Source organism: Gordonia malaquae (assembly GCF_037148075.1).
Classification (GTDB): Bacteria; Actinomycetota; Actinomycetes; order Mycobacteriales; family Mycobacteriaceae; genus Gordonia; species Gordonia malaquae.
Genome location: NZ_JBBCUB010000008.1, coordinates 1 through 177,626 on the forward strand (window position 1 = coordinate 1; position 177,626 = coordinate 177,626).

The following is a 177,626-nucleotide window of genomic DNA, read 5'->3' on the forward strand; positions in this document are numbered from 1 at the left end:
CCCGCGGGGCTAGGGCGCTGCGCGCCCTTTCCCGGACGGGCGCTCCGCGCCCGTCAGAAGCCCGCTGCGCGGGCAGTGCCCTGCCGGACTTCACGAGGGGTCGAACAGGTCGCTGCGCGACCCTCCGAACAGCGAAACCCGTTCCCCACCAGGCGATCCCGTCACCACTGCCGAGGTTCGACGCTCCGCGCCAAACCCCCTGCGCCCGCTCCGCGGACACCCAACCAACCACGGACCCCTCCACGTTTCCTACCACGGAACCAACCACGGTCCCAACCATGCAACCCCACCCGCACGGCGATGTGGTATACCTGAATAAGGTATGCGTCAACTGTGCACTGTTCTGCGAAACGGTCGGCTCTTCGCCGGAGGCGCTCGCCTCCCAGGCCCATGGGAACGGGGAGGGGCACTGCGCCATGTGGGCGGAGCAATTCAAGCGAAGCTCGGAAAGCCAAGTGGCGGGCGGAATGTCCTCTATCTGCCCCGTGGCCGAACTAATCCTCACGACCCTTGTTATGGGTCCGGAGGATTGTCTGGGTGAACTCTAGCCCTTGTGGGCCTCCTCTATGTCTGAAGTGAGATCATCCACCACGCTTTCGAGCAGCGGTGAGATCGCGTCGTACCCATCCTGGACGGACTGTGCTAGCGCCGCCGCATAGACCTCTCTCCGTTTACTCAGTCGCCTTATCTCAGCTTGCGAGGTCATTGTTTCTTCTTTTCTCCTTTTGAGGTGGGCACTTCTTCGGGGCGGGAGTCTACTTGGTTGAGTTTATGGCAAGTCCTACAGGTAGGTTGGGTCACAACCGCCAATTGGGTTGTTCCACGTGGCACTGCTCGACCCGTGACGAAGGAAGGGAGCCCGCCGTGCAGCTCGTCGACCTCCGCCGGTCAGTAGAAGACAACAAGTTCGGCTGGCTGCCCCCATTCGACGACACCGCGGTGTACGCCAACGAGCACTGGTGGGACGAGCCTCGGTACTACTACGACGCGCCCTGGTTCATTCAGGTTCTCGATTCTGATGGCACCGAGGTCGCGCGAGTTGAGCTTCTTGATCCCGGCGAAGTCAATCTCTCGTACACCGACGCCGAGCGGATTGGCGGCTCCCCACTGGAGATCTGTTTCTTCGAGGTAGCGCAGAATGCGCAGGGTCGTGGCCATGGAACAGCTGTCGTCAAGGCTCTCGAACAGAGGTTTCCTGACCGCGTCCTCTTGGCGTATGCCAACACGGACGTTCCGGAGTTCTGGGCGTCCCTGGGATGGGCGCGTTTCGATCATCGCGACGGCGACATCGAGTACCGTCCGATGTTCGTTCGAGACCCTAAGCTCTGATGCCAGACTGGGATTCCTCTCTCCTGTCAGATCACTCGTTGGTCACTATCGACCGAAGTGTTAACCTCTGGGCATATACCGCTAATGCGGACATGTGCCCGGGGGGGAGATTGTGACGAGAGCTGACCGGCTGCCGAGGAGTCCTCAGCAGCAAGCGAAGACGACGGGCTGCGTGGCAGTGGTAGCCCTGGGCGCACTGGTGCTGTACGCAACGGCTGGCGTCCCTTCCCACGGCTACGCGTTCATCGCCTGGGCATTCGGAGCCGGGGCGTTAGCCGCCATCGTTGGGACGGCTGCGATCTTGTGTCTGTTCTCCGCCGCAGACTGCGCCGGACCTCGACGCGCACGGCCGCGCGCGAATTCAACCGATCGATCCCTTATGTGACGATGGCTACCGGCCGACACTTAGTCCATGAGAACCCAACGAATTGCCAAGTTCGCCGTCGCCCTTGCCGCTCCCCTGGTGCTTACTCAGGCCTTCGCTCCTGGCCCAGCCAGCGCATCGCTGGGCCATCAGAACACTGATCCGTACTCCACCGGCTGCTCCGCTACCTCGTGGACGCTGTCGTCTCGGGGCGTTCCCGGCGGCACGGTCTCGGTGAAGGTGTCCAATGCGTGCGGTACCAACTGGGTGGAGTACTCCGGCTCTACGCAGTGGACCAAGAAGAACGTCGCTGGACCGTACGGCACACCAGGGCTTCCGGAGATCGACACCCGACCATGGGCCTACTCGATGCAGGTCTACGCGCCCGGCACGAGCCAGGTGACCGCCTACGTCTGGGGCAACGGCTGGTCGACCCGCGCGAGCTGCAGCACGACCTGCTCCTGGAGCTGACACCAAGCAGTCACGTCTGCGGCCCAGTCAGGACCGCGCAGGTGTGCCGGACACTGCTTGGAGCATCGGTTCGAGTACTCCGGCGCCGTCCAGGGCTACCGCTCCCACGATCGCTGCCGCCGCCAGGCGACGCTCGATGTCCCCGACGACGGTCTCCGGCACCGCTGGTTCGAGGAGGCTTACGAGATCGGCTTGGGGGATGCGGTCGGCGAGCAGGACGAGATTCTCGTCGCGGCGCCAACGGGATACGACGTCCGCACCCCACTGTGGCAGGCGGTCGTCGTCGACGTCGGCGATCAGGTTGGCAAGTGCACGAGCGGCGACCGCGTTGATCAGTCCGGGCTTGTTCTTGAAGTGGAAGTACACCCCGCCTTTGGTCACTCCCGCCGCGGCAGCGATCGCATCCACCGATGTCGAGGCTGCACCACGAGTCAGGAACGCCGACGTCGCGACGTCTAGGATCGCGTCCCTGGTTGACTGCGCTTTGGTCGCCATCACTGCCCGCCCAGGGGGACCCGAGCAGCACGCAGCATCGCCGAGACCGGCTGGTGGTCGCCGTCGACGTACGCCAGAGCCAGGGCGTCAGCGAACGCGGTCGGCATGCCCGGGGCCTCAGCGCCGCCAGGGACCATGAGCACCTCATCCGAGCCCGACGCCAGCAGGTACGCGTTCGCCACGAGCAGGGCTGTCCGTTTGTTGCCGTCTTCGAATGGCTGCGCTGACGCCAGGGCGATGAACGTGGCGATCGCGACAGCGAGGTCGTCGCCCTCGGCGGCGGCCCGGGCGAGGATCTGTTCCAGCCCTTTGTCGGTCACCGGGCTCGGTTCGTGACGTCCACGAGCGGTGGTGACACCGATCTGCTGGTCGCGTGTGCGCAGACGTCCCGGGTGCAGCGCTGCACTGCGACTCAGGCGAGCGTTGATCGCTCGTACCGTGGCCGCGGTGATGGGTTCATCCCGATGGTCGAGGATGTATTGCCCGGCCTCGCGTAGGTCGGTCAGGATGTCGCGATCGGCCCCTGACATCATCACTCGCGGGTCTCCCCGCAGGAACCGCTCGGTGTCGGCGCGACTGACTTGGAGCCCTTCGAACTCTCGACCAGCCGAGTGCACGACGTCGAGCAGATCAGCCACCGAGCATGTCACCGCACCATCCTCTGGCGCTCTCAGATCGCCGACGGCGACTTGTCCAGGGACAGGTAGTGTCCGGCGGCCGCGATCGCGGGGATCGCCGTGATGTCGGCGATGTTCGCGGTCACGGTGCTGATCTTCTCCAGGCACGCCTCGATCTCGCGCTTGACCATCGGCAGCTCGGGATCGTTGGCCGAGGACAAGGTGAGGCGTTCAACGAGATTGGCGAGCCGCTGCAGGGCTGCGCGTTCGGTCGGCGACCGGTCATCGAGGCCGACTGCCGCGGCGTGATCGTTGGCCTCATACCAGCGCTTCCATGCTGCGTCCGCACACTCCTCGGCCGCGGCCAACTCACGCTCGGACATGTCGGGATGCAGGCTCGCGCATACCTCGTCGAGCGCTTCCATGGCCCGGTTGTAAGCCACTGTCGGCGCAACGGTGCCGGTGATGTCGCGCAGCACCGGCTTGTTCAGGTACCAGTCCTGCGGGTTGAGGGCGTAGCGGCCCCACTCCGCCCGGAGGTCGTCGTGGGCTTGATGCACCGCCGCGATGCGCTCCTGCACTCGCGGAACTACGGCCGGGTCACTAGTTCGATCCACGGCGGTCAACGATCGGGCAGGGACCTCACTCATCGACTCCATGAACAGCTTGAGAACTGTCGCAACCAGAACTATCACCGCAAGACCCACTCCGGCGAATGACGTCACATCTACGATCCGATCGAGTACCTCAGCGTCCAGATCCCAGCCCTGAGAGTCAGACAACGCGGGCAGGAGACGGACGACCTGCGACGCCCCCAGCGACATCCCCATGGCGAGTGCGCCTTCGACAAGAATCGCCTTATATGGTTCCCTACGCGAGGTCATCTGCGGCCTCATCGTCCCAGTCGACTACTTCCCAGTTCGTCTCTGCGTCGACGTGGCCGGATGTCATTCCTTCGTTGATCTGTCGGATGATCTCGTGAAGATACTGCGTCGCGTTCTGCGCCGGTACGGACACTGTCAACGTTGCCATGCGATTCTCCAGGTTGTTGGGGCTCGGGCAGTCTTCTGTGCCCGATCGGGGATCGCCGCTCAATATCTTACGCGGCGGAGTGTTAGGCGAACTTCGGTCGGATGATGAGGGTGCTGTCGATGTCGCGGTAGGTGTCCAGGCCTTTCACTGTCGCTCGCACGATCGTGAGCTGGTCGCCGACTTCGAGGCTGAGTGCCTTATCGGACCCGGACATCCACTTCAGGATGTGCCCGCTGGGGGTGGTCATCTCCACTGCTGCAGCGAGCTGGTCATTGAAGTGATTGGTGTATCGGTGCGAGCTTCTCACGGTGACGGCGACGTCTTCGATCGTCGATTTGATGTCGGCGAATAGCCCGCCGACGATCTCTGACTTTTCTTTCACTGCAGCGGCCTTGCGGGCCGTGTTGTCGATGTTTCGGCGATGGACAGCCGCGATCGAGACCAGGAATCCGAGATTCTTGGGAGAGATGAACGGAGCTGCGACCAAGGCCTGCATCGTGCGGCCGTACGGGCTCTCTGCGTTCAGCGTGTCCACCGAGGACCGCAGGGCCTCCATCAGCTCGCCGTCGCCCTCGTACTCACCGGCACGGGCTGTGATCTCTTCGCGGGCGGCCTTCTCCCGCGGGGACTCTCGGCGGCCGAACACGGGGAACAGGACGGCTGAGACGGCATTCCGCGTCGGGTGCTCACCGCTCGACGGGACGTAGGCCCGGCCTTCGGCCGAGGCGGCCCAAGCGGTGGCGATGACGGCGTCGCGGGGTGCGCGCATCGAGCTTCGCAGTCCCTCGCCGCCGAGATCGTTGATCGCCTCGTCAAGCGGGGCGTCGAGCCACCACAGGGCGCTCACGCTGAGGCCGAGGAAGGGGGCGACGCATTGGGCGCCGACCAGCATCGTCTCGCGTGTGTCGAGGTGACGGATCACGTAGCACTTGCGGCGCGCTCGCGTGGCGCGGCAGTGATCGCAGGTGAGTTCGGTCGGGACGGCCAGCGATTCGACGTCCTCCGCCGAGGGGTTCACCCGCAGAAGGACGCCGTCGATGTCCTCGTCCCATTCGGCTTTGGCCACGAACTCCCACCCGCCTGCGGCGATCGTCGGTTGAGACAGCGTGCAGTGATTCACTTCCACGGTGTACTCAGCAGCGGTATCGGGGTCGTATCGCTGGGAGAGTTCGGTCCTGTTGACGACGAGTTCGAAGCGTTCGTCGACTCCGGCCCGAACGAGCCGGGCGTTGGCGCGGGTGATGATCGCAGTGGCCTTGCCCATCAGGTCGACCGGAATCGTCACCGTCACACCGAGGTCGGATTCTCCATCGAGCGACTCGTTGCGGCTACCTTCGTCCATGGACTGATAGTAACACACGGAATCATTGTTGGCTGATTATCCGACCTAGTCCGCACGACGGACTATCGATTGCCGTTTCAAGTGCCCGGCTGATGACAACTACAGTCGCCGCAGCCCGCCCGTTGTGTGCTTGCGCACGAGCCGGTAGAGCCCGTTGAGAGTCGTGGTCACGTCCCCAACTGGGATATCGCCTTCGTAGGTCGACGCGATGTTGCGGACCAGGGCGTTCCACTGGTTCTTCTCGATCAATGGCGCGCACGTGTCGCACACAGCCCAGTCCCCGGCTGAGACCTGGCCTTGCACGTGAAAGTCGCTCACCGGCAGTACCCACGTCGCAGTGCCGGTGCGGCAGAAGTCGCAGAACCCGCGCCAGTCCGGCCCGGCCTCGACCGGGACCACGTCGTGATCAGCGTCGCCGACCCGAGCAGGGTGCAGGTACTCCACGCCTTTGTCGCCGAGGATTGAGTCCAGTCTCGACTGGCAGATTTCGCAGATGATCGCTGGTGAATCCATGTCGGGATCATCCCACAGCGCATCGACCGCGAGTCAGCCGCCGGACGGGGGGCTGTCGGACATCAGCGCGTAGGAGCGCACCAGCGTGAGATGGGTGATCGGATGATCCTGGCGGTCGTAGCCGCCGTTACCTCCGCGCGGCGGATCGACCTTCACAAAGCGCGTCGTCCGCGCTCGTCCATCCCCCGCGACCTGCACAATCCTGATCCGGTCGAGCTTCGACGACCGGACCCTGACCCTCTTGGTGCGGTCCATGAGCGAGATCGGGCCAAGGTATTGCCATACCTGGCCGACCTCGACGTGCACCTCCGCCGCCTGCTCATTGAGCCAGTCCGACGTTGCCCGCTTCTGCGCCCTCTCTGCATCGCTGAGCGCCATCGTCACATCGCCGCTGCGGTCGTCGCACTCAGCGCTGACGGTGACGCCCACGGGCGTCCCAGCGTGTGGCCGAGCAGCTCCGAGAGCGCGTCGACGACTACCGAGGGTCGTTCGACCGGCAGATTGTGTCCGCCGCCGGGGATGACTGTGACCACAGCGCCACGTGAGCTGCGGGCGATCTCGTGTGCGTGCTGCACTGGCGTGATCCGGTCGTGCTCGCCGACCAGTACGCGGGTCGGCACTGCCGCCAGCACGTCCAGTCCCGCTCGGACGTCGTAGGTCATCAGCGATGCCGCGATCTCGGCGAGCACGCGTGCGGTCGGCCGGTTGTGGTGGCCGTGACGGCGCCCGAGCATCGGCGTGGCTGCTGACCGTGTCGCGGCCCAGATGGCCTCGAACAGGCTCGGCGCGACCTTCGCCGCCCGTGGGAGTGACCGCACGATGCCTGGCGGCAGCATGCGGCCCAGTCCGCACTCGGTAAGTCCACCGGCGGCTGAGGCGATGATCGCCACTCCACTGAGCCGGGCGAGGATCTCCCGGTTGCCACTGAGGTGTTCCAGCAGTGCCATCGCTCCGAGCGAGTGTCCCGCCAACAGCAGCGGCCCTGAGGGGGCGGCTGCCCCGATGACGGCATCCAAGTCGGCGGCCAGCTGCGCGACGCTATGCGCTTGGGTCCCACTGGTGGAGCGTCCGTGGCCTCGGTGGTCGTAGGTGACCACCCGAAGGTCGGGGAACTGGCGACATAGGCCCTGGCGCACCCTGGCCCAGCTGGCCCCCGACATGCAGAATCCGTGTGTCAGAACCACAGTCGCGTGGGCCTGGTGACCGACGGCCCCCTCGGTATGAACGTGCAGTACAGCGCCGTCGCCGGTTACAACTCTCACTTCCATTCCCCCTGTTGATCGTTGGTCGTGCGTGTCCACCCCTTGCGCTGCCGTCCCTCGCGGTCAGCGACTGAGCCAGGCCTTTGGTGTCAGTGGTCGGGTAGGCGCCCTCGGTGTGCACGTATCTGGGCTGCCGCCGTACTCAATAGCGTGGGCGAGTCGATGAATGCGCCCGTGGCGGTGTTGAGGAAGCCGGGCCGGTTGTAGTCACCGGCATCCTGGAATGCCCATGCGGCCAGGGGCGGGATCGTGTCGGTGAAGAATCCGCGGTCCGAGTTCGTCACGATGATGTCGTCGCGGTCGGTGCATCCGGCTGCGTGCATACGGTCGGCGAACCCGTCGAACGCGTCCGCGAGTTCCTGTGCTGCCGGGCTCGACACGGCTACGCCAGCAATCTGGCGGACGTTTCCATGTGCGGCGGTGACCAGCAGAATGGTGCACCGATGTCGGGGCACGAGGGCGATGGTGATCTCCGTGGCGTAAACGCTCCCGACCATGTAGCCGCCGCGGCGAGAGGCCGAGGTGAGCGTGTGTGGGGAGTTCTCCAGCCGGATCTGCTCGCCGCGGTCGTACGCCTGCACGCGCACCTCCGGCAGGCAGGGTGTGGTGACCAGCAGAACGGTGCGGGGATCGGGGTGCCAGATCTCAGTGACCACTTCGGGCCGCCAGGGGCCGTGAATCCAGTCGCCCACTTCGATCTCGTCCGCGCGGACGGTGTGCGTGTTCTGGTCGAGTCGGGCCGCCGCGTCGGCCACGGCGACCGCGCGGGCGGTGCGGGTTCGGTCCGCTTTGGAGGGCCCATCGGGGTCGAAGTCGGCGGCGCGGATCAGTGCGCCGTCGTGGTCGAGGGCCGCGGCCTCGGTGTCGACGGCAGCGAAGCAGATCTCGCAGCCGATGCTGTGCTCGGCTCGGGCTGTGAATCGGTTGCAGTCGGCACATCGCCGTTCGTCGGTGAGCTGGCCACAAGTGGTGCATTCGTAGACGGGTTCGACAGTGTCGACAATGTCGCCGCAATCACCACATACGGCGACAGTAAGATCACAGTCACTAGCAGCACTCATGTACTGATAGTAACACACCGAATATGTATTCTTCGGGGGTTTCTCTCACACCTGTGCGGGCTTACATCCCGCCCGTCCGACACCGCCGTGATCCGCTTCGAGGACTGCCGGATTCCCGCGACGTTCCTGCTCGGCTCGCCCGAGGTAGACGTCCCCGCACAGGGTCGATCAGCGATTGGAGCGCAGCGGTAATGGTGTCCGATCGGGCCGAGTCGGCCCACAGTCCGTCCGGGTACTCCGCGTCATCGATCGGCCGGTCATCGGGTACGGAGCCCTCACAGACGAAGTCGATGGCGAGTCGTGAGCCTTCCCAGTGCCCGCAGAAGGTCCATTCCTGCATGGTCGTCATCGTCCGGCCAGGTCGGAGTGCTTGATCATCTTGACCTCGGTCCGATGACCGGCCAAGTCCGTTCCACACGCCCCGCATGTGCTCCGGGAGAACTCGTCGCTCTCATCGCTGACCAGCACCTCGTAGGTTTTCAGGGTCTGCTCGACGCTGGCGCGATCCCAGTCCGACGAGGCTCCCGAGTCATCTCGGTTCTCGATCCAGAGCAGGCAGTCCGAACAAACGTCGGCCTCGACGTACTCGCCTGCGTCGATTAGGTCTCCCAGTCGGGACATTGTCATTCCTTCTTTCGTGATGGGTGAATGTCGGCCCGACTTCCCCGCTCGGGCGGGGCAGTCAGGCCGACAGCGTGGAGAATGCGGCTCGACACTCAGCGGCGCCGCGTGGGCTAGCCGGTGGGCCTATGCGCCGTCACTGGTGCGTCAGCGTCGACGGCCAGGTTCACCTGGTCGGTGTAGAGCACAGCGACTTCGCGGGCCCCGGGCTCTGAGGAGGGTTCGATCTGAACCTCCATGATCAGAGCTTTCTCTTCCGCGATGGAGATCTTCGTGCTCTCGTCGAGGTCGCGGCCATATGTGTCGGCAAGGGCAGCCAGGTCGACGATGTCGCCTTCTCGGAGTTCCCGCGCGGTGGTGTTCACGCTCTGGAGTGATTCGTTCGCCATGGGGCTAGTCCTGGGCCCACTTGGCGTACTGCTCTTCGCGCTCGGCGAACGCCTTGTCCAGTTCGGCCTCGCTGCCGAAGCTCTGCACTCCGACGAAGCCTTGCTCGTCTTCGGTGACGAGGAACCATCCTGTCGGGGCCGCGGTCAGGCCGGGGATGTCAGCGAGGATCTCGGTGTCGGCGGCGGTGCCTGCAGGCAGCACCACGGCGGCGAACCATCCCGTCGGCGACTCGTTGCTTCCGCCGTCACGGAAGGTTCCGTCGAGTGTGAGGCGGTAGAGGTATTCGTCGGTCAGCGATCCGAACTTCATGGCGTCATCCTTCTTTCGGGAGTTGGGTTGGTCATGCCCGGCTGGGCAGGTACGGGCCGTGACTGTCGGTCTCGATCTCGTCGTGGTGCCAGGTGGCGACACGTTCGCCGTCTTCCCACAGTTCCACGCCCGCGCGGACCTCGGCCTCGGTGGCGTAGGTGGCCGCTTCGCGGGCTGGTTCGGACGTCGATCCGTCGACGTCGAAGGAGTTCAGGGACTCGCCGCCGTAGGTGACGTGGTAGCCGTCGCTTCGTTGTGTCATTGCCGGTTCCTCGTTATGCCGTCGGGGCGGGGTAGGTGGTCGCTTCCACCAGGCTGCCGCGTTGGTTGCAGTAGCCGATGGGTTCGAGATGGTCGATGCAGATCGGGGTCAGGCTGGAGACTCGCAGTCCCACGAATTCCGACGCGGCCCTGTCGCAGCGGTAGCAGGTCGCGGTGTGCAGTCCTGGAGTGCGTTCGCGCTGCACGTACTGCACGCGCGCTTGCCGCTCGCCGTCCACATCAAGGTCTGGCCACGGCACTGCATTGCCGGGGGGCTGTTTCCAGACTTGGTTGATCTCGTCGTCGGTGAGGTCGTTGATACGCATGTCAGTCAGTCCTGTTCTGCTCGGGCGTGCGGGTCGTTCGTGATTCCCAGCTTCTGCAGGATCTCCGCCCACGCGGCGTCGATGACATCGTCGTCGGCCGGGTCTCCGCCGAATGCTCCCCGGGTCGTTGATCCCAGCACGCCGGGGCCGACCCAGGTGATGTCCTGTCCTCCGATCACGGGGTACCTGTGGACCGCATGGCTGTAGGGGTCCTGGTATGGGTCGTTCTGCAGTTTCGCTCCGGGCACCCGGACGCTGAGCAGCGTGTCGGCCAGGGCGGTGTCGGGGTCAGGCTTCTGGTCGAAGGTCACGACGGTGACATCGTGACCCGCCATCGCGTCGACGATCTCGTCCAGTTCAGGGAATGCAGACATGTGGTCTCCTCGTCTCGTGGGTGCCGCACCGCGGCGACGGTCCCATCGGGGCAGTTCAGTATGTGGCCAGCACCGAGTCAGTGGCGACGTCGTAGGCCCGCCAGCCGGTGATGTCCGGTCGGTCGTCGGCCTTGGCGCTGGCCACGATCGGGTCAGCGTCGGCGATGTCGGCGATGAACAGGCCGCGGTACGGCTTCCATTCGCCGTCGATCAGGCACTGAAGAATCCAGGACGTTTCTACGCCCGACACCCTGTTGGATCGGGCGTCGTCATTCGTTGCATCAGCGGCCATCACTGGCCCCCTTTCACTGTGTCGAGCACGATGATCTCGCTGTCGGAGAGCCCCCAGGCCAGAGGGTCGCCGTACGCGAGGTCGCGCAGGGTCCATCTGTCACCGCGGCGGCGGCCGTTGTAGGTCGTCGGCGCGGCCTGACCGGCCTCGTCGACGCGGGCGACGCGGTAGGCCGTCTCCGGGTCGGCGTCCGCGGGATCGATGATCGACTCCCCGTTCGGCTGCGCGGGCTGAGGCGAAGGGGCGCTCATCCCGCTGTCACCCAGGCCCACTCGGGCTCCTCGTCGCCGCCGAAGCTCACCACCACGCATCCCAGCGTGATCGGCCCGTCGTCGATATCGTCGAGGTGGCCCTCGATGAACCCTGGGGTCGGGTGCTCGGAGCTGTGCATCGATTTCAGGATGTATCCGTCGAAGACCAGCGGGTCGGTGAACTTCGTCGACGGTCCCCAGTAGTACAACCCGTCGGCGCCCTGATACCCGTCGGGCTCGGTCACCACGTAGGGCACCTGCCCTTGGTCGGGCTCGGCGAAGGTGTAACCACCGGGGGTCCGCGAGCACACCGCGAACACCGGCATGTCACTGCGCCGGAAGTGCTCATCGACCGCAGCGGCCAGTTCGCTGACCGTGCTGTACGTCGTACTCATCAGATTCCTCTCGTTCGAACATTCAGGGCTGGCAGCGTCTCGGGCCGCACAGGTGGTTGGCGTACGGCGACCAGGGCGCTGCTGTTACTGGAAAGGATCTCAGCGATGCGCCGCAAGGAGGCCGCTTGGTCTCGGGACACCGTCACAACCTCGCTCGGGGTCACCGGTTGAACTAACGGCGCGGCAGCATCTGCATCACACCTTAGGGTCAGCACTGCGCTCATGGCCGCTCCCGCCAGCAGTGCGGTTCGGATTGTCCGCTGCGGTTTCCGGTTCACGTCGCGTCGGCAGTCGTGGCACCTACGCGGTCGACGACGTCGATCTCGTGGTGCGGCCACAGCCAGAGGTTGCGCTGGTGGTTCTCGCTGTGGTCGTCGCGGTAGGAGACGGCGAGTACGACTTTGTCTTTCCCGGAGTCGGGCCACCCGTGCCGGGTGTCGTTCGGCCGCACCTCTACCGATTGGACGGTCAGCACCGTCGAGACTGGAAACCCGAACTGCTCATCCGGGCATCGGATCTGGTCACCTTCACGCAATTGATCTGCGCGCACGTACGGCACGGCTGGCCCCCACTTCACTCGCCGTAACTGGTAATCACCGGCGTCCCCCACATCAACGTACAACGTGCGCCGGTACCGGTTCATCGTACATCAACACCGGCGTATGAGTGCATCGAATAGAGGCCATTTTGGCACGCAATTATCTCGCTTATTCTCCACCGAGTATCGGCGGCTTCGACGGCGCGTTAGGTGAGTGCATTCGAGTCGTTCTGGGCTGGGGATCAGCGAGCTTTTCAGAGGGTCGCTGCGACGATGTCGTCGAGGAGATCGGCGAGCGGCTTCGGGTCGTCTGGGGCGTCGCCGGGGTACACCAGTACTCCGTGACCGGCTGGGATATCCGGCGAGAGGCAGCAGTCGACTCCTCCGTCGGTGCCGATCACCATCAGCGACTCGGGGCGCGGCTCGAACTCCCACCAGCTCCAGTCGGTCTCGCCAGCGGCGTCGGCGACGCTCTGCCAGTACTGCTGCGCCTGGAGACCGTTGGTCTCTCGGTTGATCGCGGTCCACCCGTCGTGGATCGTTGCGATGAACGAGGCGATCTGGCTGGGAACACATCTCGCGAAGGGGTGCGCGTCATCGAAAGGCCGCGGCTCTAATCCCACCCATGCCCGGATCTCCCGGTACGGCTTCCCGGCATGATGCTCGACGAGATAGACCAGACACCACTGGCCATCGGAGCGACCAAGCCGTACGTCGGCGCACTCGTGGGTGATCATCTGCTGCGTCTGCGCCATGTCATCGCCGAGCACTGCGCGCCATAGGGCCGCCGCGGCCTGCACCCTCGACTGCGGAGTCTGGGCGGCGACCACCGCCGACCATGACGCCGGGACCCCGTCACGATCTGGGCTCGCCTCGGTGAGCGAGACCGCCCATCGGGGACCCGCCTCGGTCAGCAGCACCGATACTTCGTCGTCGGATAATGCCATGGGTCAGTCCAGCATCGTCGACCCAGACAGCAGTGTCCGGTTCATCGCCAGCGACGTTCCGTCGTCACCGAGTATCTGCACGAGGGTTCCTTCGACCCGAGCGGTTCGCCGCACGTGGTGGTGCCCGCACAGATGCAGGGTCGGGACCAGGCGTGCCGACGCCTGCTCGATGAGGTCCGATGACTGCCTCGCGTACGCCAGCGCCGCAGCGGACCACCCTGACGGTCGGCCGCTATACAGTCCCAGCCCGTCGATGGCCGCCGATGGCGCATCGTGGGTCACGAACACATCAATCCGCCGCCCTGTCGCGGCATCGACCAGGTCGTCGACGTCGCGTTGGGTCGGCATCTCCTCGGGCCACCAGTTGTGTCCGGCGACGCGCTGCTGGAAGTCGATGGACGCTGCGCCTGATAGGCACGCGTAGGTTGTTCCGCGCCTTTCCCAGATTGCCCACCGGGGCGCGATGCGTAGTGCCGGGTAGAGCCGTGAGGTCATGAAGCCGTCGTCGTCGAAGCCGTCCAGTCCGAACTCGGCGGCCCCGACGCTCAGGTGCGACCATCCTTCGTGGTTGCCGGGCACCACGTGCAGGAGGATGCCCTGCCGCCGGGCCTCGCGGTCGATGCTGGCGAGGTAGTGGTGACCAGGGGCGTCGGGCCATAGCCCGAAGTCACCCACATGAATCCGCAGTGCCTCGGTCTGCACACGGGAGGTCATAGCCAACGCCGATCGGGCATAGACCTCGTTCCCGTGCCAGTCACCGAACACCACGGCTGTGGGATCGCCGGTGGAATCACTCATGCGCGCCCCCCATCGTGCGATACCGGCCTTCTCGCCGACAGCAATAAGGTACTCGATATTATCACCATCAGTCGACTGCCCGGTCGACGCGCCACACACCAGCGACCACGGCCCGACACGCCCCCTAACCGCCCCAGCCGACCAGGTACGCGACGGCCACTGTCGGGTACGTCGACGTGATCACCCACAGCAGGGCGAAGCGGATCGTGTCCGGCCATCCACGCCTGGCCAAGTCACTGAGGATGCGAAGTCGTTTGCGATTCATGATCTGCACTCTCCGCGTCGGCGCCACTTCCCGCACCCACCAACAGGGCCATAGGTAGCGGACCCTTGGTCCAGAGGCAGCTGATCATAACGTCAACCTTCTTAGGTACATGTTCATCATCCGCTACCTATGGCTCCGCCACCTCAGTACCTTTAATCCCATGACACCACCAGCGAACGAAACCACCTGGGCGAAGCTGGAACGCCGAGTCAGCTGGCGACTCGGCGCCGACGTGCACAACGCCGAACGCATCCGCCGTCGCCTCCAGGATCTGCAAGCCCGCCAGCACGGCATCGACCGCGCACTGACCAGCTACCGCACCCTCGATCACTTCAACGACGTCACCGAGCTGCGAATCCGCACCGACTTCATCGCACTGCCGAAGAACCGCGACGCCCGCACTCCGGTACCGCCCACCGATCACGACGCGCTGACCGCCGCCCGCCGGTCAGATCGAGCCAGCCGACCACCGCTGACCAGACTCTCCGCGATACCCGGCAGCCGCGCCCTTCCGACCTACCTGACCATGCTCGCTGTGGCCCACTACCGGCCCGACGCGGGCGGCACCAAGTACATCAACGACCGCCCCAACAGCGCCCTGAACCCCGCCTACCCGTCGTGGCTCGAACTGAGCGGCCTCTACCAGAGAATCGACCACGGCCTGACCCCGACGGTCCGCACACGTCGCCATCGCCGCGCCATCAACGCCGCCCTGGCCAACCTCGACGAGCACAACCTCATCGCACTCACTGGAGTCCCCGGAGCTGCCGGACGCTACGACCAGTTCCGCCTGCTCTCCGACAACGGGAGGGAAGGCGATTACACCGTGCCCGGCGAACGAACCCCCGGCCGATCGGCCATCCGACTACCCGCCCAGTTCTTCACCCGTGGCTGGCACCTAGTCCTGACGCCTTCAGAGATCGCCATGCTGCTCGCCCTCATCGACTGGACCGGATACCTCTCCAGGGCCCCGCGTGCCACCTCACACGAGAACTCGGTCGGGATGCCCGAGGTCGTCCGCTGGCGCCGGTACGGACTCAGCCGGGAGGCCTACGCCTCGGTCCGCATGCTCGAACTCTTCAACCTCGTCACCGTCACTGAACCGATGCCCTTCCGCGCCCTCACGCCCCAGACACCCCGCGAAGACATCGATCCCGCACCCGCAGAGGACGCCACCCCTGCGCGTGAAGAGAACCAGCGCGAGACCCTGCGCCTGACCTACGACGCCGAGAACGCCTTCAGCGCATCCTCACCGTTCGACCGCCCCGCGTTCGACGTCGTCACCGAGGTACTCGGCCCACTGTCCTACGCACTCGACGAGGCCACGCTGCGCTCACTGCCTTGAAGACGGCAGGACGTACACCCGCGAGGCCATGTCCCCGTGTGCGGCGTTCACCAAGGTCGGCGCGATCCGCACGCGTTTGATCAGACTCCGCTTACTCCCGTATCGCTGGCGCCGCCAGTGGCCACGGCGGATATGAGGCGCGACGGTTCCGCCCACACTCGCCGACGCAGACTCCGAAGCCGCCGATCGCGTCGCGCGGACGTTCAGGATGCGCACGGCGTTCTCCAGGTCCGACGATGGCACCGCATCGGCACCGCTGCGAGCAGAGCGTCCGGCGTCCTCTGCACGGACCTCCTGCGGCTCGTGCCAGTCAGCCCACGCCACGACTGCGGCAAGGTTGAGCACCTGATCGCGCCACTCGGTGTGACTGAGCCGTGCTGGGACCAGCAGCCGCGCCAGGACATTGCCGGAGGGGCTGGTCACGGCCATGCACCAGCCGAACAGGTCATCGACCCGACCCAGTGCGTCACCGAGCAGGACCACCCCTTCGATGCGGGCATCCCAGAACTGCAGGACAGTCGCAATGTCGAGAACTGGACGGGAGAACCCACAGGTGGCCAGCGACAGCAGATTCGTCAACTCCTCGATCGTCACACCATCGATCGCCATCGTCCGCGCCGCCTCGCCGAGCCAGGTCAGCCTTGTCGCCAGCTCCGAATCGGCTTCTCCCACTGCGCGTGGCGCTTCCAGCCGAATAGGGTCGGCAAACGCCAGCATCGTGCTCGGGTACGGCAGCCGAATGTCGTCGACGTCCGCCGCGGCGAGCGGTTCGGAATCGAGATAGGCGCGGGTATGCCCCGGCGGCAACCAGAACGGGACCGCAGCAGCCGCGGCTACGGTGACCCGACGATGCTCGATCCCAATCTGGTCAGGATCGCGAATCCACCGCCCCCACCCACCAAAGGAGTACCAGCCCTTCAACGCCACCGCGTCCGAGGGAATCGGGTACATCGGCAACCCGACCTGCGACTGAATCTGCGTCTTCGGCATCACCTCGTCCATCAACTGGTCCACCGACCGAGCCCATGCCTCCACCAGCTCGACAGCACCCACCGACCCCGCGAGCGAGTCACGAACGGCAGCGGTCAGAACGTGCGACGGATACGGCGGGATCTGCACCGGCATCCCGGGGGAGTCGATCGCCGTCCCTTCCGAACCCACCACTCCCAGACGTTGAGCTTGGCCACCATCTCCGACCGTCGCGAAGTCCACCAAGGGCAGCGGGAGCACACGAAGGCGCACCTGCGCCCGCGACCCGGCATCAGCCCCGGTCTGCGGCAACCTCAGCAGCGCGATCGTCTCCTCCCTGATCGACTTCTGCTCTGCCGTCGCCTCACGCGCCCCGCCCACACGATCGCCGCGCGCCCTCTGGATCGCAGCTGCCCCGTCATGGTCGAGCCCCCGACGCTGCACACCGTCGCCCATCATCGCCTCGGGGTCGCCGGTGATCAACGTCAGCAGCGCCTCTTTCGGATCAAGCTGCCCGGAGGTGAAGAACCCTTCGGTGTATCGCTCCCACGCCTTCTGAGCACTGCGATGCTGCGCTCGCAGCTCTCCCATCAGCGACCCCACAACCGCGACTGCCTCGCGGGCCCGATCCACCTCCCGAGCGCACGCCCGGTCACGCTCGGCGGTGGCCTCGGTGAGGTCCGCGCGAGCAGCGGCCGACTCCTGCGCACGATCGCGAGCACTATCGAGCAGCGACAGCTCGTAGGCGAGTTCAGCGCGCGCGTGGGTGATCGCTTCGATCAGTTTCGCCCGGTCCTGCCCCATCTTGGCCCGCTTGTGCTTTCCTCTGGCCATTACCGGTCCTGCCTGCCGTGATCCGGGACTCCCGGAACATCAATTCCCAGCGGCGCCAGCTGTGCACGCGCGCGTTCACGCAGCTGTCGGTCCTGGTCGAGGAACTCGTCTACGGACTGCCGTGCTTGTGCACGCAGCTTGAAGACCTTGTCCATCCCGGTGGTGTCCAGCCTCCAGATGATCCACCGTTTCCGATCATCGCCCGCCCATAGGTCCCGCATCTCCTCGACCAACGTGGCCAGTTTGTCTCGCTCGGCGATCAGCGCGGGATTGCTCTGCGCGTCGCGGTCTTGCCGGGCTTTGGCCGCCGCGCCAATCAGCGGTTCGCGGTGTGCCGTGGTTCCTGTGATGTCGAGCCGTTCGCGGCGCGTCGCCGCAATCGTCGCCCGCAGATCGTCGAGGTGCGCGGTCAGTTCGTCGGTGGTGAGATCGTCCAGTGGGCGGTCAGGAGTGATCACGTGGCTCTCCCTGGTGTTGGCGGGCGCTGGTGGTCTTCGGGATCGTCAGCGAGATGAACACCATTGCGATTCCGACCAGGGCGATGCCGGTCGGTTCAGTGCTCATGGTTACGATCACCCCGCTGAACATCAGCATGATTCCGGGGACGGCGATGGCGACGACTCGATCCCTCGGCGACCCGCCTTGGTCCTCCTCGGCGTCGCGCCACGCAGGCAGTGCGCGAATGACCGCGAACATCGGGATGAACGCGGTCAGCAGGCCCGCCAGAACCATCGCGTATCCCGCGGCCCATTGGAGAGTTTCCGCTGTGATGGCGCCGCCGATGAGCAGGACTGCTGCAGCCCAGCGAGCGGCGTACATCGGGGTTGACCAGCAGCGGTCGACCATGGCAGCACGTGATGTCAGCACTTGTTCGTCTTTCGGTATGTCGTGGCGATCGGACGGTCATGGGAGGGCATGTACAGCCACCTCACCTGAATGCTGGGCCGAGCGGGCCGTCCTCGGGATCGTCAACGAGATGATCACCAGTCCGATTCCGACTAACGCCAATCCAGTGGGTTCACTGCTCATGGTGACGATCACTCCCGCGAGCATCAGCATGATCCCAGGGACGCCGATGGCGGCCACACGAGCGTTCGGCGAGCGCCCTTGCGCCTGCTCTTCAGCGCGCCACTGAGGCAGTTCACGGAGAACTACGAACACCGGGTACGTGGCCAACCATCCGATCAGCACTACCGCGTATCCCAATGCCCACTGCGGGCCCACCGAACCATCGACCACGTCAGCCATGATCGCACCGCTGGCGAGCAGCACCATCGCCACCCAACGTGCCACGCGCATCGGGGTGGACCAGCATCGATAGATGCCTGCCGGAGGTGTTCTCATTACTCACTCATCTTTCCGTCAGAAACTGGCCATCGAGGCTCAACACGGGACCGATCGATTCGGATCGAGACCCGGCAGACTTATCCTCGACGGGCGACTGCCTGCATCGCCCGCCAGGAGTCATAGACGCCGTCGTTGCTGAGGAAGTCGGAGATGGTTGCCCGCGCTGCGGCGTGGTCGGACCCGTAGGCGTCGGTGAGTTCGTCCCATTCGGCGGGGGTGATGTTGTGTCGTTTGAGGAACGTGAATGTCTCTTCGGTGACCTGGCCGTAGGCGTCGGTGGTGATCATGTTGCTCATGTGAGTGTCTCCTTCTGGTGGTGATCGGCGCGCTGTGTTCGGCCGGTCGTGGTTGGGTTCAGGCGGTCAGCGACAAGTTCCGGCAGGTGAGGTTGGCTGTCACGGTCGCCGCTGTTGGTCCGCTGCCGAACTGGATCGATCGTCCATGGTCGCCTCGGGGGTCTCCCCAGCTCGCTGTTGTCGCGTCGTTCCCGAAGTGTTTGGCGATGCGTGTGCGGCAGGCTCGTTCGGCCAGCGGCATTGTCGGATAGATCTGGTCGTGAACCACCGTCGATTCGGTGGCGCGTTCCTCTGTGACAACCAGCCGAACTTCAGTGTTGTTCATGGTTGAATTTCCCCCAGTTTAGTCGTGCTCGCATCCCCCTGATGCGGTGGTCTTTATCGTACGATATGCCTCCGACATTTCCGGGTTGAACGGTGGCGAATTTGTGCCCTGCGGACCGCCTCATGAACAAGGGTGGTGTTCACCGGGCCAGTGTGGCGGAGGTGGCGGTGCGCTTGGCGCGAGCCATGCGAGGTCTTCACGCGGGGGGGTCGATAGCCGTCAATACGCATCGAGCCCCCGAACCGTTTGTGGTTCGGGGGCTCGGTGGTGCTGGTGTCAGTTCGAGGCCAGTTCCTTGCGCATTTCGGCCTTGATGGCCTCCACGCGGGCGGTGTCGATCGGGCGGGTCCGCTTGATCTCGGCCCAGCTGCGGCCGAGGCGACTCTTGGTACCCATCATGCCGTCTCCGTTCTTCGTGTTGTTGTTCCTGGCGATTCTAGCACCGGGGGCTTCGGCTGGGTATGGCCGCAGACTCCGGGGTTTGCGGCCCGGGCCTGGCAGGGCGGGGCTTGCCTGGTCACAGCTCGTCGAGCCAGCTGCCGTATTTGCGCTCAGCTTCTTTCATTGCGCCCTTGTACCAGTTGTTCCATTGCCCGTGCTTGTCTCCGGCTACGAGGAGGACAGCGGTCTGGGTCGGGTCGAAGATGAAGAGGATTCGGATGTTCGATCCGCGGGGGCGTAGTTCTTTGAGGTTCTTGTATTTTCCGCCTTTGACCAGGTCGACGAATGGTCGGCCTAGGCTGGGTCCCTTGTCGGCGAGCATCTCTATGGCCGCTGCGATTGTCGCGTAGGCGTCGTCGTCCTGTTCTAGGAGCCACTGCTCTACGTCGTCGAGAAGGATTATGTTCCACATGTCGATGACAGTACTGCTTGGGTGTGACATTTCTGTTCGCTGGAGGTATTTCCATCGCCGCTGCAGTGTTCGGAATCAGCTAGGTGTCGCCCGGAACATGGAAAACCGCGGGCGGCCCCTCCCCTGATCCCCCGGAACCGCCCGCGGTGTACAACTGATAGTACACCGTTGAATTTGGTTGCCACAAGCCTTCACACGATTCTTTCGCTGGTAGACACGAGGCCAGCCGGAACCGACGACAGTGCCGTGGCCCGTCGCTGATTCGAGTGGGCCACGGCACGCGTGGGTTGCTTCGCCGTTTCCTACAGGTAGGGGTTGGCAGTGATGGGCTGGTCGAGCAGGGTGTCGCTCATGCGGCGGGCGCACCGCAGGCCTGCGACACTACTTTTGATCTGCGGAATGTCCGCGATCGTGTCGAACTCCAGGGCGATCATCCCCTCGTCGTCACCGAATCGGTACTGCTGCTCGATGACGCGGACAGAATGCCCGTAAGTGCCAGTGATGCAGGCAACGACAGCATCGACGTCGTCGGGCGCCGCCAGGCATGAACGCACCTTCGTGTTGCCACTACGTGTTGCACTCTTCATAGCAGTGATACTACTACACGGATTTCGTTGTTTGGAAGGGTTGTATGCGATGTCGTGACCTGATTGTATGCTCAGAGTGTAGGCGCTTCCCGTTGGAGGAAGAGCCAGTGATCCTGGGGGACATGACCGGTGACGACTCGATCTACTCACCATCGCGGGGGACAGCTCTTTCGTCTCGCCGTCATTATCTGCGCTGTCGGCGGGCTGATCTGGCTGGTCGCCTCACGAGGAGTCGAGTCACCGCCGACGGTAAGCACTCCCGTCGTCGACAATGGGAGGATCAACGGCGAGTCACCGGAAATGGTTCCTGGCACCGTTCAGGAGGGCTCCCGCATCTACGTGACCAGCCGCTCTGGCGCGGTTCAGATGTGCACGATCGGCGCCATTGTCGACGACCGACATGCACTCACCGCAGCGCATTGCGGGCAGATCACCGATCAGGTCAGGATGTCCGGGGAACCTGGCGCGCCTGCGATCGGAGCGATCAGCGTTCGCCAGACTCGTCAGGACTTGGCCACGATCACTATCTACGAATCAGTTCCGATCGATCGGCCATCGCGCATCGCCTCTACCGATTCCCTGCCCGCCGGGCTGGCCGTAGCTGGGCACGGCTCCACCAGCGGCAGGCGCACCGGATACATCCCCACCGGCCGAGTGATCAACCGCGAGTCCGATGACCGAGCGAGCATCAGCGAGCTGGTCGAATCAACGATCTGCGCCAACGGAGGCGACTCCGGCGGGCCGGTCTACCAAGCGGGAACCGACCTCATCGTCGGCACCATCATCGCCCAACGACGTCCCGTCCGCGGCGAATGCCGCAGCCTGCTCTCGCCATCGTCACGCTGGGCCGACCCGTTCTAGCCCTCCAACCACAGATACATACATGCTATTATCGGGGTGCCTTTCCGGGGGGTTCGGCCACACACGCGCCACAACGTCCACCCGATCCACAGGGCACCGAAGACCGACACAAGACGGGATGGACACCCATGGCAATCACCGGCGTACGCGTCAAAGGCCTGATGACCGAGTTCTGGACCTCAGGACCTGACGACCTGCAGCCCCGAATCAGCCGATTCATCGACCTGATCCGCGACGGCATCACCGAGGGCGGCATCCGCATCTGCACCGACCAGCGGACCGGCAACCCCTGCATCTACCTCATCGACACCGTCGTCGAAGTCCACGAACTGCCCGACACCAACGGCAATCCGTACACCGGCCAGTACCTGACCTACGAGGTCCTGATCTACCTCGACGACGCCGACGACCCCGCGCGCCTGGAATCTGTCATGGACAACCTCGCCCTCGGCACCGAGTACCCGTACTCGTCCTGGCGACCGGCCGCACTGCTGACCTCCGCCGCGTGAGCACCCCGGCCGAACCCACCCCGACGCGCCCTTCTCGCCCCCGGGGACGAGAACTATGGGCGCCCGCCATGATGCCTCTGGCCATCGGGCTCATCGCCTGCGTCGTGGGTTCGGCCGGATCACGCTTCCTCAACCCCCTACCCGTCAGCCAGATCTCGCCACTGTCACTGACACTGCTGTATGTCGCCGCACTCGGCGCGGCCGCAGCCCTGATCCACCAACGCAACACCTGGCGCTCGCACGCGGCCACCGCCGCGCCCGGCCCACCGGTCGATCCAAGGGTGCCCGCACCAGGCCCAGAGCCTGTCGGTGAACCCGCCGCACCAGCAGAGGATCGCACCGCCGACACACTGCTCGATCGAGTCCGCACCGTCCTGAGCGAACGCCACCCAGAGATCGTCATCGTCGACGGATCAGTCCGCTTCGACAACGACACCGCGCAGGTCAACGCATTCAGCCTGCGAACGACCAAGCCTTCGGGGTTCTCCGACGGCGTCTTCCGCGAGAAGATCTTCCAGCGCGTCTCCGAGTCGATCCCGGGCCGATGGAACATGACCGCCGAACCTCAACGCGACATGATCCACCTGCGCACCAAGCTGCCCTTCCCGGCCGCCGTCGCCACACCGATGCCCGACCGCATCGCGCTGAACAAAGACGACGCCCTCGACATCTACATCAAGGGCCTGGCGCTTTCAATCGGCGTCAACGAACTCCTCGAATCCATCGACCTCGACATCCAGGCTTTCCCGCACTGGCTGTTCATCGGCGGCACCGGCAGCGGTAAGTCTGTCTTCATGCGCGGCGCCGTCATCGAGCCGTTCCGAGCCGCTGGAGCAATGATCTTCCTCGGCGACGGCAAGGGCACCGACTACACCCAGCTCATCGGCCTGCCGAACATCGTCACCGTCTCCCAGACCACCGCCGACCACATCCGCATGGTCCGCCTGTGCGCCGACGAACTCCGAGCACGGCGGGCAGATGCCCAGGCCATTCAGTTCTCCCGCAACGGCCAGACCCCGTTCCAACGCCCACCCATCGTCATGCTCCTCGACGAGTTCGCGACGATGATGGCCAACGTCAAGGGCGAGTACGGCAAGCAGGGCGTCGAATCGTTCCTCGCCGATCTGAAGTTCCTGGTGCGAGTGGGCCGCGAGTTCAAGGTGCACGTCGGCATCGCCTCCCAGGAGGCCTACCGCGACATCATCGACGGCCAGCTCATGGGCAACCTCCAGCTGCGCGTCTCGTTGGGACCACCCGAGGACAAGACCATCAGCGAGGTCTTCCCCGACAAACTGCAAGCCCAGGCCAAGCGCATCGGCAGCGGCATCAACAAAAAGCGCGACATCGGCCGAGGCCTCGCCTTCATGGCCTCCGACAGCGACGAGATCGTCGTCGAGTTCCAGAGCTACTACGGCCACACCCCCAACCCCTCCAAGCCTCCACCACCTATCCTCGCCGCAGCCCACGAGGCGTACCGCGAGCAGGTCAGTGACCGCATCCCGCGGCTGCACCCCCGCCTGTGGTGGCAGGTCGAGAGCCCCGATTACGCCGCCGACCTGGAGAGCATCTACGCCACCCCCGCGGTCCTTCTCGACAACGGCCGGGGCGAACCCGACCCGACCAAGTTCATCTACGACCCACTCCATCCGAGCTACCAGGGTCTCGACCGCGACGCCGCCACACCTCCGATCCCGACCCTGAGCGAGCTGTCCGACGGCGCCACCTACGCCCCACTGCCCCCGAAACGCACCACACGGCCATCCCTGGACGACGACCAGGACATCGACGACGACGACCAGCCAGCCTTCGACGTCCTCGACACCGCCGACTACGAGGGCGACCCCTTCGACAACCACGGGGCACCGCCACCGGACTGGGCGACCGGCGACGACCAGGTGCCCGACGAGCCCACCCGCGCCGACACCACGCCAGAGGTCGACGATGATGACGACCCGCCGCCGTTCGACGTCGATCCCGAACCCCGGCCCGAACCAACTCCGGCCCCACTGACCAAACCCACCCGCGGCCGAGTCCCACCGCCGCACCCATCCCGGCGCCCCAACACGGGCACCGTCAACATCTGATCCACCAACACGGAGAGCATCATGAACACCCCGTACGTCACCGAGTACCCCTCGCTGCACCTGAACTGCCTCACCGCAGAACAGCGCGAACACACCGTCGGCTACTGGTACACCATCACCTCAGGCGCCACCGCAGCCACCGCGTTCCGCACCCGCGAGGAACTCCTGGACTGGGCACGCGACATGGGACTGGAGTTCGCAGAATCAGTCCCGGCACCCAACGCTGGCCGCGGAACCCACCTCGCCATCCATGGCGCCTACCAGATCGCCATCCACGGCCTCTACCGCCGCGCACTACACCGCGACGTCGACGCCTGGCACGCACTGAGCGATGTGGTCGCCTACCGCCCCACCATCGACAACGGCGAGTACACCGTCGGTGCGATCACCGCCGACTCCGACGGCCACCGCACCCTGCACGTGATCAATCCCAACGACCGCGACGGCGTCTTCCCCTTCGACCGACGACGCAGCACCGAAGCCGACGTCGCGGACTACATCGCAGCGACCTACAACTGACCCGACCAAGGGGACCACCGATGGATGCCTTCGACCAGATCATGACCGCCGCCGCCGCGAGCGACCTCCAGCAGACCTACGACAGCGGCCCCGGCTACTCTGGGCGACTCATCGCCTTCGGCGACCCCACGCACGCGCAGGACTGGCTCAACGGATCAGGCCGCGCTGGGACCAGAATCCAGGTGAGCTTCACGGCCACCGGCGCGGTCGAGTCGGCGGAACGGGCCGTCAATGATCAGACCGAAAGCCGCACCACTCCAGGTGCGGCCCCCGACCTCTGCCTGGCACAGGCCCTCGCGCTTCTCACACCCTGACCTGCACCCGGCTTATGACGCGAGCGTGTCGACCTCGCGGCCACAGAAGTACCGCGAATGCGTCCGGGTCAGCCCCTCCAGAGATGATGCGCACAACGCCACCACCTCCACGCCGTCGGCGCATGTCGATTCCTTCTCGAACCGCAACCGCATGGCCTCAGCAGAGTCCCCGACCTCGCGGACCGTCCGGTCACCACTGGACCGGCAGTACTCGATCACAAACCACTTCATCTCATGCTCCTCGTCGTAGACCACATCGGGTAGACAGCGTCGCAGATGCCGCCTCGATCACTCGCGAAGCCGCGGCGACAACCGCCTCAGGCTCCTGCTGATTCCACCGGCCGTCCGCGATCATCCCAGCGAAGTCCGAGGCGCTCCCCCGGCTGACCGCCTCGACGGCCCCGGCCACGAGCCCGTCGCCGATGTCCTCGGCCACCCGCAGCCCCTCCGCAGCGAGCACCGCCAGCATCGCCTGGCGCGCAGCCGACCGAGCCAACAACGCGGCCGACGCACCATCGGTAGACACCAGAGCCTCCGCACTGCTCAGTCGCGCCGCCGCCAACGCCGTCAAGGCCGACACCGACACCCGCGACCGCACCAGCACCCCGTCCGCGAGCAACGAACCCAGCAGATCAGCGTCCCCATGTTCTGCGCGTGCGCCCGACCGACGACCGGCGAGCTGGTCGATCATCGCCTCAGACCGAAGCATGACCTCCATCACCGCCACAGGCACGCTCTGCATCGACGGACGAGCTGCCAACACCGCGAGGGACTCATCGATCGCCGCATTCTGCGCAGCGACGCGACGGCCCCCGATCTGCCGGTCGGCATCCGGCAGCAGACCGAGCAGGTCACGGTGCGCCCGGCACGCCATCGCGGCGGCCTCTGATGCGGTCAACGCGCCGTGCACAACCTCCGCATCACCGGAGAACGCGGCCGCCCCGCCGTGCAGGATCTCGTCGACGTGGAACTTTCTCCACCCCAACGCCCGCTCCAGCGAACGCCGCGCAGGTCGGCGCAGGGAGACCCGCGCGCCTGATTCGATGCTTCGCAGTGTTGACGGCGCGGGGCCACCGGCCTGGTAGAGAGCAGTCTGACTCAGCCTGAGCTGGCGGCGCCGCCCGCGGACCGCGACCTGCAGGGCAGTCCAGTCCAGCGAGGCCGAATCAGCATCGGAGCCACCATTCACACCGTGATATTACCGCACAGCAATCTCGTCGCGGTGGCGCGCCCGCGACTCCACCGGCGCGCCCCGTTCTCCCGCCGCCTAGTCGATCAGCCGCACGTCGTCCGGCCCCACCAGCAGCGTCAGATCACGCACACTCGTCGCCTCGTTGGCGCTGCTGATACTCACCGTCACCAGCGCGACCCACTGGCCCGAGGACACTCGCACCCAGGCCAACTGCCATCCAGGATTCTCTCCGAGCACGCGAAGACCTCCGGCTCGAACACCCATCGTTGGCTTCGGGTCGGCGAACAGGAGCACCGACGCGCCGCCGAGCGCCCGCCCGTCCACGAGCACGCGCCGCGGTCGTTCCATCGCACGGACGCACCCTTCCTCGGGATTCCACGACAGTGAGACCGGCGCACCGGTCCGTACTACCTGCTCGCTGTCGTCCACACCCACCACGATAATCGAACATCTGTTCGCCGACGGGTGAGGCCAGAGTCAGGTCAGTGCGTGGTCGATCGTGCATGCAGTGAGCGCGACGCCCGTTCGGACCACCACGGCTGCGATTGCAGGATCGCCAGACGTTCAGCCTTCAGCTTTCCTGCTCGGTGGGCGGAGACCTGGATGCGTACCCACCCGCCGTCCTCGCCCGCGGGGAGGGCGCCGTTCTCGGCGTAGAAGGCGTTCACGGCAGCGAGCCGCTCGGTCCAGTGCCGGTATCGGGTGCGCGCCGCTGGCGCACTCCACCAGGCCTGCTCCGCGAGCACGGCCACCTGGTGTTCGATCAACGTCCCCGCCGAGGCAAGGCGCCGCTGCTCGGCCAGCCATCGCCCCGCTGCCGATGACGTCGGCGGCAACCGATCGTGAGTAGCGACGTAGGCGTTCACCGCGGCGAACCCTTCGTACCACCGTTCGGCCGAGGCCCCGACTGGCTCGACCGGTGGATACCGTCGCAACCGGGCGGCCGCCCATGTCGAGGATCGCCCGAAGCTCTCACTGATCGAGACAGCACTGACCGAGTCGTCGCGGTCGAGCAGCGCGCGCACGCGGTCGCACCACTGCTGGACGGGGACGTCATCGCCGAGCTGGCTCATTTCAGCCTGGGTCAGGCGACGACCTCGCCGCGCCGCGAGATCCTCCGGGCTGCGGAACTCGTGCCATCGGGCGCTCATCTTCTCGCTCAGCGGCGCCACCAGGAGCAGCGTGCCCTCGGCCAGCCCATGCGCTCGGCGGTACTCCACCGCCGGGGTACCGTGCGCTCCGGCGGCATGCGCACCTAGGTGACGCCAGGTCCGACCACACACGTGGCACAGGTATCGGCCGTCGATCTCATCGAGCATCCCGTACCGGCCGAACCCGTCCGGGTCGCCGACGGTCATCGCCGGGTCGGACTGAGCGGCGTCGTCGACGCTCACGAGTCCAGCAGTTCCTTGAACACCGGGCAGTCGACGGCGTGCCACTCGCGGACCATGACCTCACCGGAATCGACGTCGTTGAGGACCACCTCGATATGCCACGGCAGGCACTCCAGGCAGGGGCTGATGGTGTACGCCTGGCCGGAGTCGTCGAAGGCGGGCATGTCGATGCTGCCCACCGGCGCGGTGTAGGTGACATTCCGCCTACTCACGGGCGAGGCCTGACGTCGGGTGTGCTGCCTGCGCCTGCCATCACGACTCCTGGTTGTAGATTCCGGCCCGATCCTCGCTCATCCTAATCGGAGCGAGCCGTGGCCAAGGCCGCGTCAGCCACGGCCACGAGCTGCTCGCGAGTCAGCGCCGTCGGCGACGCGAGAGCTGCATCGACCAGCGCCGCTACGACCTCGGCCGCGATGTCGACCGCCTGAGCGCTCCATCCGCAGTTGGCGAGGACGTCCGTTCCCGATAGCCCACCGTAGGGCCCATACGGCTCCATCTCGGCGGTCGCGCATCCTTCGACGTGCACCTGCTCATCTCCGGCTCGGTACCCGTAGGCACAGAACGTGCTCGCACCGGCGGTGACCGTGACTCCGTACTCGCGGACGTTGTTGAACGTGCCGAATTCGAGCGCGCGCGCAGAGTCGGCCAACGGCGTCATCACTTCGCTGGAGATGTACACGTTGCGGTTGTCTCCGGGGTTCGCCAGTTTCGGGCAGTGCGCCGCGATCAGCGTTTCCATCGCCGTTCCGAACGAGTCTTGATTTCGGCTTGTCACACTGTCTCCTGTGGTTTTCTGGTCTTATTGTTGTCGTGCCGATGGTTCGGCGCTGTGGGCCGATCGGGCCGTGACCCTTACCCGATATTATCAGCTATTCTCGGCGTGCCTCAACGCGTCGCGGCTACTACCTGATTTCATGACCCGCCGCCGACCCCTTCGAAGACCTTGACCTTCTCGACTTCACCGCGGGAGGTCTGAAAGAATCCCACTCCCGTCGATGGCGTCAGATTCTCGACTTCCCGTGGTGCTATGAACTCCATCTCGGACGCTCCGTAGCTACCGAACGTGACTCCATACCCAATCTCGTCCTTGATTGATCGGAGGTAGTCCTGATTTATGATGATCGAGGACAGAACGCAGTACACTCCCAAGTTGGCCGATCTACGGATCAACGAGTTCAACTTCGTCACCATCTCGGGCTGCCAGAGAGGGAGACTTTCCAGATCATCAATTATGATCACCAAGTCCGGCATTGGCCCTGAGCGTCGGCGATAGTCAGCCATATCGGAGTAGCCGTCACGAATGATCTTCTCACGGCGCTCCACTTCCCGATTCACGGCATCCCAGAACACATCCCCGTCCCAGTCCACTTGCCCAAAACCTCCCCGGTAGTCGAAGCCAATGAGACGACTAACGTGGAGAACATGGGGATGGCGAGACAAGTCCGCCAACGGGCAGACTCCGGGCCTCCAGGTGAAGCACGAGGCGAGGATGAAGTTCACTCGTTGCGGCGAGTACCTATACGCAAGGCCATTGACGAGGGTGCGTTGGAGAATGCTCTTTCCGGTGCCCGTGATTCCCGTCATCACCCCCAGGCGACCGTTTCCGCCGAGTTCTTCCGCGCCCAGCTGTAGTGAGACCACCCGGTTCATCGGGGCCTCGTCGGGGTCTTCCGGGTCGATGGCCAGGCCCAACGGAGTACTGAGTATGGGGTCGGCGTCGTTCTCCGCCCACCGGCCGTCCTGCCCGCGAGGGGTGTCTCCGTCCAGCGCCAACGTCCAGAGTCGAGCTTCATTCTCGCGGCGTGAATTCTCACGGGTTTCGTACGCCAGTCGCTTGCGTGCGCGTGCGCGCGCCGCCCGGAGGTTCAAGCTGGGGTCTGTAGTTCGAAGGGATCGAGCCAGGCGGTCAATCCGGTTGTTTGAGACCATGCGAAGTCACTCCTCTATCACTGCAGATGCCGCTCCAGCTCGGCATCAAGCGATAAGGGAAGGTTCGACATCCATTTACAAGAAACTGTTGCCGCAGTGAGACGCTGGCCCTACGTTCGGCAGCTGGAGGTTGCCGGTGCAGTGGCGAATGCGTCGCGGAGAGGTGCTGTCGAGACACCCCCGTTATGGCGACAACCATAGCATGGGATGGACGTTCCTTTCTCCTTATTGCCCCTCCTGCGAGGACTCCACCCATGAAGGGCGTCGGACTATTGCAGTCGGATCGAGGTCAGCCAGCGTGCCGTCGGCAAGGATCGTTTTTCCGCCGCCGACGTAGATCGTCACGTCATCGCCAGCGAGGACGAAGTCACCCGGCTTCGCCTCACCGATGGGCGCTCTTCTCATGCTGTCGAGGTCCAGCGGAACACCTGACCACTCATGCCTGGGCAGGACGCCCACCGTCGCATTTCGGTCGGCCGAGCCAGTCTCTGCGAGTTTGCCTTCTCGCTCCTGTACAACGTCGTCCATTGATCCCCCTACGTCTAGGTACACACTTCATCGCCTACCGATGAGTCGGCTACTTCGGTCCACGTCCCCCGACCGAATTCGGTGCACGTTGGTTGCTACTGCGTGTTCGGCCCAGATGGGCGCGATGTCTCGTTCCGTTGGCTACGCCTTGGCGATTTTGGCTCGATTGCGGTGATGGTGGTTTGCTCGTTCGATAGCACGCTCCAACGACCGGTGTCTCGACACATTCTCGTACCGCAGCTTCCACCCTTTCTTTATCCCGGTGTCGGCTTCCCGCTCCATGAACGTGAGGTAGTAGTCGGCGCCCAGCTTCGTAGGTTCCATCTCGATCCGGTAGCACGCGCCGCTGTCGATTTCGGCGAACCATCGACTACTCTCGCGGCGATGCTCGAACCTCAGCCGATCGGCCATTTCTACACCCTTCATCCGGTCATGGTTTCCGCAGTTCGTCGTGCGAACGCGTGCGGCATTGCGGCTTAGGAACGCCTACTGCGGCCTTTCGCGAGCACTGCCGCGGCTTCGCGGAGTGCGTCCACGGTGAACTCGTCGAGCTGCACGCTGACTCCACGCTCGATCAGGCTCCGAAACTCCTCGACCGCCGCCTTGTGCTCGCTCTCTTCGGCCAGCAGTTCCGGCGTGACGATCCGCTCAGGGAACGCTGCCCCCACCGATCGCCCGTTGAACCGGTCGAACTTGATGCCGTACACGCTATCTCGGCCGCGGTCGAGCACACGGACGTACTTGCGGCCCACCGAGTCGACGATCACCGGAAAGTTCCTCGGCCCCGCCGTCAGCGTCACCTCTTGTCCCGGGGTGAAGAAGTCAGCCATGTCCTACAACCTCCACTGCGTCGTGCTCAGCGATGCCGACTGGCTCGCGCTGTCCCATATCCATCCATCGTTTCAGCCGGTACGCCACGGTCACGAACATCTCATGCGGAATCGGCTCCACCGACCGGTTCTTCCGTGCCCTCGACGCGACTGTCACCGAACCGTCGTCGTGCACCCACCACAGTCCGCAGTGCACCGGCACTTCGTCGGCCTTGATCAGTCCTGCTGGGCACGCGTAGATGAACCTATCGGTGATCCGCTCCCAGGGGCGACGCTTATCGGCGGTCTCCCGCAGGAAGTCAGACCGCGAGATCTTGACCTCGATCGCCGTCCGGCACGTGCCGCCGTCGAGCATCAGCGCATCGATTCGCCTGTTCCACCCTGTCGGATACGGCCCAGTCGCCCCAGCCTCAGTCCACTGCTTGCAGCGCTCGTCGAACTCGGGGTCGTAGGCAACCAGCTCTCGCAGAAGCACCGCGCCTGGATACTTCCGGGCGATCGCGTCGAGCACCTCATCTGCCGTCACCGCGACGCCATCCTGTCGAGAATGATGTACCGCGCCAATGTCGCCTGGACCAGCAGCCAGATCGCCCCTCGCACCACTAGTGCGAGCAGCACCAGCGCGACCGGAACCAGTATCGGCATCACCACCAGGAGCATGTGCCCGGATAGGGCGTTGCCGAGCTGCTCGGCCACACCACGATCGGGGTCGCCGAGCCACCGGACGAGCGCATAGATCAACCCGAGAACATCGGCGGTGAGGACCAGCATGTAGACGATCCCGACCGGCAGGGAGTCGCGTTCCTCGACTGAGGGAAGTAGCCCGAGGGTCAGGATCACCACTGTCGCCATGATGATCGCGGCCATTCCCGCGCTCACTGCGGCCCCTGATCGCCGACGGCTCGGTACTCGACGGCCTTACCGAGCGCGGTCGCGTAGGCGATCTCGTTGGCGGTGGACGTCCCGATGTAGCCCTTCTCGTCGGTGACGACCACGACGTAGTCGGCAAGGTCGATCTTGCGCCGATGAAGCAGGTCGAGCATGCCCTTGGTCGTACCGTTCTGGTCCTGCTCGGCGACTACGCAGTGCGGCATGACAACGATCTGCCCGGCCAGCGTGAGATCGGCGGCGACCTGCAACATGCGCGAGTAGAACCGCATCGATCCACAGATCACCGCGATCGGCGGCGAAGCCGCCGCCTTCGCGATCGGCACCACGTCTGAGCGCCTCCCCCCGGCCCCAGGTACTTCTCGCGTCATTGATTCCGCCTCCCTTCGTGTGGCCGCCGCCGGGCAGTCCGGCGGGCCTCCAGGCGATCAATTCAGTGCGATACTATCACACAACTTTTCGGGTGCTTACAGCGGTGGATACAGCGCCGGAATCACCTGAGCGACGTCGCGGCGATACCGCTCATGCTCACTGCTCAGACTCGGCGGACCCGCAACACACGGAGTCGGCGCGCAATAGCACTGGATCTCGGTGAACCCTTCGTCGCGCGAATCGAGTCCGGGCGCCGTCATCAGCGCCCTGCCGGGCCGACCATGCTTCATCGATTCCGCGCGCCGCTCCAGAGCCTCGCGGTCCTTGGAGGGGAAGACATCGAGGATCGTCTTGCGCTCCGGCGTACCAACAGCCAGGCGCAGCGTAAAGAGTGGCAGTACGAGCCGAGCGCGCATGGACAGGTCACCGTCGGTCACGACCACGTGCACCTTCATAGCGCGCCCGTACCTCATCAGGTACGCCAGGTCGTCGAAGAATGCTGCGGCCGCGGCCGAACCCTGGCGCGCTTCCACGTCATGCTCGATCGCACCCGCCTCCGTCACGAACACCATCAGTGGCGGGCGATCTCCGCGCCCTTCCGCGCGCCTGGACCGCAACTCCGCAGCCGCCCACCCCACCACACGCTGATGCTCCTCAGGGTGCTGCGAGACGACGACGACGTTCGGAGCGCCGATGAGCCCAGTGAAGTCAGTGCACTTGCCATCGACGATCAGGGTCATCATTCCCGCAGCTCGAACCTGCTCGATCAGGCTGCACACGACCGACGTCCCGCCTGCGTCGACTCGCGAGACGACCAGCCAGTGGGCCGCACGACGGATGTCGATCGACACCTGGGCGCCGTCGGAGTCCACACCGAGGTTCAGCATCAGGCCGTCGTCGTACATCGAGACCGCTTCTGGCACCGACATCGCTACCCGGTCCGGCAGCGGCAGCGCAATCGCACGCGGAAACAGACCAGAAGCGCTGCTCCCGGTTGTCGACCGGGTGTGCCCAGATCGAACGGGCTCTGTAGTGGGAGCGGGCACATAGGCCAGCGGAATCTTTCCGAACACGCCTCCGGGTGCGTGAGCGACCTGTTCGGCGAAAGTCCGCGCGTTGCTGAGAGTGAAGTCCGGGCGGAGCTTCTTCAGTGCTCGCGCGAGACGATCGAGGTCGTTGTTGTTTCCCATGGCAATAGTCCTTCGTCGGCACCCGACCGACGGACAGACTCCCCGGCCAGCCACCGTCGATCGCAATGCCTACTGCAGGATGCGACATGGACAACGTGATGGGAAACGAGTTCCTCTGAACGTCTTCGGCGCCCGCAACCGCGTAACGACTGCTGTGTAGGCGATCTCCTGCCGGGGATAATCACCCACCTATGATGCAATGTGGCACTCGGACACTTCCCAAGGTGTCAGACGCAGAATATCACGCGTCATTCGCCGGTTTACCATCTTTACTGCAATCGACACTCCCCTGCAGAGTCGAATGCAGCCACACTCCACGGCAGAAGACACTCGCGGCCGGATAGCGATCGCATCCTTCTACGAGAGGCTGAATAGGCTACCGCGACTCCATCGCGCGTCGAAGGGCTCCCGGAGAGACATCAGTACGTCGCAAGATCTCAGCGGGCGCGATTCCGACCTCGTCCACGGCATACACGAGGAGATCTCGCCGCTGCGAGGCCACCTCCATGTACGCCGCCCTGCGACTGGCTGCATCCTCCGCGGCCTCAGCCAGCTGATCCAACAGTTCACCGCGGCCACCGTCGGCGGGTTCTGCTGCGCCGGTGGTGCTCACAGCGTGTCCAGCGCAGCCTGGTCGATGACCAACTCCACCGGATCATTGGCCCCCGCCGAAGCTGCCGGACCCGACGGCCCGTACAGGGCGGACAAGCGCTGGTGCAGCGCGCGGTAGTCGGCCTCGGTGGCGACGGGGCACTGGCGAATCCAGTCGAGTCCGGCTTCGCCGTGCTGATCGACGGAGCTGTAGATCATCAGGTTGCCGGAGTTGCTGTCCTCGGCCGAGTCGAGCAGGACTGCTGTGACGTCGGGGCCGTTGATGTACGCGACTCGGTACGTGCTTAGGGTGCTCACTGGTCGTCCTTGTCCTGGTGTCCGTGGGGTCAGTCGTGCGCGACTGCGCAGGTGACGGTTGATCCGCTGCGGCGGTCGATGGTGTCGATGACCTCGGTCGTGAGAGCGCTGCCGTGTGGGTGCCGTTCGATCTCGGAGGCGTACGTCTCGTCGAGGCCCTTTGCCGACATCACGGCCGGGCACGGCGCCGAGCCGTCTCGGCGTTCGAATTCCTCGATCAGCAGGTCCGCGTACGGGCTGCCGTTGGGGTGCAGGCCCATCTGGGTCTCGATCGCCTCGTCGAGTTCGGCCGCCGACATGAGAGTCGGGTTCGGAAACTTCCTCGTCTTCACGACCTTGATATTATCAGCCACAGTATGGGGCTGTCGGCCTATTCGTCGGTCCACGGCCCAACCATTCCGTTGTCTTGCGCACACAGATCGCAGAGGTGGAGTTCCTCGTACTCTGCGCCGTTGAGCCGACGGCCGCAGTCGCCACATTCGTCAGACATCGTCTCGCCGCCGCCCGAATCCACTCTTGACCGCCGCCCAGAGCTCGCTGCGCCGGAAGTCTTGGGCGAATCTCCATCCGCAACACATCAGCCCCACAGCAAGGCCTGCCAGCCCGGCCCGAAACAGGGCCAGATTGCTCACTGCCAGTTCGTACCGGCCGATCGCCATCGCCGCGGCGAGCAAAACGAATAGACCGAAGTACGCGGTGAAGATTCCTACCACTCCGTCGCCCTCACCTTCGGGGCCGTCCTTGGCGATCGATGCGACTTGGGTGATGATGCCGATCGTGATCGAGGCTATTCCGATAGCTATCCAGAACAGAACCATGACTGTTGCCATTTCACACTTTCCGATCTTCCAGGATCAGCCGAGCGCCGATCATTACAGGATCACCAGGTGATAGTATCACACGCAATTGTTGATCCCGCGACTTGCCGCACGCTGAACCGCCGCCCGATAACATGAGCACGTAGCTGTACCACCGCGGTGAGTACCAGAAGTGAACCCCAGGAGATCCTGCCGGACGACAGGGCCTGGGGTTTCGCGCTATCTGCGCACGGTCAGCGACAGCTACACGGCCCGCCCTGGCATCAACGCATCAGTCGCGTGATGCGTTGCCACAGGACCGCCTTGGGTACCGAATCGATCGCGAGCGCGTGCATGCACTCGTCGAGTCGATGTGGGTTCTCTCGGTGGTAGTCGATCGCCTTGGCCAGGTCCGCCAGGACTGCTGACCGGTAGGCAGTCTCCGCCTTGGCCACGGCCTGCTCTATCAGCCCGGTCGACGGTTCGATCATCGCCATGTCGATCAGGTCGCGGCTGAACACCGACCTGTCTGCCCATCGGTCCGAGTTCGCCAGGAGCTTGGTCGCGAGCATGTCGAGAACGGTCAGTGTCGGCACTCCGCAGATCTCGTCGCCGACGTCCGGAGTCTCCAGATCAAGCCGCCCCTCCGCGACGATCTCGATTCTGATCGGCACGTGGTCGACGTCGACGAGCGTGCGAATGCCGTACTGGTCTGTCACCGGCGGCCGCGTCTCGCTGATCCGGCGCCGGGTGAGCGCGTTGATGCCGCCACCGGAACGGACGCGTTCGCGCAGCGCTCCGTACCCGCCGCGATCTGCGACGAGCAGGTCGATGTCCGCCGATTCCCGGAACTCGCCGAACCGCAGCGAGATCGCCGTCCCGCCACCGAAGTAGCACCCGTACTCCGCCAGCAGTTCCCCATCGAAGGCGTCGAGGATCTGCGCCACCCGGGCGTGATGCGGCCGCCTATACAAGGAGCCGCCCTCCCCCGTGTTCGTCGACGAGCTGCTCGACGAATGCCTTCTCCTCCGCGCTCATCGCCTCGACGTCCACATGTCGCCAGGAACGCTCGTAGAGTGCCAGCGCTTCAGTCATGGTCAGCTCGGTGTCACCACGCAGTTGCCACGCCAGCGCTCGCAGCTGAAGGAATCGGTCGACGCGAACCCGGCCCTCGGTCGACGCGGTCCGCAGCTCATCACTGTCGGCAGCAGGAACGGCCTCTGCCAACGACACCTGCAGGCCGAGCGCGTCAGCGGCGGCGGCGTACGCCCCTATGGTCACCGACGGCTTTCCCGATTCGATGCGGCTGAGGGTGACTCTGGACATTCCCGCCGATTCTGCGGTGATCGCCGCGGCGAGCCCGAGGACTTTGCGGCGGGCCCGAATGGCCGCGCCGACTGCTCGCAGGGTGTTCTGCGCGTGGTCCGGGATGGCGGGGCTCACCGACGGCATGTATCTCATTCTATACATCTCTGCGTATTCTGCCCACGCAACGAGAAGCTCAACGCACACCAGATGCGCCCCGGTAGCCCTGGACGCCAGCCTTCGACGAGGGATACAGTCATGGAACTGGGCACGCGTGGTGACGCCCTCACCTGACCCTTCGGGGCAGCAAGGTGAAAACAGCTTGTGCCGTCCACGTAGAACCGGCCTGCGGACGCTTCAGTGTTTCGCAGGCCGGTTTCTTGTGTGCGGCACACGGCAGCCGTCACACCCGCCCAGATGCGTTTACTCGACTCGTTGATCGTCGGTGAAGTCGCCTGTGGCGAGCGTTCCTTCCTGCACAGTCCGGTACATCACGTGGCCGTCCGGGACGGTCATGATCATCGCCAGGATTTCGTCGAGGGTGGCCGCGGTCGTCAGCTCGAACATGACATCGAATCCCTCGGCGGCGATCGAGTACTTCTCGATTGGACGCTTGGTCGCGGCGAATTGTTCCAGCAGCTGGTCGACGTCGCATTTGGCTTCGGCACGGAGAACGTATGTAGGCATCGGCGCAGTCGTCCTACCTATCTCGCAGAAATGACATCGAAAATGAACAGGCCGCGGCATCCGTCGTACCCAAGGAGGCTCACTCCGTACCCATCGGCAATGAACGTGCTGCGTGCCGCCTCCGCAAGCGCCTCGGTGGCATACACGTGCTCACCGACGGTCGCCCCCTCGCCTTCAACGAGAATATCCCGATGACTGTCACAGATTTTCACACCGTCCGCCCGATATGACGCGCGAACCGATTCGGACACTCGATCACACAGTTCGCACTGGGCGATCGGTTCCGTGTTCGGAATTACGGCTACATCCATTTCCATTCCTCCCAAGTGGGCAACCTTGGTTGCCTATGTTCCACAGGACCTCAACACTTCGGGCACGCTGATCGTTAGTGATATTATCAGCGGTATTGCACGTGTGTGCGGAGACTGATGCCAAGACGGTCCAGGGTTCCGCGCCGTCGACGGCGGACCGCCGACCGAGCAGGCGACACCACCGATCACGCCGAAGGGATTCATGACCGTGTCCACCGATTCCCCCACCGTCCACGACCTCGACGACTCCGACGGTGCGATTCGACTGCTGCATCGTCAGATCGAAGCGCTCGCCAGTCGCGCCGCGACCGCCTACGTTGTCCAGGCGCCATTGCGGGTCGAGGATCGAGGCGGCTTCCCTTGCTGCATCTGGTACGAAAGCCCCGAGCTGAGCGTGATCTCGCTCGATGGCACCGTCGGCATCGAGATGGGCGAACGATTCTCCTACCACCCCGATGCGACCTACCTATGTGCCCGGGACCAGGCGCGAGCCGTCGCGCAAGCACTCTTGTCCGCGAGCGCGTACGTCGACACCCATCCGCACAACGATGGCACTGCTCCTGCCCTCGGCGGCGACACTGAGCACGCGGCCGACCGGCGTTCCTAGTCCGATGCGAGTTCCCCGTCGGGGCGGTTTGCAGCCTCTCCGGCGAGTTCAGTGATCCTGTGCATGACCTCGGGAACGTGATCGCCTGGGTTGTAGGAGCGGTCGTCGAAGTAGTCCGCTTTCTCGCGGTACCAGCGGGTCACGCTCTCCCGGTCCGGGCCGACCTCCCCGATCGCGGTGATCAGGATCAGCGCGTCGCCGCGCAGGCCTTCTTTGCCCAGGTCTGACCCGGGCGTCGACGTCCACTCTGCCCAGTCATAGCCGGACAGAACTGACGCCGTGCCGTCCAGAACGAACTCGGCGGCTTCGGCGCGGACCGAGAACGGTGGACCGAGTGCAGTCACGAAACGATGGAAGGCCGATGCCATTCGGCTGGCGTCGATATCCTTCGCGCCGTGATCGGTCAAGGTGTGGACCGTGTTCTCGAAGGCCGAGTTCAGATAGGAATCGAACAACGCCTTCTGTGACGCACGTTTCGCCATCAGTCCGGCACGATGTCTTCGTAGACGTCTCCGTCATTGACAAGTAGGCGCACAGTCACACCTGCTGGAGCGTTCACCAGAATCGTGACCGTACTATCCCCGAACTTCGACTGGTGTGCATACACCTCGCACTCTCCAACCAAGGCGTCGAGAACGCCTTCCTCGGATGGGGCAGGTGTCATCGGTGTGTCCGCGAATCTAGCCATTACAATTCCCCCTTGAAAGACCTATATGAATCCCCCCGGATTCGGTGAATGAGACACTAGCAGATCGATCCGACAATCTGCGGTGTTGCCAAGGCTCCGCGATACTCCATCACCCGGCGGCCTGATCTTCAACAACTGTTGCACTTCACCAACTTTAGTTGGCTATCGGACTAAGATCGCGCCCATGCAGTTGAACAAACCGTTCGCCACCGTCGCACCGACTCTCGACGGCGACGTCCTCACCGTCCTGGCCAACGCCGACGCCACGTTCACAATCGCCCAGGTCCAACGCATCCTCACCACCCCGTCAGACGAAGGCATCCGCAAAGCCCTCAACCGCCTCACCCGCCAGGGCGTAGTCCTGCACGGCAAGGTCGGCCGAACGCACACCTACCGACTCAACACCGAACACCTCGCGGCCGAGCCCATCACCGCATTGGCCCGCCTCAACTCCACATTCCTCGACCGCCTAGAACGCCACCTCGACGAGTGGGGCAAGGCCCTGCGGTACGCCGCAGTATTCGGGTCCGCAGCGACCGGACGCATGACCATCGACAGCGACATCGACCTACTCCTGGTCCGCACCACCGCCTCCACCGACGACACCTGGTGGGAGCAGAAGACCACCGACCTCGCCCAACAGATCACGGCATGGACCGGAAACGACGCCCGAATCATCGAGTACAACGACGACGAACTGCACACCGCCACCGCCGCAGGCGAACCCCTCCTCCAGGAGGTGGCCAGAGACGGCCTGACCGTCGCGGGAACGCGATCATGGCTCATCACCGAACTACGCTCACTGAACCAGCGATAGCCACGCCCTACTGCTGCCGTACCGAGCAGCGCGCGGATCACGAGAGGCTACGGCGCCGCAGCATTCAGCGAGAAGGACCACGCCAGAGTAGGGCCACATGCGAGACCCACGTTCTCACCCAGCGCACGCCCTCAGATGCTCATCCGCGGTCGAGGCGAGTGCGTTGAGCGAATCGCCGTCTTCGACGTCGCAGAGCGCAGTTCCGCACAGGTCGCACGTCAACTCCAGGTCCGTCTTCACCGGGTCATTGCTCGTCTGGATGGTTGTGTTCGCGGAGATGTGGTCGAGATCGAACATACGAGTCCTCCTAATGGAAGTGGCGGCCCGGTCAGGCCTGAGATACGTCCAGCCCGGACAAGGCATCCGCGTGGACACGGTAGTGGAGTTCACCGTCGGGGAACTCGTCATCGAGCACAGCGACATCGGGGTCGACATCGACACGAAGAACGACCTCACCGTAGCCGTCGATGGCGCCGGTGGGAGTTGTGCTGAAGTAGATGCTCTGGTCGTGCTCTTTGCTGACCCATGTGCCACTGGCGACGATCGCTTCAGCGGCCTCTCGGCTCGTGCGGTGGTACAAGATCATCGTCGATTGCCCCTCACCCGTTGTCGGCTTCCAGCGCGTCGAACTCCGCCTTCATCGTGTTCAGTCGGTTGCGGTCGACGGGTCCAGAGCGGACCGGACCTCGGAAGGGTGCGCCGCGAGAGCCCACTGGTCCTCACCGCCGGAGGGATCTGGCACTGGCCGGACGATTCCGGCCTTCCCCAGGGCCTGCAACGCCTGCGCCGCCTTGAACGGGCCCGCGGCGATCGCCTCCTCAACGGCGTGCATCGAGTGCGGACCGGGATCGGCGAGGAAGTGTCGCAGGATCTTCTCCACCACCGGGGTGAGAGACACTTCGCGCCACTGGCGGTAGGTCCGTCCGGGGAGCCGGTCGCCGAGCAGCAGGAGCAGTCCCGCGATGACCCCGGTGAAGGCCACTGGCAGTGACAGCGCGGTGTCCCCGAGTCCGGTCAGCGAGGCGGCTGCGATCGCCGCTCCCACGAGCGACGCGATCCACAGCAGTGGCCGCTGGCGCGTGATCAGGTAGGCCACGAGCAGGACGCACTGGAACACCCAGACAGCGACGGTCACAACGAATTCCACGATGCCTATCCTCCCGTGCAGCCGCACACTGCGGCACCACCGGACAAGCACGTCGGCCGATGTAGCGCACGCCAGTGGTTGCAGGTCCCGCAAATGCCTTCGTCGATGATTGCCTTGATGGCCGGGGACTTTCCGTACCCCGTTGGCCCTGCGAGCCAAGTCTCGTTGATCTCACCGTTTGCCACGATCGCCCCGCCCCTTCAAACAAAGCCTTGCCGATACTATCACCTATAATTGGGGCTTGACCCCGGACCGCGACATGATCGCATTCGCGCCGCGATCATGCGCCACCACCAGCATCCGGTGGCCGGTCGGCGATCGGGAAGTACCCATCAGGACAGTCCAACTGTCCGGCCGTCCAGAACCCTCCCTGCATGTGCCGCATATCGATGCCCCGACAGTGCTCTTCCGAGCAGTACCCGACCTTCTTGCCGTCCGCGCCGACGCCGCCATAGAACCTTCCCGGGCAGTGCAGCTGGTACTGCCCGTCGCCGTCGTGCAGCTCTCGGTCATACACCCATGCACCGCCGATGCATTTCTTCCGAGCATGGAACACGACGATCCCGAAGCCGTGCAGATTCCTATCAAACATGACCGTCTTCTGCCGCAGCGTGATCACCTCGCGGCACGCCGGACACACACTCGGATCAGCGAACCGCTCCAACTTCTCCACACCATCACTGGCGATCGCATCGACGACCGAGTGCATGCACGGCATCAGCTCCCGACACGTGCCGCAGACCGGATAGTGCTCGGGCAATCGAGGCCAGCCACCGGCGCACCAGAATCCCACCGATACACGATCAGCCGTGGCCAGGTCGTCGTCGAGTCCCACATGCTCGATGAGCCAGTACTCCCGTCCATCCTCGGACACCCGGTCGTAGACCGCGGCGATCCGGCGCGGATGGCCCGGCCTGGTGCGAGTTGCTCCGGCAACAGTGAGGTCACCCACCTGCGGCGGGAAGGGTGTCCAGTCCAGCCCGTAGGCCACCAGCAGTTCACCTCGCCACCGCGGAGTCTGCATGATCCGCTCGTGGTACCCAACGCGTCGACTCATTCGTGCGCACATCCTCCCAATTCACTGGGATAATATCAGTGAATACTGACGCCTGGTCGGAGCATCGACACCGCGGGAGCAACACAGGCGGTTCGACCTGCATAATTCTCCGCTGACCAGGTCATTCCCGATGGCCAATGGGTCGGGGAAACCTGCACTGTACCGTGATCGCACTCATCCACGAATCGACCTCGGGAGCGCTCCCATGAACACGAATCTCGTCCCCCTGATCGCCGCCGGGATCGCCGCCGGACTCGCGGCCTGCCTCTCCGCTCTGCCTGTCGCGTCCCTCGCGGTGTTCGCGATTGCGGCACCACATCCCCGACTCCTCGCGCTGTTGGCCGCATGCCTGCTGGCGATCGCTGCGATGCTGCTCGCCGTCACCGCCAACGCCCGCACCACCGCCGATCTCGACGTGCCCCTGGCTGCGACCGCGACCCTCGCTGCGGCGATCGCGGTCTTCGCTGGAGCCGTCACCACCGGTCTGCCCGCGTTCATCGTCGTGATGGCCAGCGCGGCCGCCGTCGATCGGCTCGGCCGACGGGTCGGAGGTTGGGTGGGTCACCGCGAGTGGTGGCGCCCGCTCGGGGACGTCGCCCGTCTCTTCGCGTGCGTCGGCGCTGTCGGCGGGCTGCTCGGGGGGCTGCTCGGGGCGCTGCTGCCTTGATGTTCCAGTCTCGACACTGACCCACCTAGAAGGGGCGTTGATACTATCAGTGATAGTTCTGCTTGTGAGTGTCACCAACTGCTGTAGGATAGGGCCCGACGGGGGACCTCGACAGTTCCTCACCGCGACGGAATTCGCGCCGGTATCTCCAGCTACCGACCTGCGATAACCGTCATCAGCGGCAACGACTTCACGAAAGCGGATGTCGACGACACCCTATCGCTTATAGCGCTGGGCTGGAGCAGCACTACCTAAGTGATAGTAAAGGACATAATCATGGGCCGAAACAACAAGGTCATCCGCCGCGCGAAAGAAATCCGCCGCGACAATCCCGAGATGAACCTCCGCGCCTCCCGCCTCGCAGCAGCGACCGAACTCGCCGCCAACTCCCCCGCCGCCAGCACGACACTCTCGGCCGCCGGGCACGCCGTTGCTCGCCTCTCCGCTCGACTCACCGGCTTCACGTTCCCCACGGACTCGACCACCCTGATCGTGCTCGACGGAATCAACGACGCCGTGCTACGGACCGAAACCGAGCACGCCCTGACCGCGCGACTCTGCGAAGAAATTGACCGCGAGGACATCAGCGTCTCCACCGTCTACCCCGCGGAGTTCTACTCCGGACAGTCCCCGCAGGGCGACACCACACCGGGCGCGCCGAGCATCCGCGTCATCACCACGCCACCCAACTACGGCGGCGGCCCATCACTCCTCCAGGAACTTGCCCGCGACCTTAATGATCACCTCACCGTCCTGCGACGCCTCGACGACGTCGACGATGATTCCGGACCTCGCATCGTCATCGTCTCGGCCCCGTCGCCCCTGATCGAAGCTGCCGTCTCGCGCGCACCGAATCTCCCCCATCAGGTGTGGACCCGGATCTCCTTGCGAGCACCGTCGATCGCCGAGTTCGCCGACCGCATCCTTGCCCGCACCTCCAGCACCCGAGCGATCTCCCCTGACGTCCGCGGGCACCTGCTGACTCTCATCCGGGACAACGACTTTCTCCACAACGCGGCGCTATGCGATCAGATCGCCGACGACCTCAGCGGGCTTGGCGACGCCGCCGAGCCGGTCACGATCGCCGAGGTACGCGCCGCCGCCGAGGAGCTGGCATACAACCGCTGGAGCACCCTGGTGCTCCCGTCTATCCATCCGCCTCTGACCCGCCCGATCGCGTTCAACGAGATCGACCACACGCCCGAGAGTGACCAGTTCGCGTTGACCATCGGTGTCCTGGACAACCCTGACGACGACACGCGCACTCCCTACCGACTCCACCCCAACGACTCCCACATCCGAGTCATTGGCGACCACGCGACCGGCGTCTCGTCCACCATCGAAACGATCATCGCCGCCGCGGCGCAGTCCTACGGTGCCGACCGAGCACAGTTCTACGTCATCGACCCGGCGGGCTCCCTGTCGGTCATGGACCAGTACCCGAATGTCGGCCGATACATTCGCGCGAATGCACCGGCCACCGACATCAGCCTCGAACGCGTGGTGGGCGAGTTCCTCCGCATCGCCGACCTCCGTGCAGAGGTGATGCAGGCCCGGGGCCTGTCCTCGTTCAGCGAGTACTGGGCCTCCAAGGAAGGTGAACCGGTCGCCCGCGACCCGTACGGTCATCTGTTTCTGGTCATCGACCACGCTGAACAGTTCTTCCGCGACGACGAGGACCTGCGCTGGACCCAGCAGATCGCGATGCTCGCCGACAAGGGCCTACCGGTGGGCATCCACCTGGTCCTGGGATCAACCGGGGAGGCGAAGATCTACCGGCTCGAACCCAAGTTCGGGCAGATCGTTCATCACCGCCTCAAAGACGTCGCACTCTCACCGGTGTCCTACCCCAGCTACGACACGAAGGGCCTCATCAAAGCGATCCCGGACCGCGAGCCTGGCCGCATCTTCGACCTCGCCACCGGCTTGCACGGCCGCATCCTGATGCCGCACACCGTCGCCTGCGACCCCGACCCGGCCCTGTCTACCGACCACACTCCCGCGTGGTCGTACAACCATGACTGGCGCGATGCGACCCGATCGCTGGGAGAGACGCTGGCGGCCGACGATCCCGCTCGGGCGCCGATGATCGAGACCGAGTACGGCAACGTCGACCCCGAGTATGTCCTGCACCTGCATCAGCAGCACCTCGACGACCACCTTGATCAGCGGTACGCCGTGCCGCTCGGGATTTCCATGGAGGACCACACGCTGGTCACCCTGCCCGACCCGAATCAGTCCACGCTCCCGCCGCACCTGATCATCTCGGGCGACCGCGCACTCGCGGGCAAGACCACGATGGTGCGCTGGCTCCTACGGTGGATCATGTCCACCTACCAGCCCGGTGAGGCTTTGGTGTACCTGTTCAACTCCGACATGTCACTGCTCGATGAGCGTGATCAGCTCGACCACGCCGACATGCTCGGCGGGTACGCCGCCTTCGGCCCTGAGATCGAGACTCTGGCGACCGAGGTCGCGGACCTGATCCGCACCCGGATGCCCGCCGACGCCACGGCGCTGAGCACACACGAACTCGCGACTCGTTCATGGTGGTCCGGGCCCGAGATCTTCATCGTCGCCGACCCGGCCGACCAGGCACTCTCCAGCATGTCAGGTGCCACCATGGCTGAACTGGCATGCTCCCGAATCGGTCTCGGCGTCCGCATGTGGGTCACCCTGACCTCCGCCGAACTCGCGGAACTCCCGCGTCCGTTCATCAGGGAGCTGGTCGAGGCTGGCAGCCCCACCGTCCTGCTGCCCGGAACCCACGCCGGAACAGTGCTCGGCACCGGAGGGGACCTCCAGCCCCTCAGGTTCCGCCGTCGCCGCCCGGGAATCGGACAGCTCTACCGGCGGACCGACCAGCACCATCCACTCCTCCTGATCCCGAACGCGACCGTGAACACCAACGCCAGCATCAGCTGACACCAGGCACGAACAGAGAACGGGGCAATCCCCCACCCGCGTCGCAAGTTGGGCGTTGTTCGGTGTCAGCGCCGAGAAACTGACCGCATCTATAGTTAGGGCCGCCGCGCCGCGCGAACCTCCAGCTCCGGGAAGGCCCGATGAACACCACCGACACCCCTCATCCGTCATTGACCGGTATGTCGGTACAGGATCTCCTGCGTCTCGATGCCGACATCATCGCTGAACTCCGCGCACGTGGGGTGGTCCGCACCTCGAACAAACCGATCGGCGACATCGCCGAAGCAATCGTCCACACCGCTCGCGGCGGCGCCATGGAGCCCAATAGCCGGAAGTCGCACGACATCACCTCACGCGACGGCACTCGCATCCAGGTCAAGGCGATGGGAACGCGCGCAGCCGGAAACTCCGGGAAGTTCAGTCCGTTCCGATCCCTCGATTTCGACACCTCGGTGTTCCTGCTCTTCGACGCGACCTTCACCCTCACCGAGGCGCGTGAGGTGTCCGCGAGCGACATCGAGACTCTCCCCGTCACCACGCACATCAATGGCCGCCAGCCACGCCTGACCTGGGTCCGCCAGCACGGCACCGACGTCACCGCCGAGATGACCACCGCATGGTCGATCATCAGCCGTGTCGCCGCCACCAACACCCCCGCAGTTCGGTGACACCCCGCATCCATCGACCGACAGGGTATCGATAGATCTATCGATAATCTATCGGATTGACCGGTAAGATCTCCACCATGACCGACGACTGGGCAGCACTGGCCACCGCCATCCGGGCACGCCGAGAAGAACTCGCGATGAGCCAGCAGGACGTGCAGGACAACGGCGGCCCATCAACGGCGAAGCTCCGCGAGATCGAAAACCAGCGGACCACAACCATCAGCACTGCAACGCGGTCCGCGCTCGAACACGCCCTACGGTGGCGCCACGGGTCGGTGAAGCTAATCCTCGCAACAGGGGGCAAGCCTGTTCCCGATGCACCCGAGACCGGACTCACCGACAACGCGACGTGGAATGACTACCTGCAGACCGTGCAGCGCGAGCTGCTCGCGATCCACCACCAGCTCCCACCCGGAAACCCGATACGCAAAGAACTCCTGGCGGTCGTTACCGCGGCGGAGGCACAGATCGCCCCCGAAACGACACCACCACGAACAAGCCCAGAGGTACTCGCCCAGCACGTCGACCGAGTGTGGGCCGTGGCCGATCTCATGGCCTCCTGCCGCCGCGTCTACCAAGCCCTCGCGGCCGACCTCCACGAGAGAGAAATCGCCGAAGCAGGACAAGCCGATTCGCCCGCCTAACGCACCGTCAGCGACTCCCAGTCGACGGTGATCTCGATCAGGCGTCGGTCGACGTCGATCGAGGTGACCTGGCCCTGCGTTTCGGCGCCGCTTTCGACTTCGCGCAGCGTCACGCACGAACCAACGACCAGGGCGGCAAGCTCGCCGTCGAGGATGTCTTCGAATCCGGCCAGTGACCGATTTCCTTCGATGCGCAGATTCGGGTCGAACGCGATCACGTGCCGGGCGACCGCAGTAGCGGCATCGCGACGGACTGCCTCCACTAGCCGCCAACACGCCTTGTGCTCGCTGGCCAATGCGCGATCCAGACCGATCCGATAGGGGCGAGGCTCGCCTACGTCGATACCGGTGGGCATCAACGGCGCCAGCGCCAACCACAGCTCAGTGCGCACCGCGACCGGCAGCGCCTCGATCTCCCGCCGCGTCAACGGGTCGGTGCCCGGCTTCAGCAGCAGCGGCGCCCCATACCCAACGGCCGCCAGCACTGCGCTGGCAATCAGGATTGGCACCACAGGCCAGAAGGCCATTCCGGCAGTGAAGACCAGCCCGCCCATGCCAGCGGCGTACAGCAACGCCGTAACGGCGAGGCCACACATGATCAGCACAGCACCGACTTTCATCCGGCCTCGTGACCGTGGATTCAGCAGCACGATCTCGTCGCGCCCGTGATACTCGTAGGCCCGCCGAATGCTCTGCTGATGCCGAACGGCGAGCTGCCTGCGCACCGACCCCGGCGCCAGCCTCATCGGCGTTGCGCGGCCATCGACGAGGCGATGATTTCACGGGCCTGGTCGGGCGTCAGTCCGAGTTTCGCGTTGTGTTCGTCGGCGTAGGCGCGAGCGGCCTCAGCCGTCGGCCAGCCACTGTTCCAGGGTGCGTACCCGGGAACGTTCCGGGTCGAGACGACGACCTTGTAGGTGCCGTCACTGTCGACCATCGAGGCATCGGTGTGCAGTGCTGTGTCGCCCATAGTTCCTCATTCCTCGCACGTATTGTCCCGTGATAATAGCACCAAGCATTCGTAGTGTGAGGCGATCGGGAACCCTGGCCTCTACGCCTCAGCTATGCTCCGACGACTGCGTCGCCCCGCCCGCCCCTGCGAGCGCTTCCACCACAAGGAACAGCGGCACATTCACCGCGGTGAGCCCCTCCCAGTGCTCGACCAGCGCCTGCACCCGAGCGACGGCCGCTTCGGCGCGGTCCGCACGAGCCCGATGCTCATCGAGCGCCGCGACGGCCAGCTCGTACGCGTGGGTGGTGGTCCGGAACTCGCCGATCCCGAAGGCCTCTGCCTGCTTGATGAGGTAGTCCCGCTCCTTGGCGTTCCACTCCGCCACCGCCCGTGCCTCGTCGCGCTCACGCCGCAGACGCGCGAGATCGTCGTGGCCGGTCACCGGCGGCCGCCCACGTCCGGGAACCCACGTCCGCCGGGATAGTTCCCGTTGACCAGGCGATTGACAGAGATACCTTGCTGCAGGTACCAGGCCAGACCACCGAGGGCGATCGTCGCGATGTCGTCGACGCTGTCGAGCTGCACCCGCCGGACGCAGAGCGCGTCGTCGAGATCCCCTCGCACCCAATCGCCGGAGTCGTCATCGCCGGTGAAGGCGAAACCGATCCTCGCGCACAGTCGTTCCTGCGCCTGAAAGTCCTGCTGCCCGTATGTCAGCGGGTCGAACCCGCAAGGCATCGCCGGGAACTCCAGCAACGCGCTCTCGACCCGGTCCAACAGCGTGCTGATGGTTGCCGCGTCGTCGGAGCTGATCTGCGCGAGCGTGGCGAATGTCGCGTCGCGGAACAGTCCGCGACTGTGAGCGTCGATGATTCTGCCGCGCACCTCTGCTGCTGTCTCGACCGTCATGGTCCCCCCGTTTGTGCCTTTGGCGTGTGGTCAGTCGTCTGTGTGGCGGTCGGCGCACTGCGGGCAGTAGTCCTGGCCGCCGTCGCTGAACCAGCCCTGGTCGGCTGGGTTGAGGTCTGCGGTCAGGTTCCCCTGGACCATCCCGCCGGTGATCTCTTCAGACGATCCGCAGTCGTCGCACGTGATCTCGATCATCAGGGTCATCGCTGCCCCTTCTCCGATCTCGCGCAGTCGAAGACTTCCTTGTCGAATCCCACTGGCGGGCCAGTCCCATCCCACACCAGTGCCGCGGCGTGCGCGCGCAGTAGCGCTCCCGGCATCGTCCGGTCTCGCCCGTCGTCGTCGACGCCGTGCCCGAAGTAACACCACGCGCCGTCGATCATGTCGTGCGACTCATGCTCGCCGCGCGGACTGCGCACGATCCGGTAGTTGAACATCATCGTCAGGACATCGACACAGTGGGTGTCGGAGAGCCGCTTGATGCAGTACCCGCCCACGATCGGCGTGCCTACCGGATCATCCTGAGCGACCTCAGCCGACGAGGTCGTCGCGTCGGTGGTCATCGGGCCGCGTCAGCGATTCGTTCGAACCACAGTTCCTGCGACCCGAACACTGATGTCTGTGATCCGAAGTACTTGCGGACGACCTGCTCGACCTGCGTTTCATCGGTGATCGACAGCATCCGGCACAGCGTGACCGCGTCCTGCAGGTCACCGTCGGAGTGCCGGGTCGACATCGCCTTCATCGCCAGCACGTACTCCGCTGAGGCGATCTCGATAGTCAGGGCGGGCCCGATCACGCGGGTCACCGGCTGCTCGTCCGGCCGATCGGGCATGTGGATCTGGGTGACGCCGTCGGACAGCCAGTGCTTGGGCAGGTCTCGCCGCGCGGCGACCGCGGCGGCCGCGTCCAGGAGGTCCTCGCGCGGCCGGAGGACACCGTCGATGTCGCCGGTCGATCGGGATGCGTTGTAGGCCAGCGCCATGGCCGCGCCGCCGACGATGAAGATCGTCCCGCCCAGCCCGCGACGGCGCAGCTCCTCTTCGAGCGCGCCCAGCAGCTCTTCGATGTCGGCGGCAGTGAATTCGATCATGGACGAAGGTGTCCTCTCCCTTAGAGGCCTTGGAGGTTCCCGATGGCCAGAATGACGTTGCGTTCCCGCAGCGCCGCTGGTGTCCGCAGACTCTCCAGCAGCAGGTACTTCTGGTCGACGCCGAGCGGGTCGAACAACTCCCGACTCCACCGGCCCGGCGCCCGGCACCAGTCCAGCGTTCCCGCCGACACCCTGCCCGCACCGGTGAACACCGCGACTCCCGCCAGCAGTGCATCCCACCCGAGAACGCCGGTCGGGGCGGGCTCACGGTGGAACCAATCCAACTCCGGCCCCGACGGCATGCTCTGGGCGTGCAGGACCGACTGCCGCAACGCACGGATCGCGAACGACGGGTCACCACTGATGTCTGGCCGGGTACGCCAGATGTCGGCGAACTCGGCGTAGGACGGCGGCTGCCCGGTGGCACTCACGGAAGATCCCGGCGCAGGGTCAGTCCGCGTAGGCGGCAGGAATAGGCTTGCCGGTGTGGTCGTCGACGAGGCTGGCGTCCTCGTAGTTGACGTCGTAGCCGACGATGTACCACTGGCCGTCGGATTCGTCGGTGAAGTCGACCTCGTTGATCTCGGCGATGACGGTATCGATGGCCAGCGCGCCGCCGTCTTTGGTCGTGAAGTACACGTTCGCCTCGTAGCCGCCACTGTTGGCCGCGTAGTCGATCCGCACGGTCTTGCCGTCGCGGCGCAGAAGATCTTTGAGGTGCGGGGAGGCCAGGTTCGTGTCAATCAGAGCCATTGGGATGTTCCTATCGCTATCGAAGGGCTGCAGCACCGACCGTGAGCGACGGCGGCGGTGAGCGGGTCAGTTGTGTGCGCCGCCGCACTGGCAGTGCTGGACGACGATCCGGTCGACGTCGTCACTGATGACGAGCAGGTCGATGTTGTAGATGAATCCGTTGACCTTGATGGTGTGGTCACCCTTCGACCAGTAGCCGCGGTCGACCATTCCTGCGACCGAGCCGGAGGCGTCGATGCTCGGGTGCACGGTGTTGAGGACTCCTGCGCTGCGGTCCTTGGCGAACGCCAGGCCGGTCTCGGGGTCGCGGTAGAGGTCGACGTGCGGCGCGATCGCTTCGACGAGCAGTTCTTCAGCCATGGTCAGTGGTGTCCTGTCAGTTGTGGTGGAAATACAGCAGCTATACCGCCTGATACTATCAGTGCCTTTCAGTTGCTGGCAGGCCGACGCAATCGACAGCCCGATCAACTACCGACTCCCGTACCTCACCCCTGAGCAGCTGCACCGGGAACACGGCGACATCATCACGCCCAACCAGCACCCGAACCTCCTCCATCAGCCCAGATGCTCGCATGAGAAGGTTTCCGTCCCGCGCGAACATCTCCACAAGAACACCCGCCTCGGCGCCGCAGCACCCAGCATCAGAAGTACCCACGTCGAAGAGCTTGGGACTGGTCGCACCGTACTTCTCCAGCAGCGCCCGGAACTCGCCACGATGCGCCTCGATCGCCTCACGCAGGGCGAGCGAACCCGGTACCGCAACAGCTTTCGGCATTCCTCCAGCGTACGGACAGCACCCGCCCAGCCGCGCCCTATCCCGCCGCTCGACCACGAGCGGACCGATGCCCGACCGACTCGCCGCGGAACTGCCTCGCGGGGGCCAGGCTGAACCTGGCCGTAGATACGCGAAACCCGGCTCACCAACCGTCCGGAAGGCTGCCGGGCCACTTCCCGAGAGCTAGTGCCCTGGGCAGCATCAACACTACCGGCCGGACCATGCGGCGCACGTGCCGTCTGGCGAGCCTGGCACCGGTGCACCGCACTCCCGCGGAGTACGATTCGTCTGGATCTGCACTATTCGCCTTCTCGTCCCTGGGAGCACCTGATGTCCGACAACGGCAAGAGGCGCCGACGCCCCCTCAGTGAGCTGGTCGCGATCGTGCGGCCCGAGGGGAAGCCCGACTCTGTCAGGTCTTTCGCCGATGACGAGCTGGATGATGCCCGCCGGTACGCCGACACGCACGGCGCAGCCGTTGAGATGCTCGCCGACTAACTCGCCGCACCACGCTCCTAGTTGATGGGCTATCGCTTCCGATTCGCCGCAGGACCGATCTCGATGTCGCCGACGACGGTGAACTCTCCGTTCTCGAACGCCCGGGACAGCTCGTCGTAGTACGCCTCGGATCGAGCAGCGTAGGTCGCCGCGATCTCGTCGAGCCGCACCCCGCCTTGGCGGGCTGACGCTGCCGCGACAGACTCCCCGCCGCTATCGCTGTTGATCCTGAATGAGGTGCCGGTGATCTCGTGGAGCTGCTGCGCGATGTCGGCGGCGTGCGCGTGGTCATGCTCCTCGAACCGGACGAGTAAATCGATGGTGCTGTCGGGTCGAGCACTGCCGTCGGCGAGCGGCCCAACAATCCACACGTCGGTGATGCCAGCGGCCGCGAGGACTGCACGGATCGACTCCTCGTGCGCGGCGAGTAGGTCGAGGAGCCGTGTCGAGTCAGTGGTCGGCTTTCGCAGCTCGGCGCTCATTCCAGGCCTCCTCGCTAGTTCCGCATTGTTCCTGGCGAATGTATCAAGGCGGCACCGCCCGGTGCCGTTGCCGTGAATGTTCAGAACCCTCTGTACGTTGCACATATATATGTGCATAATGGGTGGAGCAACAACCACACCCCAGGAGACAACCCGTGCACATCACCGCCGCCGAACTCGCATCGGCAACCGGCATCACCACCACGAACGCCGACCGCATCCTCGCCCACTTCGATGACGCCAACACCGCGGCTCTACGCCTGTCGGCGCTGATCACCGACCTCACCGCCACCGACGAGCAGATCACGGCCGCCGTGAACGTCCGCGCAGCCGACCTGGCCACCGCCCGAACCGTCGCCCGCGATCTCGGCCTGCCCGACGGCGACATCGAACGCCTCGCCCTCAACGCCCGGACCGGCGCCCTCTAAACCCACCCGCCCCACCGAAAGGACACCCCACCATGGCCGACACCTGCCAGTGGTTCGCACTCTGCGACCACCCCGCCACCGGAACCCTCGACGTCCCCGCACTCGGCGCCATCCCGATCTGCGACCGCTGCCGCGCCAAGTACGACCGCCTCACCGCGAAGTGACCGGCCGCAAACGCACGCCGAACCGCCCGACCGTCTACCTCAGCGCAGGACAGGCGGCCGAGCGGCTCGGCTGCCCCCTCAACACCGTGACCAGCTACATCCGCCGCAACCAGTTCCCACCACACGACGCCATCATCGGCCGCAACCGCGGCTGGCTCCCCGCCACCATCGACCAGTGGAACCCGCCACGAACCAGCCAGGGACAGCCCGAGGAGACCGACGACCAATGAGCACATCTGGACTCCCACCCGAGCAGTGGCGCCCCTACTTCGACGCGATCGGAGTGGAATTCGGGTACCGGCCGCTCGCAGCTCGTGCCGACATGAACCACAACCGCCTGCGCCGCGTACTTCGAGGTAGCGGCACCAGCGAAGATTCCCTCCGCCAGGTTGCCGATGCACTCGGGATCTCGGTCGCGAAGCTCCGCGAACTGCGAGGCGAACCGGCGGCGGAGTTCGAGCCGTTCATCCTCCCCGACGAAGCAGGCAAGCTGACCGACGCCGAACGCGACGTCGTGCGCAGAGTAGTTCGTGCGCTCCTGGCCGCCCGCCACCTGGAGCCCTGACCACCTGCGGTCATGACGATCACCGCGGCCCGTCGACGTCGACGGGTTCGACTTCCCCGCAGATCTTGTCTCAGCTGGACCGACGAGCGATCAACGCGCCCAGCTCTGCGGTACTTATCGACCGGTCGGCCAGCTCGACGACCAGCTGCTGTTGGGTCGCCGTCCCCAGGAGCACGCCGTCAGCGTCGACGAAGTCGGTCACTTCGCCGGTGGTCAGCAGTTCCAGTTGGACCAGCGCCTCGACCGGGTTCACGCCCACTGCTCTGCAGATGGCGATCACGTCGCCCGCGGCCAGGCCGTCATGCAGGCGCTTGCGTGCAGTCTTCTCGGTGACGTTGAGGATCTCGCCGATACGCACCGCCGTCAGCCGGTGCCCCAACAGAGCCCCAAGCCGTTCTTGCTGTACCGTCATCCGCCCACGATAGCCGGTAGATCCCTTACTGTGTGACCTCTACTGCGGAAGGCTTCGTCCCGCTCAGCGCCTCCAGTACGCCCCTCCGGGGCGCATAGCCTCCCCGGTACGGACCCTTCGTCAGGCGGCCACCCGTGCACGCAGACGTCGGCCCCCGCCACAGACGCGTGGCGGGGGCCGACAAGGGGGCGGGTTACGCGGGGCCGCTCAGGTAGCCGACCGGGCCGCCGCTGTCGACGGCGATCCGGCTGGTCATGATGGCTTCGACGGCCGCGCGGTACGGGCTGCTGGCGTCGACGGTGCTGCGGACCCAGAAGCTCGACGGGACCACCCCGTGGCCGTCGATCGTGTTCTCCGCCGTCGACGTCGGCTGACCGGGCCGACCGGCGGCCGGTTCGATCCGGGCCAGGAGTTCACCGTCGAAGCGGTACCGCAGCTTCCCGCTGTCGTCGACGAGCGGAGCGTCGATGTTCGGGCAGCCGGTGATCGCGAACAATGCGACGGGGATCGTCCGCATCGCCACCGCGTACAGGCGGTTGCCGATGACCCGTTCGGGGTTCGCGCGCCACATGCCGAGCGTGGCGTCGGCGAGCTGCTGGTCGTCGATGTCGGCGGCGAAGCCGATGAACTGGCGGCCGGGGTCGCTGGCCGGAGTCAGGGCGCCGATCCGCAGGACGGTGAGTTCGCCGCTGCGGCCGACGAGCCGGTCGCGGGCGGCCAGTGCGTCGACGTCGGCGCGCAGCAGGGGCTCGGTCAGGATGCCTGCGGTGATCAGCATCGACAGGGACTTGTGGGTGATGCCGAGCTGCACTGCTGCGGCGTGTCGGGTGATGGTCTCGGGCTGGGCCAGCGTGGTGCTGCTGCCGAAGGTCGGGATGGTCATGGTGTTCCTCTTCTCGTTGAAGGTGCGTCTCGGTGACGCTCGTTTTCATGCGGGACTGGTCCCGCATGAAGGACCGTACATCATGCTGGACCAGTCCCGCAAGATTCAGCCGCCACAGCCCTCCAGAAAGATCGGGCTCCCCGGGCCGCGCGACAGCCCACTTCAAGCCAGGCGGTAGCGTCGATCTATGACCGTCCTCGCGTGGGAGTCGAACTCCAGAGCACTCTGGGAGATCGGCCACGGCCTCGGGGCATTCATCACATCCCCTGGATTTGCTGCACTGGCCGCGCTGGTTGTCGGAATCCTCACGGCCGTCCAGGTCAGCAGAAACCGCACCGCCGACACACAGAAGCACCAGGAAATACTGGAGGCGGACCGTGTCTATCGGCGCCGCGAGCAACTGTGGAGCCGGTACATCTGGACAGCCGAGCACCCCAGTGCTGTCAGCGCCGACGTCCTGGCCGAGATCGTGAAGAACATCCGCACCGAGGCCGCCGAACTCGACGATGCCAGCCTCCTAGCCGTCGTCGCCGAGCAACGAAAATCCGAACTCAACGAGGCCTCCACCGTCTGGCGCAGCTACCGCTCGCGCCGAGATGCCGAATCCGCCACGTGATCAAACGCCTCGCGATGGTGCACACTGGACAGAGAAGGGAGGCGTGAGCGTGTCCACATTTCTGTTCGGCTCGCCCGTCGACGACCCTGAGGCCTACGTCGACGGTCTACTCGTGCTGGCCCGCGACGCCATTGACGACCCGGCCGCATCGCCACGCGAGATCGCCGACGCCCAGGAGCTACTCGCCGCCGATCGCGACGAACTCGTCGCCGCCATGCAGTCGGAGGCCACCTCGACCTCGCACGCGACGGCCAGCCCGCCCGAGCCGGGCACCACACCTACGAGGACTACGCCCACCACCAGAGTTGACGGCAAGTACGGCTTCGGGGAGACGACCGACATCGTCACGAACAACCTCACGCCCTACTCAGCCACGACGCATCATTCCATCGACGACATCCTCGGTGCGGTCAATCAGAAGCTGATCATTGTGACCGGTGGGTCCGTCGAGGCAGCTCTTCACGAGCACGAGACGCCGCCGGTCGACAAGTGGTTGACCTTCTACGATCCGACGTCCACTCACGCAGATCGCCGGTAAGGCCACACACGTGGGCGGTTCAGGCCGACACCCAGGCGGAACACCGCCCGCCCGCCTTGACCTACGGGCCGGTCAGTTACTCCACGGCCAGCGGTAACCGCCTTGGACCGCGCGCTTCTTACATGCTCGATCGTTGCTGCAGACGACATCGCCGAAGACACCCTCAGCCGACTCGGCTTCGCGGAATCCGCGTGTTCCCCAGCGCCCACAGATTGAGCAGCACCGCGAGCCCGGGCCGACCATGACCTCAGACATCGAGTACTCGATCGGTGTGCTCGCGGCGGCGCGGGATGCCAGTTTCAGCGGTCGACTCCCCGACATCGCTGAAGGTCAGTCGAAGCCCGCCGTCAGGCCGCGGGTGCTGGGCCAGGTGGACGACCACGACCTGCCGGTCGATGACCACGGCGATCTGCTTGTCGAGGTCCAGGTCGGACACCAGCTTCGCGGTCCACTGCTCGCCGCGGCATGCCCGCAGGACCGCGTGAGCGGCGCCGCTCAATGCCGCAGCATCGCAGACGAAGGCCTCCCCTTCGTCTGCGTCTGCTCTGGCGATGACGGCATGATCCAGGAGAGTCGAGCCCTCGCTGAGCACGAACCCACCGTCGGCGATCGCCGCGAGAACCGTGTCGTGCATGCGCCGCCGCGGACCGTCCGCTGCGGATGCTTGCCGCAGGTCGGGGTGGATGCACTCCCAGGCCCGGCGAACCGACGACCTGATTGCCAGGACCGGCCACAGGCTGCGCAGTGACTCACCGTCAACCCACGTGCTGAACTGTTCCGCGGTGGCCAGGCGCGCCAGCGCCGAACTGTAGAAGCGACGGCGATCCTCGTCGATCGCCAGGTCCAGCGTTCCTGGCTGCCAGAACAGGTGCACCGGCGGGTCCACCACGCCCTCGGTGAGGCCGGTCAGCAGCCCAAGGTCGACCGGCACGAACACGTCCGGCTCGTAGCGGCGGCTCCACGACGGCCTCAGCCGGTACACCGATCGCAATGTCGGCGCCCTCATTGCAGGTCGTCAGCCTCGAACATGTCGAGAGCCTGCCCGCCGGTGGCGCGACCGCCCAGCGTGCGGGCGATCATCGCCAGCACGACCGCGACGATGACTCCCGCCACGATCCAGGACAGGGCACTGTGCGTCGAGACGAATCGGCCGATCTGCGAAGCGCCCGTCTGGCCGCCATTCTTGGGCGAGGCGAGCAGGAGGATCGCGAGTATCGCGCCGTGGGCCGCCGCGAGCATGAGGTACACCGCCGCGAATCGCCTATTGGCCGCTGACGTTGCGGCCCACACGCACAGGATCAGCCCGAACACGGCGATCCCAATCATGGCGACGGTCATCGTCCTACCTCCGAATGGTCGCGGGTCCACAGCGGTTCGCCCTCGTCGACCGCGGCAACCGGGAGCACGGTGGTCTTGAACGTCCAGGTCCGCTCCTCGTCGTCGTCCAAGGACGCTTCCAGGATCTCGTCGAAGACTGCGATCTCGCGAACCGCGACCTTGTACACCTCGCGCGCGGCGCGGTAGGCGGCCGCCGCCTGAGCGATCTCCTCGGGCGAGAGCAGGTCCTGCACTGCGATCTCCAGGGTGCGCGAGCTGTGGAACGGGCCACGTTCACGGACCCCCGGTGGAAGGTCAGCGTCGTAGGCAGGCAGATTCTCGACGGTTCCGAAGTCGACGTTCGGCGGGGCGATCCGATCGTGCAGCAGGGACGCTGCTCTCGCGATCATCTTCTGGGCGAGGACTTCGTCGAAGCCGCGGGTTTCGATCCGCATGACGTAGCCGTTGGACACGACGATGAACGGCGGCCTCATCGCACCAGTGGCGGCCAGCTCATCATCGGACAGCTCGTCGAAGAGGGTGGGCCCGGTCAATGCCGAGTGCGAATCCACGCAGACCTTCCCGCTCGGCCCCGCGGTCGTTCCCTCGCGGTTCAGCTGGGCGAAGTACTGGTTCGGGAGGCGTGGCGCCCGCGCGGCGATGGTGACCGTCTGACCTTCCATCTCGAACCTGTACGTGCTGTCGTTGTCGACGAGCAGCTTCATCTCGGCCTCGGTGGCGTACGCCGCGACAGTCCGGGACCGCTCACTGTCCCGGTCGACGCAGTTCACCACGTGCACCTGCAGGCCGACCAGGAGATCATCGACAGTGTCGATGTGCCCAGTCGACCGCAGACCCGCGGCCAGGACCTGCCCGTAGGGCACGTCGAGTGCGTCGGCGACCCGGCGCATGACCTCCGGCGGCGGCATCCGGCTGTCCCACCGGTACAGGGTCGCGCGGCTCACTCCGACGCGCTGGGCGAAGTCGCCCATCGATGTCGCGGTGACGGTCGGGTGCGTGGAGATCAGCTCCAGGAGCGTGGTCATGGTGGTCAGTCCCGGCGGCGGATCGTCGAGGTCGGGTCGATGTCGACGACCGTCGGGCCGGGGCGGACCATCTTGCCCGGGCTCATCCAGATACCGACCTCGCCGTCAGCCGTGACGACGAAGTCGCCTAGTTCGGCCTGCTCAGCGGGGATCTTACGCATGCTCTCGAAGTCCATAGGCGGACGCGGCGCGGCGCCGGGCGTCTGCGCTTCCGAGGGGCCGAGGGATGATCCTGATTGGAGCCCTGGCCCTCCCCATATGTACGGGGTGTTGGCGAGCTTGGCTGCCAGTTCCTGCACGCGGTCGAGGTTGCTGCTCATCGGTCTACCTACTCCCCATAGTGTGTTGATCCACAAGACACTGTATCAGATTCAGAGACACCGTCTACCGTTTGTCAACAACTGGATGCAGCGACGCATGAGAGTTGACGCACCCAGCACGCGGCGGCCGACGAATGCGCTACGCTCTCCATGGAAAACGGCTACCAGGAGTAGTTGTTGTTTGGCGAGGCGCCTCAACCTGCGGGCTGGGGCGTCTCGTCGTTTCGATTCCAGCGAGAGCTGGCTACCTGATCCCGCGGATGATCTGATACACGCGTTGGCGGGACAGCCCGAGGGCTTCCGCGCGCGGCGTGCGAAGCCCAACCCAGCACCCCGCACGCCGCACACGCTCTATACCAGGACCCGTCAGGCCTGATCGCCCGAACCAAGATGGGCCGCGATCTTGCGCGCCGACGCCACCAGGTCGTCGACACCGATCCGCATCAGCTCCTCGTCACTCAACGCCGACAGGTCATCGGCATCACGCAAACGATTGGCAGTGCTCGCCCACGCATCATCGACGAGATTTCGAGCCGCCCAGTAGTTCCCCGAGCGGATCATCGACCCCCGGTACATCGCACCGGCCAACGCCTCCGCCACCCGGTTCAAATGTTCCGGCTGATCGATACTCAGACCCCGGCCTGCAGCAACACGCCCCACTGCCGCCGCGACATCGGACGCGGTCACCTTCGGGAAGTACACCACCGAGCCAACCCCAGTAGCTGCACCAGGAACCTCGGCGAAGAACCGCTCCAGGCCCGAACGCTGGCCCGTGAAGATCACCAACAGCTCACCGCCCTTCATCGCCGCCACCAGCCCGGCTGCCGCCTCCTTACCGAACGGATCCTGATCCGACGCTGTCCCGCGAGCAACCAGCTCCTCAGGCTCATCAACGATGAGAACCCCGCCCCGGGCAATGTTGACGATGTCGCGAACATTCGCAGCGGTATGCCCCTCGTACTTTCCGACAAGGTCAGCCCGCCGAACCTCAACCGCCGTAGCGCTCGTGACGAGCCCGACGTTGTAGAGCGCCTCGGTGACAGCCCGCGCCGCGGTGGTCTTGCCCGTGCCGGGCTCGCCCGCAAACCCCTGATGGCGCACCGCACTGAACAATGCCGCCGACGCACCGAGGAGACCCCGATCACGCAGATCCGCTGCCAACCGCCCCGAATCAACGATCGTGTGCAGTTCGAACTTGACCGCCTCGGGGAGACCGGTGGCCTCGATGACAGCCCGCGCACGTTCGACACCACCAACGACAGGCGCAGTCGACTCCTCCAGCTCCGACGAACCACCAGAGGACACCGGCCACCCGAACTCGTGGGCGGCGGCAGGCGGCGCAGCAACGAAGAACCCATCCAGGCCCTCACGGGAACCGGCGAGCACCACCACCGGTGGACGCCGCAGCGACACCTCATCCAGCTCGACCGCACGCTTATCGACCCCGGTGATCAGCAAAACACCGTCACGCGCATCAGCGCAGGCCTGCCCGACCCGCACGCTGGTCTCGACCACGGTGTTGCCCAGCAGACTGGTCTGACCGACCTCGACGACAGTGTCCGTCGAGATCCTGCCTTCAACGCGCGCGATCTCCGCCGCCAGACCGGCCGCGACAGCAGCCGAAGCCTGCCCGGCCACGATCGCGATCCGCACCGTAGCCTCACGGGCGATCTCGCCAAGACGCTCCTGGCTCGCAGCCAAGCGCACACCCATCACATACGCATCCAGCCGACTCTTCACCTGCTCGGGCAGGTCAGCCTCGTCGATCTTCTGCTGGATCTGGTCCAACGCTTCAATCTTGTCCGAACGCCCGACCTGGACATGCGAGGACGCGACCGGATCACCATCACGCGGGACGAATGTCAGCGGCGAGGCCTTGAACACGTCACCGGGAGCGGCGATCACAAGGTCGGCGAACGACCGCGCGTTCGTCAGCGTGAAGTCCGGGCGGGCACCACGAAGAGCACGCACCAGAGTGTCGCGGCGAGTAGAGGAAGTGGCCATTGTTCTGGTCCTTTCGGTATCCAGCTGCGACATAGAATGCACTCCCCGGCAAGCGCGATCGCAGCTGTCATCACGAAAATGGAACTTCAGAAACACATGACAGATCGATACTGCGAACGCCTCAGCCTCTCAGGAGTGCCTTCGCCGTCTCAGACGCCCGGGCCGTTCGCCCACCACAATGCCGGGGAAGGACGAAGCTCGAAGGTCGTATATTTCGACGGTCAGGCGGTACATTCACCCGCCTACAACCGATACTGTACCCCAGCTTCACCTCGCTGCACAGAGCAACTGGATAGACCCCTCTATCGGCGCAACTTACACCCAGTTTCACGCCATATATATCGGCTACGAATGCTGATTCCGGCGTGTTCCGGCCGCCTTCGCGATCTCCTCGCGCGCGCTCCCGGCGGACGGCAGGGTCCCTCATCGGCCTGCTTCCGCGCCGCTGCCGCCCGTGCCGTCGACCGCTCGACAGCAGCGAGCAACTCACCACGCTCTCCACTCGACGTCGTGACCCTCAGCTCAGAGAAGCACGCGATGACCTGCCACATACAAGGAGCCCGCCTCCACAATGTGGTGACGGGCTCCCGAAAAGTATGCGCACACGACCTACAGCCGATGCTCAGTAGCACTGAGACTACCATCTGCATCCATGCCCGACAACGCGCTGATTGAGACCTTCCTCGGCCCTGCCCGTTTCACGTTGTATCTCGACGCGATGAACGGACACACCGAGCACGCCGAGGATCTCTACCAGTGGAACACCGAGTTCGGTGGCGCCCTGCACTCTCAGCTGTGCCACGTCGAGATCATGGTCCGCAACGCCATCGACCGCGCACTGTCCGACTGGAACCAGAACCAAGGCTATCCGCGCGAATGGACACGCCCGCAGTCCGCAGCACCACTACTGTTCGCGATGTCCGGCGACAAGATCGACGAGGCGCGCAAGCAGGCCGCCAAGAGCGCAGGCACCCGCGAACACGGCCACGCCCGCAAAGGCGCCGCGGTGACCCACGACGACGTCGTCTCTCAGATGACATTCGGCAACTGGTGCGCCCTGCTCGGCACCACCGGCGGCCGAGCGCGACTGTCCAAAGCCCAAGACCTCTGGAGCCAGGGGCTCCATCAGGCGTTCCCTCACGCACACCCCACCGACAACGGACGGCACTACGTCGCCACTCGGATGGAACGTCTCCGCAAGCTCCGCAACCGCGTCTCCCACCACGAGAACCTCCTGGCCGTCAACGCCGAGAACCGGATCGCCGACATGCTCGGCGTCCTTCGCACCCTGGGCCCCGAGCACCCCAGCTGGGCGATGCGCCGCAGCCGCATCCGATCGATCGCCAAAAACGACCCACGGCGCTCCCCGTCCACCACGGTCAGGACCTAACAGTCCAGCGGTGGCCAGAGCCTGACGGCAGAAAGCCCGCGGCCGTTCTTCGAATCGCGGCCTCCATATCCTCAATGCGGATCTCCGTCAGCTCAGCATCACTCACACCAGACAAGTCGCGAGGAAGCCGCTCCTGGTGGAATTCCTCCGCCGCTTCTGCAATGTCCTGGGCCGCCCAGTAGTTCCTCAGCAGCAGAATCGCACCACCGTCAACGGTGTTCAGTAGCTCAGCCAGCCCATCCAGCAGCCCCGGACGATCAAGGGAACGCCCCCTCTCCAGCACAATCCGCCCGGCAGCTCGCGCAATCTCTCCAGCCGACGCCGACGGAAACACCACCCATCTCTCCACCCTGTCGACCACCCCCGGAGCCGCCGCCAAGAACGCATCCATACCGCGACTCCTACCCGCAAAGATCACGAGTACCTCACCACTGTCCATCGCCTCCACCAGCCCAGCAACCACTTCCTGCCCGAACGGGTCCAACGCACGGTGATCGCGAGAACCAATCAGCTCGTTAGGGTCATCCACAACCAGTACGCCACCCTTAGCAGCCGCAACTGCCTTGCGAACCAACGCAGCGGTCTGCCCTTCAGACGCCCCGACCAACTCCACACGTCGCACCGCTACGACCGTGTCGGTCGCGAGCAACCCCACGCCATGGAGAACCTTGGCGACAAGCCGTGCCGCGGTGGTCTTGCCCGTACCCAAGTCGCCCACAAATGCACAGTGCCGCAACGCACTGACCACGGCCGCCGAATCATCGAGCCCCCGATTACGCAGGCCCTCTGCCAGCCTCGCCGAGTCCATGAACGTGTGCAGCTCAAACTTGACCATCTCGGCGAGGCTGGCAGCGTCAATCATCGCTCGTGCACGGTCGATACCGTCTACAGCAGAAGGGCTCGACGTCTCCGCGGTTGACGCTCCGGCAGAGGACACCGGCCACCCGAACTCATGGGCGACGGCGGTTGACCCAGCGACGAAGAACTCGTCCAGCCCGTCGCGAGAACCGGCGATCATCACCAACGGAAAGCGGTCCCAGACACCGGCGGCCCGCAGGATCTCATCCAGCGCTACAGCGCGCTTGTCGATGCCTGTGATCAGCAGAACGCCGTCGATCGCGTTGGCGCAGGCCCGTTCGAGCCGCTCCGCAGTGCCCGCTGCCGTCCGACCACCCAGCAGTGCCTCCTGGTCGACCTCGACGACACGCTCAGTCGAGACCCGGCCTTCGACGCGTGCGATCTCAACTGCCAGTCGGGCCGCGACGGCGGCCGCAGCCCGGTCCGCCACAATCGCCATCCGCAGCGTGCCGCTCGGAACCGCTCTCGGGCCAGAACCGTCAGAGGTCGTATGGTTCGCAGCGAAGCCGATGCCCTGCATGTACGCCCGCAGCCGCCCCGCCGCCTGCGTGGAGATACGAGCACGAGCTGCTTCGAGCTTCTGCTGGATCTGGCCCAGCGCCTCGATCTGGTCCGAGCGCCCAGCCTGGACGTGCGAGGACGCCACCGGGGCACCAGCATGCGGAACGAACGTCAGCGGCGAGGCCTTGAACACGTCTCCGGGAGCGGCGATCACAAGGTCGGCGAACGACCGCGCGTTCGTCAGCGTGAAGTCCGGGCGGGCACCACGAAGAGCACGCACCAGAGTGTCGCGGCGAGTAGAGGAAGTGGCCATTGTTCTGGTCCTTTCGGTATCCAGCTGCGACATAGAGTGCACTCCCCGGCAAGCGCGATCGCAGCTGTCATCACGAAAATGGAACTTCAGAAACACATGACAGATCGATACTGCGAACGCCTCAGCCTCTCAGGAGTGCCTTCGCCGTCTCAGACCCCCGGGCCGTTCGCCCCACCACAATGCCGGGGAAGGACGAGATCCGAATGCCGTACATATGTCGACGGTCAGGCGGTACGTTCACCCGCCTACAACCGATACTGTACCCCAGCTACACGACGCTGCACAGAGCAACCGGATAGACCCCGCACATCGGCGCAACTTACACCCAGTTTCACGCCATTAATATCGGCTACGAAATGCTCGGCTACAGGCGAGCATCAACGCACCCCAACTAGCAGGCCGTCGCGACAGCACTAGTCCTTCACCGCGAGCGCGGCGAGGTAATCGCCACGAACCTGCGCCAAGGCACTGCTGCGCGCGGCCGCCATATCCGACACCGACTGCGATGCCCGCGCGAGCGATGACTGCCCGACCTCGGCACCACCGACGAGACCCAGGAGGTCGTCAGCGCGTTGCGACGAGGCTTGGGCCTGCTCGGCCCGCCGGACCGCCTTGGCCTGCCGATCGACAGCAGCCAGACGCTCGCGGTAGGTCCGCAACGCGGCGACCTGGCCACGGACCGCGTCCAGGACGATGTCGATCACCTCCAGCTGCTCGCCCACCACGGTGCGCGCGTGCGCACTTTCCGGAGTTCCGTCGTCGTCGGGCAGCTCACCCACGTCGATCGCAAGCTCCGAGGCTTCCAGCAATCTGGCGCCGATGTCGGCGAGGACATCACCGAGATCGATCCGCACGCCCTGCTCGTCGAGCACCGGGTCGCTCCAGCAGTCCAGGTTGAGAATCTTGTTCGCCGTGACACCCGCGACGAGCATGAGCGCCCACGCCTCCCGTGCCCGCCGCGCCTTAACCAGCCTGCCGCCGTTCTCGAAGTCGTAGCGGCCAACCAACGCCCTGTCCCATACCCAATTGACCCGATCGCGGAGCTGGTAACGACGCCACGTCATCCGAAGAGGCACCGAGTCCCGGACCTCCCGCCTCAGAAGCCTCACCAGGTCAGAACGTTGGGACCGCTTGGGCCACATGCCGAGCAGAGCGACATTCTCCGCGAACAACGGAGGTGAGTCGTCGTACCGCGCACGCCTGATCCGATCTCGGGCAGCAGCAACCACAGCGTCCATGTCCGATACGGGGTCAGACTTCTGCCCTCGACCGGCCTTTTTGAATGGAAATCCCACGACTACTCCTGCTCTCCCGAGGCGTCTCGCGCAGCACGTACGGCGTCGACAATCCCGTACGAGGTCACTTCTGGCGGAATTCTCCCACCGCCGAGCCGCACTTCAGTGGCGCGCCGCAGCACCGCCGCCATCTCTTGTATCGCCGCCGACAGGGCCGCCGTCCGCTCCGTCGACGGGCCTGCGCCGCCCTCGCCTCCATCGGCGGGGTTTCCCACCACGGGCGTGCCGAGCAGGCGTTCTGCGCGCGTCGCGGCGTCGAGGAGTTCCAGACGCAGAGGACTCCCGGGCGGCAGCAGCCGATGCTGCTCCAGGAGAGCCACCTGCATGTTCTCGACCGCGTGGGCCCAGGCATCGTTCATGACGGTCACCGGCGCGGTGCCCACGTGGAGATGCCCGGCCGTCCCGTCGGGCCGCACTGCCGATTCGACAGGGACGCCCGTGGCCAACGTTGGCTCTCCGCCGTCGAGGACTCGGCGCGCACTGCCGGACGACCATCCGAGTCCATGATCGAGCTTCCGGAGGGTTCCCGGTGCAGGCGTCGGCGGAGTCGCATTCTCGATCTTGGTCAGCGTCGTTGTCGATGGGCCGCCTCGCGCCTTCAACTCATCCTGGCGCAGGCCTAGTTCTTCTCTCCGACGTCGAGCATGCTCGGCCAGGACGGCGAGCCTATTCCGCTCATTCATATCCTCCATGGCAGCAATTCTGCCACAAACTTTCGGCCAAAGCATGGCAAGACTCCACAGATTGCCGAGCGTGAGCAGCCAAGGCCACCCGACATTGTGGCACCCCGAACACCCCTGAGCTGCTGCAGCGTTCTAGCTATATCCACCTAGAATCGCAGGATGGCGACGAAAACAGTCAACCTCCCGATCTCCCTCGCATCCCGCAAGGGCGTCCCGGCGCTGGCAAAACTGAGCGAAGCCAACCGAGTCGCACTCACCAGCCACGGCCGAGTCGTCGCCGTCGTCGACTCCCCCAGCCGCGCCGACGACCAGGCCCGCGACATCACCGAAGCAAAGCGCGCTGTGCTCGAAGCCGCCGCCGATCTTGTCGCCCAGCGACCGCCCCGACACACCCTCGACGAACTCTGCGAGAGGATCGGCCTGGACGCCGACCGGGTCCGCCGCCGGGCCACCGAGATCAGCACCAATGCCGGTAGCGACAGCCTCCCCACCGCGATCAACCGCCAAGGCTGAGTACATGTCTCCACCCGCCGCCCTCGCCACCCAGCTGCAGGACCTCACCGAACGCGAGTACGTTCGGTTCGTCGCCCAGTGGATCGACGCCGCAACCGAGGACGACATCCACCAGGCCCCAGAGCCGACCGGCGACACGGTGATCGATGCTCTCGTCGCAGGCGCCGCAGCGTTCGTCGGAATCCGCAGGCACGGCGGCGAACCATCCTGGACCTCGGAACCGGAACGGATATACCGCGGGCTGTGGCATCCCGGGCCACCTGGATTCTTCGCCTGGTCGCTAGTCCATTCGCCTGCATCGTTCCGAGTCCGAGGCATCCTGATCGAGGAAGACTCGCTCGTCTCAGTCTGACCACCCGCTCACGCGGCGGGCCACCGGTGCCGCAGCAGCGCACTAGCCTCCTGCTCGCTAATCAGCTCGCGCCTGGTCGCCTGAGCGACGAGTGTCCTCCAACGATCCGGGGACATCCGATCGCCGAGGTCGTGAAGCGCCCGGCGGACGGTCGTGGCTCGTACGCCGGAGTACTCGGTCAGGTCCGTTCCGGCGATGTCCGCGCGGTGCTCGATGTCGATCCAGTCCGGAAGGGTTCGCCGAACGCGACGGTGTGTGGCTACTCGGACGCGGTGCGGGTTGAGCTGGCCGAGGTCATGCAGGTCGAGGACTGTTTCTCGTTGGAGGAATGCGGCCTCTCCGGCCATGGCGGCGGCCACGGCGAGCTGGGTCGTGGCAGTGGGAGGAACGTTGAGGTGCGCGTAGACGCCTTGTCCGTATGCCCGGAGCGCGCCGCGGTGCGCGAGTTTGCGCACCTCCACGGCGGGGACTCCTGCGTCTTCTGCGTCCGTGATCGTCACGACGCCGTGGTTGGCCGCGGCGACCTCCCACAGGTCCTGCCGATAGGTCATTGGCCACCTCCACAACTGTGTCAAAAGCGTACCGTTCTCAGTACGCTTTTGACATGCTCGTCCGGAGCCAGAGCGAGCATTCGGCCCCTCAACCTCGACAAACAGTCGCAGTTTCGAATCTTTCGAATTAGACTGTGGTGCATGACCTCACTCATTGAGCAGACGGTCCTACCTGCCGACAACGACAGCGCAGACCACGCACGCCTGGACGAGCTGCTGCAGCTCCTCTCCGCACCTGGCGCCCTGACCGTCACCGACGGCGACCGCCGCGCCGAACTCCCCGAGCACCTGCGCCTGCTACTCAACGCCGCCGTCGCCCACCTCGCCGTCGGGACCGCCGTCACCGTCACCCCCCATCGAACCCAGCTCACGACCCAGGAAGCAGCGGACATCCTCGGGATCAGCAGGCCCACGCTCATCCGGCTTCTGACCGACGGCAAGATCGCCTCCACCCGTCCCGGCCGCCATCGCCGCATCCAACTCGCCGACGTCCTGGCCTACCAAGAACGAATCCGCGCTCAACGCCGTGACGCCCTCATTGAACTCGCCGCGGAGCCGGAACCACCGACGGCACCCGACGGGTTCATTCGGACCCGATAAGCGACAGTGCCCGCCTCATTCCGCGTCGTCCTCGACGCGTGCGTGATGATTCCGCAGAACCTCAACAACCCTCCTGCTCACACTCGCCGACCAAGGATTGTTCGCACCCGTGTGGACGCCAGAGATTCTCGACGAAGTACACCGCAACCTCTTGACATCCTCCCCTCCCTCACGGGAGGGGATTCCTGACCTCACGATCAGGGCTTTCTGCTTCGCAGACAGGTGCTCGCTCACGTACTAGACGTGGGCGAGGCTTCTCCCGTCTCCACAGACCGGCACCGCGAGCCCCGCGGCCAAGATGTTGTTCGCCGCGTTGATGTCGCGGTCGTGCGCAGTTCCACAGGAACTGCACGTCCAGACCCGGCTAGCAAGACCGGTGAACCCTCTCGGGCCGGTCTGCGCCGAGCAGCTCGAACACAGCCGCGTGGACGGGAACCACTGGTCGATCACCACGAGGTCTCGCCCGTACCACTGGCACTTGTACTCAAGCATCGAGCGGAACTCAGCCATGCAGGCCTGAGCTATCGCCCTGTTCAGGCCGGTCTTGCACCGGCCGTTCCCAGCAGCCATCATCGGCTTCACAGCCAAGTCCTCGATCACGATCGTTTGGTTCTCACGAACGAGTCGAGTGCTGAGCTCGTGCAACTGGTGCCGTCGCCGATCGGCCACCCGAGCATGGATACCGGCGACCTCACGCTTGGCCTTCTCGCGGTTGCGCGAGCCCTTGACCTTGCGGGACACCGCTTTCTGGGCCCGAGAGAGCAAGAACTCCTCGGTGCGCGTCATACGGGCCGGAGCGATCTTCTCGCCGGTGGACAGCACGGCCAGATCCTTGGCGCCCAGATCGATACCGACGGCTCGATCCACAGAATCGAACCGCTCGATCGACTCCTCGACGAGCAGACTAACGAACCACCGTCCGGCAGTGTCCAACGACACCGTAACCGTACTCGGTACCGCCCCTTCGGGAAGATCCCGAGACCAGTGAATGTCCAGCGGCTCGGTCATCTTGGCCAGCGTCAGAGCCCGCTGCCCGGCATTCCACCGGAAAGCATACTGCGTGAAACTCGCGCTCTGACGTGCGTGACGCCGCTTGAACCTCGGATACCCAGAGCGCTTACCCCAGAAGTTCGAGAAGCCGGTCTGCAGATGCCGGAGGGCTTGCTGCAGCGGAACCGAGGAAACCTCGTTCAACCACGAGTACTCCTCGGTCTTCTTCCACTGCGTCAGCATGGCCGAACTCTGCGAATAGTTCACCGACTTACCATGCTGATGCCACGCTGCAGTGCGCTCTTCGAGCGCCTTGTTGTAGACCACTCGAACACAGCCGAACGTGCGCCGCAGGAGCTGTTCCTGCGACCCAGTCGGATAGAAGCGGTACTTGTACGCCCGCTTCACTGCCCTGGCCGTCACGATTGATACATTACCTCACCACTTTAACAACGGAAACTACGCGTATCCCCGGCGCGTGCTGGCCGCCGCAGTCGCCTCCGGCGCCGCACTGATCGTCACCAACAACGTCCGCGACTTCCCAGCCAAGGCGTGCGCGCCCCACGACGTCGAGATCCTCAGCGCCGACGAGTACCTCCTGGACCAGCTCGACCTTGACCCAGACATCGTCTACGCAGCGATGGCCACCGTCACCGACCACCACAAGCTGCCACCACGCACAGTCCTGACTCTCGCTGACGCGCTTTACTCGACCACACCCGAGTTCGGCACCGCGATCACCATCCAACTGTCGGCTGTCCCACTCTTGGAGGTCGTCGACCCGGCGGACCTGCCGCTCGACTACGACCCGACCACCGCGCCGTTCGATCCGGCCAGCGCAGCCTTCCTGTGGTACCGCTATCTGATCCATCGCGCCACGTACCCGGACGCGATCGCGACCATGACCGAGGACGTCGCGAACTGGGACTTCGACCGCACCGCCGACACCCTGCGCGACCATGGACGACGTCGTCTACGTCAAGTTCCTCCGCAACAGCAGCGACCAGCCCGCCGTGCGGGCCTTCGGCGACTTCGCCGTCCATGACTTCCACGTCCTGGCTCTACGCCGCAACGACGACGGCCGGTGGCTCGCCAACGGCATCATCTCCGGCGGCTGGCCAACCAACGCACAACCCGACGCCCGCGCCAGTGGGTAGATACAAGGAAGCCCCGGTCGCGAACGGCCGGGGACTTCTTCAAGAACAGCCCGTTGAGCTGCATCTACCGATCAGCATAGCTCATGACGTTGGCGGCAGCCAGGCACCCTCTGCGGGATACCCTTACTCGACCAAACGTGCAGGCCGCAGCGAGGTGAACTACTGGATGATCCCGAACGAGCGACTCTACGACGATTCGATCTTCATCCCGAACGATCAGCCGCGCCCGGCGCCGAACAGTCTCGGGCAGCTGTTCGCCGAACTTCACCTGTCGACCGCAGACGAGACGTCCCGTCGCGACGGCCTCCACCAGTGGCTTCGCCGCAACCAGCCGTCCGCAAGCCTTCAGCGCAGTATCCGACGTCGCGGCTACGGCGACGTGTTGGACTGACCACTCTCATCACGGCCGCCCACTAGCTTGCGAGCCATTCGTCGTGGTTGTCTCGACTCCAACCGGAGCCTTGCTTCCATCCTCGTTTGACTGCGGCGGCTTCCAGGTCGTTGTGATCGAGAAGGGAGATTCCTTCCCGCACCTTGGTGATTGTCGGGTTCTTGATTGATCCGGAGCGAACCCAGGCTTCCTGTGCGTCTTGGGCAAAAACAAGGTAGCGAAGGTGTTCGTTTTCCCCTCCGCGCACCACGTAACTGTTTCCGATCATCAATCCTCCTCTTACGACCCCTGAGCCGCATCCTCTCGCTCCGTCAAAGACGAGCCGCTGAACACACCTCGCTCGTCTAGAGGTCGCCATGAAGTTCAGCAATGGCTCGCCGCAGCGAGTCACGAGCATTCATAATACTGCCTGCAGCGAACTGCTCCTCGCGACTGAGCATCACCCAATCGCGGTCGAGATCCTTGAACCTCGCATCGAGCATATCAGCGGTACTAGTCAGCTCGCCGGAAAGTTCGTCGATAATGACCTGACGGTCGCTTGCATTACTCATCCCGTTACCGGCCCTTCATCGTAAGCTGACGCAATCATCAGAGCATATCCCGACAATACACGTCCCACCCATTCCTCACAGGAAATGATAGTACACCACAGAATAGGCTCGATCGCTACGACTCCAGCCCACGCGCACTCGGCCGCGCCACCTCTTGTCTTGGATCAATACTGAGGCACCGCCGCGATCAAGCACGAAACGTCGCAACGACGGGCGATGCCGGTCACTCAATTGGCGGGAGAGCGGTTCCAAAGTCGATCAACCACCTAACGCCGTGCGATAATACCACCACGGAAACGCTCGATCGCCCCCTCCCCTGAAATACCCGCCGTACGACGTAATGCGCAGCGCTCATGCCGGATAGTGGAAAGTCACCCGGTCGGCGTCGATCGTTCTCTTGGCAACCTGGCCAAACGAATTCGCCCGCGTCCCTTGGACCGTGAGTGTCCCGTTCGGCCACACCTGCACAACAGTCCAGACCTCTCCGCCACGCTTAGCGAATTGGACCCTGTCGTTCGGCTTGATATCCACGCCAATCACATTACCTTCGCGTTGGCACGCCCGGTCTTCACACATGGAGTATTTTCCCGAAATGATTTCAGCTGAACACCGCAGTCTCGACTCACCCGGACCGCCCCGCAGCTGCAGTAGCGAACCTCTCGTCGGCCTCGCCATCCACGACGTCGCCGGACACCGACGTCACCCTCCCGGAATCAACTTCCGCAGCGTGTAGTCCGCAAACTCGTTCGCGCGCCAGTCAGTAACGCAGAAGAGGTCGGCATACGCCACGACGATCGGCGCGAACTCGCCTGAGAGTCCATCGTCGACCCACGGAGTCCAGCCATCCTGTGCGGTCAGCGAATACTCCTCGGGACCGACTCCGTGCCAGATGGTCTCCGGCAATGTTCCGATCGGATTCACGGTGAGCTTGAAGTGTTTGAGCACGGCTTCGCCCGACCCCGGGATGAGAGCCCCACTACCGATGACCTCTCGTGCAGCAGTCGGCGGCGACCATCGCACTCTGTTGGGGCGTGTCAGCTCGTTGGTCGCGAAGATCATCAGTGCTTTATGAGGTTCTCCCAAGGAGAGGCGATCACCCCACTCGATCACGGCTCCTGCACGCCGAAGTAGATCCAGTGCCTCACGGTCGGCCGGGCCCCCTCGAACGTCCTGTTCGGCGAAGAACCGATCGCGGAGACCTTCGAGATAGGGGAACACCACCTTGCTGTAGATCAGCGGGTATGCGTGGGTCGGCGCCGAGGACTTCGCCCGGTCGCCCTCCGGGCGCGGACCCTCCACGATCTCCACTCGATTTCCATCCGGATCTACGACCACCACACCGCGCCCGTAGTCGCGCCCAACCGCTTCAGCGCCACCGGCGGTGTACCCGCGCGCAGCGAGACCACGCATGGTCTCGTCCACGTCGTCGACCGTGAAGCCGAGCCGAACACGCGACACCGTCCGCCGACCGCGTGGATACAGTTCGAGAACCGCCCCACCGGCCAGGGTCGCCGCGTAGTGCTCCGGACCCGACTCATGCCGCTCTTCCTGAAACTCCAGACCGATCGCCTCGAAGAATCCGCGCGATCGCTCGATGTCCTCGGCGTAGACGACCACCAGATTCATCGCCACCGCTGACATCGCGCGCCCTCCCTATTCGCGCGTGCCCGACGGCACTACCGAAGCGACGTCCTCGCGACTCACACCGACCACCGAGCGGCGTCAGCATGAGCCTCATCCAGCACCACTGCGGGATCTCTCCCGTCGCGCAGGTAGTCCACGGCGGTGGCGCCGCCGAGAGCCTGATTTCGTGTCCGCAGCCAGAGTGCGGCGGTCCACGCATCGGCAGCCTCGCGCAGGATCGTCCAGACCTCGTCGAGATGGCCGATCGGCTGATTGCCGTCGGTGAACTGCCACACCGGGTACATCCAGGTGCGTCGAGCATCGGCGAGTTGGCAGCCGATGATCGTTCCTGCCGCGACTCGTTCGGCGACCGCGTGCTCGCTGATCCCGAGGATGCTGACTACGCCATCGGTGTCGTAGAACGGGCCCGCGACCTGGTCATACGCATCAGCGACGGCGCCGTTGGATCGCTCATACATTGATGAGATCACGCTCCTCGATGTAGATCCCGCGGACCAGAAAGGGCCCCGGAGTTCGGGCATATGCCCACCGCCGCGCCTGCTCGTACTCGGCAATATGCCAACCGTAGTTGAGGACCCTGCAGGGCTGGAAGCACCAATCTGGGGCGTCGATGTCGTTGTGGATTGCGACGTACTCGGCGGCGGCCGCGAGGAACGCATCGAAACGTTCGTCGCCAGTGAGCGCTGGTTCATCTGAGATCAGCGAAGGCAAGTCGGCGTCCTCGTCAGCCGCTCCACGGAAGAACTCGAAGCCCCACTTCAATCGATGTTTGTAGTCGGGGCTCCCGCGCATCCGCTCGCCGATGTCGTGCAGCGTCAGTTGAGGCTTGCCGGTGGCGAATGCAGCGAAGGCACCCGGAGCGCTCGGTTTGCTCATCGTCTCTCACCTCGCTCAACGCAATCGAATTATACGCCGCCATCGCGCCGCCACGGTGGGCGATTTCGGCGGAGTGGGCGCCGCTTCGTGGCGGTTCTAACCGCGGGCGCCGCACTCGTTGCACTGGAGATAGGGCCGCAAGGATTCGATGTCCCAGGGCTCGACTCGATCGAGTTCTATGCCGGTCAGCCCGCAGGCGGATCGGACTGTCGGACTATTCGGCGGCGATGGGCCAGTGGCCGGTGCGGTCCGAGTGGTCGCCGTTGTCTTCGACGTCGCGCTCGCCACAGATCTGACAGGTCGGAAACTGCTCTGCGGGGATCTGCTCTTCGGTCATTCTGATCGCCTCTCGGTTGTTGCCCGGATCATTCCGGGGCATCCGTTCTCGACATGGCCGTGATCGACCGGACGAGCGTCAGGACTGCGTCCCGCTGCTCGACCGTCAGCGACGCTGCCGACGGCGGCAACATCGCAGCCAGGTCACTCGTCGCCCCGCGCGTGACGTTGAGGCCGATCGAGCGTGCCGCAGCCAGCACCACCTCGGTGATGTGCACATCGAGCGCGGTCGCCATCGCTTCCAACGTCGCGGGCTCCGGGAATTCTTTGAGCCGGGTGCCGGTCCCGAGCTGCTGCCAGCGCGCCGCGGTGATCACATCGCCCGCGCGCTCTTGGAGCATGCGGTACGACAGTCCGCGCGCGGCCTTCTGCTGCTGGACCAGATCGGCGAGTGTCCGCTCCACTAGGCCGGATAGTCCTCGTTCATGAACTTGGTCCAGCCGTCCTCGTGGCCACGGGTGAACTCGTCGCGGTCGTGGTCGGTCTTCACGCCGGAGGAGAACTCCTTCGGCTCCGGCGCAGCACTGTATCGGACAGCGCCCTCGTAGGCTTCGGCGTAGTTCGCCGCGTCCCATCCTCGCGAGAAACCGGACTCGTATGCCTCACTGTTGGCCATGCCATGCGCCTCTCTATGGTCGTGTTAGTTCTCGGCGCCGTTCACTGTATGAACAGCGGTTGATTCGGGCTTCAGGCGAGCCGGGGACTACCCCTGCGTCACCAGCTCGTAGCACTCGGCGAGCGTGAGCGATCCTCCGGCCACCATCGCGGCCAGATCGCTCGTCGCCCCGCGCTTGACGTCGAGCCCGGCCGAGCGTCCTGCCGCCAAGACCACCTCGGTGATGCTCACGTCGAGGGTCGTTGCGATCGCGTCCAGCGTCGCAGGCTGAGGGAACTCGGTGAGCCCACCGGTCCCGAGCTGCTGCCACTGGGCTGCGGTGATCACATCACCGGTCCGCTCCGCGAGAGAGCTGTACGACAGTCCCCGAGCAGCCATCTGATGCTGAACCATCTCAGCCAAGGAGACCGGCTGCAGAGTGTTCTCGTAGGCCGCCTTCCACCCGTCCGAGTATCCGGCGTCGTATGCCTCACTGTTGGCCATAATATGTACCCCCTTCTGGTCGATAATATGTCGCCACCCACCACCGTCTGATCGGCGGTGAATATCCATGATTCTATCGGTCAGTCTGATCGAAGATGTCGAACCGGTCTTTCCACCACGAATCCTCATCCGCCGCCGATCCCCACTCCCCGGTCCGTTCGACGGGAACTCCGGCACCGGTCGCCCGCTGCCACTGCCGAGCACGACGCTCAGGCAGCGGCAGGTACACGCCGTCGAGAAGGTCGATCGTCGGCCACACCTCCGACGCCCACAGCATCTCGTCGATCGCCTCGATGCCGCCGACGTCGCACGCGTAGTCGTCAGCGCGCAGTTCCAGACGTGCCCGCCACCGGATGCTCTTGACCACGACGATCTTCAGCACCCAGTACGCGATCGCCGCCGCGACGATCACCAGGACCATCGCGGGGATCGCCCACCACGACGACGCCTCGCTGAGGGCCTCAACCAGGAACGCGACGATGAACAGCCCACCGAGCAGCCAACCTCCGGCGGCCAGGGCGGCGCGGTGAGGTGCGACCCACCACCGATCTCGCCGGTGGCCCAGCTCGTGCAGGAGTAGCCCGTCGATGTAGGTGACCATCGCCCGCCGGTCGTGGATCTCGCGGTCGGCGAACGGCAACAACGCAGCCGCAACATCGACCACCAGAGTGTTGCTCCAGCCGTGGTATCCGCCCGGACACCGCAGATCATCACTGCCCGCAACAACAGGCTCACCAGGAACGACGACGAGGGTCGTCGGCAACCGCAACTCTTCGGTCCAGTAGTCGAACCGCGTCCGGACCAGCGACGTGAACGCCGTCGCCCGCGCGCTCATGCCGACTCCGCGGGAGCTTGGCGCCACTCACCGGTGCGGTCGGCCGGGATACCGCCACCGGTGGCGCGCTCCCATTGCCGGGCGCGCCGCTCTGCCACCGGCTGGTACACGCCGTCCATGAGGTCGACCCGTGGGTAGGTCTCCATCGACCACAGCAGCTCGTCGATCACCTCAGCACCGCCGATGTCGCACGCGAAGTCATCGGCACGTACCTCGAACCGAGCACGCCGAGGAACCCGAACAGCGACCTTCTGCGCCAACACCGCACCCGCGATCACCATCACGATGAATATCCCGGCTACGGCTGGCAGCATCCACCAGGCCGACCCCATGAAGAACGACACCAGGAACACCGCGGCGATCAAGCCGCTGCCCAGGTAGGTCACCGCCAGGTGCGGCGCAATCCGCCACCGGTCCCGCCGGTGCCCCAGCTCGTGCAGCAGCAGCCCGTCGACGTAGGTTCGCATGGCCTCGCGGTCATCCAACCGACGAAGGGTGAACGGCAGGAGCGCCGCACCCAGATCGATGGTCAACTTGTTCGACCACGCCTCATACTCGCCCGCCACCCACGTCGACGACGGATCATCCAACCGAATCCGCGAGCGATCGACGATGGCCAACTTCGTCGGCAACCTCAACACCTTGGTCCAGTGATCGAACCGCTCGCGGATCAGCGCCGCGAACTCACGCTTACGCTCGGTCACGCAGCCCACGTGATGCCGAAGTCGTTGACCACACTCTCGATCGGGTTACCGACGCCGTCCTTCGAGACCGTCTGACCGGCCAAGTACAAGCCGTCGGGACCGCGTGCAAAGGTTCCCGCACCGGAGTCGCCGGGAGCTGTAGGAATGTCGACCGACAGCAGGCCGTCTTCTACGAAGCGGACTGCTCCGCAGGCGAAGCCGGTAGTCATGCCGTGGCTGCACAAGACCGGGCGCATGGCGTCTACCTCTTTGAGCGTGAGGAATCCGACGACAGGCTGGGCGGGTTCGCCGTTGAGCGAGACCTTGGTGGTGGTTCGCACGCCCTTCTCGAAACGGATCAGCGAGGCGTCGCCTTCCGTCTTTTTGAGGACCTTCAGTACGGTGCCGATCTGGCGGCTGAAGTCCGTCTGCTCGACGCTCGGTCCGCTCGACAGGTACACCTTGTGGCCGCTCCCCCACGAGTCGGCGCAGTGGCCGGAGGTGATGCCGCGCGGGTTGTTGGTGTTCGCCTTGTCCCATCCGATCGCCGTCAGCGTGCACAGGCGGACGTCGCCGAACTGGTCTTCGATCGCGATCCACGACGGCGCGGCGATCGGCTTGTCGGTCTCGGCGCCCGCGCGGCCGTTGCCGACGCCCAGGAGCGCAGCGAGCAGGGCGACCACGCCAGCGAGAGCCAGCGCGATTCGAGTGCGGTGCAAAGCGTTCATGCAAGTGATAGTACAGCACGGAATTTCGTTGCGCCAGGCCCATCAACCAGCGACAAAAGCGAGGACAGCCGACCGGCGGTCTGCGTGCTACACGGTGCGGAGTCGGCGTTCGGGCGATAGGAAGACGGTCTCGTCGACCGAACTGCCGAGGCCGCACATCGTGGCGACCTCGCGCCGCGACAGTCCGCCGCGATCAACGAGTGCGTCGCCGATACTGGCCGCCAGTCGGGGATGCTCAGGCGGCACGACGTCGTCGTCGGGCTCGTTGGCCTTCCATCCTTTGGCGTTCATCGAGCGGTAGAAGCTGGCTCGTTCCTGCGGGGTCGCCAGCCCCATTCGGAAGGCGCGTTCGAAGATGGCCTGCATGGAGACGCCCCACACGCGTTTCATCGCGCGCAGCTTGGCGGGTTTGAGTGCTGTGAGTTCCGGTCTGATCGCAGTCTCGGGCATCAGGAACTCTGCGGCGAACTCGTTGGCGTCGGCTTCGACGGTCTCTGTCGGGAACTCGCTGTGCAGCACCAGGTGCCCCAGTTCATGCGCGAGTGTCAACCGCTTGCGTGGTGTCGGTAGTCGTTCGTTGACGACGATCACCGGGTAGTCGGCGGCCCACTGCGACATGCCGTCGATCCGTTGGGTTCCGAAGTCGGACTCGACCACGAGAATCCCGGCTGATTCGAGCCAGGCCGTCACGTTGTACACCGGTCCGATCGGCATCTTCCACTGGGCGCGCACCAGGCGCGCCGCGGTGGCCGGATCGGTGTCGATCGGATCGAAGGTCGGGATGTGGTTCTCCGGGCGCATACCCACTCGCTTCAGCAGGTATGCCGACCGCATTCTGAGCAGATTGAGATGGGCTTCCACTCGCCGCCAGTCGCTGACCTTCGCCGACTTCTGCCGCCGCATGTGAGCATCGGCCGCGAGCGCGCCACGCATGCCGAATGAGTGGGTCATGAATTCGGCAGACAGGTCGAGCGCTTTGGCCAGGGCTGCCAACGTCGCCGGGTCTGGCTCCCGCTGCCCGTGTTCGTAGCGCGACAGCGCCGCCTGCGTTATGCCAGTTCGCCCGGCCAGCTCCTCCTGAGTGAGCCCTGCCGCTCGGCGCGCTGTGATGATGACGTCGCCGGTGGAGTTCATGACGTGCTCGCATCTCCTTCTGCATCGTCGTCGACGATCTCGGACAGATCGATCTGCGGAAGATCGGGCGTCAGAGGCTTCCAACCGATCGGCGTGGTACCCGAAGCAGTGGGGCCTGGAGCGTCGAGTTCCACCGACCATTCAGGCGTATCGAGCGCAGAGCGGTAGGACAGGATCGGGTTCTTGATCTCGGCTTCATCAACGTCCCAGATGTACCCCAGTGCGAGCGAGTGCGTCTCGGTGCCCGGGATCATCGCCTTGTTGGTCCAGAACGCCAGCGCACCCGCGGTGGGGTACGTGCTGATCTGCATTTTCGGTCGGTGACGCTTGAATCGGATCACGTACTGATCGACAATGATCTGCCGGATCGACCCTTTGTCGACGATCTGCACGCCGGGGTGGTCCGAGACTTGCCGGATCATCCGATCCCACATGCGCTCGTGGATGAAGTTGGCGATGAAGCGCTTGGAGAAGTTGACGAACCAGGCCGGGAAACGTTCCCGGAACGCTTCGAGATCGTCCTTCGCACCCACGACAGCGTCGACGAACGCGCCCAAGAACTTGTCGCCGAGGTCATCGATCACAGACTGCTGATTTGGCACTGAATACATACCAGCAAATATACCACTATCGCTTCTAGCTGGCGGTTCTATAGAAAGTAATGCCCTCAGCGGCCGGGCGTACGTGGCGGACAAGCAGCAATTCGACCGCCACTGCGATCACTCGTCGTCCATCCCAATGAACTCCTCGAAGTCGCGCAGGTCGGCGAACGCTGCACGTTTCGCCAGCCACCGGCGGTGGCGCAGTTCGTTGACGTCACTGGTCCTCAGCCGAGTGTGACTGCCAACCTTGTGGGCCGCGATCTCGCCTTGCGCGATCATCTTCATCAACGTCGGCCGGGAGACTCCTAGATGTTTCGCCGCCACTGTGGTCGTCAGCTCTGCGGGCGTCGTAGCGATCGTGATCGTGGCACCCTGGGCCATTGCCTCAATGACCGTGCGCATCACCTGCCCAAGTTCACTGGGCACCCGAACAGGCTCAGGAAGGGACGGAGTAAGAACGTCCAGCCCGCCTGCCCACGTATCGAGGCCGAGCGCTTCTGAAACGACGGCAGCCTGCGCGGCCTCGACCGGCGAGACGTGCACCGGGACAGCCATAGTGGCCACCTCGCTCTTCCTCACTTGGGCTCACTTTCACTCACAACCGTAATTGCCTGCAGTTACAAGTGCAACCTGCTTGCTGATGTGCGAGAGCGCGATGGATATCAACGCGGCCGGTTAATGCTGCTACTGCTAGTATCGGTTCATCCAACCCCCGACGTACGAGCGGGTTTTGAGAGCCGGGTGCCCTGCCACGCAGGAACCCGGCTTCTCGCTTTCGGGAGTTCGGTTGCTCCGACCCTTATTCCAGCTCAGCTCGCAACTCCGCGAGAGACGTCGTCCGGCCGCGCGCATACTCGCACTCTCCGGCTTCGACGATCGCGGCAATGCCGGGCTGCGACAGCCAGTACTCGGTCTCGGCCGGTCCGTCGGCACCGTCTACAGGAGTGGCACCCACGGGTCGCCTGTATGGGTGCGGGCCCAGAGCGCGTCCGGCGCCAGGTCGACTTCTCCTGGCCACGAGACTGCGCCTTCGGAGACCTGGACGGCATTGAAGAACGTCTCGTCCTGCAGCTGTGCGAATACTCCTGGATCTGGTCCGTAGACGTCGTCGGTGAGATCAACGGTGCGAACTGTGCCGTCGGCGAACTCGACCTCGATACAGGCCGGGAACCGCGCGATGACGCCGACGACTTCGAATCGGTATGTGGCGCTCATGGCCTGCGGCACTCTAGGAGGTCGGAGGTTCGAGTCCTGCGTCCCGGTAGAGCGCGAGTTCTTTCTTCGAAGGGGCGATGGAGCGGCCGACTCGACGCTCTGCCTGACGGCGCAGCTTGGTGAGTTCCTTGGGCGAGCGGCCGCTTTCCACGCGGCGGCCAACCAGGATTTCCTCGGTCAATGCACTCATCGCTCGGCCCTCCTTACGTCTCGTCCCAGACCATCCCGAGCAGGCGCCATGCCTGCTCGTCTGCATCGAATTCTACCTCGATGAACGTGACTCTGCGGGCGTCGATTACCAGCAGCTCGCGTTCTTCTGGATACTTCGCGAGCGCGCCCAACGCGAATGCTGGAGTGCCTTCCGGTACCAGCAGCTCCAGGATCAGGGGCGCGTCGGCCATGTGCGGCGGGACCGCGTTCATGCACGTCGAGAGGAATCCGGCGAACTCGATGTCCGTGCCTGCGAACGAGGTGGGGTCGGCGTCGTCGAAGCCTGGAACCGCCGCATGCCCGACCCGACGCGTCACGCGTACCGGCGATGTCAGCGGGTACTTCTGCAGTGCCGACCTGATCAGATCCGCACGCCGCTGGAGGAGTGCGGTCATCGCGATCTCACCGCGCAGTGCCTGATTGACACGTTCGAACCCACTACCCGCGTAAGCCGCCAGCTCCCGGATCTCCTCGGTGGTCAGCCGTGAACTCTCCGTCACCACCACGCGGAACTCTGCGCTGCCACCCACGGCGACCTACTAGGTGTCTCGGCGTCGCGGGGTGACGATCGGGTCGGTGTGCTTGATCTCGTCGCCGTAGATGTCCTTCGGGTCGGCGTTGGCGATCTTCGGGCGGTCGCTCTTGCCGCCGACGGCGGGTGCGCCGCCTGCGCCGGGTCCGCCCATCATCGGCATGCCGCCCATCATCGGCATCGCTCCGCGCGCGTTGGCGGGTGCGGTTCCGGCGGTGGTGCTGGTCCGGGGTCCGCCGGACTTGGTGGCGGTGGGTTCGCCGGATTGGCTGAGCTGGGACGGGTTCTGGCTCGTCGGCACGCCGCTGGTGAAGGTGCTCGGGGCGCCGGTCGTCGACGGTGTGGTGCCGGGGGCGTCGGTGGATGGGCTGGTGCCCTTGTTGCGGTTGCGGACCTGGTTGAGCAGGTTCTGGAACGCCGGGTCGGAGAGGGTTCCGGGGGCCTTGGCCTGGGTCGTCGAGGGTGATCCGGGCTGCTGGTTGGGGCCGAGTCCGGCCATCATCGGGTTCTGGCCGGGGTTCATCGTGCCGGGGTTCATGCCGGGCTGGGGAGCGTTGAGCGGGGTGGCCTTGGCGAGGATGTCGGCGGCGTTGTTCTTGGTCGTGCCCGGCGTCGCGGTGGCCGGGGTCGTCGGCGTCGAGCCCAGCGGCGTTGTCCCGGTCGGCCCGACGAACAGGGGCTGCTGGCCGCCCGGAGCCGTCTGCACCGGCATCCCACCAGCAGGCGCACCAGTGCCAGGCATCGGCTGACGACCACCCCAGATGTTAAATTCCCAATCGATGTCGCCGAGGTGCGCCTGGATCTTCTGCTGTTCGGTGTTGAAGGTTTTGACGGCTTCCTGGATCTTGGCGCGGACTTTGAGTCGTTCCTGGTGGATCGACTGGGGTGAGCGTTGGGGTTCGGCGCCGGGGACCAGGTTGTTCATGAGCAGGGTTCCGGGTGTGCCTGGAGGCAGGATCATGACCGTGTCGGGGCACGGTACTTCCGGCTGGTAGACGACCTTCAATCCGTTGTTGGTGGCGTCGAGGATCTTGCGGTTGATGTCGGTGAGATCGACGGTCAGCTGGGCGTCACGTTCGTCGAGCGGCTTGACCGTCGAGTGGTATCTATTGGCGCTGTCGCGGTGTGCGACCGCCTGGTCGTACACCGCCTTCAAGCCGTCCGCGGTCTTGTCGGAGGCCTTAGCGAGGCGGACCAGTGCAGCGCGAGCCTTCTCGACAGACTTTCCGCGGCCTTCGAGTTTGAGGGCTGCGAATTCGTTGGCGATGCTGGTTTGTTGGCGGAAGAGGACTTCGGTCATGTTGGCGATGTCGGCGGCGATGTTGCCGTAATGGCCGTCGGGGTCGCCGTTCTCGTGCTGTTTGAGGGCGCCGACGGAGCGGTTGAAGTCGCCGTCGGTGCCCAGGGGGCCGCCGCCGGTGTTGAGGCGTTTGGCTGTGCCCTGGTGTATTCCGGCCTGTTCGCGGACTCGTTCGAGGAGTTCGTCGTAGATCGACATCGCGTCCCCCTTCGGGTGCTAGGTGGTGGGGCCGCGGAGGGCGCGGCGGATGACGGTGGCGCGGTCGGCGGCGGCTTGGTCGAGGTACTCGACAGGGGTGGCGCGGTCGATGTCGGCTGGGTGGAGGCGTTCGTCGGTGACGTGCAGTGATCGCATGGCGTTCCTCGTGGGCTGGTCAGAGGCCGTTGACGCGGCAGAACTCGTCGAAGGACACTTCGGCTCTGAGTGGCTTGCGGTGGGTGGCGGCGAGGCGGTCAGTGTGGGAGACGGCGTCGTCGAGCTGCTCGTCGGAGCATCCGGCGGCGACGGCTTGCTCGCGCAGTGTCGCGGCCACGCGTTCGGCGTCGGACCGCGACGACGATGCCGAGCGTGTCGCGACGTGTTCCCAGTAGGCGGCGGCGCCGTACAGGTCGAGGGCGTTCTGCAGGCCAGCGAGCGTGCTCATGGGAGGCCCTCTTCCAGGTCGTCGAGGTCGTCGTCGGCGTCGTCGCAGACGATGTCGCCGCACTGGTCGCAGCGGTGTTCGCCGGTGGGTGAGTCCAGGCAGATCGGGTCGCCGTCGATGCTGAGCATGGTGGCGTGATCGGTGTCGGCGTGGCCGCAGACGGAGGCGAACCGGTAGAGCGCTCCTGCTTCCACGCCGCAGCACATCGGCGCGTCGGTGTCGTCGACCGGCGGGGCGGGCGTGGTGCTCATCGGCGTGCCTTCGTCGTGTCGGTGTGGCGGGGGAAGCGTTTGATGTGGCGGGTTGAGCCGGGGCGCCGTTGGAGCATGTGCGTCGGGTCGGTGCAGGTGTCGAGGTCGCACGGTGGTGCCTGGAGTGCGATGGTGTCGGCGTCGTCGTGCTCGCGTGCCCATGTCCAGGGTGTGCTGGTCGATGGGGTGTCGCTGTTGAGCTGGGTGAGGAGCTGCAGTGTGCGGACCACGTCCAGCGGGATGCGGGTGACCGTGTTCATGCCGGTCCCGGGGCGCCCGATGTACGGGTACTTCGCGCAGCCCAGCGGGTTTCGGTTTGGTGTCTGCGGCGGCTCGTAGTCCAGGTTGTCGATGATCTGGTCGAGGAGTGTTTGTGCGTCGTGGGTGACGGTGACGGGTGCGTATCCGCGGGTGCGGCCGTAGCCGACGCCGATCGGGCGGACGGTCAGGGTGTCAGGCATGTCGATCGGTCTCCTGCGGCTTCGTGGTGGCGAACCATTCGAGGTGGCGGGATGGTTCTGGGTGGAATGCGTGCACTGGGTGGTGGCATTCGGTGCGGTCGCATTGCTGGCCGCGGAAGGCGATCTGGTCGTCGTGGTCCTGCTCGGGGAAGCGTTCCCATGGGCCGTTGGCCCAGTCGGGTCCGTTGAGCATGTCGAGCAGCTGTTGCTCGTGCTCGGTGAGTGTGTCCGCCATCTACTGCCCCTATGTTCTTGCCGTCTGCTCGTCGCTGACGTCGTCGGCGTGGGCGAGGCTCTCGTCGCACCAGTGGCAGTAGTCCTGCTCCGGGCACCGCTCCCATGGGCCGTCGTCCCCGTTGGGCGTGTCGAGCAGCCGCTGTTCGTGCTCGGTGAGTGTGTCGGCCATGAGCTGGTTCCCCCGGTCTCGTGGTTGGCCTGGTTAGCTGACGCCCTGGGGGCGCTTGATGATGGCGTCGGGTCCGAGGTTGTCGATGCGGACGATGTCGCCGGATTGTGGTGCGTGGATGACTTTGCCGTCGCCGAGGTAGACCTGGACGTGGCCGGGTCCGCCGCCGTTGAAGCTGGATTTGGGGAAGACGAGGTCGCCTGGTTTGGGGTCGGTGACGTCGACGGAGGCGGCGTATTGGGCTTCGGATGTTCGGGGGATTTCGACGCCGGTGGTCTGGTGGACCATGTAGCGCGAGAGGCCTGAGCAGTCGAAGCCGGTTTTGTTCATGTCGCCGTGGGCGTCGGCGGCGCCGCCGCCGTCGCTGATGCCTTTGGTGGGGCCTTCGAGGCTGCCGCCGCCCCAGGCGTAGGGGATGTTCTGGGAGGCGAGCTGTTTGGCGAGGTCGCCGATTTTGCCGCTGTTGCCCGAGAGTGCGGCCATGGGTGTGGCGCGGTTGTCGCCGGGGGTGGTGGTGCCTGATTCTGAGGCTGCGGCGAGCAGGGCGGCCTGCTGATCGGGGGTCAGGGCGTATCCGGCGGGCTGCATGGTCGCTTGGGCGGCCATCATCGGTGCTTGGGTGGCGGCGCTCATCATGGGCATCGCCATGTTCTGGGCGAGTGCTCCGGCCATCTGGGGCATCGAGAAGTTCGCCGGTGAGGTCGTCAGGGCGCCGGTGGTGCCGGGGCTCGGGGCGATCGTCGGGGTGGTTCCGGTGATGCTGTTGATGCGGCTGGCGCCGGTGGCGTCGGCGGCTTCGAGTTTGCGGGCGCCGGTGTTGGTCTTGTCGAGGGTGCCGCGGGCGTCGGTGAGGTCGGAGCCGGTTTTGCTGTTGAGCTTGCCGAGTGCGCCTTTGACGGTTTTCGCGGTGCCCTTGTCTTCTTTGAAGCGGTCGGCGATGTCGCTGGCTTTGGTGCCTGCGGTCGCGGTGGCGTCGGCGACGGTTGTTGCGTCGAGTTCTACGCGGGGTGCCATGGCTGTGTCCTAGGTGTGCAGTGTGTGGGCGGTTAGATGTTGTTCCAGGTCCCGGTCTTGGGGTCGTAGCTGGACTTGGGGTGTCCTGGGGTGGAGCCGTCACTGCTGGATGAGCCTGGTTGTCCGGTGCCTTCGACGCCGGTGTGGGGTGTGGGGTTGACGCCGGTGCCCGGGACTTCGGGTCCGCGGCCGCCGCTGTTGGGTGGCGGTTCGGTTGCCGGTGCGGGCGGTTGGACGGCGGGGCCGCGGCCGCCGGTGGCGTCGGGGTCGTCGGTGGCCGGTGGGCCGGATTTCTTGTCGGTGCCGGGCTTGCCTTCGCGGGGGTCGCGGCCGCCGCCTTCCTCGGTCATCTCGCGGGCGCCTTGCTTGTCGCGGTCGATGATCTTGTTGACGAGGTCGTTGATGGCTTTGGTGGTGTCGTCGGCGAGGTCGGCCTGTTTGGCGACCATCTTGACTGCGGCGTCGACGGCTTCTTTGAACTTGGTGCGGCTGTCGGCGAGTGCGGGCGCGATGCGGGGGTCGACGTTGGGTAGGGCGTGGAGGGCGTCGACCACGGTTTTCATCTTGGTGGTCTGGCCGTGGATGCCGTCGACGAGTCGTCCGACCTTGGCTACGAGGTCTTTGATCTGATCTTCGTCGATGTCGGTGACGTCTGTGCTCACGTGTTGTTCCCCCCTTGGACGCGCGTGGCGTTGCGGTGCAGTTTATGCCTGCACTGATCGTAGCTGATAGGCGACGGCGATCAGAGTGTTGACGATGAGTAGAACGCCGATGATGGTGACGATGTTGGGTAGGGCTAGGCCCATGTCGTTGGCGAAGGTGAGGGTGATGGTGTGTTCGCCGCCGACGCGGGTGAGTAGTCCGGTCTCTGCGGCGATGTTTGCCGCGGTTATGGATTGGCCGGGTAGGAGGAAGATCGCGGCGATGATTGCGGCGTTGATGAGGGCGTAGATTCGGAGTTTCATGTCGTGTATCTGGCCGCCTTCCGTGCTATGATGCTAGGTGACATTATCACCGTGGATCGTACACGGTGTGGGGGCTTGCAAGGAAGGGTCGGGGGCGCGTTGGCCGAGATCAGTGTGCAGGCCGCATCGTTGGGGGGACTTCTTCTGACGTTGCGGGAAACGCTCGGTAAGCCGGGTGACAATCCGGGTATGGATGGGGTGGTGTTGTACACCGATCGGGTGGACACTCCCCAGGGTCGGATGCAGGTGCTGGTGGGGGTCAGTACTGATGCGGCTGTGGCGTCGTCGATGTCGATCATGTGCAACGGTGAGCTGCGGACTGCGGCGATGGTGCCGCAGGCGTACCTGGTGTGGCTGGTCGAGATCCTCAATGAGGTTGCCCGTGATGACAAGGATTCGCTGGTGTCGGTGCGGATCGATGATGACGGGCGGGTAGCTCGGTTGCTCATCGAGACCCGCCAGAACAACCAGCACACGTTCCCGCTGGAGGACATGTCGAGGTTCCCGTTGGACGGTGTTCGTTCGCGGTTGAGTTCGGCTGGTCCGACGACGATTACTGACCGTGAGGGTCGGGAATTGCCCGCGGGGAATCTGTTGGTTATTCCGGGGCAGTATTTGTCGTTGATGTCGAAGATGGGGAAGCGTTTTTCTTCGCCGGTCAAGTGTTTTACGACCGGGCATCCGGCGGGGCCGCTGCTGGTCAGTGTCGGGCCGTGGAGGGCGTCGCTGCCTGGTTCGGGGTATCCCTACGATGCCGAGGTCGACTTCCCTGAGCCTCAGATTCCTGCCGACCTGCCCGTTGAGAAGGACGATTCCGCAGGTCAGTAGCATAATAGTCGTCGGCCCGTTGTCACCTCGGGGGGCTGAAACCATGAAAGATGGAAGGAACAGTATGAAGCACCTGTCGAAGCGGCCTCTGGCCGCGGCTGTGGCGGTGGGGATCGCAGCGTCGACGCTGGCGGGTCAGGGTGTGGCTTCGGCCGACCCGAGTCCTCAGGCGCCGGGCACGACCACGCCGCAGGCCGAGACTCCCCAGACCGACAATCCGCAGGTCACCAAGCCGGGGGCGACGAATCCGCAGTCGCCGGGCACGGCCGCACCAGGTACGTCGAACCCGCAGACCCCCGGCACCCAGACCCCGGGCACCCAGACCCCGGCTCCGGGCACCACCGCGCCGGGTACGACCGCGCCGACTGCGCCGAAGTCCGGGCCGTCGACGGACAACCCGCAGGCGCCGAAGGTCACGCCCGGGCAGGACACTGCGCCGACGCCGAATCCGCAGGCTCCGCAGACCGGGCCGTCGGGTGAGGGTTCGGGTCCGGCACCGTCGGATCAGGCTCCAGCCCCGGCTCCGGCGCCGGGTCCGGCTCCGCAGGGTGATCCGCAGGGCGGTCCTGCGGCCAATGGTCCGGCTGAGCCGTCGGGTCCGCAGACCGGGCCGGGTAAGGCTGCGCCGAAGGGCCCCGATGGTGGTGGCGACAGCAAGCCGGAGCTGACCAAGGGTCCTCCGTTCGTCGTCGCTGACATCGAGGTGTACGGGCTGCCGTACCTGTCGGGTCCGACGAAGGACAAGCCGGGGGTGCACGTGGCGTGGACCAACGGTGTCCCGGACGGTCCGAAGCTGCCGCAGGGTCCGAAGCTGCCTCCGGCGCCGAAGTGGCTGCCCAAGCCTCCTCCGCCGCCGGTGGTCGTCAACATCACCAAGGCCAAGCCGTCCAATCACGGTAAGGGCAAGGCTCCGAAGGTGCGTGTGCGCACCGCTCCCCCGCTGCGCTGAGCGCGGTGGCGGTAGGTCGACCCCTGAGGCGGGCGTGCCCATCTGATGGTTGCGCGCCCGCCTTTGTCGACTGTTGTACTGAGTTGAAACCAGATCTGTAGAAGGGGACGTCGTCATGGGGCGGTTGCCAGCGAACACGTGGGCGCGCAACAACGAAGAGGCTGGCGGTGGGCGGCCAGGTCGGTCGATGCCGCAGTGGCTGTCGGAGTTGTCGTTGCCGCAGCGGTCGACGGTGCGGCCGCGTCCTGGTCGCTCGGCTCGTCCCGCGCGTGAGCCCCGGTCGGGGCCGGGGGTGGGGGCGCGGATCTCTGGGGCGGTGTCCCGGGTCGGGTCTGCGGTTGATCGGGTGATGTGGCGGCGGATCGGGATCGGTGTGGTCGCGGTCGCCGCGGTGGTCGCGGTCGTGGTGGGGTTGTGGGCGTTGGCTCGTGGGGGCGGGCAGGAGGAGCAGGCCGCGGCTGAGCCTGGCGGCGGTGCCGTCGAGGTGGGGTCGTCGCCGGTTGATGATGGTGGTCCGTTGGCGTGTCCGGCGATCAACAGTGAAGGTCGGATGCAGGGGGCGACCGCTGGTGATCGGTCGTCGTCCAAGGGGCTGATCATGGCCTACGAGCATGCATTCTTCCAGTTGCGTGATCCGGCGGCGATGGTGTCGATGACTCGGCCTGGCCCGTATGTGGCGTCGGCGGCGGCGTTGAAGTCCGGGCTTGATTCGATCCCTCGTGATGCGGTGTGGTGTGTGTCGATTGCGCCGACCGGGTCGACGGGTGTGTACGACGTGACGATCCGGCATCTCGATGCCGCCGGTGAGGTTGTGTCGTGGCGTCAGGAGATGACCGTGGAGGGCACCGGGCCGTTCTACATCACGGCCGTTCGCGGGAAGTAGGCGGTGGGAATATTGGTTCACCCACACACAAATTCCGTGTGCTACTATCACCTACATGACGGTGTTGATGAGTAACCCGAACCAAGCGGCCCATGCCGCTATCGACGAATCGGCACGCCTTGCCCGCAGACTCTGCATCAGCATCGCCGATCACTACGCGGCAATGGCCACTCTGTGCCACTGGCTGCGAGTCCACACGTCCCTGCCCGCTGACCACGTCACCGACCTGTTGCGGCTGGGATTTCTCATCACCGGCACCAGCAGCGACGACGCCTGGCCGACCGTGACATCCATCAGCGACGCCGAAGACAAAGCCGCCGCCCTGGCCGCCGATCAACGCACCGCAGCGGGCAATGGCATCGACGCCGCGACCGCTCAGAATCGCCGCGCCATCAACGACGGCATCGTGACCCTGACCGATATCACCGACGGCATCGACCGCACCCACGCCGCCGAAGCGATGCTTGCCACGCAGGTCAGCCGCTTCTACCTCGCCCTGTGCGAGCAGCCCTGGGCCCAAGGGTTCCTCGGCGGAACCACCAGCTGGGGTGGACGCAGTCACTCTCAGCTCGTCGGCGCGCACACTGCCAGGATGACAGCCCGCAGTGCCATCGAGTTCCTCACCACCTACAGCGCGCCCGGCACCACCGAGCCCCGCGACCTGTACCTGGCTGCTCTGCTGCGCGCCGATCCGGCAGCGCACGGTGGCGATCGGGTCGGATATGACTCGGTGTTGGCGGCGGGGGCCTATCTGCATTCTGTGGGTCGACTGTGACTACGCAGCGCGCGGCGGCGGTCATTGCCGGGAGTCTTCCCGATGGCCGTACGTTGACTGTTGCCAATACTGTTTTCACGCTCTGGGTTATCGGGGCGCACATTCTTACCGCGTACCTGTTCCTTTCGGAGTCGAAGGAGATCGGTTACGTCATGGCGGTCGTGTCGATAGTGTCGTGTTGTGCACCGTTGATCGCCGAGAAATACTTGTCATCAACAACCACTGGAAAGTGAAGGGTTTCATGGACGAGAAGAAGACACTGCACGCGGCGATCCGCGGCGGCGTTGCCGACTACGAAGGCGTTCTGCTGAGCGCGGTGCTGCCCGAGACCGGCGACCAGACGACGATCCTGTCGGTCAACGACTGGGTCATCGTCGGCGACGGCGAGAAGGCGATCCTGGATCAGCCGCTGCGTGTGACCGTGTCCGCCGGGGGGTCGGCGACGGTCTACGGTCCGCCCGCCGACAGTGACCAGTCCCCCACCCGCGTGTTCATCACCGGCAACGGCAAGGCCACGACCTACGGGCGCGTCGACGTCGTCGCGGCCGACGAGGCGCGCGTGGTGTCCTTCGGTGACTACAGCGTCGTCCTGCACGGCCGAGCACAGGGCACCTTCTACGGGCGTGGCCGGTTCCTGGCCCGCGACGAGGCGACCGTCTACGCCTACGACTCGGTGACCGGGTCGGGCTTCGGTACCGCTTCGATCACCCTCACGCAGTCGGCGACCGCGTGGATCACCGATATGGCTCGCGTGATCGTGCTGAGCGCCAATGCCGAGGTCGTCGCGCACCAGAATTCGCTGATCATCGTCGACGAGGCCGCCGCGCCGGTCTCCCAGTCGCCGTCACCGCAGGTGTTCCCGCAGCGGCTGTTCGTGCACGAGTCGGCGTCGGTGCAGCTGCCCCGCCAGGATCTGTCGGTGTATCTCGCGCCTGGTGTGCGGTTCACGGTGGTCGGTGAGGAGCTGCCGCCGGTGACTGGTTACCAGCGTGGGGGTTCTCCTGCCGAGGATGCCGCACTGGCAGCACAGGCCGCCGCCGCACCGCAGGCGCCGCAGGCACCGGCGGCGGGTGCGCCGGTGGTCCAGGATCAGGTCGCCCCGATGATGGCCCCGGCCACTCCCCCCGCTCCTGCCGCTCCTGCGGCTCCGGCGGCTCCGGCCGAACCGGCGGTGGGCCCGCCGCCCGGGTACACCCTCAACTTCGGGACCTCCGCGCAAGCCTCGCAGGCTCCGGCCGGGCAGGCGTCGGTGCCCAGCACTGCGCTCCCCCAGAGTGGCGGCGCACCGATCGTCGGGGAACTGAACCCGATGCGTGCACCGATCAACCCGTACGACGTCGACACCAGCGAGACGCAGTTCGCTCCGGCCGTCGAGCTGGACGGGACGACCGTCGAATGGCGTCCGGTCCAGGGCGGTGTGCCCACCCGGACTCCCGCTCCTGAGCCGACCGGTATCAATCAGCTGCCGACGCTCTGACTCGTCGATCAGATGGTCTGAACGCGCTGTGCCGTCCCGGCCCTCGGATGTGCTGTCATCGCACACGCATCCGGGTGCCGGGACGACCTGTAACCACACATGAAAGGCGGGCCGCGGTGGAGTACTTCACTCAACGCTCCTGGATCACTGTCGCTGACGACGAGGTCCCTCCGGCGCTCTACATTGCGCTCTCGACGCTCGGGCATTGGTCGACGGTCCTCAAACGGCGCCGCAACACCGACGCCGACAATAAGCTGGCGACCGCGCAGCGCAATCACGCGTTGCGGGCGGCGATCGCGTTGGGGTGCTCGGACAAGCAGATCCAGCACGCGGTGGCCGGGTACAGCACGGCCGACGTGGCGAGGTTCCGGGAGATCGCCCTGGGTGAGGAGCTGGACAAGCTGACGGTCTCGGCCGGGCTGCAGCGTGACTTCATCGCCGGGTTCGATGAGCTGGCGATCGAGGAGTTCGGGTCGCAGGCGCAGGCCGAGGACGCGCTGATGGAGATGTCGCCGCGGTTCTTGGAGCTGCTGGAGCGCTACGAGACCGAGCGGGACGCGAACCTGGATTGGCGCAACGCGCTGCGGTGGAAGCTCGCGCAGTACCGGATGCGGCCGCGTGGTGACCACAACGGGCTGCCCGGGCCCGCGTTGACGTCCCTGTTCATCGGGGAGATCTGAGGTGGTCAAGCGCACCGACCGGTGGTGGCCGGAGTGGGCGGCCGCCCTGACGGTCGCACTGATGGCGTACGGGGCGGCCTACGGCCTCTCGATTCAGACGAGCATCGACTCGTGGTCGACGGTGCCCGGTGGCCGCATCGAGGCGTCCTCTGACCTCGGTGGCGAGGTGACGTGGTTCCTGGTGACGCTCGTGGCGTGCGTCGCTGCGGTCGCCATGGTGCGGGGGCGGATGCTGCGGTGGCCGTGGTCGCAGGAGCGTACGCCGTGGTCGTTGACGCTCGCGGTCGCCGGGATGGCCATGTCGTTGACGATGCTCGGGATCGTGATCAAGCACATGCTCGGCAACAACACCGGTATGACCGGCGGCGGCATCACGCCCGTGGAGATCGCCCTGACCGTTGTGAGGGCCGGTGTTGGCGAGGAGATTCTGGTCCTGGCCGTCCCGGTGTTCCTGATGAAGTCGATCGGCGTCCGGTTCGCGGTGGCGCTGCCGATCTTGGTGGTGCTGCGGGTCGCGTACCACCTGTACTACCAGTGGGAGACGGTGTTCCTGGTGCCGTGGGCGATCGGGTTGGCCGTCATCTACTGGCGGTGGCCGACTGGGCGAGTGCTGCTCGGGTTGATCGGCGCGCACATCCTGTACGACACGTTGGCGTTTGTGCAGCCGTTCGGTCATCCGTACGTGGTGATGGTCGGGTGCACGGTGGTGCTGTTGGGTGCGGGGTGTGTGGTGGGCCGGTGGTGGCGTACGCCGTCGGTGCCGGTGCCGCTGTTTCCTGATCGTGGGATTGTGCGGCGCCGGGGCGGTCGGCGGGTTGCCGGGGACGGTGGTGTGGTCGTCGGCGCCACGTAGACGGGGTGCGGTGTTGGGGCGGTTTGTTGGCGATTGATGCTGGCGGACCGCCCCTATTTTTGTGTCTTGCCACCCCATCGATTCCGTGTGATACTATCACCACAGTTTCATTCGGTAACCTGCTCGAAAGGACACACCATGACCACCATCCTGACCATCCGCGAACACATCCGCCACGGCCAGTTCGACCACAGCGCCGACCGCCTCACCGACGACGACACCGACGCAGCCATCGCCGACGCCGTTCAGCGCCTGCTCGCCGCCAGCCCGTACAACGGCGACGCCACCGAACAACAGCAGGACGCCATCGTCAACGACCTGATCGAGTCCGGGACCGCCGCCCTCGGCTGGGCCGACTACACGCTCATCGACGACGAGTAGACCGCGGGCCCACGGGGCCGCCGAAGTGGCAAGGACTCTCGGCGCGTGGGTGCCCCACCCCACCCTGTTCCGTGCGGTATTATCAGTATCGATTCACTGTCGAAAGGACACCCTGTGACCACCACTGACCCGCGCACCTGGTTCTTGGACGAGAGCAACCAGGACTCGCTCGCCGCCAAGCTCGCCGCCGATGCCTCCACCCGCGCCGACACCGGCCCGTACACCGTCGACCTGTCCGACGAAGCGATCACCGCAGCGATCCCCGAGGGCCCGGCCCGACCGCAGACGCCCGCCGAGATCGACCTGATCCGCGCCGCGTTCGGCCGCCGCTACGGCGCCGACCCGACCTACCGCACCATCAACGCCTGACCAGAAAAGAGGACAACACCCCATGAGACTCATCGCCATCGATACCAACACCGGAAAGGTCGTCGAGAACGGCGACATCGTGGTCGACTTCCGCGGCGACAACCGCGAATTCGTCAAGCCAGCCCTCGCGCGAGGCGAAGGGCACTCAGGCAAGATCCACCTGCTGGGCAGCCACCCCGTGTACGACAAGGTCGCCAACCTGGCCGTCCTCGACCTCGACGACAACAAGCAGTACCTCGGTGGACTGCCTGACCAGGTCGCCGCGACCTTCAAGGCCCTGGCCGGACGAATGACAGCGGCTGAGCTTCCCGACCCGTCGCCGTTCGACGGGACCTGCGTCCGCTGCGGAGGCGGCGATCTGACGCTGAGCTGGGAGTACCGATACGCGCCGAGCAAGGCCACCGTCTGGATTCCCGGCGCTACCGGGCCGAACCCATTCAGCCTCGGCAGCGCCCAGACCACAACCGTCACCGCACGCGAAACAGTCCCGATGCTGCTGTGCAACAGCTGCGGCCACTGCTCCCCCAGCTTCGGCGACCGCGGACTTGGCTCGATCGACAACCTCGCAGAGGGCTACGCCCGATGAAGCTGATCCCGATCGATGTCAAGACCGGGAAGGTCGTCGAGAAGGGCGACAGCGTCGTCAACGAGCGCGGAGACGTCCAGATCTTCTCCCGGCCGCTGCGCGCACGAGGCAGAGGCCTCGCCGGAACAGTTCTGCTCGACAACCGCGACCAGGCCGACGACACGTCCGTCGGCGTCGCCGTCCTCGATCTCCACCAGCAGCGGCCGTATCTCGGTGGACTTCCCGAGCCGGTCATCGCCACCTACAACCACCATCTACACCAGCACTGAAGGGAGTTCCCCATGCACAACGAAGCCACGATCATGAACGGCGCCAAGGCCATCGTGGCCATCCTCGTGGTTGGCATCTTTGGCGGCCTGGCTGTTCGGCCTCGGCGGCATCGCGATGATCCACACGTGGATCGACGGCACGGGGATCTTGCTCTGATCTCCGCGACGAAGGACCACGACATGACCGACAACCACACGATCGAGCAGGCCGACGAGCTGGTCGCTCGATGAAGATCCAGTACCTGACCTACGGGACGACCAATGTCGACACTGACACCGGTACCGTCAAAGGCGAAGGCCCTTTCGCCGGGATCGATGTCCTCATCAACGGGGCCTCGGCCGTCGAAGTCGCCACCGTAGTCGAACCCAACGGCGAGGTGAAGATCATCCTCACCGGCGGCCAGGACGACGTCACCGTTTCCGTCGTCGACGACCGATAGAGTCCACACTGCGAACTGCCTGATTCGAGAACGACGCTGAGGACTGCCCATGAAAGTGCGGATCGAGTTGACCGTCGATGTCGACGTGGACGCATGGCGTTCTGAGTTCCCCGAGGACAAAGACGCAGATCCAGCAGCGATACGACACAGCGTTCGCGAGTACGTGTGGACCCTCATCGACCAGGCAGCCGTCTCGACAGAAGCCGATGCGTACACAGTCCACGACTTCCCCTATTGAAGCGGCCCCGGAGCCATCCGCACCCTGCCCGGGGCTTTGCCTGGGCGATCGAGAAGAGAGCTATTCATGATCATCGTTGATAACGTCGCCGAAGCTGACCGCACACTCACAGACCGGCTCGAAGACCCGGACTCCAAGTATGAGCCTGCGCTGCTGCTGATCCCCTCCCCAGTGCCCGACGAGGACCAAGTCGCCGTAGGTCGGATCATCAAGATTGGCGGCAGTGTGGGTGTGCACGTAGTCGTCTTCTCGAAGGTCGACGACGACCCCGACGGCGGGCGCGAACGCGCGTTGAATACCGCCCGGATTCGACTCCAGGAGAATCCAGCGAACACGTCGTCGATCATCGACAGCTTCCGGGACTGAGCCCTTCCTCTCGCACAGCACAGCGATGGCCGCATCCGTTCGCCGGATGCGGCCATCGTCGTCGTTGGCGGCACGTGGTGTCGGCGGCGGCGGATAGGCTTCGGCGCATGAGCACCGAGAAGATGATGGCGGTCGCTGTCGGCCAGCCGTTTCCTGACACCGAGATCGGCCGCACGCAGGGCACGCACTGGGGCACGACCAACGGGATGTTGCTGATCAGCCAGCCGGGTATCACCGTTGAGGAGATCGACTCGTGGGGTCCGCTGACGCGGGTGCATTTCAACGCCCACCGGGGCGTGATTGTCGTGACGCTGCAGTACCTGGCGCAAGGGGTGTCGGTGGAGATCCCCGGTTTCCGTCAGGTCGGATCTGACTTCCCGGATTGGGCTGTCGACCGTGGTGGTGATCATCTGGCGCTGTCGGTGGTCGTCGTGGATTCGACCACGGGCATCGTGGTCGCCATGCGCTTGTTCACGGTGTCGCCGCATTCGACGAAGGCGGTGATCGCTGAAGCTCGGGAGCGGTGGGGCGAGCCGGTCGACCCGCAGACGGCGGCCGCCGATTTCCTCGATTACCAGCGTCGGTATCCGACTGACAAGGCTGTTCGGGGCGCGGCGTTCACATCGTGTCGACCGGGCGACTAAGCGCGGGTGTCTCGGCTGGTTACCACTGTTTCTGAATAGCTCCAGCGGGCAGTGCATAGGCCTTTTCCAATGCCCTGGCGAGTTCTTTGCCCGGTCCGCGATAGCCCGTTTCGATGCCGCTGATCGCCGCCACGCTCACTGGCTTGCCTTTGCCTTTGCTTGTGACGTTCTCTGCGAGTTCCTGCTGCGACCATCCTCGCTCTTCGCGCAGCCGCCGCAGGGAGATGGTGCGGCCATCGGGTAGGTGCGCGACGGTGCGTGCGGCTTCCTCTGATTCGGCGGTCCGGGCCGGGTCATCGTGCAGCTCCGAGACGAGGGCGTCGAGGGAGACGATCTCGTCGGCGGGCAGGCGGTAGAGGTGGTCTGCGCTGAGTCGTTGGATGTTGTGCAGCAGCCGAGGGACCACGGCGTGAGCGAGCATGTCGAGCGCCGCGCTCGCCGCGTCCTCCGATCCGGGGGTGTTCGCGAGGGTGTGGAAGGCGTCGTGAAGGACGGCGACTCGGTCGGCGTCGGGTGGACTGACCTGTTCGTCGGTGGGGTTGGCGCTGGTGTAGCTTTCGGCGGTCCCTGGTTCCCAGCCCAGGACGCGGTCGAGCTTGGCGAGGGTTGCCGGGCGTAGCTTGCCGCGGCGCCCTTGTTCGATGGTGAGCATCGTCGGCGATGAGGGGCCGCCCTGTTCGGCGATCTGCTGATAGGTCAGGCCCAGTTCTTCGCGGCGTGCCCGCACTGCGTTCCCGAGGGTCTCCGGCGGTGCGGTTCTGGTCATGATTCGCATCGTAGCAAAATTTGAACGCGAACCATGGCGAATGCTGTCAGCGTACTTTTCGCGGACATTTTCTACGCGATGCGTGGCGGCCTTCTGTGGGAACAGAAAGGCGCCCCGGCCTCGTGTGAGGTCGGGGCGCGCACCTGTGTAATCCGTTTGGACTACACGGGCCTTTCTGTGGCTACATGCCGCGTTTGTGCAGCTCACCGCATGTCCGGCAGGACACTTGCGAGCGTGCACGGTGCCCGCTCGGGTGCCACCAGGGCCTGGGTCGAATGCTGGCCGTGTGGCCGTCACGTCGACTCGGGGTCGTCGGTGTTCTCGAAGTGGTCGGCGATTCGGGTTCCGTGCTTGGCGTCGCAGGCCTTGGCTGACATGTGGGCGATCGCTGTCATCAGGTCCTCGCCGCCGTCGTTGTCGGCGGCGGCGAGGGCGGTGGTCGGTGGCACGTTAGTTGTCGAGGAAGTCGGCGGTGGGCATGGACAGGTTGACGATGTCGGCGATGTGCTGATTGAAGGCGAAGCCCCAGGTGCGCACGCGGAGAAATCCGGCGTGAGTGCTGGTGGGGTGCGCGAAGTGCTCGATGATGTACGTGCCGCGGCGGACGCCGAGGTTTTCGCGAGTGTCGATGACTACGGGGAGTCCCTTGCCCACCGCACTGACGACGATCCCCCACTGGTCGCGGGTGAGGTGGTCGCTGCGCGAGGCGAGTTCGTCGGCGAAGGCTGACGTGTATTCCCAGCTGCGGCCTTCGAAGACGGTGCCGTCGATGTAGTTCTTGGGATAGGGGCTGTCGAGGATTGCGGCTGCGGCGGCGCGGTTTTCGGCCTGGGTGATCTGGAAGCGGGTGGGTGTGGTGGTGGACATGTGTGGCTCCTTTGGGCTGGACTCCCACCATTATTACCCTATGGCAGGGTATTTGTCTTCTTTTTGGGGCGCCCGCGTTGCCTACTGCGTTCGCGCACCCATTTCTCGACGTCGTCAGGGTCGTAGCCCACGACTGTTCCGCGTGGGATCGAGCCGTCCGGGTTGATCGGGCCGATGACCACGGCCACCGGCGGCTTGGCCACCTTGGACAGCGAGCCGCGCGCGAGACCGGCGCGGTCTTCGACTTGCGCCCGGTTCATGAAGACGTCCATCAGGAGGCTCTGGTCCAGGTGTCTGGGTCGTCGATGTTGCCGCGGTAGGTGCCGATCAGATCGAACTCGGTGCCGTCGTAGGTTCCGCGTGAGCAGTCGTCGGTGTGGTTGCCGCCGCGGCCGTCGCAGTCGCAGGAGTAGCGGTCGTTGAATGCGTCGGCGCATTGGGTGCGGGCGTCGGCTTCGGAGTCGGCGGTCAGTGTTTCGCGTTCGTGGTCGTCGCCTTCGAAGACGTAGATGAGTTCAGACATGCGTGAGGGGTTCTCCTGGTTCAGGTGGTGGCGCCGTCGTGGCGGCGGCCGTAGACGACGGTGATGCCGTTGGCGTGGGCCTGTGCGGCGTGGTCGGCGCAGACGAGGTCGGCGAAGGCGTCGCGCCATTGGATGGCGATCGCGGGGCTCGTGCAGGCTTCGGCGGCGGTCTGGATCTCGCAGGTGACGTGCGGGCCGAGGATCTCGCTGGTGGTGTGCTCGGCGAGTCGGGTGAGGCCTTCGAGCTGGGTGGCGAGGTAGTCGGCCATTCCTGCCGCGTCGGTCATGTGCCGGATGGGTTCGGCGGCCCAGGTGCGGGCGGTGGTGACGTCGGTGCGTGGCGTGGATTGAGTGGTTGATGTCGTCATGCGGGACCCCTTGTTTGTTGTGGTCAACACTCCAATCAGTTCCGATACTATCACCTAGAATCTGCTCCGTTCTGAGGCGTTGGGTTCACTCCCCTATTGCGGTCAGGGGGTTGTCGTCGCCGGGATCGCTATCGAGGCCCTGTGCGAATATCTCGATAGCGTTCGCCACGGATTCCTGCAGTGAGGGACTTTCCGTATGGACCGAGAGTGTGGTCGTTCCCTGGACGAAGCCCAGCCCTTCTCCGGTGAGAGTCCACGTTGCGTCGACTTCGCGGGGCCCGGGTGTTGTCGATTCGATGTAGATCGCCAGTTCCTCGCTCACCCACGGGGTGCCGGGTCGAAGCGACGGCGGCGTGCAGGTCAGGATGAGTGCTCCGTCGTCGTTGTAGTCGATCTCCAGGTCCAACTCGGGCGGTGCCGACGGGGCCGGTGGAAAGTAGGTTGTTGTCCGAATCAGGCTTGCGACTAGGTCGTCCTCGTCGGGCACCACGAGTAGCGGGAGGGCCTTTTTGATGCCATCGGCTGTGGCCTCTTCGTACCAGTAGGCCTGTGCGTCGGGGATGGTCAGGATCAACTCGGGGGATTTGATGAACTCACTGACTTCGATGGTCACGGAGTTGCCGCCGCCGAGCCCCTGCGTGAAGTAGTCGAGGGCATCCGGCCAGTTCTGGTTGACGTTGTCGATACCGTCGGCGATCACGTCGTCGATCGGTCGGTATCGGTGCTTGTCCGACGGGGGGACGTAGGGCGCGTAGACCTCGCGCTTTCGCGGCTTGGCTGGACGGGTCCGGCGGTAGGCCACTTCCTGGATCTCGATCCAGCGCTCACGGCCGTCGTCGGCGGACTCGTCGGTGACCAGTAGTGGTCGTGTGGTCGAGACGTCGATGGTCGGTTCGGCTGTGGTTGTTGCCGCAGCGCGGTTGGCGAGGCGTTTGATGTCGGCCGAGTTCGCGGTGCGGGTCTGGCTCTTGTCGCGGACGTAGATGCCGCCGTCGACGAGGGCGTGCTTGCGGTCTGCGCTGTCGGCGGGTTGGAAGTCCTTGCTGCAGACGCGGATCGGGTCACCAGGTTGAGGTGGTTCGACGATGAGGAACAGGATCTCGTTGCCGGGGATGTCACGGGCTGGGATGCGGAGCAGGTCCCATGGCGGCTCGGCGTCGGCGAAGTAGCCGCGGAGCCGGTCGCCGAGTTGGTGAGGTTCCACGCCGGGGGCGACTCCGGGGGCCTGGTCCTTGGCGACGCCGATCACCATGATGGCTCGGCCGCCGTAGAACTGTTGGGCGACGGCGATGTCGCGGTTGGCCGCGCCGAGGATGAACTTGGCGGCCTTGGCGATGCCGAGACCGCGTTTGGTCAGGTCCAGTTCGGATTTGACTTCCAGCCCGGCTGATTCTGCGGCGTCGCCGCGGGCGAGGATGTCCTCGACGATCTCGTTGAGGGCGCGTTCTCCGAAGGCTGTGGTGCTCACGGCGTTCAGACTACGGCTGGGTTCGGACACGTGGCGCCGGTGATATCCCGGTCGCCGGGCGGGCTGCTCCCCCAAGCAGGCCGCCCGGCGACTGGAATGTGCGGGCCGGGTGTCGGTTAGTCCTGGTTGTAGGCGGCGATGATCTTGTTGGGGATGCGGCCGGTGAGGCTGATCGGGTGGCCGTTCTTCATCGCCCAGAGCCGGATGCGCAGGTTGGTGATCTCGGTCTTGGCCGGGTTGGCGACGCTGCGGGCGTGCTTGATCCACGGCGCGAGGGCTGCGGTGAACGCTGCGCTGTGCTCGGCGTTGAGATCGATTTCGTAGTGCTTGTTGCCGACGGCGAAGTGGCGGCGTTCGGCTGCTTCGGTGGTGCGGTCGATATCGTCGATCTGGACGACGACGGTCTTCTCTGCCATGTGGTGTTCCCCCCTGTGTTTGGTGCGTGTATCTCGGGCTGATTGTAGCGGGTATCTGCCGTTGATATTTGCGCTGTTGGTGGGGACTTTTTCTGAGCGGATTCTCAGGGGCTGGTCATGGCGGTGTTCCAGAGGGTGAGTATGCGGGGTGCGTGGTGCGTGTCGCGGGCGTCTGGTTCGAGGATGCCGAGGGCGGCGAGTTTGGCGATGGTGGCGTGTCCGCCGAATCGGTCGCTGTCGAGGAGGGCGCCGATGTGGGCGGAGTGGGTGACGGGGTGAGCGATGAGATTGTCGGCTGCAGCCCAGGTCAGGGAGTTGCTGCGCATGCGGGCGTGGGTGAGGGTCTCGCGCATGGCGGCGGCTTCGGCCAGGAGCGCGTCGGCGAAGTTTGCGGCGGTGACGGTGCCCTGCAGGAGGGCTTGGGCGGTGATCTCGGTGAGGGTTTCGTGGTCGGTGTTGGCGTAGGCGATCAGGAGCTGGTGGTGGGTGTCTGCGGTCAGTCCGGTGGCGAGTGGGGCCGGGATTGTGAAGGTCACTGAGGCGCGGTCGAGCAGGTATGTGGTCCAGGCTCGGGCGGTCTGTTCGGAGGCGTGGGCGTACGGGACGAGGGCGTGTGCTCGGGTGTGGGCCCAGGCGATCGTGCCGATGGGGTGGGCGCGGAGGTGGCCGGTGACGCAGTCGCCGAGGGCGGTCAGCTGGTCGGATATCTCCGTCGAGTGCGGTGCTGTGGGCAGGACGGAGTGTGGGTCTGCGGGGTGCAGTCGTAGACGTCCTGCGTGGACTGGGCTTCCCGCTGCGATGGTGTTGACCTGGGTCAGTGCGGTGATGGGGTCGCGCGTGCGGTCAGGGTCGTGTGCGGCGATGAGTGCGCTGGTCAGTCGTGCGACGGGGTGGCGTGTTGCGTCGTTGGTCAGCAGTGCCGAGGCGATGGGGTGTGCGGCGTAGTGGACGTGGTCGAGTGCGGCGCTTCGTGCAGCTTCGAGTGCCGCCAGAGCGTTGGCGATCGGGGTGGTCATGGCCCCGAGGTTCGCGATGCGCTCGTCGAGGCGGATGAGTGCGTTGGTCGCTTCGTTGACCAGGGTGTTCAGTTCGTAGGGGTGGTGGGAGGGGCTATCCATCGCGGGCCTCGTCTCGCTCGGCGCGGCTGATGGTGATGCCTCGGCGGTTGAGGAGGGCGAACACTTCGTCGGTGCGTACGTCGAAGGTGGTGGCGAGGGTTTTGGGGCTCATTCCGGCTTCGTAGGCGCGGACGATGCTGTCGTTGCGGTAGTCGATGGCTCGTTGTGCTGTGCCGGTGGCGCTGCGGCGTCGGAGGATGCGTGCGCCGAGGACGGCGGCGTCGATGTTCAGGGAGTTGGCGATGGCGGCGAGTGAGACGCCTTCCTCGCGGAGGTGGATGGCGCGCTCGACGTTGGCTTCGTTGACGTCGCGTTCGAACTGTTCTGCGCGGGCTTCGCGGGCTTGGTGGTCGGCGAGGTCGGCCAGGGCGATGAGGGCCTCGTCGGGGATGCGCTGCTCATCCATGGTGTGTGGTCTTCCTCACAGTTGTTTTGTCGGTTTGTGTGGGCGTGTGGCCGGAACGGGGTTTCGGCCACGCGAGTTGGCTTGATTCTAGGCGTCGTGGTGGTCGTTTCGGAGTTTCGGCCACAGGGTGGGTGTGTGATGGTCGAATATACCGGACCTGTGTCGCGGTGTGAATGGTCGAGATTTCCTGGATTATTGTTGCGCGTTCTAGGACCGATTCTGGGGTCTGGCGGTGTGGGCGCGTCGTACGCAACGGTGCAGGTAGAGCGGGGTTCGGCGTTGGCCGGCGGGAGTCATATGTTGCCCTATTTGGCGCTGGAACGTACGCTCTTCGGTGGAGGTGTTTTTTGGTCAGTTCTGGCGAGTTATTGATCCCGCGGCGATCGCCACGGGGTCAGTGGGGCGTTCCTGATCGGCTGGTGCATCCATGCGACACGCCGAACGGGCCCCGCGGCGAAGTGCTTGACACCACAGCCCCCGACCCGCGTAGGATGACGGCACAGAACAACAAAACCAGCGTAGGTTTCAGCGAGGAGGGACACCGGATGGACGCGCAGCTAGCCAAGCAGCTCCAAGAGCTGGCTCATGCGACCGAACTTGTGACCAGGTCTCAGGCTGTACGACTCAGCGCAGAGGAGTTCACCATCAGCCGCGTGAAGATGCTGGCCAAGGCCGGACTCCCCCGAGCCCGAGTCACCCAGGCCACCGGCGTGGGGCTGAAGAGCGTGAAGCGAGCGTACGACGGCCACAACCAGGCCGCCTAGAACACGAAGATGGCGCCACCCGAACCACCAGATGACGCCAACCTCGATATTTGAATATGTGAGAAGTACGAGCCCCTTAGTGAAGTGTCCAGCTCCCTAAGCTCGCACTCTCTTCCACAACCAACACTCCTCAACGGAGTGACCACCGAACCTAGCCACATAAGGGAAGGGCCGATCAGTGCCTTCAGCATACGCCCCAGGCGTTAGCTCCTGCAACGATCCCGAAACGGACTACCGTTCGATTTCGTCGCGAGTTTCGACGCCGTTCTCGGCTGCGATGCAGCCCGTCTACTCCCCTGCCGTTGACCTCCCCGAACTGACGGGTCGAGCACGGCACTACACCGCTGCGGCCGCGTGATGGCGGCCACGGATTTCTGGCTCGCCGTGACGGTCTCCGGCGTCCCGCTGCAGTCCACGGTGTCCTTCAGCAGCCTCACCGAAGCAACTGAAGCAGCAGTTGCCCTCCAGGCCCAGATCGCCGATGCGCAGGTCCGGGTCATGCCTCAGTCTCGGCGTTCTCGGGTCATCCGAAACGCCCTGTTCCCCATCGGCGTTCAAGTCCCTGTGGGCTTGGGATCGGGGGCTGCCGCTCCCTGACGCACTGACGAGGTACCGAACACTTTCATAGCGATGCCCAGGTGCGGCTTTGTGAAACAGCGAAGCCCCTCGGCATAAGAACCGGGGGGCTTCGAGTCCTCCCGCGGACGAATCCTTAGGAGGGTTGCTTTGGTCGGCAACTCTGATAGTACACTGCGCTCTTTTCCGGGCGCAAGTGATTGTGGTATGCGGCGTGTGTGCCGTCGCCACAACGTGTCGTACTCCCAGGTCACACGGGGGTGGGATCTGGTCGGGCAGTTCGGCAACACTGCTGATCTGGACCGTTGGTTTAGCGTCGTCAATCATGGCTTCGAGGGGTCGCCGCGATTGACTTTGCCGACGCTGAAGCGAGTCTGGCACGTACGTGAGGAGTTGGGGGCATCAGCCGCCCGCACTACCCATCCGGTGGTGCGGGCGGCTGATCGTATTCTCAACCAGCTCGTTCCTCCTGAGCTTTCGCTGCCCATCCGGCTGCACATGATCAGCTCCGTGGTTCTGCAGCTTCTGCTGGCTGGTGCCGACCGGCCCGCGGTCGAGCAGGTCGCCGTCGTTGAGCAGCGCAGTGAACGGTCCTGGCACCTGCCTGACGCCGAAGTGACCGCCGACGGAGCCCCGGCGGCGACGATCCCCTGCTGGCCGTCGCGCCAATCATGGCTTGCCACAGTCGAGCGTGAGATCGCCAGCGCCAGCGGGGCGGCGGCCCTCGCCGAGCACTCGGTCACCGCCGATCGGGTCGCACAGGTCGCTCGGGTATGCGCCGAGGCCGCCGACGGCCGAACCGGTCGGCACTGCACGCTCGCCCACGCGAGCATCGCCGCGCAGGCTGGAGTGTCCGAGTCCGTGTCCAAGCGGGTGCGGCGCGTCCTGACGTCGATGGGACTGGCGGTGACTCTCGTTGTCGGCCGCCGATTGACCACAGCTGAAATCGATGCTGCGGCAAGGCATCACGGCGGCGTGCAGCGGGGAGTCGCCAGCGATCTCGCGCTGACCATCCCCGTGGGGATGGTTCCTGCTGACCCCCTACCCTCGCGTGGTTCTTCTAAGATCTCTTCTTCTGTTCCTGAGGAACTCACTAAGCGCGCGCGGCGCGCGCGAGAGCAGGCGAGGACGCCGAAGAAGTCCACGTCCAAGCGTCCAGGTGCCGTGCGGTCGATCAGCATGGCCGTGAAACGGCTCGTGGCTGGCCTCCTGCGGCGTTGCCGGGGCCTGGAGGTCGGCGTAGGACGGTTGAGCAGGATCTGGCGCGTTGTGGCCGCCTCCGGCATCGACGCAGGACGCTGGAGCGCCGCCGACGTCGTCGCCGAGCTGAACCGCGATGCTCGTGAAGCGTCGATTACCTGGCCGGATCGCATTGACCGGCCCGAAGCGTATCTGGCCTGGCGCCTCGGCCGGATCGACTGGGACACCGCGATCCCGGCATCGGAGCCACCCGCCGACTGGACCACGCCTGCCGCCCACACCGCTCGCTCTGACCACCACGCTCCCACCGCGGATCGCCACCGTGCGCGCAACCCAGAGCAGCGAGCCGCCCACCTGGAGCGGCCCATGGCCCCCACCAGGGAGTTCTCCGTGGCGCAGACCGTGGTGACGACCCGGATCGGTACCCGGGAAGAGTCCGGGCATGGACCCGTGCACGTGCGCGTACGAGGTCCCGTGTCGACGGGGACGTCGACTCCCCTGGTCGGTGAATACGCGTCGGAATCTAAGCCGAGTTCTGAGGCATTTCGACGCGATATTTATCGCCGCCCTTCGGACTCGATTGGCGTCGGTTTGATTGCCAATATCTAGACGGTATTGCGGTTGCATAATGTGGCTATATCGGATAGCATTGATGAAGATATTAGGACCGGATCGGGAGGCCGAAATGAGTGTCGTTCTTTACACCAAGCCAGCATGCGTTCAGTGCAACGCGACGCACAAGCAGCTCGACAAGCTCGGGGTGTCGTACGAGGTAATCGACATTTCTGAGGACGACACCGCGCGTGACTACGTGATGGGCCTCGGCTACCTGCAGGCGCCAGTTGTCGTCGACGGTGACGATCACTGGTCGGGTTTCCGTCCCGATAAGCTCAAGCGTTTGGCGACACGCGTAGCGGCGTAATGCTCACCGAATAGGTCTCCATAGCCTGCACCGCTTCCGGTGCAGGCTATGACTGTTTTATACGATAGTGCGAGTCGGATTATGGCTCGTATGTGAACGCGGAGGTTGGCGTTATGCCGCAGAGTTTCCCGCCAGGATTTGGCGATCGGAGTCGCCGCACTGTGTCGAGCGAGTCTGGGACGGTCGGGATCGCGCAGTCCGCGCTGGTCAGCGTGCTGCGGAATGAGGACTTCGTCGCCCAGCAGCGCGCATTCGATCGGGGCACGACAGTGCGTGACCTGCGTACCTCCCTGTCTGATGCGGAGATCACGCGGATTGCCCGAGTGGTGACCGGGCGATCGCCGTCGCCGCGGACGCTGCGGCGGTGGGCTCAGACCGACCGGGTGCCGAACGTCGAGCTGGCGGGAGCGTTGGAGCGCCACCGATTCGTCGCCGCCAACGGCGGTGTCGACGGGATCGCGGCCATGATCGGCCGGTCGGTGTCGTCGGTGCGCAAGTGGATGCTCGGTCGTCAGACGTCGTTTCGCGGCATTGCCAACGACCTGGTCGCCGCCGCGCGCATCCGTGAACGGATGATCCGCGGCGGGATGATGACACCGGGCGGCACGCTGAAGACCCCGGTCGTGGAGCTGCGAGCCAGCGTTGAGATTCGCATGCCGGGAGAGAAGGGCTACAGCTACACCAGCAAGCAGCGTGCGATCAACCTTCGACAGTCCGACTCGACCGAGATTCCCCCTGCTCAGGCCATGGAACTGGCGGCTGCCCTGGTCACGGGACGCACGGCCGACGCGCTCGCGATCATCTCCGAACACGCCTCGACCTCGTACGCCTCTTTTGCGGGCTTCTCCGACGATCTGGGGATGCACCTGGACAGCATCAGCGACTGGGACGTCACCTGGGAATAGCCCCTCTCCCCCACCCGCTCAACCATGGCGGCTGCGCACCTCGCGCAGCCGCCATTCTTATGCCTTCATTGGCCTCCTGACGGCCCGGCGGGCGTCGACGTACCCCAGGGATGCCCGAGGCGTCCTGACGGCTCCAGGAGGCTAGACGAGAAGGACTCTCGTCGACCTCCTGCAGGAGCCGGTACAGCGGCGGCGTGACCTTGCCGGGACACTGCGGGCTCCCCTGGCCAACGGCCAACAGAGAACGTCGTAGCGGCCTTGCTGGCTCAACCGTCCAGTCGTGCGGGGCGCGACGTGTGCTCCTGAGGAGGACCGCGACAAGTCTCGTTGACGCACACCTGCCTCATCAGCCCGGTGTCCGAGAAGGCGATTCGACCACCGCCAATCCGCACTCGCCAATGAGTTGCCGAAACGCGCCTATGTGGTTAGCTGGCCACAACATTGCACACATGTGGCCGTAACTGAGTTTCGGCCACGATGAGTAGAGAATCTAGAGCATCGTGGCCCCACCGGACCGTAAGGCCGCATATAGGTTGAAACGGACCGTGACAGGGCCTGATGTAAGTGCACACACACGAAACGTCACTGTGACGGCTAGTTCGGGTTGAGCGACGGCTGTTCGGCGTTGACCTCACAGATCAGCGCCGCCGAGCAGGGTGTCTGGATCGAGCGTATGTGAGTCGGAACTGGGCGGCTATGACGCCGTTACTGTGGGCCCAGACGTGCGGACTTGCCGCTTGAACGAGGCCCAGATACGTGCCGCTGCACGCCACGGAGGAACCGAATCTGGAGTCCGTTACAAGATGAAACTGGGTCCCTGTGACGGAGGATAATCTCACGATTCTCGGCCGCCGGACGGCACAAGCGAGAGTGCGCAACACATGCAGAATGGGTCGCCGACTGTCACGCCGTAGCGTCGGTCACGGAACCATCAGTGCAACGTGACTCACGTCGGTTCTGGCCCCAGATTCACGGCTCACTGGTGGCACCGGTACGACTGAATCCTGCATCCGACGGCGACACTCAGGCAGTGGATGAGTCGAGCAGATACGAGGACGTACGGCGCGACACTCAGCGATCAGTGACACGGATCTTGCGAAGCGCTGGGCATAGTTCGCAGTCAGAGTAGGGCTTGTCAACACTCGAACTGGGGCGGCTCTTGCCGCGCACTCGGAGTATGCGGAACGTCGGCATTGGCGGAGGACGGCCTCGGCTGTTCGCGCGGCTGCGGAGAGTGGTGCAAAGGCGCCGAGAAGGTGCGAGGGCGTCCTTCCCACTGGCGACCCTCTCGCGGACGTGGAGGGCGGAACAGGTGAAAGCGGCTCTGGCTGAGCCATGCGCGGGCGCTGCGATCTCGGTGTCGAGAGGCTGCGTGAAAGGCAGATTCCCGGCAGCAAGCGGTACCTAACCACTGCGGTTGGGCAATGGGCTGTGGTGCCGAGTTGCGCTGTAGTACAGCATCATTCGGATACTCACACGGTTGTGATCGGCCACCGAAGCGGGGCTTCCGAGGTATGCCCCTGTGCAGGTTTCGCCTGGATGCACTGGGAACTGAGCCCAGCGTTGAGTGTGGGGGAGTGGGGCAGTGCATGGGGTGCGGAACCGAATCGAGACCGGGCGGTGAGAGCTGGTAACTCCCTGCTTGGGATGCGTGCGCCTGCCATTGGGCGGAACCGGGCCAGCGACACAAGCAAGAGCTGGGGCGGGTAGTGGGCACGGTGCGCGGAACGTCACCGTGGGCGAAACCCGGGAGCTGACCATGGCAAATACCCGGGAAACAAACAGGCACGGAACACGGGGCGGGAACATGGCTAGAGCAAGGGTGGGAAGCGGGTGTAAACCGGGGCGGCAAAGCGGGAGGGATAGGTGCGTGGAACCAAACTAGGAAGCGGCACGCTGCCAGTGGGGTGAACGGGGAAGGCTCAGTAGCGGGAAACGGGTTGGCCACTAGGGACGTAAAACGTGATGGAAGGCAACTGTGGAACCGGGGAGTGAAGCGTCCGGCTAATCGGCTGAGTGCCAAACCGGGTACCACTGCGGTGAAGTGCGCTGGTTCATCGGTTGGAACTATGTGGTGTTCTACGGGAGGTCAACGTCATGGTGACTTGAAGGTTCCAATGTCGACTCACGGTGCCGGTCCAGTGCGCGGAGACCAATCGATAACCAGGGAGTTGTCAGTGCACGATTCCAGGGTGGCCCCACGGGGGTGGACCCGGCCCGGTCAACGGAACGGAAATTGGTAAGAAAACCTGCCGGTGAGCTTGCACGGAAAGGTGATAGTACTGTAGGGTAATTTTCATGAACGGAACGCAGAACCCCACTCCCGCCCACGCTGCGCACATCATCCTCGTGGCCAGCCAGAAGGGCGGCGTCCTGAAGTCCTCGCTGGCCTCAGCTACGGCCGCCGAGCTGGCGGCGAACGGCCTGCGCGTACTGGTCGTCGACGGCGACCTGCAGGGCAACGTCACAGCCCGCGACTACGGCGTCGAGGGGGATCACGGCCGCGGCCTGGCGATGACCATGCAGTACGGTGTGCCGCTGACCCCGATCCCGGCGCGAGAGAACCTCGACGTCATTGCAGGCGGCATGCACCTGGCCGGAATTCCAGCCGTGCTGGCCTCGCAGGCAGTCACTGTGAACTCGACGGGGGACGCGACGCTCGCGACGAACCTGGGTGGAGCCCTTCGCGACCTCGTTGCCCAAGAGGGCTACAGCTTCGTCGTGATCGACGCCGGACCGGGCGATGTTCTGATGCTCGATGGATACATGGCGTTGTCCGACTGGCTGGTGATGCCCACCCGCGAGGACGACGGCAGCATCGACGGAGTCAAGCTCCTGGGCACGCGCATGGAAGCGCTGAACTCCCGCGGGGTGACTGACATCGGATTGCTCGGTGTCGTACTGACAGCGGTCAATCCTCAGGCGACGAAGCGCAACGCCGCCACGTCGAGCCAGATCGTCGAAATGTTCGGCGGGGAGTCCGCTGCGGTGTTCGACTCGACGATCACCCTGCAGCAGGCGTTGGCGAGGGATCTGCGCAAGCACAACCTGGTCCCGGCCGACTTCCGGACCGGAGTGTTCCAGGAGCGCGTCGAAGCCGGGAGCCTGCGTCGAGGGGACCTTTGGTCACGTGACGCAAGTCGACTGGTTGATGACTATCGGGACCTGACGAAGGAGATCGTCGGGCGGGTCGTCGAATTCTCCCGCGACGCGGCGGCGTCCGGTGAGACCGAGCAGAACAAGGAGAACTGATCATGGCTAGGGCACGTGGATTCAACCTCGCGGACACGGCGAAGGACTCGTCGCTGACTGACCTGATTACGCAACTGCCGACCCCTGCTGCCGGTGTTCGCGCTCAGGCACCGGAAGCGCCGTCGGTGGCCCCCGAGGTCGACGAGGCTCCGACAGCCCGCCAGGGGGCTCCTGAGGGCCGCGAGAGCGTCACTGCCGGTGCGAAGGCTCGGGCCGAGCGTCGGCCGCGCGTTCGGCGTGCGAGGGCGGCTCGGACCGAGACGCTGAGCACCAGTGTCGATGTGCCCCGTGAGGTGGCCGCGCGCGTGCGTGCTCACCATGCGCAGGCCCGTCTGGGCTACCTGCAGCTGGTGCTGCTCGCCATCAGCGACAACGCGGCGGCGCTGGCTACGAAGTGGGCCGAGCCCGCACCGGCAGAGGCGGGCGAGTTGTTCCCCGGGCTGTCGGCGGCGGTGCGTGCTGCGGAGTCGACGGCGAAGGAACAGACGGATCGACTGAACCTGACGGGAATGACACCGGAGGAGGACCAGCAGCTCGACGCGTTGGTCGAGCGGTGGAACGCGCCCTCGCGTCGTGCGCTGGTGAGTGCGGCGCTGGAGCTGGCGTACCCCGAGCAGCCGACGCAACGCTCGAAGAGGAAGTAGGGGTTGCTGCGCGAGCAGCTTCCTATCGCGTGCCCGCTCCGGTCTCGGGGCGGTGTTCACCGCGCCCGCGATGCGGCCCCGCGGTGATCGGTTTGGTGGACCCGAAAAGTGCGAGCGAAAGGCAGTGATCATGAGTCGTGGGCGTCAGGCGAATGCGGGTGGCCGTGGAGGCACGGAGCACCACGTGTTGCTGATCAACTCGCGCGGCACTTTCACTGTGTTCGGTGCACGCGTGGGCGATGCGCCAGGGTCGACCGACGAGCTGCTTGCACTGCTGGAGATGATCCGCGATGAGGGACGTCTGGTGCCCTTGGGTGCCTCGCCTCAGGTGTGGATCGTCGGGGAGACGGTGGCGGCGGCAGTGGGGTGGAATCTCGACTACGCCGACGACGCGGTGATGGAGGAACTCGACAACCCAGACCTCTCGCGTGATGAGGTGTTGAGCAAAGCCAAGCGCATGCTCTCTGAGCGCATCAGCGGTGAGTTGATGGCTGCCGGATTGAGCGAGCGCGGGTGGGCGCTGGGGGCGGGAGAGGAGTCGGAGTTCCGCGGCGGCCCGCTGGTGAATCTGAAGTCGGCGCGGCCCGGTAGCAACGGACGGACGAGTTGGTTTCGGATCAACGTATTTGTTGAGCCGTACCTGTGGACGTTGTCGAGCAAGAACGACTACGGGATTCTGGGGAGTACCGCTGCGGACACGATGCCTCCGCAGGATGAGCGTGGCACCACTGGGGAGTTGGCGCGGCGTCTGCGGTGGATGATGGACACGTTCGAGATCTTGCCGTCGGCAACCTCTGGTGGCACTGCGGCAGCGTTGCTTGACCAGATCTACAAGCGTCGTAAGAAGACCGGTGTCGGTGCGTATGTCGATGCTCCGACGCCGTGGCCGTCGTTGCTTGATCGCGATGTCCCGGTCGAAGCTGAGCTGTTGTGGTCGCGCCGTCCCAGTGAGGATGAAGTCGCAGACGCGAGGTTCATGGTGACCGTCGATCAGCGGGCGTCGTATCTTGCCTCGGCGGGGATGCAGGAGTTCGGGTGGGGCAGCGCTGAACTGCTCGATCGTGCTGGCGTTGAGGCGCATCTGTCGGGGTCGAAGATTCCATTCGGTTTGTGGTTGGTGACGGTGCCTGCTGGAGGTGAGATCTTCGCCGAGCCGAACATGCCGTTGCCGCTGCCGGTGATGCGTCAGGACCGTGCGGTGCAGGCGTGGTTGACGACCGAATCGTTGATGACGTTGTGCTCCCCGCTGGCCGATGGTGGGGCTGATATTGACATCTGGTCTCTCGACATCGAGAAGGCGTACGTGTACGAGCATCAGGGGCGTGTGCTTGAAGCGTGGGCGTCTCTGTTGCGTAAGGGACGGGCGGCTGCGATCGAGAGTGGCGATCGGTGCGCGAAGGGGCTGATTGGGTCGATGTACAAGGCGTACGTCGGTCGGTTGGTGAACGAGGACGCGTGGTCGTCGAAGTACAAGCATCAGCACTTTCAACCGATGTGGCGGTACGCGATTATCGCGGGCTCGCGGCGGCGTGGTCGTCGTCAGGCGGCGCGCATTGCCGCCGAGACGGGACTGTGGCCGATTGCCTCGCACACGGACTCGTGGACGTACCTGTGCGCCACCGAGGAACAGGTCGATGCGCTGTCGGATAAGACTCAGGCGTTGGGGCGTCTGGAACTGAAGAGCCGTGTGGAGCTGACCGATGAGATGCGTCAGATTCTGCTCACTGCTGACAGTGTTCGACGGATCGAATCGATCTTCTCAGTAGAGGCTGAGTCGACGTCAGAAGAGGACGCCGCCGCGAGGTAGCAGCACTGTTGGTGTTGGATCTGGTTGCTCTGTAGGGCCGCCGCCGATTGTCGGCGGCGGCCCTTTGCGTTGGCGGGTTGGTGGGCCCCACTGGACGGTTCAGGTGCGTGGCAACGCCGTCGCGTCGGTGATGCGTTGCAGGGGTGATTGCGTCGGCTGCTCGTGAGGTGTCTTCGGCGGTCGGGTGCGTGGTCGGTCGCAAGTTGGCCTTGGTGTTGGACGCGGAGGGTCTGTGGAAGGTGCGCGAGCGAGGCTGCGTTGCAGCGTCGGCTCTGCCCGTTGGGCGCTGCGCCGGGGGGAATGGTTGATCGATCGCGGCGTGGTGGGGAACTGGGAACGCTTGGTTGCGTTGATGGGCAACGCCAATCCGGAAAAGGACCGTGTGCCGCCTGTAGTGCGTTCTGATCGCCCGGTCGGGAGTGGGTGGCTGTGTGCCTTGATTTGAGGGGTCGTGGGAGGGTGGGAGGGTGCCCTTCCGGTGACTTGTGGCCATATTAGTGCAGGTCAAAGTGTATTTCAGTTTTGGGACTCCCGGTGGGGCAGTGAGGCTGGAGTGCCATTCGGAGTGCATTAGCGAGTGGGCGATAATTGCTCTGAGCGGCGATGAGGAGTGCAGTGCAGAGTGGAGTATGGCGGGGCCGGATGTGAGCAGTAGAGCGTGCGCTGATTCGTGTGCACAGTTGTTGTTTCTTCTGTGCGCTACGGGTGCTGCCGGTAGTGCTGGGATGCGCGTACCCAGAGCTGGTTGGGTGGCGGCGTTCGTGTGTCGTTCGTGGTGGGGTTTCAGCGGGCAAGGGGCGTGGTCGGTTGCGGTGGTCGACGGCACTCAGGTCGGGAGCGTGAAGCGTGCGTAGTGGTGCGCGTCAGCGGCGGTCACGGGAGTCCGTTGGGGGCGTCTAGATGTGAGATGCGGACGAGTGCGACTGGTGCAATAGAAGCGGCCCCGAGCGGTGTGCTCGGGGCCGTTCGTGGCTGCGGTTCGGTGCGCGGCGAGGCTACTTCGTTTCGGTGGCCTTGCTGTAGTAGACGAAGTCGGTCAGGTCGTCGACGACCCACTGTCCGTTCTCGATCGCTTTGACTCGCATCGGGACGGAGATGGTCTGGAATGACGAGGCGGAGATCGATGCTTTGATCTCAGCGATGACGTCCAGCGTTGTGCCTTCCTTGGCGGTCTTGGTGAACGGCGTGGTGGAGCGAATCGAGATCAGCTCGGTGGAGGTGTACGGGGTGCCGACGATCGGGACGTGGTGGAACTCGCGCGAGGTGTAGCTAGGCAGCGATCCGGTCTGGTCGGTGTAGTACGCGTTGGCGAAGTTCGCAACGGCGGCGCCGAGAGTTGTCGTGGCGGGAACCGAGTTGGGGTAGTCCAGAGTGACGGCGATGTTGGGTCGGATGGAGTTGACCGGGCGCGGCAGCATGACGGCTCGGATGGCGGTTCCTGGTCGGTCCATCAGTGTGATCGCGAAGTAGTTTCGGGAGGCGTTGTCGTTGCCCGGAGTGGTGATGGTGGCGCCGATGATGAAGCTCCACTGAACGGTCTGTCCGTCCTCGGCAGTGCGGGACTCGATGTTGGCGGTGTTGACGTCGCTGACTTGCAAGGGGTCGGTGGCCCACTGCTTGGGAATGGCGTTCTGATCCGAGAGCATGACTTTGAATGAAGCCTTGTCTGCTTCGGTCGCGGTGAGCCACAACCGCAAGTAGTTCTGCGCGACGAACTGTGCACGGCTGATGCGGTTGAACGCTTCGGTCGTGTCGGGTGGCTGGGGGGTGGTGCGCGTGGCGGTGATGATCAGACTGAGCGTGCTCATGACAACGGCGGTGAGGGCGAGATAGAACCCCCACTGCAGCGTTGTGGTGAAGCGTTCTTGGCTGAACAGGCGGCTGTGGATTTGCGGCGACCGAAACTTCTTCATGTCTCCATGATACTATCGGTGCGTAATTTCCGGGGGAGTCATCTCTGTAGCCGACCGCGATTCGACCATGGTCGTGGCGCGCTGCAGAGGGGGAACTGCGATTGCATTCGTTCGGGGGAGGGAAGCCGAGCACCGATGGCAAGCAACGCTCGTGACGAGCTTGACCGACTGGCGAACATGTCACTCGACGACGACGTCGACATTGACTCGATGTTCGCCGATTACGACCGTGCGCGAGCACGTGAGCGTGTTGAGCGTGAACGGGCCGCTGATGCGGCAGCTGCGGCAGCCGCAGACGCCGTGCCGTTGGTCGGATCGGTGGAGGCCGCCGAACGTGCAGCAGCGCGCCGTGCTCGTAGCCGGATGGAACACGTCGGGGTCGCAGGCGCCGATGAACTCGACGACGAAATCGAGCTGGATGTTCCCGCTCTGGTTTCACTGGGGGAGGACCCTGTGTCCACTGACGACCGACCGCGCCACGACGAGCGCGACGATGCCCATGAGGGTGACAGCGTCGAGGTCTCGACTGACGGTGTGATGCGCGCGCAGCCACCGGCTCCGACGCCGCCCGCGCCCACCCCGCCTGCGCCGGTGGGGTTCACTGTTTCGGACGACTTCGTCGCGAACATGTTCACCTCCGCGCTGGCGAACCAGGGGAGCGAAGTGGACTCGCCCGCGGAACCGACACCGGTGACGCCACTGCCCGCCTCTACCGGCGACCGAATCCCCACCATCACCGAACCCTCCAGTAGCGCGACCCAACGCGAAGAGAGCGCCCCGCGCGCTGCCGCTCCTGTGGCGCCTGAGCATGCGCCCGCGCGCCCGGAACCCGCTGCAGTTGACGCGTCGGCGGCGGCCTCATCGGCTGTCCCTGATGAATCCGCGGTGCGCGCAGAGAACGGTGCCTCGGATGCGGACTCAGCTCGTCGTCCCGGCGGTAAAGAGGTCGCTGCGGAGAAGGCGCAGAAGGCGTGGGGTGCGTTCCGTCGTCAGCCGATGCTGTACCAGATCGGCGGCGCCTGCGTGGTGGTGCTCGTGCTGTTGTTCGGCGTCTCGAAGTGCTTCGGTGGCGGCGGGGAAGAGACTCCCGACAGTGAGCCCATCGGCGGCGAAGTCGTGACAGCGGTGGAGACACCGTCGCAGGAGACGACCTCGTCGACTGCAGGGGTCTTGGTGCCGGACTCGGTGGAGTCTGATTGCCCCGCCGGATCGACGCGACCGGAGCTGGCGTTCACAAGCGAGAAGCGTGATGCGTGGGTGTGCACGCGCGCGAACGGGATCGATGGAGCGCTGATGACGATCACGTTCCAACGGCCCGTGGTGATCAACGAGATCGAGGTGACACCGGGGTACAACTACGTCGAGAGCAGTGGCATCGATCAGTGGACGCGGCACCGGGTGGTCACCCGAATTCTGTGGCGCATTGGTGACGAGCAGATGGTGCAGCAGATCAATCCGGTGCGCACGGGTGCTCGACTGAAGGTCAACGCGATCGCGACGCAGACGGTCACACTGATGGTGCAGTCGACGGCCGAGCCCGGTAAGGGTGCGCGGTCGGGATCACTGCCGACCGCGAGCCGCGGCAAGGATGACAGCTTCGCGATGTCGAGCATCGTGATCACGGGCCGGGAGGCATGAGTAGATGACCCAAACTGATCCCGCCGTTGCGGCGGCACAGTGGGCGCACACACCGATGTTCGTTGCCGCTCGCAATAGCAGAGACTTGAACAGTTCAACACGATCCAAGACAGGGGAGGTCCGTCGATGACTACGGCGACCAGTGAGTTTCTGGAGAACTTCTACGAAGCGTGGAAGATCATGGCCACCCCCAATGGGGGTGGTAACGAGTCGCTCGCGATCGAGCATGCGGCGTGGGCTGACGAAGGGTATGCCGAGGCCGGGTGGGTGCAGGCGGACACCCGGCGGCTGATGGCGTTGGCGCGGTCGAGGATGCAGGGCAACGGCGGCCTGATCACCGATGCGGACGTGGTCAAGATGTGGGAAGCCCGCAATACGTGGGGCGCACTGCTGGTGGAGGCGGCGCAGACCTATTTCCCGGGGACACCGCCGGAGCAGATGGCGATCATGCCGTTCGCGGTCCCACTGGCCTACGACATCGGCTGGGGGCTGCACCAGAAGGTGACGACTGTCAACGATCTGACCGGCACCATGGCGATTGTGTGCATCAACAACGGCGAGTTCGAGCGAGCGTCGACCCTGCTGAAGCAGCACGCCGCTACTGAGCGTGCACACCCGGCGATCGCCACGGCGTGGGCGCTGCTGTTTCTGAAGAGTCGCCGGTGGGGAGATCTCAGTGCGGCGACCTCGCAGCTGGGGTCGCAGCAGCTGCTCGCCGACAATGACGCGGTCGCCCTGAGTAACCAGGGTGTCCCGCAGCGTAACGAGGCGTTGGCGCTGTTGGGGAGCCTCTTGCAGGCGACGGCATTCGCGCACTTGAACCAGATCGACGCTGCCGAAGCGGTGCTGGAGAAGATGGGTGAAACGGCGATGTCCGGGGTGTTCCCCGGTGTGGCCGCGGGGGCTCTGTATCTGGGTGGGCTGATCCGTCGCCGTAAGGGTGATGAAACGGCAGCTCAGGAACTGTTCGGTGCCGGTGTGAGTGTGTTCCAATTGCCGGAGTTGGTGCGGGCGCAGGCCGATGAGGGTATTGGGTTGTCGATCACTCGTGAGGATCTGATCGCCCAGCGCACGAGCTACTGGGATGCGGCGACCGAGCCGTTGCTTGATCACGTGCTCGCCACAGAGTCCGCCGACGCCAAGCAGATCGCGTTGGCTGAGGCTCAGGAGGAGCTGGATCGACAGATCGGCATGGACGACGTCAAGCAGCAGGTGGCGTCGCTGAAGAACACTGTTCGGATGGACGCCGAGCGTAAGCGACGCGGCAAAGAGGTGATGGCGTCGTCGCGGCACATGGTGCTCTCGGGTCCTCCCGGGACGGGTAAGACGACGATCGCGCGGGTCATCGGGAAGATCCTCTGTGGCTACGGTGTGTTGCCGTCGGACAACTTCGTGGAGGTCACGCGTAAGGATCTGATCGGCAAGTACGAAGGTCACACGACGGAGAAGGCGGCGGCGGTGATCCAGTCCGCCCGCGGCGGCGTGCTGTTCATCGACGAGGCCTATGACCTGATTCAGGATCGCGGGTCCGGTCAGGCTGACCCGTTCGGTCAGGAGGTGGTGACCCTGCTGCTGACGGAGATGATCCGGTACAAGGACGAGATGGTGGTCATCATCGCGGGCTACGAGGACAAGCTCCAGGCTTTCCTCGACGTCAACGAGGGTATGCAGGGCCGTTTCAAGCGGTGGATCAAGTTCCGCTCGTACAGTCCGCATGAGCTGGCTCAGATCGCAGAGGTCATCGCGACGGTTCGGGGGAGCCTGGTCGACAAGGAAGCGCTGCTGGAGTTGGAGCGGGCGATCGAGCAGAACACGCCGAACGTGCGCAACGACAAGCGGTTGTCGCCGATCGACAAGGCCGGTAATGGCCGGTTCATGGAGATGACTGTTGAGCGTGCTGAGGAGCTGCGTTCGGACCGTTTGGCGTCGATGGAGTTGGAGTCGTTGACCGATGATGCGCTCGATCGGCTCGAAGCGGTCGACCTGGTGACGGCTGCGGTGGAGATCCTCAAACGCAACTCATAGCATCTGATATTATCAGTGCAATTGCGTGAGTCGTTTGAACAACAAGGGGGGCCAGACGCGTGGCGCGCAGGTCATTCAAGCACCCAGGTGCTCGGCGAAGTACCGACAAACTGCAGGTCTCAGGCTACAAGCTGACTGTCCAGCGCATCGAACAAGCGCTCATCAGCCGCGACGTCCGCGACTTCGGATCACCCTTCGATCGGCAACGATCGGCCACCTGGATCGCCGTGGGCCTGGTGACGCTCATGGCCGTCGGCGGCGCCGTCTTCGGGTGGCTCTCACCAGCGGGCAAAGCTGGTGACGCACCGATCCTGGCAACCAAGGCTGGGGCGCGGTTCGTCGTCGTCGACGGCCGCGTCCACCCGGTGACCAACCTGTCCTCGGCCCGACTCATCACCGGATCGAACGCCTCGGCCAAGAACGTCAGCGACAAGGAACTGGCCAAGTTCCCCCGCGGACAGCTCATGGGCATCCCGTCGGCACCCGATGAGATGTCCGCGCGCGCCGACGACCCCGTGGTGTGGGCCGTGTGCTCGCAATACGACGCGAGTTCAGCCCTGGACCTGACCCGCTCGGACGATGCCACGACCCTGGTGGTCGCCGGAGAAGACGCAGCACCGGCCGACGCCCTCATCCCGGACTCGACAGCAATTCTGGTGTCGAGCAAGACCACCTCGATCACCGGCGGCGACGACGTCCGGTCGACCTGGCTGCTCCAGGGCGGCCGACGCATGCAGATCGACAGCTCAGACAACTCGCTGCTGTCGACCCTCCGGCTGACCAGCGCCGATCTGGACAACGCGGCACCGGTCAGCAACGAGGTGATCGCCGCGATCCCGCCGCGCGCAACCTTCGAGCGCCCGAGCTTCACCCGCGACGGCCAGACCTCGACAGCGATGAGCGACTACACCGTCGGGACGATCCTGACCACAGATGGCCTCGACGAGCCCGAACGGTGGCTGGTCCTGGACGACGGTCTGCAGCACGTCGGTACCTTCACCGCGCAGATGATGCTCAGCACCGGCTCGCAGGCCTTCCGCGGCGTGTCCAAGCAGACCGTCGACGAAGCGCCGCACACCACCGACGACGAACTGGACGGGTGGCCCTGGACGGTGCCGACGATCAAATCCGACGCGACGTCGGTGTGCTACCGGTGGAGCCGGACCGGAACCGGTCAGATCCGTGGCGCGTTCGCCGCCGGACCGGGACTGCCGGTCTCCTCCGGCGCCCGCAAGGACGCGGCGTGGCTGCTGCCCGCCCGGACCCGGACGCCGCAAGCGGACGCCTTCTACACAACACCCGGCCGCGGCTGGCTGGTCACTGCCAGCGGATCGACCGACAAGTCCCTGGTGGAAGGGCAGCTGTGGTGGGTCGCCGACAACGGTGTGCGGTACGCGCTCGCCGGAGACGCAGACACCTCGATCGACCAGGTCATCGGACAGCTCGGTCTCGGATCGACCCAGCCCACACCGGTGCCATGGCCGACTCTGCAGCTACTCCCAGCAGGAAACACGTTGTCGCCGGAGAACGCCCGAGTGGTGCACGCGACGATCCCGATTGACCAGGCACAAGGACCCGCGCCGGAAGGCAAGGAGCTGAACTGATGAAGCCCACTCTGTACAAGCCGCCACCGTCCAAGCCGATCGAACTCGACGGCCAGCCGATCACCGTCCCGAACATTCTCGCTCGGCCCGAGGACGAGAAGCCGCCGATCGCCGGGCGGATCATGAAGTTCCTCATGCCGGTCCTGATGCTCGGCATGCTCGCCTGGATGGTCACCTCCGGCGCCCTCGCCCAGAACCCGATGATGATGATGATGCTGGTCAGCATGGTCATGATGATGGGCATGGCCGCCGGTGGTGGCGTCGGCAGCGGCGTCGGCAAGATCGCCTCCGCCGTCCGGAACTACCTGCTGGAGCTGCGTGAAGCCCGCAAACTCGTTCACAAGCAGGCCAAGACGCTCTTCCAAGCACAGCGCACGTTCTTCCCCCAGCCCGCGGTCCTGCACTCACTCGTAGGCCACCGGCAGTCCGGCGCCTCACGTGATCGCGACGGCGCGGGAGTTCCGCGCATGTGGGCCATCCGGCACAACACCGAATCGGGCGTGAAAGTCAACGACACCGAATCGGCTGCAGGCGTCACCTACAACCCGTACATGTCTGCCAGGCTGGGGCTGGGCACCACGCTGCTCGACCCCCGGGTGGAGGTCAGCGAACAGCAGATCCAGGAGAACCTCGAACCGGTCACCTACTCGGCCTACAGAGCCTTCATGCGGCTCCAGCGGTTCGTCACCGACATGCCGATCGGATTCGACCTCAAACGCGCCGCTTTCTACCAGGTCGACGGCGACTACGAACCGTCGTTGGCACTGGTGCGCGCGATGGTGGCGAACCTGGCGTTCAACCACTCTCCGCTGGAACTGACGCTGATCCTCGTCACCGACGAACCCGACAGCTCCCGCTGGTCAGGCTTCAAGTGGCTCCCGCACACCCAAGAACGCAAGGCTCAGCCCACCGGTGATGTCCGCCGCCAGATCTACACCTCGATGGAACAGTTCTGGACCGAAACGGCCGAGACTCGCGCCGATCGCGGAATGTTCAACCTCGGTGCGGCGAACGCTGCACTGAAGACCGGCGCACAAGCACCCTCGAAGGTCCTGGTGATCGTCGATCTGCCCGACGGCGACGACGCCGCGGTGCTGCCCACCGGCCTGGACCGCCGCGGCGTGGGAGAGATGACGTTCCTGTGGGTCGGCCGCGCCCCGGCGCAGCTGGCCGTGACCGAGGAAGCAACGCTGTACCTGGACGAAGTCCAGTCCGTCCGCTCGCGGGCAGCAGCAGGTGACTCGACTCTGATGATCTCCACCGGCATCGACCGCAACATCGCCCGAGCAGACCAGATGGGCGAAGCGGAGTTTGGCGTGTTCGTCCGAGCGATGAGTGGCTACCGGCCCGTCGGATGGGGCGCGACCAATGACTCCGTCGACACCTCGGCGGCGACCCCGGAGAAGGTCCAGACGCTCCTGGAGGCGCTCGGTGTCACCGGTCTGATCGAGGACTGGGACCCACTGATCGGATGGCGTAAACGCGAGCACGATCGGCACACGATCGCACTGGTCGGCAACGAACTCGACGACAGCGGGAACAAGACCTCGACCGTGGTCGAGCTGGACCTGGCTGAGGCCGCAGCGGGCGGTACAGGACCCTCGGGTGCAGCGCAGGGAACCACCGGCGCGGGCAAGTCGTACCTGCTGCGTGGTCTGGTGACCACCCTCGCCGCGCGCTACAGCCCCGAACGCCTGAACTTCCTGTTGATGGACTTCAAAGGCGGGTCGACCTTCATCGGATACGACCGGATGGCACACGTCCAGGCGGTCGTGACCAACCTCGAATCCGAGAAGCACCTGCTCGTCCGCATGCAGAAGGTCGTGCTCGGCGAGATCGAGCGCCGCGAGCGCCTCATCATGACCGAGGCCAAGTGCGACTCCCTGGATGAGTACCGGACGCTGCGCGCAGCCAAGCCCGAACTCGGGCTGGAAGCGATCCCCAACCTGATGATCGTCGCCGACGAGTTCAGAGAGTTCATCCAGAACAACCGCTCGTACCTGGGGATGTTCGAATCCATTGCGCAGGTCGGCCGAGCGCTCGGAATGCACCTCCTGCTGGTCAGTCAGTTCATCGACGATTCGATCATCGGTGCGACGAAGAAAAACATGACCTACGGCATCTCGCTGGCGGTGGAAGACACGTCGAACTCGATGGCTGTCATCAAGAGCCCAGCGGCGGCGGACCTGAAGATCCACACCGGTGACGCCTACCTGTGGCGCAAGGTTCCCGACAACGACCGCGTGCTGTTCCGCTCGTGGGACATCAAAGCCAAATACTCGCCGCCAGCGAAGGTGAGCACCACGGGAGGAAACACCGGCAGCGGGCGGGCCGGACTCAGCGCCATGCGGCTGGCGATGGAAGTGGCCGATGGAAGCGCGGTCGCGGCATTCGACTCGATGAACCTTGTCGGCGAACACGCCGCACCAGCCATCGTCAGTTCCTCCCAGGCTGAGGCGATCCCGGCAGTGACGGCACAACCCGAAGTCGTCTCCGGGTTCGATGAGCGGCCGACCATGGAGAAGGTCCTCGTCGACCGGATCGCCGCGGAGCAATCAATTCCGGCGCCGCATCGGATGTGGCTGCCGACGCTGTCTCGGCCGTTGCCGTTCTCGGAGGTGATGGCCCACGCGTCGGACCGAAGCCTGCAGCAGCAGATGACCTCTATGGAACTGACGATCGGCGTCCTGGACGACCCGTCCGAACACGCACGCATGCCGTACACCCTCGTTCTCGACGGTGCCGGAGCGCACGTGCGCATCGCCGGTGACCGCGGGACGGGCGTGACGATGACGATCGAGGCCATGATCGCGGCCGCGGCCGTCCAAGTCGGCCCTCTGGGGGCTCAGTTCTACATCATCGACGCGGGCAACAAGCTCAGCGAGATGCGAGGCTTCCCGAACGTCGGCGGCTACACCACCGCCACACGCGCCGCCGACGACAGCGAGCGGATCGAGCGGTACATGGGCGAGGCTCTGCGCGTGATCGAGACGCGACAGGCCATCATGCAGGAGCGTGGGTTGTCCTCGTTCGGTGCCTACTGGGAGTCCAAGCAGAGCGATCCGGTCGCCAACGATCCCTACGGGCACTTCATCCTGGTCATCGATCACGCGGACACGTTCTTCCGAGAGGACGACGAGGTCACCCAGACCCGTCAGCGTCGAAGCGTCGAGATCCTGTCCAAGGGTGCAGCGCTGGGGGTGCACGTCATCGTCGGCGCCGGAACCGGCACCCTGTCGTACAAGGTTGACCCGCAGTTCTCGTCGATCGTGCATCTGAAGGCCAACGATGTCAGCGCGGGCTCGATTGTGTACCCGAGCTACGAGCTGAAGAACGAGATCAAGGAAGCGATGCCCGCCGACGAGGCAGGTCGAGTCCTGGAGCTGTCCACGGGGCTTCACGGCCGCATCATGATGCCGCACAGTGTCGCCTATGGACCGGACCCGACGTTGACCCGGAACGAATCGAATCCGAAGTGGAGCTACAAGCACGACTGGCGTTCGGCGATCGAGCAGCTCGGAGCGGAGCTGTCCTCGGCCACCACTGAGCGGGCACCGCAGATCGTGACCGTCGACAAGGACCTCAACGCGGACATGTTCGCCGAGGCCTACGAGGCAGCGCGTCGTGCCGATCCTCGGCTGCGGTACATGGTTCCGCTGGGTATCTCGGCAGAGGACCTGAGCCTGGTGGGCATGCCTGATTCGGCGCAGGACCTGGCGGCGTCGGCGAACCTGATTCTCGCCGGTGACCGCGGCACCTCGGGCAAGACCACGGCGCTGCGGTGGCTGCTGCGGTGGATCATGAACACCTACCAGCCTGGCGAAGCGGTCGTGTTCATGATCGACACCGGCTACCAGCTGCTCACCGAACGTGATCACCTGATGGCCAAGGGCATGCTGGGCGCGTACACCGCCGATCGGAACAACGTGACTCCGATGCTGACCGAGATCCAGAAGAAGGTCGAGGAGCGGATGCCGACCAACCCGGACACCATGACAGCGTCGGAACTGAAGAACCGCAGCTGGTGGTCAGGACCGGAACTGTTCATCGTCGGCGATCCAGGAGCGTCGTTGATGAGTTCGGGTGGTTTCGGAACCGGGCCCGCCGACGAGCTGACCCGACTGCTCTCCGAACGCAACGACCTCGGCGTGCGACTGTGGATGACGCTGAACGCTGCCGAACTGCAGAACGCGGTGCAGTCGAACCGGCCCACGGTGTCGAACCTGATCAACGGCAACGCCAGCGTGCTGATGCTTTCGGGCAGTGTGCAGGGCACCGTGTTTGGCTTCACCGGCAGCGAGCAGTCGGCGAAGTTCGCTCGCCGCCGTCCCGGTCTGGGGCAGTTGTACAACCCGCAGTGGATGCACTACCCGTTGCTGCAGGTTCCCGATGAGAAGCCGTGGCCCGAGTTGTCCAAGGGGAACCCGCCTCCGGGAGCGGTCTAGCGATCCGCCGCAGTGGTGGCTGACTACGCCAGGAAGCCACCACCGCGGACAACAAAGTCAGGGTGTGGTCGAAACTCAGTTTCGACCACACCCTGACTTGTTTTCTGCTGCGGCTCGGCTGCGATGTGAGCGTCGGTCTCGCGGTCCTGCTCGGGCCGCTGCCGGTCCCTGGTTGGCCTCGGGTCGAACGGCGTTAGGAGATCAGCGTTCCACCGGCACAGGCGATCTGGCGGCGTGCTTACCCGGGGTCGGGAGCGCTGACGGCTCCGAGGAGTTCGTTGGCCATGCCCCAGTCCTCGTAACCGATCTCGTTCTCGACCTGGTCATCGAGCGCGTCGAGGTCGGTGTCGGCGTCGATGGCGACGATCTCGGTCGTGCGGTAGGCGCCCTCGTCGCACGACGTCACGTGGCGCTCGGCAGACGCGAGTGTGTCGTGCACATGTAGGTACCACTCGAAGCCGCTGCCGCCCTGCTGGATGAAAGCAAAAAGCACGTCGATTCCCCCTGATATGCGGATGGATGCCCAGGAGTCCCCGGGCATGCGTGAGCTTCCCACGCAGGGGTGACAAAGGAGCCGCGCACAACCGGCCCTGAAGGTCAGTCGTCTTCAGCGGTGTCGGTGTGATCGGTGAACAGCGTCTCGGAGATCGACGAGGCAGTCGTGGAGAATGCGTCGAGCGATTGGGTGAGAGCGCCGAGGACCTCTCGGCTGAGCGTGACCCGGTAGTCATCGGTGTTGTCGACCACGCGTGACTTACCTTCCGCTTTCATCCCGGCATACAGGAGTTGGAGCCCCTGGTAGCGCGCCAGGGAGTGTTCGTAGTCGCGGCGGGACTCGGTGAGGCTGGGGAGCTGCGTGCGGTCGAAGCGCGGAAGGTCGAGCACGGCGATCCCGAAAGAGCCTTCCCAGTAGCCACCGACCATCGTGTCTGATTCGCGGCCTTCGGCAATGTTCACCGTGGCGCCGGGAGCGTGGAAGGTGTTGTCGACGACGAAGGTCAGTCGAGAGTCCTTGTTCAGCACGTTCAGGCTGGCAAGTGACAGGTCGAGCAGGGGCGAGTCCTGGGTGCCGGAGTACGAGGATGCCCAGCGCACCCGGTCCCTGGTGATGCGGACGCTACCCGCGGTGGGAGCGTCGAACCAGTAGATGGCGGTACCGCGGCCGTTGTAGCACCAGAACACTGGACTGATGGCGTTGGTGTTGATCCAGACCGATGAGTCGTCGTCGAGAAAGCCGGACTGGTAGAGCTTGGCCACGCGCATGATCTGCCGCGGGAAATTCGCCGCGTATCCGCGCGGTTGCGACACGTACAAGTCCATGCAGCGAATCGTATCAGCAGCGCCGATCAGAATCCAGGTAGCAAAGGCCCGTATTCTCAGAGTGTTGGTGAACATGAGCGTGGACCGATGAGTGGTAGGCAGAGTGGGCAGTTTACGGTGTTGACGTGCAGTGTTCCGGAAACTGGAACCTCATGGGAGTGGTCTGCATTCCGTGTCTACAGCGCCGTGCACGGGCTGAATGTGTGTGGAGAACCGTGGGGTGAATCGTGGAAGTGTGTGGGTGCGGTCTCATAGGGGCAAGAGTTGGCGCATTCGCCGCTGAAACGATCGTCGCCCGGTGGTAGGAAATTTTCGTGCCAACGCCAGAGTTCATAGGCTGGATGGGAACTCGATTGGCTGATACGATTCGTCGCGTGAACGAAGTAGCGAATGGCGGAGTCGTTTGGCACCAAGTGCTTGCGGGGGTCGTCGTCGTGCTGGCTGTGTCGGCACTGGTGCTTGCGGTCGCTCTCGCGTGGAGGATGGGGGTCCTGTCGCGCGCTCGGCGATTCGGCGTAGACGTTGCCGGTGGAGTCGTGGAAATGGTTGTCGTCGCGGGGCTGATCGCTGCTGCTGTGGCACTCCTGGCGGCGGGGTCGGGGGACGAGTTCATCGTTGCTCTGGCCGCAGTGCTGGCTACGGCTGCCTGCGGTGGAGCGTGGATGGTATTTTTCAACGTTCGCGATCGGGCTGGTGCAGTGCATCAAGTTCAGTTGAGTGCGGAGATCGCCGCGGCGAGTGGCATGATCTATCCGGCTCCAATGGGGCCCGCTGGCCCACCACGTCATCCCTGGGAAACCAGGTGAGAATTCTCAGCTCGCCGACCGGCGACTGAGGCAAGCAAGTACTCAGAACACATCAGGGGGAACAGGCAATGGAATCTGGATCTTCGTTCGACATGTCGACGATCTTCAACTGGCTGGCGGGGGCCTTGGCGGCGCTGGCCGTCGTGGTGGTCCTGTACCGCGTGTGGCAGGTCTACTGGGGTGGTAGCGCCAAGGCCGAGGCGGGCGGTCAGATTCAGATGGAAGAGAAGGGCAAGAAGTACCTGTCGCAGGTGATGGACGGAGCTGCGTTCATCGCCATCGTCGGATGCGTCCGCGGCCTGCTGGGATTCCTCGTCGGCTGGTTCAGCGACGGCTTCGGCAGCTTCGTCTGATCGACCACCGATACCAGCGAGGGGGTAGGTGACAGATGAGTAGCACGACGAAGACCTTCCGGGTCTACAACGGGACGCTTCGGGTCGGGGCGCAGTTCCCGATCGGTCCGATGCTGCTGGAATGGCCGACCGTGGCAGCCCTGGGAGGATGGCTGCTCGCCGCGGTGGCGCTGGTGGGCCTGAGTCTGATGATCGGCGGAGTGGTCGGAGTCGCACTCGCCCTGATCATTGCGGTGATCGGCGTCGTTGGCGAGATGGTGATGCTCGTGTGGGTGCGACGGCTCAAATTCTTGTCGCCAGAACCTGCGCGCATCCGGGAACGTACCCACGTGCCGCTCCTGAAAGACACGGTGGCCGATCCCTGGTACACGAACTTCGATGCGCCGGACGAGCCGTCGCAGGGGTTCGACGTCGACATGAGCGAGACGATCTACCGCAATCACTAACCAACTACATGTGATAATATCGCATGTAGTTGAGGTGTATCTGGACCTTCCAGCGGGGGAAACAATCACGATGCCGTCGTTCATGCGGCGTGTGTCCGATCACGAAAGAACAGGCTCTTCATGGGGGAATACCTGGCCAAGCTGGCCGCCGCGCACAACAACCTGGTCATCAACGCTGAAGATGGCAGCGTATGGGCCAACTACCTGCTCCGAGGCGCGCAAATGATCCCATCCTCACCGGGGTCGATCGCAAGTGCGCAGGCCGCCAACGAAGAGCTGTTCAACGCATGCTCGCGCATGCCTACCAGGGACATCTACCTCGCTGGAATCAAGTCGCGAGTGAACCCCGAAGAGACGGCCAACCGGATCGTCCAAGGCGTGACAAAGATCAGCGGACAATCGCACCCCGAGTTGCTCGATCGTGTCAATCGCGTGGTCCAGGAGATGAAGTACGGGCGGTACAAGGAGTACCGACGCAACTACTTCATGTCAGTGAAGATCCCCACCGGCCTCACCTCGCAGGCGCAGGCACTGATCAAATCAGGCAAAGTTGATGTCCTGAGCAAGGTGAACTGGTCCGAATGGGCCGAGTACCAAGAGCAGTTCGTCGAGCTGATCCCGTCGGTGTTCGCACGAAACCGAGACGAACTGATGGCCCGCCCGGAACACCTGACGTGGATGCACGAACGGATGCGCCTGCGCGGGCTCGACGTGCCGATGATGCCCTCGGGCGGCACCCAGCGGTTCAACCCGCGCTCGTTCTCCTCGGTCATGATCAACAAGGTCGCCGACAGCGAGCCCGTCATCGACGCGTTCATCAAAGAGACCGGGGAGGGCTCGACGCCCCAGGTCGACAAGGGGCGCCTGCGGCAGTACCGCCGGAACTACCGTGCGGCACTGATGGGCGGCATGGTCGCGGTGTACTCCCCAGAAGAACGGACCCCGTCGCTGCCCGACGGGCCGGTCTCGCGGCAAACGCTCCTGGCAGTGACCGGCTATCCGATCCAGTCGAAGGTCACGCTGAACACCTTCACCTCACTGGTGGACCGGGACGCATCCCTCGACGCCGACTTCGCGCTGCGCATGCACTTCGACCAGGACGATATCTCGGTCGAGCAGCATCGCGCGTTCACCCGCGCCATCGGTGCCGAGTCCACCTCGAACAGCAAAGACAGTCACGACCAGGCGCGATACTCCGACCAGGCCCATGAGCGAGCGCTCCTGGCTCAGCAGGTCGACGCCGAGTCTGCTCCACGGTCCATGGCGGTGACCGCCCTGTTCGCGCTGGCTCATCCGAAGGCCGAGACGCTCCGGCAGTTCCGCACCGAATATGTGTCGACACTGGAGAACAAGGGCTTTTCGGTGCTGGCGCCGGTCGGTGGCCAGTTCGATCTGCTGCGACAGATGATGCCGTGCGTGTCGACCTCGAACCTGGTCAACGATCTCAAAGGCGGGACGACCGTACGCAAGTTCGCCGCGTGCATGCCGATCCGCCGGACTGAAGCTGGCGACGCCGTCGGCATCCCGTACGCGATCAACCGCGAGAACGCCCTGGGGCAGATGATCCTGCGCGACTTCCTCGGGTCGACGGACAAAGGCTCGGGCTCCCTTGCGATCACCGGCGCGCAGGGTTCAGGCAAGAGCATGGAACTCAAAGCGATCATCGACTGGCTGGCCGCCATGCAGCGCCCGTGCAACATCTTCGACCCGTCGGCGGCCCGTGAGTTCTTGGTCTACGCCCGCGCACTGATGAAGTGCCAGCCGGTCGAGGTGGTCCGCCCCGCTATGTCCTTCGATCCGCTGAAGGTGTTCGCGGACGATCCGGACATGGCGCAGGAGGTCATGATCGAGGTGTGGCAGATCCTGACCGGATGGGCTGCCGATTCCCCGCAGATGCTGCTGCTGAGCGACCTGGTGCAGCCGGGTATGCGCCGCAGTAAAGACATCGGATCGATGCGCGATCTGATGCGCGTACTCGACGAGTCGGGCGCGATCAGAACTCGGGCCGGAGCAGCAGAGCTGTCTCGCGCATTCAGCTTCTGGTCGGGCCAGCGTGCGTACAACCAAGCCTTGTTCGACCCGATCAACGACTCCGGTCAGGTCATCAAGCAGCTCCCGGCGTTCCGCCGTGAGAGCGACGACACGTCGGTGGTGTTCGTGACCCACGGACTGCCGGTTCACCGGGGGCCGCTGACGGAGAACACTCCGCCCAAGGCGCGGTTCAGCGTGGCGATGCACTCGTTGATGGCGCGTCTGACGCAGGCGGACTTCCGGCGCATCACGGGACTGTGCGCGATGGTCGGCGACGAGGTCGCGTTCTGGGAGGGCTCAGATGCCGTCCAGCAGATGATTGGCGACCTGGACCGCACCGGTCGTAAGGACGCCAACATCGCGGTGTTCGCCGGGCAGCTGCCCAAGCACATGGCCTCGGGTGCGTTCGACCTGATTCGGTGCAAGACCGCGCTGCGCCAGGAGACATCCGATAACGCCAAGTCGGCGCTGCAGTGGGTCGAGATGCCGCCCCTGGAGTCGCTGGTAACCAGGATGCTCACCGATACCTCGCCGCCGGACCCGGAGGACAACAACCGGCCGAAGCGCGGTCGTGAAGGTGAAGGTTGGTACAACGACGGGTTCGGCAACGTGGTGCGGGTGCAGTGCATTCCGCCGCTGAATCCCGAGGTCATGCGGATGGCCGATACGACGTCCTCGCGGCGGATTCACGTCGAGGACGAGGACGACCGCGACGCCGTGGTGGCAGGTCGGTGACGGCGATGACGAACTCGCGGGGGGATCGCGATGGCTTCTAATCCGATCACTGGATGGATCGACGTCGTCGACCAGTACGGGACACAGGCGTCGGAGATGTCGGTGTGGCTGAAGTACTCGATCACGCGGTTCTGGCTCGCGTTCCCGGGCGGCCTGACCGAGCTGATCGTCGCGATCGGCATGGTGCCGATGATGCTGGCGATCTGGCTGATGGGTTTGGTGCAGGACCAGTCGCTGTTCGTGGAGATCATCGGCGGGGTCTACCAGTCTGTGCTCGACGCGATCTACCAGGTGATCAGCCCGTGGATCATCGTGATGTTCGCGCTGCCGATCCTGCTGTTCCGGCTGTTCATCGGCGAGTTCCAGCGCGAGACGCTCAAAGACAAGACGACGCGGATGAAGTTCGCGCTCAACAAGTCGACGCTGAGCGAGGACGAGGGGTTCCGCAAGAAGGTCGTCAACGAGCTGGTGCAGGTCTCGATGCTGCTCATGGTGATGGCGTTCCTGCTGGCGAACCCATTCAAGGTGCTCGGCATGATGTTCGGGATGCTGACGTGGTTCGCGACGACGGCCACAACCGCACTGTCCAACGGAGCAGGGACGGTGACCAGCACTGTCGTCGACGGCATGCTGGTCCCGGTCCTGCAGATGATCAACTTCGGCCACGTCCTGGAGCCGGACTGCTCGCAGCAATGGTCGCAGACCATCTCCGCAGGTGGAGATGTGCTGGAGCTGAGCTGCGTCGACGGTGAAGGCGAGCCGACGTTCACGATGGTCATCGCGGCGCTGCTGATGATCGTGATCGCGGCCGCCCTGATCTTCTTCAGCGGTGCGGCGTTCCTGAAACTGACCTTCTTCGAAGGGAAGATGGTCTGGCATATGGCCGTGCTGCCCTGGCAGATCGCGTGGATGATCGCCAGCCCGGGCGTGAACCGTCAGCGCCTGGACGAGGGGGTTCGGACCTTCCGTGAAGCGATCATCGCGCTGCTGTGGGCCGCGGGCCTGATCCTGCTGGCCCTGCTGCTGCCGGGGCTGACCACCGCCGCGTCCTACCGTTTCGTGGTGGCGACGGGGAACGAAGCGTACATCGTTCCCGCGCTGCTGGTGATGGCCGCGATGTACGCCGGAGCCGGGTACGCGGTGTGGAAGTGGTACGGGCACCCGGTCAAGTGGTCCGCGGAGAAAAAGCGTCCGGTGCTGGTGATCGCCGAGAACGGGCCGATGACCTCTTGGGCGGATCTGTACCGCCGCAAGATCAAGCCGCAGGTCGAGGACTACCGCAGCCTGCGCGCTCAGTACGAAGCAGAAGCTGAAGCGGCTGTAACCGAGACGCCCGCTGGGCGCGTGGAGGAGAAGGCGGCAGTAGATACAGTCAAGGCGACGACAGGGGAATCCGGTGCGATGAACGATCAGGAGCGCGAGACCATCGAGCAAGCGATGGACGGCCGCGACACCTCCGATACATCTGGATCTCGGGTGCCGACACTCCCGGTGCTGCTGCGGCCACCGAGCGCAGCAGCGCTACCGGCCGGAGCATCGAGCGCGATGTCCTTCGCGAAAACCCGCGCCGCCGGTCCGTCGGGGCCTGCCGGTGCGCCGGGACAGTCGACCCCGGCCGCTGCGCTGGGCGCGGTCGTGGGCGGTGACGACCGTGTCCCTGGTGTCGCTCCGCTGACGACGGCGCCGCCGCTGATGGTCTTCTCCAGCCGCGAACAGCTGCAGCAGTACCTCACGCAGCAGACCGTGGTGAACAACAGCACCACCGTGCACAACGACAACTCGGTGACCACTATCGATTCATCGACCACCTCCATCGATTCCTCGCGCAAGACCACAGTCTCGGGACCGAGGATCGTCGATGGGACGGTCGTCGGCCCCGTCAGCGATACCGCTATCCCCGAATCGGCCAAGTCGGCTCCGATGAGTCCGATCGACGCAGCTCAGCAGTATCAGGAACAGGTCCGGGCGTTGCAACAGGATGCCCCGGAACCGGCGTTCGGATCGCCTGCCGCTGCGGGAGGGCCAGGCGCCGAGGACTTCTCCGCCGGTGTTCGTTCGAATGCTGGGATCAGTACTGACGGTGGCGTTCGCGACGTGGCTCGGATCGATTCCGTTGCCGCGGCCGCGCTGACTCGAACTCAGCAGGGGTTCGCCGATGCAGTCGATGAGCCAGCGGCCAACCCGGTCACTGGCGAGCAGGTGATCGTCAGTCCGGTCGCGTCCGGGGCGCCGCAGCAGGCACCGTTCATGGCCGCCGAATCAATGCACAACCGGTATGTCGAGTTCAAGCGGCTCGCGGACATCCTTGGTGTTGCTCCGGAGGCGGTGGTCGACGATTCGGCAGAAGCGGCCGGTCGCGCGAGAATCGTTGATGGTCCCGACGGGCCGCAGGTGCGGTTCGGGAATCCTCGCGGATTCGGTGACGACCTGTGACCACCCACCCGAAAAGGGAACTGATAGTATCGCACGGAGAGTAGGCGGTTCGTTCCGCTTGGCACCCGCTACGACAGAGACGAAAGCACGGTGACGGACACCATGGCGAGATTCGACGCGAACGAGGCGTACAACCAGGAGCTGAGTCAGGCGACGGGGCTGCCCGCGATGGACACGCCGGTCGCACCCGAGCACGCCGCGCCGATGCCGATGTTCGGCGCGCAGAGCAACCCGATGGCGCCGCCAACGGAGGTCGCTCCCGCAGACTCCTACGATCCGGGACCCCCGCCTGCCGACGTGCACGGGCGGCGGGGCCACGCGCCAGTCGGGGCGGGTCGCTACGGCGAGCCCGATGTCGTTGCCTCTGAGGGGTTCGAGGACATCGATCACGGCTACGGAGCTGCACCCCAAGCCTCAGCACCGACACCGGCGCCGGTGCCCGCTGCGGCTTCGGCGGAGCCCCGAGGCGAGATCGGCAGCGCCGAATGGGTCGCGGCCATCCGCGTGATGGCCATCAGCGACCAGGGGCGTCTTCAGCAGTACCTCACCGACCACCCGGAGGCCTTCGGTGCAGTGCGGGCTGCGATCAATCCGGACGCGGCGACAACGGGACTGACCGCTGCGCCGCAGCAGGGGTCGGCGGCGCCGTCGGAGTTCGCCTCTCCGCGTCACGCAGCTGCGCCGTCGGCTGCCGAGGAGAAGGTTCGAGCCAGCGATCTCGACCACGTCGCCAAGACCGGCTGGCGTGGATGGGTAGCGCGGACGTTCAACGTCGAACTCGGCAAGGGCAAGCGTGAGCTGATCGCTGACGACCTGGACATGGCCGCGGACATCATCGGCAAAGCGCTGGAGGTGTTCCAGGACACCGGGCAAGGCCTGGTGCTGGGAGTGTCCAGCTTCAAGGGAGGCTGCGGAAAGACGCGCATCGCGGTGATGTTGGCGAAAGTGATCGCCGAGATGCTCCACAAGGAACTGGACGCGACCGGCTACCGACTCGGCAACTACACCGCGTGGGGTGCGGTGTGCGCGATCGACACGGACTGGTACGGCATGCTCCGCGCGTGCAGCGAACCCGAATCCACGCTCCGGTCAGGCGATGCGGACAACATGACCACGCTCTGCTCGCGAGCAGAGGTCTACGGCGTCGAGCAGATCGATCTGGAGCACTACGCGCATCGCGTTGAGCCGGGCTACAGCTACATCCCGGGCAACCGCAAGGGGGAGGCCACCCGGCTGTCGGTCGACGGGTACGCCGCGGTGGTCAACCTGCTGCGGGCGAACTTCCCGGTGGTCGTGGTCGACATGGCCCAGGTCGGCAACACCGAGCACTACCAGACTGTCTTGCGCAGCCTGGACGGGCTGATCATGGTCACCCTGCCGTCGATGGCTGAGGTCGACTTCCTGGACAACACGCGGAACATGCTCTCGGATCGGGCGCCGTCAGGAATGGGTGCCGATCGCCTGATCAAGCAGCGCATCACCGTCATCAACAACATCAAGCGGGCCAAGGGGGACGCCTCGCAGGCCGACGTGGCGGCCAAGCTGAAGCTGCACGAGTCTGCGGCCGGGGAGACCGAGAATCCGCGAGGCTCGGACGTCGCGGAGGTCCCGTTCGACAAGCGGATCAACAGCCGCGAGCTGGTCATCGCCGCGGAGCTAACGCCGAACACGCGCTACGGCATCGAGATGGCCGGTGCTGCGTTGATCGACGCCACGTTGGACCTGACTGGCCGAGGGTAAGCGCAGTCGCCGCGCTCGCCGGACTGGGATCTGCGAGGGGCGCGGGGGAGTAGTCGTGGGTGCCCACCCACCCCAGAAAATCAGTGATATTATCAGAGCGAAGCGGGGGGGCTTTGGTGAACACATCGTCAGCGCCCCCGCACTGCACATCGCCGTGATGACGAGAGGCCTTTCGATGGACAACACCTACACGCCCTACTCCGAACCCGAGGTTCAGCCGTCAGATGCGACCGCCGCATCCACAACCGACGTTGTCGACCAGTACGTCGCCGAACTCCGCAACGAGATCGCCGAGCTGACCAAGGCCAAGGACCGCATGGTCGCCGCTGAGGCGGCCCGTGAAGCGGCACAGCAGGAGGTCGAGCAGGCCACGGCCGCCTACAAGGCCTCCTACGCCGAATCGGTCAAGAACGGATACCCCGAGGCAGTCCTGGCCAAGGTCGGCCTGGACCCCATCGTCGACCCGCCGAAGGCCCGCACGCCGCGCAAGAACGCCCGGCGCGGTGGCGGCCGCCGAGCAGACAAGACCTCCACCAGCCCGCTGGTCTAACCAGCGGACGCTCTCGATCTAGGAACTACGAAGGGACCCCCGGATGCCGTTGGCTGAAGCATTCACACGCCTGTCGGTCAAGGTGTCGGCCGGTCGAATGACCGACGAAGACCTGGAGCGATCGCGGCGCCCGAACCGCGATCGGTCGGCGATTCCGAGCGTGGACCACGTCGCGGTCGATGTGGTGCTGCTCAAAGACATGCCGATGGCGCAGGTCGCCGCCGAGCTGCTGCGATACCTGCGTAAGACCTTCGAGGACTTCGACGGCGCACAGTACGACCGGATTCGCGAACGCCTCGCCGATCCGTGGGCTTACTGGCAGGTCGTGTCGCCGACTGGCCAGCACTACGACGCCGAACTCCCGCTGTCGCAGTCGGGCCTGAGCGACGGTGACATGGTCGCCCTGGTCGACTCACATCAACGTGAGAACTACCGGCCGCTCATGGACGACATCGCCGACTCGATCGCGCAGGACCAGACGATGTACTTCCAGGAATGGGGGTCCAAGCACGGCCGGTCGCTGGCCGGAATGGTCGCCCCCCTGGCCGCGCTGACCGCCGTCGTGGCGTTGGTCTGGGGCGTGGCAGGAGGAGCCCTCGGCGAGATCGGTCAGTACATCGGCGGCGGAGCCCTGCTGTTCGCCGCCATCCTCGCCCTCGTGGGTGCGAGCACCTCGGCTACCGGCGACGCAGCCGATGTCGAGCTGCAGCGCGTACAAGCAGGAGTGATCACCAGCGGCTACGTGTGCGTGGCCGGTGCTGGCCTGCTGTTGGTGCCGTCCTCGCCCAACGGGTTCTCGTTCATCCTCGCGGGCGGCCTCCTGGCAGCCAGTGCGTGGATCATCAACCGCGTCGTCGAATTCCCCGCAGCGGTCAACTTCGCAGCGATGTTCGCCGGTGCGATCACAGCCGTGGGCGCGGCACTGAGCGTGGCCGTCGACGCCGGTCCGCTGGGCACCGCAATGTTCACCGCCGCCCTGACCGTGGCCTTCGTCGCCATCTTGTCCTCGTCGGTCGCACGCAGTTCAGCGAAGATCGAGGTCCCCGAAATTCCAGCGCAGGGCCAGACATTCCTGCGCGATGAACACGACCTGACCAGCTTCGACAACGCCACGCGCAACGAAGTGATCAGCGAGATCATCAACCAGAAGGACCGCTCGATCACCGCCCGCGGAATCCTGGTCGGCGCGGTCTGGGGCCCGCTGATCCTGCTGCTGATCAGCGCAGGAGTCACCGGATTCGTCGGCATGAACGGCTCGACGAGCCAAGGCATCTTCGTCCTGATCTTCTGGACGGCCATCGTGCTCGGGCTGCTGTTTCGTGGAAAGTCCTCCGGCGATGCAGTTCAGCAGGGCTCATGGCTCGGTGGAGCATTCGCGATCGGCGCCGTGTTCACGATCGCGTCGGCGGCCTCGGGCGGCCGCATCGAACTGACCCTGATCGCCGCGGGCCTCCTGGTGATCGGGTCACTGGTCGGCATGTGGGCCGCGGTGCGCGTGAAAGCCGTGGAAGCCGCCCCTCGCCAGAGGATGCTCGAATGGGCCGAAACCGCCTGCTTTGCAGTGATTCCGCCGATGTGGGCGTTCACGGTCGACCTGATCGGAACCGTCCGGGGCATGATGTGAGCACGCCGGTCAGGCGCGCAGTGGCGCTGGGGGTGTGCAGCTGGCTGGTGGCCGGATCGGCGGCCGTCGGCGCCCTGGCCACAGCCGGTCGCGCCGAAGCGGTGCCGCGTCCTGACATCGCCGGAATCCCCGTGGTGACCCCACGCGATAGCGAACCCAGCTCGCCGGTCCCGATGAAGCAGAAGAGCAAGTGCGCGGTATCGGCGACGTTCGCCGGGAGCGACTTCGACAGAACCGCGCCCGCGAACTTGGCGTTCGATGTCCCTGCGCTCCACCGGTTCTCCACTGGTGACGGCGTCACAGTGGCAGTAATCGACTCGGGTGTGGAGCCCAACGATCGCCTCCCGCGACTTCGCGGCGGCGGCGACTACATCACCTCAACCAACGGCCTGACCGACTGCGACCATCACGGGACGCTGATCGCCGGAATCATCGGCGCCGCGCCGTCGCGGGACGACGGCTTCGTCGGCGTCGCGCCTGGAGCGTCGCTGATCTCCATCCGACAGACCAGTGCGGCCTACGAGCCCGCCAATCGAGACGACGGCGAGTCGTCCTCGACGCTGTCCACGCTGGCGCGCGCGGTGGTGCACGCAGCGACGCTGGGAGCCAAGGTGATCAACCTGTCGGTGACCGCGTGCGTGTCCACCGGAACCTCGATCGACGACGACCTGTCCAAGGCACTGCGGTGGGCAGTGAAGGACAAAGACGTCGTGGTCGTCGCGTCGGCGGGGAACTCGACCGAGTCCAACAGTTCCTCATGCAAGCAGAACCCCGGGTTCGATCCGGCCAACGGCGGCGACCCGAGGAACTGGCAGGGCGTGAAGACCGTGTCGATGCCCTCCTACTTCTCGCCGCTGGTGATCTCTGTCGGTGGCGCGAGCCTCACTGGCGAGGTCTACCCGGGAACGCTCACCGGCCCATGGGTCGACGTCGCCGCGCCCGCTGAACGGATCGTGTCGCTGGACCCGGCAAAGTCCTCTGGGGGGCTGGTCAACGCGCAGGCAGGCAAAGAGGGGCCTGAGCAGATCGCTGGGACCAGCTTCGCTGCCGCCTACGTCAGCGGGCTGGCGGCACTGATTCGATCCCGGTGGCCCAGCCTGACCGCAACGCAGGTACGCGAGCGCATCGTCAACACCGCGGCGACGCCGTCGTTGCAGCAGCAGAACGCGTTCGGGCGTGGATTGGTCGACCCGGTGGCGGCATTGTCGGCTCCGGGCGCGCCGCAGGCCCGTGAAGACGGCCCGCGGTCGAAGTCGATGACGATGCCCGAGCCTGGGATCAGTGACCGCTGGATCAAGACGATGGTCGCGTTGGGGGGTCTGGGAACGGTGATCGTTGCCGCCGCTGTGATCGTGGGCTGGCATCGGCTCCGCACCAACCGCGAAAACGAACTGATATTATCAGCAAGTAAGAAGGGGAAGGTGACTCGATGATCCGTCTGGACGCACACCGCTCGACCATGATCGCGTGGCTGGCGCTGGCCGGAGCCGTCGCCGCCGTCCTCACCTGGGACGCTCTCCGCCCAGTCGGCTACGCCATCATCGCTGTCATCGCAGTGGTCGCACTGGCCCTGCTGGTGGCGGTCAACGGCCGCACCATGGGCGAACGTTGGAGCGATCGTCGACGATTCGCCCGCCGCCTGTCCCGTCGCCGTCCCTCGACGCTCTACAGCACCAACAGGGTCGGCGTGGCCTGGGACGGCGAATCGGTCTCGATGTTCGTCGCATTCTCGGCGAAGCCCTGGCAGATCTCCGTCATCGACCGCCCCGACCCGATTCTTCCCGAGCCGGTGCCGATGGACCTGCTCACCAACTACCTCGTTCAAGGTGACATCTCCTGCGAACGGCTCAAAGTCGGCCAGATGGGCTACCGGCGATTCGCGCGAAACGCCTTCACCGGCGTCTACGAGGGCGACGTCGGCGACCTCCCGTTGCCCACCTCGATGACCACAGTCATCGAAGTCACGGTCAACCTGGACAAGTCCATGGCCGCAGTCCTGCGCCGCAACATCGCACACAGCGTGCCTGCCGCACTCGGATCAACGGTCTCGCTGGTGGCATCACGCCTGTCCCGAGCCCTCAACGTCGAAGGCTACGAGGCTCGTCTGCTCACCAGTCGCGAAATCGAATGGCGGCACCAGTCGATGCTCGCGTGGTCCAACAGCGGCCTGCTCGATGAGCACCGCACCCACCTCGGCGGCAAGATGCCCGTGGCCGTCTCACGGCCGCGTGAGTGGACACCCAGCGCCTCGGAGAAGTGGTGGAGCGTTCCCAGTGACCGAATGGCATCGGTGTTCGTTCTGGAATCGGGACGCTTCTCGACCATCACCACACACGCCCAACTGGCCTACGCCTACCCCAGCGCAGAGAAGTTCCCCGACAAGGCCCACTCGCTCACCCGCGCAATCCAGGCCCAGGGCGATTCGATGACCGAGATGTTGCCGCTGGCCGTCGATGACAACCCCAGTGCCAACCGCCGTCCACTCGCCCCGGGCGAGGAGTACCCCGTCACCGTGTACGGCGCGGGGCTGGGCATGTACCTCGGAGTCACAGACGACGGCGGTCGAGCATTCGTCAATCTGCAGACCGGAGGCGAGGTCCTGTGGGTCCACGCTCCAGCACAGTTCGTGGCGTCCTTCGCCGCCCGAGCCTCAGCAGTCGGCGCGAACGTGGGCCTGCACCTGGATGGACAGGGATGGGTCGATCTCTGCGAACGCGTCAACCCCACGCAGATGAAGGTGAAACCAGCCAAGCGTCAGAGTGTGGAGTTCTACCGCGACGTGCCGCCGTCCTCAGTCCTGGACGCAACAGCAGTAGTGGTGTGGTGCCCCAAGCAGCTCCCATCACGAACGACGTTCTCACTGGTGATGGACCGCCAGGGCAACGCGACGATCTCCACGCCCGACGGCGAAGTCACCTTCCGCTGGAACCCCTCGGCTGAAGAGATGGCATTCCTCCCCGCGGCCGCGCCACGTGCTCCCGCCAACGCCGCAGCAACTTCAGAGTAGAAACTGACGTAGTTTTGCCTGGGTCCGCCGCGATCCGCGTGTAGGATGAAACACGCAGTACAAGGCTCTCTTTCGGGGCGAGCCTTTCCGTGGCACCCACGGCTTTGCCGCGACATCCCAGCTGTCGCACACCGCAAGCCAACTCGTGCCGCACCGCGGACAACAGGTCGCCGTACATGATCCCCGAAGACTCCTTATCGCTTAGCGGTGGGCTGGGGCGCCGCGCCAAGTGACGAGGAATTCTCTTCATGAGCAACAGTAAATTCGACCGCGACGTCCGCGCCTTGCGCGCCACCAACCCCTCCCTGACCCTGAAGCAGGCCAGAGGACGGGTGCGCGCGGCACGTGCGGTCAGTGAACCGGCCGGGGCGTTCTTCGACGCGCTGGGAATCGGACATGAGCTGTCGGGGTGGAATCCGCAGACCGCCTGGGCCGCGACCGAATTCAGTGCAGGACTGCAGATCCCAGTAGGCCGCGAACGAATCGAGTCGGTTGGCGGAGCGACCGCGAGCCTGGGTAGCCCGGTCGTCACTGACGTAGCAGGCCGGTTCTGCGTGATCGCAGGAGAGACAGGGTCCGGGAAGTCGATCGCGCAGGAGGCGTGGATACTCGCGCTGGCTGCGCTGTACTCGCCGACCCGGCTGCACATAGTGTGGGCCTCGTACAGCGGCGGACGCGCGCCGCAGGTGCCGCACGTGATCGCAGAGTACAACTGGCTTCGCGATAGCTCTGCGAATGCCGCCCAGTTCGTAGCCCAGCTGGACACCGAGATCAGCCGCCGCCAGGAGGTGGTCGCCGACTACGGAGGCATCGGCCAGTACCGGGCCGCGTGCCAGGAGGATTCATCGCTTCCACCGCTCCCTGATCTCGTCGTGATCGTCGAGGAGATACAGCGTGCGCTGGATTCTTCGTCGTCCTCGGGCCGGATGCTTGAACGAGTGCTCCGCGCCGCGTCGGACGCCGGGCCGACGATCGGTATGACCATCATCGTCTCGGCACAACATGCACAGGACCATGAACTCAGAAGTCTGCTGCCGCGTATCCGGATCGTGCACGCGATGCGGGTGAACAACGAGTATGAGTCGCAGGCGTTGATCGGAGGACCATACGCTGTGTCCCTGCGCCTCGGGTTCGGTGACGGTCTCCTGCGCGATGCCGACGGTGGCCTGATAGCGGTGCGAGGATTCGACACGACTGAAGTCCACGACCGGAGTATCCAGGTTGGGGTGGTGCACGACTACTTCGACCGTGGTGGTCCGCGACGGATCGGCCGCGATATCGCGGAAGCGATCACCGCTGCGGCCGCGGCATCACCATCTCCGACGTCGGCCTCCGCGTTCACCGCGGCGCCAGAGACGTTGCAGCCGGTGCGTGAACGTCAGGAGATCGGTGACCTCGTTGAGCGATACAACCTCGCAGACGTCAATGCGCTGGTGGCGCTCCTCGATGCCGCCACGGCTGACACGAAGGTGGAGTTGGGCGGATAGTAGACCGCACTTCGGGTTGTAGACCGCGGTGGGATATGTGGGGCACAAACTGAGAGTTATCCATCGGCTCCGAACCGCCGCACTCGGCGTATCTAGTGACCTCCCCTGCAAGCTGCTAAGCTGCCAGGGGAGGGGGGTCGGCAACGCCGCCGCCCACACATGTTCATCAGGGAGGGAAACAGACGTGAACACCATGAAGATCGCCGACACCGGCGCCCAGGACGCCGTTTCGGCCGCTGTCGGCGCGTTGTCGGGACAGACCGCGCTGGCACACAACGCAGTGCATGCGATCACCAGCGCAATCTTCCCGCCGACCAACGACAGTGCGAGCGCGCAGGCAGTGGCCCAGCAGCAGGTGAACACTCAGGAGTTCTCGGCAGCGCTGAACCTCGGCCTGGACCAGATGGCCAAGGTCGCGGCCCTGGTCAGCGTGAACAACGTCAAGAACTTGGCCATCGACGCCGCCGGTGCGGCGACCATTGGCGCGGTCGCAGTCTAAGAAAGACGCAGACCACCGACGTTCGACGCGGGCTGCCCGTTCTTCTGCTCATCAAGCGGGCCGAAGGACGGGCAGTTCTTGCGTTCGTAGGTGGGTGGCACGAAAGAACGGGGTAGGTCATGGGAGTCGAGCCGTGGGGCTTGTATCCGCCGGAGATCAATGCAGGACGATACGGCAGTGGAGTGGGCGTACCGACCTGGTTCGCGGCCGCACTGGAATGGACCGCGCAGGTCGGCATCGTCGCCGAGACCACGGCGACCTTCGCCGCGCAGACCGGTTTGATCACCGGCAACTGGGCCGGTCTCGGGTCAGGGAAATTCGCGGGCGCTGCAGCTCCGTTCGCGGCATGGTTGGCCAAGATGCAGACCATGTCGATGGTCAATGCGACCGCGAGCTGGCAGGTCGTGCAGACGTACTTCACTGGTCTGATGACGATGGTCCCCCTTCCCATCATCATCGCCAACCGGGTCGCCGCGCGCACTGCTCAGATAGCTTGTTTCCTCGGAGCGCCCAACACCGAGGCCGTCCGGTTGGAACTCGAATACGCCGCCTACTGGGCGCACAACGGATCGGTCATGACCGCCTACGACATCGGCGTGAATTCGGCGACCGCCTTTAAGCCGGTGCCGCTTCCGCCGCCGCTGACCACTGGTGGCGCCGGGGACCTGGCCAGTGCGGCCAAGACCGTCGCTGATGCCCACGGCAAGAGCGTTACCTCGCAGGCGGGACAGCCGCATGCGGCCAACACCGCCGCGCAGCAGTTGCCCCAACAGGCGATGTCGCAAAGCATGGGCATGGGGCAACAGATGATGAATCCGATGATGTACCCACCCAGCTCGGGCGACACGACGAACTGGGGAAACATGCTCGGTGGTGGAGCGCCTCTGGGGGCGTTCACTGGCGGGTCGTCCTCGGGTTCGGGTTCCAGTTCGGGCGGTGGTCTCGGCGGCGGCGTGGGCGGCGGTTTGATGCCTACAGCGATGCCGTTGGGTGAGATGACGCGGACTGCGACGCCGGTCGCCGCTGCTCCAGCGGGATTCTCCGGCGTGCCCAATGCTCCTACCGCGACGCGCCCGGCTGCGCCCATGATGCCGCCGATGCACCCCCATGGTGCGCGTAAAGCGGCCGCTTCCGCGGCGTCTCCCGGTCAAGTTATTCAGGCGGCGGAACAAGAGTTTCCGCTCACGATTATTCCGACATCAAAATCCGATGAATCTGGTACTGCGCAACAGCGCGCCGTTGCGGTATAGTGCCGATTACGAGGTGTAGGCCGTCGAGTGCAGACAACGCGAGTCGTAGCCTTGATGACAACAAATTCGCTCACGGTCCCGGCCAGGGACTGTGTGACCGGGAGGAACCGAACATGGCACCACGTACCGCTCAGACACCGGACGTCTTCGTGGGGGAGGCCAGCAAGATGATGGAACACGCTGGTCGCACGATGCAGCACGGCGGAGCAATCGCTTCGGCTGCCGAGCAGGCATCGCAGAGCGTCCAGATCGGTGCCGCGGGCACCGCACTGGCAGTGAAGGCAGGCGAACTGCGCGCGCGCATGAACCAGCAGGCCCAGATCGTCGAGGCCACCAGCCAGAAGGTGACGACCTACACCGCTCAGAACCAGGACCTGCAGGCGCAGGGTGCCGCGGCGATGAACGCGATCCCGGTCTAACCCACTCCGGCTCACCACCACACTTACGAACACAGGGGAGAAACACCATGACACGCATTGTTAGCGATCAGGGCGGCGTCGAATCGACCGCTGCAGTTGCCCGCGCCAACGGCCAGGGCCTGGTCGAGTCTGCTACCGCAACGGGCACCTCGTTCCAGACCATCGCCGCCGACGGTGCCGGTGGCGTCGTCAACGCCGGTCTGGCGTTCGCGCAGTCGAACCGCGGCATCATCGACTCCGCAGAACAGACCGTTCAGCTGCTCGCCCGTGCCAGCGTGAACAACGCATCGGACACGGCCGGTCTGGACTCGTCCACCGCCGCGCAGATCGCCTGATTCACACGCACGTCCGCAGGGTGCCGATCAACTGATCTGTTCACTGCACATACATCAGGGGCGCACATCCACCTAGGATGTGCGCCCCTGATGCTGTCTGTGGCCGCCGACAGGTCAGTGGCTTCCCTGCAGGGAGGTGAACGCCATGACGATGGTCATTTGGTAGCTGCCGACGATGTCGGCGACGATCAGCTCCTCCACCGTGGCGATCGAACGCGTGGCGCGAAGCTGCTCGGCGGCTGCGAGGCGTTCGGGCTCGGCTCGCAGCGCCGCGGCGAGCTGCTCGACAGAGATCGACGCGGGCAGCACGGGGCAGGCAGCAGCGAGGTCCCAGTCCGAGACCGCCAGTTCGCCCGAGGCTACCCACGCCGGTACGACGGTGAGCTTGAAGTGCTCGACCAACTGCTGATGAGCCTCGCTGGCGGGGTCGACGGTCAGGAATGCAAGACGCGACGGATCGATATGCGAAGCGAGCAGCCCGATATCGACGTACTGTCGGGCCTCCTGCGCCTGGCGCTCCTTCGCGCTGCGGGCCGCGGTACTCGCGGTGTCGAACACCTTCTGCGGTGTCGAGGGGCCGGTCACCAGCGACTGTAGGGCCGTCTCGAACGCCGCCGAGGTTCCCGGAGCAATGTGCTTCCAGAGGGCGCCATCGCCGGTCTGACGAGGATGGGTGGCCACGATTCCCAGCTCGTGGAAGAAATCCAGGGTCGCCGAGTGATCGCTGGTGTGACGCTCGGGGCCGCGGGTGTAGAGCACTGATGCGGCCGCGGAGTGGTCGGCGGTGAGCAGGCGAGTCAGGGTCGACAGAGCCGGTGCAGGCAGCCGATCGGCAAGGCCCGAGGTCCAGGACGAGACCAGGCGCCGGTAGGCGTTCTTCTGTTCAGCGGGTGCATCGGCGTTGAATCCGCGTGCCGGAGCATCGCCCAGCGCGCTGTACGGCACGGCGAAGGACGTGATCGGGGCGACCGGCCAGGTTCGGCCGGTCGGGTCGGCCAGGGTCATGATGAACTCGGCCGTGCGCTCGGTGAAGGATCTGCCGCCGGTGAGCGGTTGGGTGGACAACGAGAACTCGTTGCCGTTGCGGATGGCGGTGGTGAGGACCTTGTCGCTGCGGGCGATGAGGAAGTACACCTTGGGGCCGCTGATTGCCGCGGTGCGCAGGCTTTCCTGCAGCATGTACATCCAGTGGTCGTCGACGTCGAACACGACGGGCTGTCGCATGTTGTGCAGGGTCAAGATGCCCCAGTAGTGCTCGTCGGTGGCGCCGAGTGGCTCGATCAGGCTTTGGCCCAGTTCGGTCAGTGTCGCGCCGTTGGAGTCGGTGAGCCCGGCTTGGTGAAGGTGGTCGATGACCACTGCTCGGACGTCGTCGGGCAGTTCGGTGGGGATCGGGCCGAGTTCGAAGGTTCGGCGCTTGGCGAGTGAGAGTAGGTGGATCATGTGGCCAAGCTGAAGGTCCATGCGGTTCACGAAGGTCGTCCCCCTGCGGTGTGATCGGTGGTGGTTGTGCGGGTCAGTGAAGGGGTCACTCGTCGACGTCGCAGCGTTGGGCGAGCGCTGCTGAGGCTGCGAAGTTGTCGTCCTCGGACAGGTCTACTGTCCCCTGGCGATCGAGGATGAGTAGGACGGCCAGGGCGTCGGCGCTGTAGGGCTCGGCCACCTGGTCGGTCATCGTCGGATCGATCACCTGGAGTTCCGGCGGGACCGATGGCCAGGAGCCGTCGCGTGGGCGTAGGCGTTTGACTGTCGGGGTTGCCGAGTCATCCGGGGCAAGGATCTCGGCGTCGGCGTCCTTCCACCGTTGGGCGAACATCTCGTAGTCATCGGTGTCGGATGCGCGGTCCTCGGTGGCGCGTGCGCTGGGTCGGGCCGATGAATGGGTGGCCGATGTGGACGGTGTGGCTGGAGTTAAGCCCTGGTTTTCAATGAGACTCATGAGGATGAATCCGTGGGCTATATGGGGATCTGACTGATCGGGAATCGAGGCGATGACGGATTCGTAATCGGCGGGGTCTGTGCTGGACAGGCAGGAGAGCAGCGAGTCTTTGGCCGACTGGTCGGGTTCGTCGTCACTGCCGGGAGTGATGAAGTCAAAGAACCAGTCCACGGCCGCTTTGATGCCTGCTGCTGGCGCCGCCACGGCGCTGATGGTGGTGCTCACGACTGCCGAAGCGACCGCGACGGCGACAAAGAAGGCCGCGATCCACAGGAATATCTTCGAGCGTACGACCTGCTTAACGTAGTGCGATGCCGTGCGATTGGTCTGCGTGGAATTCAACGTGCCCCCAGTGCGTCTCCTTGCACCAATATTTACCATGTGACATTATCGTATGGTGAAATGCTGGGCAATGGAGCCCAGCTGTATCGGCGAAGGGCGGAGACAGCGTGACCCAGCAGCGACCGCCCAGCGGTCCCTGGCGGCCTGTGGCGATCATCGGATTGACCGCAGTGACGATCGCCGTAGCGGTCCTCGTTGCCGTGATCGTGGGAGGCCGCGACAACGGTACCGCCGTAGCCGAAGATCCAGCACACCCGCGAATAAGCAGCGGGAGCACAGGCGATCCGGACGCTGACGACCTCGCCGCCAAAGAAGACCTGACCCTCGACGCGGCCAAGCAAGTGTGGGACCTGCACCAGTCGGCGAAAGACGCCGAGGACGTAGACAGCTTCGCGCAAGCGACGTGCCAAGAGTTCATCGACGCCGACATCGAGCTTCGAGGACTCACCGACACCGCGTCGCTACTGGACGCGTACCGGCGAGCAAAGAAGTTCGTGCCAGTCCAAGAGATCGCCGATGCGCAGGTGCTCGCAGCGTCAGGTCACGCGCCCGCGGACGGGCAAGTGCAAGTCTCGGCCAGCATCACCGACAACTGGAAGGTGCCTCCTACGCCCCAACGGCGCACCTTCACGGTGGTCATGAAGTGGGAGAAGGAGCGGTGGAAGCTGTGCCCGACGATCGATCCGGTCTGATCAGGCGCGTAACCCCGCGTACGCAGAGAGGAGGGAGAGCCACACGATGACCGACAACCGGACGAACGGCGACACCTCGGCGGCCGTGGTTGCCGCCATTCAGCGCATCGCTCGCGAACAAGGGGTATCCACCCTGAGCTACAGCGACTACCAGCGCCACCGCACCGACGATGACCCCGCGGCCGTGACCGCGACTCGACTATTCGGCAACTGGAAGGCCGGGCTTCGCGCTGCGGGCCTGGTCGTCGACGACGCCGAAGTCCGCACCCGGTCCCAAGTCAAGCGTGCTCCTGCAGGCCGACGTGCCGCCGACGATGATGAGGCCAAGGCCAGAGTCATCGCCGCCATTCAGCGCATCGCGGCCGAACTGGGCGGAGTGACCACCCTGTCGACCAATCAGTACGTCCGTTACGTCGAAGATGATGAACCGGCCGTGATCACTGCAATCAGACGGTTCAAGGGATGGAAGAACGCCTGCGCTGCGGCCGGGCTCGACCCGAACCCGTACAGCAAGGCCGGAGAAGTCCACATCAGCGACGAGGAGGCCCTCGGGGGCGTCCAGAAGGCCGGTGCCGCCTACGCAGAGGAGACCGGAAAAGCTCCGCGGCGGATGACCCAGGACTTCTACACCAGCTGGCGGGAAGCAAACGACGGATTGGGTCTACCCAACCTCGCGAAGCGGTTCGGCGGATGGGCGCAGGTGAAGGCTAAGGCCGGACTGGAATGACCACCGAGTGGTGGCTGGCGGCCGCAGTCGGCGTGGTGGTGGCCTCAGGGCTCGCGCGGACGGCGCTTGCGATCGGGACCACCAGCTGGCTGCGCCGACGCAGCCAGGACTACGCCACTGCGCTGCGCGACATGGTCGACCCTGACCTTGGACCCGCGGCGCGAGAATCAGCGCGGTCGCGAGCGCGACTCCTCGCAGTCGGGCGCTACCGCGCACAGCAAGGCGCACTCACGCTGTCTGTGGTCCAGCTGCTGGCGGCCGCCGCCGGGGCGATCGTATCGGGGGCGCTCGGCTGGTACGGGCCCGCGATCGGGTTGTCGATCGTGGTCGCGCTCGATGTGGTGCTGGCAATCCTCGCGGTCCGTGCACTCGATGCAGCCAGGCCGCCGGTGGTGGTGCGCCTCCGTCGGGTGGACCTCGATCGCATCATCTCCACCGAACCATTGGACGCGCGGGAACTCGGTCCAATGGTCGTGGCTGCGCGACGCGGAATTCTCGGGTGAGAAGCGCGCCGACCCTCGGGGGGTCGATAAGGTCGGCGCGCTTCTGACCCACAATGCGGGCGCCATCGTGTCTGCGCAGACTTGGCAGGAAAGCTACCCCCGGGGGATGCCGCCTGGGGGATGGCGGTCACGTGGGGGCACCTCCACAACCAATCGAACGAGGCCCGCTGGAATCGAATCCTACCGCTACGTGCGGTGATCGGACCGCATTTGCGATACGTGCGGGTCACCGACTACTGGTCCGATCGCGCCAACATGGCAGCATCTCCCTCTTCGCGAAGTGCTACTATCACAAAGAATGGGTGCTCTGCTGGCGAGCGCCGACAAGGGGGACGAATGACTGCGCTGAAGTTCGAAGTAATCAGGCAGGTCGAGCACGCTGGCCGCGAGGTGGTCGTCGAGGCGAAGCTGTGCAAGGACGGATCAGTGACCACGATCGCGGGATACCGTGACCAGCTTCGTCCGGGCGGGGTGTACGAGGGTGCGCTCATGGCGATGCCGCAACAGTCGACGACGCTCCGAGCTGCCTGGATCGCAACACCGGGAGTCCGGCAGGTCTGAGGTGGCGTGGGAAGGCTCCGATGAACGGAAGAGGGCGGGACTCGTGGAGTCCCGCCCTCTACTGCGTTGGTGCGCGTCGTCGATCAGATCTCATCGACGGCGCGAGTGAGCACCGCGTGGGCGTCGGCGATGACTGAGTGCAGATATCGCAGATCCTCGTCACCAGGGATCGCCTCGGTCGAGAGTGCCTCGACGATCACGGTCACCTGCCGTTGGCGGAGGTTGTCGGCGATCCGGCGGAGGTTCCGCCCGGTCTCGGATCGAGGTTGGATGGCCACGAGTCAGGCGGCCCAGGGGCTGCGGGCCCACCAGGCCCCGTTGCGGAAGTAGCACTCGCCGAACATCGACCCGAATCGCTTGGCCCCCGCGGACTTCAGGATGTCGGCGCGCTTCTGGCACACCTCCTTCTTGGCGTACGGACCGATGGCGAACGCGGCGTGCCCTTGGACCTTCCCGACCGGGTAGATCGCGGCGTCGGCGGGACTGTCCACGACGGCGCCCGCCCCGCCGATAAGTGCGGCACAGGCCGCCGCAGCGACCGCGAATTTCTTGGTTCGGTTCATCTCTGGTTCCCCCTGCATGGAAGCAATATTCGACCCGGGCACGGAAGTCGTACCCGGCACCAGACCCGCCGTCATAGAGACAACCGTTGGATCTGGATAGCGGCTGATACTACCAGGACTAGCGGAGCCATGGGCATGAGATCACGCACCTGATCAGACGATGCTGGAGCCGGTACCAACGAGGCTCTCAGGCGCGCGATTCGGAGCGGGTAAAGACCTCGATATATGCAGCAAAAAGGTTTAGAATCTGTCTCAGATAATCAACGCGCATCCGGGGGGACGCTGTGGATCAACATCACATCAACTCAGGCCGAGTTCAAAGGCGTCGGTGGAGGTGACGACAGTGGACGATTCGAACCAGACCCTGTCGGCGACTTTCGACACCGACGAACAGCATCTGAGGCCGCGAGAGCGGGTGTCGTATCAGGCGGTACGTTCACCTGCTCCCGACTGCGACGAGTGCTTCGCTCGACAGTGTGAGACGCGCGGCGCCTTCGGCCGCCGCCAGCGGGCGCGTGTCCTACGGGTAATTGCAGGCTCGTCAGCGCCTCGCCTTCGCCTGTGCAGTCACCACAGCGAGCTATGGAAAGCCCGAGATCGAACCGACCTCGGGACCTGAGCTGCACGCAGCAGATGCGTGACGAACAACGATCCATCGTGTTCAGCAGAGCACACAAACTGATGTGATAATATCACCATGACTTTGTTGGTAACTGGGGAGGACAACACGTTATGAGCACCACCGATATTCTCGGACCCGACCTGAGCAGCGCCCTGGCCGCATTCCGGCGAGCCGAGAGCAGTGGGGATCGATCTGCCAGCGACTCGGCCGCCCGACTCCTGGCGGACACGCTCCTGCGGAGCGACCAGCAGGCCAGTCCAGCTCCGACAATCGGCGCTGGCCGCGGTCACCGGCCGAGGCACGCACTGCCCGACACTCACGCTGCGATGCCTACGCTCGATCCCTACGGGACCCCGGCAGGCGGCATCACCTTCGACCCCTTGCCGACGCTATGACCACATCACTGTCGAGGCCGACTGTCGGGGAGTGGGTGCGAGTGCGGTTGCAGCGGCGAGAGGTGCTCGCGATCGTGACCGCCACTCCGTTGAGCCCACGCGGAGCGTGCTCGGTCCTGCCCTGCGGTGACCCTTCCGCGACGAGCATCGAAGTCGCCAGGGACCAGATCGGCGCCGTCGAGCACGAGCCAGCTGGGCCGCACCCGACCATGCACCCCGAGTGTCTTCCCGCTCCAGTTCGTGACAAGTACCTGCTGCGGTCCTCCCGAGGACTGAGCGTGCCAGTGCACGCCGCGCACGCATCGCTCATCGTCCATCACGCGCTCGCGGCCGAAGGCTACGGAAAAGCCCTCGGTGGGCCACTGCCGTTGCAGCACGATCGATACGCGACATCGCTCCCGCCAGAGGCATTGGCGGCACTGCACAACGAGCTGCCGCACACCAGCGACGATCGGCGTAGCCGCCGCCGTTTGACCGATATGATCTGGCGGGCGATGGGGCTGCTGGACTTCACCGGTGAGGACTACTGGCTCATCGAGCAGACAACATGGCGATGCAGCAACGGCGACTGCGAACACGCGCGCCACTCGGCGCCGCACAGTCACCGAGGAGGAGCGAATAGGTGCTGGTGGTAGAGGATCTTCAAGACTGGTCACTGTGGACGGTGCCCCTGTTGCTCTACTTGGGAGGCGCCATCGGCGTCCTGGCCGCCATCACCGGCATCCATGGCCGTTGTAGGCCGGGATCGGTCATCGTCGTCGCACGTTCGGCGATCTGGCTCGGCATTGTCGCAACGGCGTCGGTTCTCGCGGTCTACATCGGACGTCCACCGGCCGTCGTCGACGGCCTGTACACCTTCGCCGCCGCTGGGACGACCGTGATCGTCGTCATCGGCGTGCTCATCGATTGGCTTGTCGTACTTGTCACCAGGCGCGTACGGGCGACTCGCCAGTACCAACGCGCATACATTCGAGAACTGCACGCCGCGCTCGCCCGGGCCGAATCTGCCGAGAACTCATCCGACGGCGCGTGCGTGAGCGCCTCGTGACCCTCGCGAATATCGCCACAGCAGCGGCCAGGCTCGCGCGCCGCCTGCCACGACGACTCCCGGCATCGCGCCGCGGATGGATTCGGCTGGTGCTGCTCATCGTCCCGGTCATAGCCGTCGTTGCGGCAATGCTGGCCAGCCCGAAGTCGCACTCCGACAGCAGTGCTGCGCCGCCCTCGACGAGTCAGGCACCCGTCGGTAGCCGAGATGCGCTCCCGCCCGCATCAGACCTCCCCAGCGTGGCACCGGAAGCAACCAGCGCCGCGCCCACCGCGGAGGCGCCACCGATGGCGATACTGGAAAGCCTTCCAGTCCGCGGTAAGGCGCCCGAGACCGGATACGACAGGAGAGGTTCCTTCGGGCCGCCGTGGACCGACGACGTCACGGTCCAGGGCGGGCACAACGGATGCGACACCAAGTCGGACATCCGACGGCGAGATCTCGTCGAGGTCACCATCAAGCCCGGGACCCACGGATGCAAAGTCACAGCGGGAATCCTCCACGACAAGTACACCGGAACCGTGGTGCCCTTCGACAAGATCAATATCGAGCACATCGTCGCCCTGAAGAACGCCTGGATAACCGGGGCTCAGAACATCAGCGCAGCCCGACGGCAAGACCTGGCCAACGACCCTATAAACCTGCTTGCGGTGGACGGAAAAACCAACCAATCCAAGGGCGACAAGAGCGCTGACGCATGGCTGCCGCCGAACAAGGCTTTCAGGTGCGAGTACATCACGCGCCAGGTCCTGGTTAAAAAGCGGTACGATCTGTGGGTCACCGCATCAGAGAAATCGGCGATGGCCCGCGTGCTCGCGGGCTGCTGAACAACTGCAGGATCGACCCCGATTCATGCACCATCCACACCTGCGCACGAGAGTGATACGCAGAGAGAAGGTAACCGGATGAGCACCTACAACACGATCGACGACATCAAAGCGGCCAACACCAAGATCGGCCACAGCTGGTTCGATCCGACGACCACGGCCTACCACGGGTCGCGCATCGAGAGCGAGGTCATAGGCGGCCGCTACTTCGTCGAATCGAGCTTCGGGGTCCCCGGCGATGAAGACTCCGGCAGGATCTACCGCGCGGTGGAAGCTACCCCGACCGGCGACGTCGGATACCTGGCCGGAGGGGAACGATTCGCCTCGACTGATGCCGCGCGCGCGTACATCGAGACCGTCATCGCCATCGCGTCCTGATCGCCGGTCGCTGCTCGCCAGGGTGGTGAGCAGCGCCAGCGGTGTGCCCCCCGGGCGTGGTGGCTGAGTCAGCCTGCCCGTCGTGCTCGTCGTAGGGCGAGTTCGTCACCGAGGACGACGTCCTCGGTAGCGGCGGCGGAGGTCGCAGCGCCCGCTTCGGCAGGGAACTGCGCGATCTGGCCGCGAACCTCCTCGACTGTGCGTTTGATCGCGATGCCGAAGACGCACTGTCCACCCGCGAGGAGGTCGATGACGTCGCCGTCGTCGGTGCACTCGTAGATGGTGGTGCCGTCGCCTACCAGGGTGATGGCCGAGAGCGCCTCAGCGTCGTCGCCCCGAGCGCGCAAGATGTCCAGGGCGCGGCGGATGCTCTGCAGTGAAATGCCGGTGTCCAGGAGGCGTTTGACGATCTTCACGTGGACGATGTCAGTGAACGAGTAGAGCCGCTTGGTCCCCGATCCTGCGGCGGCCTGGATGCTCGGTTCGACGACGTGTGTGCGGGCCCAGTAGTCGAGTTGGCGGTAGGTCACGCCAGTGGTCGCCTGGACCGCGGGAATGCGGAACCCGTGACTGCTCGACCGTGCGACCGTGTCGACGACGTCGAATAGCGAGAGTTGATCGTCGGACATCATTTCCCCCTGATGTGCTGGAATCTGAATCGATTCTACGTCCCGCCCCGGTAAACAGCGAGACCCGGCGTCGCGGCCTGGCCGCTCATCCCAGCCAGTGGTGCCCGCCGATAATATCGGGACATGGACATCTTCGGGGGAACTGATGGCCGCGACAGCGGGAAGGGCGTGATTCGGACGGGTGCGGCGGCACTGGCAGTGCTGTTGGCGATCATCGCCACCTCGGCGGCGTGGGTCGTCTTCGGGCGCGATGAGGTCGAGCAACCGGTGCCGACGCTGGCGGCCGTAGCGACGGGGCTGCGGACGTGTTCGTCAGCCGCCGAAACGATCGCGAAGTGCGATCACATTGCGGCCACCGGGGTCGTGGCGCTGACCAGTCGCGCGAGCACGACCGCCCGGGTCGCCGGGCACCGGCAGCGCTACCTGACCACGCTTGCAGAGCACTACAGCCGCAACTGCTCCGGCGACCAGACCGACACCCGGGCATTGTGCCGGACCGACTACCTCGACCTGTCGGTCATGATCTCCGCGGCGCTGCCTGTGCAGGCCGAGTAGAAGGAGAACGCCTGCCGACGACGAGCGAATGTCGTCCAGTCGGATTCTTCAACCGTCTCGACAACTGCTGATAATATCGAAGGTAGAATCCGGGGGTGGCAGTGATCGGGAGGATCGCTCTGCGTCCCATCTCGACATACTCGCAACCTTCGAAAGGCCACCCCGCATGAGCGACTCAGTCACCACACTGTCCATCGCCGAGGACGTCGCAGCCCGCATCGGCGGCGCCCCCGAGATCCGCAACGACGACAACTACGGAACGGCGTCGGTTGTCAGGATCAACGGTGGGGAACGCTGGGCGGCCATTGGACGTGTCGCAGGCGGCTTCGACGTCGTGACAGGCTCGTCCACCAGTCCCAACAAGACGGTGGGCCCGGTCAGCGTCAACGAGGCGACCGACATTGCCGTTCGACACCTGAGCTGAGATGGACCCGGCAACGAATCAGGGCCGTGAGACACCGGCGACGCTCGGTGATAGACGCCCACCCTCGCGATCCAGGCCGCTGACAACTGCGGTCGTGGTGTCCATGATCGCGATCGTCGCGGTCATCGCGAGCTGCTCGCGCAATGCAGGCGACGCGCCGCCGCCGCCGACGCCGCCGGAGGCGGTCGTGGTCTTCGATCGACCCGCCCCGCGGACCCTCACCCCCGATCAAGTCGAGGCGCTGCTGGACCTGGCCTACGACCAGGCCGGAGCGCCAGGGCTGACCAGCTCGGGCGTGGATGTGCGAACACGGGCTCGCGAGGTCATCGAGACAGAGAGCGGGCGCCGCGTCGACGCCCTGGAGCAGAAGCCAGATTCGGTGGATGTGGCGTTGGCCGACGGCGGAGCGCCGTCGGCGGGTCGAGGGCTGGGAATGCTGATCCCCGCGACGTTCCTCCGGCACCACAGGCCGAGCACGTCGATGAACATCTACGACCCGGTGGCAAACGTCGCAGCACTGATGGCCTACCTTGGCTCGAACGAAGGTCAATGAGCACTCGCCGACCGCAGTAGATCGGCGAGTGCTCGTTCCACCGATCTAGGAGTTCGTTGTGGTGCATCGCCGAGTACGTGCGCAGGTGATCCTCTGATGGCCACAGTGCCGACGGCTCGACGACAACTGGAGAAGATCGCTCAGGCCATCGACGAGTTCGGCAAGGACACGTGGAAAGAGATGTCCACGGACTGGCTGTCGTTCCGGGGGCACAGCGGCAGTGCGGTGCTCAATGAGGAGCACCTGACTACGACACTGACCCGCCGGATCAAGGCGATGGGCGGCGTCTCGCAATACGTCTTCCGGTCGAAAGCGATGGAGGCGAAGACCGGCGCGGACTGGGAGTGGTGGATCACCCGGGATGGCACGAACTGGCGATGCGCGCGAGTGCAGGCGAAGATGGCCTATCCGCGTACGGCTGCGCTCACAGCGCGCTACCCAGCGTTGAAAGACACGGTCGGTCGATCGCGCCGACTGCAGATCGATGCCCTGTTGAGTTCGTCGGCGCAGGGGCTGGATTCACACGGGCACATGTCCGGGAACTCCGCGACCTTCGTCATCACCCCGTACTACTGCTTCTACAACGGATGGCCGACCACGCCCCCCGGCCACGACGAGTACGGAGTGGCTGCTGCAGCGGCGGTCCGGGGACTTCAGAGCGAGCTTGCGGCCGCGGCGAGCGTACGTGCGAGCGCGCCCACGTGGAACTCCTGGGCCATCGACTATCACGATCACGATCAGGTCTGTTCGGGCCGAGTCGCGTATGACTGTCGAGACTGCGGCGATCGGCTCGGCTACATCAGCAAGTCTCACATCGCGTACTGGGGAGCGTCGGCGCTCCACGCGGAGCTGGTGAAGGCGCAGTTCGCAGGGGCCGCGTCTGAGCCCGAGGTAGAGCCATTCTTCAAGCAATCGTTGCCACTGTCGACGATCTTGTTCACCGAGTACGGACTGCTTCCCGCTCCACATGCGACGGGCGACAACGACGGTGCCCGCCCGGACGATCGGCCGCGTGCCGGATCTGCGCCGGAGTACGTCACCCAGATCCAGCAACTGCGCACCGCCGACGCCCTCCGGCCAGATCTGATCCAATCCCTCGACGGCCTGGGCGAACGATCAGGACTGACGGCGGTTGCGGTTGTGGACCTGAGCGACTACCGGTAGCCCGGCGAGGTTGGCCCAGTCTCATGCCGCGCGCCGGTAATGAGGCTCGCGGTAGGTCGGGACGGGCGCCGGGGTGCGTGTGGAGTGCACCGTGTGCGGGGCCTTCGGGCGGACGAGGTTCGGATGGGTGTGCCGCGACTGCTGCGGAGCGCGAGTGTGCCGGGCGGTGATGTTGTCCCGGTGGAAGCGCGGCCGGTTGGGGTAGATCGGGGCGCGCAGGAACTGCACTGCGGCCATGAGGAGGAAAGCGATCAGGCCGACGACGATGGATGCGAAGACGAGGTCGGCGAGGGCTGAGGTCCAGTTCATTGTTCTCTCCAGTTCGTGGTGTCTATCAACTTCTACAGCAGTGATAGTAACACACGGAATCGAGAGAAATGCAATTACTGCGCGTGCCATGCGGCGGTATGGGGACGTGTAGTATGGCGAAGGTGAAAGTGACCTCGCCAGCACCCAGGCCGTGTGAGTCGTGTCCGTATCGGCGAGACGTCCCATCGGGCGTCTGGGCCGAGTCGGAGTACGAGAAGCTCCGCGCATACGATGCTCCGACTGGAGAGCAGCCGGTCCGCCTGTTCTTGTGTCACCAGTACGACGGAGTGTCTGAGGATGCGCGTGTAGTGCTGGTTGGGCCGGATGTCACGGCGAGGAGTTGCTGGCGCCGAGGGTGGCTGTATCGCGCGGAATGATGGAACCGGAGGTTGCCCAGGCGATCATCGCGTATCAGTCGCCGGTGCCGCTATTCGATAGCGGGGAGGCGGCGGCGCGCCACGGTCGTGCCGAGATAGACGACCCCGGCACTGATGCACAGAAACTCCTTGACAAGATCGTCAAGCGCGGACGCGTCGGATAGAACACTTTACGTGTGATACTATCACCACTATGAATCATGTGAATTCACTACGACGCGGAGCTGGTATCGTAGCCGTTCTGGCAGTACTCACTGGTGTGGCCATGTTGTTCGCGGGGCAGGCTGGGGCGTCGACGCCGTCTCGGCCGGTCGCGGCGGCGACAGAGATCGCCGTCGAATCGGCGGACGGGTGGTCCTACTGCACGGTGGCCGCCATTGGCACATCGCGACGTGGCGCGATCTTCGCTCTTACTGCCGGGCACTGTGGAGCTGAAGGTGACGCCGTGTACAGCGCCCATGGCGAGCAAGTCGGCGACCGTGTTGGAGAAGTCCGTCGGGTTGTCGCAATCGACGACGGGGACCTGGGCGTGATCGCGCTCGATGTGGGGACGACCTACACCGACTCGGTGGATCTCAACGGAGAGGGTCCGCTGCCCATCGTGGGAGTCCTGAGTCCCGAGGAACTCAACCAAGTTCAGTCGCCCCAGATCTGCTCACGCGGAGCGACCTCGGGATACCGCTGTGGTGCGCTCAACGGCCACGCCAGCGATGACAGAGTGCAAGTGTCGGCACCGAGCGCCCCCGGCGACTCCGGGGCAGGCCTCTTCCTCCGTACTGAAAGTGGGCTCTACCTGGTCGGCGTCCATGTTGCGCGCGATGGACTGGGCACGCCGGTGTCGGATCAGCTCGACAAGTGGGGACTGGATGTTCGCACGGCTGCCGGGTCGTAAAACTCGGCATCAACACCTGATATTTGCGGTACGTCGAGGCATGAATTGCGCCCTATGAGTGGCTGCAATTATCGGCCATTCTAAGTGCGCCGCCGGAACGAATATCGACACACCCAAGTCGGCGTGGCGTTCGCTGGTGCGGCCCGGGAACTGTGCTGTATTATCAGTAGACGAAAGGTCTGGATCGGATTCGGTCAGGGGGTCCGCATCGCCACAGGGCGAGGCGGCGGCCGGGTCGCGTGACAGCAAGCGAAGGCGGGGGATGCCTGGATGCCGGACGTAGGACTGGACGCGGTCACGCGACTGCGTCAAATCGAGGAGGCGCGCGCTAACGCCTTCTACGACGCTTTTGGGAGCGCCGGAGACGACCCAGAGGACCCGTCGATCATCTGCGCAGTCCAGAGGAACCGTGTCGCGTTCCTGCAAGTCGCACCCGCGCTGCTGGAGAGCTTCCAATCCGATGCGGCCCGACGTCCCTCGGACTCCGATGATCAGGCGCGCAGACGTCATCAGATGGCCCTATTGGGATTCAACTCACTGGTCAACGGTGTCATCCACGCCGCTCAGGAAGCCTGGCGCGTGGACTTCGCCGATCGTCTGACGATGTCGACAGGGGGGCGGTGACCGATGAATACGAACATCGCACAGCAAGTAGGGGGGACACGCAATGAGCGATAACAAGATCGTCAACATGGACCCCGACGCCCTGCGTGCGGCGGGAGGCGAGTTCAAGGCGGTCGCCGAAGAGGTCCTCACGTACGAGGCTGATCTGAAGGCGGCGATCGCGACAGTGCGCGAAGCGGCCACGGTCGGTAGTCACGTCATGCCGGTGGTGGAGAACGTGCTTGTCCGGCTCGAAGGCGGAGTGAAGATCACTCTCGAAGAGGTCGGAGTCATCGCTGGGAACGTGACGAAAGTTGCGGACGCGCTTATCAAGCAGGCCAACGGAACTCAGGACATTGACCAGTCGACGGCAAAGAAGGTGACAGATGTCTAACGACGACCTCGGCCTGCCGTTCCCGTCCTCGCAGGTCGACATGACCTCGGTGCTCGGCGATTCTGCAACGGAGGGTCCGAGCACCATCACCGACCCCACGATTCGCGACACCGCCAGCGCGATCGAGTCGTACGATCCTTCCCTCGGGTTCTGGACGCCGTCGCTGGTTGTTGCCGGTGCAGCAGGAGCAGCGGTCGTACAGCGCAAGCTCTCTCCCATGACTCCGGCATGGCAGGCGGCGCTGCGCAGTCACGTCACGGACGCCGGTCGAGGGGGGACGCTGGCGGACAAGGCGCGCAACTACGGCAAGCCCGCAACAGCGCCGACGGTCAACACGCCAGCGCGTCCGGTACCTCCTCCTCGCGTCAACCCATCGGGTGCGCCCACACGGGCAATGCCGCGTGTTCACGTTCCTGCGAATCCAGGACCGGTGAGCAAGACGCGGATGATCGCGAACTGGAACAACAAGATGAGCCAGGTCGCCAAGAAGCCGGTTGTTCGGGCGGTCGGAAAGACGGCAACGAAGGTGCCGTTCGTTGGAAAGCCGATCGGCAGGGTCGCTTCGAAGACTCTGGTCAAGGCAGGCACCAAACGTCTGGCAGGGCTGGGGGCCCGTGTCGGCCTACGCGTGGCCGCACTAGCTATTCCCGGGCCCGGTTGGATTATCGGCGGCGGAATCCTGCTCGCGACGTGGCTCTTCGATTCGGATATGCGATCAGTCGTCTGGAGCGCTTTCGGTCTGGGTGCGCCCTCAGTGGACGACCGTCCAGAACGGACCCCGGGGACTGAGTTCATCGACCAGGTCACCGAGGGGGGTCAAGCCACTACGACCCAGTACTTGCCCGTGACCAACGACGGCTCACGCGATGTCGTGGTCCGAACTCGCGACGCTGAGCTGCAGATCGTGAACAACACCCTCTTCCGGATCGATCCGGAGGAGACCTGGCCGCAGGACCCCTCGCGTCCGATTACCCCGGACCTGGCCGCAGCGATCGACGCGCTCAACGCGCTCGTCGACCGCGGTGAAGAGATGTCGAACAAGATCAGTGGCTTGTTCCGCAAGTACGGCGCCGACGAGCCGGTCATCGCCAAGTACCACCAGAACGCTGAACCGTCACTGAAGGCGCTGGGCGCGCTCGGCACCGATGTGATCGTGCCGATGGGCAATGCGGTCAGTGCCACCGCTACTGCCGCGAACACTGCCTACCAGGCAGTTCGCGAGCAGAACGTCAACGCGCGTGAGGCGATCGCCAAGACCGGCGCAGGGATCATGCCGCCGCAGTTCACGAGCGTGGACGAGGGCAGCCTGAAGAACATGTCGACCGTGGTCGATAACGCGAACAAGAGCATCGACGCCGAAGTGAAGAAGGCCGAGGCGGCCGCACAGGCGTGGGCCCGTACCCGTGGTCTCGGCGGCGGACCCACCGGCGATAAGCCCTCGTCGTGGGTGCCTGAGCCGAAGAAGCCGACCGTCACTGACGACGGAACGAAGAAGGACACCGACAAGGACAAGGACGAGGACCGCGAGTCGAAGAAGACGACGCCGAGCCCGGTCACCTCGGTGCCGTCGGTGACGACACCGGTGTCGACGACTCCGACCTCGCCGTCGCCGACGTCGACCACCCCGAGTTCCACCACGCCCACCGGCGTGGACAAGCTCAAGTCGATCCTGGATCAGGGCAAGCAGCAGCAGAACCCGCTCGGGCAGAACCCGATGAACCAGAACCCGCTCGGGCAGAACCCGATGAACCAGAACCCGTTGAACCAGCTGGGGCAGCAGAACCCGCTCGGGCAGAATCAGCGGTCGCTCCAGGATCTGCTCTCGCGTGATCTCGGAAAGGACAAGCCCAAGGGCGCCGAGACGCCGAAGTCGGCCGCTCCCAAGAGCGGCGACGAGCCGAAGAAACCCTCGAAGGACTCCGACAAGTCCGAGGACAAGCCCAAGGACGACAAGCCCAAGGACAAAGCGCCAGCTAAGGGCGGCCCCGCGGGGGATAAGGACGACTCCAAGCCGGGCAAGAGCGACGACGGGAAGGCCGAGGACTCCAAGGACAAGGACGCGCCTGCGGACACGGGAAAGAAGCACGACGGCGAAGCGGATAAGACGGTGAAGATCGACGGCAAGGACGTCAAGTTCCCCGACGAGAAGACCGCCCAGATGGTCAAGGCCCTCTACCCGCAGGACGGGGCGACTGCGCCGACGATCGAGAAGGCCGCCGGGGATCACGGCTTCAAAGTCGGCGCACCCGGACAGGACATGGGCAAGGTCGTCTCCAACGCAGAGCTGCGCCCGGGCCATGTCATCGTCGGTGACGATCACAAGGGCGTCTACCTCGGCGAGCAGCGAGTGCTCGTCGACGGGAAGGTCATGCCGCTCAGTGAGGTCGCGAGCTTCAACGGCCCACATCAGGGGATCTTCGAACTCGAACCCAAGGGCGATGCCCCCGCTCCGGCTGCGGACTCCGACCCCAAGCCCGGACCAGACCCCAAGCCCGGACCGGACCCCAATCCCGGTACCGAGCCGAAGGCCGACGGCCCCACTCAGGGAACATCGCCGAACAAGTACGACGTCCCCGATCCCGGCAAGACGGGAACCGGCGACCACGCTGTCTCCGGCGAGGTCTCACCCGGGCAGACGAAGGACCCGAACAGTGGCGAACGGGCCGCGACGGATCTTCTCACCGGAGGACCCAAGCCCGGCCAGGCAGTTGATCCGAAGACGCCGCCGACCGATGCGGGTGGGCCGACCAAGCCCGGCTCCGTGCCGACCGGCGACTAGTTGCGAAGGCATAGAGCGAGATGACACCCACGAAGGTGAATGTTCCCGCTGCGACGTCGGCGTTGGACGCAGGCCGCCGCCAGGTCGACGAGCTGGGCGGTCGCGTCACCGACAAGCAGAACGCCCGCGAGCCGGGCGTCCGCAACGTTCTCGACGCGCTGGCAACGCGCACACGTCGCGAACTCGATGGTGCCGGGGTGACCCAGGACAAGACTCGCACGGGGGTCGACAAGATCGTCGCCGCTGACCGGGCAGGGGCCACCCGTGTCCAGTCGGTCCCAGGGGACCTCGCGTCGGCGCTCACCGGGCGCACAGGCTCGGGACCGACGACCGTCGCCCCGATGGTTCAGCAGATGGCGCAACAGCAGGCGATGGCCCAGCAAGCCGCTCAGATGGCCCAGATGGCCCAGCGTGCGGCCATGATGCCGATGATGGCCGCGGCGCCGATGATGCAGCAGGCGTCAACGGCACCGCAGTACCCGCAGGGCACGGTATTCCTGTCAGCGCAGCAGATGGCGCAACTGGCCGACGCGCTCGGCACCCCCGAAGGGCGTAGCAACGCGCTCTCGGCAGTCAAGCAAGCGTGGAACGGGTCGACCAAGCCAGAGCCGATCAGCGTCAACCAGGTTGCCTACGAGAAGACTCACGGCAAGCTCAGTGAAGCGCAGATCGACGCCGCCATTGAAGGCGCGATGGACAAGACCGGCATCGAGCCGGAGGCGCGGCCCAAGTGGAAAGCTGTCCTCAAATACATGTCGCACCACGAGTCAGGTGGCGACGCGAACGCAGTCAACCTCACCGACTCGAACGCGATCGGCCCGACGCAGGTCGACGGCGCGCCCGCTCAATCCTCGCGCGGCCCTATGCAGACCATCCCGACGACTTTCGCCGCCTACCACGCGGCGGGGACCTCGAACAACATCTACGACCCGGAGGCCAGCTTTGGCGCCGGAATCAACCATATGATCGCCAACCGCGGAGCCCGCAAGGACGGCGGCGGTCTCGATGAGTTCATGGCGCAGCGCGCCGGTGGATACATCGGGTACTAGGCCAGGAGAAGACTGCGAATGACCATGCAAGAGCGTGCAAACGTGATCCTGGGACGCTTCCGTGATGAGCTGCGCGAGGTCGTCGACGAGCCAGGGCCGATCATTCAGGGGTTCTGGGTCCAGGACAAGCCGATGGCGATGCTGTCGTCGTTGGAGAACCTCGGTGATGTCGACAGTGTGTCGGCGGCCTTCATGCACACCATCAACGAAGTCCTGGACTTGGCTGAGGCGAACGGGGACATCCTTGCCGAGGCCAACGACTTGAATAAAATTCTCAGCGAGATGCCGGTCGACTCAGCCGAGGATATTCAGGACCCAGATGCGGGGAATGTAGTGCCGATGTCTACGGCAGCTCGACGGTAGTATCTGCAGATAATGACGTTCAATGACGAAGGGGGCGCGCCATGGCTGTGCCGATGAATGCCAACGAAGAGTCCGCCGCCCTGATCGGTGGAGTGTGGGACTCGGCTCACGAAAGCGCCGATGCACTCCGTGCGGACGCGGCCGGTCAGACCGAGAACGCCTCGCTGGCAGCAGATGGCGTTGGCGTGGTCCGCCAAGCCGCGGCATCAGTGGACCCGGCGCTCGTCGGACTGACCGGAACCGCGTTCCAGGTCAAGTCAGCCAATCACGCGCGGACCCTGACCGGCGCCGAAGACGATCACTCGCAGGCTGCAGCCTTGATGCAGCAGATGGCTGCCGGGATCGACAGCTTCCAGACCCGTCTGAACACGATCGATACCGCTTTCCACACCCAGAAAGCCGCGATGCAGCAGGCAGGCGCGACGGCAACGGCCGCCGGAGCTGTCGCAGGTGGACCGGCGACGGCAGCTGCCGCTGCGGCAGTGACCGAACAGCAGATCACCTCACTGCGGAGCCAGGCCCAAGGGCAGGTGGCCGCTGCGCAGACGAGCTTCATGGGTGAATACAACTCGATGCTGCATCGTCTGCAGACACTCGGCGCGACAGGATCACGCCCTGCGAAGGGCACTGTCCGGACGGTCAAGACCGAAGGCACGGGCGAGGGCGAAGACGACGGCACGACCAGCGGCGAGGACAAGGGCGGCGACGATAAGGGCGGTGACGATAAGGCGGGCACCACCGGTACCGAGGGGAAGACCGGAACCGACTCCGAGACGAGCGGCCCGTCGGCGAAGTCGACCGAAGACATCAGCAACACCGGCGGCACACCCACGACCCCCGCACCGAGCGGCACCTCGCCCAGCACGACGACATCGCCGAGTTCGACGACCACGCCCAGTACAACAACGACCCCGACGACGCCCGCTCCCGCGACGCCGACTCCGGCGACCCCGACTCCGGGTACACCCACTCCGGCGACGCCGACAACGGCACTGGGGCAGAACGTTGGGTCGACCGCGCAGCAGTTCGGTACTGGTCTCCTGCAGGGTTTGGCCGGGCAGAACGCCATGATGGGCGGCAATCCCATGATGGGCGGAATGAACCCCATGATGGGTGGGATGAACCCGATGATGGGCGGAATGAACCCCATGATGGGCGGCAACCCGATGATGGGTGGAAACCCGATGATGGGGCAGCAGCCGTCGATGCCGATGATGAACGGCGCGAACACCGGCAACCTTCTGAACCAGATGGCCAACGGATTCACCGGGCAAGGACAGACCGACGGCGTGGCCAACCTGCTGGGAAAGGTGGCGGCTGGAGACCCCGACACCCTGTCCAAGATCGCCGGGGAAGGCGGGATCAACACCACCGCGGATCTTCGTCAGGCGCTCGGTCCAGCAGTTCCGTCGAGTGTCACAGACGCCATCGCCGACCGCCTCGGCCTGGGAGACAAGGCGTCTGACGCCGGAGGCTCAGCAACCGAGGGCGGCGATGTCGGACCGGCGACCGGCGGGTCGGACCCCAAGGCGCCGGACGATGGGCCGAAGGACGACGGCCCCGACGCCCCGACGCCCAAGAGCGAGTCGTCCTTCTCCTCGCCCAAGGGCGGTGACGACTCGGCACCGCAAGGCGGGGAGGAGCTTCCCGACCATGAATCGACGATTGCCTCGGCATCCTCAGACGGTGCGGTCGATCCGGTCACGCAGTTGCAGTCCGGTGCACACCAGATCATCGACGGCGCGGCGGGACTGGCGCATCAAGGCGTCAACGATGCCGTGTCTGCGGTCCAGCACGTCGCTCCAGCCGCGGTTGAAACGACCCTGACCGCAGCCCACGGAGACGCGCCGACGACGACGTCGTCGGCAGATGTAGCCACGCAGACCTCGTCGGCGGCAGGTGCGGCGACATCGCTCGCTGCAGCATCGGCGCCGATGGCTGCGGCACCGGCCGCAGTTGCGCCAGCCGCAGCGCCCATCGGGGCCGGTCCGTTCCTCGGCAGCCCGGCAGGGGTCGCTGGAACCACGGCGCCGTGGACCGCTGCTCCGCAGGTGCCCTCCTCGCCGCCGGTCACCGCTGGCCCGGGACCCTTGCACAGCCCAGTCGCGCCGCCTCCTACTACTGGCGTCGCGGGCCCGCAGTCAGCCCCCTCTGCTCCGGCGTCCCCGGCTGCCGCACCGACGAGCAGCGCAGCGCCGGTCAGTCTCGCCGACGCGTTCGCGTTCGCGTCTGCTCTGCTGCCAGGGCTGCCGTCGATGGAGATCCGCGCACAGCAGGCGCTGGCCACGATCCGGGCTCAGCAGCAGGCACGGGCGGTGTTCAGCGAGGTCGCCGTCGGCGTGTTCGTCCGCGAAGGACAAGGCCGACTGATCGCCGCGACAGGCGACGGGATCAGCTACCTGCCGCACGGCTGCGCAGCTCCCGAGAACGTCACGATGCTCTCCGAGCTTGCCGACGTCAGCTTCTACGGGCGGTGGCGTGGCCACAGTTCGGCCGTGGCGAAGCTGGCGGCCGCCAGTGCCGAGATCCCCGGCGCCGTCGGATCTCTGACGGTCGTAGTGTCCGCCACAGAAGGATCAGGGAGCGTCGGCGGAGTGCCGGTCTTCACCCAGCCTCCAGCACTGTTCGCCAAGCTCGCAGTCCACGCCGAGGACCTCGCCTCGCGGGGCCGCGGCCAGCTCGCCGACGGTGCCGCCTTGGACGAGCAGGCGGCGATGTTCCTCACCGCGCTCGGCACCGAATTGGGAGTCACCGCCGACGACCAGGCCGAGATCGTCGGGCAGCTGGAAGCTGCTCGGTGGACCCACTCGGACGGGTGGTACGGCTACCACGACGTGTGGCTGCGCTACCTCGCCTGCGAAGCGCAACTTGCCATCGCAGGAGTAGGAGACTACGGCCGCGACGACGCGGTGTACTTGCTCAACGAGATCACCTGGGCGCTGTCGGCGGAGTCGGCGGCCCAGAGCGTCTGACCCTGCCTCGCCACCACGCCTGACGCCGGGCGCATCCGGTGTTGCAGCACAGCCCCTAGCCGCGGAGCCCGTCTCCAGGCTAGGGGTTTCGTGCGTCGCGGGCGCCGCATTAGGAGCCCATTCCTTCACTATTCTCTGTGGTACTATCACTGTGTGCAGTGGATGAGAGTTGTCGGTGTGTCGGCGTCAACGATGCTGATCGTCGGCGCAGGACCGGCCAGTCATTCCGGAGCGTCCCCGCAGGCGATCGCGCCCGCGATGACGATCGACATCGGCGAGAAAGAATGCACTCTGGGTTTCTTGCTCGCCGATTCCCGAGGCAAGGCAAAAGGCCTCACCGCGCGTCACTGCGGAGACAAAGGCGCCGTCGTGCGGACCACCACGGGTGCCCCAGTCGGTGTCGTTGAGAAGGTCTCCGCCGCACCGGCGGACATCGCGATGATCTCGATCCGCGCGAAGGACCCCGTGTACGCCGCGGTGACAGGCGAGGGCGATGTCACCGGCATTATCAGCGCTGACACGCTCAGGGCTACCCGGCCAGTGGTGTGCAAGAAGGGGTCCACAACGGAGCTGACCTGCGGACCTCTGGTCGAGGTCGCTGACGGCTACTTCACGTTCATCGGCGAAGCGGACCACGGAGACTCGGGGGCGCCGGTGTACGCCAGAACGACGGACGGCTCGCTCATGGCCGCCGGAATCCTGGAAGGGACGCAGACCGGCCACTCGGATCGCATCATGGTCACCTCACTGGCTCCGTACGTCGCAAAATGGCGACTGTCGATCGCGGAGTAGATTCAGTGCGCTTCGTAGTACTTGGCCACCAGGTCCTGGCTGACGCGGCCTCGATCGGAGACGGTCAGCCCCTGGGCGCGACCCCAGGCTCGAATCTCGGCGTCGCTGGCGGCATTGGCCGCGGTCAGGGTGTGTCCACGCGGAGGGCTGGGCAGCTTCTCGGCTACCTTCACAAATGGTGCGAGCGCCTTATGCAAGGCGTCGCGGTTCGCATCAGTCACATCGAGCCGGTACCAGCGGCTATCGACCGAGAAGATCACTCGATGATCGGCATCCAACGAGTTGTCAAAATCGTCAACGCGCTGCCGGATTATCTTGTCAGCCATCGCCCTGTTCATCTCCCCATCTGCGTGCGCGGTCATATCCGGCCATATCCGACGGAAATCCCGGCGAAACATTGCCAGGGACTGATCGTAGCGCCTAGCGGCCACGCACGCGGATACTCGCAGGTGAATCGGTGAGTACAGGTCGCCACGCGCTCCCGGAAGACCACAATGCGCTGGGGGCACGGATGAGGCCACAGACGCGCCGTCGAATGGGTCCAGGCCCCCGTGCAATCACCACACCGGAAGCCCGTGAGCACGCGCTGAACACCCCGACCCAGACGATGCTGGATTTCGGATCGATAATTCTCCCTGAAGCCGCGCTTGACGGCTATGACCTATCGCTGGTCAGTCACGCAGACTCCGTCCTAGACACTCTGCTCGTCCAATCAGACTCCGGCAGACGGGCTTTCACGGTGTACGCGACCCCGCGATCGGGAGGGTGGGACCCAGGCCTAGACGAAGCAAACCAGCGTCAGGCGATCGCTGCGGGCGCCCGACACATGCTCGCCCGACGCGGTCCGTACGGGCGGGAACTGATGGCGACATTGAGCGATGGCAGTCACGTCACATACACCAGTGTCCTCGGCGACCGCTGGACGATGAGAGTCGTCACCCGCAGTGCTGCCGAACGGGAATTCATCGAGACTCAACGGACTCGCCACCTCATCTCGCAAATGATTCTCGACCGCGGCGGCCACGCGTGGCCACCGGGAACCCCACTGCCGATATCCGTTCCCGAAGGCTGGGATGAAAGCTAAGACCGGATAATGGTGAAAATGGCATCGACTAGCATGCATTCGGAACAAAGAATGTATAGTCCCAAAGAAGTCGCGAGAAGTGGCGGATGAACCGACACCGATCGCACGCAATCAGGTCCTGGGATAAGGGAGAAGACTATGGCACGCAAAAAAGTTGTCGAGATCTACGACGACCTTGATGGACAGATCATCGAGAAGGGCGACGCGCGCGTTGCGCGATTCGCCTTCGAAGGCGCACAGTACGAACTGGACACGAGCGTGGCGAACTACGAGTCCCTTCGGGATCGGACCCTCGGAGAGCTTCTCGACGCCGCTCGCAAGGTCTCGTCGCAGGCCTCATCCCGCCGCGGCGGGACTGGCGAACAAATAACGGCCCTGTCGGCCACCGGTGCCAGCACCCGTGAGGTGCGCGAATGGGCACAGGAGAACGGCCACGTCCTCTCTGACCGCGGCCGTATTCCGCGGGAGATCCTCGCGGCGTACGTCGCCGCACACTAGCGCCCGGCGAAATCAAGCCGCAGACGACACCGCGCCCGTCCCCGGGGTGCGGTGTCGTCTGCGCTGCGCGGCACAAGTCGCGACCAGCGGACTGCTCGGCTACGCCGCCCTGGCGGCGGACATCAGAACCTCGCGAGCGCTGTGGCAGTCGCCGAGGGCACGATGGCCACCGTCGAGGCGCCGACGCCGATCGCTCCCTTCCCGCCTGCGCCGAAGCTCGGCAAGGCACTGCCAACGCGCCGCCGGAGCGATAAGGCCAGCTCGGGTGAATTCGCGATCGAGGACGGCCCGATCGAACTGAGCGTTGTAGGCCAGAACTGTGCGGCCGCTGATGGCTGCACGAACCTCTGCAGCGATCTGAGGCCATGTCGGGGCACCAGAAAGCTCGACAGGAGCAATGCCGTGCACAGCCGCGGCCTCGGGCGAGATCTCGGCCCTGGGATCAACCAGAGTGTCGAGGATCGTCAGGCCCGTCCGGGCACTGATGATCGCGATCTCGACACAGAAACCATCCAGATCCGTCGTTTCGGTATCGAGAATCACCGCATCGGTCCGCAAAAGTCGAGCCGACTGGCATCGAGCAAGTTCAGCCTCAGCGTTCCGACGTACGCCGTCAAGAGAATGCAACCTCATGGCGATAGTCCAACACAGGGCTACGACATTTTCAGTCGCCAGAAGCGGAACATCACTGTGCGCATGAAGATCACCATCCGGCCGTCCAATAGATGCGTGGTCGAGAAGGGGTAGCGGCGCCGCAATCGTTGGCTTCGCACTGCCTGTCCGACAGTGCTCGACGAGCCGCACGACTCCGTGCCCTACGACGGGAGGGACAGACCGCGCCGCAGCTGACCGGCGCCGCATGCACCAGGGTGCGACAGTCGACCCGCGCAACGGTCTGCCCAGGAGGAGGCGGTGTCGAGGGGCGATAGGCCCGGATGAATTCCCGGCCGGTCCGAGGCCCTGGACCCTGGTTGCGGTCGGTACATCCAGACCCTACCCAGCCGTGGTTTCAGTCTGATATTCTCACCGAAGAATAGAGGCCGAATGAGGGGGAATCATCGGCCTGAAACTTCATGACCGGGGGGTCAAACCGATGAGAAACTCTGCCCTTGAACCAGGTAGGAGTCTGCGGGTGTCACGCGAGGAACACCAGCGATGATCCAGGCGACCGTCATCGACGCTGCTGATGAGCAGAGCCTGCCACTGTTCGAGACAGGACCGCACACCTGTGTCGAAGACGCACTGAACGCCATACGCGCGCACATCCGACAGAGTCCGGTGCCGACAGATGAGCTTGCCGCATCATCCGGCGGATACGAGATCCATTCCGCTGACGGAGCCGTCGTCGCTCGGGTACTGATCGACGACCTCACGTAGAGGCAGCACCAACATCACCTCGACGGCGAAATCCGCCACCGAGAAAACAACTACAAGGGGGGGAAACGTGGGAACACGAGTCGACTACGAGTTGGAACACGTCGCCGATGACGACGGAGCGTACAGCCACAGCGAGATGGTCACCTATCTCGACGGCGTGGAGACAGCGCGAGCTGAAGTGACTGAAGCATCAACAATCGATCTGCCCGGCGCACTCTACCAAGAATGGGCCAAGAAACAGCCCACACCCGACTCCGCAGGCTAAGGAGCGGAAGGGCATGATGCTCATCCCGCTCCTCACCGTAGCCACGGGCGTCCCGGCGACCATCGACACAACGTACCGACAAGGACTACCGATCAATGCCGTTCTCCACCATCACTGAGATCCGGAATGCAAACAAGGCCGCAGGCGGAGCCTGGTTCGACCAGCCCTGCAGAGCCGAGACAGCCATCATCGATGGCCACTACTGGGTGGAATCCCGCGCCAAAGCCCACCACGAAGGAGACGGACGCTGGTATGCCGCAGTCCACGTCACCGACGACGGCCGAGTGAAGTATCTCGACCATGACCAGACTCGGTTAGATTCCGTCGATGCAGCTCGGCAAACGATCGAGGAGCATCGCAATGGCTAGTATGCCGGTCCCCGACACGATCAAGAACACCTACGGGCAAGGCCTCACCGACGGCAAGTGGTACCAGCTGATCGGACGCTATCCGCGAACAGTCAACCACGCCAAATGGGTGCAATCAGAGCGGACGTTCGTCTACGAGGGCGCCAACGAAACGAAGTCGATCCCGATAGAGGAGGTCGACGAGATCCTCGCAGAAGTAGATCCACTGGCACTAGACCCGGGCATCACTAGAGGCCTGATCTAAGAACAACGAAGGTAATGATGACATCAGAAGCACACACAGCACACGTCGACGCCGCGAACACGCTCGCGGCCGCCGCCAACGTGGCACCCGAAGAACACACCACGGAGTGGTCGGAGAAGGACAACGAAGGTCGTTCGATCCTCCAGAACGGTGAGCGCACTGTCTACCTGGAAACAGGATTCGACGGAGCCCACCTGATCTACACCCGCGATGATCCACACCGATTCGGAAAAACCCACCTCGACCACGACGGCGCCGTGAAGTACCTACGCGGAGACACACCACTACAAGAACTCTGACCCCCAACGAGGGTGAGGAAGCCGTAGGAAAGTCGACTTCCACGTTGGTAGCTGCCGGTGAGTGCGGCGACACAGCGCACCGCGTTGAACCCGTAGCGACCCATACATCGAAAGAGAACGCTCATGACTGAGGACTACGCTGCGATCCTGACCAGCGAATACAGCGACGTGATCACAGCTCTCACTGGCGCTGGCTTTGAGGGCCGCCCGACGACAACCGGCGGAAACTGTGCAGCCCTGGAGGTCGCCCTGAGCACTCCTCGTCATTGGCTCCTGATCACCGATGAGCTTGCGCCGCTGGCATGGAGTCGCCTCGATCACCAAGGGTGGTCGGTCAGCCGGTGCACCGATCAGGGCCGCATCAACAGTGCCATGGAAACTGACGACGACGCGATCCTCAGCACCGCCGACGGAACTCCAGAGGGCCTCCTGAAGCTCGTCCAGGAGGCAGCATCGTGGCCCCGCCGATGACGACCGACCACAGCCAGGACACGGACGCCGAGTGCGGCTGCCAGCTCGACGGCGGGCCTCCCTGCGCGGTATGCGGCTAAGGAGCTTCCTCCAGAGCCAGCGTCGCATCGGATCGCCTCTTACCCGCCTGACACCGAAAGAGAATCGCAGCAGATGAGTTCACCAACGACAGACCAGTTCATCGAAGCCGCCCGCCTTGCCGTCAACGACCGCGACCCCGACAACGCTGTCACCGGTGGGTTCATCGATCACATCGAGAGCATCATCAACGGTGGTGCCGGTCGCCCGTTCCGCACGCTCGACGACGTCGGCGACCTGCTCGGCACCCTCCGCGACGGAATAGCCGTGATCGACGACTGTCGTGCGGCGAACGTCGACGTCGAGGACCCTCTCACCGAGGCAGTGGGCCCCTACTTGGCTGAACCCCTCGACAACCTCTACGCCAGCCTCCGCGGGATGGCGAGCGCAGGAAGCGACGCCCGCACCGTGGTCAACAAGCTCATCGACGATCTACTCGGCTACATCGAGCGGTCCCATTACGGCAGATGAAGCAGGACTCCGCTCAACCGACCACAACGACGTGAAAGGCGATACGCCCCATGCCCACCATCACACTCGACGACGACCTCGCAGGGGTCTTCCTCGACGGCTACGACGACGATCTCATCGGCTCAGTCCTGCAGGAAATAAACTCTGGTGCCGACGTGGAGTTGATCTGTGTGTGGGAGTACGTCGATGACTGCGGCTACGGCGGTGACTCCTGTCTCCACATTGTCAAAGACGGCGTCCCGCACCAGATCGCGGAAGCGCTCCACTTGTTCCTATTCGAGGCCCCCGGCGACGCCGCGAGAGCAGGCCACGGCCAACCGGACAGCTGGTACGGACCAGCAGCGCCAGAGATCAATTTGGCGGCTACGACAGCTTGCGACGGACGGGGAAACTACGCCGTCCACGCGCGGTACTAGAGGGCAGGAACTTCACCATGACAGCTCGCTACGCACTCTCCGAGGACTACGTCGACGACGGCGATCTGATGCTCGTGGCGCACGGAGACCTCGACGGCTACGCAGTGGTCACCGAGAAGGCGTTGTCCGACTTCGTCGCAGTCTGGGCAGACAACGACCGCAACGGCACGTGGGGCGAGGTATTCGCGTGCGTCGAGGGGCCCACGCCCGAGGCGACGACGCTGTGCATGACCAAGTCAGACTGCGAAGACCCAGACGACTGGGAGTACTTCCCGAGGGTCCCCGACAAGTACCGATCGCACGGCCAGGAACTGTTCTGGCTACACGGGTGGCAGTTGATTCGAGTCGACTGACAGCCAGACCCATTGCACGCAAGACCAGAGCAAGACGCGCATCGAGCGCAGAGACGTCAACCGGCGATAGAAGAGAACCCATGAAACTACCCACGTCGACCATTGATCCATCGGACGCATCCAATAACGTATGGAAGTATGTCGTTGCTCTGAAGAATGACGACGATGTGGAAGGTCAAACGGAAGCTCCAGAGGGCATCGAGAAATACCTCGGCGCACGAGCGCATGTGACGGGTAAATGGAACATCAGAGACGTGTACGGGGCCCCTGTCGGCTGGGGATACGCCGATAGTGAAATCATAATCCTGGAAGAACTGCCTTCGAACAGGCAAACCGACATGGAGGCAGATAAGTGACAATGGAAGAGCTTCGGGCGGCCACCGTAGAAATCGTCCTAAAGACCGTGGAACCAGACCTGGTCGAGGATTACAGGAAGCACTTCACCGAAGAGATGTACATCTCCGAAGGGGGCCTTATCTGGAGCAATCACGGTGCGACAGGAATCGCCATTCGGTTCTGGAACTTCAACGGTCGAGGACATGCCACAGTCATGGGCGAGGCGAATCCTGCAACCGGGACTATTGACGGGGGTCTCACCCCTGAGTTCATCGCAGAGTTCTCCGCAGAAAACATGGTGTAGTCGTCGATTCCAACGACAACGCGTACTACGACAGCACCGACAAGCTCGCGCTGCGACGGAGGTATCGGATACGCCATCGGCGACTAGCCGATCCACCCATACGAACCCAGATCACCATCTACCAACAGGAGACACAAATGGCCACCATCACCGACATCCAAGAGCACCCCGTGATGAAGGAAGTCCTCAACGACAGCTTCGGCGGCGTCATGTACAACGTCGCCAACCGCGGCAAGTACGACGCTACAGACCTCCTCGAACAGTGGGACACCCTCAGCCAGGGCGAACAGGATGCCGCCGGAGGAATCCTCCGGGGCGCAATCGGGTTCCTCCGCGACATCTCGCCCCGTCGATAGGCCGCGAGCGCTCCCAGGGGCTCTCGCATTCTGCTACCGCTCCTCGACGGGCGAGCTGGCATCGGCCCCACGCCCGAGGCAACGACGCTGTGCATGACCAAGGCAGAGGGTCCCCGACCGACTGATAGCCAGACTCATTGCACGCAAGACCAGAGCAAGACGCGCATCGAGCGCAGAGAGGCGACAGCCCAATGACCGCATTCAACAAGGCGCACGGAGACACCGCCGCCGTCCGGATGAATCTGACAAGCAACGAGCCGCTATACCGCGAGTACATGAAACGCGTCGGCGTCGCGACCTGGGACGAGGACGACCACGAGTGGACCGGCGTCGAGACCGCTGCTCAGCAGCTGAAGCAGTACGTTCAGGAGATCCAGACCCTCGGGCGAGCCACAGACCCACGCGGCGACCTCGGAGAAATCAGCGACGCCGCACTGGACGAGGTCGACTGGTACACGCTCATCGTCGATGAGCTGGTGCAGCGCAACCTCGACGACGGCCGCGACGAATCGGCGGGACTACCCGCCGACGGCAAATGATGCCGCAGTTCGCGAACGAACCCGAGCAGGCCAAACGAGAAGAGGATTGACCCATGACTGCCAGCTACGAAGCGGTGATCACCGAGATGGTCGCGCTGTACATCAGCAACGAAGGTGGCGACGACAATGGCCGCCGTATCGCCTACCGCGCCTCAGACCTAGCCAAGGCGGGAGACCTCGACGGCCTGAAGACCTACGTCACCGGCATCGTCCGGACCCACCCCGACGCCCGCGATGTCCGCTCAGAGCTGGCATCGGCGGACTACGACCGGATCAACTGGGAAGCGGTCGCCGCACAGATCCAGCTCGAAGAATGACCGCCAGAATCGACACCGAGGCCGCCTACTGGGAGGCCAAGGACCGCGTGTGGGCGGCGCTGGCAGGAACCGACCGAGACAACCGGATGAGCGCCGTCGACGTCCTAGCCGCCACCGGCGAACTCCCCCTCACGCTGAACGCGGGCACCGTGGCGCCGTACGAACTCGATGACCTCGTCGCCCGTGGAGCCGAGATCGCCGGAGACAGCATCGACGGCTACTACCGGCGCAAGGTCCGCGACAATGGTCGCAGCTGACCTTCACCACATCCTCAGATAGGACCGACACATGAGCACACCCATCGACATTGCCGCAGTTCGCAAGGCCGTAGACATCGCGAACCTGAAACTCGACGAGCCTCGCGATGAGGAACTGCAGGCCGCGGTCAACGCGCACTTTCCCGTCGCGTTCGACGCATGGGCCGCCGGGACGACGGTAGATCCGTACGACGGGCTCCGCGAGGACGGCAAGGACGACGTCGACAGCATCGCTGTCCCGCCACAGGTCACCGTCGATCAGACGCGAGCACACGACATCGTGTCGGCAGTAGCGCATACGATCCGCGAAGCAATCGAATCCGTCCACAACGTGGACCCCTGCTCGTCCGCGAGCGACCTCGTCCTGGCCTGACCACCCCCAACACGAAAAGAGAGCACGCCATGTCGATCTTCTTCAACAGCAGTGACACTGCGATTGAGCGATGGGAGTCCGGCGGCAAGGAGTGGGCGATCGGTGTCGACCCCGAGCCGAGCTGCCCGGCCGGGGATTTCTACAGCTGCCGGAACGCGGCCCGTCGAAAGGGGGATTCGTGGAGTGGCGACCAGTCAGTCCTTTCCGATCCGAACGTTGTGATCGCGGAGTACGAGTACAACGGGTCCCGGTTCGAAGGCGCAGCAACATCTCGGCAGGAAGCCGAGAATATCGCCAAGCTGTACGCGCAGTGGGCCGAAGGCGACGTGTACGCAATCGAGAGAGGGTCCGAGTCGGTCGGCGGCCACTTCACCAGCGATGGGCTGCCCCCGTCGCGGGCCGAAGCTGAGGCCGCGTTCTGATGCGCACAGTTGGGTGTGACGCGGACGGATACCAGTGGGAGGTCGAAGTCACCGGCCGTTTCGAGCGGCAGGACGGGAATATCGACTACGACAACGTCGGAGGACTCGGCCCCTTCGCCAGCGCCGACGAAGCACGGTCCGCCGCGCAAGAGATCCTGTACAAGACCGTCGGGCAGTTCCGTGCCCACGCATTGGCCGACCCGTACGGTGAAGCATCGGGATTTCCTGACGCGGGGATCGTTGAAGGGGTGTCGATACACCGGTTCAACGCCGACGGAATCGACTGGAACTCAGCGGCGGCCGTGTCTCTGACAACGCGATGATGCTGCGTTGCACACAGGAGCTAGCCCGAGAACGAAAGTGAGATCATCGAATGATGGGTGACGACAAGGTCGATCTGACCGAACAGGTGAAGAAACTGGGGCTGGAGGATCGCCCGTACCAGTGGGGCGGCGAACCGACCTTCGAGACCATCCACGAAGGCATCGTGGCCCACCAGGACTACCTGGAGAAGCGCGCGGCCGAAGACCCATTCGGCACCATCGAGGCGACCTCGCGCGCCTGGAAAGACTGACCTGATGGGCAAGGTCGAACCCCTGCTGGAGAACATGTGGACTCCACGGCGCGGGGGTGGGTTCGTGCTCGACGACACGTCTGAGACCGATTCGGGGGAGCTGCTGTATGCGTGGGTCGAACCGTCGGAGGGGCAGTGGACCTGGACAGCCGGAAGCGAAGACGAGTGGAACATACCGCTGAGATCCACCTCAGGTACGGCGCCGACCGCGGACCTCGCCAAGGCCGCTGCGATTGCGTGGCTGCGCGATCCATGAGAACGCGACCACGCAGGCGGCGAATCGTCCAGATCCGCAATAGAGGGCCCCGACCGCAACCAGCGCTCGGGGCCCTCTGCTACTCCCGAGGGAAGTGGAGCGGGGCAGGGGCGATCAGGCGGCGCCGACGACCTGCCACTGCTGCTGTTCGGCGGCAGCGCTGGGCTTGCCGTTCCACAGGTGGGTGGCGAAGTCCGCGTCTTTGAGCTTGACCTGACCGGTGACGTCGGTGTCGGTGTAGCTCGTCGAGTGCGCGACGTACAGGGCGAAGATCGAGTCGCTCAGTGGTGAGGCCTTATAGGCCTTGGCGATCTGTGTTGCCAGTGGCCGCAGGGCGTTGGCGTCGCCGATGCCCGAGCCGCACAGGTCGATCGCGATCGCGAACTTATCCTTGACGTCACTGTCGGTGCTCAGTCGGCCAGTGATCAGTGATGTGCCTTTGGGCAGAGGGACCGATGCGGCGACCTCCTGGGCCTGGCTGGCGTCGTCAGCGGTGACACCCCGGGCGCCACCCCCGCTGAACGGCACGAGTTGACGGCACTGAGAGGCGGTCGGCGTGGAGTCCGCCGCGGTGTCGGTGTTAGAGCTGCTGCATCCAGCTACAGCGGTGAGCGCGATACACAGCAGCGCCAGGGTAGTTCCAGTACGCACGTTCAACGTCGATGTTCCTTCACGTCTTGGGTAGAGCTGACGAGGAATACTATCCAGTGCTTGGAGTAGAGATCCGAATTCGGAGATGTGGGCTTCTTGGGGTGTAGTCCAAGGGGATGATTCACCCCCTAAGTCCATTGATTCTCGGCCTCACCCTCGGCCGCGGGCTTCAGGTGGCAGGGCGGCCGATGCCTAGCGAAGATGGAGTGTCCGGCAGGCGATGGTGCCGCGGAAGGCGATAGTCGATATCTGGGCGATCGTGTCGTCGTCGGCAGGGGTCGTCAGTGGCGTGGCTACTCCGGCGGCGGAGAATGTGACGGTTCGGTGATCGTCGCTGATCGTGAACAGTGTGGGCTCGTCGCCGGTCAGATCGCCTCCGCTGCTCGCTTCCCAGCGGGTGCCGTCCTGGTCGACGAACGTGATCGCAACGTTCGGTTGTCGGGAGGCTTCGGACCAGGTGAAGCTCACTGCGGCGTATCCCGGGACGCCGCCAGCCGCGTAGTACTCCCACCCGACTGGGGTGCGGTCGTTGGGGTCGTAGCCGTACCGCGCCCCGCAGCTGAGTTTCGAGGAGCGGATGCTGCCGGTCCACCGTCCAGTGACCTCGATGTCGGCGCTGGGGGTGCGGGTCGGCGACGACGTGGGAAGGGCCGGTGGGCGGGCCGTGGGAGCGGCCTGGCGGCGGTAGGTCAGCACCGGCGGGCCTTGTGGCGGCTGCACGGTCGGGCGGGACGTTGGCGGTGCTGGTGTGGAGCTTGGCGTTGGCCGTGCTGGCGATGTCGGGCTCGCGGATTGCTCGACGGCGTGTGTGGTCGGCTCCGCCGCCGGGCCCTCGCTTGTCCCACAGCTCGACAGCGCAGCGATACCGATCGCAGCTAGTAGTCCTGCCCCGATCAGGTGCGTCCGGCTCTTGGTCACGACTGCCTGCTTCCATTATGGGTGTCGGGGCTGGATCATATCCCGGGCCGTGCTGCCTGTGGCTGCTGATACTATCACTGGCACTCTGCTTGCGAACTGTTTGAGCATGCGATCAATACGCGGGGGAAGGGCGTCTAAAGAGTGGGCGACTATACGGTGTTCGTGGTGTCGTCGGCCCCGGCCGACAGCGGTGAAGGAGGCGTCGGGGCGTGGGACTGGTTCAGTGACCGCGCACCAGCTGAGCAGCGGTACCGGCAGTGGTGTCAGATTGAGAAGGAGACCGGGAATCGGTCAACAGTTCGGCTGGTAGAACTGGCCGTGGCGGTTGATCCTGCGAGGCTGCGCCGCGAAGTCGACGCCGAACTGGAAGTGCGGACCGATGAATTCGAGATGACCGCACCGGCGATCGCACAACAGGTCCCGGACGGGGCGACCTACCGGCCGGTGGGAGCAACCCCGTGACGGCTTCACCAGACGATCTCGACGCCTACACAGACCTCTACGGGCAGTCGCTGGCCGAGGGGTGCCGGGTGCGGTCGTTCGACTTCAGCCAGGTGATCAATGGACAGCCCGTGGGAATGGACCTGCACGGCGATCGGGCCTGCTACGTCGAGGGCTTCCTCGACAAGATCGATGGAGGCGTCCACGAAGGGTGCAGCCGCTATCGGATCTCCGTCGACACTGTCGTTGTGGGTGGACAGCTACGTCCGGTCCGCGGCGATCAGAAGGTGATCTACCCGCCGCACAACGGCACTCGCACGATGTTCGGGGCACGAACGATCGGCGTGGTCGCTGTCCAACCAGGCGGTAGGACTTCTGAGTAGAGGGCGTCGGACGCCGTCCAGATGGGGACCCTTCATCAGCGAGTAACGGGGCGCTTCCATGGCGGGTGGGGCGGTTCTATTTTGGGGCTTGCGCGGGTGCTGAGGATGGTCGGTCGTCGCACGAGGACCGGTGATCGGGCGAATCGAACCACCAGGAGAAGTTGCCGGGCTCGACGTACGTCGTCGGCGCGATGCCGTTGGTGTCGGCGAACTCGGCGTCGGGGAGGTACCCGGAGGTGTCCCAGTCACGGGTGAACCTGATCGTGTCGCCTGGCTGTACCGATTGAGCGTCGTTGTCAGCTGACGAGCTGTACGGCTTGGGGACGACCGAGGCGTACGCGCCAGCGCCTTTGATGTACCTGGAGGAGTCGGCGCCGCCGTCGGAGCTGATCCACTTGTTGTCGATCCATGCTTCGCGAATCCAGATCTTCTCCGGCGAGACGTTCTTGAATTCGATCTCCACGTGGGGCAAGACGAAGACCACGGCTTGCGGCGGGAACTCCCAGCGGTAGCTGCGGATCTCGGAGGCGGTCGCCCGGCGCCAGTCCGCGGTGACCTGGAGAGTCGGTGGCACGCACTCGGAGGCGTCCGGGGTGGGCTCGTGGATGGGAGCCGTAGTGCTCGTTGAGGTGAGTGCTGCTGGAAGGTCGCAGGCACTGATGAGTGCTGCCGCCGCGATCACAGAAGCCGCACACATGAAGCCACATATGAGGCGCGGTGATCGCCGATGGGAGGTCAGGGGCATTGGTGCGCGTCTACTTTCTGGGAGAGATACAGAACAGTAGCGTGCTGCAGACTCGCGTTGGGGCGTGATCACGCGAGGATGGGTAGGGCCGAAAGCATAGGGAGGCGACACACAAATGACACGTACCTTATTCGTTTATACCACATTACCGTGCCGGGTGGGGTTACTTGGGTGGGACCGTGGTTGGTTCCGTGGTAGGGAACGTGGAGGGTTCCGTGGTTTGGTTGGGTGTCCGCGGAGCGGGCGCAGGGGTTTGGCGCGGAGCGTCGAACCTCGGCTGTGGTGACGGGATCGCCTGGTGGGGAACGGGTTTCGCTGTTCAGAGGGTCGCGCAGCGACCTGTTCGACCCCTCGTGAAGTCCGGCAGGGCACTGCCCGCGCAGCGGGCTTCTGACGGGCGCGAAGCGCCCGTCTGGGAAAGGGCGCGCAGCGCCCTAGCCCCGCGGCGTGCCGCCGTCCTCAGTCCTGGACGCAACAGCAGTAGTGGTGTGGTGCC

The 177,626-nt window shown here is 64.9% G+C and carries 249 protein-coding genes; 115 read left to right on the plus strand and 134 right to left on the minus strand.

Annotated features, from left to right (window positions below):
• Positions 1 to 864 precede the first annotated feature (864 nt).
• Together WFK36_RS21170 and WFK36_RS21175 are read left to right on the plus strand one after the other, a co-directional pair.
• Positions 865 to 1,329: a GNAT family N-acetyltransferase gene (locus WFK36_RS21170; protein WP_336794071.1), complete on the plus strand. Its 465-nt coding sequence runs from the start codon at positions 865 to 867 to the stop codon at positions 1,327 to 1,329.
• Between the two features lie 412 nt (positions 1,330 to 1,741).
• On the plus strand, positions 1,742 to 2,164 hold the full coding sequence (locus WFK36_RS21175) for a hypothetical protein (RefSeq protein WP_336794072.1): 423 nt from the start codon (positions 1,742 to 1,744) through the stop codon (positions 2,162 to 2,164).
• A gap of 27 nt (positions 2,165 to 2,191) precedes the next feature.
• Here the strand turns inward: WFK36_RS21175 and WFK36_RS21180 are convergent, their stop codons facing one another.
• The 22 genes from WFK36_RS21180 to WFK36_RS21285 form a co-directional block, all read right to left on the minus strand.
• On the minus strand, positions 2,192 to 2,659 hold the full coding sequence (locus tag WFK36_RS21180) for a TetR family transcriptional regulator (protein ID WP_336794073.1): 468 nt from the start codon (positions 2,657 to 2,659) through the stop codon (positions 2,192 to 2,194).
• Complete coding sequence (locus WFK36_RS21185; RefSeq protein WP_336794075.1) at positions 2,659 to 3,297, minus strand: Fic family protein; 639 nt, start codon at positions 3,295 to 3,297, stop codon at positions 2,659 to 2,661. The genes WFK36_RS21180 and WFK36_RS21185 overlap by 1 nt, the downstream gene beginning before the upstream one ends.
• Positions 3,298 to 3,329: 32 nt before the next feature.
• Positions 3,330 to 4,160 carry a hypothetical protein gene (locus tag WFK36_RS21190; RefSeq protein WP_336794076.1) on the minus strand — a complete coding sequence of 277 codons (831 nt, stop codon included), beginning with the start codon at positions 4,158 to 4,160 and terminating at the stop codon, positions 3,330 to 3,332.
• Positions 4,147 to 4,308: a hypothetical protein gene (locus WFK36_RS21195; RefSeq protein ID WP_336794078.1), complete on the minus strand. Its 162-nt coding sequence runs from the start codon at positions 4,306 to 4,308 to the stop codon at positions 4,147 to 4,149. The genes WFK36_RS21190 and WFK36_RS21195 overlap by 14 nt, the downstream gene beginning before the upstream one ends.
• 82 nt (positions 4,309 to 4,390) lie before the next feature.
• Entirely contained in the window at positions 4,391 to 5,650 is a 1,260-nt protein-coding gene (locus WFK36_RS21200) for a hypothetical protein (RefSeq protein ID WP_336794080.1), read from the minus strand.
• A 99-nt stretch (positions 5,651 to 5,749) separates the two neighbouring features.
• Positions 5,750 to 6,163, minus strand: a complete 414-nt coding sequence (locus WFK36_RS21205) for a hypothetical protein (RefSeq protein ID WP_336794082.1) — start codon at positions 6,161 to 6,163, stop codon at positions 5,750 to 5,752.
• Positions 6,164 to 6,196: 33 nt separating this feature from the next.
• Entirely contained in the window at positions 6,197 to 6,592 is a 396-nt protein-coding gene (locus tag WFK36_RS21210; protein ID WP_336794084.1) for a hypothetical protein, read from the minus strand.
• A complete protein-coding gene (locus tag WFK36_RS21215) occupies positions 6,544 to 7,425 on the minus strand; it encodes an alpha/beta fold hydrolase (RefSeq protein ID WP_336794085.1) in 882 nt (293 codons plus the stop codon). The genes WFK36_RS21210 and WFK36_RS21215 overlap by 49 nt, the downstream gene beginning before the upstream one ends.
• A gap of 89 nt (positions 7,426 to 7,514) precedes the next feature.
• Entirely contained in the window at positions 7,515 to 8,486 is a 972-nt protein-coding gene (locus WFK36_RS21220; protein ID WP_336794438.1) for a hypothetical protein, read from the minus strand.
• A gap of 345 nt (positions 8,487 to 8,831) precedes the next feature.
• Complete coding sequence (locus WFK36_RS21225) at positions 8,832 to 9,107, minus strand: hypothetical protein (protein ID WP_336794086.1); 276 nt, start codon at positions 9,105 to 9,107, stop codon at positions 8,832 to 8,834.
• Positions 9,108 to 9,220: 113 nt separating this feature from the next.
• Positions 9,221 to 9,496: a hypothetical protein gene (locus tag WFK36_RS21230; protein WP_336794087.1), complete on the minus strand. Its 276-nt coding sequence runs from the start codon at positions 9,494 to 9,496 to the stop codon at positions 9,221 to 9,223.
• Between the two features lie 4 nt (positions 9,497 to 9,500).
• A complete protein-coding gene (locus WFK36_RS21235; RefSeq protein WP_336794088.1) occupies positions 9,501 to 9,806 on the minus strand; it encodes a hypothetical protein in 306 nt (101 codons plus the stop codon).
• A gap of 31 nt (positions 9,807 to 9,837) precedes the next feature.
• A complete protein-coding gene (locus WFK36_RS21240; RefSeq protein ID WP_336794090.1) occupies positions 9,838 to 10,068 on the minus strand; it encodes a hypothetical protein in 231 nt (76 codons plus the stop codon).
• A 13-nt stretch (positions 10,069 to 10,081) separates the two neighbouring features.
• Positions 10,082 to 10,393: a hypothetical protein gene (locus WFK36_RS21245; RefSeq protein WP_336794092.1), complete on the minus strand. Its 312-nt coding sequence runs from the start codon at positions 10,391 to 10,393 to the stop codon at positions 10,082 to 10,084.
• Between the two features lie 5 nt (positions 10,394 to 10,398).
• A complete protein-coding gene (locus tag WFK36_RS21250) occupies positions 10,399 to 10,767 on the minus strand; it encodes a hypothetical protein (RefSeq protein ID WP_336794093.1) in 369 nt (122 codons plus the stop codon).
• A gap of 55 nt (positions 10,768 to 10,822) precedes the next feature.
• Positions 10,823 to 11,059: a hypothetical protein gene (locus WFK36_RS21255; RefSeq protein ID WP_336794095.1), complete on the minus strand. Its 237-nt coding sequence runs from the start codon at positions 11,057 to 11,059 to the stop codon at positions 10,823 to 10,825.
• Positions 11,059 to 11,310: a hypothetical protein gene (locus WFK36_RS21260; protein ID WP_336794096.1), complete on the minus strand. Its 252-nt coding sequence runs from the start codon at positions 11,308 to 11,310 to the stop codon at positions 11,059 to 11,061. The genes WFK36_RS21255 and WFK36_RS21260 overlap by 1 nt, the downstream gene beginning before the upstream one ends.
• Positions 11,307 to 11,705, minus strand: a complete 399-nt coding sequence (locus tag WFK36_RS21265; protein WP_336794097.1) for a hypothetical protein — start codon at positions 11,703 to 11,705, stop codon at positions 11,307 to 11,309. Before WFK36_RS21265 ends, WFK36_RS21260 begins: the two co-directional genes overlap by 4 nt.
• 274 nt (positions 11,706 to 11,979) lie before the next feature.
• Complete coding sequence (locus WFK36_RS21270) at positions 11,980 to 12,264, minus strand: hypothetical protein (protein WP_336794098.1); 285 nt, start codon at positions 12,262 to 12,264, stop codon at positions 11,980 to 11,982.
• A gap of 233 nt (positions 12,265 to 12,497) precedes the next feature.
• The gene (locus WFK36_RS21275; RefSeq protein WP_336794099.1) at positions 12,498 to 13,190 is read right to left on the minus strand and encodes a hypothetical protein; all 693 of its coding nucleotides are present in this window, start codon (positions 13,188 to 13,190) and stop codon (positions 12,498 to 12,500) included.
• 3 nt (positions 13,191 to 13,193) lie between these two features.
• Positions 13,194 to 13,988, minus strand: a complete 795-nt coding sequence (locus tag WFK36_RS21280; RefSeq protein WP_336794100.1) for a metallophosphoesterase — start codon at positions 13,986 to 13,988, stop codon at positions 13,194 to 13,196.
• Positions 13,989 to 14,112: 124 nt separating this feature from the next.
• Positions 14,113 to 14,253 carry a hypothetical protein gene (locus WFK36_RS21285; protein ID WP_336794102.1) on the minus strand — a complete coding sequence of 47 codons (141 nt, stop codon included), beginning with the start codon at positions 14,251 to 14,253 and terminating at the stop codon, positions 14,113 to 14,115.
• Positions 14,254 to 14,413: 160 nt separating this feature from the next.
• On the opposite strand from WFK36_RS21285, the gene WFK36_RS21290 reads away from it, so the two are divergent.
• Positions 14,414 to 15,598: a hypothetical protein gene (locus tag WFK36_RS21290; RefSeq protein WP_336794104.1), complete on the plus strand. Its 1,185-nt coding sequence runs from the start codon at positions 14,414 to 14,416 to the stop codon at positions 15,596 to 15,598.
• On the opposite strand, the gene WFK36_RS21295 is transcribed toward WFK36_RS21290, so the two are convergent.
• The 9 genes from WFK36_RS21295 to WFK36_RS21335 form a co-directional block, all read right to left on the minus strand.
• Positions 15,587 to 17,401 carry an AcrVA2 family anti-CRISPR protein gene (locus WFK36_RS21295; RefSeq protein ID WP_336794106.1) on the minus strand — a complete coding sequence of 605 codons (1,815 nt, stop codon included), beginning with the start codon at positions 17,399 to 17,401 and terminating at the stop codon, positions 15,587 to 15,589. The genes WFK36_RS21290 and WFK36_RS21295 overlap by 12 nt on opposite strands.
• A complete protein-coding gene (locus tag WFK36_RS21300; protein WP_336794107.1) occupies positions 17,401 to 17,859 on the minus strand; it encodes a hypothetical protein in 459 nt (152 codons plus the stop codon). Before WFK36_RS21300 ends, WFK36_RS21295 begins: the two co-directional genes overlap by 1 nt.
• Entirely contained in the window at positions 17,846 to 18,268 is a 423-nt protein-coding gene (locus WFK36_RS21305) for a hypothetical protein (protein WP_336794108.1), read from the minus strand. Before WFK36_RS21305 ends, WFK36_RS21300 begins: the two co-directional genes overlap by 14 nt.
• Positions 18,269 to 18,304: 36 nt before the next feature.
• Positions 18,305 to 18,745, minus strand: a complete 441-nt coding sequence (locus tag WFK36_RS21310) for a hypothetical protein (RefSeq protein WP_336794110.1) — start codon at positions 18,743 to 18,745, stop codon at positions 18,305 to 18,307.
• A gap of 80 nt (positions 18,746 to 18,825) precedes the next feature.
• Positions 18,826 to 19,044 carry a hypothetical protein gene (locus tag WFK36_RS21315; protein WP_336794112.1) on the minus strand — a complete coding sequence of 73 codons (219 nt, stop codon included), beginning with the start codon at positions 19,042 to 19,044 and terminating at the stop codon, positions 18,826 to 18,828.
• Positions 19,045 to 19,102: 58 nt separating this feature from the next.
• Positions 19,103 to 19,369: a hypothetical protein gene (locus WFK36_RS21320; protein ID WP_336794113.1), complete on the minus strand. Its 267-nt coding sequence runs from the start codon at positions 19,367 to 19,369 to the stop codon at positions 19,103 to 19,105.
• A gap of 276 nt (positions 19,370 to 19,645) precedes the next feature.
• On the minus strand, positions 19,646 to 19,768 hold the full coding sequence (locus tag WFK36_RS21325; RefSeq protein WP_336794115.1) for a hypothetical protein: 123 nt from the start codon (positions 19,766 to 19,768) through the stop codon (positions 19,646 to 19,648).
• Between the two features lie 118 nt (positions 19,769 to 19,886).
• Positions 19,887 to 20,222, minus strand: a complete 336-nt coding sequence (locus WFK36_RS21330; protein ID WP_336794117.1) for a type II toxin-antitoxin system RelE/ParE family toxin — start codon at positions 20,220 to 20,222, stop codon at positions 19,887 to 19,889.
• Between the two features lie 302 nt (positions 20,223 to 20,524).
• Positions 20,525 to 20,809, minus strand: coding sequence for a hypothetical protein (locus WFK36_RS21335; protein WP_336794119.1), 285 nt, complete (start codon positions 20,807 to 20,809; stop codon positions 20,525 to 20,527).
• Positions 20,810 to 21,148: 339 nt separating this feature from the next.
• Between WFK36_RS21335 and WFK36_RS21340 the strand changes: the two genes are divergently transcribed.
• The 5 genes from WFK36_RS21340 (at position 21,149) to WFK36_RS21360 (ending at position 25,096) form a co-directional block, all read left to right on the plus strand.
• Positions 21,149 to 21,670 (plus strand): trypsin-like serine protease, encoded by a 522-nt coding sequence (locus WFK36_RS21340; RefSeq protein WP_336794121.1) that lies wholly within the window; start codon positions 21,149 to 21,151, stop codon positions 21,668 to 21,670.
• A 128-nt stretch (positions 21,671 to 21,798) separates the two neighbouring features.
• Positions 21,799 to 22,179: a hypothetical protein gene (locus WFK36_RS21345; protein WP_336794123.1), complete on the plus strand. Its 381-nt coding sequence runs from the start codon at positions 21,799 to 21,801 to the stop codon at positions 22,177 to 22,179.
• 68 nt (positions 22,180 to 22,247) lie between these two features.
• The gene (locus WFK36_RS21350) at positions 22,248 to 24,263 is read left to right on the plus strand and encodes a hypothetical protein (protein ID WP_336794125.1); all 2,016 of its coding nucleotides are present in this window, start codon (positions 22,248 to 22,250) and stop codon (positions 24,261 to 24,263) included.
• 21 nt (positions 24,264 to 24,284) lie between these two features.
• Positions 24,285 to 24,782, plus strand: coding sequence for a hypothetical protein (locus WFK36_RS21355; protein WP_336794126.1), 498 nt, complete (start codon positions 24,285 to 24,287; stop codon positions 24,780 to 24,782).
• Between the two features lie 20 nt (positions 24,783 to 24,802).
• The gene (locus WFK36_RS21360) at positions 24,803 to 25,096 is read left to right on the plus strand and encodes a hypothetical protein (protein ID WP_336794128.1); all 294 of its coding nucleotides are present in this window, start codon (positions 24,803 to 24,805) and stop codon (positions 25,094 to 25,096) included.
• 12 nt (positions 25,097 to 25,108) lie between these two features.
• Here WFK36_RS21360 and WFK36_RS21365 read toward each other — a convergent pair whose 3' ends face one another.
• From WFK36_RS21365 to WFK36_RS21465, 21 genes are all read right to left on the minus strand, one after another.
• Positions 25,109 to 25,351: a hypothetical protein gene (locus tag WFK36_RS21365; RefSeq protein WP_336794130.1), complete on the minus strand. Its 243-nt coding sequence runs from the start codon at positions 25,349 to 25,351 to the stop codon at positions 25,109 to 25,111.
• Positions 25,329 to 26,285: a hypothetical protein gene (locus WFK36_RS21370; RefSeq protein ID WP_336794131.1), complete on the minus strand. Its 957-nt coding sequence runs from the start codon at positions 26,283 to 26,285 to the stop codon at positions 25,329 to 25,331. The genes WFK36_RS21365 and WFK36_RS21370 overlap by 23 nt, the downstream gene beginning before the upstream one ends.
• 78 nt (positions 26,286 to 26,363) lie before the next feature.
• The gene (locus WFK36_RS21375) at positions 26,364 to 26,717 is read right to left on the minus strand and encodes a hypothetical protein (RefSeq protein WP_336794133.1); all 354 of its coding nucleotides are present in this window, start codon (positions 26,715 to 26,717) and stop codon (positions 26,364 to 26,366) included.
• Positions 26,718 to 26,770: 53 nt separating this feature from the next.
• Positions 26,771 to 27,682 carry a helicase associated domain-containing protein gene (locus tag WFK36_RS21380; RefSeq protein ID WP_336794134.1) on the minus strand — a complete coding sequence of 304 codons (912 nt, stop codon included), beginning with the start codon at positions 27,680 to 27,682 and terminating at the stop codon, positions 26,771 to 26,773.
• A complete protein-coding gene (locus WFK36_RS21385; RefSeq protein WP_336794135.1) occupies positions 27,679 to 27,894 on the minus strand; it encodes a hypothetical protein in 216 nt (71 codons plus the stop codon). The genes WFK36_RS21380 and WFK36_RS21385 overlap by 4 nt, the downstream gene beginning before the upstream one ends.
• 83 nt (positions 27,895 to 27,977) lie before the next feature.
• Positions 27,978 to 28,457, minus strand: coding sequence for a hypothetical protein (locus WFK36_RS21390; RefSeq protein WP_336794136.1), 480 nt, complete (start codon positions 28,455 to 28,457; stop codon positions 27,978 to 27,980).
• Positions 28,458 to 28,594: 137 nt separating this feature from the next.
• The gene (locus WFK36_RS21395; RefSeq protein WP_336794137.1) at positions 28,595 to 29,455 is read right to left on the minus strand and encodes an FtsK/SpoIIIE domain-containing protein; all 861 of its coding nucleotides are present in this window, start codon (positions 29,453 to 29,455) and stop codon (positions 28,595 to 28,597) included.
• A 381-nt stretch (positions 29,456 to 29,836) separates the two neighbouring features.
• Positions 29,837 to 30,139 (minus strand): hypothetical protein, encoded by a 303-nt coding sequence (locus WFK36_RS21400; protein ID WP_336794139.1) that lies wholly within the window; start codon positions 30,137 to 30,139, stop codon positions 29,837 to 29,839.
• A 141-nt stretch (positions 30,140 to 30,280) separates the two neighbouring features.
• Entirely contained in the window at positions 30,281 to 30,565 is a 285-nt protein-coding gene (locus WFK36_RS21405) for a hypothetical protein (RefSeq protein WP_336794141.1), read from the minus strand.
• A gap of 50 nt (positions 30,566 to 30,615) precedes the next feature.
• Positions 30,616 to 30,969 (minus strand): beta barrel domain-containing protein, encoded by a 354-nt coding sequence (locus WFK36_RS21410; protein ID WP_336794142.1) that lies wholly within the window; start codon positions 30,967 to 30,969, stop codon positions 30,616 to 30,618.
• Positions 30,962 to 31,495, minus strand: coding sequence for a hypothetical protein (locus WFK36_RS21415; RefSeq protein WP_336794144.1), 534 nt, complete (start codon positions 31,493 to 31,495; stop codon positions 30,962 to 30,964). Before WFK36_RS21415 ends, WFK36_RS21410 begins: the two co-directional genes overlap by 8 nt.
• The gene (locus tag WFK36_RS21420) at positions 31,492 to 31,848 is read right to left on the minus strand and encodes a hypothetical protein (protein ID WP_336794146.1); all 357 of its coding nucleotides are present in this window, start codon (positions 31,846 to 31,848) and stop codon (positions 31,492 to 31,494) included. Before WFK36_RS21420 ends, WFK36_RS21415 begins: the two co-directional genes overlap by 4 nt.
• A complete protein-coding gene (locus tag WFK36_RS21425) occupies positions 31,845 to 32,186 on the minus strand; it encodes a hypothetical protein (protein WP_336794147.1) in 342 nt (113 codons plus the stop codon). Before WFK36_RS21425 ends, WFK36_RS21420 begins: the two co-directional genes overlap by 4 nt.
• 138 nt (positions 32,187 to 32,324) lie before the next feature.
• Positions 32,325 to 33,419, minus strand: coding sequence for a hypothetical protein (locus WFK36_RS21430; protein WP_336794148.1), 1,095 nt, complete (start codon positions 33,417 to 33,419; stop codon positions 32,325 to 32,327).
• Positions 33,420 to 33,795: 376 nt separating this feature from the next.
• Entirely contained in the window at positions 33,796 to 34,032 is a 237-nt protein-coding gene (locus WFK36_RS21435; RefSeq protein ID WP_336794149.1) for a hypothetical protein, read from the minus strand.
• The gene (locus WFK36_RS21440; RefSeq protein ID WP_336794150.1) at positions 34,029 to 34,328 is read right to left on the minus strand and encodes a hypothetical protein; all 300 of its coding nucleotides are present in this window, start codon (positions 34,326 to 34,328) and stop codon (positions 34,029 to 34,031) included. The genes WFK36_RS21435 and WFK36_RS21440 overlap by 4 nt, the downstream gene beginning before the upstream one ends.
• Before the next feature lie 29 nt (positions 34,329 to 34,357).
• On the minus strand, positions 34,358 to 34,660 hold the full coding sequence (locus tag WFK36_RS21445; protein ID WP_336794151.1) for a hypothetical protein: 303 nt from the start codon (positions 34,658 to 34,660) through the stop codon (positions 34,358 to 34,360).
• 150 nt (positions 34,661 to 34,810) lie between these two features.
• A complete protein-coding gene (locus tag WFK36_RS21450) occupies positions 34,811 to 35,158 on the minus strand; it encodes a hypothetical protein (RefSeq protein ID WP_336794153.1) in 348 nt (115 codons plus the stop codon).
• Between the two features lie 251 nt (positions 35,159 to 35,409).
• Positions 35,410 to 36,072, minus strand: coding sequence for a nucleotidyl transferase AbiEii/AbiGii toxin family protein (locus tag WFK36_RS21455; protein WP_336794155.1), 663 nt, complete (start codon positions 36,070 to 36,072; stop codon positions 35,410 to 35,412).
• Positions 36,073 to 36,091: 19 nt separating this feature from the next.
• Complete coding sequence (locus WFK36_RS21460) at positions 36,092 to 36,577, minus strand: helix-turn-helix domain-containing protein (RefSeq protein WP_336794157.1); 486 nt, start codon at positions 36,575 to 36,577, stop codon at positions 36,092 to 36,094.
• Positions 36,578 to 36,853: 276 nt separating this feature from the next.
• Positions 36,854 to 37,117, minus strand: a complete 264-nt coding sequence (locus tag WFK36_RS21465; protein WP_336794158.1) for a hypothetical protein — start codon at positions 37,115 to 37,117, stop codon at positions 36,854 to 36,856.
• Positions 37,118 to 37,630: 513 nt separating this feature from the next.
• On the opposite strand from WFK36_RS21465, the gene WFK36_RS21470 reads away from it, so the two are divergent.
• Positions 37,631 to 38,035: a hypothetical protein gene (locus tag WFK36_RS21470; RefSeq protein ID WP_336794159.1), complete on the plus strand. Its 405-nt coding sequence runs from the start codon at positions 37,631 to 37,633 to the stop codon at positions 38,033 to 38,035.
• On the opposite strand, the gene WFK36_RS21475 is transcribed toward WFK36_RS21470, so the two are convergent.
• A complete protein-coding gene (locus WFK36_RS21475; protein ID WP_336794161.1) occupies positions 38,032 to 38,517 on the minus strand; it encodes a hypothetical protein in 486 nt (161 codons plus the stop codon). The genes WFK36_RS21470 and WFK36_RS21475 overlap by 4 nt on opposite strands.
• 390 nt (positions 38,518 to 38,907) lie before the next feature.
• Here WFK36_RS21475 and WFK36_RS21480 point away from each other — a divergent pair, with 390 nt between their 5' ends.
• The gene (locus tag WFK36_RS21480) at positions 38,908 to 39,540 is read left to right on the plus strand and encodes a nucleotidyltransferase family protein (protein ID WP_336794162.1); all 633 of its coding nucleotides are present in this window, start codon (positions 38,908 to 38,910) and stop codon (positions 39,538 to 39,540) included.
• Positions 39,541 to 39,654: 114 nt separating this feature from the next.
• Here WFK36_RS21480 and WFK36_RS21485 read toward each other — a convergent pair whose 3' ends face one another.
• The 4 genes from WFK36_RS21485 to WFK36_RS21500 form a co-directional block, all read right to left on the minus strand.
• Positions 39,655 to 39,837, minus strand: coding sequence for a hypothetical protein (locus WFK36_RS21485; protein ID WP_336794164.1), 183 nt, complete (start codon positions 39,835 to 39,837; stop codon positions 39,655 to 39,657).
• Between the two features lie 31 nt (positions 39,838 to 39,868).
• Positions 39,869 to 40,126 (minus strand): hypothetical protein, encoded by a 258-nt coding sequence (locus tag WFK36_RS21490; RefSeq protein ID WP_336794165.1) that lies wholly within the window; start codon positions 40,124 to 40,126, stop codon positions 39,869 to 39,871.
• 60 nt (positions 40,127 to 40,186) lie between these two features.
• Positions 40,187 to 40,687 (minus strand): hypothetical protein, encoded by a 501-nt coding sequence (locus tag WFK36_RS21495; RefSeq protein WP_336794167.1) that lies wholly within the window; start codon positions 40,685 to 40,687, stop codon positions 40,187 to 40,189.
• A 280-nt stretch (positions 40,688 to 40,967) separates the two neighbouring features.
• The gene (locus WFK36_RS21500; RefSeq protein WP_336794169.1) at positions 40,968 to 41,744 is read right to left on the minus strand and encodes a hypothetical protein; all 777 of its coding nucleotides are present in this window, start codon (positions 41,742 to 41,744) and stop codon (positions 40,968 to 40,970) included.
• 205 nt (positions 41,745 to 41,949) lie between these two features.
• On the opposite strand from WFK36_RS21500, the gene WFK36_RS21505 reads away from it, so the two are divergent.
• The 4 genes from WFK36_RS21505 (at position 41,950) to WFK36_RS21520 (ending at position 46,648) form a co-directional block, all read left to right on the plus strand.
• Positions 41,950 to 42,411: a hypothetical protein gene (locus WFK36_RS21505; RefSeq protein ID WP_336794171.1), complete on the plus strand. Its 462-nt coding sequence runs from the start codon at positions 41,950 to 41,952 to the stop codon at positions 42,409 to 42,411.
• 276 nt (positions 42,412 to 42,687) lie between these two features.
• Positions 42,688 to 45,336: an FtsK/SpoIIIE domain-containing protein gene (locus tag WFK36_RS21510; protein WP_336794172.1), complete on the plus strand. Its 2,649-nt coding sequence runs from the start codon at positions 42,688 to 42,690 to the stop codon at positions 45,334 to 45,336.
• A gap of 140 nt (positions 45,337 to 45,476) precedes the next feature.
• The gene (locus tag WFK36_RS21515) at positions 45,477 to 46,004 is read left to right on the plus strand and encodes a DUF6998 domain-containing protein (protein WP_336794173.1); all 528 of its coding nucleotides are present in this window, start codon (positions 45,477 to 45,479) and stop codon (positions 46,002 to 46,004) included.
• Between the two features lie 77 nt (positions 46,005 to 46,081).
• The gene (locus tag WFK36_RS21520) at positions 46,082 to 46,648 is read left to right on the plus strand and encodes a hypothetical protein (protein WP_336794174.1); all 567 of its coding nucleotides are present in this window, start codon (positions 46,082 to 46,084) and stop codon (positions 46,646 to 46,648) included.
• Here the strand turns inward: WFK36_RS21520 and WFK36_RS21525 are convergent.
• The 11 genes from WFK36_RS21525 to WFK36_RS21575 form a co-directional block, all read right to left on the minus strand.
• Entirely contained in the window at positions 46,645 to 47,394 is a 750-nt protein-coding gene (locus tag WFK36_RS21525; protein ID WP_336794176.1) for a hypothetical protein, read from the minus strand. The two genes, WFK36_RS21520 and WFK36_RS21525, sit on opposite strands and share 4 nt — an antisense overlap.
• Positions 47,391 to 47,618, minus strand: coding sequence for a hypothetical protein (locus WFK36_RS21530; RefSeq protein WP_336794177.1), 228 nt, complete (start codon positions 47,616 to 47,618; stop codon positions 47,391 to 47,393). The genes WFK36_RS21525 and WFK36_RS21530 overlap by 4 nt, the downstream gene beginning before the upstream one ends.
• An 88-nt stretch (positions 47,619 to 47,706) precedes the next feature.
• Entirely contained in the window at positions 47,707 to 48,042 is a 336-nt protein-coding gene (locus WFK36_RS21535; protein ID WP_336794178.1) for a hypothetical protein, read from the minus strand.
• The gene (locus WFK36_RS21540; RefSeq protein WP_336794180.1) at positions 48,039 to 48,509 is read right to left on the minus strand and encodes a hypothetical protein; all 471 of its coding nucleotides are present in this window, start codon (positions 48,507 to 48,509) and stop codon (positions 48,039 to 48,041) included. The genes WFK36_RS21535 and WFK36_RS21540 overlap by 4 nt, the downstream gene beginning before the upstream one ends.
• 30 nt (positions 48,510 to 48,539) lie before the next feature.
• Positions 48,540 to 48,713 carry a hypothetical protein gene (locus WFK36_RS21545; protein ID WP_336794182.1) on the minus strand — a complete coding sequence of 58 codons (174 nt, stop codon included), beginning with the start codon at positions 48,711 to 48,713 and terminating at the stop codon, positions 48,540 to 48,542.
• Entirely contained in the window at positions 48,710 to 49,072 is a 363-nt protein-coding gene (locus WFK36_RS21550) for a hypothetical protein (RefSeq protein WP_336794184.1), read from the minus strand. The genes WFK36_RS21545 and WFK36_RS21550 overlap by 4 nt, the downstream gene beginning before the upstream one ends.
• Positions 49,069 to 49,602: a hypothetical protein gene (locus tag WFK36_RS21555; protein ID WP_336794185.1), complete on the minus strand. Its 534-nt coding sequence runs from the start codon at positions 49,600 to 49,602 to the stop codon at positions 49,069 to 49,071. The genes WFK36_RS21550 and WFK36_RS21555 overlap by 4 nt, the downstream gene beginning before the upstream one ends.
• A gap of 20 nt (positions 49,603 to 49,622) precedes the next feature.
• Positions 49,623 to 50,033 (minus strand): hypothetical protein, encoded by a 411-nt coding sequence (locus tag WFK36_RS21560; RefSeq protein WP_336794187.1) that lies wholly within the window; start codon positions 50,031 to 50,033, stop codon positions 49,623 to 49,625.
• 19 nt (positions 50,034 to 50,052) lie between these two features.
• Complete coding sequence (locus WFK36_RS21565; RefSeq protein ID WP_336794189.1) at positions 50,053 to 50,355, minus strand: hypothetical protein; 303 nt, start codon at positions 50,353 to 50,355, stop codon at positions 50,053 to 50,055.
• 66 nt (positions 50,356 to 50,421) lie between these two features.
• Positions 50,422 to 50,715, minus strand: a complete 294-nt coding sequence (locus WFK36_RS21570; RefSeq protein ID WP_336794191.1) for a hypothetical protein — start codon at positions 50,713 to 50,715, stop codon at positions 50,422 to 50,424.
• Positions 50,716 to 50,773: 58 nt separating this feature from the next.
• Complete coding sequence (locus WFK36_RS21575; protein WP_336794192.1) at positions 50,774 to 51,130, minus strand: nucleotidyltransferase; 357 nt, start codon at positions 51,128 to 51,130, stop codon at positions 50,774 to 50,776.
• 330 nt (positions 51,131 to 51,460) lie between these two features.
• Between WFK36_RS21575 and WFK36_RS21580 the strand changes: the two genes are divergently transcribed.
• Positions 51,461 to 51,628 (plus strand): hypothetical protein, encoded by a 168-nt coding sequence (locus WFK36_RS21580; protein ID WP_336794193.1) that lies wholly within the window; start codon positions 51,461 to 51,463, stop codon positions 51,626 to 51,628.
• Between the two features lie 29 nt (positions 51,629 to 51,657).
• Here WFK36_RS21580 and WFK36_RS21585 read toward each other — a convergent pair whose 3' ends face one another.
• The gene (locus WFK36_RS21585; protein WP_336794195.1) at positions 51,658 to 52,110 is read right to left on the minus strand and encodes a hypothetical protein; all 453 of its coding nucleotides are present in this window, start codon (positions 52,108 to 52,110) and stop codon (positions 51,658 to 51,660) included.
• A gap of 155 nt (positions 52,111 to 52,265) precedes the next feature.
• On the opposite strand from WFK36_RS21585, the gene WFK36_RS21590 reads away from it, so the two are divergent.
• The 4 genes from WFK36_RS21590 to WFK36_RS21605 are packed head-to-tail and all read left to right on the plus strand — an operon-like array spanning position 52,266 to position 53,267.
• On the plus strand, positions 52,266 to 52,538 hold the full coding sequence (locus WFK36_RS21590) for a hypothetical protein (protein ID WP_336794196.1): 273 nt from the start codon (positions 52,266 to 52,268) through the stop codon (positions 52,536 to 52,538).
• A 32-nt stretch (positions 52,539 to 52,570) separates the two neighbouring features.
• Complete coding sequence (locus WFK36_RS21595) at positions 52,571 to 52,702, plus strand: hypothetical protein (RefSeq protein WP_336794197.1); 132 nt, start codon at positions 52,571 to 52,573, stop codon at positions 52,700 to 52,702.
• Positions 52,699 to 52,932: a helix-turn-helix transcriptional regulator gene (locus WFK36_RS21600; protein WP_336794199.1), complete on the plus strand. Its 234-nt coding sequence runs from the start codon at positions 52,699 to 52,701 to the stop codon at positions 52,930 to 52,932. The genes WFK36_RS21595 and WFK36_RS21600 overlap by 4 nt, the downstream gene beginning before the upstream one ends.
• Positions 52,929 to 53,267 (plus strand): hypothetical protein, encoded by a 339-nt coding sequence (locus WFK36_RS21605; RefSeq protein ID WP_336794201.1) that lies wholly within the window; start codon positions 52,929 to 52,931, stop codon positions 53,265 to 53,267. Before WFK36_RS21600 ends, WFK36_RS21605 begins: the two co-directional genes overlap by 4 nt.
• A 70-nt stretch (positions 53,268 to 53,337) precedes the next feature.
• Here WFK36_RS21605 and WFK36_RS21610 read toward each other — a convergent pair whose 3' ends face one another.
• On the minus strand, positions 53,338 to 53,679 hold the full coding sequence (locus tag WFK36_RS21610) for a hypothetical protein (protein WP_336794202.1): 342 nt from the start codon (positions 53,677 to 53,679) through the stop codon (positions 53,338 to 53,340).
• A gap of 193 nt (positions 53,680 to 53,872) precedes the next feature.
• Positions 53,873 to 54,562 carry a hypothetical protein gene (locus tag WFK36_RS21615; protein ID WP_336794204.1) on the minus strand — a complete coding sequence of 230 codons (690 nt, stop codon included), beginning with the start codon at positions 54,560 to 54,562 and terminating at the stop codon, positions 53,873 to 53,875.
• A gap of 187 nt (positions 54,563 to 54,749) precedes the next feature.
• On the opposite strand from WFK36_RS21615, the gene WFK36_RS21620 reads away from it, so the two are divergent.
• Positions 54,750 to 55,178, plus strand: coding sequence for a hypothetical protein (locus WFK36_RS21620; RefSeq protein WP_336794205.1), 429 nt, complete (start codon positions 54,750 to 54,752; stop codon positions 55,176 to 55,178).
• Between the two features lie 49 nt (positions 55,179 to 55,227).
• Positions 55,228 to 55,716 carry a hypothetical protein gene (locus tag WFK36_RS21625; RefSeq protein ID WP_336794207.1) on the plus strand — a complete coding sequence of 163 codons (489 nt, stop codon included), beginning with the start codon at positions 55,228 to 55,230 and terminating at the stop codon, positions 55,714 to 55,716.
• A gap of 247 nt (positions 55,717 to 55,963) precedes the next feature.
• On the opposite strand, the gene WFK36_RS21630 is transcribed toward WFK36_RS21625, so the two are convergent.
• From WFK36_RS21630 to WFK36_RS21650, 5 genes are all read right to left on the minus strand, one after another.
• A complete protein-coding gene (locus WFK36_RS21630) occupies positions 55,964 to 56,722 on the minus strand; it encodes a hypothetical protein (RefSeq protein ID WP_336794209.1) in 759 nt (252 codons plus the stop codon).
• Positions 56,719 to 57,054: a hypothetical protein gene (locus WFK36_RS21635; RefSeq protein WP_336794211.1), complete on the minus strand. Its 336-nt coding sequence runs from the start codon at positions 57,052 to 57,054 to the stop codon at positions 56,719 to 56,721. Before WFK36_RS21635 ends, WFK36_RS21630 begins: the two co-directional genes overlap by 4 nt.
• Positions 57,051 to 58,079 (minus strand): helix-turn-helix domain-containing protein, encoded by a 1,029-nt coding sequence (locus WFK36_RS21640; RefSeq protein WP_336794212.1) that lies wholly within the window; start codon positions 58,077 to 58,079, stop codon positions 57,051 to 57,053. The genes WFK36_RS21635 and WFK36_RS21640 overlap by 4 nt, the downstream gene beginning before the upstream one ends.
• Positions 58,080 to 58,084: 5 nt before the next feature.
• Entirely contained in the window at positions 58,085 to 58,399 is a 315-nt protein-coding gene (locus WFK36_RS21645; RefSeq protein ID WP_336794213.1) for a hypothetical protein, read from the minus strand.
• Positions 58,400 to 58,765: 366 nt separating this feature from the next.
• Complete coding sequence (locus tag WFK36_RS21650; protein ID WP_336794215.1) at positions 58,766 to 60,436, minus strand: AAA family ATPase; 1,671 nt, start codon at positions 60,434 to 60,436, stop codon at positions 58,766 to 58,768.
• A gap of 619 nt (positions 60,437 to 61,055) precedes the next feature.
• On the opposite strand from WFK36_RS21650, the gene WFK36_RS21655 reads away from it, so the two are divergent.
• Complete coding sequence (locus tag WFK36_RS21655; protein ID WP_336794216.1) at positions 61,056 to 61,793, plus strand: Abi family protein; 738 nt, start codon at positions 61,056 to 61,058, stop codon at positions 61,791 to 61,793.
• Here the strand turns inward: WFK36_RS21655 and WFK36_RS21660 are convergent.
• The 3 genes from WFK36_RS21660 to WFK36_RS21670 all read right to left on the minus strand — a co-directional run bounded on the left by WFK36_RS21660 (position 61,783) and on the right by WFK36_RS21670 (position 65,452).
• Positions 61,783 to 63,465 carry an AAA family ATPase gene (locus WFK36_RS21660; protein WP_336794217.1) on the minus strand — a complete coding sequence of 561 codons (1,683 nt, stop codon included), beginning with the start codon at positions 63,463 to 63,465 and terminating at the stop codon, positions 61,783 to 61,785. The genes WFK36_RS21655 and WFK36_RS21660 overlap by 11 nt on opposite strands.
• A 413-nt stretch (positions 63,466 to 63,878) precedes the next feature.
• Positions 63,879 to 64,529 (minus strand): hypothetical protein, encoded by a 651-nt coding sequence (locus WFK36_RS21665; RefSeq protein ID WP_336794218.1) that lies wholly within the window; start codon positions 64,527 to 64,529, stop codon positions 63,879 to 63,881.
• 233 nt (positions 64,530 to 64,762) lie between these two features.
• Positions 64,763 to 65,452 (minus strand): helix-turn-helix domain-containing protein, encoded by a 690-nt coding sequence (locus WFK36_RS21670; protein WP_336794220.1) that lies wholly within the window; start codon positions 65,450 to 65,452, stop codon positions 64,763 to 64,765.
• Positions 65,453 to 65,602: 150 nt separating this feature from the next.
• Here WFK36_RS21670 and WFK36_RS21675 point away from each other — a divergent pair, with 150 nt between their 5' ends.
• Positions 65,603 to 65,956, plus strand: coding sequence for a hypothetical protein (locus WFK36_RS21675; RefSeq protein WP_336794221.1), 354 nt, complete (start codon positions 65,603 to 65,605; stop codon positions 65,954 to 65,956).
• 4 nt (positions 65,957 to 65,960) lie between these two features.
• Positions 65,961 to 66,308 carry a hypothetical protein gene (locus WFK36_RS21680; protein WP_336794222.1) on the plus strand — a complete coding sequence of 116 codons (348 nt, stop codon included), beginning with the start codon at positions 65,961 to 65,963 and terminating at the stop codon, positions 66,306 to 66,308.
• 8 nt (positions 66,309 to 66,316) lie between these two features.
• Here the strand turns inward: WFK36_RS21680 and WFK36_RS21685 are convergent, their stop codons facing one another.
• Complete coding sequence (locus tag WFK36_RS21685; RefSeq protein WP_336794224.1) at positions 66,317 to 66,859, minus strand: type IV toxin-antitoxin system AbiEi family antitoxin domain-containing protein; 543 nt, start codon at positions 66,857 to 66,859, stop codon at positions 66,317 to 66,319.
• Positions 66,860 to 67,000: 141 nt separating this feature from the next.
• Here WFK36_RS21685 and WFK36_RS21690 point away from each other — a divergent pair, with 141 nt between their 5' ends.
• Positions 67,001 to 67,459, plus strand: coding sequence for a helix-turn-helix domain-containing protein (locus WFK36_RS21690; RefSeq protein WP_336794225.1), 459 nt, complete (start codon positions 67,001 to 67,003; stop codon positions 67,457 to 67,459).
• 237 nt (positions 67,460 to 67,696) lie between these two features.
• Here the strand turns inward: WFK36_RS21690 and WFK36_RS21695 are convergent, their stop codons facing one another.
• Positions 67,697 to 68,872, minus strand: a complete 1,176-nt coding sequence (locus WFK36_RS21695; RefSeq protein WP_336794226.1) for an RNA-guided endonuclease InsQ/TnpB family protein — start codon at positions 68,870 to 68,872, stop codon at positions 67,697 to 67,699.
• Positions 68,873 to 68,927: 55 nt separating this feature from the next.
• Here WFK36_RS21695 and WFK36_RS21700 point away from each other — a divergent pair, with 55 nt between their 5' ends.
• Both WFK36_RS21700 and WFK36_RS21705 read left to right on the plus strand, forming a co-directional pair.
• Positions 68,928 to 69,494, plus strand: a complete 567-nt coding sequence (locus WFK36_RS21700) for a VapC50 family PIN domain-containing toxin (RefSeq protein WP_336794227.1) — start codon at positions 68,928 to 68,930, stop codon at positions 69,492 to 69,494.
• A 278-nt stretch (positions 69,495 to 69,772) separates the two neighbouring features.
• A complete protein-coding gene (locus WFK36_RS21705; protein WP_336794228.1) occupies positions 69,773 to 69,997 on the plus strand; it encodes a hypothetical protein in 225 nt (74 codons plus the stop codon).
• A 22-nt stretch (positions 69,998 to 70,019) separates the two neighbouring features.
• On the opposite strand, the gene WFK36_RS21710 is transcribed toward WFK36_RS21705, so the two are convergent.
• From WFK36_RS21710 to WFK36_RS21850, 29 genes are all read right to left on the minus strand, one after another.
• Positions 70,020 to 70,265 carry a hypothetical protein gene (locus WFK36_RS21710; protein WP_336794230.1) on the minus strand — a complete coding sequence of 82 codons (246 nt, stop codon included), beginning with the start codon at positions 70,263 to 70,265 and terminating at the stop codon, positions 70,020 to 70,022.
• A gap of 76 nt (positions 70,266 to 70,341) precedes the next feature.
• Complete coding sequence (locus WFK36_RS21715) at positions 70,342 to 70,548, minus strand: hypothetical protein (protein WP_336794231.1); 207 nt, start codon at positions 70,546 to 70,548, stop codon at positions 70,342 to 70,344.
• 699 nt (positions 70,549 to 71,247) lie between these two features.
• Positions 71,248 to 72,189, minus strand: coding sequence for a VOC family protein (locus tag WFK36_RS21720; RefSeq protein WP_336794232.1), 942 nt, complete (start codon positions 72,187 to 72,189; stop codon positions 71,248 to 71,250).
• A gap of 59 nt (positions 72,190 to 72,248) precedes the next feature.
• Positions 72,249 to 72,650, minus strand: coding sequence for a hypothetical protein (locus WFK36_RS21725; RefSeq protein WP_336794234.1), 402 nt, complete (start codon positions 72,648 to 72,650; stop codon positions 72,249 to 72,251).
• The gene (locus WFK36_RS21730) at positions 72,643 to 73,068 is read right to left on the minus strand and encodes a hypothetical protein (RefSeq protein ID WP_336794235.1); all 426 of its coding nucleotides are present in this window, start codon (positions 73,066 to 73,068) and stop codon (positions 72,643 to 72,645) included. Before WFK36_RS21730 ends, WFK36_RS21725 begins: the two co-directional genes overlap by 8 nt.
• A 214-nt stretch (positions 73,069 to 73,282) precedes the next feature.
• Positions 73,283 to 73,405, minus strand: coding sequence for a hypothetical protein (locus tag WFK36_RS21735; protein ID WP_336794237.1), 123 nt, complete (start codon positions 73,403 to 73,405; stop codon positions 73,283 to 73,285).
• A gap of 28 nt (positions 73,406 to 73,433) precedes the next feature.
• On the minus strand, positions 73,434 to 73,808 hold the full coding sequence (locus WFK36_RS21740) for a hypothetical protein (protein WP_336794238.1): 375 nt from the start codon (positions 73,806 to 73,808) through the stop codon (positions 73,434 to 73,436).
• A complete protein-coding gene (locus WFK36_RS21745) occupies positions 73,808 to 74,020 on the minus strand; it encodes a hypothetical protein (protein ID WP_336794239.1) in 213 nt (70 codons plus the stop codon). The genes WFK36_RS21740 and WFK36_RS21745 overlap by 1 nt, the downstream gene beginning before the upstream one ends.
• Positions 74,021 to 74,107: 87 nt before the next feature.
• Positions 74,108 to 74,503 (minus strand): helix-turn-helix domain-containing protein, encoded by a 396-nt coding sequence (locus WFK36_RS21750; RefSeq protein WP_336794240.1) that lies wholly within the window; start codon positions 74,501 to 74,503, stop codon positions 74,108 to 74,110.
• A 73-nt stretch (positions 74,504 to 74,576) separates the two neighbouring features.
• A complete protein-coding gene (locus WFK36_RS21755; protein WP_336794242.1) occupies positions 74,577 to 75,338 on the minus strand; it encodes a hypothetical protein in 762 nt (253 codons plus the stop codon).
• Positions 75,335 to 76,042: a M48 family metalloprotease gene (locus tag WFK36_RS21760; protein WP_336794244.1), complete on the minus strand. Its 708-nt coding sequence runs from the start codon at positions 76,040 to 76,042 to the stop codon at positions 75,335 to 75,337. The genes WFK36_RS21755 and WFK36_RS21760 overlap by 4 nt, the downstream gene beginning before the upstream one ends.
• Complete coding sequence (locus tag WFK36_RS21765) at positions 76,039 to 76,749, minus strand: chymotrypsin family serine protease (protein ID WP_336794246.1); 711 nt, start codon at positions 76,747 to 76,749, stop codon at positions 76,039 to 76,041. The genes WFK36_RS21760 and WFK36_RS21765 overlap by 4 nt, the downstream gene beginning before the upstream one ends.
• An 87-nt stretch (positions 76,750 to 76,836) precedes the next feature.
• On the minus strand, positions 76,837 to 77,883 hold the full coding sequence (locus WFK36_RS21770; RefSeq protein WP_336794247.1) for a helix-turn-helix domain-containing protein: 1,047 nt from the start codon (positions 77,881 to 77,883) through the stop codon (positions 76,837 to 76,839).
• Complete coding sequence (locus tag WFK36_RS21775; RefSeq protein ID WP_336794249.1) at positions 77,880 to 78,494, minus strand: hypothetical protein; 615 nt, start codon at positions 78,492 to 78,494, stop codon at positions 77,880 to 77,882. The genes WFK36_RS21770 and WFK36_RS21775 overlap by 4 nt, the downstream gene beginning before the upstream one ends.
• A gap of 108 nt (positions 78,495 to 78,602) precedes the next feature.
• Positions 78,603 to 79,040: a helix-turn-helix domain-containing protein gene (locus WFK36_RS21780; protein ID WP_336794251.1), complete on the minus strand. Its 438-nt coding sequence runs from the start codon at positions 79,038 to 79,040 to the stop codon at positions 78,603 to 78,605.
• A gap of 244 nt (positions 79,041 to 79,284) precedes the next feature.
• Positions 79,285 to 79,440, minus strand: coding sequence for a hypothetical protein (locus WFK36_RS21785; RefSeq protein ID WP_336794252.1), 156 nt, complete (start codon positions 79,438 to 79,440; stop codon positions 79,285 to 79,287).
• On the minus strand, positions 79,422 to 79,700 hold the full coding sequence (locus WFK36_RS21790; RefSeq protein ID WP_336794253.1) for a DUF2442 domain-containing protein: 279 nt from the start codon (positions 79,698 to 79,700) through the stop codon (positions 79,422 to 79,424). Before WFK36_RS21790 ends, WFK36_RS21785 begins: the two co-directional genes overlap by 19 nt.
• A 13-nt stretch (positions 79,701 to 79,713) precedes the next feature.
• Complete coding sequence (locus tag WFK36_RS21795; RefSeq protein ID WP_336794255.1) at positions 79,714 to 79,890, minus strand: hypothetical protein; 177 nt, start codon at positions 79,888 to 79,890, stop codon at positions 79,714 to 79,716.
• Between the two features lie 13 nt (positions 79,891 to 79,903).
• Positions 79,904 to 80,440: an ADP-ribosyltransferase gene (locus tag WFK36_RS21800; RefSeq protein WP_336794256.1), complete on the minus strand. Its 537-nt coding sequence runs from the start codon at positions 80,438 to 80,440 to the stop codon at positions 79,904 to 79,906.
• A 9-nt stretch (positions 80,441 to 80,449) separates the two neighbouring features.
• Complete coding sequence (locus tag WFK36_RS21805) at positions 80,450 to 81,940, minus strand: hypothetical protein (protein WP_336794258.1); 1,491 nt, start codon at positions 81,938 to 81,940, stop codon at positions 80,450 to 80,452.
• Positions 81,941 to 81,958: 18 nt separating this feature from the next.
• Positions 81,959 to 82,096 carry a hypothetical protein gene (locus WFK36_RS21810; RefSeq protein WP_336794260.1) on the minus strand — a complete coding sequence of 46 codons (138 nt, stop codon included), beginning with the start codon at positions 82,094 to 82,096 and terminating at the stop codon, positions 81,959 to 81,961.
• A gap of 19 nt (positions 82,097 to 82,115) precedes the next feature.
• Positions 82,116 to 82,385, minus strand: coding sequence for a hypothetical protein (locus WFK36_RS21815; RefSeq protein ID WP_336794261.1), 270 nt, complete (start codon positions 82,383 to 82,385; stop codon positions 82,116 to 82,118).
• Entirely contained in the window at positions 82,382 to 82,636 is a 255-nt protein-coding gene (locus tag WFK36_RS21820) for a hypothetical protein (protein WP_336794263.1), read from the minus strand. Before WFK36_RS21820 ends, WFK36_RS21815 begins: the two co-directional genes overlap by 4 nt.
• Positions 82,633 to 83,097, minus strand: coding sequence for a hypothetical protein (locus WFK36_RS21825; RefSeq protein ID WP_336794265.1), 465 nt, complete (start codon positions 83,095 to 83,097; stop codon positions 82,633 to 82,635). The genes WFK36_RS21820 and WFK36_RS21825 overlap by 4 nt, the downstream gene beginning before the upstream one ends.
• The gene (locus WFK36_RS21830) at positions 83,090 to 83,332 is read right to left on the minus strand and encodes a hypothetical protein (protein ID WP_336794267.1); all 243 of its coding nucleotides are present in this window, start codon (positions 83,330 to 83,332) and stop codon (positions 83,090 to 83,092) included. The genes WFK36_RS21825 and WFK36_RS21830 overlap by 8 nt, the downstream gene beginning before the upstream one ends.
• 9 nt (positions 83,333 to 83,341) lie before the next feature.
• Positions 83,342 to 83,503 (minus strand): hypothetical protein, encoded by a 162-nt coding sequence (locus WFK36_RS21835; protein ID WP_336794268.1) that lies wholly within the window; start codon positions 83,501 to 83,503, stop codon positions 83,342 to 83,344.
• A gap of 33 nt (positions 83,504 to 83,536) precedes the next feature.
• On the minus strand, positions 83,537 to 84,517 hold the full coding sequence (locus tag WFK36_RS21840) for a C40 family peptidase (RefSeq protein ID WP_336794269.1): 981 nt from the start codon (positions 84,515 to 84,517) through the stop codon (positions 83,537 to 83,539).
• A 32-nt stretch (positions 84,518 to 84,549) separates the two neighbouring features.
• Positions 84,550 to 85,179, minus strand: a complete 630-nt coding sequence (locus tag WFK36_RS21845; RefSeq protein WP_336794270.1) for an ICP22 family protein — start codon at positions 85,177 to 85,179, stop codon at positions 84,550 to 84,552.
• A gap of 42 nt (positions 85,180 to 85,221) precedes the next feature.
• Positions 85,222 to 85,482: a hypothetical protein gene (locus tag WFK36_RS21850; protein WP_336794271.1), complete on the minus strand. Its 261-nt coding sequence runs from the start codon at positions 85,480 to 85,482 to the stop codon at positions 85,222 to 85,224.
• A gap of 99 nt (positions 85,483 to 85,581) precedes the next feature.
• Here WFK36_RS21850 and WFK36_RS21855 point away from each other — a divergent pair, with 99 nt between their 5' ends.
• From WFK36_RS21855 to WFK36_RS21930, 16 genes are all read left to right on the plus strand, one after another.
• Positions 85,582 to 86,310, plus strand: coding sequence for a hypothetical protein (locus WFK36_RS21855; protein WP_336794273.1), 729 nt, complete (start codon positions 85,582 to 85,584; stop codon positions 86,308 to 86,310).
• A gap of 64 nt (positions 86,311 to 86,374) precedes the next feature.
• Positions 86,375 to 87,259 (plus strand): hypothetical protein, encoded by an 885-nt coding sequence (locus WFK36_RS21860; protein ID WP_336794275.1) that lies wholly within the window; start codon positions 86,375 to 86,377, stop codon positions 87,257 to 87,259.
• Between the two features lie 115 nt (positions 87,260 to 87,374).
• Positions 87,375 to 88,142 (plus strand): DUF8176 domain-containing protein, encoded by a 768-nt coding sequence (locus WFK36_RS21865; RefSeq protein ID WP_336794277.1) that lies wholly within the window; start codon positions 87,375 to 87,377, stop codon positions 88,140 to 88,142.
• A 55-nt stretch (positions 88,143 to 88,197) separates the two neighbouring features.
• Complete coding sequence (locus WFK36_RS21870; RefSeq protein ID WP_336794278.1) at positions 88,198 to 88,917, plus strand: hypothetical protein; 720 nt, start codon at positions 88,198 to 88,200, stop codon at positions 88,915 to 88,917.
• 241 nt (positions 88,918 to 89,158) lie between these two features.
• A complete protein-coding gene (locus WFK36_RS21875) occupies positions 89,159 to 90,394 on the plus strand; it encodes a hypothetical protein (RefSeq protein WP_336794280.1) in 1,236 nt (411 codons plus the stop codon).
• Positions 90,395 to 90,510: 116 nt separating this feature from the next.
• A complete protein-coding gene (locus tag WFK36_RS21880) occupies positions 90,511 to 91,074 on the plus strand; it encodes a hypothetical protein (protein WP_336794281.1) in 564 nt (187 codons plus the stop codon).
• Between the two features lies 1 nt (position 91,075).
• Positions 91,076 to 91,927 carry a hypothetical protein gene (locus tag WFK36_RS21885; RefSeq protein WP_336794282.1) on the plus strand — a complete coding sequence of 284 codons (852 nt, stop codon included), beginning with the start codon at positions 91,076 to 91,078 and terminating at the stop codon, positions 91,925 to 91,927.
• Between the two features lie 138 nt (positions 91,928 to 92,065).
• Positions 92,066 to 92,308: a hypothetical protein gene (locus tag WFK36_RS21890; RefSeq protein ID WP_336794283.1), complete on the plus strand. Its 243-nt coding sequence runs from the start codon at positions 92,066 to 92,068 to the stop codon at positions 92,306 to 92,308.
• A gap of 114 nt (positions 92,309 to 92,422) precedes the next feature.
• Positions 92,423 to 92,677 carry a hypothetical protein gene (locus WFK36_RS21895; protein WP_336794284.1) on the plus strand — a complete coding sequence of 85 codons (255 nt, stop codon included), beginning with the start codon at positions 92,423 to 92,425 and terminating at the stop codon, positions 92,675 to 92,677.
• Positions 92,678 to 92,699: 22 nt separating this feature from the next.
• Positions 92,700 to 93,263, plus strand: a complete 564-nt coding sequence (locus WFK36_RS21900; RefSeq protein WP_336794286.1) for a hypothetical protein — start codon at positions 92,700 to 92,702, stop codon at positions 93,261 to 93,263.
• Entirely contained in the window at positions 93,260 to 93,532 is a 273-nt protein-coding gene (locus WFK36_RS21905; protein ID WP_336794288.1) for a hypothetical protein, read from the plus strand. The genes WFK36_RS21900 and WFK36_RS21905 overlap by 4 nt, the downstream gene beginning before the upstream one ends.
• 12 nt (positions 93,533 to 93,544) lie before the next feature.
• On the plus strand, positions 93,545 to 93,763 hold the full coding sequence (locus WFK36_RS21910; protein WP_336794290.1) for a hypothetical protein: 219 nt from the start codon (positions 93,545 to 93,547) through the stop codon (positions 93,761 to 93,763).
• Positions 93,760 to 93,972, plus strand: coding sequence for a hypothetical protein (locus WFK36_RS21915; protein WP_336794291.1), 213 nt, complete (start codon positions 93,760 to 93,762; stop codon positions 93,970 to 93,972). Before WFK36_RS21910 ends, WFK36_RS21915 begins: the two co-directional genes overlap by 4 nt.
• 49 nt (positions 93,973 to 94,021) lie before the next feature.
• The gene (locus WFK36_RS21920) at positions 94,022 to 94,210 is read left to right on the plus strand and encodes a hypothetical protein (RefSeq protein WP_336794292.1); all 189 of its coding nucleotides are present in this window, start codon (positions 94,022 to 94,024) and stop codon (positions 94,208 to 94,210) included.
• Positions 94,211 to 94,276: 66 nt separating this feature from the next.
• A complete protein-coding gene (locus WFK36_RS21925) occupies positions 94,277 to 94,576 on the plus strand; it encodes a hypothetical protein (RefSeq protein WP_336794294.1) in 300 nt (99 codons plus the stop codon).
• A gap of 107 nt (positions 94,577 to 94,683) precedes the next feature.
• Positions 94,684 to 95,220, plus strand: coding sequence for a hypothetical protein (locus WFK36_RS21930; RefSeq protein WP_336794295.1), 537 nt, complete (start codon positions 94,684 to 94,686; stop codon positions 95,218 to 95,220).
• Positions 95,221 to 95,239: 19 nt separating this feature from the next.
• On the opposite strand, the gene WFK36_RS21935 is transcribed toward WFK36_RS21930, so the two are convergent.
• From WFK36_RS21935 to WFK36_RS21980, 10 genes are all read right to left on the minus strand, one after another.
• Entirely contained in the window at positions 95,240 to 95,986 is a 747-nt protein-coding gene (locus WFK36_RS21935; protein WP_336794296.1) for a helix-turn-helix transcriptional regulator, read from the minus strand.
• Between the two features lie 293 nt (positions 95,987 to 96,279).
• Positions 96,280 to 96,435: a hypothetical protein gene (locus WFK36_RS21940; protein WP_336794297.1), complete on the minus strand. Its 156-nt coding sequence runs from the start codon at positions 96,433 to 96,435 to the stop codon at positions 96,280 to 96,282.
• 1 nt (position 96,436) lies between these two features.
• Positions 96,437 to 96,853 carry a hypothetical protein gene (locus tag WFK36_RS21945; RefSeq protein WP_336794298.1) on the minus strand — a complete coding sequence of 139 codons (417 nt, stop codon included), beginning with the start codon at positions 96,851 to 96,853 and terminating at the stop codon, positions 96,437 to 96,439.
• A 38-nt stretch (positions 96,854 to 96,891) separates the two neighbouring features.
• Positions 96,892 to 97,113: a hypothetical protein gene (locus tag WFK36_RS21950; protein WP_336794299.1), complete on the minus strand. Its 222-nt coding sequence runs from the start codon at positions 97,111 to 97,113 to the stop codon at positions 96,892 to 96,894.
• Between the two features lie 11 nt (positions 97,114 to 97,124).
• The gene (locus WFK36_RS21955) at positions 97,125 to 97,376 is read right to left on the minus strand and encodes a hypothetical protein (protein ID WP_336794300.1); all 252 of its coding nucleotides are present in this window, start codon (positions 97,374 to 97,376) and stop codon (positions 97,125 to 97,127) included.
• 20 nt (positions 97,377 to 97,396) lie between these two features.
• Entirely contained in the window at positions 97,397 to 97,744 is a 348-nt protein-coding gene (locus WFK36_RS21960; RefSeq protein ID WP_336794302.1) for a hypothetical protein, read from the minus strand.
• 85 nt (positions 97,745 to 97,829) lie between these two features.
• Positions 97,830 to 99,212, minus strand: a complete 1,383-nt coding sequence (locus tag WFK36_RS21965; RefSeq protein ID WP_336794304.1) for a hypothetical protein — start codon at positions 99,210 to 99,212, stop codon at positions 97,830 to 97,832.
• A 116-nt stretch (positions 99,213 to 99,328) separates the two neighbouring features.
• On the minus strand, positions 99,329 to 99,628 hold the full coding sequence (locus tag WFK36_RS21970) for a histone-like nucleoid-structuring protein Lsr2 (RefSeq protein ID WP_336794306.1): 300 nt from the start codon (positions 99,626 to 99,628) through the stop codon (positions 99,329 to 99,331).
• Between the two features lie 104 nt (positions 99,629 to 99,732).
• Positions 99,733 to 100,746, minus strand: a complete 1,014-nt coding sequence (locus WFK36_RS21975; RefSeq protein ID WP_336794307.1) for a Fic family protein — start codon at positions 100,744 to 100,746, stop codon at positions 99,733 to 99,735.
• Positions 100,739 to 101,152: a hypothetical protein gene (locus WFK36_RS21980; RefSeq protein WP_336794308.1), complete on the minus strand. Its 414-nt coding sequence runs from the start codon at positions 101,150 to 101,152 to the stop codon at positions 100,739 to 100,741. The genes WFK36_RS21975 and WFK36_RS21980 overlap by 8 nt, the downstream gene beginning before the upstream one ends.
• A 545-nt stretch (positions 101,153 to 101,697) precedes the next feature.
• Between WFK36_RS21980 and WFK36_RS21985 the strand changes: the two genes are divergently transcribed.
• The 7 genes from WFK36_RS21985 (at position 101,698) to WFK36_RS22015 (ending at position 111,222) form a co-directional block, all read left to right on the plus strand.
• The gene (locus WFK36_RS21985) at positions 101,698 to 101,916 is read left to right on the plus strand and encodes a hypothetical protein (protein ID WP_336794309.1); all 219 of its coding nucleotides are present in this window, start codon (positions 101,698 to 101,700) and stop codon (positions 101,914 to 101,916) included.
• Between the two features lie 810 nt (positions 101,917 to 102,726).
• Positions 102,727 to 104,301: a hypothetical protein gene (locus tag WFK36_RS21990; protein WP_336794311.1), complete on the plus strand. Its 1,575-nt coding sequence runs from the start codon at positions 102,727 to 102,729 to the stop codon at positions 104,299 to 104,301.
• 76 nt (positions 104,302 to 104,377) lie between these two features.
• Positions 104,378 to 104,614, plus strand: a complete 237-nt coding sequence (gene nrdH / locus WFK36_RS21995; protein ID WP_336794312.1) for a glutaredoxin-like protein NrdH — start codon at positions 104,378 to 104,380, stop codon at positions 104,612 to 104,614.
• Between the two features lie 161 nt (positions 104,615 to 104,775).
• Positions 104,776 to 105,519, plus strand: a complete 744-nt coding sequence (locus WFK36_RS22000) for a hypothetical protein (protein ID WP_336794313.1) — start codon at positions 104,776 to 104,778, stop codon at positions 105,517 to 105,519.
• Between the two features lie 2,298 nt (positions 105,520 to 107,817).
• On the plus strand, positions 107,818 to 108,771 hold the full coding sequence (locus WFK36_RS22005) for a ParA family protein (RefSeq protein WP_336794314.1): 954 nt from the start codon (positions 107,818 to 107,820) through the stop codon (positions 108,769 to 108,771).
• Between the two features lie 2 nt (positions 108,772 to 108,773).
• A complete protein-coding gene (locus WFK36_RS22010; RefSeq protein ID WP_336794316.1) occupies positions 108,774 to 109,415 on the plus strand; it encodes a hypothetical protein in 642 nt (213 codons plus the stop codon).
• A 130-nt stretch (positions 109,416 to 109,545) separates the two neighbouring features.
• Complete coding sequence (locus WFK36_RS22015) at positions 109,546 to 111,222, plus strand: hypothetical protein (protein WP_336794317.1); 1,677 nt, start codon at positions 109,546 to 109,548, stop codon at positions 111,220 to 111,222.
• A gap of 995 nt (positions 111,223 to 112,217) precedes the next feature.
• Here WFK36_RS22015 and WFK36_RS22020 read toward each other — a convergent pair.
• Positions 112,218 to 113,135, minus strand: a complete 918-nt coding sequence (locus tag WFK36_RS22020; protein WP_336794318.1) for a hypothetical protein — start codon at positions 113,133 to 113,135, stop codon at positions 112,218 to 112,220.
• A gap of 135 nt (positions 113,136 to 113,270) precedes the next feature.
• Here WFK36_RS22020 and WFK36_RS22025 point away from each other — a divergent pair, with 135 nt between their 5' ends.
• The 4 genes from WFK36_RS22025 (at position 113,271) to WFK36_RS22040 (ending at position 122,847) form a co-directional block, all read left to right on the plus strand.
• On the plus strand, positions 113,271 to 114,773 hold the full coding sequence (locus WFK36_RS22025) for a hypothetical protein (protein ID WP_336794319.1): 1,503 nt from the start codon (positions 113,271 to 113,273) through the stop codon (positions 114,771 to 114,773).
• 126 nt (positions 114,774 to 114,899) lie between these two features.
• On the plus strand, positions 114,900 to 116,798 hold the full coding sequence (locus WFK36_RS22030; protein ID WP_336794321.1) for an AAA family ATPase: 1,899 nt from the start codon (positions 114,900 to 114,902) through the stop codon (positions 116,796 to 116,798).
• 59 nt (positions 116,799 to 116,857) lie between these two features.
• A complete protein-coding gene (gene eccB / locus WFK36_RS22035) occupies positions 116,858 to 118,402 on the plus strand; it encodes a type VII secretion protein EccB (protein WP_336794322.1) in 1,545 nt (514 codons plus the stop codon).
• Positions 118,402 to 122,847, plus strand: coding sequence for an FtsK/SpoIIIE domain-containing protein (locus WFK36_RS22040; protein WP_336794323.1), 4,446 nt, complete (start codon positions 118,402 to 118,404; stop codon positions 122,845 to 122,847). The genes eccB and WFK36_RS22040 overlap by 1 nt, the downstream gene beginning before the upstream one ends.
• 238 nt (positions 122,848 to 123,085) lie before the next feature.
• On the opposite strand, the gene WFK36_RS22045 is transcribed toward WFK36_RS22040, so the two are convergent.
• Together WFK36_RS22045 and WFK36_RS22050 are read right to left on the minus strand one after the other, a co-directional pair.
• Positions 123,086 to 123,340 (minus strand): hypothetical protein, encoded by a 255-nt coding sequence (locus WFK36_RS22045; protein WP_336794325.1) that lies wholly within the window; start codon positions 123,338 to 123,340, stop codon positions 123,086 to 123,088.
• Between the two features lie 104 nt (positions 123,341 to 123,444).
• A complete protein-coding gene (locus WFK36_RS22050) occupies positions 123,445 to 124,167 on the minus strand; it encodes a hypothetical protein (RefSeq protein ID WP_336794327.1) in 723 nt (240 codons plus the stop codon).
• Positions 124,168 to 125,041: 874 nt separating this feature from the next.
• On the opposite strand from WFK36_RS22050, the gene WFK36_RS22055 reads away from it, so the two are divergent.
• The 14 genes from WFK36_RS22055 to WFK36_RS22120 all read left to right on the plus strand — a co-directional run bounded on the left by WFK36_RS22055 (position 125,042) and on the right by WFK36_RS22120 (position 141,882).
• Complete coding sequence (locus WFK36_RS22055; protein WP_336794329.1) at positions 125,042 to 125,326, plus strand: hypothetical protein; 285 nt, start codon at positions 125,042 to 125,044, stop codon at positions 125,324 to 125,326.
• Between the two features lie 35 nt (positions 125,327 to 125,361).
• Positions 125,362 to 125,772, plus strand: a complete 411-nt coding sequence (locus WFK36_RS22060; RefSeq protein WP_336794331.1) for a hypothetical protein — start codon at positions 125,362 to 125,364, stop codon at positions 125,770 to 125,772.
• A 120-nt stretch (positions 125,773 to 125,892) separates the two neighbouring features.
• The gene (locus tag WFK36_RS22065; RefSeq protein ID WP_336794332.1) at positions 125,893 to 128,538 is read left to right on the plus strand and encodes an ATP-binding protein; all 2,646 of its coding nucleotides are present in this window, start codon (positions 125,893 to 125,895) and stop codon (positions 128,536 to 128,538) included.
• Between the two features lie 30 nt (positions 128,539 to 128,568).
• Positions 128,569 to 130,971, plus strand: a complete 2,403-nt coding sequence (locus WFK36_RS22070; protein ID WP_336794333.1) for a hypothetical protein — start codon at positions 128,569 to 128,571, stop codon at positions 130,969 to 130,971.
• A 90-nt stretch (positions 130,972 to 131,061) separates the two neighbouring features.
• Entirely contained in the window at positions 131,062 to 132,711 is a 1,650-nt protein-coding gene (locus WFK36_RS22075) for a CpaE/TadZ family protein (protein WP_336794334.1), read from the plus strand.
• 175 nt (positions 132,712 to 132,886) lie between these two features.
• Positions 132,887 to 133,261, plus strand: coding sequence for a hypothetical protein (locus tag WFK36_RS22080; protein ID WP_336794335.1), 375 nt, complete (start codon positions 132,887 to 132,889; stop codon positions 133,259 to 133,261).
• A gap of 43 nt (positions 133,262 to 133,304) precedes the next feature.
• Complete coding sequence (gene eccD / locus WFK36_RS22085; protein WP_336794336.1) at positions 133,305 to 134,885, plus strand: type VII secretion integral membrane protein EccD; 1,581 nt, start codon at positions 133,305 to 133,307, stop codon at positions 134,883 to 134,885.
• Entirely contained in the window at positions 134,882 to 136,318 is a 1,437-nt protein-coding gene (gene mycP / locus WFK36_RS22090) for a type VII secretion-associated serine protease mycosin (protein ID WP_336794337.1), read from the plus strand. The genes eccD and mycP overlap by 4 nt, the downstream gene beginning before the upstream one ends.
• Positions 136,315 to 137,892, plus strand: a complete 1,578-nt coding sequence (locus WFK36_RS22095) for a hypothetical protein (protein WP_336794338.1) — start codon at positions 136,315 to 136,317, stop codon at positions 137,890 to 137,892. Before mycP ends, WFK36_RS22095 begins: the two co-directional genes overlap by 4 nt.
• Positions 137,893 to 138,140: 248 nt before the next feature.
• Positions 138,141 to 139,379 (plus strand): FtsK/SpoIIIE domain-containing protein, encoded by a 1,239-nt coding sequence (locus tag WFK36_RS22100; protein WP_336794340.1) that lies wholly within the window; start codon positions 138,141 to 138,143, stop codon positions 139,377 to 139,379.
• Between the two features lie 184 nt (positions 139,380 to 139,563).
• A complete protein-coding gene (locus tag WFK36_RS22105; protein WP_336794342.1) occupies positions 139,564 to 139,878 on the plus strand; it encodes a hypothetical protein in 315 nt (104 codons plus the stop codon).
• Between the two features lie 119 nt (positions 139,879 to 139,997).
• Positions 139,998 to 141,128 carry a PPE domain-containing protein gene (locus tag WFK36_RS22110; RefSeq protein ID WP_336794343.1) on the plus strand — a complete coding sequence of 377 codons (1,131 nt, stop codon included), beginning with the start codon at positions 139,998 to 140,000 and terminating at the stop codon, positions 141,126 to 141,128.
• A gap of 113 nt (positions 141,129 to 141,241) precedes the next feature.
• On the plus strand, positions 141,242 to 141,547 hold the full coding sequence (locus WFK36_RS22115; protein ID WP_336794345.1) for a hypothetical protein: 306 nt from the start codon (positions 141,242 to 141,244) through the stop codon (positions 141,545 to 141,547).
• Between the two features lie 47 nt (positions 141,548 to 141,594).
• Positions 141,595 to 141,882, plus strand: a complete 288-nt coding sequence (locus tag WFK36_RS22120; protein WP_336794346.1) for a hypothetical protein — start codon at positions 141,595 to 141,597, stop codon at positions 141,880 to 141,882.
• Between the two features lie 114 nt (positions 141,883 to 141,996).
• Here the strand turns inward: WFK36_RS22120 and WFK36_RS22125 are convergent, their stop codons facing one another.
• Positions 141,997 to 143,325: an ESX secretion-associated protein EspG gene (locus tag WFK36_RS22125; protein ID WP_336794348.1), complete on the minus strand. Its 1,329-nt coding sequence runs from the start codon at positions 143,323 to 143,325 to the stop codon at positions 141,997 to 141,999.
• Positions 143,326 to 143,410: 85 nt separating this feature from the next.
• A complete protein-coding gene (locus WFK36_RS22130) occupies positions 143,411 to 144,202 on the minus strand; it encodes a hypothetical protein (protein ID WP_336794349.1) in 792 nt (263 codons plus the stop codon).
• Positions 144,203 to 144,270: 68 nt separating this feature from the next.
• On the opposite strand from WFK36_RS22130, the gene WFK36_RS22135 reads away from it, so the two are divergent.
• The 4 genes from WFK36_RS22135 to WFK36_RS22150 all read left to right on the plus strand — a co-directional run bounded on the left by WFK36_RS22135 (position 144,271) and on the right by WFK36_RS22150 (position 146,646).
• Entirely contained in the window at positions 144,271 to 144,855 is a 585-nt protein-coding gene (locus tag WFK36_RS22135) for a hypothetical protein (protein WP_336794350.1), read from the plus strand.
• Between the two features lie 46 nt (positions 144,856 to 144,901).
• A complete protein-coding gene (locus WFK36_RS22140; RefSeq protein ID WP_336794351.1) occupies positions 144,902 to 145,582 on the plus strand; it encodes a homing endonuclease associated repeat-containing protein in 681 nt (226 codons plus the stop codon).
• Positions 145,579 to 146,085 (plus strand): hypothetical protein, encoded by a 507-nt coding sequence (locus WFK36_RS22145; protein ID WP_336794353.1) that lies wholly within the window; start codon positions 145,579 to 145,581, stop codon positions 146,083 to 146,085. The genes WFK36_RS22140 and WFK36_RS22145 overlap by 4 nt, the downstream gene beginning before the upstream one ends.
• 336 nt (positions 146,086 to 146,421) lie before the next feature.
• The gene (locus WFK36_RS22150; protein ID WP_336794355.1) at positions 146,422 to 146,646 is read left to right on the plus strand and encodes a hypothetical protein; all 225 of its coding nucleotides are present in this window, start codon (positions 146,422 to 146,424) and stop codon (positions 146,644 to 146,646) included.
• A gap of 83 nt (positions 146,647 to 146,729) precedes the next feature.
• Here the strand turns inward: WFK36_RS22150 and WFK36_RS22155 are convergent, their stop codons facing one another.
• Both WFK36_RS22155 and WFK36_RS22160 read right to left on the minus strand, forming a co-directional pair.
• The gene (locus WFK36_RS22155) at positions 146,730 to 146,924 is read right to left on the minus strand and encodes a hypothetical protein (protein ID WP_336794357.1); all 195 of its coding nucleotides are present in this window, start codon (positions 146,922 to 146,924) and stop codon (positions 146,730 to 146,732) included.
• A 3-nt stretch (positions 146,925 to 146,927) separates the two neighbouring features.
• Positions 146,928 to 147,209: a hypothetical protein gene (locus WFK36_RS22160; protein ID WP_336794358.1), complete on the minus strand. Its 282-nt coding sequence runs from the start codon at positions 147,207 to 147,209 to the stop codon at positions 146,928 to 146,930.
• 732 nt (positions 147,210 to 147,941) lie between these two features.
• On the opposite strand from WFK36_RS22160, the gene WFK36_RS22165 reads away from it, so the two are divergent.
• The 5 genes from WFK36_RS22165 to WFK36_RS22185 all read left to right on the plus strand — a co-directional run bounded on the left by WFK36_RS22165 (position 147,942) and on the right by WFK36_RS22185 (position 150,479).
• Positions 147,942 to 148,226, plus strand: a complete 285-nt coding sequence (locus WFK36_RS22165) for a hypothetical protein (protein WP_336794360.1) — start codon at positions 147,942 to 147,944, stop codon at positions 148,224 to 148,226.
• The gene (locus tag WFK36_RS22170) at positions 148,223 to 148,861 is read left to right on the plus strand and encodes a hypothetical protein (protein WP_336794362.1); all 639 of its coding nucleotides are present in this window, start codon (positions 148,223 to 148,225) and stop codon (positions 148,859 to 148,861) included. Before WFK36_RS22165 ends, WFK36_RS22170 begins: the two co-directional genes overlap by 4 nt.
• A complete protein-coding gene (locus WFK36_RS22175) occupies positions 148,849 to 149,274 on the plus strand; it encodes a hypothetical protein (RefSeq protein ID WP_336794364.1) in 426 nt (141 codons plus the stop codon). Before WFK36_RS22170 ends, WFK36_RS22175 begins: the two co-directional genes overlap by 13 nt.
• A complete protein-coding gene (locus WFK36_RS22180; RefSeq protein WP_336794365.1) occupies positions 149,271 to 150,101 on the plus strand; it encodes an HNH endonuclease family protein in 831 nt (276 codons plus the stop codon). Before WFK36_RS22175 ends, WFK36_RS22180 begins: the two co-directional genes overlap by 4 nt.
• Positions 150,102 to 150,179: 78 nt before the next feature.
• Positions 150,180 to 150,479: a hypothetical protein gene (locus tag WFK36_RS22185; protein ID WP_336794367.1), complete on the plus strand. Its 300-nt coding sequence runs from the start codon at positions 150,180 to 150,182 to the stop codon at positions 150,477 to 150,479.
• Positions 150,480 to 150,547: 68 nt separating this feature from the next.
• Here the strand turns inward: WFK36_RS22185 and WFK36_RS22190 are convergent, their stop codons facing one another.
• Positions 150,548 to 151,108 (minus strand): MerR family transcriptional regulator, encoded by a 561-nt coding sequence (locus WFK36_RS22190; protein ID WP_419717521.1) that lies wholly within the window; start codon positions 151,106 to 151,108, stop codon positions 150,548 to 150,550.
• A gap of 123 nt (positions 151,109 to 151,231) precedes the next feature.
• On the opposite strand from WFK36_RS22190, the gene WFK36_RS22195 reads away from it, so the two are divergent.
• The 4 genes from WFK36_RS22195 to WFK36_RS22210 all read left to right on the plus strand — a co-directional run bounded on the left by WFK36_RS22195 (position 151,232) and on the right by WFK36_RS22210 (position 153,804).
• On the plus strand, positions 151,232 to 151,663 hold the full coding sequence (locus WFK36_RS22195) for a hypothetical protein (protein WP_336794369.1): 432 nt from the start codon (positions 151,232 to 151,234) through the stop codon (positions 151,661 to 151,663).
• A gap of 166 nt (positions 151,664 to 151,829) precedes the next feature.
• Positions 151,830 to 152,087, plus strand: a complete 258-nt coding sequence (locus WFK36_RS22200) for a hypothetical protein (RefSeq protein WP_336794371.1) — start codon at positions 151,830 to 151,832, stop codon at positions 152,085 to 152,087.
• Between the two features lie 103 nt (positions 152,088 to 152,190).
• Positions 152,191 to 152,640, plus strand: a complete 450-nt coding sequence (locus WFK36_RS22205) for a hypothetical protein (protein WP_336794372.1) — start codon at positions 152,191 to 152,193, stop codon at positions 152,638 to 152,640.
• Between the two features lie 96 nt (positions 152,641 to 152,736).
• Complete coding sequence (locus WFK36_RS22210; RefSeq protein ID WP_336794373.1) at positions 152,737 to 153,804, plus strand: DUF6615 family protein; 1,068 nt, start codon at positions 152,737 to 152,739, stop codon at positions 153,802 to 153,804.
• 21 nt (positions 153,805 to 153,825) lie between these two features.
• Here WFK36_RS22210 and WFK36_RS22215 read toward each other — a convergent pair whose 3' ends face one another.
• Entirely contained in the window at positions 153,826 to 154,113 is a 288-nt protein-coding gene (locus tag WFK36_RS22215; RefSeq protein WP_336794375.1) for a hypothetical protein, read from the minus strand.
• Positions 154,114 to 154,226: 113 nt separating this feature from the next.
• On the opposite strand from WFK36_RS22215, the gene WFK36_RS22220 reads away from it, so the two are divergent.
• From WFK36_RS22220 to WFK36_RS22265, 10 genes are all read left to right on the plus strand, one after another.
• Positions 154,227 to 154,490 (plus strand): DUF6283 family protein, encoded by a 264-nt coding sequence (locus WFK36_RS22220; protein ID WP_336794377.1) that lies wholly within the window; start codon positions 154,227 to 154,229, stop codon positions 154,488 to 154,490.
• On the plus strand, positions 154,469 to 154,654 hold the full coding sequence (locus WFK36_RS22225) for a DUF6283 family protein (protein ID WP_336794379.1): 186 nt from the start codon (positions 154,469 to 154,471) through the stop codon (positions 154,652 to 154,654). Before WFK36_RS22220 ends, WFK36_RS22225 begins: the two co-directional genes overlap by 22 nt.
• A gap of 95 nt (positions 154,655 to 154,749) precedes the next feature.
• Positions 154,750 to 155,382 (plus strand): chymotrypsin family serine protease, encoded by a 633-nt coding sequence (locus WFK36_RS22230; RefSeq protein WP_419717519.1) that lies wholly within the window; start codon positions 154,750 to 154,752, stop codon positions 155,380 to 155,382.
• 270 nt (positions 155,383 to 155,652) lie between these two features.
• Entirely contained in the window at positions 155,653 to 156,006 is a 354-nt protein-coding gene (locus WFK36_RS22235) for a hypothetical protein (protein WP_336794381.1), read from the plus strand.
• Positions 156,007 to 156,049: 43 nt separating this feature from the next.
• Positions 156,050 to 156,379 carry a hypothetical protein gene (locus WFK36_RS22240; protein ID WP_336794382.1) on the plus strand — a complete coding sequence of 110 codons (330 nt, stop codon included), beginning with the start codon at positions 156,050 to 156,052 and terminating at the stop codon, positions 156,377 to 156,379.
• A complete protein-coding gene (locus WFK36_RS22245) occupies positions 156,372 to 159,158 on the plus strand; it encodes a hypothetical protein (RefSeq protein ID WP_336794384.1) in 2,787 nt (928 codons plus the stop codon). Before WFK36_RS22240 ends, WFK36_RS22245 begins: the two co-directional genes overlap by 8 nt.
• A 20-nt stretch (positions 159,159 to 159,178) precedes the next feature.
• Positions 159,179 to 160,207: a lysozyme family protein gene (locus WFK36_RS22250; protein WP_336794386.1), complete on the plus strand. Its 1,029-nt coding sequence runs from the start codon at positions 159,179 to 159,181 to the stop codon at positions 160,205 to 160,207.
• Positions 160,208 to 160,225: 18 nt separating this feature from the next.
• A complete protein-coding gene (locus WFK36_RS22255; protein WP_336794388.1) occupies positions 160,226 to 160,570 on the plus strand; it encodes a hypothetical protein in 345 nt (114 codons plus the stop codon).
• A gap of 41 nt (positions 160,571 to 160,611) precedes the next feature.
• Positions 160,612 to 163,542, plus strand: coding sequence for a hypothetical protein (locus tag WFK36_RS22260; RefSeq protein ID WP_336794389.1), 2,931 nt, complete (start codon positions 160,612 to 160,614; stop codon positions 163,540 to 163,542).
• 153 nt (positions 163,543 to 163,695) lie between these two features.
• Positions 163,696 to 164,334, plus strand: coding sequence for a chymotrypsin family serine protease (locus WFK36_RS22265; protein ID WP_336794390.1), 639 nt, complete (start codon positions 163,696 to 163,698; stop codon positions 164,332 to 164,334).
• Between the two features lie 2 nt (positions 164,335 to 164,336).
• Here the strand turns inward: WFK36_RS22265 and WFK36_RS22270 are convergent, their stop codons facing one another.
• Positions 164,337 to 164,660 carry a histone-like nucleoid-structuring protein Lsr2 gene (locus WFK36_RS22270; RefSeq protein ID WP_336794391.1) on the minus strand — a complete coding sequence of 108 codons (324 nt, stop codon included), beginning with the start codon at positions 164,658 to 164,660 and terminating at the stop codon, positions 164,337 to 164,339.
• A gap of 281 nt (positions 164,661 to 164,941) precedes the next feature.
• On the opposite strand from WFK36_RS22270, the gene WFK36_RS22805 reads away from it, so the two are divergent.
• Together WFK36_RS22805 and WFK36_RS22275 are read left to right on the plus strand one after the other, a co-directional pair.
• Entirely contained in the window at positions 164,942 to 165,418 is a 477-nt protein-coding gene (locus tag WFK36_RS22805; protein WP_419717522.1) for a DUF3710 domain-containing protein, read from the plus strand.
• 138 nt (positions 165,419 to 165,556) lie between these two features.
• Entirely contained in the window at positions 165,557 to 165,916 is a 360-nt protein-coding gene (locus WFK36_RS22275; protein WP_336794393.1) for a histone-like nucleoid-structuring protein Lsr2, read from the plus strand.
• Between the two features lie 99 nt (positions 165,917 to 166,015).
• Here WFK36_RS22275 and WFK36_RS22810 read toward each other — a convergent pair whose 3' ends face one another.
• Positions 166,016 to 166,777 (minus strand): 3'-5' exonuclease, encoded by a 762-nt coding sequence (locus WFK36_RS22810; RefSeq protein ID WP_419717520.1) that lies wholly within the window; start codon positions 166,775 to 166,777, stop codon positions 166,016 to 166,018.
• Positions 166,778 to 167,071: 294 nt separating this feature from the next.
• On the opposite strand from WFK36_RS22810, the gene WFK36_RS22285 reads away from it, so the two are divergent.
• From WFK36_RS22285 to WFK36_RS22380, 20 genes are all read left to right on the plus strand, one after another.
• A complete protein-coding gene (locus WFK36_RS22285; protein ID WP_336794396.1) occupies positions 167,072 to 167,293 on the plus strand; it encodes a hypothetical protein in 222 nt (73 codons plus the stop codon).
• 67 nt (positions 167,294 to 167,360) lie between these two features.
• Entirely contained in the window at positions 167,361 to 167,558 is a 198-nt protein-coding gene (locus WFK36_RS22290) for a hypothetical protein (RefSeq protein ID WP_336794398.1), read from the plus strand.
• Positions 167,559 to 167,653: 95 nt separating this feature from the next.
• Positions 167,654 to 167,926 (plus strand): hypothetical protein, encoded by a 273-nt coding sequence (locus WFK36_RS22295; protein ID WP_336794399.1) that lies wholly within the window; start codon positions 167,654 to 167,656, stop codon positions 167,924 to 167,926.
• Positions 167,919 to 168,170, plus strand: a complete 252-nt coding sequence (locus WFK36_RS22300) for a hypothetical protein (RefSeq protein ID WP_336794401.1) — start codon at positions 167,919 to 167,921, stop codon at positions 168,168 to 168,170. Before WFK36_RS22295 ends, WFK36_RS22300 begins: the two co-directional genes overlap by 8 nt.
• A gap of 14 nt (positions 168,171 to 168,184) precedes the next feature.
• Positions 168,185 to 168,469, plus strand: a complete 285-nt coding sequence (locus tag WFK36_RS22305; protein WP_336794403.1) for a hypothetical protein — start codon at positions 168,185 to 168,187, stop codon at positions 168,467 to 168,469.
• Between the two features lie 123 nt (positions 168,470 to 168,592).
• A complete protein-coding gene (locus WFK36_RS22310) occupies positions 168,593 to 168,940 on the plus strand; it encodes a hypothetical protein (RefSeq protein ID WP_336794405.1) in 348 nt (115 codons plus the stop codon).
• A gap of 153 nt (positions 168,941 to 169,093) precedes the next feature.
• Entirely contained in the window at positions 169,094 to 169,489 is a 396-nt protein-coding gene (locus WFK36_RS22315; protein WP_336794406.1) for a hypothetical protein, read from the plus strand.
• Positions 169,490 to 169,539: 50 nt separating this feature from the next.
• Positions 169,540 to 169,905 carry a hypothetical protein gene (locus WFK36_RS22320; protein ID WP_336794408.1) on the plus strand — a complete coding sequence of 122 codons (366 nt, stop codon included), beginning with the start codon at positions 169,540 to 169,542 and terminating at the stop codon, positions 169,903 to 169,905.
• A 17-nt stretch (positions 169,906 to 169,922) separates the two neighbouring features.
• Positions 169,923 to 170,258 (plus strand): hypothetical protein, encoded by a 336-nt coding sequence (locus tag WFK36_RS22325; protein WP_336794409.1) that lies wholly within the window; start codon positions 169,923 to 169,925, stop codon positions 170,256 to 170,258.
• 80 nt (positions 170,259 to 170,338) lie between these two features.
• Positions 170,339 to 170,614: a hypothetical protein gene (locus WFK36_RS22330; RefSeq protein WP_336794411.1), complete on the plus strand. Its 276-nt coding sequence runs from the start codon at positions 170,339 to 170,341 to the stop codon at positions 170,612 to 170,614.
• Entirely contained in the window at positions 170,611 to 170,898 is a 288-nt protein-coding gene (locus WFK36_RS22335; protein ID WP_336794412.1) for a hypothetical protein, read from the plus strand. The genes WFK36_RS22330 and WFK36_RS22335 overlap by 4 nt, the downstream gene beginning before the upstream one ends.
• Before the next feature lie 137 nt (positions 170,899 to 171,035).
• On the plus strand, positions 171,036 to 171,254 hold the full coding sequence (locus WFK36_RS22340) for a hypothetical protein (RefSeq protein WP_336794414.1): 219 nt from the start codon (positions 171,036 to 171,038) through the stop codon (positions 171,252 to 171,254).
• Positions 171,255 to 171,445: 191 nt separating this feature from the next.
• A complete protein-coding gene (locus tag WFK36_RS22345; RefSeq protein WP_336794416.1) occupies positions 171,446 to 171,793 on the plus strand; it encodes a hypothetical protein in 348 nt (115 codons plus the stop codon).
• A 53-nt stretch (positions 171,794 to 171,846) separates the two neighbouring features.
• Positions 171,847 to 172,110 (plus strand): hypothetical protein, encoded by a 264-nt coding sequence (locus WFK36_RS22350; RefSeq protein WP_336794417.1) that lies wholly within the window; start codon positions 171,847 to 171,849, stop codon positions 172,108 to 172,110.
• A complete protein-coding gene (locus WFK36_RS22355; RefSeq protein WP_336794419.1) occupies positions 172,107 to 172,367 on the plus strand; it encodes a hypothetical protein in 261 nt (86 codons plus the stop codon). Before WFK36_RS22350 ends, WFK36_RS22355 begins: the two co-directional genes overlap by 4 nt.
• A 31-nt stretch (positions 172,368 to 172,398) precedes the next feature.
• Positions 172,399 to 172,740, plus strand: coding sequence for a hypothetical protein (locus WFK36_RS22360; protein WP_336794421.1), 342 nt, complete (start codon positions 172,399 to 172,401; stop codon positions 172,738 to 172,740).
• A gap of 29 nt (positions 172,741 to 172,769) precedes the next feature.
• Entirely contained in the window at positions 172,770 to 173,162 is a 393-nt protein-coding gene (locus WFK36_RS22365) for a hypothetical protein (protein ID WP_336794423.1), read from the plus strand.
• A complete protein-coding gene (locus WFK36_RS22370) occupies positions 173,162 to 173,485 on the plus strand; it encodes a hypothetical protein (RefSeq protein ID WP_336794425.1) in 324 nt (107 codons plus the stop codon). Before WFK36_RS22365 ends, WFK36_RS22370 begins: the two co-directional genes overlap by 1 nt.
• 53 nt (positions 173,486 to 173,538) lie before the next feature.
• Positions 173,539 to 173,736, plus strand: coding sequence for a hypothetical protein (locus WFK36_RS22375; RefSeq protein WP_336794427.1), 198 nt, complete (start codon positions 173,539 to 173,541; stop codon positions 173,734 to 173,736).
• A gap of 4 nt (positions 173,737 to 173,740) precedes the next feature.
• A complete protein-coding gene (locus WFK36_RS22380; protein WP_336794429.1) occupies positions 173,741 to 173,992 on the plus strand; it encodes a hypothetical protein in 252 nt (83 codons plus the stop codon).
• Between the two features lie 114 nt (positions 173,993 to 174,106).
• On the opposite strand, the gene WFK36_RS22385 is transcribed toward WFK36_RS22380, so the two are convergent.
• Both WFK36_RS22385 and WFK36_RS22390 read right to left on the minus strand, forming a co-directional pair.
• A complete protein-coding gene (locus WFK36_RS22385; RefSeq protein WP_336794431.1) occupies positions 174,107 to 174,520 on the minus strand; it encodes a hypothetical protein in 414 nt (137 codons plus the stop codon).
• A gap of 315 nt (positions 174,521 to 174,835) precedes the next feature.
• Positions 174,836 to 175,339 (minus strand): hypothetical protein, encoded by a 504-nt coding sequence (locus tag WFK36_RS22390; RefSeq protein WP_336794432.1) that lies wholly within the window; start codon positions 175,337 to 175,339, stop codon positions 174,836 to 174,838.
• Positions 175,340 to 175,702: 363 nt separating this feature from the next.
• Between WFK36_RS22390 and WFK36_RS22395 the strand changes: the two genes are divergently transcribed.
• Positions 175,703 to 176,023, plus strand: a complete 321-nt coding sequence (locus WFK36_RS22395) for a hypothetical protein (RefSeq protein ID WP_336794433.1) — start codon at positions 175,703 to 175,705, stop codon at positions 176,021 to 176,023.
• Positions 176,020 to 176,385, plus strand: a complete 366-nt coding sequence (locus WFK36_RS22400; protein ID WP_336794434.1) for a hypothetical protein — start codon at positions 176,020 to 176,022, stop codon at positions 176,383 to 176,385. Before WFK36_RS22395 ends, WFK36_RS22400 begins: the two co-directional genes overlap by 4 nt.
• Positions 176,386 to 176,461: 76 nt before the next feature.
• Here WFK36_RS22400 and WFK36_RS22405 read toward each other — a convergent pair whose 3' ends face one another.
• Positions 176,462 to 176,959, minus strand: coding sequence for a hypothetical protein (locus tag WFK36_RS22405; RefSeq protein WP_336794435.1), 498 nt, complete (start codon positions 176,957 to 176,959; stop codon positions 176,462 to 176,464).
• Between the last annotated feature and the right edge of the window lie 667 nt (positions 176,960 to 177,626).

Coding starts and splice junctions, on each gene's coding strand:
- WFK36_RS21175 (WP_336794072.1), top strand. CDS start 1,742: ATGAGAACCCAACGAATTGCCAAGTTCGCCGTCGCCCTTGCCGCTCCC.
- WFK36_RS21180 (WP_336794073.1), bottom strand. CDS start 2,659: ATGGCGACCAAAGCGCAGTCAACCAGGGACGCGATCCTAGACGTCGCG.
- WFK36_RS21190 (WP_336794076.1), bottom strand. CDS start 4,160: ATGACCTCGCGTAGGGAACCATATAAGGCGATTCTTGTCGAAGGCGCA.
- WFK36_RS21195 (WP_336794078.1), bottom strand. CDS start 4,308: ATGGCAACGTTGACAGTGTCCGTACCGGCGCAGAACGCGACGCAGTAT.
- WFK36_RS21200 (WP_336794080.1), bottom strand. CDS start 5,650: ATGGACGAAGGTAGCCGCAACGAGTCGCTCGATGGAGAATCCGACCTC.
- WFK36_RS21205 (WP_336794082.1), bottom strand. CDS start 6,163: ATGGATTCACCAGCGATCATCTGCGAAATCTGCCAGTCGAGACTGGAC.
- WFK36_RS21220 (WP_336794438.1), bottom strand. CDS start 8,486: ATGAGTGCTGCTAGTGACTGTGATCTTACTGTCGCCGTATGTGGTGAT.
- WFK36_RS21225 (WP_336794086.1), bottom strand. CDS start 9,107: ATGTCCCGACTGGGAGACCTAATCGACGCAGGCGAGTACGTCGAGGCC.
- WFK36_RS21230 (WP_336794087.1), bottom strand. CDS start 9,496: ATGGCGAACGAATCACTCCAGAGCGTGAACACCACCGCGCGGGAACTC.
- WFK36_RS21235 (WP_336794088.1), bottom strand. CDS start 9,806: ATGAAGTTCGGATCGCTGACCGACGAATACCTCTACCGCCTCACACTC.
- WFK36_RS21240 (WP_336794090.1), bottom strand. CDS start 10,068: ATGACACAACGAAGCGACGGCTACCACGTCACCTACGGCGGCGAGTCC.
- WFK36_RS21245 (WP_336794092.1), bottom strand. CDS start 10,393: ATGCGTATCAACGACCTCACCGACGACGAGATCAACCAAGTCTGGAAA.
- WFK36_RS21250 (WP_336794093.1), bottom strand. CDS start 10,767: ATGTCTGCATTCCCTGAACTGGACGAGATCGTCGACGCGATGGCGGGT.
- WFK36_RS21255 (WP_336794095.1), bottom strand. CDS start 11,059: ATGGCCGCTGATGCAACGAATGACGACGCCCGATCCAACAGGGTGTCG.
- WFK36_RS21260 (WP_336794096.1), bottom strand. CDS start 11,310: ATGAGCGCCCCTTCGCCTCAGCCCGCGCAGCCGAACGGGGAGTCGATC.
- WFK36_RS21265 (WP_336794097.1), bottom strand. CDS start 11,705: ATGAGTACGACGTACAGCACGGTCAGCGAACTGGCCGCTGCGGTCGAT.
- WFK36_RS21275 (WP_336794099.1), bottom strand. CDS start 13,190: ATGGCATTATCCGACGACGAAGTATCGGTGCTGCTGACCGAGGCGGGT.
- WFK36_RS21280 (WP_336794100.1), bottom strand. CDS start 13,988: ATGAGTGATTCCACCGGCGATCCCACAGCCGTGGTGTTCGGTGACTGG.
- WFK36_RS21285 (WP_336794102.1), bottom strand. CDS start 14,253: ATGAATCGCAAACGACTTCGCATCCTCAGTGACTTGGCCAGGCGTGGA.
- WFK36_RS21290 (WP_336794104.1), top strand. CDS start 14,414: ATGACACCACCAGCGAACGAAACCACCTGGGCGAAGCTGGAACGCCGA.
- WFK36_RS21295 (WP_336794106.1), bottom strand. CDS start 17,401: ATGGCCAGAGGAAAGCACAAGCGGGCCAAGATGGGGCAGGACCGGGCG.
- WFK36_RS21310 (WP_336794110.1), bottom strand. CDS start 18,745: ATGAGAACACCTCCGGCAGGCATCTATCGATGCTGGTCCACCCCGATG.
- WFK36_RS21315 (WP_336794112.1), bottom strand. CDS start 19,044: ATGAGCAACATGATCACCACCGACGCCTACGGCCAGGTCACCGAAGAG.
- WFK36_RS21320 (WP_336794113.1), bottom strand. CDS start 19,369: ATGAACAACACTGAAGTTCGGCTGGTTGTCACAGAGGAACGCGCCACC.
- WFK36_RS21325 (WP_336794115.1), bottom strand. CDS start 19,768: ATGATGGGTACCAAGAGTCGCCTCGGCCGCAGCTGGGCCGAGATCAAG.
- WFK36_RS21330 (WP_336794117.1), bottom strand. CDS start 20,222: ATGTGGAACATAATCCTTCTCGACGACGTAGAGCAGTGGCTCCTAGAA.
- WFK36_RS21335 (WP_336794119.1), bottom strand. CDS start 20,809: ATGAAGAGTGCAACACGTAGTGGCAACACGAAGGTGCGTTCATGCCTG.
- WFK36_RS21345 (WP_336794123.1), top strand. CDS start 21,799: ATGGCAATCACCGGCGTACGCGTCAAAGGCCTGATGACCGAGTTCTGG.
- WFK36_RS21350 (WP_336794125.1), top strand. CDS start 22,248: ATGATGCCTCTGGCCATCGGGCTCATCGCCTGCGTCGTGGGTTCGGCC.
- WFK36_RS21355 (WP_336794126.1), top strand. CDS start 24,285: ATGAACACCCCGTACGTCACCGAGTACCCCTCGCTGCACCTGAACTGC.
- WFK36_RS21360 (WP_336794128.1), top strand. CDS start 24,803: ATGGATGCCTTCGACCAGATCATGACCGCCGCCGCCGCGAGCGACCTC.
- WFK36_RS21400 (WP_336794139.1), bottom strand. CDS start 30,139: ATGGACGACGTTGTACAGGAGCGAGAAGGCAAACTCGCAGAGACTGGC.
- WFK36_RS21405 (WP_336794141.1), bottom strand. CDS start 30,565: ATGAAGGGTGTAGAAATGGCCGATCGGCTGAGGTTCGAGCATCGCCGC.
- WFK36_RS21410 (WP_336794142.1), bottom strand. CDS start 30,969: ATGGCTGACTTCTTCACCCCGGGACAAGAGGTGACGCTGACGGCGGGG.
- WFK36_RS21430 (WP_336794148.1), bottom strand. CDS start 33,419: ATGGGAAACAACAACGACCTCGATCGTCTCGCGCGAGCACTGAAGAAG.
- WFK36_RS21450 (WP_336794153.1), bottom strand. CDS start 35,158: ATGGCAACAGTCATGGTTCTGTTCTGGATAGCTATCGGAATAGCCTCG.
- WFK36_RS21460 (WP_336794157.1), bottom strand. CDS start 36,577: ATGCCGTCGGTGAGCCCCGCCATCCCGGACCACGCGCAGAACACCCTG.
- WFK36_RS21465 (WP_336794158.1), bottom strand. CDS start 37,117: ATGCCTACATACGTTCTCCGTGCCGAAGCCAAATGCGACGTCGACCAG.
- WFK36_RS21470 (WP_336794159.1), top strand. CDS start 37,631: ATGACCGTGTCCACCGATTCCCCCACCGTCCACGACCTCGACGACTCC.
- WFK36_RS21475 (WP_336794161.1), bottom strand. CDS start 38,517: ATGGCGAAACGTGCGTCACAGAAGGCGTTGTTCGATTCCTATCTGAAC.
- WFK36_RS21480 (WP_336794162.1), top strand. CDS start 38,908: ATGCAGTTGAACAAACCGTTCGCCACCGTCGCACCGACTCTCGACGGC.
- WFK36_RS21485 (WP_336794164.1), bottom strand. CDS start 39,837: ATGTTCGATCTCGACCACATCTCCGCGAACACAACCATCCAGACGAGC.
- WFK36_RS21490 (WP_336794165.1), bottom strand. CDS start 40,126: ATGATCTTGTACCACCGCACGAGCCGAGAGGCCGCTGAAGCGATCGTC.
- WFK36_RS21500 (WP_336794169.1), bottom strand. CDS start 41,744: ATGAGTCGACGCGTTGGGTACCACGAGCGGATCATGCAGACTCCGCGG.
- WFK36_RS21505 (WP_336794171.1), top strand. CDS start 41,950: ATGAACACGAATCTCGTCCCCCTGATCGCCGCCGGGATCGCCGCCGGA.
- WFK36_RS21510 (WP_336794172.1), top strand. CDS start 42,688: ATGGGCCGAAACAACAAGGTCATCCGCCGCGCGAAAGAAATCCGCCGC.
- WFK36_RS21515 (WP_336794173.1), top strand. CDS start 45,477: ATGAACACCACCGACACCCCTCATCCGTCATTGACCGGTATGTCGGTA.
- WFK36_RS21520 (WP_336794174.1), top strand. CDS start 46,082: ATGACCGACGACTGGGCAGCACTGGCCACCGCCATCCGGGCACGCCGA.
- WFK36_RS21525 (WP_336794176.1), bottom strand. CDS start 47,394: ATGAGGCTGGCGCCGGGGTCGGTGCGCAGGCAGCTCGCCGTTCGGCAT.
- WFK36_RS21530 (WP_336794177.1), bottom strand. CDS start 47,618: ATGGGCGACACAGCACTGCACACCGATGCCTCGATGGTCGACAGTGAC.
- WFK36_RS21540 (WP_336794180.1), bottom strand. CDS start 48,509: ATGACGGTCGAGACAGCAGCAGAGGTGCGCGGCAGAATCATCGACGCT.
- WFK36_RS21545 (WP_336794182.1), bottom strand. CDS start 48,713: ATGACCCTGATGATCGAGATCACGTGCGACGACTGCGGATCGTCTGAA.
- WFK36_RS21550 (WP_336794184.1), bottom strand. CDS start 49,072: ATGACCACCGACGCGACGACCTCGTCGGCTGAGGTCGCTCAGGATGAT.
- WFK36_RS21555 (WP_336794185.1), bottom strand. CDS start 49,602: ATGATCGAATTCACTGCCGCCGACATCGAAGAGCTGCTGGGCGCGCTC.
- WFK36_RS21565 (WP_336794189.1), bottom strand. CDS start 50,355: ATGGCTCTGATTGACACGAACCTGGCCTCCCCGCACCTCAAAGATCTT.
- WFK36_RS21570 (WP_336794191.1), bottom strand. CDS start 50,715: ATGGCTGAAGAACTGCTCGTCGAAGCGATCGCGCCGCACGTCGACCTC.
- WFK36_RS21575 (WP_336794192.1), bottom strand. CDS start 51,130: ATGCCGAAAGCTGTTGCGGTACCGGGTTCGCTCGCCCTGCGTGAGGCG.
- WFK36_RS21580 (WP_336794193.1), top strand. CDS start 51,461: ATGTCCGACAACGGCAAGAGGCGCCGACGCCCCCTCAGTGAGCTGGTC.
- WFK36_RS21585 (WP_336794195.1), bottom strand. CDS start 52,110: ATGAGCGCCGAGCTGCGAAAGCCGACCACTGACTCGACACGGCTCCTC.
- WFK36_RS21595 (WP_336794197.1), top strand. CDS start 52,571: ATGGCCGACACCTGCCAGTGGTTCGCACTCTGCGACCACCCCGCCACC.
- WFK36_RS21605 (WP_336794201.1), top strand. CDS start 52,929: ATGAGCACATCTGGACTCCCACCCGAGCAGTGGCGCCCCTACTTCGAC.
- WFK36_RS21610 (WP_336794202.1), bottom strand. CDS start 53,679: ATGACGGTACAGCAAGAACGGCTTGGGGCTCTGTTGGGGCACCGGCTG.
- WFK36_RS21615 (WP_336794204.1), bottom strand. CDS start 54,562: ATGACCATCCCGACCTTCGGCAGCAGCACCACGCTGGCCCAGCCCGAG.
- WFK36_RS21620 (WP_336794205.1), top strand. CDS start 54,750: ATGACCGTCCTCGCGTGGGAGTCGAACTCCAGAGCACTCTGGGAGATC.
- WFK36_RS21630 (WP_336794209.1), bottom strand. CDS start 56,722: ATGAGGGCGCCGACATTGCGATCGGTGTACCGGCTGAGGCCGTCGTGG.
- WFK36_RS21635 (WP_336794211.1), bottom strand. CDS start 57,054: ATGACCGTCGCCATGATTGGGATCGCCGTGTTCGGGCTGATCCTGTGC.
- WFK36_RS21640 (WP_336794212.1), bottom strand. CDS start 58,079: ATGACCACGCTCCTGGAGCTGATCTCCACGCACCCGACCGTCACCGCG.
- WFK36_RS21645 (WP_336794213.1), bottom strand. CDS start 58,399: ATGAGCAGCAACCTCGACCGCGTGCAGGAACTGGCAGCCAAGCTCGCC.
- WFK36_RS21650 (WP_336794215.1), bottom strand. CDS start 60,436: ATGTCGCAGCTGGATACCGAAAGGACCAGAACAATGGCCACTTCCTCT.
- WFK36_RS21655 (WP_336794216.1), top strand. CDS start 61,056: ATGCCCGACAACGCGCTGATTGAGACCTTCCTCGGCCCTGCCCGTTTC.
- WFK36_RS21660 (WP_336794217.1), bottom strand. CDS start 63,465: ATGGCCACTTCCTCTACTCGCCGCGACACTCTGGTGCGTGCTCTTCGT.
- WFK36_RS21665 (WP_336794218.1), bottom strand. CDS start 64,529: ATGACGTGGCGTCGTTACCAGCTCCGCGATCGGGTCAATTGGGTATGG.
- WFK36_RS21670 (WP_336794220.1), bottom strand. CDS start 65,452: ATGGAGGATATGAATGAGCGGAATAGGCTCGCCGTCCTGGCCGAGCAT.
- WFK36_RS21675 (WP_336794221.1), top strand. CDS start 65,603: ATGGCGACGAAAACAGTCAACCTCCCGATCTCCCTCGCATCCCGCAAG.
- WFK36_RS21680 (WP_336794222.1), top strand. CDS start 65,961: ATGTCTCCACCCGCCGCCCTCGCCACCCAGCTGCAGGACCTCACCGAA.
- WFK36_RS21685 (WP_336794224.1), bottom strand. CDS start 66,859: ATGACCTATCGGCAGGACCTGTGGGAGGTCGCCGCGGCCAACCACGGC.
- WFK36_RS21690 (WP_336794225.1), top strand. CDS start 67,001: ATGACCTCACTCATTGAGCAGACGGTCCTACCTGCCGACAACGACAGC.
- WFK36_RS21705 (WP_336794228.1), top strand. CDS start 69,773: ATGATCCCGAACGAGCGACTCTACGACGATTCGATCTTCATCCCGAAC.
- WFK36_RS21710 (WP_336794230.1), bottom strand. CDS start 70,265: ATGATCGGAAACAGTTACGTGGTGCGCGGAGGGGAAAACGAACACCTT.
- WFK36_RS21715 (WP_336794231.1), bottom strand. CDS start 70,548: ATGAGTAATGCAAGCGACCGTCAGGTCATTATCGACGAACTTTCCGGC.
- WFK36_RS21720 (WP_336794232.1), bottom strand. CDS start 72,189: ATGTCAGCGGTGGCGATGAATCTGGTGGTCGTCTACGCCGAGGACATC.
- WFK36_RS21725 (WP_336794234.1), bottom strand. CDS start 72,650: ATGTATGAGCGATCCAACGGCGCCGTCGCTGATGCGTATGACCAGGTC.
- WFK36_RS21730 (WP_336794235.1), bottom strand. CDS start 73,068: ATGAGCAAACCGAGCGCTCCGGGTGCCTTCGCTGCATTCGCCACCGGC.
- WFK36_RS21735 (WP_336794237.1), bottom strand. CDS start 73,405: ATGACCGAAGAGCAGATCCCCGCAGAGCAGTTTCCGACCTGTCAGATC.
- WFK36_RS21745 (WP_336794239.1), bottom strand. CDS start 74,020: ATGGCCAACAGTGAGGCATACGAGTCCGGTTTCTCGCGAGGATGGGAC.
- WFK36_RS21750 (WP_336794240.1), bottom strand. CDS start 74,503: ATGGCCAACAGTGAGGCATACGACGCCGGATACTCGGACGGGTGGAAG.
- WFK36_RS21755 (WP_336794242.1), bottom strand. CDS start 75,338: ATGAGCGCGCGGGCGACGGCGTTCACGTCGCTGGTCCGGACGCGGTTC.
- WFK36_RS21765 (WP_336794246.1), bottom strand. CDS start 76,749: ATGAACGCTTTGCACCGCACTCGAATCGCGCTGGCTCTCGCTGGCGTG.
- WFK36_RS21770 (WP_336794247.1), bottom strand. CDS start 77,883: ATGAACTCCACCGGCGACGTCATCATCACAGCGCGCCGAGCGGCAGGG.
- WFK36_RS21775 (WP_336794249.1), bottom strand. CDS start 78,494: ATGTATTCAGTGCCAAATCAGCAGTCTGTGATCGATGACCTCGGCGAC.
- WFK36_RS21780 (WP_336794251.1), bottom strand. CDS start 79,040: ATGGCTGTCCCGGTGCACGTCTCGCCGGTCGAGGCCGCGCAGGCTGCC.
- WFK36_RS21790 (WP_336794253.1), bottom strand. CDS start 79,700: ATGAGCGCCACATACCGATTCGAAGTCGTCGGCGTCATCGCGCGGTTC.
- WFK36_RS21795 (WP_336794255.1), bottom strand. CDS start 79,890: ATGAGTGCATTGACCGAGGAAATCCTGGTTGGCCGCCGCGTGGAAAGC.
- WFK36_RS21805 (WP_336794258.1), bottom strand. CDS start 81,940: ATGTCGATCTACGACGAACTCCTCGAACGAGTCCGCGAACAGGCCGGA.
- WFK36_RS21810 (WP_336794260.1), bottom strand. CDS start 82,096: ATGCGATCACTGCACGTCACCGACGAACGCCTCCACCCAGCCGACATC.
- WFK36_RS21815 (WP_336794261.1), bottom strand. CDS start 82,385: ATGAGCACGCTCGCTGGCCTGCAGAACGCCCTCGACCTGTACGGCGCC.
- WFK36_RS21820 (WP_336794263.1), bottom strand. CDS start 82,636: ATGAGCACCACGCCCGCCCCGCCGGTCGACGACACCGACGCGCCGATG.
- WFK36_RS21825 (WP_336794265.1), bottom strand. CDS start 83,097: ATGCCTGACACCCTGACCGTCCGCCCGATCGGCGTCGGCTACGGCCGC.
- WFK36_RS21830 (WP_336794267.1), bottom strand. CDS start 83,332: ATGGCGGACACACTCACCGAGCACGAGCAACAGCTGCTCGACATGCTC.
- WFK36_RS21835 (WP_336794268.1), bottom strand. CDS start 83,503: ATGGCCGACACACTCACCGAGCACGAACAGCGGCTGCTCGACACGCCC.
- WFK36_RS21840 (WP_336794269.1), bottom strand. CDS start 84,517: ATGGCACCCCGCGTAGAACTCGACGCAACAACCGTCGCCGACGCCACC.
- WFK36_RS21850 (WP_336794271.1), bottom strand. CDS start 85,482: ATGAAACTCCGAATCTACGCCCTCATCAACGCCGCAATCATCGCCGCG.
- WFK36_RS21860 (WP_336794275.1), top strand. CDS start 86,375: ATGAAGCACCTGTCGAAGCGGCCTCTGGCCGCGGCTGTGGCGGTGGGG.
- WFK36_RS21865 (WP_336794277.1), top strand. CDS start 87,375: ATGGGGCGGTTGCCAGCGAACACGTGGGCGCGCAACAACGAAGAGGCT.
- WFK36_RS21870 (WP_336794278.1), top strand. CDS start 88,198: ATGACGGTGTTGATGAGTAACCCGAACCAAGCGGCCCATGCCGCTATC.
- WFK36_RS21875 (WP_336794280.1), top strand. CDS start 89,159: ATGGACGAGAAGAAGACACTGCACGCGGCGATCCGCGGCGGCGTTGCC.
- WFK36_RS21890 (WP_336794283.1), top strand. CDS start 92,066: ATGACCACCATCCTGACCATCCGCGAACACATCCGCCACGGCCAGTTC.
- WFK36_RS21900 (WP_336794286.1), top strand. CDS start 92,700: ATGAGACTCATCGCCATCGATACCAACACCGGAAAGGTCGTCGAGAAC.
- WFK36_RS21905 (WP_336794288.1), top strand. CDS start 93,260: ATGAAGCTGATCCCGATCGATGTCAAGACCGGGAAGGTCGTCGAGAAG.
- WFK36_RS21910 (WP_336794290.1), top strand. CDS start 93,545: ATGCACAACGAAGCCACGATCATGAACGGCGCCAAGGCCATCGTGGCC.
- WFK36_RS21915 (WP_336794291.1), top strand. CDS start 93,760: ATGAAGATCCAGTACCTGACCTACGGGACGACCAATGTCGACACTGAC.
- WFK36_RS21920 (WP_336794292.1), top strand. CDS start 94,022: ATGAAAGTGCGGATCGAGTTGACCGTCGATGTCGACGTGGACGCATGG.
- WFK36_RS21925 (WP_336794294.1), top strand. CDS start 94,277: ATGATCATCGTTGATAACGTCGCCGAAGCTGACCGCACACTCACAGAC.
- WFK36_RS21930 (WP_336794295.1), top strand. CDS start 94,684: ATGAGCACCGAGAAGATGATGGCGGTCGCTGTCGGCCAGCCGTTTCCT.
- WFK36_RS21935 (WP_336794296.1), bottom strand. CDS start 95,986: ATGACCAGAACCGCACCGCCGGAGACCCTCGGGAACGCAGTGCGGGCA.
- WFK36_RS21945 (WP_336794298.1), bottom strand. CDS start 96,853: ATGTCCACCACCACACCCACCCGCTTCCAGATCACCCAGGCCGAAAAC.
- WFK36_RS21950 (WP_336794299.1), bottom strand. CDS start 97,113: ATGAACCGGGCGCAAGTCGAAGACCGCGCCGGTCTCGCGCGCGGCTCG.
- WFK36_RS21955 (WP_336794300.1), bottom strand. CDS start 97,376: ATGTCTGAACTCATCTACGTCTTCGAAGGCGACGACCACGAACGCGAA.
- WFK36_RS21960 (WP_336794302.1), bottom strand. CDS start 97,744: ATGACGACATCAACCACTCAATCCACGCCACGCACCGACGTCACCACC.
- WFK36_RS21970 (WP_336794306.1), bottom strand. CDS start 99,628: ATGGCAGAGAAGACCGTCGTCGTCCAGATCGACGATATCGACCGCACC.
- WFK36_RS21975 (WP_336794307.1), bottom strand. CDS start 100,746: ATGGATAGCCCCTCCCACCACCCCTACGAACTGAACACCCTGGTCAAC.
- WFK36_RS21980 (WP_336794308.1), bottom strand. CDS start 101,152: ATGGATGAGCAGCGCATCCCCGACGAGGCCCTCATCGCCCTGGCCGAC.
- WFK36_RS21985 (WP_336794309.1), top strand. CDS start 101,698: ATGGACGCGCAGCTAGCCAAGCAGCTCCAAGAGCTGGCTCATGCGACC.
- nrdH (WP_336794312.1), top strand. CDS start 104,378: ATGAGTGTCGTTCTTTACACCAAGCCAGCATGCGTTCAGTGCAACGCG.
- WFK36_RS22005 (WP_336794314.1), top strand. CDS start 107,818: ATGAACGGAACGCAGAACCCCACTCCCGCCCACGCTGCGCACATCATC.
- WFK36_RS22010 (WP_336794316.1), top strand. CDS start 108,774: ATGGCTAGGGCACGTGGATTCAACCTCGCGGACACGGCGAAGGACTCG.
- WFK36_RS22015 (WP_336794317.1), top strand. CDS start 109,546: ATGAGTCGTGGGCGTCAGGCGAATGCGGGTGGCCGTGGAGGCACGGAG.
- WFK36_RS22020 (WP_336794318.1), bottom strand. CDS start 113,135: ATGAAGAAGTTTCGGTCGCCGCAAATCCACAGCCGCCTGTTCAGCCAA.
- WFK36_RS22025 (WP_336794319.1), top strand. CDS start 113,271: ATGGCAAGCAACGCTCGTGACGAGCTTGACCGACTGGCGAACATGTCA.
- WFK36_RS22030 (WP_336794321.1), top strand. CDS start 114,900: ATGACTACGGCGACCAGTGAGTTTCTGGAGAACTTCTACGAAGCGTGG.
- WFK36_RS22040 (WP_336794323.1), top strand. CDS start 118,402: ATGAAGCCCACTCTGTACAAGCCGCCACCGTCCAAGCCGATCGAACTC.
- WFK36_RS22050 (WP_336794327.1), bottom strand. CDS start 124,167: ATGGACTTGTACGTGTCGCAACCGCGCGGATACGCGGCGAATTTCCCG.
- WFK36_RS22055 (WP_336794329.1), top strand. CDS start 125,042: ATGGAATCTGGATCTTCGTTCGACATGTCGACGATCTTCAACTGGCTG.
- WFK36_RS22060 (WP_336794331.1), top strand. CDS start 125,362: ATGAGTAGCACGACGAAGACCTTCCGGGTCTACAACGGGACGCTTCGG.
- WFK36_RS22065 (WP_336794332.1), top strand. CDS start 125,893: ATGGGGGAATACCTGGCCAAGCTGGCCGCCGCGCACAACAACCTGGTC.
- WFK36_RS22070 (WP_336794333.1), top strand. CDS start 128,569: ATGGCTTCTAATCCGATCACTGGATGGATCGACGTCGTCGACCAGTAC.
- WFK36_RS22080 (WP_336794335.1), top strand. CDS start 132,887: ATGGACAACACCTACACGCCCTACTCCGAACCCGAGGTTCAGCCGTCA.
- eccD (WP_336794336.1), top strand. CDS start 133,305: ATGCCGTTGGCTGAAGCATTCACACGCCTGTCGGTCAAGGTGTCGGCC.
- WFK36_RS22095 (WP_336794338.1), top strand. CDS start 136,315: ATGATCCGTCTGGACGCACACCGCTCGACCATGATCGCGTGGCTGGCG.
- WFK36_RS22100 (WP_336794340.1), top strand. CDS start 138,141: ATGAGCAACAGTAAATTCGACCGCGACGTCCGCGCCTTGCGCGCCACC.
- WFK36_RS22110 (WP_336794343.1), top strand. CDS start 139,998: ATGGGAGTCGAGCCGTGGGGCTTGTATCCGCCGGAGATCAATGCAGGA.
- WFK36_RS22115 (WP_336794345.1), top strand. CDS start 141,242: ATGGCACCACGTACCGCTCAGACACCGGACGTCTTCGTGGGGGAGGCC.
- WFK36_RS22120 (WP_336794346.1), top strand. CDS start 141,595: ATGACACGCATTGTTAGCGATCAGGGCGGCGTCGAATCGACCGCTGCA.
- WFK36_RS22125 (WP_336794348.1), bottom strand. CDS start 143,325: ATGATCCACCTACTCTCACTCGCCAAGCGCCGAACCTTCGAACTCGGC.
- WFK36_RS22130 (WP_336794349.1), bottom strand. CDS start 144,202: ATGGTAAATATTGGTGCAAGGAGACGCACTGGGGGCACGTTGAATTCC.
- WFK36_RS22140 (WP_336794351.1), top strand. CDS start 144,902: ATGACCGACAACCGGACGAACGGCGACACCTCGGCGGCCGTGGTTGCC.
- WFK36_RS22145 (WP_336794353.1), top strand. CDS start 145,579: ATGACCACCGAGTGGTGGCTGGCGGCCGCAGTCGGCGTGGTGGTGGCC.
- WFK36_RS22150 (WP_336794355.1), top strand. CDS start 146,422: ATGACTGCGCTGAAGTTCGAAGTAATCAGGCAGGTCGAGCACGCTGGC.
- WFK36_RS22160 (WP_336794358.1), bottom strand. CDS start 147,209: ATGAACCGAACCAAGAAATTCGCGGTCGCTGCGGCGGCCTGTGCCGCA.
- WFK36_RS22165 (WP_336794360.1), top strand. CDS start 147,942: ATGAGCACCACCGATATTCTCGGACCCGACCTGAGCAGCGCCCTGGCC.
- WFK36_RS22170 (WP_336794362.1), top strand. CDS start 148,223: ATGACCACATCACTGTCGAGGCCGACTGTCGGGGAGTGGGTGCGAGTG.
- WFK36_RS22185 (WP_336794367.1), top strand. CDS start 150,180: ATGAGCACCTACAACACGATCGACGACATCAAAGCGGCCAACACCAAG.
- WFK36_RS22190 (WP_419717521.1), bottom strand. CDS start 151,108: ATGTCCGACGATCAACTCTCGCTATTCGACGTCGTCGACACGGTCGCA.
- WFK36_RS22195 (WP_336794369.1), top strand. CDS start 151,232: ATGGACATCTTCGGGGGAACTGATGGCCGCGACAGCGGGAAGGGCGTG.
- WFK36_RS22200 (WP_336794371.1), top strand. CDS start 151,830: ATGAGCGACTCAGTCACCACACTGTCCATCGCCGAGGACGTCGCAGCC.
- WFK36_RS22205 (WP_336794372.1), top strand. CDS start 152,191: ATGATCGCGATCGTCGCGGTCATCGCGAGCTGCTCGCGCAATGCAGGC.
- WFK36_RS22210 (WP_336794373.1), top strand. CDS start 152,737: ATGGCCACAGTGCCGACGGCTCGACGACAACTGGAGAAGATCGCTCAG.
- WFK36_RS22215 (WP_336794375.1), bottom strand. CDS start 154,113: ATGAACTGGACCTCAGCCCTCGCCGACCTCGTCTTCGCATCCATCGTC.
- WFK36_RS22220 (WP_336794377.1), top strand. CDS start 154,227: ATGGCGAAGGTGAAAGTGACCTCGCCAGCACCCAGGCCGTGTGAGTCG.
- WFK36_RS22235 (WP_336794381.1), top strand. CDS start 155,653: ATGCCGGACGTAGGACTGGACGCGGTCACGCGACTGCGTCAAATCGAG.
- WFK36_RS22240 (WP_336794382.1), top strand. CDS start 156,050: ATGAGCGATAACAAGATCGTCAACATGGACCCCGACGCCCTGCGTGCG.
- WFK36_RS22245 (WP_336794384.1), top strand. CDS start 156,372: ATGTCTAACGACGACCTCGGCCTGCCGTTCCCGTCCTCGCAGGTCGAC.
- WFK36_RS22250 (WP_336794386.1), top strand. CDS start 159,179: ATGACACCCACGAAGGTGAATGTTCCCGCTGCGACGTCGGCGTTGGAC.
- WFK36_RS22255 (WP_336794388.1), top strand. CDS start 160,226: ATGACCATGCAAGAGCGTGCAAACGTGATCCTGGGACGCTTCCGTGAT.
- WFK36_RS22260 (WP_336794389.1), top strand. CDS start 160,612: ATGGCTGTGCCGATGAATGCCAACGAAGAGTCCGCCGCCCTGATCGGT.
- WFK36_RS22270 (WP_336794391.1), bottom strand. CDS start 164,660: ATGGCTGACAAGATAATCCGGCAGCGCGTTGACGATTTTGACAACTCG.
- WFK36_RS22805 (WP_419717522.1), top strand. CDS start 164,942: ATGCTGGATTTCGGATCGATAATTCTCCCTGAAGCCGCGCTTGACGGC.
- WFK36_RS22275 (WP_336794393.1), top strand. CDS start 165,557: ATGGCACGCAAAAAAGTTGTCGAGATCTACGACGACCTTGATGGACAG.
- WFK36_RS22810 (WP_419717520.1), bottom strand. CDS start 166,777: ATGCGGCGCCGGTCAGCTGCGGCGCGGTCTGTCCCTCCCGTCGTAGGG.
- WFK36_RS22285 (WP_336794396.1), top strand. CDS start 167,072: ATGATCCAGGCGACCGTCATCGACGCTGCTGATGAGCAGAGCCTGCCA.
- WFK36_RS22295 (WP_336794399.1), top strand. CDS start 167,654: ATGCCGTTCTCCACCATCACTGAGATCCGGAATGCAAACAAGGCCGCA.
- WFK36_RS22300 (WP_336794401.1), top strand. CDS start 167,919: ATGGCTAGTATGCCGGTCCCCGACACGATCAAGAACACCTACGGGCAA.
- WFK36_RS22305 (WP_336794403.1), top strand. CDS start 168,185: ATGATGACATCAGAAGCACACACAGCACACGTCGACGCCGCGAACACG.
- WFK36_RS22310 (WP_336794405.1), top strand. CDS start 168,593: ATGACTGAGGACTACGCTGCGATCCTGACCAGCGAATACAGCGACGTG.
- WFK36_RS22315 (WP_336794406.1), top strand. CDS start 169,094: ATGAGTTCACCAACGACAGACCAGTTCATCGAAGCCGCCCGCCTTGCC.
- WFK36_RS22320 (WP_336794408.1), top strand. CDS start 169,540: ATGCCCACCATCACACTCGACGACGACCTCGCAGGGGTCTTCCTCGAC.
- WFK36_RS22325 (WP_336794409.1), top strand. CDS start 169,923: ATGACAGCTCGCTACGCACTCTCCGAGGACTACGTCGACGACGGCGAT.
- WFK36_RS22330 (WP_336794411.1), top strand. CDS start 170,339: ATGAAACTACCCACGTCGACCATTGATCCATCGGACGCATCCAATAAC.
- WFK36_RS22340 (WP_336794414.1), top strand. CDS start 171,036: ATGGCCACCATCACCGACATCCAAGAGCACCCCGTGATGAAGGAAGTC.
- WFK36_RS22345 (WP_336794416.1), top strand. CDS start 171,446: ATGACCGCATTCAACAAGGCGCACGGAGACACCGCCGCCGTCCGGATG.
- WFK36_RS22350 (WP_336794417.1), top strand. CDS start 171,847: ATGACTGCCAGCTACGAAGCGGTGATCACCGAGATGGTCGCGCTGTAC.
- WFK36_RS22355 (WP_336794419.1), top strand. CDS start 172,107: ATGACCGCCAGAATCGACACCGAGGCCGCCTACTGGGAGGCCAAGGAC.
- WFK36_RS22360 (WP_336794421.1), top strand. CDS start 172,399: ATGAGCACACCCATCGACATTGCCGCAGTTCGCAAGGCCGTAGACATC.
- WFK36_RS22365 (WP_336794423.1), top strand. CDS start 172,770: ATGTCGATCTTCTTCAACAGCAGTGACACTGCGATTGAGCGATGGGAG.
- WFK36_RS22370 (WP_336794425.1), top strand. CDS start 173,162: ATGCGCACAGTTGGGTGTGACGCGGACGGATACCAGTGGGAGGTCGAA.
- WFK36_RS22375 (WP_336794427.1), top strand. CDS start 173,539: ATGGGTGACGACAAGGTCGATCTGACCGAACAGGTGAAGAAACTGGGG.
- WFK36_RS22380 (WP_336794429.1), top strand. CDS start 173,741: ATGGGCAAGGTCGAACCCCTGCTGGAGAACATGTGGACTCCACGGCGC.